At 61.8% G+C, this 226511-nt stretch carries 219 protein-coding genes, 1 tRNA gene and 5 pseudogenes (1 of these 225 cut by a window edge); 115 read left to right on the forward strand and 110 right to left on the reverse strand.

Translation table 11 applies throughout. The features are described 5' to 3' along the window. Positions 1 to 152 precede the first annotated feature (152 nt). From ETW24_RS18290 to ETW24_RS18300, 3 genes are all read left to right on the forward strand, one after another. Positions 153 to 950, forward strand: coding sequence for a hypothetical protein (locus tag ETW24_RS18290; protein ID WP_254695649.1), 798 nt, complete (start codon positions 153 to 155; stop codon positions 948 to 950). A gap of 89 nt (positions 951 to 1039) precedes the next feature. Further along, entirely contained in the window at positions 1040 to 1801 is a 762-nt protein-coding gene (locus ETW24_RS18295) for a DUF6478 family protein (protein ID WP_129372366.1), read from the forward strand. A 12-nt stretch (positions 1802 to 1813) separates the two neighbouring features. Then, the gene (locus ETW24_RS18300) at positions 1814 to 2191 is read left to right on the forward strand and encodes a hypothetical protein (RefSeq protein ID WP_129372367.1); all 378 of its coding nucleotides are present in this window, start codon (positions 1814 to 1816) and stop codon (positions 2189 to 2191) included. 7 nt (positions 2192 to 2198) lie between these two features. Here the strand turns inward: ETW24_RS18300 and ETW24_RS18305 are convergent, their stop codons facing one another. The 6 genes from ETW24_RS18305 to ETW24_RS18330 form a co-directional block, all read right to left on the reverse strand. Continuing rightward, positions 2199 to 2942: an isocitrate lyase/PEP mutase family protein gene (locus ETW24_RS18305; RefSeq protein WP_129372368.1), complete on the reverse strand. Its 744-nt coding sequence runs from the start codon at positions 2940 to 2942 to the stop codon at positions 2199 to 2201. Then, positions 2939 to 4003: a bifunctional transcriptional activator/DNA repair enzyme AdaA gene (locus ETW24_RS18310; RefSeq protein ID WP_129372369.1), complete on the reverse strand. Its 1065-nt coding sequence runs from the start codon at positions 4001 to 4003 to the stop codon at positions 2939 to 2941. Before ETW24_RS18310 ends, ETW24_RS18305 begins: the two co-directional genes overlap by 4 nt. Positions 4004 to 4491: 488 nt before the next feature. Next, complete coding sequence (locus ETW24_RS18315; RefSeq protein ID WP_129372370.1) at positions 4492 to 5826, reverse strand: S41 family peptidase; 1335 nt, start codon at positions 5824 to 5826, stop codon at positions 4492 to 4494. Between the two features lie 7 nt (positions 5827 to 5833). After that, positions 5834 to 6967 (reverse strand): murein hydrolase activator EnvC family protein, encoded by a 1134-nt coding sequence (locus tag ETW24_RS18320; protein ID WP_129372371.1) that lies wholly within the window; start codon positions 6965 to 6967, stop codon positions 5834 to 5836. Continuing rightward, positions 6964 to 8481 carry a 2,3-bisphosphoglycerate-independent phosphoglycerate mutase gene (gpmI, locus tag ETW24_RS18325; RefSeq protein WP_129372372.1) on the reverse strand — a complete coding sequence of 506 codons (1518 nt, stop codon included), beginning with the start codon at positions 8479 to 8481 and terminating at the stop codon, positions 6964 to 6966. Before gpmI ends, ETW24_RS18320 begins: the two co-directional genes overlap by 4 nt. A gap of 147 nt (positions 8482 to 8628) precedes the next feature. Further along, the gene (locus tag ETW24_RS18330; RefSeq protein WP_129372978.1) at positions 8629 to 11556 is read right to left on the reverse strand and encodes an error-prone DNA polymerase; all 2928 of its coding nucleotides are present in this window, start codon (positions 11554 to 11556) and stop codon (positions 8629 to 8631) included. A gap of 234 nt (positions 11557 to 11790) precedes the next feature. Here ETW24_RS18330 and ETW24_RS18335 point away from each other — a divergent pair, with 234 nt between their 5' ends. Continuing rightward, on the forward strand, positions 11791 to 12255 hold the full coding sequence (locus tag ETW24_RS18335) for a DUF1203 domain-containing protein (RefSeq protein WP_129372373.1): 465 nt from the start codon (positions 11791 to 11793) through the stop codon (positions 12253 to 12255). Between the two features lie 201 nt (positions 12256 to 12456). Here the strand turns inward: ETW24_RS18335 and ETW24_RS18340 are convergent, their stop codons facing one another. Further along, a complete protein-coding gene (locus tag ETW24_RS18340) occupies positions 12457 to 13386 on the reverse strand; it encodes an ABC transporter ATP-binding protein (RefSeq protein ID WP_129372374.1) in 930 nt (309 codons plus the stop codon). A 71-nt stretch (positions 13387 to 13457) separates the two neighbouring features. Here ETW24_RS18340 and ETW24_RS18345 point away from each other — a divergent pair, with 71 nt between their 5' ends. Further along, positions 13458 to 13652 carry a zinc-finger domain-containing protein gene (locus tag ETW24_RS18345; RefSeq protein WP_129372375.1) on the forward strand — a complete coding sequence of 65 codons (195 nt, stop codon included), beginning with the start codon at positions 13458 to 13460 and terminating at the stop codon, positions 13650 to 13652. A 131-nt stretch (positions 13653 to 13783) separates the two neighbouring features. Then, positions 13784 to 14269, forward strand: coding sequence for a flavodoxin family protein (locus ETW24_RS18350; RefSeq protein WP_129372376.1), 486 nt, complete (start codon positions 13784 to 13786; stop codon positions 14267 to 14269). Between the two features lie 109 nt (positions 14270 to 14378). On the opposite strand, the gene ETW24_RS18355 is transcribed toward ETW24_RS18350, so the two are convergent. Beyond that, complete coding sequence (locus tag ETW24_RS18355; RefSeq protein ID WP_129372377.1) at positions 14379 to 14888, reverse strand: hypothetical protein; 510 nt, start codon at positions 14886 to 14888, stop codon at positions 14379 to 14381. A gap of 31 nt (positions 14889 to 14919) precedes the next feature. Between ETW24_RS18355 and polA the strand changes: the two genes are divergently transcribed. Next, the gene (gene polA / locus ETW24_RS18360; protein WP_129372378.1) at positions 14920 to 17721 is read left to right on the forward strand and encodes a DNA polymerase I; all 2802 of its coding nucleotides are present in this window, start codon (positions 14920 to 14922) and stop codon (positions 17719 to 17721) included. Between the two features lie 343 nt (positions 17722 to 18064). Here polA and ETW24_RS18365 read toward each other — a convergent pair whose 3' ends face one another. Both ETW24_RS18365 and ETW24_RS18370 read right to left on the reverse strand, forming a co-directional pair. Next, on the reverse strand, positions 18065 to 18301 hold the full coding sequence (locus tag ETW24_RS18365) for a DUF2798 domain-containing protein (RefSeq protein ID WP_129372379.1): 237 nt from the start codon (positions 18299 to 18301) through the stop codon (positions 18065 to 18067). A gap of 90 nt (positions 18302 to 18391) precedes the next feature. Then, a complete protein-coding gene (locus ETW24_RS18370) occupies positions 18392 to 19144 on the reverse strand; it encodes a hydroxypyruvate isomerase family protein (RefSeq protein ID WP_129372380.1) in 753 nt (250 codons plus the stop codon). Between the two features lie 212 nt (positions 19145 to 19356). On the opposite strand from ETW24_RS18370, the gene ETW24_RS18375 reads away from it, so the two are divergent. Further along, entirely contained in the window at positions 19357 to 19671 is a 315-nt protein-coding gene (locus ETW24_RS18375) for a cupin domain-containing protein (RefSeq protein WP_129372381.1), read from the forward strand. 3 nt (positions 19672 to 19674) lie between these two features. Here ETW24_RS18375 and ETW24_RS18380 read toward each other — a convergent pair whose 3' ends face one another. After that, a complete protein-coding gene (locus tag ETW24_RS18380) occupies positions 19675 to 20271 on the reverse strand; it encodes a DUF1285 domain-containing protein (protein ID WP_129372382.1) in 597 nt (198 codons plus the stop codon). 64 nt (positions 20272 to 20335) lie between these two features. On the opposite strand from ETW24_RS18380, the gene ETW24_RS18385 reads away from it, so the two are divergent. From ETW24_RS18385 to ETW24_RS18400, 4 genes are read left to right on the forward strand one after another with little or no spacing between them, the layout of a single operon-like run. Then, a complete protein-coding gene (locus tag ETW24_RS18385) occupies positions 20336 to 21343 on the forward strand; it encodes an AAA family ATPase (RefSeq protein WP_129372383.1) in 1008 nt (335 codons plus the stop codon). Next, complete coding sequence (locus ETW24_RS18390; protein ID WP_129372384.1) at positions 21340 to 22245, forward strand: DUF58 domain-containing protein; 906 nt, start codon at positions 21340 to 21342, stop codon at positions 22243 to 22245. The genes ETW24_RS18385 and ETW24_RS18390 overlap by 4 nt, the downstream gene beginning before the upstream one ends. Then, positions 22242 to 25025: a DUF4159 domain-containing protein gene (locus tag ETW24_RS18395; RefSeq protein ID WP_129372385.1), complete on the forward strand. Its 2784-nt coding sequence runs from the start codon at positions 22242 to 22244 to the stop codon at positions 25023 to 25025. The genes ETW24_RS18390 and ETW24_RS18395 overlap by 4 nt, the downstream gene beginning before the upstream one ends. A gap of 9 nt (positions 25026 to 25034) precedes the next feature. Next, positions 25035 to 27077, forward strand: a complete 2043-nt coding sequence (locus tag ETW24_RS18400; protein WP_129372386.1) for a hypothetical protein — start codon at positions 25035 to 25037, stop codon at positions 27075 to 27077. A 197-nt stretch (positions 27078 to 27274) separates the two neighbouring features. Here the strand turns inward: ETW24_RS18400 and pbpC are convergent, their stop codons facing one another. Together pbpC and ETW24_RS18410 are read right to left on the reverse strand one after the other, a co-directional pair. Next, the gene (gene pbpC / locus ETW24_RS18405) at positions 27275 to 29338 is read right to left on the reverse strand and encodes a penicillin-binding protein 1C (protein WP_441328140.1); all 2064 of its coding nucleotides are present in this window, start codon (positions 29336 to 29338) and stop codon (positions 27275 to 27277) included. Positions 29339 to 29400: 62 nt separating this feature from the next. Next, positions 29401 to 34860: an alpha-2-macroglobulin family protein gene (locus ETW24_RS18410; protein ID WP_129372387.1), complete on the reverse strand. Its 5460-nt coding sequence runs from the start codon at positions 34858 to 34860 to the stop codon at positions 29401 to 29403. 148 nt (positions 34861 to 35008) lie between these two features. On the opposite strand from ETW24_RS18410, the gene ETW24_RS18415 reads away from it, so the two are divergent. After that, positions 35009 to 37297: an ATP-binding protein gene (locus tag ETW24_RS18415; RefSeq protein WP_129372388.1), complete on the forward strand. Its 2289-nt coding sequence runs from the start codon at positions 35009 to 35011 to the stop codon at positions 37295 to 37297. A gap of 359 nt (positions 37298 to 37656) precedes the next feature. On the opposite strand, the gene yaaA is transcribed toward ETW24_RS18415, so the two are convergent. The 3 genes from yaaA to ETW24_RS18430 form a co-directional block, all read right to left on the reverse strand. Then, the gene (gene yaaA, locus ETW24_RS18420) at positions 37657 to 38421 is read right to left on the reverse strand and encodes a peroxide stress protein YaaA (protein WP_129372389.1); all 765 of its coding nucleotides are present in this window, start codon (positions 38419 to 38421) and stop codon (positions 37657 to 37659) included. A gap of 30 nt (positions 38422 to 38451) precedes the next feature. Beyond that, positions 38452 to 40533 (reverse strand): DNA helicase RecQ, encoded by a 2082-nt coding sequence (gene recQ / locus ETW24_RS18425; protein WP_205877298.1) that lies wholly within the window; start codon positions 40531 to 40533, stop codon positions 38452 to 38454. 125 nt (positions 40534 to 40658) lie between these two features. Then, positions 40659 to 40946, reverse strand: coding sequence for a YggT family protein (locus ETW24_RS18430; RefSeq protein WP_129372391.1), 288 nt, complete (start codon positions 40944 to 40946; stop codon positions 40659 to 40661). Between the two features lie 133 nt (positions 40947 to 41079). On the opposite strand from ETW24_RS18430, the gene ETW24_RS18435 reads away from it, so the two are divergent. The 12 genes from ETW24_RS18435 (at position 41080) to ETW24_RS18490 (ending at position 51157) form a co-directional block, all read left to right on the forward strand. Then, positions 41080 to 41628: an acyl-CoA thioesterase gene (locus ETW24_RS18435; protein WP_129372392.1), complete on the forward strand. Its 549-nt coding sequence runs from the start codon at positions 41080 to 41082 to the stop codon at positions 41626 to 41628. Positions 41629 to 41678: 50 nt separating this feature from the next. Beyond that, the gene (locus ETW24_RS18440) at positions 41679 to 43043 is read left to right on the forward strand and encodes an MFS transporter (protein ID WP_129372393.1); all 1365 of its coding nucleotides are present in this window, start codon (positions 41679 to 41681) and stop codon (positions 43041 to 43043) included. Then, positions 43040 to 43909, forward strand: a complete 870-nt coding sequence (gene mepA, locus ETW24_RS18445) for a penicillin-insensitive murein endopeptidase (protein ID WP_129372394.1) — start codon at positions 43040 to 43042, stop codon at positions 43907 to 43909. Before ETW24_RS18440 ends, mepA begins: the two co-directional genes overlap by 4 nt. Then, a complete protein-coding gene (locus tag ETW24_RS18450) occupies positions 43882 to 44796 on the forward strand; it encodes an esterase-like activity of phytase family protein (RefSeq protein ID WP_129372395.1) in 915 nt (304 codons plus the stop codon). The genes mepA and ETW24_RS18450 overlap by 28 nt, the downstream gene beginning before the upstream one ends. A 188-nt stretch (positions 44797 to 44984) precedes the next feature. Then, positions 44985 to 45620 (forward strand): queuosine precursor transporter, encoded by a 636-nt coding sequence (locus ETW24_RS18455; RefSeq protein ID WP_129372396.1) that lies wholly within the window; start codon positions 44985 to 44987, stop codon positions 45618 to 45620. A gap of 246 nt (positions 45621 to 45866) precedes the next feature. Then, positions 45867 to 46286 carry an alternative ribosome rescue aminoacyl-tRNA hydrolase ArfB gene (arfB, locus tag ETW24_RS18460; protein ID WP_129372397.1) on the forward strand — a complete coding sequence of 140 codons (420 nt, stop codon included), beginning with the start codon at positions 45867 to 45869 and terminating at the stop codon, positions 46284 to 46286. A 67-nt stretch (positions 46287 to 46353) separates the two neighbouring features. Continuing rightward, positions 46354 to 47100 (forward strand): SDR family oxidoreductase, encoded by a 747-nt coding sequence (locus ETW24_RS18465; RefSeq protein ID WP_129372398.1) that lies wholly within the window; start codon positions 46354 to 46356, stop codon positions 47098 to 47100. Next, complete coding sequence (locus ETW24_RS18470) at positions 47097 to 47450, forward strand: cupin domain-containing protein (RefSeq protein ID WP_129372399.1); 354 nt, start codon at positions 47097 to 47099, stop codon at positions 47448 to 47450. Before ETW24_RS18465 ends, ETW24_RS18470 begins: the two co-directional genes overlap by 4 nt. A gap of 82 nt (positions 47451 to 47532) precedes the next feature. Then, entirely contained in the window at positions 47533 to 48555 is a 1023-nt protein-coding gene (locus ETW24_RS18475) for a P1 family peptidase (protein WP_129372980.1), read from the forward strand. Between the two features lie 109 nt (positions 48556 to 48664). After that, positions 48665 to 49126: a c-type cytochrome gene (locus ETW24_RS18480; RefSeq protein WP_129372400.1), complete on the forward strand. Its 462-nt coding sequence runs from the start codon at positions 48665 to 48667 to the stop codon at positions 49124 to 49126. Positions 49127 to 49279: 153 nt separating this feature from the next. Further along, entirely contained in the window at positions 49280 to 49822 is a 543-nt protein-coding gene (gene idi, locus ETW24_RS18485; protein WP_129372401.1) for an isopentenyl-diphosphate Delta-isomerase, read from the forward strand. Positions 49823 to 49900: 78 nt separating this feature from the next. Further along, positions 49901 to 51157, forward strand: coding sequence for a flavin-dependent oxidoreductase (locus ETW24_RS18490; protein WP_129372402.1), 1257 nt, complete (start codon positions 49901 to 49903; stop codon positions 51155 to 51157). A gap of 245 nt (positions 51158 to 51402) precedes the next feature. Here the strand turns inward: ETW24_RS18490 and glpK are convergent, their stop codons facing one another. The 3 genes from glpK to panB all read right to left on the reverse strand — a co-directional run bounded on the left by glpK (position 51403) and on the right by panB (position 54660). Then, positions 51403 to 52893, reverse strand: a complete 1491-nt coding sequence (glpK, locus tag ETW24_RS18495) for a glycerol kinase GlpK (protein ID WP_129372403.1) — start codon at positions 52891 to 52893, stop codon at positions 51403 to 51405. Between the two features lie 67 nt (positions 52894 to 52960). Then, a complete protein-coding gene (gene panC / locus ETW24_RS18500) occupies positions 52961 to 53821 on the reverse strand; it encodes a pantoate--beta-alanine ligase (RefSeq protein WP_129372404.1) in 861 nt (286 codons plus the stop codon). 8 nt (positions 53822 to 53829) lie between these two features. Next, on the reverse strand, positions 53830 to 54660 hold the full coding sequence (gene panB / locus ETW24_RS18505; protein ID WP_129372405.1) for a 3-methyl-2-oxobutanoate hydroxymethyltransferase: 831 nt from the start codon (positions 54658 to 54660) through the stop codon (positions 53830 to 53832). Between the two features lie 163 nt (positions 54661 to 54823). Here panB and ETW24_RS18510 point away from each other — a divergent pair, with 163 nt between their 5' ends. Continuing rightward, complete coding sequence (locus tag ETW24_RS18510; RefSeq protein WP_129372406.1) at positions 54824 to 56302, forward strand: ABC transporter substrate-binding protein; 1479 nt, start codon at positions 54824 to 54826, stop codon at positions 56300 to 56302. Positions 56303 to 56408: 106 nt separating this feature from the next. Here ETW24_RS18510 and ETW24_RS18515 read toward each other — a convergent pair whose 3' ends face one another. Further along, positions 56409 to 57527 (reverse strand): acetoin utilization protein AcuC, encoded by a 1119-nt coding sequence (locus ETW24_RS18515; RefSeq protein ID WP_129372407.1) that lies wholly within the window; start codon positions 57525 to 57527, stop codon positions 56409 to 56411. A gap of 195 nt (positions 57528 to 57722) precedes the next feature. Here ETW24_RS18515 and ETW24_RS18520 point away from each other — a divergent pair, with 195 nt between their 5' ends. Genes ETW24_RS18520 through ETW24_RS18540 form a run of 5 tightly spaced genes read left to right on the forward strand, consistent with a single transcriptional unit; the run spans position 57723 to position 62991 of the window. Continuing rightward, a complete protein-coding gene (locus tag ETW24_RS18520; protein WP_129372408.1) occupies positions 57723 to 58670 on the forward strand; it encodes an ABC transporter permease in 948 nt (315 codons plus the stop codon). Continuing rightward, a complete protein-coding gene (locus ETW24_RS18525) occupies positions 58667 to 59482 on the forward strand; it encodes an ABC transporter permease (protein ID WP_129372409.1) in 816 nt (271 codons plus the stop codon). Before ETW24_RS18520 ends, ETW24_RS18525 begins: the two co-directional genes overlap by 4 nt. Further along, positions 59479 to 61071, forward strand: coding sequence for an ABC transporter ATP-binding protein (locus tag ETW24_RS18530; RefSeq protein WP_129372410.1), 1593 nt, complete (start codon positions 59479 to 59481; stop codon positions 61069 to 61071). The genes ETW24_RS18525 and ETW24_RS18530 overlap by 4 nt, the downstream gene beginning before the upstream one ends. After that, the gene (locus ETW24_RS18535; RefSeq protein WP_129372411.1) at positions 61068 to 61541 is read left to right on the forward strand and encodes a GNAT family N-acetyltransferase; all 474 of its coding nucleotides are present in this window, start codon (positions 61068 to 61070) and stop codon (positions 61539 to 61541) included. The genes ETW24_RS18530 and ETW24_RS18535 overlap by 4 nt, the downstream gene beginning before the upstream one ends. Further along, on the forward strand, positions 61534 to 62991 hold the full coding sequence (locus ETW24_RS18540) for an aldehyde dehydrogenase family protein (RefSeq protein WP_129372412.1): 1458 nt from the start codon (positions 61534 to 61536) through the stop codon (positions 62989 to 62991). Before ETW24_RS18535 ends, ETW24_RS18540 begins: the two co-directional genes overlap by 8 nt. A 155-nt stretch (positions 62992 to 63146) precedes the next feature. Here ETW24_RS18540 and pncB read toward each other — a convergent pair whose 3' ends face one another. The 3 genes from pncB to pncA all read right to left on the reverse strand — a co-directional run bounded on the left by pncB (position 63147) and on the right by pncA (position 67437). After that, positions 63147 to 64436: a nicotinate phosphoribosyltransferase gene (gene pncB / locus ETW24_RS18545; protein WP_129372413.1), complete on the reverse strand. Its 1290-nt coding sequence runs from the start codon at positions 64434 to 64436 to the stop codon at positions 63147 to 63149. 62 nt (positions 64437 to 64498) lie between these two features. Then, the gene (locus ETW24_RS18550; RefSeq protein ID WP_129372414.1) at positions 64499 to 66766 is read right to left on the reverse strand and encodes an ATP-binding protein; all 2268 of its coding nucleotides are present in this window, start codon (positions 66764 to 66766) and stop codon (positions 64499 to 64501) included. Positions 66767 to 66840: 74 nt separating this feature from the next. Beyond that, positions 66841 to 67437: a bifunctional nicotinamidase/pyrazinamidase gene (pncA, locus tag ETW24_RS18555; RefSeq protein ID WP_129372415.1), complete on the reverse strand. Its 597-nt coding sequence runs from the start codon at positions 67435 to 67437 to the stop codon at positions 66841 to 66843. A gap of 178 nt (positions 67438 to 67615) precedes the next feature. Between pncA and trhO the strand changes: the two genes are divergently transcribed. After that, a complete protein-coding gene (gene trhO / locus ETW24_RS18560; protein ID WP_129372416.1) occupies positions 67616 to 68527 on the forward strand; it encodes an oxygen-dependent tRNA uridine(34) hydroxylase TrhO in 912 nt (303 codons plus the stop codon). An 81-nt stretch (positions 68528 to 68608) separates the two neighbouring features. On the opposite strand, the gene ETW24_RS18565 is transcribed toward trhO, so the two are convergent. The 8 genes from ETW24_RS18565 to ETW24_RS18600 all read right to left on the reverse strand — a co-directional run bounded on the left by ETW24_RS18565 (position 68609) and on the right by ETW24_RS18600 (position 76816). Then, a complete protein-coding gene (locus ETW24_RS18565) occupies positions 68609 to 69277 on the reverse strand; it encodes a NapC/NirT family cytochrome c (protein ID WP_129372417.1) in 669 nt (222 codons plus the stop codon). Further along, positions 69277 to 69762, reverse strand: coding sequence for a nitrate reductase cytochrome c-type subunit (locus tag ETW24_RS18570; protein WP_129372418.1), 486 nt, complete (start codon positions 69760 to 69762; stop codon positions 69277 to 69279). Before ETW24_RS18570 ends, ETW24_RS18565 begins: the two co-directional genes overlap by 1 nt. An 8-nt stretch (positions 69763 to 69770) precedes the next feature. Beyond that, a complete protein-coding gene (gene napA / locus ETW24_RS18575; RefSeq protein WP_129372419.1) occupies positions 69771 to 72269 on the reverse strand; it encodes a nitrate reductase catalytic subunit NapA in 2499 nt (832 codons plus the stop codon). Next, on the reverse strand, positions 72266 to 72544 hold the full coding sequence (locus ETW24_RS18580; protein WP_129372420.1) for a chaperone NapD: 279 nt from the start codon (positions 72542 to 72544) through the stop codon (positions 72266 to 72268). Before ETW24_RS18580 ends, napA begins: the two co-directional genes overlap by 4 nt. Beyond that, positions 72541 to 73056 carry a ferredoxin-type protein NapF gene (locus ETW24_RS18585; protein WP_129372421.1) on the reverse strand — a complete coding sequence of 172 codons (516 nt, stop codon included), beginning with the start codon at positions 73054 to 73056 and terminating at the stop codon, positions 72541 to 72543. Before ETW24_RS18585 ends, ETW24_RS18580 begins: the two co-directional genes overlap by 4 nt. Before the next feature lie 12 nt (positions 73057 to 73068). Then, on the reverse strand, positions 73069 to 73218 hold the full coding sequence (napE, locus tag ETW24_RS18590) for a periplasmic nitrate reductase, NapE protein (RefSeq protein WP_129372422.1): 150 nt from the start codon (positions 73216 to 73218) through the stop codon (positions 73069 to 73071). 496 nt (positions 73219 to 73714) lie between these two features. Then, positions 73715 to 76132 carry a DNA topoisomerase (ATP-hydrolyzing) subunit B gene (gene gyrB / locus ETW24_RS18595; protein ID WP_129372423.1) on the reverse strand — a complete coding sequence of 806 codons (2418 nt, stop codon included), beginning with the start codon at positions 76130 to 76132 and terminating at the stop codon, positions 73715 to 73717. A 93-nt stretch (positions 76133 to 76225) separates the two neighbouring features. Further along, positions 76226 to 76816 carry an NAD(P)H-dependent oxidoreductase gene (locus ETW24_RS18600; RefSeq protein WP_129372424.1) on the reverse strand — a complete coding sequence of 197 codons (591 nt, stop codon included), beginning with the start codon at positions 76814 to 76816 and terminating at the stop codon, positions 76226 to 76228. 109 nt (positions 76817 to 76925) lie between these two features. Here ETW24_RS18600 and ETW24_RS18605 point away from each other — a divergent pair, with 109 nt between their 5' ends. Further along, on the forward strand, positions 76926 to 77519 hold the full coding sequence (locus tag ETW24_RS18605) for a TetR/AcrR family transcriptional regulator (RefSeq protein ID WP_129372425.1): 594 nt from the start codon (positions 76926 to 76928) through the stop codon (positions 77517 to 77519). Here ETW24_RS18605 and ETW24_RS18610 read toward each other — a convergent pair. From ETW24_RS18610 to ETW24_RS18660, 11 genes are all read right to left on the reverse strand, one after another. Beyond that, on the reverse strand, positions 77516 to 78136 hold the full coding sequence (locus ETW24_RS18610; RefSeq protein ID WP_129372426.1) for a LysE family translocator: 621 nt from the start codon (positions 78134 to 78136) through the stop codon (positions 77516 to 77518). The two genes, ETW24_RS18605 and ETW24_RS18610, sit on opposite strands and share 4 nt — an antisense overlap. Next, a complete protein-coding gene (recF, locus tag ETW24_RS18615; RefSeq protein WP_129372427.1) occupies positions 78133 to 79230 on the reverse strand; it encodes a DNA replication/repair protein RecF in 1098 nt (365 codons plus the stop codon). The genes ETW24_RS18610 and recF overlap by 4 nt, the downstream gene beginning before the upstream one ends. 78 nt (positions 79231 to 79308) lie before the next feature. Continuing rightward, on the reverse strand, positions 79309 to 80427 hold the full coding sequence (gene dnaN, locus ETW24_RS18620) for a DNA polymerase III subunit beta (protein ID WP_129372428.1): 1119 nt from the start codon (positions 80425 to 80427) through the stop codon (positions 79309 to 79311). A 294-nt stretch (positions 80428 to 80721) separates the two neighbouring features. After that, entirely contained in the window at positions 80722 to 83172 is a 2451-nt protein-coding gene (locus tag ETW24_RS18625; RefSeq protein ID WP_129372429.1) for a GcvT family protein, read from the reverse strand. An 83-nt stretch (positions 83173 to 83255) separates the two neighbouring features. Beyond that, the gene (locus ETW24_RS18630) at positions 83256 to 84269 is read right to left on the reverse strand and encodes a GlxA family transcriptional regulator (RefSeq protein WP_129372430.1); all 1014 of its coding nucleotides are present in this window, start codon (positions 84267 to 84269) and stop codon (positions 83256 to 83258) included. A gap of 23 nt (positions 84270 to 84292) precedes the next feature. Continuing rightward, the gene (locus ETW24_RS18635; RefSeq protein WP_129372431.1) at positions 84293 to 85189 is read right to left on the reverse strand and encodes a homocysteine S-methyltransferase family protein; all 897 of its coding nucleotides are present in this window, start codon (positions 85187 to 85189) and stop codon (positions 84293 to 84295) included. 123 nt (positions 85190 to 85312) lie between these two features. After that, positions 85313 to 87760, reverse strand: coding sequence for a GcvT family protein (locus tag ETW24_RS18640; protein WP_129372432.1), 2448 nt, complete (start codon positions 87758 to 87760; stop codon positions 85313 to 85315). Between the two features lie 15 nt (positions 87761 to 87775). Next, entirely contained in the window at positions 87776 to 88147 is a 372-nt protein-coding gene (locus ETW24_RS18645; protein ID WP_129372433.1) for a GFA family protein, read from the reverse strand. 9 nt (positions 88148 to 88156) lie between these two features. Beyond that, positions 88157 to 88726: a helix-turn-helix domain-containing protein gene (locus ETW24_RS18650; protein WP_129372434.1), complete on the reverse strand. Its 570-nt coding sequence runs from the start codon at positions 88724 to 88726 to the stop codon at positions 88157 to 88159. Positions 88727 to 88927: 201 nt separating this feature from the next. Then, on the reverse strand, positions 88928 to 89383 hold the full coding sequence (locus tag ETW24_RS18655) for a GAF domain-containing protein (RefSeq protein ID WP_129372435.1): 456 nt from the start codon (positions 89381 to 89383) through the stop codon (positions 88928 to 88930). Positions 89384 to 89478: 95 nt separating this feature from the next. After that, positions 89479 to 90651: a thiolase family protein gene (locus ETW24_RS18660; protein ID WP_129372436.1), complete on the reverse strand. Its 1173-nt coding sequence runs from the start codon at positions 90649 to 90651 to the stop codon at positions 89479 to 89481. A gap of 95 nt (positions 90652 to 90746) precedes the next feature. Between ETW24_RS18660 and ETW24_RS18665 the strand changes: the two genes are divergently transcribed. From ETW24_RS18665 to ETW24_RS18675, 3 genes are all read left to right on the forward strand, one after another. Further along, positions 90747 to 91091: an STAS domain-containing protein gene (locus ETW24_RS18665; protein WP_129372437.1), complete on the forward strand. Its 345-nt coding sequence runs from the start codon at positions 90747 to 90749 to the stop codon at positions 91089 to 91091. A gap of 35 nt (positions 91092 to 91126) precedes the next feature. Then, entirely contained in the window at positions 91127 to 91576 is a 450-nt protein-coding gene (locus ETW24_RS18670) for an ATP-binding protein (protein WP_129372981.1), read from the forward strand. 303 nt (positions 91577 to 91879) lie between these two features. Beyond that, positions 91880 to 93454, forward strand: coding sequence for a gamma-glutamyltransferase family protein (locus ETW24_RS18675; RefSeq protein WP_129372438.1), 1575 nt, complete (start codon positions 91880 to 91882; stop codon positions 93452 to 93454). A 35-nt stretch (positions 93455 to 93489) separates the two neighbouring features. Here the strand turns inward: ETW24_RS18675 and hspQ are convergent, their stop codons facing one another. Next, entirely contained in the window at positions 93490 to 93816 is a 327-nt protein-coding gene (gene hspQ, locus ETW24_RS18680) for a heat shock protein HspQ (protein WP_035920248.1), read from the reverse strand. Between the two features lie 819 nt (positions 93817 to 94635). Between hspQ and ETW24_RS18690 the strand changes: the two genes are divergently transcribed. After that, positions 94636 to 95223, forward strand: coding sequence for a transglycosylase SLT domain-containing protein (locus ETW24_RS18690; protein WP_129372439.1), 588 nt, complete (start codon positions 94636 to 94638; stop codon positions 95221 to 95223). Between the two features lie 201 nt (positions 95224 to 95424). Here the strand turns inward: ETW24_RS18690 and ETW24_RS18695 are convergent, their stop codons facing one another. The 4 genes from ETW24_RS18695 to ETW24_RS18710 all read right to left on the reverse strand — a co-directional run bounded on the left by ETW24_RS18695 (position 95425) and on the right by ETW24_RS18710 (position 101845). Then, a complete protein-coding gene (locus ETW24_RS18695; protein WP_129372440.1) occupies positions 95425 to 96009 on the reverse strand; it encodes a LolA family protein in 585 nt (194 codons plus the stop codon). A gap of 79 nt (positions 96010 to 96088) precedes the next feature. After that, positions 96089 to 99109: a DNA translocase FtsK gene (locus ETW24_RS18700; RefSeq protein WP_129372441.1), complete on the reverse strand. Its 3021-nt coding sequence runs from the start codon at positions 99107 to 99109 to the stop codon at positions 96089 to 96091. A 116-nt stretch (positions 99110 to 99225) separates the two neighbouring features. After that, the gene (locus tag ETW24_RS18705) at positions 99226 to 100404 is read right to left on the reverse strand and encodes an aminotransferase class I/II-fold pyridoxal phosphate-dependent enzyme (protein ID WP_129372442.1); all 1179 of its coding nucleotides are present in this window, start codon (positions 100402 to 100404) and stop codon (positions 99226 to 99228) included. Between the two features lie 109 nt (positions 100405 to 100513). After that, entirely contained in the window at positions 100514 to 101845 is a 1332-nt protein-coding gene (locus ETW24_RS18710) for an amidase (protein WP_129372443.1), read from the reverse strand. A gap of 111 nt (positions 101846 to 101956) precedes the next feature. Between ETW24_RS18710 and ETW24_RS18715 the strand changes: the two genes are divergently transcribed. Further along, on the forward strand, positions 101957 to 103183 hold the full coding sequence (locus tag ETW24_RS18715) for an FAD-dependent monooxygenase (protein WP_129372444.1): 1227 nt from the start codon (positions 101957 to 101959) through the stop codon (positions 103181 to 103183). 26 nt (positions 103184 to 103209) lie between these two features. Here the strand turns inward: ETW24_RS18715 and ETW24_RS18720 are convergent, their stop codons facing one another. Genes ETW24_RS18720 through ETW24_RS18730 form a run of 3 tightly spaced genes read right to left on the reverse strand, consistent with a single transcriptional unit; the run spans position 103210 to position 104993 of the window. Next, positions 103210 to 103398, reverse strand: coding sequence for a Trm112 family protein (locus tag ETW24_RS18720; RefSeq protein ID WP_129372445.1), 189 nt, complete (start codon positions 103396 to 103398; stop codon positions 103210 to 103212). After that, the gene (locus ETW24_RS18725; RefSeq protein ID WP_129372446.1) at positions 103395 to 104039 is read right to left on the reverse strand and encodes an LON peptidase substrate-binding domain-containing protein; all 645 of its coding nucleotides are present in this window, start codon (positions 104037 to 104039) and stop codon (positions 103395 to 103397) included. The genes ETW24_RS18720 and ETW24_RS18725 overlap by 4 nt, the downstream gene beginning before the upstream one ends. Before the next feature lie 27 nt (positions 104040 to 104066). Next, entirely contained in the window at positions 104067 to 104993 is a 927-nt protein-coding gene (locus ETW24_RS18730; protein WP_129372447.1) for a tetratricopeptide repeat protein, read from the reverse strand. Positions 104994 to 105118: 125 nt separating this feature from the next. Between ETW24_RS18730 and ETW24_RS18735 the strand changes: the two genes are divergently transcribed. Then, a complete protein-coding gene (locus tag ETW24_RS18735; protein WP_254695650.1) occupies positions 105119 to 105589 on the forward strand; it encodes a DUF6653 family protein in 471 nt (156 codons plus the stop codon). A 179-nt stretch (positions 105590 to 105768) separates the two neighbouring features. On the opposite strand, the gene ETW24_RS18740 is transcribed toward ETW24_RS18735, so the two are convergent. Together ETW24_RS18740 and ETW24_RS18745 are read right to left on the reverse strand one after the other, a co-directional pair. Then, entirely contained in the window at positions 105769 to 106557 is a 789-nt protein-coding gene (locus ETW24_RS18740; RefSeq protein ID WP_129372449.1) for an exodeoxyribonuclease III, read from the reverse strand. 234 nt (positions 106558 to 106791) lie between these two features. Further along, the gene (locus ETW24_RS18745; protein WP_129372450.1) at positions 106792 to 107478 is read right to left on the reverse strand and encodes a response regulator transcription factor; all 687 of its coding nucleotides are present in this window, start codon (positions 107476 to 107478) and stop codon (positions 106792 to 106794) included. A gap of 173 nt (positions 107479 to 107651) precedes the next feature. Between ETW24_RS18745 and ribA the strand changes: the two genes are divergently transcribed. Together ribA and ETW24_RS18755 are read left to right on the forward strand one after the other, a co-directional pair. Then, positions 107652 to 108740 carry a GTP cyclohydrolase II gene (gene ribA / locus ETW24_RS18750; protein WP_129372451.1) on the forward strand — a complete coding sequence of 363 codons (1089 nt, stop codon included), beginning with the start codon at positions 107652 to 107654 and terminating at the stop codon, positions 108738 to 108740. Beyond that, positions 108737 to 109249, forward strand: a complete 513-nt coding sequence (locus ETW24_RS18755) for a L,D-transpeptidase family protein (RefSeq protein ID WP_237455437.1) — start codon at positions 108737 to 108739, stop codon at positions 109247 to 109249. The genes ribA and ETW24_RS18755 overlap by 4 nt, the downstream gene beginning before the upstream one ends. Before the next feature lie 57 nt (positions 109250 to 109306). Here the strand turns inward: ETW24_RS18755 and ETW24_RS18760 are convergent, their stop codons facing one another. Further along, complete coding sequence (locus ETW24_RS18760) at positions 109307 to 109957, reverse strand: YggS family pyridoxal phosphate-dependent enzyme (protein WP_129372452.1); 651 nt, start codon at positions 109955 to 109957, stop codon at positions 109307 to 109309. Positions 109958 to 110080: 123 nt separating this feature from the next. Continuing rightward, positions 110081 to 111076, reverse strand: a complete 996-nt coding sequence (locus ETW24_RS18765; RefSeq protein WP_129372453.1) for a porin — start codon at positions 111074 to 111076, stop codon at positions 110081 to 110083. A gap of 330 nt (positions 111077 to 111406) precedes the next feature. Here ETW24_RS18765 and ETW24_RS18770 point away from each other — a divergent pair, with 330 nt between their 5' ends. From ETW24_RS18770 to ETW24_RS18790, 5 genes are all read left to right on the forward strand, one after another. After that, positions 111407 to 111895: a DUF3576 domain-containing protein gene (locus ETW24_RS18770; RefSeq protein ID WP_129372454.1), complete on the forward strand. Its 489-nt coding sequence runs from the start codon at positions 111407 to 111409 to the stop codon at positions 111893 to 111895. An 88-nt stretch (positions 111896 to 111983) separates the two neighbouring features. Further along, positions 111984 to 114548 (forward strand): leucine--tRNA ligase, encoded by a 2565-nt coding sequence (gene leuS, locus ETW24_RS18775; RefSeq protein ID WP_129372455.1) that lies wholly within the window; start codon positions 111984 to 111986, stop codon positions 114546 to 114548. Continuing rightward, complete coding sequence (lptE, locus tag ETW24_RS18780) at positions 114535 to 115050, forward strand: LPS assembly lipoprotein LptE (RefSeq protein WP_129372456.1); 516 nt, start codon at positions 114535 to 114537, stop codon at positions 115048 to 115050. Before leuS ends, lptE begins: the two co-directional genes overlap by 14 nt. Beyond that, positions 115047 to 116075 (forward strand): DNA polymerase III subunit delta, encoded by a 1029-nt coding sequence (holA, locus tag ETW24_RS18785; protein ID WP_129372457.1) that lies wholly within the window; start codon positions 115047 to 115049, stop codon positions 116073 to 116075. Before lptE ends, holA begins: the two co-directional genes overlap by 4 nt. Before the next feature lie 75 nt (positions 116076 to 116150). Beyond that, entirely contained in the window at positions 116151 to 116741 is a 591-nt protein-coding gene (locus ETW24_RS18790; RefSeq protein ID WP_129372458.1) for a glutathione S-transferase family protein, read from the forward strand. Here ETW24_RS18790 and ETW24_RS18795 read toward each other — a convergent pair. Next, positions 116714 to 117913: a TIGR03862 family flavoprotein gene (locus ETW24_RS18795; protein ID WP_129372459.1), complete on the reverse strand. Its 1200-nt coding sequence runs from the start codon at positions 117911 to 117913 to the stop codon at positions 116714 to 116716. The two genes, ETW24_RS18790 and ETW24_RS18795, sit on opposite strands and share 28 nt — an antisense overlap. A gap of 135 nt (positions 117914 to 118048) precedes the next feature. Next, positions 118049 to 118750, reverse strand: coding sequence for a GntR family transcriptional regulator (locus ETW24_RS18800; RefSeq protein WP_129372460.1), 702 nt, complete (start codon positions 118748 to 118750; stop codon positions 118049 to 118051). A gap of 204 nt (positions 118751 to 118954) precedes the next feature. Here ETW24_RS18800 and ETW24_RS18805 point away from each other — a divergent pair, with 204 nt between their 5' ends. The 3 genes from ETW24_RS18805 (at position 118955) to ETW24_RS18815 (ending at position 122150) form a co-directional block, all read left to right on the forward strand. Then, positions 118955 to 120040: a TRAP transporter substrate-binding protein gene (locus ETW24_RS18805; protein WP_129372461.1), complete on the forward strand. Its 1086-nt coding sequence runs from the start codon at positions 118955 to 118957 to the stop codon at positions 120038 to 120040. A gap of 65 nt (positions 120041 to 120105) precedes the next feature. Beyond that, positions 120106 to 120603 (forward strand): TRAP transporter small permease subunit, encoded by a 498-nt coding sequence (locus ETW24_RS18810; RefSeq protein WP_129372462.1) that lies wholly within the window; start codon positions 120106 to 120108, stop codon positions 120601 to 120603. Then, the gene (locus ETW24_RS18815; protein WP_129372463.1) at positions 120600 to 122150 is read left to right on the forward strand and encodes a TRAP transporter large permease; all 1551 of its coding nucleotides are present in this window, start codon (positions 120600 to 120602) and stop codon (positions 122148 to 122150) included. Before ETW24_RS18810 ends, ETW24_RS18815 begins: the two co-directional genes overlap by 4 nt. A gap of 43 nt (positions 122151 to 122193) precedes the next feature. Here ETW24_RS18815 and ETW24_RS18820 read toward each other — a convergent pair whose 3' ends face one another. Genes ETW24_RS18820 through ETW24_RS18830 form a run of 3 tightly spaced genes read right to left on the reverse strand, consistent with a single transcriptional unit; the run spans position 122194 to position 124234 of the window. Further along, on the reverse strand, positions 122194 to 122880 hold the full coding sequence (locus tag ETW24_RS18820; protein ID WP_254695651.1) for a VOC family protein: 687 nt from the start codon (positions 122878 to 122880) through the stop codon (positions 122194 to 122196). After that, positions 122877 to 123488, reverse strand: coding sequence for an enoyl-CoA hydratase/isomerase family protein (locus ETW24_RS18825; protein WP_129372465.1), 612 nt, complete (start codon positions 123486 to 123488; stop codon positions 122877 to 122879). The genes ETW24_RS18820 and ETW24_RS18825 overlap by 4 nt, the downstream gene beginning before the upstream one ends. After that, complete coding sequence (locus ETW24_RS18830; protein ID WP_129372466.1) at positions 123485 to 124234, reverse strand: SDR family oxidoreductase; 750 nt, start codon at positions 124232 to 124234, stop codon at positions 123485 to 123487. Before ETW24_RS18830 ends, ETW24_RS18825 begins: the two co-directional genes overlap by 4 nt. 135 nt (positions 124235 to 124369) lie before the next feature. Between ETW24_RS18830 and ETW24_RS18835 the strand changes: the two genes are divergently transcribed. The 5 genes from ETW24_RS18835 to lpxK all read left to right on the forward strand — a co-directional run bounded on the left by ETW24_RS18835 (position 124370) and on the right by lpxK (position 130444). Next, entirely contained in the window at positions 124370 to 125893 is a 1524-nt protein-coding gene (locus ETW24_RS18835) for a DUF2125 domain-containing protein (protein WP_129372467.1), read from the forward strand. Between the two features lie 122 nt (positions 125894 to 126015). Continuing rightward, complete coding sequence (locus tag ETW24_RS18840) at positions 126016 to 127362, forward strand: TldD/PmbA family protein (RefSeq protein WP_129372468.1); 1347 nt, start codon at positions 126016 to 126018, stop codon at positions 127360 to 127362. Next, the gene (locus ETW24_RS18845) at positions 127349 to 128152 is read left to right on the forward strand and encodes an inositol monophosphatase family protein (RefSeq protein WP_129372469.1); all 804 of its coding nucleotides are present in this window, start codon (positions 127349 to 127351) and stop codon (positions 128150 to 128152) included. Before ETW24_RS18840 ends, ETW24_RS18845 begins: the two co-directional genes overlap by 14 nt. A 182-nt stretch (positions 128153 to 128334) precedes the next feature. Next, entirely contained in the window at positions 128335 to 129456 is a 1122-nt protein-coding gene (locus ETW24_RS18850; RefSeq protein ID WP_254695652.1) for a 3-deoxy-D-manno-octulosonic acid transferase, read from the forward strand. After that, positions 129443 to 130444: a tetraacyldisaccharide 4'-kinase gene (lpxK, locus tag ETW24_RS18855; protein WP_129372471.1), complete on the forward strand. Its 1002-nt coding sequence runs from the start codon at positions 129443 to 129445 to the stop codon at positions 130442 to 130444. Before ETW24_RS18850 ends, lpxK begins: the two co-directional genes overlap by 14 nt. Before the next feature lie 105 nt (positions 130445 to 130549). Here the strand turns inward: lpxK and ETW24_RS18860 are convergent, their stop codons facing one another. Beyond that, positions 130550 to 131221, reverse strand: coding sequence for a DsbA family protein (locus ETW24_RS18860; RefSeq protein WP_129372472.1), 672 nt, complete (start codon positions 131219 to 131221; stop codon positions 130550 to 130552). Then, positions 131218 to 131745, reverse strand: a complete 528-nt coding sequence (locus tag ETW24_RS18865; RefSeq protein WP_129372473.1) for a DUF721 domain-containing protein — start codon at positions 131743 to 131745, stop codon at positions 131218 to 131220. Before ETW24_RS18865 ends, ETW24_RS18860 begins: the two co-directional genes overlap by 4 nt. A gap of 84 nt (positions 131746 to 131829) precedes the next feature. On the opposite strand from ETW24_RS18865, the gene mutY reads away from it, so the two are divergent. Both mutY and ETW24_RS18875 read left to right on the forward strand, forming a co-directional pair. Next, positions 131830 to 132894 (forward strand): A/G-specific adenine glycosylase, encoded by a 1065-nt coding sequence (mutY, locus tag ETW24_RS18870; protein WP_129372474.1) that lies wholly within the window; start codon positions 131830 to 131832, stop codon positions 132892 to 132894. An 85-nt stretch (positions 132895 to 132979) separates the two neighbouring features. Beyond that, positions 132980 to 134113, forward strand: coding sequence for an alkane 1-monooxygenase (locus ETW24_RS18875; RefSeq protein WP_129372475.1), 1134 nt, complete (start codon positions 132980 to 132982; stop codon positions 134111 to 134113). Positions 134114 to 134116: 3 nt separating this feature from the next. Here the strand turns inward: ETW24_RS18875 and ETW24_RS18880 are convergent, their stop codons facing one another. From ETW24_RS18880 to ETW24_RS18895, 4 genes are all read right to left on the reverse strand, one after another. Continuing rightward, positions 134117 to 135505 carry an adenylate/guanylate cyclase domain-containing protein gene (locus ETW24_RS18880; protein WP_129372476.1) on the reverse strand — a complete coding sequence of 463 codons (1389 nt, stop codon included), beginning with the start codon at positions 135503 to 135505 and terminating at the stop codon, positions 134117 to 134119. Between the two features lie 192 nt (positions 135506 to 135697). Further along, complete coding sequence (locus ETW24_RS18885; RefSeq protein WP_024092002.1) at positions 135698 to 136801, reverse strand: site-specific DNA-methyltransferase; 1104 nt, start codon at positions 136799 to 136801, stop codon at positions 135698 to 135700. 107 nt (positions 136802 to 136908) lie between these two features. Further along, a complete protein-coding gene (locus ETW24_RS18890; RefSeq protein ID WP_129372477.1) occupies positions 136909 to 137526 on the reverse strand; it encodes a ribonuclease HII in 618 nt (205 codons plus the stop codon). A gap of 97 nt (positions 137527 to 137623) precedes the next feature. Further along, positions 137624 to 138139 carry a hypothetical protein gene (locus ETW24_RS18895; RefSeq protein ID WP_129372478.1) on the reverse strand — a complete coding sequence of 172 codons (516 nt, stop codon included), beginning with the start codon at positions 138137 to 138139 and terminating at the stop codon, positions 137624 to 137626. Between the two features lie 169 nt (positions 138140 to 138308). On the opposite strand from ETW24_RS18895, the gene ETW24_RS18900 reads away from it, so the two are divergent. The 3 genes from ETW24_RS18900 to ETW24_RS18910 all read left to right on the forward strand — a co-directional run bounded on the left by ETW24_RS18900 (position 138309) and on the right by ETW24_RS18910 (position 140977). Then, the gene (locus ETW24_RS18900) at positions 138309 to 138602 is read left to right on the forward strand and encodes a hypothetical protein (protein ID WP_129372479.1); all 294 of its coding nucleotides are present in this window, start codon (positions 138309 to 138311) and stop codon (positions 138600 to 138602) included. Next, entirely contained in the window at positions 138574 to 139275 is a 702-nt protein-coding gene (locus ETW24_RS18905; RefSeq protein WP_129372480.1) for a winged helix-turn-helix domain-containing protein, read from the forward strand. The genes ETW24_RS18900 and ETW24_RS18905 overlap by 29 nt, the downstream gene beginning before the upstream one ends. Before the next feature lie 142 nt (positions 139276 to 139417). Further along, on the forward strand, positions 139418 to 140977 hold the full coding sequence (locus ETW24_RS18910; protein WP_129372481.1) for a DUF427 domain-containing protein: 1560 nt from the start codon (positions 139418 to 139420) through the stop codon (positions 140975 to 140977). A gap of 16 nt (positions 140978 to 140993) precedes the next feature. Here ETW24_RS18910 and ETW24_RS25250 read toward each other — a convergent pair whose 3' ends face one another. Beyond that, positions 140994 to 141122 (reverse strand): transposase domain-containing protein, encoded by a 129-nt coding sequence (locus tag ETW24_RS25250; RefSeq protein WP_237455495.1) that lies wholly within the window; start codon positions 141120 to 141122, stop codon positions 140994 to 140996. 296 nt (positions 141123 to 141418) lie between these two features. Between ETW24_RS25250 and ETW24_RS18920 the strand changes: the two genes are divergently transcribed. Continuing rightward, positions 141419 to 141754 (forward strand): hypothetical protein, encoded by a 336-nt coding sequence (locus ETW24_RS18920; protein WP_164982770.1) that lies wholly within the window; start codon positions 141419 to 141421, stop codon positions 141752 to 141754. 255 nt (positions 141755 to 142009) lie between these two features. Here the strand turns inward: ETW24_RS18920 and ETW24_RS18925 are convergent. Next, positions 142010 to 142552, reverse strand: a pseudogene (locus ETW24_RS18925) (IS110 family transposase); the annotation flags it as partial. A gap of 551 nt (positions 142553 to 143103) precedes the next feature. On the opposite strand from ETW24_RS18925, the pseudogene ETW24_RS18930 reads away from it, so the two are divergent. Continuing rightward, a pseudogene (locus ETW24_RS18930) lies at positions 143104 to 143759 on the forward strand (IS5 family transposase); the annotation flags it as partial. A 255-nt stretch (positions 143760 to 144014) separates the two neighbouring features. Here the strand turns inward: ETW24_RS18930 and ETW24_RS18935 are convergent. The 15 genes from ETW24_RS18935 to ETW24_RS25255 form a co-directional block, all read right to left on the reverse strand. Continuing rightward, positions 144015 to 145088, reverse strand: a complete 1074-nt coding sequence (locus ETW24_RS18935; RefSeq protein ID WP_254695653.1) for a tyrosine-type recombinase/integrase — start codon at positions 145086 to 145088, stop codon at positions 144015 to 144017. Positions 145089 to 145287: 199 nt separating this feature from the next. Beyond that, positions 145288 to 145611: a hypothetical protein gene (locus ETW24_RS18940; RefSeq protein WP_129372484.1), complete on the reverse strand. Its 324-nt coding sequence runs from the start codon at positions 145609 to 145611 to the stop codon at positions 145288 to 145290. Positions 145612 to 145613: 2 nt separating this feature from the next. Beyond that, the gene (locus ETW24_RS18945; protein ID WP_129372485.1) at positions 145614 to 147545 is read right to left on the reverse strand and encodes an SNF2-related protein; all 1932 of its coding nucleotides are present in this window, start codon (positions 147543 to 147545) and stop codon (positions 145614 to 145616) included. Then, positions 147499 to 147768 (reverse strand): VRR-NUC domain-containing protein, encoded by a 270-nt coding sequence (locus tag ETW24_RS18950; protein ID WP_205877300.1) that lies wholly within the window; start codon positions 147766 to 147768, stop codon positions 147499 to 147501. The genes ETW24_RS18945 and ETW24_RS18950 overlap by 47 nt, the downstream gene beginning before the upstream one ends. After that, positions 147765 to 147965, reverse strand: coding sequence for an NrdR family transcriptional regulator (locus ETW24_RS18955; RefSeq protein ID WP_129372486.1), 201 nt, complete (start codon positions 147963 to 147965; stop codon positions 147765 to 147767). Before ETW24_RS18955 ends, ETW24_RS18950 begins: the two co-directional genes overlap by 4 nt. Continuing rightward, positions 147962 to 148351, reverse strand: coding sequence for a hypothetical protein (locus tag ETW24_RS18960; RefSeq protein ID WP_129372487.1), 390 nt, complete (start codon positions 148349 to 148351; stop codon positions 147962 to 147964). The genes ETW24_RS18955 and ETW24_RS18960 overlap by 4 nt, the downstream gene beginning before the upstream one ends. A gap of 3 nt (positions 148352 to 148354) precedes the next feature. Continuing rightward, complete coding sequence (locus ETW24_RS18965; protein ID WP_129372488.1) at positions 148355 to 150445, reverse strand: DNA polymerase I; 2091 nt, start codon at positions 150443 to 150445, stop codon at positions 148355 to 148357. A gap of 3 nt (positions 150446 to 150448) precedes the next feature. After that, positions 150449 to 150700, reverse strand: a complete 252-nt coding sequence (locus tag ETW24_RS18970; RefSeq protein WP_129372489.1) for a hypothetical protein — start codon at positions 150698 to 150700, stop codon at positions 150449 to 150451. Between the two features lie 76 nt (positions 150701 to 150776). Then, positions 150777 to 150986, reverse strand: a complete 210-nt coding sequence (locus ETW24_RS18975) for a hypothetical protein (RefSeq protein ID WP_129372490.1) — start codon at positions 150984 to 150986, stop codon at positions 150777 to 150779. Positions 150987 to 151168: 182 nt separating this feature from the next. Further along, on the reverse strand, positions 151169 to 151714 hold the full coding sequence (locus ETW24_RS18980) for an ssDNA-binding protein (protein WP_129372491.1): 546 nt from the start codon (positions 151712 to 151714) through the stop codon (positions 151169 to 151171). A gap of 42 nt (positions 151715 to 151756) precedes the next feature. Beyond that, positions 151757 to 152914 (reverse strand): DUF2800 domain-containing protein, encoded by a 1158-nt coding sequence (locus ETW24_RS18985; RefSeq protein ID WP_129372492.1) that lies wholly within the window; start codon positions 152912 to 152914, stop codon positions 151757 to 151759. Then, entirely contained in the window at positions 152914 to 153159 is a 246-nt protein-coding gene (locus tag ETW24_RS18990) for a hypothetical protein (protein WP_129372493.1), read from the reverse strand. Before ETW24_RS18990 ends, ETW24_RS18985 begins: the two co-directional genes overlap by 1 nt. Then, positions 153156 to 153584, reverse strand: coding sequence for a hypothetical protein (locus ETW24_RS18995; RefSeq protein WP_129372494.1), 429 nt, complete (start codon positions 153582 to 153584; stop codon positions 153156 to 153158). The genes ETW24_RS18990 and ETW24_RS18995 overlap by 4 nt, the downstream gene beginning before the upstream one ends. Positions 153585 to 153684: 100 nt before the next feature. Continuing rightward, complete coding sequence (locus ETW24_RS24340) at positions 153685 to 153849, reverse strand: hypothetical protein (RefSeq protein WP_164982771.1); 165 nt, start codon at positions 153847 to 153849, stop codon at positions 153685 to 153687. Between the two features lie 436 nt (positions 153850 to 154285). Beyond that, a complete protein-coding gene (locus ETW24_RS25255) occupies positions 154286 to 154558 on the reverse strand; it encodes a helix-turn-helix domain-containing protein (protein ID WP_129372495.1) in 273 nt (90 codons plus the stop codon). An 87-nt stretch (positions 154559 to 154645) separates the two neighbouring features. Here ETW24_RS25255 and ETW24_RS19005 point away from each other — a divergent pair, with 87 nt between their 5' ends. From ETW24_RS19005 to ETW24_RS19105, 21 genes are all read left to right on the forward strand, one after another. Beyond that, the gene (locus ETW24_RS19005; RefSeq protein ID WP_129372496.1) at positions 154646 to 154873 is read left to right on the forward strand and encodes a hypothetical protein; all 228 of its coding nucleotides are present in this window, start codon (positions 154646 to 154648) and stop codon (positions 154871 to 154873) included. Then, positions 154870 to 155208, forward strand: coding sequence for a hypothetical protein (locus ETW24_RS19010; RefSeq protein ID WP_129372497.1), 339 nt, complete (start codon positions 154870 to 154872; stop codon positions 155206 to 155208). Before ETW24_RS19005 ends, ETW24_RS19010 begins: the two co-directional genes overlap by 4 nt. Positions 155209 to 155217: 9 nt before the next feature. Next, entirely contained in the window at positions 155218 to 155526 is a 309-nt protein-coding gene (locus tag ETW24_RS19015; RefSeq protein ID WP_129372498.1) for a hypothetical protein, read from the forward strand. Beyond that, the gene (locus tag ETW24_RS19020) at positions 155523 to 157763 is read left to right on the forward strand and encodes a PriCT-2 domain-containing protein (protein WP_129372499.1); all 2241 of its coding nucleotides are present in this window, start codon (positions 155523 to 155525) and stop codon (positions 157761 to 157763) included. Before ETW24_RS19015 ends, ETW24_RS19020 begins: the two co-directional genes overlap by 4 nt. Before the next feature lie 360 nt (positions 157764 to 158123). Next, entirely contained in the window at positions 158124 to 158402 is a 279-nt protein-coding gene (locus ETW24_RS19025) for a DUF6378 domain-containing protein (protein WP_129372500.1), read from the forward strand. Then, entirely contained in the window at positions 158399 to 159064 is a 666-nt protein-coding gene (gene nusG, locus ETW24_RS19030) for a transcription termination/antitermination protein NusG (protein WP_164982772.1), read from the forward strand. Before ETW24_RS19025 ends, nusG begins: the two co-directional genes overlap by 4 nt. 1255 nt (positions 159065 to 160319) lie before the next feature. Next, positions 160320 to 160802: a helix-turn-helix domain-containing protein gene (locus ETW24_RS19035; RefSeq protein WP_129372502.1), complete on the forward strand. Its 483-nt coding sequence runs from the start codon at positions 160320 to 160322 to the stop codon at positions 160800 to 160802. Continuing rightward, on the forward strand, positions 160768 to 162273 hold the full coding sequence (locus tag ETW24_RS19040; RefSeq protein WP_164982773.1) for a terminase: 1506 nt from the start codon (positions 160768 to 160770) through the stop codon (positions 162271 to 162273). Before ETW24_RS19035 ends, ETW24_RS19040 begins: the two co-directional genes overlap by 35 nt. Further along, positions 162270 to 164378: a portal protein gene (locus tag ETW24_RS19045; protein ID WP_129372504.1), complete on the forward strand. Its 2109-nt coding sequence runs from the start codon at positions 162270 to 162272 to the stop codon at positions 164376 to 164378. The genes ETW24_RS19040 and ETW24_RS19045 overlap by 4 nt, the downstream gene beginning before the upstream one ends. Positions 164379 to 164635: 257 nt before the next feature. Then, the gene (locus tag ETW24_RS19050; RefSeq protein WP_129372505.1) at positions 164636 to 164878 is read left to right on the forward strand and encodes a hypothetical protein; all 243 of its coding nucleotides are present in this window, start codon (positions 164636 to 164638) and stop codon (positions 164876 to 164878) included. Between the two features lie 45 nt (positions 164879 to 164923). Then, on the forward strand, positions 164924 to 165859 hold the full coding sequence (locus tag ETW24_RS19055; RefSeq protein ID WP_129372506.1) for a hypothetical protein: 936 nt from the start codon (positions 164924 to 164926) through the stop codon (positions 165857 to 165859). Between the two features lie 20 nt (positions 165860 to 165879). Further along, positions 165880 to 166875 carry an SU10 major capsid protein gene (locus ETW24_RS24345; protein WP_164982774.1) on the forward strand — a complete coding sequence of 332 codons (996 nt, stop codon included), beginning with the start codon at positions 165880 to 165882 and terminating at the stop codon, positions 166873 to 166875. 77 nt (positions 166876 to 166952) lie between these two features. Beyond that, complete coding sequence (locus ETW24_RS19065) at positions 166953 to 167339, forward strand: hypothetical protein (RefSeq protein ID WP_129372507.1); 387 nt, start codon at positions 166953 to 166955, stop codon at positions 167337 to 167339. Further along, entirely contained in the window at positions 167339 to 167677 is a 339-nt protein-coding gene (locus ETW24_RS19070) for a hypothetical protein (protein WP_129372508.1), read from the forward strand. The genes ETW24_RS19065 and ETW24_RS19070 overlap by 1 nt, the downstream gene beginning before the upstream one ends. Then, positions 167674 to 168255 carry a phage adaptor protein gene (locus tag ETW24_RS19075; RefSeq protein ID WP_129372509.1) on the forward strand — a complete coding sequence of 194 codons (582 nt, stop codon included), beginning with the start codon at positions 167674 to 167676 and terminating at the stop codon, positions 168253 to 168255. Before ETW24_RS19070 ends, ETW24_RS19075 begins: the two co-directional genes overlap by 4 nt. After that, complete coding sequence (locus ETW24_RS19080; protein WP_129372510.1) at positions 168252 to 168851, forward strand: phage adaptor protein; 600 nt, start codon at positions 168252 to 168254, stop codon at positions 168849 to 168851. The genes ETW24_RS19075 and ETW24_RS19080 overlap by 4 nt, the downstream gene beginning before the upstream one ends. Beyond that, positions 168848 to 170476: a hypothetical protein gene (locus ETW24_RS19085; RefSeq protein WP_129372511.1), complete on the forward strand. Its 1629-nt coding sequence runs from the start codon at positions 168848 to 168850 to the stop codon at positions 170474 to 170476. The genes ETW24_RS19080 and ETW24_RS19085 overlap by 4 nt, the downstream gene beginning before the upstream one ends. Beyond that, positions 170473 to 170919, forward strand: a complete 447-nt coding sequence (locus ETW24_RS19090) for a GNAT family protein (RefSeq protein WP_129372512.1) — start codon at positions 170473 to 170475, stop codon at positions 170917 to 170919. The genes ETW24_RS19085 and ETW24_RS19090 overlap by 4 nt, the downstream gene beginning before the upstream one ends. Then, positions 170906 to 172708 carry a hypothetical protein gene (locus ETW24_RS19095; RefSeq protein ID WP_129372513.1) on the forward strand — a complete coding sequence of 601 codons (1803 nt, stop codon included), beginning with the start codon at positions 170906 to 170908 and terminating at the stop codon, positions 172706 to 172708. The genes ETW24_RS19090 and ETW24_RS19095 overlap by 14 nt, the downstream gene beginning before the upstream one ends. Beyond that, positions 172708 to 174429 carry a phage tail tip lysozyme gene (locus ETW24_RS19100; RefSeq protein WP_129372514.1) on the forward strand — a complete coding sequence of 574 codons (1722 nt, stop codon included), beginning with the start codon at positions 172708 to 172710 and terminating at the stop codon, positions 174427 to 174429. Before ETW24_RS19095 ends, ETW24_RS19100 begins: the two co-directional genes overlap by 1 nt. Further along, positions 174426 to 176462 (forward strand): hypothetical protein, encoded by a 2037-nt coding sequence (locus ETW24_RS19105; RefSeq protein ID WP_129372515.1) that lies wholly within the window; start codon positions 174426 to 174428, stop codon positions 176460 to 176462. Before ETW24_RS19100 ends, ETW24_RS19105 begins: the two co-directional genes overlap by 4 nt. Here the strand turns inward: ETW24_RS19105 and ETW24_RS19110 are convergent, their stop codons facing one another. Next, a complete protein-coding gene (locus ETW24_RS19110) occupies positions 176463 to 176651 on the reverse strand; it encodes a hypothetical protein (protein ID WP_129372516.1) in 189 nt (62 codons plus the stop codon). It lies immediately after the preceding gene. A gap of 42 nt (positions 176652 to 176693) precedes the next feature. Between ETW24_RS19110 and ETW24_RS24940 the strand changes: the two genes are divergently transcribed. From ETW24_RS24940 to ETW24_RS19150, 8 genes are all read left to right on the forward strand, one after another. Further along, positions 176694 to 177698: a hypothetical protein gene (locus ETW24_RS24940; RefSeq protein ID WP_129372517.1), complete on the forward strand. Its 1005-nt coding sequence runs from the start codon at positions 176694 to 176696 to the stop codon at positions 177696 to 177698. A 12-nt stretch (positions 177699 to 177710) separates the two neighbouring features. Then, complete coding sequence (locus ETW24_RS24945; protein WP_254695655.1) at positions 177711 to 178316, forward strand: hypothetical protein; 606 nt, start codon at positions 177711 to 177713, stop codon at positions 178314 to 178316. Positions 178317 to 178360: 44 nt separating this feature from the next. Then, positions 178361 to 178534 carry a hypothetical protein gene (locus ETW24_RS24350; RefSeq protein ID WP_164982775.1) on the forward strand — a complete coding sequence of 58 codons (174 nt, stop codon included), beginning with the start codon at positions 178361 to 178363 and terminating at the stop codon, positions 178532 to 178534. 65 nt (positions 178535 to 178599) lie between these two features. Continuing rightward, positions 178600 to 179193 carry a holin-associated N-acetylmuramidase gene (locus ETW24_RS19130; protein WP_129372518.1) on the forward strand — a complete coding sequence of 198 codons (594 nt, stop codon included), beginning with the start codon at positions 178600 to 178602 and terminating at the stop codon, positions 179191 to 179193. Then, positions 179184 to 179756 carry a 3TM-type holin gene (locus ETW24_RS19135; protein ID WP_129372519.1) on the forward strand — a complete coding sequence of 191 codons (573 nt, stop codon included), beginning with the start codon at positions 179184 to 179186 and terminating at the stop codon, positions 179754 to 179756. Before ETW24_RS19130 ends, ETW24_RS19135 begins: the two co-directional genes overlap by 10 nt. 125 nt (positions 179757 to 179881) lie before the next feature. Beyond that, positions 179882 to 180703: a TIGR04255 family protein gene (locus ETW24_RS19140; protein ID WP_129372520.1), complete on the forward strand. Its 822-nt coding sequence runs from the start codon at positions 179882 to 179884 to the stop codon at positions 180701 to 180703. Next, a complete protein-coding gene (locus ETW24_RS19145; RefSeq protein WP_129372521.1) occupies positions 180700 to 181416 on the forward strand; it encodes a hypothetical protein in 717 nt (238 codons plus the stop codon). The genes ETW24_RS19140 and ETW24_RS19145 overlap by 4 nt, the downstream gene beginning before the upstream one ends. A 12-nt stretch (positions 181417 to 181428) precedes the next feature. Continuing rightward, entirely contained in the window at positions 181429 to 182280 is an 852-nt protein-coding gene (locus ETW24_RS19150; protein WP_129372522.1) for a hypothetical protein, read from the forward strand. Between the two features lie 161 nt (positions 182281 to 182441). On the opposite strand, the gene ETW24_RS19155 is transcribed toward ETW24_RS19150, so the two are convergent. Further along, positions 182442 to 182518 (reverse strand) — tRNA-Arg (locus ETW24_RS19155). Between the two features lie 427 nt (positions 182519 to 182945). Further along, positions 182946 to 183791 (reverse strand): annotated as a pseudogene (locus ETW24_RS19160) (IS110 family transposase); the annotation flags it as partial. A 311-nt stretch (positions 183792 to 184102) separates the two neighbouring features. Between ETW24_RS19160 and ETW24_RS19165 the strand changes: the two are divergent. Further along, positions 184103 to 185128, forward strand: coding sequence for a LacI family DNA-binding transcriptional regulator (locus ETW24_RS19165; protein WP_129372523.1), 1026 nt, complete (start codon positions 184103 to 184105; stop codon positions 185126 to 185128). Next, the gene (locus tag ETW24_RS19170; RefSeq protein WP_129372524.1) at positions 185128 to 186330 is read left to right on the forward strand and encodes a winged helix-turn-helix domain-containing protein; all 1203 of its coding nucleotides are present in this window, start codon (positions 185128 to 185130) and stop codon (positions 186328 to 186330) included. The genes ETW24_RS19165 and ETW24_RS19170 overlap by 1 nt, the downstream gene beginning before the upstream one ends. Before the next feature lie 4 nt (positions 186331 to 186334). On the opposite strand, the gene ETW24_RS19175 is transcribed toward ETW24_RS19170, so the two are convergent. From ETW24_RS19175 to ETW24_RS19195, 5 genes are all read right to left on the reverse strand, one after another. Then, the gene (locus tag ETW24_RS19175; protein WP_129372525.1) at positions 186335 to 186778 is read right to left on the reverse strand and encodes an acyl-CoA thioesterase; all 444 of its coding nucleotides are present in this window, start codon (positions 186776 to 186778) and stop codon (positions 186335 to 186337) included. A gap of 13 nt (positions 186779 to 186791) precedes the next feature. Then, on the reverse strand, positions 186792 to 188297 hold the full coding sequence (locus ETW24_RS19180; protein ID WP_129372526.1) for a TRAP transporter large permease: 1506 nt from the start codon (positions 188295 to 188297) through the stop codon (positions 186792 to 186794). After that, positions 188294 to 188875, reverse strand: coding sequence for a TRAP transporter small permease (locus tag ETW24_RS19185; protein WP_129372527.1), 582 nt, complete (start codon positions 188873 to 188875; stop codon positions 188294 to 188296). Before ETW24_RS19185 ends, ETW24_RS19180 begins: the two co-directional genes overlap by 4 nt. A gap of 81 nt (positions 188876 to 188956) precedes the next feature. After that, positions 188957 to 190000, reverse strand: coding sequence for a TRAP transporter substrate-binding protein (locus tag ETW24_RS19190; protein ID WP_129372528.1), 1044 nt, complete (start codon positions 189998 to 190000; stop codon positions 188957 to 188959). 326 nt (positions 190001 to 190326) lie between these two features. Next, positions 190327 to 191025: a fumarylacetoacetate hydrolase family protein gene (locus tag ETW24_RS19195; RefSeq protein WP_129372529.1), complete on the reverse strand. Its 699-nt coding sequence runs from the start codon at positions 191023 to 191025 to the stop codon at positions 190327 to 190329. A 332-nt stretch (positions 191026 to 191357) separates the two neighbouring features. On the opposite strand from ETW24_RS19195, the pseudogene ETW24_RS19200 reads away from it, so the two are divergent. Then, positions 191358 to 191832, forward strand: a pseudogene (locus ETW24_RS19200) (transposase); the annotation flags it as partial. Positions 191833 to 192405: 573 nt separating this feature from the next. On the opposite strand, the gene ETW24_RS25420 reads toward ETW24_RS19200, so the two are convergent. Both ETW24_RS25420 and ETW24_RS19210 read right to left on the reverse strand, forming a co-directional pair. Continuing rightward, on the reverse strand, positions 192406 to 192597 hold the full coding sequence (locus ETW24_RS25420; RefSeq protein WP_164982776.1) for an IS66 family transposase: 192 nt from the start codon (positions 192595 to 192597) through the stop codon (positions 192406 to 192408). Positions 192598 to 193068: 471 nt separating this feature from the next. Further along, on the reverse strand, positions 193069 to 194397 hold the full coding sequence (locus tag ETW24_RS19210) for a FliI/YscN family ATPase (RefSeq protein ID WP_129372530.1): 1329 nt from the start codon (positions 194395 to 194397) through the stop codon (positions 193069 to 193071). 88 nt (positions 194398 to 194485) lie between these two features. On the opposite strand from ETW24_RS19210, the gene ETW24_RS19215 reads away from it, so the two are divergent. From ETW24_RS19215 to ETW24_RS19255, 9 genes are read left to right on the forward strand one after another with little or no spacing between them, the layout of a single operon-like run. Next, entirely contained in the window at positions 194486 to 194875 is a 390-nt protein-coding gene (locus ETW24_RS19215; protein WP_129372531.1) for a FlgB family protein, read from the forward strand. Positions 194876 to 194888: 13 nt separating this feature from the next. Further along, entirely contained in the window at positions 194889 to 195281 is a 393-nt protein-coding gene (flgC, locus tag ETW24_RS19220) for a flagellar basal body rod protein FlgC (RefSeq protein WP_024092263.1), read from the forward strand. Positions 195282 to 195303: 22 nt separating this feature from the next. Further along, complete coding sequence (fliE, locus tag ETW24_RS19225) at positions 195304 to 195600, forward strand: flagellar hook-basal body complex protein FliE (protein WP_129372532.1); 297 nt, start codon at positions 195304 to 195306, stop codon at positions 195598 to 195600. A 3-nt stretch (positions 195601 to 195603) separates the two neighbouring features. Then, complete coding sequence (locus tag ETW24_RS19230) at positions 195604 to 195876, forward strand: flagellar biosynthetic protein FliQ (RefSeq protein WP_027257092.1); 273 nt, start codon at positions 195604 to 195606, stop codon at positions 195874 to 195876. Then, positions 195876 to 196592 (forward strand): flagellar hook-basal body complex protein, encoded by a 717-nt coding sequence (locus tag ETW24_RS19235; RefSeq protein ID WP_129372533.1) that lies wholly within the window; start codon positions 195876 to 195878, stop codon positions 196590 to 196592. Before ETW24_RS19230 ends, ETW24_RS19235 begins: the two co-directional genes overlap by 1 nt. Positions 196593 to 196602: 10 nt before the next feature. Beyond that, positions 196603 to 197388: a flagellar basal-body rod protein FlgG gene (gene flgG, locus ETW24_RS19240; RefSeq protein WP_027257090.1), complete on the forward strand. Its 786-nt coding sequence runs from the start codon at positions 196603 to 196605 to the stop codon at positions 197386 to 197388. After that, complete coding sequence (gene flgA / locus ETW24_RS19245; RefSeq protein WP_129372534.1) at positions 197388 to 197810, forward strand: flagellar basal body P-ring formation chaperone FlgA; 423 nt, start codon at positions 197388 to 197390, stop codon at positions 197808 to 197810. Before flgG ends, flgA begins: the two co-directional genes overlap by 1 nt. Then, a complete protein-coding gene (flgH, locus tag ETW24_RS19250; RefSeq protein ID WP_129372535.1) occupies positions 197810 to 198550 on the forward strand; it encodes a flagellar basal body L-ring protein FlgH in 741 nt (246 codons plus the stop codon). The genes flgA and flgH overlap by 1 nt, the downstream gene beginning before the upstream one ends. An 8-nt stretch (positions 198551 to 198558) precedes the next feature. Further along, positions 198559 to 199056, forward strand: a complete 498-nt coding sequence (locus ETW24_RS19255) for a flagellar basal body-associated FliL family protein (protein ID WP_129372536.1) — start codon at positions 198559 to 198561, stop codon at positions 199054 to 199056. Positions 199057 to 199139: 83 nt separating this feature from the next. Here ETW24_RS19255 and ETW24_RS19260 read toward each other — a convergent pair whose 3' ends face one another. The 9 genes from ETW24_RS19260 to ETW24_RS19300 form a co-directional block, all read right to left on the reverse strand. After that, positions 199140 to 199538, reverse strand: coding sequence for a hypothetical protein (locus tag ETW24_RS19260; protein ID WP_129372537.1), 399 nt, complete (start codon positions 199536 to 199538; stop codon positions 199140 to 199142). Then, the gene (gene flhB / locus ETW24_RS19265; protein WP_129372538.1) at positions 199535 to 200623 is read right to left on the reverse strand and encodes a flagellar type III secretion system protein FlhB; all 1089 of its coding nucleotides are present in this window, start codon (positions 200621 to 200623) and stop codon (positions 199535 to 199537) included. The genes ETW24_RS19260 and flhB overlap by 4 nt, the downstream gene beginning before the upstream one ends. Beyond that, a complete protein-coding gene (locus tag ETW24_RS19270; protein ID WP_129372539.1) occupies positions 200620 to 201399 on the reverse strand; it encodes a flagellar biosynthetic protein FliR in 780 nt (259 codons plus the stop codon). Before ETW24_RS19270 ends, flhB begins: the two co-directional genes overlap by 4 nt. Beyond that, complete coding sequence (flhA, locus tag ETW24_RS19275; RefSeq protein ID WP_247676697.1) at positions 201396 to 203429, reverse strand: flagellar biosynthesis protein FlhA; 2034 nt, start codon at positions 203427 to 203429, stop codon at positions 201396 to 201398. The genes ETW24_RS19270 and flhA overlap by 4 nt, the downstream gene beginning before the upstream one ends. Before the next feature lie 513 nt (positions 203430 to 203942). Next, positions 203943 to 206378 carry a hypothetical protein gene (locus ETW24_RS19280; protein WP_205877302.1) on the reverse strand — a complete coding sequence of 812 codons (2436 nt, stop codon included), beginning with the start codon at positions 206376 to 206378 and terminating at the stop codon, positions 203943 to 203945. Next, on the reverse strand, positions 206375 to 207244 hold the full coding sequence (motA, locus tag ETW24_RS19285) for a flagellar motor stator protein MotA (protein WP_027257081.1): 870 nt from the start codon (positions 207242 to 207244) through the stop codon (positions 206375 to 206377). Before motA ends, ETW24_RS19280 begins: the two co-directional genes overlap by 4 nt. A gap of 78 nt (positions 207245 to 207322) precedes the next feature. Then, positions 207323 to 207937, reverse strand: a complete 615-nt coding sequence (locus ETW24_RS19290; RefSeq protein ID WP_129372541.1) for a MotE family protein — start codon at positions 207935 to 207937, stop codon at positions 207323 to 207325. Continuing rightward, positions 207937 to 208383 carry a hypothetical protein gene (locus ETW24_RS19295; protein ID WP_129372542.1) on the reverse strand — a complete coding sequence of 149 codons (447 nt, stop codon included), beginning with the start codon at positions 208381 to 208383 and terminating at the stop codon, positions 207937 to 207939. Before ETW24_RS19295 ends, ETW24_RS19290 begins: the two co-directional genes overlap by 1 nt. A gap of 9 nt (positions 208384 to 208392) precedes the next feature. Beyond that, positions 208393 to 208917 carry a flagellar basal body-associated FliL family protein gene (locus tag ETW24_RS19300; protein WP_129372543.1) on the reverse strand — a complete coding sequence of 175 codons (525 nt, stop codon included), beginning with the start codon at positions 208915 to 208917 and terminating at the stop codon, positions 208393 to 208395. Positions 208918 to 209036: 119 nt separating this feature from the next. Here ETW24_RS19300 and fliF point away from each other — a divergent pair, with 119 nt between their 5' ends. From fliF to fliP, 4 genes are read left to right on the forward strand one after another with little or no spacing between them, the layout of a single operon-like run. Further along, positions 209037 to 210710, forward strand: coding sequence for a flagellar basal-body MS-ring/collar protein FliF (gene fliF / locus ETW24_RS19305; RefSeq protein ID WP_129372544.1), 1674 nt, complete (start codon positions 209037 to 209039; stop codon positions 210708 to 210710). Further along, complete coding sequence (locus ETW24_RS19310; RefSeq protein ID WP_129372545.1) at positions 210710 to 211309, forward strand: ABC transporter ATP-binding protein; 600 nt, start codon at positions 210710 to 210712, stop codon at positions 211307 to 211309. The genes fliF and ETW24_RS19310 overlap by 1 nt, the downstream gene beginning before the upstream one ends. After that, positions 211302 to 211598, forward strand: a complete 297-nt coding sequence (locus tag ETW24_RS19315; RefSeq protein WP_027257075.1) for a FliM/FliN family flagellar motor switch protein — start codon at positions 211302 to 211304, stop codon at positions 211596 to 211598. The genes ETW24_RS19310 and ETW24_RS19315 overlap by 8 nt, the downstream gene beginning before the upstream one ends. Next, entirely contained in the window at positions 211595 to 212338 is a 744-nt protein-coding gene (gene fliP / locus ETW24_RS19320; protein WP_129372546.1) for a flagellar type III secretion system pore protein FliP, read from the forward strand. Before ETW24_RS19315 ends, fliP begins: the two co-directional genes overlap by 4 nt. A 127-nt stretch (positions 212339 to 212465) precedes the next feature. On the opposite strand, the pseudogene ETW24_RS19325 reads toward fliP, so the two are convergent. Continuing rightward, a pseudogene (locus ETW24_RS19325) lies at positions 212466 to 212621 on the reverse strand (IS3 family transposase); the annotation flags it as partial. 250 nt (positions 212622 to 212871) lie between these two features. Further along, positions 212872 to 213693 (reverse strand): LysR family transcriptional regulator, encoded by an 822-nt coding sequence (locus tag ETW24_RS19330; RefSeq protein WP_129372547.1) that lies wholly within the window; start codon positions 213691 to 213693, stop codon positions 212872 to 212874. Between the two features lie 91 nt (positions 213694 to 213784). On the opposite strand from ETW24_RS19330, the gene ETW24_RS19335 reads away from it, so the two are divergent. Continuing rightward, the gene (locus ETW24_RS19335) at positions 213785 to 214690 is read left to right on the forward strand and encodes an MBL fold metallo-hydrolase (RefSeq protein ID WP_164982777.1); all 906 of its coding nucleotides are present in this window, start codon (positions 213785 to 213787) and stop codon (positions 214688 to 214690) included. A gap of 364 nt (positions 214691 to 215054) precedes the next feature. Beyond that, on the forward strand, positions 215055 to 215990 hold the full coding sequence (locus ETW24_RS19340; RefSeq protein WP_129372549.1) for a DMT family transporter: 936 nt from the start codon (positions 215055 to 215057) through the stop codon (positions 215988 to 215990). 6 nt (positions 215991 to 215996) lie between these two features. On the opposite strand, the gene ETW24_RS19345 is transcribed toward ETW24_RS19340, so the two are convergent. Both ETW24_RS19345 and ETW24_RS19350 read right to left on the reverse strand, forming a co-directional pair. Then, the gene (locus ETW24_RS19345; protein ID WP_129372550.1) at positions 215997 to 216251 is read right to left on the reverse strand and encodes a DUF6552 family protein; all 255 of its coding nucleotides are present in this window, start codon (positions 216249 to 216251) and stop codon (positions 215997 to 215999) included. Beyond that, positions 216241 to 216939 (reverse strand): SDR family oxidoreductase, encoded by a 699-nt coding sequence (locus tag ETW24_RS19350; RefSeq protein ID WP_129372551.1) that lies wholly within the window; start codon positions 216937 to 216939, stop codon positions 216241 to 216243. The genes ETW24_RS19345 and ETW24_RS19350 overlap by 11 nt, the downstream gene beginning before the upstream one ends. A gap of 132 nt (positions 216940 to 217071) precedes the next feature. Here ETW24_RS19350 and ETW24_RS19355 point away from each other — a divergent pair, with 132 nt between their 5' ends. Next, entirely contained in the window at positions 217072 to 217878 is an 807-nt protein-coding gene (locus ETW24_RS19355) for a LysR substrate-binding domain-containing protein (protein WP_164982778.1), read from the forward strand. 3 nt (positions 217879 to 217881) lie between these two features. Here the strand turns inward: ETW24_RS19355 and ETW24_RS19360 are convergent, their stop codons facing one another. The 4 genes from ETW24_RS19360 to ETW24_RS19375 form a co-directional block, all read right to left on the reverse strand. Continuing rightward, on the reverse strand, positions 217882 to 218253 hold the full coding sequence (locus ETW24_RS19360) for a hypothetical protein (protein WP_129372553.1): 372 nt from the start codon (positions 218251 to 218253) through the stop codon (positions 217882 to 217884). Between the two features lie 143 nt (positions 218254 to 218396). Further along, positions 218397 to 219356, reverse strand: a complete 960-nt coding sequence (locus tag ETW24_RS19365; RefSeq protein ID WP_129372554.1) for an AraC family transcriptional regulator — start codon at positions 219354 to 219356, stop codon at positions 218397 to 218399. A 78-nt stretch (positions 219357 to 219434) separates the two neighbouring features. Next, positions 219435 to 219728 carry a DUF1330 domain-containing protein gene (locus ETW24_RS19370; RefSeq protein ID WP_129372555.1) on the reverse strand — a complete coding sequence of 98 codons (294 nt, stop codon included), beginning with the start codon at positions 219726 to 219728 and terminating at the stop codon, positions 219435 to 219437. A gap of 173 nt (positions 219729 to 219901) precedes the next feature. Then, on the reverse strand, positions 219902 to 220768 hold the full coding sequence (locus tag ETW24_RS19375; RefSeq protein ID WP_129372556.1) for a branched-chain amino acid aminotransferase: 867 nt from the start codon (positions 220766 to 220768) through the stop codon (positions 219902 to 219904). A 162-nt stretch (positions 220769 to 220930) separates the two neighbouring features. Here ETW24_RS19375 and ETW24_RS19380 point away from each other — a divergent pair, with 162 nt between their 5' ends. From ETW24_RS19380 to dxs, 6 genes are all read left to right on the forward strand, one after another. Beyond that, entirely contained in the window at positions 220931 to 221434 is a 504-nt protein-coding gene (locus tag ETW24_RS19380) for a MarR family winged helix-turn-helix transcriptional regulator (protein WP_129372557.1), read from the forward strand. 5 nt (positions 221435 to 221439) lie between these two features. Further along, positions 221440 to 222141 (forward strand): response regulator, encoded by a 702-nt coding sequence (locus ETW24_RS19385; protein WP_129372558.1) that lies wholly within the window; start codon positions 221440 to 221442, stop codon positions 222139 to 222141. Positions 222142 to 222268: 127 nt separating this feature from the next. Further along, positions 222269 to 223195, forward strand: coding sequence for a histone deacetylase family protein (locus ETW24_RS19390; RefSeq protein ID WP_129372559.1), 927 nt, complete (start codon positions 222269 to 222271; stop codon positions 223193 to 223195). Continuing rightward, entirely contained in the window at positions 223192 to 223446 is a 255-nt protein-coding gene (locus ETW24_RS19395) for an exodeoxyribonuclease VII small subunit (protein WP_129372560.1), read from the forward strand. Before ETW24_RS19390 ends, ETW24_RS19395 begins: the two co-directional genes overlap by 4 nt. Positions 223447 to 223449: 3 nt before the next feature. Next, the gene (locus ETW24_RS19400) at positions 223450 to 224334 is read left to right on the forward strand and encodes a polyprenyl synthetase family protein (protein WP_129372561.1); all 885 of its coding nucleotides are present in this window, start codon (positions 223450 to 223452) and stop codon (positions 224332 to 224334) included. Between the two features lie 51 nt (positions 224335 to 224385). After that, the gene (gene dxs, locus ETW24_RS19405; RefSeq protein WP_129372562.1) at positions 224386 to 226314 is read left to right on the forward strand and encodes a 1-deoxy-D-xylulose-5-phosphate synthase; all 1929 of its coding nucleotides are present in this window, start codon (positions 224386 to 224388) and stop codon (positions 226312 to 226314) included. A gap of 76 nt (positions 226315 to 226390) precedes the next feature. Here the strand turns inward: dxs and ETW24_RS19410 are convergent, their stop codons facing one another. Next, positions 226391 to 226511: the final stretch of a hypothetical protein gene (locus ETW24_RS19410; RefSeq protein WP_129372563.1), read on the reverse strand. The gene runs 200 nt beyond the window's last position; the window shows 121 of its 321 coding nt (coding positions 201-321); the start codon falls outside the window, past its right edge; its stop codon occupies positions 226391 to 226393.

Consider the following 226511-nt stretch of genomic DNA (forward strand, 5'->3'; position numbering starts at 1 on the left):
CGCCAACGTTATGCATTGCTGCAACGCCATGGCAAGGCAGACAGCCCGGCGCGCGGTTCACACTTGCCGCGCAGCAGCCCTGCCCGTAATAAATTTGTCAAAAAAACAGACCGGCAGGGACCGCAGTGACCAGAACAAACAACGGGAAACCCGTGTCTTTTTCGCTCCCCGGCGGAAAGGCGCCAGGACTGCGCAGAGCTGCAGCCGCCGCCGCGCTGGCCGGCCTGGCCTTGGCGGGATGCAGCCCCGCCCCCACAGGCATGTCCTTTGCCGCCCGCGTGTCCGGCCCGGCGCCGCGCCTTAGCGGCCAGGTGATGTCCTTTGCCGGCGGCGGCGTGCTGCTGGCTGCCCCGGAAACCTTTTGCTTTGACCGGCGCAGCAGCACGGCGGATGACAGCGGCGGTTTTGCCTTGATTGCCCATTGCAGCCGGCTGGACCGGAACCGCTGGTTCGGCTCCCGCAATGCGGCCGTTCTGACCGCCTCGATCGGTCCGGCACAACAAGACGCCGCAGCCCCGCAAGCGGCTGATATCGTGGCCATGTTCCCCGGTGCCACGCTGCTGGAAACCCGCGACGACCAGTTGCTGCCGCTGGTCCGGCTGGAATTCCCCGAAGCCGTCGCCGAAGGGGCCAGTCCGGTTCACTGGCGCGGTGCCTTTGTGCTCGACCGGCATCTGGTCGCCCTGGCGCTCTATGCACCGGAGGGCAGCCGCGCCCTGGGAGGCCAGGGGGCAGCGCTGCTGAACGAAGTGACCCACCGCTCACTGGAAGCCTCCACCCTGCCGGATCTTGAGGAAGCCGGCGCGGTGCTGCCCAAAGGCCCCCGGCGGTCCCTGCGCCCCCTGGCACGGCCCGCAGCGGCAGCCGCCGGCGCCCCGGAAACCGGCGCCACGCCCGCCCTTCGCAAAAAACGCGGGCTTAGCCAGCGGATTGCCGGTTTATTTCAATAGCCGCCAGCGGTTACACTGGCGCCAGCGCCCGCCGCATTACCGCGCGGGCCGGACTCCGCAACACGGCGCAACAGGCAAGAGAGAGCACGATGGGCAGGATCATGGACCGGCTGCTGCACCTGCGCAGCCTGCGCCGCTGGCGCGCAGCCGCAGAAGAGTCGGCCCGCGCGCCGCTGTCTGAACTGCGCCGCCAGCGCAATCAGGCCCGCCAGCTGCGCACCCATCTGGACCGGCTGATCCACACCGCCGACGGCCGTTTGGCGCTGCCGCAGATCGGCTCCTCCTTCTTTCCGCGCCCGCATGGCACCGATTGGTCCTGGCGCCCGGAACTGTGGCGCGGGCCGCTGCCCGAATGCGGGCTGTCCTCCGTCCCCGCCAAGGCCCGGCTCGGCGATGAGGCGCAGCTGTTTCACGATTGCGCCTTCTCCGAACTGACCCTGCGCCAGCTGCGCAACACCCGCGAAGAAGACCTTGCTCCCTTCGGCCTGCGCATGGATGTGTTCCAATTCGACGGCTCGTTCCTGTCGCTGGTGATCGACCTGCCGCCCGCCGCTGCCAATGGCATGACCCGGCAGCATCTGCTGCGGATCGACAGCATTATCGAATCCGAAAAACCGATCGAGATTTTTGCCCGGCTCAACATCCAGCACGGTCCCAATACCGAACAGATCGTGCGCGAGCTGCCGCAGGAGCAAAAGAACATCGTGGTGGAGTTCGACCTGGCCTATTCCAAGCTGAACGAGAAGCGGATCGAAAAGATCTGGCTTGATCTGATATTTGAAGCGCCGGATATGAACCAGGTGATCCTGCGCGACCTGACCTTCTCGCGCCACCGCCGCGCGGCGATCTGAGGAACCTGAGCCATGAGCGACCTGTCACTGACCAAAATCCGCTTCCGCAACGGCATCTGGGAGGGCCGGATCAGCAACGCCCCCGCCAGCGGCGCGCGGCCCGAGATTTCCGTGATGTTCCAGGATCAGCCGGTGGCCGATGCAAAACTGAAAGAAGGCCAGGCAGGCGGCGAATGGCTGATCTCAGTGCCGGTCCCCGCCGAGGCATTGGCCGACGGGGTGCAGACTTTCGTGATATTCGATGCCGCCGGCGGCACCCGTCTGGGTGATTTCACCCTGATCGCCGGGGAGGCTGTGGCGGACGATCTGCGCGCCGAGGTCGAACTGCTGCGCGCAGAACTCGACATGCTGAAACGCGCCTTCCGCCGCCACTGCCTGGAAACCACCTGAGCGGCGGTTACACCAATGTCTGGAAATGCTCTGCCAGCACCTGCATCAGCTTGGCGTGCGGGATCGGGCCATAGCTGCAGCGCGCAACGCCTGCCTGCCGCGCGGTTTCCAGCGTGATACCGCGCATCATCGTGTTGACCGGCAGCGCGCTTGCCTCGCAGACTTGTGCAATCAGATCCGGATCAGTCAGGCCGGGGATGAAATACCCATTGCCGCCGGCCTCGGCATAAGCCGCGCCGCGTTCCAGCGCCTCCGCCATCAGGCCCGCGTGTTTCGACGCATCTTTTTCCTTCAGAAACAAATCTGTGCGCGCATTGACAAAAATGTCCGCATTGGCCGCCCGTACTGCAGCAACCCGCCGGGCCTGCTCTTCAATGCTGTAGAGCTCCGCCGTCCCAACCACCTGGTCCTCAAAATTCAGCCCCACGGCGCCGGTTTCGGCCAGCCGTTTAACATTGGCGGTCAGCTGTTCAGGCGCACGGGAATAACCGCCCTCAAAATCAATTGTCACCGGCAAATCCGTGGCGGCGATGATGCGTTCAGCGTTGCCCAGAACAAACTCCAACGGGATCTGCTCGCCATCGGCAAAGCCCTGCGCAACGGCCACCGGATAGCTGCCGGTCGCCAAGGCCGCGGCCCCCGCCCCGGCAATCGCCTTAGCACTGCCTGCGTCCCAGATGTTATACAGCACCACCGGGTTGCCCGGCTGATGCAGCGCCGCAAAGGCGCGTGCGCGGTCGGAATATATCATGCAGAAATCCTCTGTTTGTAGCTTGTCTCAATCTCGATCAGCCGCTGCTTGCGCCACAAGCCGCCGCCATAACCGGTCAGCGATCCATCCGCCGACAGCACCCGGTGGCAGGGTACTACCAGCGCCAGCTGGTTGGAACCATTGGCCCGCGCCACCGCCCTTGTGGCCGAAGCGCGGCCCAGCTCGCGCGCGATCTGCGAATAGCTGCGGGTTTCGCCGGCCGGAATAGTCAGCAGGTAGCGCCAGACCTCGCGCTCGAACCCGGTGCCATGCAGAGCCAGCGGGGTTTGGAAATCCGCGCCGTCACCCGCAAAGAACCGCTGCAGCTCTTCGGCGATCTGCTTTGTCGGCGCGGGCCGCCCAAAGCCGATCCCTCCGGGCTGCGCCTTTTGCAGCCTGGCCACTTCCCGCGGCAGCGCCTTGCGGTCGGCAAATTCCAGCAGATGCAGCTGGTGCCGGCAGCTGATCGCAATCATCGCGCCCAGCGGCGTGTCGATCCAGTCGGCCAGCAACAGCGCGTCCTTGCGGAAGGCGCCCGGCGCAATCCCGACCAGCTTGGCAAAGGCCGCGCGAAAGGCGCTGGCGCTTTCAAACCCGGCATCAATCTGCGCCGCAATCACCGGCTCGCCGGCTTTCAGCGCGGTGAACCCCTCGCGCAGGCGGCGCTGGCGGGCCATTTCCAGAAAGGTCATGCCGAAATGCCGCTTGAACGCCCTCCGAACGGTGGACGCATCCAGCCCCATCCGCGCCAGATCGCTCTCGCCCCAGCGATAGGCGGGACGCGCCTCCAGCCGGGCCAGAAGATCCTGTACCATCGGATCATCCCCGGCAGCAGCCGCCAGCGGCTTGCAGCGTTTGCAGGCGCGGAACCCCGCCTCAATACATTGGCCGGGGCTGGCGTAAAAGCGGCAGTTCTCGTACTTCGGATTGCGCGCCGGGCAGGTCAGGCGGCAGAAGATGCCGGTGGAGGTCACGCCCACATAGGCGCGCCCCTCATAGGCGTCATCACGTGTGATCAGCGCTTGGTACAGCGTCGGGGAATCAGGCAGGTCAAACATCATGGGGCGAACATAGCCCAGCCCATGCAATCAATGCGCCGGAGATCGGGCGTTGATATTCACTTTGACGCGACAAATGCATTGCGCCGGGTTGGGTGTTGCCCTTTCAGCGTACGCCGGTTTCACCTGATCATCAGGTTTTCACAACATACACTCCCCTGGTCGATCACCCATTGCACAAGGCGCGGGCAAGCTGTGCGGCTGTCTGCGCAGCACCCAGAGACCGGCCGCGATAAAAAGGGGGTCGTTCAGGAATTCCTGTCCAAGCAGGCCCCGCGGGGTCTGTCCATTCTCTGCCCGGCGGCGCTCCGTGCTGCCCGCAAACGCCACCCCCCTGCCGCTTCTTTCTGGCCAAAAATACCTTGGGGGTGAGGGCCGCAAGGCCTGAGGGGGCAACGCCCCCTGCTTCCGCCCGGCCGGCACGTGAACAGCAGAGCAGAAAAAAGGCCGCCCAGCCGGACGGCCCCTTTGTGCTGCAATATGGCCAAGCCTTACTTCGGTCCCAGCGCAACCAGCCCCTTCAGGATGTCGATGGCATAGGCCAGCTGGTAATCCTCTTCGCGCAGCTCGGCGGCCTTTTCGGCCTTTTCGCGGTCGGCTTCGATCTGGCGGATCTCATCCTCGCTCAGGCTGTCATTGTTCAGACTGCCGCGCAAATCGGCCTCGGAGCGCGAGCGGCGTGCAGGCGAGTCGTTCTCCTCCTCAGCCGCAGCGGTTCGGCGGGGCTGCTGCACCACAATATCAGGGCTGACGCCCAGCGCCTGGATCGACCGGCCCGACGGTGTGTAATAGCGCGCAGTGGTCAGACGCATCGCGCCCTCGCCCTTCAGCGGCATCACCGTCTGCACCGATCCCTTGCCGAAAGACTTGGTGCCGATGACGATGGCGCGGCGGTGATCCTGCAGCGCACCGGCCACAATTTCCGAGGCCGAGGCCGAACCGCCATTGATCAGCACCACAATCGGCTTGCCATCGGCCAGATCGCCCGGCGTTGCGTTGAACCGCTCGCCGTCCTCGGGGTCGCGGCCGCGGGTCGAGACGATCTCACCGGATTCCAGGAAACTGTCCGCCACCTTGATCGCCTGGGTCAGCAGCCCGCCGGGATTGTTGCGCAGGTCCAGAACGATGCCGTTCACATTATCCTTGCCGCCCGCATCTTCGATCTGCTTTTTCAGCCCGGACACCAGGTTGGTGGTGGTTTGATCGTTAAAGGTGGTGATCCGCATCACCACGGTATCGCCCTCGATGCGGCTGCGCACCGCCGTCAGCTTGATGGTGTCGCGGATGATCGAGACATCAAACGGCTCGGCCTCGCCTTCGCGCACCACGGTGATCACAATCTCGGACCCCACTGGTCCGCGCATCAGGGTGACCGCATCGTCCAGCGACAGGCCCAGCACGCTTTCGCCGTCCACATGGGTGATGAAATCGCCTGATTCCATGCCGGCCTCGTCCGCCGGGGTGCCGTCGATCGGCGAGACAACTTTGACAAAGCCCTCTTCCTGCGTGACTTCAATCCCCAGGCCGCCGAATTCGCCGCGGGTCTGCACCCGCATGCTGGCCGCATCATCCGGCGACAGGTAGCTGGAATGCGGATCCAGCGACGTCAGCATGCCGCCGATCGCCGCCTCGATCAGTTCCTTCTCGTCGACTTCCTCGACGTATTGGGCGCGGATACGCTCGAAGATGTCGCCGAACAGGTCCAGCTGCTCATAGACATTTGCCTCGCGCGTGCCTTCCTGCGCCAGCAACGGGCCCGCAACATAGGTTGTAGCGACAATCCCTGCCAGCGTGCCGCCAATGGCGGCCATCGCAAATTTTCTCATCAAGCCTTCATCCACCTTTTCCAGTGCGGAACCATGTTTCCGGATCCACCGGGCTGTTGTCCATTCTCACTTCTATATAGAGCGTTTCTGTCCGGTCAGTTCCACCCCCTTCACCGCTAAGTGACAGAATTGCATCCGGCTTGGGATTTTCTCCGCTCATCAATCCCACCGGCGTGCCCTCGGGGATCACTTGCCCCGCCTCGCCGAACACCTCGGCCAGGCCGGAGAACACAAACAGCGTCTCCGGCTGCGGTTCCAGAATCACCACATTGCCCAGATCCAGCAGCGGCCCGCGATAGCGGATGGTGGCGGCGGCCGGCGCCGTGACCAGGGCGCGGGGACGCGCCGCGATCAGCAGACCGGGCCGGGCAATACCCGCCGCGTCCCGTTCGCCGTAGCCGCGCAGCACCAGCCCTTCGACCGGCAACGGCAGGGTGCCGCGCAGCTCTGTGATGTCAGCGCTGGTCCCGGCGATGTCACCGCCGGCAATCTCGGCCAGCCCGTCGGCAAATCCCGACAGGGTTTCAGTCGAGGAAATCAGGATCGCGGTGCGCACCGGATCAGCAGTGAAACGGCGCGGCAGCGTGGTGCGGTCGGCAATCGCGGTAGACAGCTGCACCCGCGCGGACTGCACGCCCGCCAGCCCCTCTTCCAGCGTCCTGGCCGCGTTCTGCTGCAGCAGCCGCAGGCTCTGCACCTCGTCCAGATCCATCTTCAGCGACTGCGCCCTGGCATGCAGGGCCGGGGTCACCTCGGCCAGCATCATAGCCGAGCGTGCCGCGCCCAAAGGCCCCGAAGGATGCACCATCAGCACCGGCGGCGGCGAGGTTTCAATGGTCTGGATAATCCCCAGCAGCCCCGAGACCTCCTCTTGCCGCGCCGCCAGCTGCGCACTCAGCTGCGCCTCGCGCCGCGCCACCCGGCGCAAGCCGTCGCGCATCGCCGCCAGACCGGCCTCAAACGCCTGCACGGTTGCGGTCAGCGCCTTCACCCGGTCGCGGGAGCTGCCGGCCTCCTGCAATTGCACCGAAGCCCCCTCCAGCTGCGCCGCCGCCGTGCGCGCGGCCCCGGCGGGGTCCGCTGCCGTCTGCAGCGGTGCGGTCAGCAGCGCCAGCAGCAAAAAGCCCGCCCGCAGCGTCATGACAGCAGGCTCTCCCCGGTCATCTCTGCCGGTTTCTCCAGTCCCATCAGCTCCAGAATAGTCGGCGCCAGATCCGCCAGCCGCCCATCCCGGAGTGTGGCGCCTTCCGGCCCGCCAACCAGCGCCACCGGCACCAGGTTCAGCGTATGCGCAGTATGGGCGCCGCCGGTTTCCGGGTCCACCATCACCTCGCAATTGCCGTGATCTGCGGTGGCAATCATCGCGCCGCCCGCCTTCTCCAGCGCTTCCACCACCTGCGCCAACCCGCGGTCCACTGCCTCGCAGGCCAGCATCGCCGCCTTCAGATCGCCGGTATGGCCGACCATGTCGGGGTTGGCATAGTTGGTCACAATCAGGTCATAGCCCGCAGCAATTGCCTCGACAAACTTCTCCGTCACCTCGGGGGCCGACATCTCCGGCTGCAAGTCATAGGTCGCCACATTGGGCGACTTCGGCATGAACCGGTCCTCGCCCTCTTCCGGGTCTTCCTTGCCGCCATTCAGAAAGAAGGTCACATGCGGGTATTTCTCGGTCTCCGCCAGCCGGAACTGGCGCTTGCCCTGCTTCGCCACCCAGGCGCCCAGCGTGTTCACAATCGCTGCCTTGGGATAACAGGTGGTCATGTAATCGCTATGGCTGTCGGAATACTCCACCATGCCCAGCAGGCCCGCCAGTTTGGGGCGCTCGCCCGCATCAAATTCAGCAAACCCCGGTTCGCCAATCGCGCGCAGAATCTCCCGCGCGCGGTCAGCCCGGAAGTTCAGGCAAAAGACCCCGTCGCCGTCCTTTACCCCCTGATAACCGTCCAGCACGGTGGCGGCGATGAACTCATCCGTTTCCGACTGATTATAGGCATGGTCCACCGCGCCGTGGGCATTCATCCCCGGCCGCCCCTTGGCATGGATCATCGCATCATAAGCCTCGCTGACGCGGCCCCAGCGGTTGTCGCGGTCCATCGCGAAGTAACGCCCGGTGACGGTGGCAATGCGCGCGCCTTCGGGCAGCTTCTCCTCCAGCCGGCGGAAGTGGCGAAAGGCCGATTTCGGCGCCACATCGCGCCCGTCGGTGATTGCATGCAGCCAGACCGGCACGCCCGCGTCCGTCACCGCCTTCACCGCCGCCAGGATGTGGTTGATATGCCCATGCACGCCGCCGTCCGAGACCAGCCCCATCAGATGCGCCGCGCCGCCGCTTTCTTTCAGCTGCGCGATAAACGCCTGCAAAGCGCCGTTTTCAAAGAACGACCCGTCTTCAATCGCCAGGTCGATCTGCCCCAGATCCATCGCCACCACCCGGCCCGCGCCGATGTTGGTGTGGCCCACTTCTGAATTGCCCATCTGCCCGGTCGGCAGCCCGACATCCGGCCCATGGGTGATCAGCCGGGCGGCCGGCCCCTTGGCCAGGATCGCATCAAAGGTTGGCGTTTGCGCCAGATAAGGCGCGTTTGCCTTGCCGGGCTCGCCGCTGCCCCAGCCGTCAAGAATGCACAGGACAACGGGTTTGGGTGCGGTCATGGGGTAGCTCCGGGGCAAGGCTGTGTTCGCAAGCCTTCTAACGCCTCGCCGCGCCGGGGTGAACCGGCATTCCTGCCACAGTTGGCGTTATCAGCGCGCTTGGCGGCAGCAAGCCTCCGCCAATCCGCTTCATCTTTCCAAAAATACTCAAATCCCCGGCCCGCCACCCGCGCCGCCGCCCGCGTTCTGCGGTGTCAGCAGATGCCGGATCAGCGCCACCGGATGGGCCCGCAAGCTCAGCCGCATGGCGACGTAATCCTCCACCACTTCCTCGCCCAGGCCCATCTGCGGCAGATCCGCTTCCGGCTCGTAAATCCCCTCGCCCTCCAGCTCGCGGGCAAACAGCGGCAGCGGCTTGCGGGCGGTGATCGCCTTGGCCGCCCACAAGGCCTCACGCCGGTTCAACCCGAGGGCAGCAAAGGCATCAGCTTCAGCAAGCCGCTCAATCACCGGCGGCGGAGTGCCTGCCTTGCGCCAGACGTCCTCCACCTCCGTATAGCCATTGCCGCGTGCCGCAGTCAGCCAGGCGGCATCCTCATCGCGCAGGCCTTTCACCTGCCGGAACCCCAGCCGCAGCGCCAGCCCGCCATGGCCGTCCGGCTCCATCACATTGTCCCAATAAGAATTATTGATGCAGACCGGGCGCACGTCTACGCCATGTTCGCGGGCGTCGCGCACGATCTGGGCAGGCGCATAAAACCCCATCGGCTGCGCATTCAGCAGCGCACAGGCAAAGATGCCGGGATGGTGGCATTTGATCCAGGCAGAGGCATAGACCAAGAGCGCAAAAGACGCCGCATGGCTTTCCGGAAACCCGTAAGAGCCAAAGCCCTCGATCTGGGAAAAGCAGCGCTCGGAGAAACCGCTATCATAGCCGTTCCTGGCCATGCCGCGCAAAAACAGGCTGCGGAATTCGCTGACGTTGCCGTGTTTTTTGAAGGTCGCGAGCGACCGCCGCAGCCGGTCGGCCTGCTCCGGCGTGAAGCCCGCGCCGACAATGGCGATCTGCATCGCCTGCTCCTGAAACAGCGGCACACCAAGGGTCTTGCCCAGTACTTCGCCCAGCGCGTCCGAGGGGAAATGCACCGGCTCCTCGCCATTGCGGCGGCGGATATAGGGGTGCACCATATCGCCTTGGATCGGGCCGGGGCGGACAATGGCGACCTCGATCACCAGATCATAGAAATGGCGCGGCTTCATCCGCGGCAGAAAGTTCATCTGCGCCCGGCTTTCGACCTGAAAGACGCCAATGCTGTCGGCCCGGCACAGCATGTTGTAGACCGCCGGATCCTCGGGCGGCAGGGTGGCCAGGCTGTAATCCAGCTGGTGGTGCTGCTGCAGCAGATCAAACGCCTTGCGGATACAGGTCAGCATGCCCAAGGACAGCACATCGACCTTGAGGATACCAAGCGTGTCGATGTCATCCTTGTCCCAGCAAATGACTGTGCGCCCCTCCATCGTGGCGTTCTCGATCGGCACCAGCTCGTCCAGCCTGCCTTGGGTGATGATAAAGCCGCCCACATGCTGCGACAGGTGGCGCGGGAAGCCGATGATCTGCTCCACCATCTGCATCGTCAGCTGCAGGCGGCGGCTGCCAGGGTCCAGCCCGATCTCGCGCATCCGCTCGGCCTCCACCCCCTTGGCGCTGAAAAACCCCCACAGCTGCGAGGACAGGGCCGAAATGGTATCCTCGGTCAGGCCCATGGCGCGGCCCACCTCGCGGATGGCGCGTTTGCCGCGGTAGTGGATCACCGTGGCACAGAGGCCTGCGCGGTGGCGGCCGTAGCGTTCATAAATCCACTGGATCACCTCCTCGCGCCGCTCGTGCTCGAAATCGACGTCGATGTCCGGCGGCTCGTCGCGGGCTTCGGAGACGAAACGCTCGAACACCATGGTGCCGAGTTCGGGGCTGACCGAGGTCACGCCCAGGCAGTAGCAGACCACCGAATTCGCTGCCGAGCCGCGCCCCTGGCACAGGATCCCGCGGGAGCGGGCAAAGGCGACGATGTCGCGCACGGTCAGAAAATAGGGGTCGTATTTCAGCTTGCCGATCAGGGCCAGCTCATGCTCCAGCAGGCTGCGCACCTTGTCCGGCGCGCCGCCCGGATAGCGCCATTGCAGGCCCTCCTCGGCCAGCCGCCGCAGGCGTTGCGGCGGGGTTTCGCTGCCGCGCCCCTCATCCGGGTAGTCATAACGCAGCTCATCCAGGGAAAAGGTCAGCTGGTCCGCCAGCCGGGCGGCGTTGTCCACCGCCGTCTCATGGCCCCGGAACAGGCGGCGCATCTCCGCCTCGGACCGCAGGCGCTGCTCGCCATTGGCCATGGCGGCGCGGCCCAGGGTCTCTACCTTGCAGCGCAGGCGGATGGCGCTGAGGACATCACCCAGGCGGCGGCGGCTGCCGTGGTGCATCTTTGGCGCGGCGCTGGCGAGCGGCGGCAGGTTCAGATGCCGGGCGAGATCCGCGAGCTGCGCAAACCGTGCCCGGTCGCCGCCGTCATAGACAGGCGCCATCAGCAGATGCATCCGCCCGGCAAAGCGGCGCGTCAGCCCGTCCATATGCGGCCCCCATCCGCCCGCGCCGCTGAGGCCATGTTCCGTCTGCGGCAACAGGAGCAGGTGGAGACCCTCCGCGAATTCCAGCAGGTCAGCGATGTGCAGGAGACAGCTGCCCTTCTGTGCCCTCAGCCGCCCGGTGGACAGGAGCCGGGTCAGGCTGCCCCAGCCCGCGCGGTTCACTGGCAGCGCAATCACCTCAGGCGCATCACTGAAGATCAGCCGCGCCGCCGGGATCAGCCGTGGCGCATCGTAGATAGGGAAAGAAAGCGGCGGCGCGATGCCTTCGGGGGGCGGCGGGCCGATGGGCGTGTTCTGCCGGTTCCAGGCCTGCCGCTCGCGCACCTGGCGGGCAATGCCGCGGCATTCGGCATGGGCGCGCACGATGCCCGCCACCGAGTTTTCGTCGGCAATGGCAACCGCCGCGATCCCCAGCTCCAGCGCGCGGGTCACATACTCCTCAGGGTGGGAGGCCCCGGTGAGGAAGGTGAAGTTGGAAAGGCAGGCGAATTCGGCAAACATGGCCCGCATGATATTCCTGTTTTGTTCCCATGTGGAGTCCTGCCGCAACGCCAGCCGCAAACGCCGCCCGCGCCGCGCACAGCGCGGCGCTTGGCCCAACCGCCGCAGGGCATTTCCAATGCCCGCACGACGGGCGGGAGCGCTTTGTTTCGGGCCACAGCAGGATCCGCAAGATCCGGGTCGATTGCGGCAGGGCGGACCGGGCATGGTGGTGTCAGCAAAAGGAGAAAACGCATGATCAGGATCACCGCCCTGCCCACAGAAATTGTCCGCGCGCTGCAGGATGGCGGCACCGATGCCCACGGCCAAGTGCCGGAGCGCGCGGTGTCCGGCGGCGGCAGCAACCCCTGCCGCCACTGCCTGCAATACATCCCCGATGGCACAGGCATGCTGACCCTGGCCCACCGCCCCTTTCCCGAGGCGCAGCCCTATGCCGAGACGGGGCCGATTTTCCTGTGCGCCGATCATTGCGAACGGCACGAAGGCGAAGAGATGCCGGAGATATTGACGGGCTCCCCGGATTACCTGATCAAAGGCTACAGCGCCGATCACCGGATTGTTTACGGCACCGGCATTGTCATCCCGCAGGCGGAGATGAGGGGGCAGACGGAAGCGATCTTTGCGGATGAGCGGGTCAGCTACATCCACGTCCGGTCATCACGCAACAACTGCTACCAGGCGCGGATCGACCGGGGGTGAAGGGGGAACCGGGGGTGAAGGGGAAAGTGCCAACCCTCACGTTGACCTCGGAACACTGAGGGCGGCGTCTGCCTGGGCAGGCGCGCACGTGCATGTCCGTTTTGCCGGAGGCAAACCTTCGGATTGACGGGCCGGCAGGCGCGGCCCGGCCTGCCGGCCGCGCGGAACAGATGTTCCAACCTGCCGGACAGACTATCCCGCTCAGGCAGACTTTGTCAGCGACAGGAAAACGTCCTCCAAGTCTGCCTCTTCAGTCTTCACGTCACGGATCGAAATACCGGCGGCATGGACCGCGGCCAGCACGTCCTCGGCGCTGGTCAGGCGGCTGCGGTAGCGCAGCACCACGGCGCCGTCTTCGCGCAAACTGGCCTCGATCCCCTCGCCCTGCGGCACGACCGTGGCGGGCACTGCCGGATGCACCACCATGGTCTTGGCATCCAGCCGGCCCAGCAGGCTGGATTTGCTGTCCCGCGCCACCACCTCGCCCTGGTTGATTATGGCGATCTCGTCGCACATCTCCTCGGCTTCCTCCAGGTAATGGGTGGTGAGGATGATCGTCATGCCTTGGGCGTTCAGCTTGCGGATGTTCTGCCACAGCATCTGGCGCAGCTCGATATCGACACCCGCAGTAGGTTCATCCAGCACCAGCACCGACGGGCGGTGAACCAGCGCCTTGCCCAGCAGCAAGCGCCGCCGCATGCCGCCAGAGAGGGTCCGGGCATAAGCCTCGGCCTTGTCGGTGAGGCCGATCATCCGCAGGATTTCGTCGCTGTGGCGTTCGGGTTCGGGCACACCGTAAAGACCCGCCTGCACCTCCAGCGCGCCGCGCGGGGTGAAGAAGGGATCAAGGTTCAGCTCCTGCGGCATGACACCGATGGCGGCGCGGCTCTGGCGCGGGTTTTCGTCCTGGTCAAAGCCCCAGATCGACACTTGTCCGCTGGTCTTGCGCACCAGCCCTGCCAGAATATTGATCAGGGTGGATTTACCGGCGCCATTCGGCCCCAATAGCCCAAAGACCGAGCCGCGCGGCACCGTGAGATCGACGCCCTTCAGCGCGTGTTTCCCGGGCTGGCCTTTGTGCCCTTTGTAGATTTTACGCAAAGCTTTGATACGGATTGCATCGCTTGTCATCGCCGCTCTTGCCCCCGGTTTTTCCTTGGCTCATAAAAGCGCCTAGCCGAAAAGTGAAAGGACTGCCAGCCATGAGCACCGCCACGCCCCCTGAAGCGCCGGAAACCAGGATCGTGAACAGCCGCAAGGTGGCCTGCGACGGCAGCGAGGGCGCGCTGGGGCATCCGCGGGTCTATCTGCAGATCCCCGAGGCCGAGGGTTTCGTAGAATGCCCCTATTGCGACTGCAAGTATATCTATGAGGATGCGGCCAAGGCGGCGGAGTGATCCAACGCAGCCAAGCCCAGGCCTGCAGCGGCTGAGAACCGGAGAATTCAAGTTTTTCGGCCAAATTTCTTTGAAGAAATTTGCCAGCGCCCGGTATGGTCCCGCTGGGCTGAAGCAAACGGATGGCGCACATGGCACAGCTTCTGATCGTCTACCACTCGCGCACCGGCGGCAGCCGCCGGATGGCGGAGGCGGCGGCAGAGGCGGCACGCGGCGAGGTTTCCACGGTTCTGAAACGGGCCGTAGAGGCCGGGCCGGAGGATCTGCTGGCGGCCGATGGCTATCTGTTCTGCGCGCCGGAGAACCTGGCGGCGCTGTCCGGCCAAATGAAAGAGTTTTTCGACCGCTGCTATTATCCGGTGCTGGGGCGGCTCAACGGACGGCCCTATGCGCAGCTGGTCTGTGCCGGATCGGATGGGGAAAACGCCGCCCGGCAATGCGCCCGGATTGCCACCGGCTGGCGATTGAAACAGGTGCAGGAGCCGCTGATCATCTGCACCAATGCCCAAACGCCCGAAGCTATTCTGGCGGAGAAGGTGATCCCGGAGGACCAGCTGGATGCCTGCCGCGAGCTGGGGCTGGCACTGGGCGCGGGGCTGGCGATGGGGGTGTTTTGACACTTTACCTTTGCGCGCTGAAGACCATGCCTAGGTCACGCCTGTGTCCAGCCAGTTATATATAGCAATCTTCTCGGCAAAAAAATGGCCATTCATAACTGTTTCGGCTTCAGAACCCTGAACAAACAGCACTGGCAGTTCTATAGTTTCTGTTAAGACGCTCTTTCAGCCCCGGCCCGGCCCATACTTTGAGTTTGCCGCCGCCCGACAATTCGCCATCCCCCCAAACTGTGTGCGATGCAAAATCCGCATATGCAAAACGGGCGGAGCCTTCCCGGCCATCACTGCAGGAAATGTCCGCAGTGCCGTAATTGCCGATTTTGCTTTGCACCTTCCATGTGCCCGTACACTGCACGCCCGAGGACGTTTCGCCGCTGAAACTGCCCTTAAGCCAGCCTGTTGCGGCCCCAGTGAAAATCTCTCCTCCTTCCAGGCAGGCCGCCAGGGGCGCACAATTGCCCGGGCTGCCTTGCACGGTTGAACACTCTGCGGGGAAAAGGGCGTCGATTGTACCATCATTGCCCACAGGTTCAGTGCAAGACACGAGAACCGTCAGTGCAACCGGCAGAACGGCAATTGCAGTGCAGCGGGGGATGAAGGATAAGGTTTTTTGAAACATGCGGGCGCCAAATCAACGGGAGTAAATAACCATGAGCAATACTCAGTTCGGCAAAGGTTGTCATCTCCATCTGATCGACGGCTCGGCTTTCATCTTCCGCGCCTATCACGCGCTGCCGCCGCTGACGCGGAAATCCGACGGGCTGCCGATTGGGGCAGTGGCCGGTTTTTGCAACATGCTGCAGCGATATGTGGAGGGCAACACAGGCCCCGATGCGCCGACCCATGTGGCGGTGATATTCGACCATTCCGGCAAGTCGTTCCGCAACGAGATGTACGACCTTTACAAAGCCAACCGTCCGCCCGCGCCTGAGGACTTGCGCCCGCAGTTCCCGCTGACCCGCGAGGCAACCCGCGCTTTCAACATCGCCTGCAAGGAAGTTGAAGGGTTCGAGGCCGATGACATCATCGCCACCTTGGCGCACCAGGCGCGTGATGCCGGCGGGCGCTGTACCATTATTTCATCCGACAAGGACCTGATGCAGCTGGTCGGCGGCGGCGTTGAAATGCTGGACGCGATGAAGAACAAGCGGATCGACAGCGACGGGGTGCATGAGAAATTCGGTGTCGGCCCCGACAGGGTGGTGGATGTGCAGGCGCTGGCGGGTGACAGCGTTGATAACGTGCCCGGCGCGCCGGGGATCGGGATCAAGACCGCAGCGCTTTTGATCAATGAATTCGGCGATCTGACCAGCCTTCTGGACCGCGCCGAGGAGATCAAACAGCCCAAGCGCCGCCAGACCCTGATCGAACACCGCGCGCAGATTGAACTGTCCAAACGGCTGGTGCAGCTGGATTGCAATATGGCGCTGGATTTCTCGCTGGAGGATCTGGAAGTGATGGAGCCGGATGCCGAGACCCTGCTGACCTTCCTGTCGGAGATGGAATTCCGCACCCTGACCAAGCGCCTTGCCGATCAGCTGGGCATGGATGCACCTGCCATTCCCGAAGCGCCCGCCGCTGCGGCTGAGGCCACAGCACCCGAAGCTGTGCCTTTCGACAAGGACAAATACGAATGCGTCAGCGAGGCGGAAGCCTTGCAGGTCTGGGTGGACCGCATCCGCCGGCGCGGCTGGGTGGCGGTGGATACCGAGACCACCGGGCTTGATGAAATGGTTGTCGATCTGGTCGGCATTTCGCTGTGCGTGGAAGCGGGCGAGGCCTGCTATATTCCGCTGGCGCATAAGGCCGGGGGCGATGATCTGTTTGGCGGCGAGGGGTTGTCCGACGGGCAGATGCCGCTGGAAGAGGCCGTCGCAATGCTGAAGGACGTGCTGGAAGATCCGGCGATCCTGAAGATCGGCCAGAACATGAAATACGACGCCAAGATCCTGCACCGCTACGGGGTGGATGTGGCGCCGATTGATGACACCATGCTGATGTCTTACGCGCTGCATGCCGGGATGCACGGGCATGGTATGGATGCGCTGTCCGAACGCTATCTGGACCACACGCCGATCCCGATCAAGCCGCTCTTGGGGTCCGGCAAATCGGCGATCACCTTTGACCGGGTGCCGATTGACGACGCGGTACCTTATGCGGCTGAGGACGCCGATATCACCCTGCGCCTGTGGCAGGCGTTCAAGCCGCAGCTGCATCAGGAGCGGGTGACCACGGTTTACGAGACGCTGGAACGGCCCTTGGTGCCGGTGCTGGCGGATATGGAACGCAACGGCATCAAGGTGGACCGCGATACGCTGAGCCGGATGTCCAATGCCTTTGCCCAGAAGATGGCTGGCTTGGAGGCCGAGATCCACGAGCTGGCGGGCCGCAGCTTCAACGTCGGCTCCCCCAAACAGCTGGGGGAGATCCTGTTTGACGAAATGTCCCTGCCCGGCGGCAAGAAGGGCAAGACAGGCGCCTATGCCACCGGTGCCGATATCCTTGAGGATCTGGCGACCGAACATGATCTGCCCGCGCGAGTGCTGGACTGGCGGCAGCTCAGCAAACTGAAATCGACCTACACGGATGCGCTGCAGGACCATATCAATGCGGAAACCGGCCGGGTGCATACGTCTTATGCACAGACCGGGGCAAGCACCGGCCGCATGGCCTCGACCGATCCGAACCTGCAGAACATTCCGGTGCGCACCGAGGAAGGCCGCCGCATCCGCGAGGCCTTTGTGGCGGACGAGGGCAATGTTCTGCTATCGCTGGATTACAGCCAGATTGAGCTGCGTATTCTGGCGCATATGGCCGGGATTGACGCGCTGAAGGCGGCCTTTGCCGAGGGGCAGGATATTCACGCCATGACTGCGTCGGAGATGTTCGAGGTGCCGCTGGACCAGATGACACCGGAGATCCGCCGTCAGGCCAAGGCGATCAACTTCGGTGTGATCTACGGCATTTCCGGCTTTGGCCTGGCGCGCAATCTGCGCATTCCGCGCAAGGACGCGCAGGGGTTCATCGACCGCTATTTCGAGCGTTTCCCGGGCATCCGCAAATACATGGATCAGACGGTGGAATTCGCCAAGGAGCATGGCTATGTGCAGACCTTGTTCGGGCGCAAGATCCACACCGCCGAGATCAATGCCAAGGGGCCGAAAGCAGGCTTTGCCAAACGCGCCGCGATCAATGCGCCGATCCAGGGTACCGCTGCCGATGTGATCCGCCGGGCGATGGTCCGGATGCCTGCGGCGATTGCCCATCTGCCCGCACGGATGCTGCTGCAGGTGCACGATGAACTGCTGTTCGAAGTGCCGGAAGCGGCAGTGGAGGAGACCATCGCAGCCGCCCGTCAGGTAATGGAGACCGCCGCCGATCCGGCAGTGCATCTGGACGTGAAACTGGTGGTGGACGCAGGCCGCGGTCAGAACTGGGCGGAGGCGCACTAAGCCAGTTTTCTTGAGGCAATTCCTTTTGAGGCAGGCGAAGCACTCCCGTCCGGCTTCGATCTGGCGATCTCATCCCGTTGAACCAAGCGCCGCTGACGCGGCGCGGCGATTGCCGCACCCTTTCCACCATGGGTCGAGGGAGCCGCAAGGCTCCGCGCGTTCAGCGCGGCTTGCCCTTGACGCGGACTGCGCTGAAAACAATTGGGAACGCCCCTCAAGGACAGACCTGCCCTAGGGGCTTCTCAGCATAGGCTCTGCGCCGCGCCAGCGGCGCCACGCCCAACGGCTGCTGCGGCATCGCAGATGCAGCTTGCAGCGGGCGGGAGTTTTCCCCTGCCCGGCCTCAGCCTTCGGCCGGCTTTTTGACCAGTTTTGCCACCAGCCGCCGCACCAGCGGTGCGGCCGTGAAGGCGACGGCAAAGGCAATCGGCCAGCTGACCGACCAGGCCTGCATCCAGGCCTGCGTAAAACCCGCACCAAACCCCAGCGTTTTCCAGGTCGCCACACCAGTCACGATAAAGGACATCAGCCCCGACAGGATCAGGCTGAACAGCAGAGGGGCAAAGCGGGCGGGCAGCATCGGCGGGGTCCTTCCTGTGATCCTGCGGCCCTTATGCAGGCCGCCGTATCACATTTCAATTCACGAATGTAACAGCCCGCCTGCGGCGGCTTAACGCATCCAGCCGAGGCTGTCTTCGGTGCGCCGGGTCGAGGGCGTGTATTCAGCGCTGACCCAGCCGTCATAACCGCTGGCGTCGATGGCGGCAAACAGCGCCGGGAAATCGACCGGACCGGTGCCCGGCTCGCAGCGTCCGGGTGCTGCACCGATCTGCACATGCACGGCGCGGGAGCCGAACATCTCCCAGACCTTGGCCGCATCGCCGTGGATCAGCTGGGCATGGTAGGCATCATACTGCAAACCGACGTTGGGGCGGTCCACCGCCTCCAGCACTTCCATCGCCAGGTTGTAGTCGTCCAGGAAATAACCGGGCTGGTCGCCGCTGTTCAAAGGTTCGATTGTGAACTGCTGCTCCGGCGCGCGGCCGGCGGCCCATTGCAGGTTCTCAATGAACGTCCGCTGCGCCTCTGCACCCTTGGTATAGCCCGCCATAACATGGATCTTGCCCGCCTTCAGTACCTCGGCGTAGCGCAGCACCCGGCGGATGTCGCGCTGGAACCGGTCGACGCCCTCGGGGATGGCCGCATAGCCGGGCGTGCCGCCGGTGTAATTCGGCGGCGGCGCGTTGATCAGCAGCAGCTCCAGCCCGTTGGCAAGCAGGGCGCGCTGGGTTTCCTTGGCGGCAAGTTCATAGGGATACAGGATCTCTACCGCCTCAAACCCGGCGGCGGCCGCAGCCTGGAAGCGGTCGAGATAAGGCAGCTCTGCAAACAACAGCGAAATATTGGCCGCGAAGCGGGGCATGAGGGTTCTCCTTCTTCCCCGAAGGTCTAGCGCTGCGCACAGGGGCCGCCAAGGCGTCAAAAGAACAGAATTTTCATATTAAATCCTTATTAACCTTTAGCGGCAAGTTTCTGCCGCCGCGCCGGGTGGCAACTGGCATCATAGGCGGCGGCAGGTGGGCATAACTGCGCGGATTGATACACGCCTAGGCTGACGTATCAGAGGAGACAGCCATGTGTGATGCAATGGGAACCGCCAAGCCGGCGGTCAGAATTGACAACGACCGTGTCCGCGTGACCGAATGGAGCTTTGCCAAAAGCGGCGACAACACCGGCTGGCACCGGCACGGGTTCGACTATGTCGTGGTGCCGTTGTTTGACGGCGTGCTGGAAATCGCCCATCCCGACGGGACGCGCACAGAGGCGGTGATGCAGCGTGGGGTTCCATATTTCCGCAAGGCCGGGGTGGAGCATGACGTGATCAACGGCAATGACTTTGCCTGCGCCTTTGTCGAAACCGAACTGCTGGAGGAAGCCTCCGCCGGTTAGCGGTCAGTCCGCTTCCAGCTCCACCGAAGGGATCAGCGGGAAAAACTCCCCGCCGGACCAGACCCCGAACCAGCCGTCGTGGTGCTCTCCCAGCTCTGCCAGCCGGTAGAAGCTTTTGCGGTCGATCAGCGCCTCCAGCCCGGCCCGCATCATAACGTACGGAGACGGCTCGCCGGATTCGCCATCGCGTTCGGCCCGGACCGGGTTCTCCGCCCCCGCCGCGGCAGTGTCGCCGATATTGGTGGTGAAGGTGATCACCTGCTCACGCCCCGCGCCTTCAACATCGAAATCCACCGCCACAAATGGTGCGTCCTCGACGGTGATTCCAACCTTTTCCACTGGGGTAACAAGGTAGTATTTGCCATCCTCCAGTTTGAGGATGGAGGCGAACAGCTTGACCAGTTCAAACCGGGTGAACGGCGTGCCGAGGTAATGCCAGCTGCCGTCACGGGCGATGCGAATGTCCAGATCGCCGCTGAACGGCGGGTTCCACAGGTGGACCGGCGGCAGCCCTCCGCGCTTCCCGGCTTTCTTGCCGGCCGCTTTGGCCGCCGCGGCAAGGCCTCCGGCATCGGGTGTCACAGCTTTTTGTCCGCTCATTGCTTTTGCCATTTCCAGTCAGCACGATAGAGTAACAGCATATATCCGGGAAACGAGGAATGTCATGCCTGAAACGGACGATCTGCTGGCCGGCATCGAAGCGCTGGAAGCCAAGCTGCAACAGGCGCGCGCGTCGATCACCAAGCGCTTTATCGGGCAGGAACGGGTGGTGGACCTTACCCTGTCGGTACTCTTGTGCGGCGGCCACGGGCTGCTGATCGGCCTGCCGGGCCTTGGAAAAACCCGGCTGGTGGAGACGCTCAGCACGGTGATGGGGCTGGATGGCAGCCGGATCCAGTTCACCCCGGATCTGATGCCGGCGGATATTCTGGGGTCTGAGGTGCTGGACACGGCGGAGGACGGCCACCGCTCATTCCGGTTTGTGCCGGGTCCGGTGTTCTGCCAGCTGTTGATGGCAGATGAGATCAACCGCGCCAGCCCGCGAACCCAGTCGGCGCTGCTGCAGGCGATGCAAGAGCGGATGGTGACGGTGGCGGGCGAGGACCGGCCCTTGGGTGCGCCGTTCCATGTGCTGGCGACCCAGAACCCGATTGAGCAGGAGGGCACCTATCCGCTGCCCGAGGCGCAGCTGGACCGGTTCCTGTTGCAGATCGACGTGAATTACCCGGACCGTGCGACTGAGCGGGATATTCTGCTGGCCACCACGGGGGCAGAGGAAGCGGAGGCTTATCAGGTGTTTACGGCAGCGGAGCTGATCGGCGCGCAGACCCTGTTGCGGCGGATGCCGGTGGGGGAATCGGTGGTCGAGATGATCCTGGATCTGGTGCGCGCCTTCCGCCCCGAAGAACCCGGCGTGTCCGGCCATGTGGCGCAGACCGTGGCCTGGGGGCCGGGTCCGCGGGCGGCGCAGGCGCTGATGCTGGCGGTTCGGGCACGGGCGCTGCTGCAGGGGCGGCTGGCGCCCAATGCCGAGGACGTGCTGGACATGGCGCAGCCGGTGCTGAGCCACCGGATGCAGCTGAACTTTGCCGCGCGGGCGCGCGGTGACAGCCTGGCTGCCCTGATTGCGGAAACCGCCGCTGATCTGGCCCGGACCGGGGCCGCCGCGTGACCAGAGAAACCGCCTCCGTACCGGCCTCTGGTGCAGCAGCAGGACTGCGGCACCGGGCCGAGGCCGCGGCCAGTGCCCTGCCGCCCTTGCTGGTGCAGGCGCGGCATTTGGCCGGGTCTGTCCTGATGGGCGAACATGGCCGCCGCCGCGCGGGCACGGGGGATGATTTCTGGCAGTACCGGCCGGCGCAAGCGGGCGACAGCCGCCGGATGATCGACCACCGGCGTTCGGCCCGCGGCGACATTCAGTTTGTGCGCGAGCGGGAGTGGCAGATTTCCCAGACGGTGCATCTGTGGGTGGATACCGGCGCCTCAATGCGGTTTGCCTCGTCACCGAAGCTGCCGCAAAAGGCAGACCGCGCCCGCTTGCTGGCGCTGGCAGCCTCGGTGCTGATGGTGCAGGGCGGCGAGCGGGTTGGCCTGACCGGCGGCGGCCTGCCGCCCCGGCGCGGCAATGTGCAGATCCTGCGGCTGGCCGAGGCGCTCTCGGACGACGCGGAACAGGAATACGCGCCGCCGAACGACCGTGCCCTGATCCCGCATGCCCGCGCGCTGTTCATTTCGGATTTCCTGGGACCGTCCGAACCGATGGAGCAGGCGCTGTCCAAGGCTGCGGCACGCGGCGTGCGCGGGGTGCTGTTGCAGGTGCTGGACCCGGCAGAGGAGGCCTTTCCGTTCTCCGGGCGCACGGTGTTTGAAAGCATCAAGGGCGGTGTCACACATGAAACATTGAAGGCCTCGGCGCTGCAGGAGCGCTATCTGGACCGGCTGGCCGAGCGCCGCAGCGTGCTGGAACGCCTGTGCCGTGAGGCCGGCTGGCGGTTTGGCCAGCATCACACGGGCGATACGGCGCAAAATGCGCTGATGTGGCTTTACCACGCATTGGAGCGGACCGCGCCATGACAATGATTGCAGGCATCGGTTTTACGGCGCCCTGGCTTTTGCTGGGGCTCTTGGCTTTGCCGGTGCTGTGGCTGCTGTTGCGTGCGATACCGCCCGCCCCCAAGCGCCAGCCGTTTCCGGCGGTGACGCTGCTGCTGGGCCTTAAGGACGACGAGAGCCTGTCGGACCGCACCCCTTGGTGGCTGCTGCTGCTGCGGATACTGGCGGTGGCGGCGGCGATCATCGGGCTGGCGGGGCCGGTACTCAATCCCGCAACCGAAAAGGCAGGCGGCCGCGGGCCGCTGCTGATCGTAATGGATGCCAGCTGGGGCGGTGCTGCGGGCTGGAAACAGACCAGCGCCCAGGCCGCGGCGCAGCTGGAGGAGGCGGGCCGCGCCGGACGCCCGGTGGCCGTCCTGCGGCTGAGCGCGCCGGAACCCTTGCAGTTCCGCGCTGCCAGCGACTGGCAGCGGCAATTGGCCGGGCTGGCGCCCCTGCCCTGGCAGCCGGGACCGGATCAGCTGCAGCAGACCGTGGCCGCGATTGCCGCGGCAGAGGGCGGATTTGACACCGTCTGGTTCAGCGACGGGCTGGCGTATCCGGACCGCGGCGGAGTGATCGAAGCCCTGGGCCGCCGTGGTGATATCGAAGTTTTTGAGCAGCCGCTGCCGGTACTGGGGCTGCAGCCCGCCAGCTATTCCGGCGGGGCAATCGAACTGACGGTGCAGCGCAACCGCGCCGGGCCTGCACAGGAGGTTTCGGTGGTCGCGCAGGGCAAAGACCCCGGCGGCACCGCGCGCAGCCTGGCGGTGCTGCCGCTGCGGTTTGCGGATGGCGCCCGCAGCGCCACTGCTGAGCTGTCGCTGCCGGCCGAGCTGCGCGCGCGGCTGTCGCGGTTCGAAATCCGCGAGGTGAAATCCGCAGGCGCAGTGGCGCTGACCGATGACAGCTTGCGGCGGCGCGAGGTGGCGCTGGTCTCCTCTGAAAGCGCCGATGAAGCGCTGGCGCTTCTGTCGCCGCTGCATTACCTGCGCCAGGCGCTGGCGCCCTCTGCCGAGCTGCTGGAGGGCGCGCTGGCGGACCTGCTGCCTGCCAACCCGGATGTGATCGTGCTGGCGGATGTGGCGCGGCTGGCGCCCGCACAGGAAGAGGCGGTGATCACATGGGTGGAAAACGGCGGTCTGCTGTTGCGCTTTGCCGGGCCAAGGCTGGCCGCCAGCGACACCGCGCGCAGCGGAGAGGAACCCTTGATGCCGGTGCGGTTGCGCATTGGCGGCCGCAGCATTGGCGGCGCGATGAGCTGGGGCGAACCGAAGACACTGGCCCCCTTTGCCGAGACCTCGCCCTTCTACGGGCTGGAGGTGCCGGGCGAGGTCTCGATCAGCTCGCAGGTGGTTGCACAGCCCGATCCGCAGCTGGCGGACCGGGTGATTGCCGAACTGGGCGACGGCACGCCGCTGGTCACCCGCAAGACGCTGGGCCAGGGCCAGGTGGTGCTGTTTCACGTGACCGCCAATGCGGAGTGGAGCAGCCTGCCGCTGTCCGGCCTGTTTGTGTCGATGCTGGAGCGGCTGGCGGTGTCTTCCTCTGCCGCCGCACCTACGGCTGCGGACCTGGAAGGCACCACCTGGACCCCGGTTGAAGTGCTGGACGGCTTTGGCCGGCTGGCGGCGGCGGAAACGCTGCCCGGCGTCAAAGGCCCGGATCTGGTGACGGCACCCGCCGGGCCGGAGCTGCGCCCCGGTGTCTATGATGGCGGGCGCCGGATGCTGGCCCGCAATGTGCTGCGCCCGGGCGATGAGCTGCAGGCCGCGCGCTGGCCTGCCTCGGTTGCGGTCAGCAGCTATGACGCGCCGCAGGAGCTGCCGCTGGGCGGCGCGCTGCTGACGCTGGCGCTGGGGCTCTTGGTACTGGATGTACTGGGTACGCTGGTCCTTTCCGGCATGCTGGGCGGTGCCCGGACTGCGGCTCTGGCAGCTGCGCTGGGGCTGGCGGCATGGGCCGCGCCGCAGGAGATGCAGGCGCAGAACGCAGCGGCGCCTGAAGATTTCAGAGCGGCGGAGCTGGCCTCGGAACTGGTGCTGGCACATGTGCTGACCGGCGACCGGGAGGTGGACCGCATCGCAGCGGCCGGCCTGCGCGGACTGTCCGAGACGCTGTTCTTCCGCACTTCGGTCGAGCCTGCCGCCCCGGCGGGTGTCGATCTGGAGCGCGATGAGCTGGCGTTTTATCCGCTTCTGTACTGGCCGGTCACGCCGGATCAGCGGCTGCCCTCGTCCCAGGCTTACGGCAAGCTGAACGCATATTTGCGGGCGGGCGGCATGATCCTGTTCGACACCCGGGATGCGGATCTGGCGGTCTCCGGCACCACCAGCCCGGCGGCGCGGCGGCTGCAGCAGATTGCGCTGCCGCTGGACGTGCCGCCGCTGGAAGTGCTGCCGGAAGATCATGTGCTGACCCGGGCCTTTTATTTGCTGCAGGCCTTTCCTGGCCGCCACAGCCGCGGCCCGGTCTGGGTCGAGGCCGCACCGCCGGATGCGGAACAGGCCGAGGGCATCCCGTTCCGCAACCTCAACGACGGGGTGACGCCGGTGGTGATCGGCGGCAATGACTGGGCGGCGGCCTGGGCCGTGGACGGCAACGGGCGGCCCTTGCTGCCGGTCGGGCGCGGCTATGCCGGCGAGCGGCAGCGCGAACTGGCGTTCCGGTTCGGCGTCAACCTGGTGATGCATGTGCTGACCGGCAATTACAAATCGGACCAGGTGCATGTGCCCGCACTGCTGGACCGGCTGGGGCAATAGGGGAACCCGATGACACAGACGATCCTGTTTGACCCGCTGGTGCCATGGCCGGTGATCTGGGCCGCGGGTGCCATAACACTGGCGGCGCTGGTGCTGGGCCTGTGGAGAGGCCTGTCGGGCTGGGCGCTGCGGGCGCTGGCGGCGCTTGTGTTGCTGGCCGCGCTGGCAGGTCCGGTGCATCAAAGCGAGGACCGCGCCCCCTTAAGCGACATCGTGATTGTGGCCGAGGACCAGACTGCCAGCCAGCAGCTGCGCGGCCGCCCGGAACAGATGGCGCGGGCACGGGCCCAGCTGAAGGCAGCATTGGCCGCGCGGGCAGGCACCGAGGTGCGCTGGATCACCGTTCCGGACGGCGAAGGCGACGCGGGCACCCGTCTGATAGCGGCCATCGCGCAGGCGCTGGCGGATGAGCCGCGGGCGCGGGTGGCGGGGATCATTGCCCTGTCCGACGGCCAAGTTCATGACGCGGATCAGGTGCTGAACCTGCCTGCGCCGATGCATTTGCTGCTGACCGGCCGCAAAGACGATTGGGACCGCCGCCTGATCGTGAAGAACGCCCCCGGTTTTGCCATCATCGGCGAGCCGGTGAAGCTGACGCTGCGGATCGAGGATCAGGGCGCGGTGCCGGTTCAGGGCGGCTTTGCGGATCTGAACATTTCAGTCGGCGGCGACGCGCCGCAGCGTTTCACCTTGCCAATCGGCGTCGATTTCGAGCTGCCGATGGTACTGCAGCACGGCGGCCGCAATGTAATCCGGTTCAGCGTGCCGGAAGAGCCGGGCGAGCTGACGGCGCGCAACAACCAGGCCTTGGTGCAGATCAACGGGGTCCGCGACCGGCTGCGGGTGCTGCTGGTCTCGGGCGAGCCGCATGCCGGCGGGCGCACCTGGCGCAATCTGCTGAAGTCCGACAGCGCCGTGGATCTGGTGCATTTCACCATCCTGCGCCCGCCGGAAAAACAGGATGGCGTGCCGGTGGAGGAGCTGTCGCTGATCGCCTTCCCGACGCGCGAGCTGTTTCTGGAGAAAATCGACGATTTCGACCTGATCATCTTTGACCGCTACAAGCGGCGCGGCATCCTGCCTGCGGTCTATCTGGACAATGTGGCCAATTACGCGATGGGCGGCGGCGCGGTGCTGGTGGCCGCCGGGCCGGATTTTGCCAGCGCCGACAGCATCTACCGCTCACCTTTGTCACTGATCCTTCCCGCCGAACCCTCGGCGCGGGTGCTGCAAGAGGCCTACCGCCCGGAGGTGACCGATCTGGGCAAACAGCATCCGGTGACCTCGGGGCTGGAGGGAGCTGCGGATTGGGGCCGCTGGCTGCGCCAGGTCGAGCTGCGCCGCCCCGAGGGCCATGTGCTGATGAACGGCGCCGGTGAACGCCCGCTTCTGGTGCTGAACCGGGTCGGCGAGGGGCGGGTGGCGCTGCTGGCATCAGACCATGCCTGGTTGTGGAGCCGCGGCTATGAGGGCGGCGGGCCGCAGCTGGAACTGCTGCGTCGTCTGGCCCATTGGATGATGAAGGAACCGGAACTGGAAGAAGAAGCACTGTGGGCTGAGGCCTCGGGCCAGCGGATGCGTATCCTGCGCCGCACGCTTGCCGGTCAGGCAGGGCCGGTGACGGTGACCAACCCGGATGGCTCCACCGTGGAGCTGGCGCTGCGCCAGACTGCACCGGGACGGTGGGAGGCCCGTTATGACGGTCCGGAAGCGGGGCTGTACAGGCTGGAAGAAGGCGGCGAGACGGCAGTGGCCGGGCTGGGGCCTGCGGCACCGAAAGAATTCGAGGAAACCATTGCCACCGGCGAAGTGCTGGCGCCGGTTCTGGAACCTTTGCGCGGCGGTGTGCTGCGGCTGGAGGACGGTATGCCGTCCTTGCGCAACATGCGGGCCGGGCGCCCGGCGGCGGGACGCGGCTGGATCGGACTTACGCCGCGCGCGGCTTATGAAACGCTGTCAGTCAGCCAAGGACCGCTGCTGCCCGGCTGGCTGGCGCTGGTTATGGCGTCGTTCTTTATCGTCGCGGGCTGGCTGCGGGAAGGGCGGCGGTAAGCGGCTTAAACCGGTGTCACAACGGGCGGGGTCCTCCCGCCCATCGCAGGTTTCCTGCCGGAACCCCGCGAAAGTTGGGCCAAGCGCCGCGCCAAAGGCGCGGCGCGGGTCGCTTCGGGCGCAGCCCGAAGCGAAACATCTCTGCCCGGCAGTGCCCCGCGTCAATTAAGCCACCCATATCAGTCAATCCGCCCGTATCAGTCAATCCGCAGGTCAACCCGGTCAGACCGGCCTTCACCATCGACAATCACCAGCGAAGAAAAACCAGGGCCGGGGCTGGGCAGGGAGAACTCGCGCCGGCGCTGTCCCGTCAGCACCGGCAGGCCGTTTGCCATCACCAGAAACGGCGCGGTGCCGCCGCGGAGTTTCAGTGTCAGGTCCGCGCCTTCCAGCATCAGCCAGGCGCCTTCGGGCGGGAAGATCAGCTCCGGCGCATCCGCGGGTTCCGAGAAGGCGGCATCGCGGGGGCGGAAGCGCTGCAGGGGCTGCGGCAATTCGGCCGAGCTGACGATCAGCGTGGCGGGGGGCGGCGGCGGCAGCGGGTCGAGGGCCGGTTTCAGGCGGCCAAATGCTTCAAACAGCACCGGTGCTGCAAGATCGCCGCCAAAGATACCGGGGACAGGCGTGCCGTCGGCGCGGCCCATCCAGACGCCGATCACGTGGCGCCCGTCCCAGCCGATCGCCCAGGCATCGCGGTGGCCATAGGAGGTGCCGGTCTTATAGGCGATGGTGCCGCGGCGCGCGCCCGCAGGCACCGGCAGCCCGCGCAGGATGTCTGCGACTTGCCAGGCGGCCTCGGGCGAGGTCAGGCGGCCTGCGGGCGCGGGCGCTTCGCCCTGCAACATGCGCAAGGCCGGCCCCTGCCCGCTTGCCGCCAGCCCGGCGTAAAGCTGCACCATGTCTTGCAGGCTGATGCCCAGCCCGCCCAGCGACAGCGCCAGGCCGGGGGGGCCGCCGGGCAGCTCCGGCTTGGCGCCGCCAGCGCGCAAGGACCCCAGCACGCGCGCCGGTCCCAGCTCCTGCGTCAGCTTCACCACTGGGATGTTGAGCGATAGCTGCAGCGCTTTGCGCAGCCTTATTTCGCCGCGGAACTCACCATCGAAATTCTGCGGCGCGTAGCCTGCGAAGTTGACAGGACCGTCGTGGATCAGGGTTTCCGGATGCGCCAGCCCCTGATCGAAGGCGAGGCCGTAGATCAGCGGTTTCAGGGTCGAACCGGGGGAGCGGGTCGCCTGTGTCATATCGACAAAGCCGCGCCTTTGCGCATCGGAATAGCCAGGAGAACCAACCAGCGCCAGCACTTCGCCGGTCTGGTGGTCCGCGGCGATCAGGGCAGCGGAAAGAGACGGGGTGGCGCTGCGGGCGGCCTCTGCCAGCAACTGTTGCATCCGGGATTGCACCGCGCTGTCGATGGTCAGCCTGATCTGCCGCTTGCCAGGGTGCTGTGCCTTCACCCGGTCCGCCAAATGCGGTGCCAGCCGCGGGAAGGCCGCCATTTGGTGCGGCAGCGGAGTGCGGCGGGCCGCCTCGGCCTGTTCTTCGCTCAGGAGGCCCTGGCGCTGCATCCGGGCGAGCACGCGGTCGCGGGCCTCGCTGGCGGTCTCTGGGAAACGGTCCGGGCGGCGGCGTTCAGGAGATTGCGGCAGGGCGACCAGCAGCGACGCTTCTGCCGGGGTGAGGCGGCGCGGTTCTTTGCCGAACCAGCTGTAGGCCGCCGCGCGGATGCCCTCTGCCGCGCCGCCATAGGGGGCGTGGGTCAGGTAGAGGGTGAGGATCCCGTCCTTGCTAAGGCGGCGTTCCAGCGCCAGCGCCACCCGCATCTGGCGCAGCTTGCCGGCCCAGCGGCCGGTGGTGCCATCCTCCAGCAGGCGCGCCACCTGCATGGTCAGGGTAGAGCCGCCGGAGACCGCGCGGCCATTCCAAAGCGCCTGCCCTGCGGCGCGCAGCAGGGCAACGGGGTCGACACCGGCGTGGGAGCGGAAGCGCTTGTCCTCGTAGCGCAGAAGCATGTCGAGGAAGCGCGGGTCGACGTCCTCGGGCTGGACAGCGAGACGCCAGAGGCCTGTGCCGACCGGGTAGGCGCGCAAAAGCTTGCCGTTGCGGCCGAGTACTTCAGTGGAGGTTTCGGCGAGGGTGAGGGGGAGATCTGTGGCGTCGATCCAAGCATCGAAGCTGCGCCAAGCCGTGAAAGCAGCCGCAAGCAGGACCGCTAAAGTAGCGGTGTACCATTTCCATCTTTTCCCTGGCCGAAGGCCGGGCAGCGCCCGTCCCGCCCCCGACGGGGCGGGACGGGCGCTGCCCTCTGAGCTGTTCAGCCGGCGTTTCACTTCACGACCACGCGCCCCGTGCCGGTCCTCGCGCGGTAGGCGGGGCGGTACATGTCTTCGACCGAGGCTGCCGGGTGGTGGAATGTGCCGGGCGTCACCGCGCGGGCGATATAGGCCAGTGTCACCGGCGCGGCATCGCGCATATTCACAGCCGCCAGAAAACGGTCGCTGCGGAATTCGGTGTGTTCGGCCCCGGCCGGGTTCAGCCAATCCAGATCGCGCAGGTCGCCAGAGCGCAAGAGGTTCGGGTTGTCGATCTCGAACCCGGCAGGCAGCGGATCGTTGATCATCAGCCTCGCACCGGTCTTCTCATGCGGTTTCACCCGCAGGACGGTGACAAAACGCGCGCCTGCAGTGACAGACTGCACGTCCAGCGGTTGGCCATCCAGCGTGTAGTAGCTGCGTTCGATGGTGTAGCCGAAGCCGCCCGCGGCCGGCGGGACCAGTGGCACGCCAAGCGTGGTGAGGGTGATCTCCGCAGTCCGCCCGCTGGCGGCAGTCAGCGCCAGCTCCGGCGTGTTGTGCCCGTCTGCAGCCTGCACAAATGGCCCCTGAACAGGCTGACCGTTGACCAGAAGGCCGGAATCCTCGGGGGTCCGGGTCAGCGCGTGGGCGGCCATCAGGGTCCAGGCGGACTCTTGCGTGGAGCGATGGCCGCTGGCGTCGGCAAGCCGCGACGACAGGCTGACGCGGTCCACAGCCTCGGACCCGGCCTCGGCGGCAAGGGCCAGAACGCCAGCAGTATCGCGCAAGGCGGTGCCAAAGTCGGCGCGCCAGAGGCGGCTGTCCTTTTGCCCATCGGACCCGATCATCTGCGCGGCGCGGCTGAACATCCGGTCCGCACGGCGCTGATCGCCATAGGCTGCAAGGGCCGCGCCCAATTGGGCGGCAGCAAGCGGGGTGGCGAAGGCCTCACCCTTCACATCGGCGTAATAGCGCAGGTCGCCCATCCGGGCCGCACCCTCGCGCGCCAGAACATGGAGGGCATAGGCAATCTCCTCGCCGCCGGTATCGAAGTCGGGGGCATAGTTGATGCGGTTGCGCAGGTTGTCCATCGCCTGGGCAAAGGCCTGTTGCGGCACGGTGTAGCCTTGCGCGCGGGCGCGGCTGAGGAAGTCGCTGGCATAGGCGTCCAGCCAGAACTCACCGCTGTCGGCGCGCCAGAGGCCAAAGGCGCCGCTGGAGGCCTGGCGGGTCAGCACCTTGCGGATGGCGGCGTTAATGCGCGCATCCACCGCCGGGCCGTCGCCCAGACCCGCTCCCTGCGCGACGCTGCTGAGGTAGAGCAGCGGCAGCGCCTTGGAAGTCACCTGTTCGGTGCAGCCATAGGGGTACTGGTCCAGCTCTGCCAGCAGACCCGGAACGTCGAATTTGGCCAGCGGGCCAGAGGAGATGGCGGCGCGGGCGGTGCCGGGGCGCAGGCCGGTGAAAACATCTTTACTGAACAGGAAAGTGTTACCGCCTGCGAGCGTGAAGCGGCGGGTTTCAGAAACCACCGGATCATTGGCGCGGACCGGCAGACGCAAATTTTGACGCAGCACCTGCCCGTCCGGCGTGGTGAGGGTAAGGGTGAGTTCGTGGTCACCAACGGTTTCTGCCGTCACCGGCAGTTCCAGCACTGTCTTGCCCTGTTCCGCCAGGGTGACGGAGGCGGGCAGGCTGCCCAGCGTCAGACCGCCTGCGGTGCTGGCGGTCAGCGCCATGTCTCCGGCGGGGCCGTCGGCATGGACGATCTCGATCCTTGCGCGGCTTTCGTCGCCGGGCGCCAGGAAGCGCGGCAGCGCGGCGGTGACCACCACGGGATCGCGCACCAGCATGTCGGCCTCGGCCTGACCGACAGCCCGGCCGGACCAGGCGACAGCCATCAGCCGCACGGTGCCGTTGAAGGCGGGCAGGGTCATCGGGAACTCCGCTCTGCCATTGGCGTCCACTTTCAGCGGGCCGGAGAACAGCGCCACCAGGTCCTGCGTGGGCGGCGGCGATTGCATCTTGAGGCCACTGTCAGCATCACCGCCGGAGCGGATGCGGCCCAAAGCGCCGTTGCCGGGGTCGATGAGGCGGCCATAGATGTCGCGCAGCTCCATCCCCAGCCGGCGCTGGCCATAATAATGCGCGCTGGGATCGGGGCTGGTGAAGCCGGTGAGATTGAGGATGCCAAGGTCCACGGCGGCGACGGTGAGCCAGACTTCATCGCCCTCTGCCGCGCCCTCCACGCGGAGTTCCGCCACTTGCGTGCCGCGCGGCCGGGCCACGCCGGGGACGTCAATCGTCACCTCCAGCTGCTGGCCGGGCTGGGTGATGCTAGCATGCGCCAACCCTAGGGCGCGCAGCGGGGTGCGGCCCCGGTCGCCTGCAACAGGCTGGATTATGGTGGCGGTCACATAGGCGCCGCTGCCCCAGTCCTGTGTCACCTCTAGCGGGATCACGGTTTCGCCGGCGGGAACTTCGACAGCCATGCGGTGGATCAGGTGGTTCGATACCACCGAGACCAGCGCGGTGCCCGCGGCCTGCGGCACGATGCGCAACCGGGCGGTGTCGCCGGGTGCATAGCTTTCGCGATCCAGCGACAGCTCCAGCCGGGCGGGCGTCCCGGTGCTGCCTTCGGGGGCGTACCAGCCGGCATAGAAGTCATAAGCGGCAGAGGCATAGGCGCCATCCAGACGCTCCACCACCAGCTCATAACGGCCCCAGCCGACTGGCTGAGACAGCGGCAGTGGATCGCTGCCCAGCTGCGCCTCGCCCGTCGCGATGCGGGTGCGGCGCGTTATAGGCTCCCAGTTCCAGTTGCCGTAAAGCTGATACCATTGATAGCGGGTCTCGACCCGGTTCAGGGTCCATTTGACACGCATCGGCACCGGCGACAGGTCCGGCGACAGGGCGATGAGTTCAAAGCCTGCCTCGGAGCCTTCTGCCGCAACCTCGTCAAACTGCGGTTTAATGCCGAGGACGGGGCCTGCAGGGCGGACAGGGATTTCCAGTGAGCGTTCGACCGGACGCGCAGCGCCATCAGCAACACGGGTGGTGAGAGTGGCCAGAAGCGGCTTGCCCTCTGCCGGGGCGGCGGCGGGCAGGTTTACAGCGAAGGCCGCGCTGCCATCAGCGCCGGTTTCCTGGCCGCCGAAAAATCCGGTCTGGGCAGAGGAGACCGTATCATAGCGGCCAAAACGGAAACCCGGCCATTGATCCAGGGTATTAGCGGCAGTGAGGCGGATGTCTCCTTCCACCTTCAGCCCGGCACCCGGCGCGCCGAACAGGTAGTCTGCTTGCAGTGCAATCTGCGCTGCACTGCCGGGCTGGAGTGTGTTTGCATTGGCGACCTCTTGCTCAAAGTCGATACGCTCGGGCAGGAAATCCTCGACCAGGATCTGGCGGCTGGCGAGCGCGGGGGACTTGAGGTCGCTTTTGATTTCAATCCGCCAGGTGCCTCGCGGGGCGGCGGGGCCGGTAGGCAGCGCAAAGACATGGCCGCCCTGATGGCCTGCGGCTGAGGTCTGGCGGGTGTATTCCACCCCGTCAGGGCGCAGCAGGATTGCGGTGAGCGGCAGGCCCGCGATCGCCTGCGCCTTGCCGTCACGCGCCAATGCAGTCACATGCACGGTTTCACCCGCACGGTAGGCGCCGCGGGTGGTGGCGAGGAAGACATCCACCGGCCCCGGTGCGGGCCGGCCGGCCACGCCGCGGTCTGACAGATCAAAAGCGGCATCGTTGAGGGGCAGGAAGGTGAAATCGCCCTCCCCCGCCCGGGCAGTGATCAGCGCCGGTGACGCGCCGCCGGAACCGCGCGTCAGGCCGGGCCTAAAACGGACATAGCCGCTGGCGTCGCTTGTTTCAGTTGCCAGAACCTCATTGGCACTGGAGATCAAACTGACCTCGGCACCGGCCTGCGGTTTGGCGTCCGCCAGGCCCTGCACCTGCACATGCAGGCCATCGCTGCCGGACATGGTGCTGAGACCCAGGGTGGTCAGCACAAACCATTGCGTGGCACCGGCATCGTCATAGGGATCGGCCCCGGGTATCCGCGCTGTTAGGGCGTACAGACCCGGTGTCTTTTGCCCAGTCAGGGCATCTTCCAGCGGCAGGCGGCTGGTCATCGCCTGATTGAGCGCAGTGCCCACTTCGGCACTGCCCTGCCAGATCTCCTCGGCGATATCGGAGGCGAAATGCTTATCCTCCCACTGGGAAAGCGGTTTGGCAAAGTACCCCTCCTGCAGGGTGCGCAGCACGTTGCGGCTGCTGACCCGGCGCAAGCGCAGGTCCAGTTCCGTCAGGTTCACGGTTTCCACCGGCAGCGCCGCAGCAGCGCCCGCGGGCAGCACATAGGCGCGGCCCGGGAAGCGGACCTTGGGCGCGCGGTCGCGCACGTAATGAGTCAGCTCCACATCTTTATAAAGCTGCTCGCCGCTGGCCGCCGGCAACCCGCGGCGCAGGGTCAGCTGGTAGCGCTTGCCGTGCTCCACCCCGTCAAAACACAGCTGCCGGCCGGATGCGGTGACTGCCAGACTGCTGCCGGCCAAGCGCACATAGTTTTCGTAATCGGTTCCGGCCTGTTCCAGATCTTCGGAGAACTCGGCGCAGATACGGGGGGCTGCGCTGTCGCTTTCAACCGTGGAGCCAGTCACGCGAAAACCGTATTTCCGGATCGCATAATGGATCATCTCGGCATTCGCCTTAAGCGGAATGATGTTGTCAGCCAGGCGCAGCAGCGGCAGCATCTCGCGGCCGCGGCCAAGCGCCTCCACCGCTTCGGCGGCCTGACGCAGGGCCTGCGCCTGATCTGCCGGTGCCGCAGCCCGCAAGTAGCCATTGAGGGCCGCAGAATAAGCGTCCTGCCGGAAACGGCGCTGCTGGGAACGGTTGCCGGAGTCTTTGGCAGCCCGCAGCAAATAGGCCGAGAATCGGGTCCAGTCCTGGGCAGAGTCAGTCAGCACCACGGCCTGCCCCATCCATCGCAATGCCGCGAGCGGCTCTGCGGCACGGAACAGCGAGCGGGCCGCCGAAACCGCCTTGGCGGCGTCCTCTGTTGTCAGCGGATAGGCCAGGCCCAGCGACTGGGCAAACCCGGCCGCGCGCGGCAATTCCAGCTCCGGGGTAGCGTCCAGCCGGCCTGCCCGCACAGCGGCCTCTGCCTGAAGCCCGCCGGGTGCCGGCTGTTTCAGTGCCGAAAAGGCGCCCTCATAGGAACTGGGCTGAGTCAGGGCGGATTTTGGAAAGCAGGCATTTGCCTTTTGGTTGAACACAAAACCGGCGCAATCCGTCTGGGCAGCACACGCCCGCGCGCAGGACTCGACATCCGTATCGAACAGCGGCTGCAGGTCCGAGCCGAAAAAATCGGTGTTGGCAAAAGCCTTGTACCGGAAACCGGGAACCTCCGGCCCGGCCCAGGCAGCGGGCAGAAACGCAACAAAAGAAATAAAAACAATGGCATACATTAGAACTGAAGCAAACAGACGCGGCATGGCACCCTCCAATACTTGGCGCAGGCTGGCACGGGCTTAACGTCATAGCAAGATTCACCCGCGTAACACGTAAGGGCAGCCCTGCTGTCTCTTGCGTGCGGAATTGCCGCGCGCTGTTCGTGTTAATGTATTGCCGGAGTGCGCAGGGATGACCCTTGCCAGCAAATTAGCGGAAGAAAGACGCGCCCGGCTGGCCGCGGAACGGCTGCTTGAGCTGAAGCAGGCGGAGCTGTCTGCTGCCAACCGCAAGCTGGGCCGCCATGCGCTGGCGCTGACCAAGCGGATCGGCCAGACCCAGGCTGAAGTGGCCACTGTGCGCGACGAAAACGCCAAGGTGAAATCCGACCTCGATACCGCGCATGAAAAGGTTGAGACTGCCGAGCGGCGGCTGTGGCATTCGATCCAGGCATTTCAGGACGGTTTCGCCTTTTTTGATGCTGATGGCAGTCTGATCGGGGCGAACACCGCCTACCTCAATATCTTCGACGGGCTGGAAGAGGTCTCGCCCGGTATCTCCTATGTGCGGATCCTGCAGCTTCTGACCGACGAAGGGCTGATCAATACCGGCGAGCTGGGCACCGATGCCTGGCGCGAAATGATGAGTGAGCGCTGGCTGTCGCCTTCGCCCGATCCGGTGGTGATCCAGCTGTGGGATGAACGGTATTTGCGGCTGATCGATCAGCGCGGCCACGGCGGCGATGTGGTGACGCTGGCGCTCGATATCACTTCGACCGTGCAGTATGAAAAGGACCTGCGCGGCGCCCGCGCCCGCGCCGAAGCGGCAAACCGGGCAAAATCCGCCTTCCTTGCCAATATGAGCCATGAGATCCGCACCCCGATGAACGGGGTGGTGGGCATGGCAGAGCTGCTGAGCGATACCGCGCTGGACGAGGAACAGCGGCTTTATGCCAATACCATCAAAAACTCGGGCGAAGCGCTGCTGGTCATCATCAATGACGTGCTCGACTATTCCAAGATCGAAGCCGACAAGCTGGAGCTGCATCCCGAACCCTTTGACCTGGAACGCAGCCTGCACGAAGTGGTGATGCTGCTGCAACCCACCGCGCGGGACAAGGGGCTGACGCTGCTGGTCGATTACGACCTGTTCCTGCCGACCCGCTTTACCGGCGATCCAGGCCGGATCCGGCAGGTGCTGACCAATCTGGCCGGCAATGCGGTGAAGTTCACCAAAGAAGGCCATGTGACCCTGCGGGTGACCGGTGTCTCCTCGCCTGATGACAAACAATGCGCGGTGCATATTTCGATCGAGGACACCGGCATCGGCATCCCGGAAGAGAAGATTGAGCATATTTTCGGCGAATTCAACCAGGTCGAAGATGAGCGCAACCGCAAGTTTGAAGGCACCGGGCTGGGGCTGGCGATCTCCAAGCGGCTGATCGAATTGATGGGCGGCGAGATCTGGGTCGACAGTGAGGAAGGCAAAGGCTCCTGTTTCGGCTTCCGCTTGCCGCTGCCCCTTGAAGGATCAGCAGAGCAGCCTGTGCCGAAGCTGCCCAGCTCGCTGCGCCATGTGCTGCTGGTGGATGACGCGCCGCTCAACAGCGAGATCCTGCAAAAGCACCTGCTGATGCTGGGCATTCAGGTCACCACTACAGAAACCGCGCATGGCGCGCTTGCCGCGATGCAAGGCGGTATTGACCTGGTCATCAGCGGCCATAACCTGCCTGGGCTGGACGGCGTGCAGCTGGCGAGGGATCTGAAATCCGGTTCCTGGCGCGGAGTGCCGGTGCTGATGCTGAATTCCGGTCCCCAGGGCGCCAATGATCCGGAAATCCGCTATCTGGCGGACGGGGTGCTGCAAACCCCTGCACCGCGGGACGATTTTTTCAACCAGCTGGCCAAGCTGGCGGCCAGTGCCGTCGGCCCCGGCTGCGCGGCTCCGCTGCAAGGCCCGGTGACGGCAGACAGGCCGATGGCACCGCAAGCAGGTCTCGAGGCACAGCAGACCGAACCATCCGCCGGCCCGCCGCCGGACCCGGAAATCCGCCGGATGCGGGTGCTGGCAGCAGAGGACAACAAGACCAATCAGCTGGTGTTCAGCAAAATGGTGAAAGAGCTGAACATAGAGCTGAAGTTTGCCAGCAACGGGCTGGAGGCGGTCGAAGCCTTCCAGGCGTTCCGCCCGGATCTGATTTTCATGGATATATCGATGCCAATGATGGACGGCAAGGAAGCCACCGCCAGGATCCGCAGTATCGAGGCGGACACCGGCGGCCATACCCCGATTGTGGCCTTGACCGCACATGCGATGGCAGGCGATTCCGATGGTATCCTTGCGGCCGGCCTGGACCATTACCTGACCAAGCCGTTGCGCAAGGCGCTGATCCACGAAAAGATCCACGCCTGTGCGCCGGACGGGACACAGGCCTTGGATCAGGACGGCCCGCCTGCCCCGGCTGCCGCCCAAGCACTCTGAGCCGACAGGTCTCTCCCGCCGCCGCCACGCCATGGCGGTCAGTCTTTGAAACAAACTGTTCTCAGGGTGCGCTAGGGCTTCTGCTCTTGGCACAATGCTGTGCTGGGTCCCGGTTGCCGGACGCCGCCAGGATCCGGCTTTTCCGGGTCTTGCCCCACCCGTTTGCAGCGTACGCCCTTTCCGTCACCCGGCCCGAATTTAACAACGGCGAAGCTCTCCCGCGCCCGCAGGCGCACCGGCTGCGCCGGCACCGCCCTTGTGCGGCCTTGGGCGTGGCAGCGCGCAGAGCGCGCTGCCACGCCCAACCGTGAAGGTGCGTTCTTGAATGTGCCGGAACGGGCGGGAGCCTTTCTCCTGCCTCAGGCGCCGCGCAAAAAGACAGGTTTATCGGGGGCCGACATTGCCGGCTGATGCACGTAGCCGCCAGCATCAAATGCTTTGAGGCTCTCCGTATCTGTCAGCCGGTTCTGGATAATGAACCGTGCCATCGCACCGCGGGCGCGCTTGGCGTAGAAACTCACCACCTTGGGAGTGCCGTTCTTTTCTTCCATGAACACCGGAGTGACGACCCGCAGTTTCAGCGCTGCTAAATCCACTGCGCCGAAATACTCCTGGCTGGCACAGTTGACCAGCACGCTGGCATTTACCGCATCCGCCTGCGCATTCAGTGCCGCGGAAACCTGGCTGCCCCAGAATTCATAGAGGTTTTTGCCGCGCGCATTTTTCAGACGCGATCCCATTTCCAGCCGGTAGGGCTGCATCGCGTCCAAGGGACGCAGCAGGCCATAAAGACCTGACAGGATGCGGAAATGCTCCTGCGCCCAGGCCATTTCATCAGCATCAAGCGAGGACGCCTCCAGCCCCTGGTAGGTATCGCCGGCAAACGCCAGCGCCGCCGGGCGAGTGGCCGCAGTTGCCGGATCCGCACTAAACTCTTGAAACCGTGCGTGATTCAGTTTGGCCAGATCTTCGCTGATATGCATCAGCTTCATCAGATTCGCCACGGATTGTCCGCGGGCCACCTCTGCCAGCTCTACCGCGTCGTCATGCAGCGCGGGCCAGGTCATCTCCTGATCCCGTTCCGCCCAGTCCAGCTTCTTGGCCGGAGAGGTCACTACCAGCATATCTGCCCCCTTGATGATCTTGGCGCGACCCTAGCCCGCGCCGCGCAGGACGTCCAGAAACGCCGCCGCGAAACGTTCGGCGCGGCGCTCCCCTAACAGTTTCGTGATCCCCGCCTCGTCACCGGCGCGCATCTGCGCCACTTTCGCAAGCAGCGACGCAGAACAGGTGAGCGGTTTCATGGTGCCGCAGTCCCCGCGGGCAAGCTGTGCCTGCACTTCCAGCAGCGAATCGTAAACCGAACCGGACCCGCTCCCGGCCAGCTTGCGCCTTGCGGGATGCAGCTGCTCGGCGGCGCCGGTGATCACGCTTAGGAAATCATCGCCGTAGCGCTCCAGCTTCTTGGCGCCGACACCGTTCACACGCGCCATCTGGTCCAGCGTTTCCGGGCGGGTCTCGGCCATCTCAATGAGGGTGCGGTCGGGAAAGATCACATAGGCCGGCACTTTCTGCGCCTCCGCCAATGCACGCCGCTTGGCCTTGAGAGCCGACAGCAGCGGCGCGTCTTCTTCAGAGACCAGTGCCTTCACTGCGGGACGGCGCTCAGCCGCTTTGATGGTGTCGCGGCGCAGCTCGATCGACTGTTCACCGCGCAGGATCGGCAGGGCGGCTTCCGTGAAGCGGAGCGCGCCGTGGCGTTCCGGATCGGGGCGCAAGAGGTCGTGGCCCATCATCTGCCGGAACACCGCCTGCCATTGGCGCTTGCCGAATTCCTTGCCGCAGCCATAGACCGACAGCTGGTCATGGCGCTTGGCCCGGATCCGCTCGTTGTCAGCGCCCAAAAGGATGTCGATCAGATGACCCGAGCCGAACCATTCCTCGGTCCTGAGCACCGCTGACAGCGCCTTGCGCACCACAGTGGTGCCGTCGAACACATCCGCGGGCGTGTCGCAGAGGTCGCAATTGCCGCAGGGGTTTGACTCCTCGCCGAAGTAGGCCAGAAGCTTCTGGCGGCGGCAGCGCAGCGCCTCGGCCAGACCAAGCAACGCATTCAACCGGGCATGGTCGGCGGCGCGGCGTTCCGGCGGGGCCAATCCTTCGTCCACCTGCGTGCGGCGCAGGCGGATGTCATCGGGACCGAACAGGGTGAGAGTTTCCGCAGGCGCCCCGTCCCGGCCCGCGCGGCCGATTTCCTGATAATAAGCCTCAATGCTTTTCGGCAGGTCGGCATGGGCGACCCAGCGGATGTCCGGTTTGTCGATCCCCATACCAAACGCAACTGTGGCAACCACGATCAAGCCGTCCTCGCGGGCAAAGCGGGTCTCAACAATGCGGCGGTCCTCGGCGTCCATGCCGCCGTGATAGAAACAGGCGGAGTGGCCACCTTCGCGCAGGGCTGCAGACAGGGCTTCGGTCTTAGCCCGGGTGCCGCAATAGACGATGCCGGACTGGCCCTTGCGGGCGGCGGCAAATTCCAGGATCTGGCGGCGCGGGCTGTCCTTGGCGCCAAAGGCCAGATGGATGTTTGGCCGGTCAAAACCGCGCAGGAAGCTGCGCGGGGCCTCGCCGTCAAACAGTTTCTGGACAATTTCTTCCTGGGTTTCCTGATCCGCCGTTGCGGTGAAGGCGGCCAGCGGCACGTCCAGGGCGCGGCGCAATTCGCCTATGCGCAGGTAGTCGGGGCGGAAATCATGGCCCCACTGGCTGACGCAGTGCGCCTCATCCACCGCAATCAGGCTGACACCGATGCGGCGCAGCATGCCCATCGCAGCCCCCGAGGCAAGCCGCTCCGGCGCCATATAAAGAAGCTTGAGCCGCCCGGCCTCGATCGCCTGCCAGACCGCTTCGGTCTCTTCTTCGGTATTGCCGGAGGTGAGCGCGCCGGCGGTGACGCCCGCCTCCTGCAGGGCGCGGACCTGATCGCGCATCAGCGCAATCAGCGGCGAGATCACCACTGTCACACCGTCGCGCAACAGGGCAGGCAGCTGGAAACACAGGGATTTGCCGCCGCCGGTGGGCATGATTGCCAGCACGTTTTCGCCCGCGGTCACGGCGTCAACGATTTCCTCCTGGCCGGGACGGAAGGCGTCAAAGCCGAAGATCTCGCGCAAGATCGGGGACGCGCCTGTCAGGGCTGGCGCGGCTAACTCTGCCGGGGATGCCGGGGCTGTCATGGGGGCGATGGGCCTCAATGTGGTGGTCTGCTCTTGTTGGCAGGCACAATCCCACAGGAGGTATCAGCCGGCAAGGGCTGCCGCGCAAAAGCCCGGCGAAAGCCGCCGGGCCGCAGATGTCCAGATCAGTAGAACGCCGAGACGTTGTTCACCAGGATGATGCGCAGCGCATAGACAGCGACCAGAACCGCCAGCGGCGCCAGATCAATGCCGCCCATATTGGGCAAGATGCGGCGCACCGGGGCATAAAGCGGTTCCAGAACCCGGTTCAGACCGTACCAGATCTGGCCCACCAGCTGCTGGTGCAGGTTCAGTACCTGGAAGTTGATCAGCCAGCTCATGATCACATGGGCAATGATGAAGAACCAGACAATGTCCAGGATCAGCATCAGAATTTGGAACAGCGAGACCATCTGTAATTCCCTCTTTCGAACAGCCTCACAGGTAAGCAGACGCGGTGAAATGCGCAAGGCTTCCGCGAGGTTGCGGTTGACGCGCTGTAAACGGGTGGCATCACGGGCACAAGCGAAACAGGAGGCCTTGCGCATGTACCCTATATTCCGCCTGATCAAGGATACCATTCTGGCCAGCCGGATGCCGCGGCTGCCGATCACCGGGCTGCATGTCTCGCACCACATCTGCTGGCCGTGGGATCTGGATATGTGGATGGAGCTGAACAACGGCCGCACCATGACGTTGTATGACCTTGGCCGCACCATGCTGGCGCAGCGGGCGGGGCTGATCGGCGCGCTGAAGAAAAACCGCTGGGGGCTGACGGTTGCGGGATCCTCTGTGCGTTACCGCCGCCGCATCCGCGGATTTGAAAGGTTCGAGATGCGCAGCCGCGCGGCGGGCTGGGATGACAAGTTCATCTATGTCGAACAGTCCATGTGGAAGAAAAACGGCGACTGCGCCAGCCATGTGATGCTTCGCACCGCAGTCACGGACCGCATGGGCATCGTGCCGCCCGCAAAGGTGCTGGAGGCATTGGGGCAGGACGCTGAAACCTCACCCGAATTGCCCGGCTGGATCAAGGATTGGTGCCAAGCGGATGGCGGCCGGCCCTGGCCGCCGATGCAGGACGGGCTTGCCTAGGCCCCTGCCCGCCTGCCATACCTGAGGGCAACGATAAAAAGAGGCCGGGCATGAAGCAGGTATCCACGCGCAAGCGGATCTGGGGATGGTGGTTCTTTGACTGGGCTAGCCAGCCGTATCAGACGCTGCTGGTGACGTTTATTTTCAGCCCGTTCTTTGCCGCCGTGGCCGCGGATTACTTTATGACCCAGGGGCTGGCGGGCGAGGCGGCCAAGGCGCAGGCGCAGACTGTCTGGTCGCTGTGCCTGACCGTGACCGGCCTGATCATCGCCTTTGGTGCGCCGTTTCTGGGGGCACTGGCCGATATCACCGGCCGCCGCCTGCCCTGGATCATGATGTTTTCGCTGATGTATCTGATCGGTGCCTGGGGGCTGTGGTACATGGACCCTGCGGGAAGCAACCTGTGGTGGATGCTGGTCAGCTTTGGTTTTGGCTTCATCGGCGCCGAGTTTGCGCTGATCTTTGTCAACGCCCAGCTGCCGACGCTTGCCAGCCGCGAGGACGTGGGGGCGGTCTCTGGCTCCGGCTTTGCATTCGGCTATCTTGGCGGGGTGATTGCGCTGTTCATCATGCTGCTGCTGTTTGTCGAACAAAGTTCGGGCAAGACGCTGATCGGCCTTAGCCCCGCCCTGGGTCTGGATGCCGAGGCCAAGGAAGGCACCCGCGCCGTCGGCCCTTTTACCGCCGTCTGGTTTGCTGTCTTCATGGTGCCTTACTTTCTGTGGGTGCAGGACCGCGGCGCCACCGGGCGCAAGGCCAGCCTGGGCAAAGCCTGGCAAATGGTGGTCAAGCTGGTTACCAGCCTGCGCCACCGGCTGAGCCTGGCAACCTATCTTGGATCGTCAATGTTTTACCGCGACGCGCTGAACGGGCTGTACGGTTTTGGCGGTGTCTACGCCAAGCTGGTGCTGGGCTGGGAAATAACCCAGATCGGCATTTTCGGCATTGTCGCCGCCTTTGCCGCCACTGTCTTCAGCTGGCTGGGCGGCAAGGCTGACCGGCGGCTGGGCCCGAAGCCGGTGATCATCGCCTCGATCCTGGTACTGTCCTTTGTCTGCCTGATCCTCGTCAGCATGTCGCGCCACCAGATTTTCGGCTTTGCCCTGGCAGAAGGCTCCACGCTGCCCGACACGGTGTTCTTTGGCTGCGGCATGCTGATCGGCGGCTTTGGCGGCATCCTGCAGGCCGCCAGCCGCAGCCTGATGGTGCGCCACACCAGCCCTGCGGATGCGACCGAAAGCTTCGGCCTTTATGGCCTATCAGGGCGCGCCACCGCATTTCTGGCGCCGGCCCTGATCGGTTTGGCCACCACAGTGACCGGCAGCGCCCGGCTGGGGATCACCCCCGTGATCGGGCTGTTTTTAATCGGATTGGTACTGTTGTTCTGGGTTCAAGGAGAAGGAGATCAGGGTTGAAACTGTTTCTTGCCATATGTTTAGCTGTTGCGGGCTTATGCAGCCCGGCCAGTGCGCAAACCCCGGCCAAGGCCCTGTTCGGGGCCAAGCCCAGCGCCTCGCAGCAGCGCCCCGCGCCGTTCGGCTCTTATGCCAAGGGCTGCGTTGCCGGCGCCGCCCAGCTGCCCGAAACCGGCCCGACCTGGCAGGCGATGCGCCTTAGCCGCAACCGCAACTGGGGGCACCCGGCGGCAATTGATTTTGTTCAGGACCTGAGCCGCGTGGCCGCCAAACAGCGCGGCTGGAAGGGGCTGTACATCGGCGACATCAGCCAGCCGCGCGGCGGGCCGATGCTGTCGGGCCACCGCAGCCATCAGATCGGTCTTGATATCGACATCTGGATGCGGCCGCCGGACCGGCTGAACCTCAGCCGCAGCGCGCGGGAAAACATCTCCTCAATCTCGATGCGCCGGGCCAAGGGCGCCTATGTGAATTCCAGCTGGACCCGTGCCCATCATGAAATTCTGAAAGCCGCGGCGCAGGATAAACGGGTGGCGCGGATCTTTGTCTTTCCCGGCGCCAAGGTGCAGATGTGCAAGGACGCAAAGGGCGACCGCCGCTGGCTGCGCAAGATCCGGCCCTGGTGGGGGCATCACTATCACTTCCACGTGCGGCTGGCCTGTCCGCGCGGCGCGCGCGGTTGCGTTGATCAGGCGTCCCCGCCCAAAGGCGACGGTTGCGCCGATGCCCAGCGCTGGGTCAATGACATTCTGAACCCGCCGAAACCGAAACCGGTTGACCCCAACGCGCCAAAGCCTAAACCGAGACGGGATTACACCCTTTCGGACCTGCCCAAGCAATGCGCCGCCGTTCTGCAATCAAACTGATTCTGGCCCTAGCGGCCGCCGCCTGCCTGGCAGCGGCGGGTTATGCGGCAAACCGCCCCGCGGCGGCTGCAGCAGGCAAGGCGCAGCACCTCAGCAGCTATACCTGGAAGCTGAACCAGCGCTGGTTCGGCGGGTTCTCGGCGCTCAAGCTCAGTGACGGCGGCAAGTCGATGACCGTGCTCAGCGACCGTGCGACACTGGTGACAACCCGGATCCAGCGCAACCAGGGTCTGATTTCCGGCATCACGGCCCGGCGCGCGCATGAACTGCGGGCCTCCACCGGAAAAACACTCCGGGGCTTTGCCGGCGACAGCGAAGGGTTGGCAGTGGCGGCCGACGGCAGCCGCTATATCTCCTTTGAAGGTGCTGCACGGGTGGCACGGTACCGCAGCCCCGAAGGCCGCGCCAAAGTGCTGCCGCGCCCCAAGGCCTTTCGCGGCCTGCCGCCTAACAAATCGCTGGAAACCCTGGCCATCGATGCTCGCGGGCGGCTGTATACATTGCCCGAGCGCGCCTTGGACAAACACGGGCAGATCCCGGTCTGGCGCTGGAACGGCCACCGCTGGTCGCGCCCCTTCAGCCTGCCGCCCGTGGGTGGATTTTTGCCGGTGGATGCCGATTTCGGCCCCGATGGGCGGTTCTATCTTCTGGAGCGCGACTTTACTCTGTTTGGCTTCCGCAGCCGGTTGCGCCGCTGGGACATCACCGCCGCCGGGCCGATCAATGAAACGGTGCTGCTGCAGACCCGCGCCCGCACCCATGACAATCTGGAAGGGCTGTCGGTCTGGGCGGATGGAACCGGGCGCCTGCGCGCCACGATGGTATCGGACGACAATTTCCTGCCCTTTCAACGCACCGAAATAGTAGAATACGCGTTGCCCCGCTGACCAGCAGCCCCCGCGCCGCGCCAGCGGCGCCGGGCCCAACCGGGAGTGTGCATTTCCTGAAATGCGCCCGAACGGGCGGGAGCCGCTGCCCTGCAGCATGCTTGCAGCAGCAGGACGTACGGTTTAAAGGGCCAGTCTTCTGCCGTAGCAGTTATGATGCCCGCGGCCTTGAAAAATGGATCCGGCCCATGACCCGCTCACATACTCCCGGCATTGCTGCCATGGCCGCCGTCGTTGTGGCGTCCAACATCCTGGTGCAATTCCTGTTCGGCCAATGGCTGACCTGGGGCGCCTTCACCTATCCCATCGCTTTCCTGGTCACTGACGTGATGAACCGGGTCTATGGCACCGCAGCTGCCCGCAAGGTGGTGCTCGCCGGTTTCCTTGCCGGGGTCATCTGCTCGCTGATCGGCACTCAAATCATGCTGCAGGGCGACGGCTTCACCTATCCGGCCGTGACGCTGCGGATTGCTCTTGGCTCCGGCCTTGCCTTTCTCACTGCGCAGCTTTTGGACGTTGCCGTCTTTTCCGCCCTGCGGACAGGCAAATGGTGGCGCGCGCCGCTGGCGTCCACGCTGGCCGGCTCTTCGGTGGACACAGCAATTTTCTTCACCATCGCCTTCTCAGGCGCGCTTGTCTGGCTGGAGCCGGGCAACGATGTCGCCTGGGCCGCAGAGGTGCTGCCGCTGCTGGGCAGCGGCCCTATGGCCCCCCTGTGGGTCTCGCTTGCCGCGGCCGATTGGCTGGTGAAACTGTCGCTTGCTTTGGCCGCCCTTGTGCCCTTCCGCATCATCGTGCGTAAACTGACCGCAAAGACCACATGATTTTGTTTTGACATTAACCGAATCTATGGCAGGCTGGGGTCACACGAAACATTCAGAAAGGAGGTGCCCATTGTCTAGAGAAGCTATGGAGAGCAGTGCCGGAACAGTTCAGAAGGCGTGCGGCCGAGGCAGCCCTTGGCGCGTATAGATTACTGAATTGGTGCTGACCTAACCGGTGCACCTCCTATCATCTCGAAGGGCTGTTTCCGCGTGTGGGAACGGCCCTTTTCGATTACTGACTGAGCCATGATCCACGTTAACGCGCAAATCACCCTGCAGGATTGGGAACTCACCGAAAGCTTTGTCCGTGCCTCCGGCCCCGGCGGGCAGAATGTGAACAAGGTGGCCACTGCGGTGGAATTGCGGTTCGAGGCCGAACGCTCACCGGCGCTGGTGCCTGCGGTCAAGAACCGGCTGAAACGGCTGGCCGGGCGCCGCTGGACCAAGGAAGGCGCGATCATCCTGCAATGCGACGAGACCCGGTCGCAGCAGCGCAACCGCGAAATCGTACGCGAGCGGCTGGCCGAGCTGGTGCGCAAGGCGCTGGTGGCGCCCAAGCGGCGCATTGCCACCAAACCCACACGCGGCTCGGTCAAGCGGCGGCTGGAGGCCAAGAAACAGCGCGGCGGCCTGAAAGCGACGCGCGGTAAAATCGACCCGGATTGATCCGGCGGATTGCACCCGCCGTCCGCTCCGCCCATGCTGCTGGCAAAACAGCAGGGAGGATAAGAACATGCGGCTGGACGGAAAAACCGCCATTGTGACCGGCGGCGCCTCGGGTTTTGGCGCCGGGATCGCACGCAAGTTCCTGGCTGAGGGCGCCCGGGTGATGATTGCTGACATCAATGGTGCCGCGGCAGCGGAAATGGCCGCAGAGCTGGGCAGCAACGCCACCGCCCGGACAGTGGATGTCTCCGACAGCGCCTCGGTCAATGCCATGGCAGAGGCCGCCCTGGAGGCCTTTGGACAGCTGGACATCCTGATCAACAATGCCGGCGTCACCCATTTGCCCGCGCCGCTGGAAGACATCAGCGAGGAAGATTTCGACCGGGTGCTAGGCGTCAACGTCAAATCCGTCTACCTGACAGCCCGCGCCCTGGTGCCGCATATGAAGGCGCGCCAGACCGGCGCGATCCTGAATGTCGCCTCCACCGCCGGTGTCTCGCCGCGCCCCAGCCTCAACTGGTACAACGCCTCCAAGGGCTGGATGATCACTGCCACCAAAACCATGGCCGTGGAATTGGCGCCGCATGGCGTGCGGGTCAATGCGATTAATCCGGTGGCGGGGGAAACGCCGCTGCTGAAAACCTTCATGGGTGAAGACACCCCGGAAATGCGCGCCAAATTCCTATCCACCATCCCGATCGGCCGGTTTTCCACGCCTGAGGACATGGGCAACGCGGCTTGCTTCCTGTGTTCGGACGAGGCGGGTATGGTGACCGGTGTTGCGATGGAAGTGGACGGAGGACGCTGCATATGAAGACCGTGAACCTGAGCGAAAAACTGGCAATGTTTTCCAGCCATTGGGACCCGCATGTGGTGGCGGATTATAACGGCAACGACGTGATGGTGGTGAAATTCCAGGGGGAATTTCCGTTCCATGTTCACGCCGGTACCGATGACTTCTTCCTCGTGCTTGAGGGCGAAATGCTGATGGACATCGAAGGTGAGCCACCACAGGCCGTATGCGCGGGCGAGTTGTTTGTGGTGCCCAAAGGCGTCAGCCACCGCCCCCGCGCCGAGCAAGAATGCAAGGTGCTGCTGATCGAACCCAAGGGTGAGCCGAACTCAGGCGACCCGGAAACTGCAGCCCCCAAGCCGCGGATCTGACGCCGCGCTTTCATCTTTCCCAAAATACTCCCGCCGGAGGCAGCGCGCCCCAGCGCGCTTCATGCAAGAAGGACTTCTCACCATGCTTCCCGGCCCTCGAAATCTGATCACCGATGTCCCCGGCATCCTGGTTGGCAATGCGCAGGACAGCGCGCTGAAATCCGGTGTCACGGTGCTAACAGCGGATCAGCCCTTCACCGCATCGGTGCATGTGATGGGCGGTGCGCCGGGAACGCGGGAGACCGATCTGCTGGCGCCGGACAAATCAGTTGCCAAGATCGACGCGCTGCTTCTTTCCGGCGGCTCGGCCTTTGGTCTTGATGCCTGTTCCGGGGTGATGGACGCGCTGCACAGTCAGGGCCACGGTTTTCCGGTTGGCCCGGCGCGGGTGCCGCTGGTCCCGGGCGCGATCCTGTTTGATCTGCTGAACGGCGGGCAGAAGGACTGGGGTGAAAATCCCTACCGCGCCCTGGGCCGAGCGGCGTTCGAAGCCGCGGCAGATACCTTTGATCTTGGTACCTATGGTGCGGGCACCGGCGCGCTGACCGCTATGGTCAAGGGCGGGCTGGGATCGGCCTCGCTGGTGCTGGACAGCGGCATGACCGTGGGCGCGCTGGTGGCCGCCAACCCGCTGGGCGCCGTCACCACGCCGGGTGAGCGGCATTTCTGGGCGGCGCCGTTTGAAATCGGGGATGAATTCGGCGGATTGGGCCCGGATCCATCCGCCGGGCTGGGCCGCAGTCCGGAGAGCCGCAAACTGGCCGCCATGCAGAAGCTGGGCGGCGCCCCGATGCCGCAAGAGCGCGCCAATACCACCATCGCCATCGTCGCCACAGATGCCGCACTCAGCAAGGCGCAGTGCCAGCGCCTGGCCACTGCCGCCCATGACGGCATCGGCCGCGCAATTGTCCCCGCCCATGCCCCCGGCGACGGCGATCTGGTCTTTGCCGCCAGCACCGGCGCCCGCGCCCTGGAAAACCCGGATGCGGACCTTGGACCGGTCTGCCATGCCGCAGCGCTGTGCCTTAGCCGTGCCATTGCCCGTGCCGTCTCACACGCCCGCCCGGACGCTGGCGATCTGCTGCCCTGCTGGGCGGCGCCATAAGGGTCCGCAACTTCCTGCCATGACTTTGATGCGCGTCAAACTGCCGGTTGACACCGCCGGCTATTGGATCATGAGTCAAACCTGCCAACTCAAAACCGGAGCAAGCAATATGAAACCTCTCGTAACAGCCGCCATTTTCGGCCTCCTCGCCGCCCCTGCCTTTGCCGAAGGCGACCCGGCCAAGGGGGAAAAGGGGTTTAATAAATGCAAATCCTGCCACATGGTCGTCTCGGACGACGGCGATGTGATTGTTAAGGGCGGCAAGACCGGCCCGAACCTGTGGGGACTGGCAGGCCGCGCGGCCGGCAGCACCGAAGGCTTCAAATACAGTAAGGACCTGGTTGCGGCAGGCGAAGCCGGGCTTGTCTGGGACGAAGCGAAATTCGTCGGCTTCACCACCGACCCCAAGAAATTCCTGCAGGCTGAAACCGGCAACGCCAAAGCCAAGTCAAAAATGTCCTTCCGTCTGAAGAAGGGCGGCGAGGATATCTTTGCTTTCCTGGCCAGCCACGGCCCGGCGCCGGCTGAAGAACCCGCCGCGGAAGAAAACGCGGAAGCCGCTTCCGAGTAAGGCCGGATTTTCCGGCAGCACGGCCACAAAGCCGCGGCATTTTCGCCGCGGCTTTTCGCGTAATTGCTTTCGTAACCCGCAAAGGTTAGCGGTAGGAGCCAGGCCATCGCAGTTGCGGCAGGCCGCGCCAGAAAAAACCGTCACGGACACAGCATGAGCCACATGATCCCCGCCTGGGTGAACGGCGATTTGACACCTGTTGACAAGCTCGCCGCGCATGAGCGCGGGCTGAAACACAAGGCGGTCTCCGTTTTTGTGGTGAAAGGCGTGGAAATCCTGATGCAGCGCCGGGCAATGGGGAAGTACCACACCCCCGGCCTCTGGGCGAACACCTGCTGCACCCATCCGATGTGGGACGAGCAGCCCTCGGCCTGTGCCGTGCGGCGGATGCAGGAAGAGCTGGGCCTGACCGGCCTCTATCCTGAGTTCCGCCATCACCTGGAATACCGCGCCGATGTCGGCAACGGCCTGGTCGAGCATGAGGCAGTGGATGTGTTCCTGGCCCATGCCCACCGCCCCTTGACCATCACCCCAAACCCGGACGAAGTCATGGAGACCCGCTGGGTCGATTACCATGACCTTCTGGCCGAAGTCAGCCGCCACCCGGAACGGTTCACGCCCTGGCTGAAAATCTATCTGCACAATTATGCCGATGTGATCTTTGGCCCCGACCTGATCATCGGCGGCCGGCGCTGACCATTTACCCTTTCCGCCAGCTTGCTCCCTGCCGCGCGCCGTGGTTATCTGCCCGTGCAATTAGGGAGTATACTTATTATGTCCATCCTCATCGCGGGCGGCGGCATTGCAGGGCTGACACTGGGGCTGACGCTGCATCAGATCGGGGTCCCATTTCAGATTTATGAGGCAGTCCGCGGCCTGAAACCGCTGGGTGTTGGCATCAACCTGCAGCCCAACGCGGTGCGGGAGCTGTTCGATTTAGGGCTGAAGGCAGAACTGGACGCGATTGCTGTCCGGACCCGGCAGCTGGGATTTTACAGCAAGCTTGGCAAAACGATCTGGGAGGAACCGCGCGGTACACGCGCCGGCTATGACTGGCCGCAGTATTCGGTGCACCGTGGCGCGCTGCAGATGATGCTCTACCGGACCCTGGTGGAGCGCGCGGGGACGGGCTGTTTTAAGACCGGCGCACGGGCGGCAGGGTTTGAGAATACGGCAGAAGGTGCTGCGCTGCTGCTGGCGGACGGGCAACGGGTCGAAGGATCGCTGGTGGTGGCGGCAGACGGCATCCATTCCGCCCTGCGCGCGCAGATTGTGCCGGGTGAGGGCGCGCCTGTCTGGAACGGCCGTATCCTGTGGCGGGCCACCGCCCGCGCGCCTGCCTTCAAGGGCGGCGCGGCGATGGCGATGATCGGCAATGATCATCTTCGGCTGGTGGCCTACCCGATCTCGGCGCCGGACGCCGATGGCCGCGTCACAATGAACTGGATCGCCGAGAAGAGCTTTGATCCTTCCGCCCCATGGCGCCGGGAAGACTGGAACCGGCCTGCGGATATCACTGAGTTCCTGCCGGATTTCGCAGCCTGGCGGTTTGATTGGATAGACGTGCCCGCCCTGATCCGCGGTGCCGGGACGGTCTATGAATACCCGATGGTGGACCGCAACCCGCTGGAGCGCTGGACGACCGGCAACGTGTCTCTGATGGGTGACGCTGCCCATCCGACCTATCCGGTAGGATCAAACGGCGCCAGCCAGGCCATTGTGGACGCGCGGGTGATCGGCACCAGGCTGCTGAAGCACGGGGTGAACGCTGGCGCTTTGCAAGCCTATGAAGCAGAAGTGCGCCCCGTCACGACGGCTGTAGGTCTGGCAAACCGCGCTGGCGGCGGACCGGACGGGGTGCTGCAGCGGGTCGAGGATCTCTGCGGCGGCGACTTCGGGGACATCAGCGAGGTGATCCCGCAGGCGGAGCTGGCCGCCCATGCCGCCAAATACAAATCCATAGCGGGCTTCTCCATCGAAGAGCTGAACGCCCGCGCCCCGACCCTCCCGGCAGGCGCGCGCATCAGCTGAGGCCTGCCTGCGGCCAGCCGCGGGTCAAGGGCGGCACAGCCGCCGTGCCGCAGGCACGGTTCACCCTTGAGGCGCGGATGGCCGCTATCACCCTGGAATGGGCGCGTTTAAGGGCAGTTCTGACCTTGAACCGCTTCTCAGCAAAGGGAAAACGCCGCGCAAAGCGCGGCGCTACGCCCAACTGTGAGGCGCATTCGCAGAATGTGGCGGAACAGGCGGGAGCGCCCTGCCCTGCCCGCCTGACGTCAAACCCCGATCACCGCCTGAACCGCGCGCTGCCAGCGCGCATAAGCCGCCTGCCGCGCCGCAGGCTGCATCAGCGGCGCAAACTGGCGGTCTAGCTTCCAGGTGTCGGCGAACCCCGTCTGATCCGGATAGATCCCGGCCCGCATCCCCGCCAGCCAAGCGGCGCCAAGTGCTGTGGTTTCCTGCATCACCGGGCGGTCGACGGCGGCACCCAGGATGTCCGACAGGCTCTGCATCGCCCAGTCGCTGGCGCTCATGCCGCCATCGACACGCAGGGTCACGGTGTGGTGGCTGTCGTCCTCCCAGTCGGCACGCATCGCCTCATAAAGATCGCGGGTCTGGTAGGCGACGCTTTGCAGCGCGGCGCGGGCAAATTCCGCCGGGCCGGAGTTGCGGCTGAGGCCGAACATGCCGCCACGGCAGTCCGGCTCCCAGTAAGGGGCGCCAAGACCGGTGAAGGCGGGCACCAGGATCACGTCCTGTCCCGGATCGGCCCGCAGCGCCAGCTCGCCCGACTGCGACGCCTCTTCAATGATACCCAGCCCGTCGCGCAGCCATTGCACCGCGGCGCCGGCGATGAAGATCGAACCTTCCAGCGCATAGGTCGGCTTGCCATCGAGCTGATAGGCGATGGTGGTCAGCATCCGGTTCTTCGACACCACCGGTTCGTCGCCGGTGTTCAAAAGGGCAAAGCAGCCGGTGCCATAGGTGGATTTCATCATTCCCGGCTGGAAACAGGCCTGGCCGATGGTGGCTGCCTGCTGGTCGCCGGCCACGCCCAGGATCGGCACAGCGCCGCCCAGGATCTCCGGGTCGGTGGTGCCGAAATCTGCGGCGCTGTCCTTAACCTCCGGCAGCATCTGCTGCGGCACATCCAGCAGATCGCTGATGGTGCGGCTCCAGCGGCCCTTGCGGATGTCATACATCAGCGTCCGCGCGGCGTTGGTGGCGTCGGTGACGTGCGAGGCACCGCCGGTCAGCCGCCAGATCAGAAAGGTATCCACCGTGCCGAACAGCAGATCGCCCGCCGCCGCCCGCTCGCGCGCGCCGGGCACCATGTCGAGGATCCACTTCACCTTGGTGCCGGAGAAATAGGGATCGAGCAGCAGCCCGGTGCGGTCGGCCACCATCTCAGCCTGGCCATCCTGGCGCAGCTGCTCGCAAATGGCGGCAGTGCGGCGGTCCTGCCAGACAATGGCGTTGTGAATGGCTTTGCCGCTGGTCTTATCCCAGACCACGGTGGTTTCGCGCTGGTTGGTGATGCCAATGCCCGCGATGTCCGCGGCAGACACATCCAGCTCCGCCATCACCTTGCGGCAGACGGCGATAGTGGTCTCCCAGATCTCTTCCGGGTCATGCTCCACCCAGCCTGCCTGCGGGTAGTGCTGGGTGAACTCCTGCTGCGCGCTGCCCGCGACCTGCATTCCCGCATCAAACAGGATTGCCCGGGTCGACGTGGTGCCCTGATCAATTGCCAGAATATAGGTCATCGGCTGCCCTCCAGTCTCCTCTGACCGGGGAGCATAAACGCAAAAGTGTTACCGCTGCCAGCCCCTACTAAGGATTTAGTTGAGGAACTTCGATATTATCGATCAGCCGGACGCCATCCATCCAGGCGGCGGCCAGCAGACGGGCGGGACGGGAGGGGCTGTCCAGCGCCTCCAGCGTCTGAGCGCAGCGCAGGTCGAAGTATTCCACGTCGCCGAATCCTGCCTCTGCCAGTGTCTGGCGCGCAGCAGTCTCCAGCGGCGCCCAGGCTCCGCCCGCTGATGCCTTGGCGGCGGCTACCCGCATCGCGGCATTCAGCGCTGCCGCCTTGGCAAGCCTGTCCTTTGGCAGCAGCAGATTGCGCGAGGACATGGCAAGGCCCGACGCCTCGCGCACGGTTTCGCAGCCGATAACCTCGATCGGGATATCTAGATCCCGTGCCATGCGGGTCACCACCATCAGCTGCTGGTAATCCTTCTGGCCGAAAAACGCCTTATCCGCGCTGGTTTGCAAAAACAGCTTGGCCACAACCGTTGCCACCCCGTCGAAATGACCGGGGCGGAATGGACCTTCCATCACGTCCGTAATGCTGCCGGCGACCGAGACATTGGTGGCGTAACCCTCCGGGTAGATCTGGTCCGGGTCCGGGACATAGATCAGATCCACCCCCAGATGTGCGAGCTTTTGCGCGTCGTCAGCTTCAGTCCGGGGGTAGTTTTCCAGGTCTTCCGGCTTGTTGAACTGCTTGGGGTTCACGAAGATGGTCACGATCACCCGGTCGCAGGACTGTTTGGCCGCTGCGGCCAGTGACAGATGGCCGGCGTGCAGCGCGCCCATGGTCGGGACCAGGCCGATGGTTTCGCCGGCACGGCGCCATGCGGCTGTCTTGGCGCGCAGATCAGACAGGCGGCGCAGGATCGGTGCGGTCATGTCGGCAGTCATCCTTTGGAGGGCGCCTGATCGGCAAACACATGCTCAGCCGCCGGGAAGCTGCGGGCACGGACCTCGGCGGCGTATTCGGCAATACCAGCCTCGGCCAGCGGGCCAAGATCGGCGTAGCGTTTCACGAACTTCGGCTTGAAGGCGGTGAAAAAGCCCAGCATGTCGTCGACCACCAGGATCTGCCCGTCGCAGCCGGCACTGGCGCCGATGCCGATGGTGGGGATTGCCACTTCGGCGGTGATCTTGTCGGCCAGTTTCTGCGGTACCTTTTCCAGCACCACGGAAAACGCGCCGGCATCGGCCACCGCACGGGCATCGGCCAGCACGGCGTCGGCTTGCGTATCGCGGCCCTGCACCTTGTAGCCGCCCAGCGTGTTGATGGACTGCGGTGTAAGACCGATATGCGCCATTACCGGAATGCCGCGCCTGACCAGAAAGCGGATGGTTTCGGCCATCCCGACGCCACCCTCCAGCTTGACCGCGGCGCAGCCGGTTTCCGCCATCAGCCGGGCGGCATTGCGGAATGCCTGCTGCGGGCTTTCTTCATAAGACCCGAAGGGCATGTCGATCACCAGCATCGCCTGTTCCAGACCACGCGCCACCGCCTGGCCGTGCAGGATCATCATCTCCATCGTCACGCCCAGGGTGGAGGTGAGCCCATGCAGCACCATGCCAACGCTGTCGCCGACCAGCACAAAGTCGCAATGGGCGTCCATCAACCGCGCCATCGGCGTGGTATAGGCTGTCAGGCTTACCAAAGGGGTGCCGCCCTTGCGGGCCCGGAGGTCTTCGGCGTTGGGCGCCTGTTTCTTGGCTGTTGCGCTCATGGCTTCCTGTCCGCAGTTCGAATAGCGCCCGGATTACCAATTAACGCCGCGTGCTTCCAGTGCGCGAAATGCCGCCCGCCCTTGATTACGCTCGGGAAACAGGGAAACTCGTTTCCAATAGGCGCCATTACAGGCCCGTATTTTGCACACAGGGAGATTTCAGATGGCCTTCAAGTCCTTTGTAGTTGCTGCCAGTTCCGCGCTGGCCTTGATGGCGGGCGCCGCCTGGGCCAAGGACAGCGTCACCATCGGTCTGCAGCTGGAACCGCCGCATCTGGACCCGACCAGCGCCGCCGCACAGGCCATCGATTCGGTAGTTTACAGCAACATTTTCGAAGGGCTGACCCGGTTCATGGGCGATGGATCCGTGGTGCCGGGCCTCGCCGAAAACTGGGAAATCTCTGAGGACGGCACCGTCTATACCTTCCGCTTGCGTGCGGGCGTCACCTTTCACGACGGCAGCGCGATGGATGCGGAGGACGTGAAATTCTCGCTTGACCGCGCCCGCGCCGAAGACAGCACCAACGCGCAGAAAGCGCTGTTTGAGGGGATCGTGTCGGTGGATGCGGTGAACCCGCAGACCGTCAAAGTCACTCTGGACGCGCCGAACGGCAGTTTCCTGTTCAATCTGGCTTGGGGCGATGCGGTGATTGTGGCACCGGAGAGCATCGAGGATATCAAGACCAGCCCGGTCGGCACCGGCGCCTATACCTTTCAGGAATGGGTGCAGGGCGACCGGATCAGCCTGGCGCGCAATCCGGAGTATTGGGGCGAACAGCCCGCGCTGGCCTCGGCCACCTTTAAATTCATCTCCGATCCCACCGCCGCCTTTGCCGCGATGATGGCCGAGGATATCGACGCCTTTGACAACTTCCCGGCGCCGGAGAACCTGCCGCAATTCGAGGCTGATCCGCGGTTCCAGGTGCTGGTGGGATCGACCGAGGGCGAGACGATCCTGTCCACCAACAACAAACAGCCGCCATTCGACGACGCGCGCGTACGCCAGGCTGTGGCCTATGCCATCGACCGGCAGTCCATCATTGACGGCGCGATGTTCGGCTATGGCACCCCCATCGGCACCCATTTTGCACCGCATAACCCGGCCTATAAAGATCTGACCGGCACGTCATCCTTTGATCCTGAGAAGGCCAAGGCGCTGCTGGCGGAGGCTGGTCTGCCTGACGGGTTTGAGACCACATTGCATCTGCCGCCGCCCTCTTATGCCCGCCGCGGCGGCGAAATTGTTGCGGCGCAGCTGGCCCAGGTTGGGATCAAGGCGGAGATCATCAACGTGGAATGGGCGCAGTGGCTGGAGTCTGTCTTTCGCGGCAAAAGCTTTGGCCTGACGATCATCAGCCATACCGAGCCGATGGACATCGGCATCTATGCCCGGCCCGAGTATTACTTTCAGTATGACAGCAAGCCATTCCAGGAGCTTATGGCGAAGCTGAACGCCACCACCGATCCGGACGCCCGCACCGCGCTGCTGCAAGAGGCGCAAGAGATTATCGCGGCGGATTACGTCAATGGCTACCTGTTCCAGCTGGCCAAGCTGGGGGTGGCCAAGGCCGGGTTGCAGGGGCTGTGGGAGAACGCGCCCACCGCCGCCATCGACCTCAGCGCACTAAGCTGGGCGGAGTAGCAGCAGGCATACTTTTGCCCGGCGGCACCGCCGGGCAGCGCCCGGCCCTCCCGTCAAACCGTAGGTTTGCCTCCGGTAAAACGGGGAGGGCGCTGCCCTCACCGCGCTACAAACTCTGTCTAGCCCGCAAGTAAGCCACCCTCTCCCCGATTTCCCGCCGGACCTCCCCGCCCCTCGGCTGGTCGCGCAGCGTGGAGAACCAATGCTCCGGCGGGTTACGGCCCAGACGGTTGCCGTTGAACTGCAGCCCGCGCAGCACATCCTGGCCGGCCTCCGGCAGCCTCTTCGGAACATCAAACCCGTTCAGCGTGGCCCAGACCCCGGTCCAGAGCCGCCCGACCGACCACGGATTATAGCCGCCGCCGCCCAGCACCAGCAATCGCGGCGCCATCCCCATCAGCGCCCGCACCACCGCCCAATGCGCATTGTTCGACAGGTCCAGATGCGGCAGCGGATCCTCTGTCACCGCATCCGCCCCGCATTGCAGCACGATGGCATCCGGTGCGAAACCCTCCACCGCGGGCAAAATCAGCGCGTCCCGGATATGGGCCATCTCATCATCGTTAAAACCACGCGGCACTGGCATGTTCAGGGCCGAGCCGCCCGCGTCCTCAACCAGCGTGCCTGTCTTGGGCCAGAGGTTCTCCTCATGCACCGAGATCATCAGCACGTCCCTGTCGCCGGCAAAGCCATGCTCCACCCCGTCGGAATGATGCGCGTCGATGTCCACATAGGCGATCCGCCGGGCACCGTGATGGCGCAGGGACAGCATCGCCAGCACCGGATCGTTCAGATAGCAAAAGCCGTTGGCCCGGTCCGGCATCCCGTGGTGGGTGCCGCCCGCCGGGTTGTAGACGATGCCGCCCCCTGCCAGCAGCTCACCCGCCAGGATCGATCCGCCCGCGGCAGTGGCCGGGCGGCGGAACATCTCCGGAAACACCGGGTTGGAAATGCTGCCCAAATGGTGCCGCACCCGAACGTCTTCGCTTACAGACTGCGCCGCCTCTGCCGCTTGCAGCGCCGCAACATATTCGGGCGTGTGCCAAACAGTCAGCGCTGCCGGTTTCGCCCGGGGCGAATTCACATAGGCCTGATCCGGCAGCCAGCCCAGCGCCCGGGACAGATCCATCACGGTTGAGACCCGTGGCACCCGCAGCGGATGCGTGCCGCCATAAGACGATCCGCGATAGATTTCCGATCCAATGAACAGGGGGCGCGTCAGCATAAGGCAGTGATAGCCGGTTTCCGCCCGCTGCCAAAGCACATCGCACCGGGGCGGGCCGCCGCTTGCCCGGCGCGGTGCGCATGTTCCGGGCAGGTCCTGTACAACTTCTTGACGTTGCGCGCTTTTATGCTCTGCCGCTCGTTTCTCTTCGCTGCCCACTGGACCGGACCGCCCGGCGCTCCTAACGTGGCGGGCATGTTGCGTTACGCCCTGAAACGCCTGTTGTCGCTGATTGCCAGCCTGGCTGTAGCCTCGCTGGTGATTTTTCTTGTGGTGGAGGTGGCGCCGGGCGATCCGGCCTCCTTCATGCTGGGGGTCAATGCACAGCCCGATACCGTCGCTGCGCTGCGCACCGAACTGGGGCTGGATCAGGGCAAGGCCGCCCGTTACCTTAACTGGGCCGCCGGCATGCTGCGCGGCGACTTCGGCACCTCCTACACGTACCGCACGCCAGTTGCCGGCATGATTGCAGACCGGCTGTGGGTGTCGCTGCCGCTGGCGCTTTATGCGCTGACGCTCTCCACGCTCATCACCTTTCCGGCCGGCATCTACGCCGCCGCCCGCCGCGGCAAGCCCGGGGACATGGCCGTGATCGGGGCTACCCAGCTGGGTGTCGCCGTGCCGAACTTCTGGTTTGCGATGATGCTCGTGCTGATCTTTGCCATCAACCTGCGCTGGTTCGGAGCCGGCGGCTTTCCGGGCTGGAATGCCGGGCTTTGGACCGGCGTCCATGCGCTCACCCTGCCCGCGATTGCACTGGCGCTGCCGCAGGCTGCGATCCTGACGCGGGTGATGCGCTCGGCGCTGCTCGACATCCTGGCCGAGGATTTCATGCGCACCGCCCGCGCCAAGGGGCTCTCGCGCCGCCAGGCTCTGTGGCGGCATGGGGTCAGGAATGCCCTGATCCCGGTGCTGACCATCATCGGCCTGCAGTTTTCGTTCCTGCTGGCGGGCGCCATCATCATTGAGCAGGTGTTCTACCTGCCCGGCCTCGGGCGGCTGGTGTTCCAGGCGATTTCGTCGCGCGATCTGATCGTGGTGGAATCGGTGGTGATGCTGCTGGTCTTTGCCGTCATTACGGTTAATTTCCTGGTCGATCTTGCCTATGCGCTGGTCGACCCGCGCCTCAGGAGCCGGACATGACCCGCAACCTGATCCTTGGCGGCGTGCTGTCCTCGCTGCTGCTGCTGGCGGCGCTGGTGTCGTTTCTGTGGACGCCGTTCGACCACGCGGCAATGAACATCCCAGCCAAACTGCAAACGCCGAATGCGCAGCACTGGCTGGGCACCGATCATTTCGGACGCGACCTGATGTCGATGATCATGGTCGGCGCCCGCACCTCCATCGCCGTGGCGCTGGTGGCTGTCGGCATTGGCATGGGCGCGGGTGTGCCGCTGGGGCTGGCCGCCGCCGCGCGCAACGGGTCATGGCTGGATGAGGGGATCATGCGCGGCAATGACCTAGTCTTTGCCTTCCCCTCGCTGGTGATCGCCATCCTGATTACAGCCGTCCTTGGCGCCGGCGCTGTCAACGCCATCATCGCCATCGGCATCTTCAACATCCCCGTCTTCGCCCGCACCACCCGCGCCGCCGCGCTGAGCCTGTGGGAACGCGAATTCATCCTGGCCGCCCGCGTCGTCGGCAAGGGCCAGGCACGGATCTCGGCTGAGCATATCCTGCCCAATGTGATGAACCTACTGATCGTGCAGGGCACCATCCAGTTCTCGCTGGGTATCCTGGCGGAAGCGGGTCTCAGCTATGTTGGCCTCGGCGCCCAGCCGCCCACCCCTAGCTGGGGCCGGATGCTGGCCGACGCTCAGACAATGGTCAGCTTTGCCCCGCATCTGGCACTTGTGCCGGGCATGGCCATCATCCTGACCGTGCTGGGACTGAACCTGCTGGGCGACGGGTTGCGCGATTTCCTGGACCCGAAACTAAGGGTGGCACGCGCATGACGCTACTGGATGTCACCAGCCTGTCGGTCAGGATCGGCGCTTTTCAAGTGCTGAAGGATGTCTGCTTCCACATCGAGCCGGGCGAGATCGTGGCGGTCACCGGCGAAAGCGGGTCGGGCAAGTCGATGACCGCACTCGCCATCCTGCAGCTGCTGCCGGACCTTGCGGAGGTCAAGGGGTACATCACGCTGGGCGGCACCCAGTTGCAGGAGCAGTCCGAGACGCAAATGTGTGCCCTGCGCGGTCAGTCCATCGGCATGGTGTTCCAGGAGCCGATGACCGCGCTGAACCCGGTCAAAACCATCGGTGCGCAGGTGATGGAGACGATCCTGATCCACAAGGCGATGCCCCGCAGGCAAGCCGAAGCCCGCGCCCGCGAGGTGCTGGAGCGGGTAGGCCTGCCGGCGGACCGCTTCCCCCTGTCGCGCTTTCCGCATGAGCTGTCGGGCGGCCAGCGCCAGCGGGTGGTGATCGCAATGGCCATTGCTTTGCGCCCCAAGCTGCTGATCGCGGATGAGCCGACCACCGCGCTGGATGTCACCACCCAGGCGCAGGTTCTGGAGCTGCTGAAGGACCTGGTTCAGGACTATGGCATGGGGTTGATGATCATCAGCCATGACCTGGCCGTTGTCGCGGACCTGGCCGACCGGATCGTCGTCATGCGGAACGGCGGAGTGGTGGAAACCGGTCACACCACCTGGCTTTTGCGCAACATGCGGCATCCCTATACGCGGATGCTGTTTAATGCCTCCCGCCATCAGGTGGCGCTGCCGGACCCGCCCGCCCCCGCGCCGCTGCTGGAAGTCAGGAATGCGGTCCGCGACTACAGAACTCCGCGCGAATCACTGTTTTCCAGACCCGGCACATTCCGCGCCGTGAACAATGTCTCCTTTACCCTGAACCGCGGCGAACGGCTGGGACTGGTGGGTGAGTCGGGGTGCGGAAAATCGACCCTGACACGGGCGATTCTGGGGCTGGAACCACTGCAGGGCGGGCAGATCCGCCTCGATGGAGAGCCTGTTGCGACTCACCTCAACCCGACGATTCGACGGAAAGTCCAGGTTGTGTTCCAGGACCCCTATGGCAGTTTCAACCCGCGTCACCGGGTGGAGCGGCTGATCACCGAACCTTTCCATTTGCTGCCCGATCCGCCAAGCGGAGCGGCGCGCGCCGGGCTTATTTCCGAAACCCTCGCCGCTGTCGGGTTGAACCCCGAAGATGCCGGCAAATACATCCACCAGTTCTCCGGCGGCCAGCGCCAGCGTATTGCAATTGCCCGCGCATTGATCACCCGTCCAGAGCTGATCATCTTTGACGAGGCGGTCTCCGCTCTCGACGTCTCGGTCCGGGCCCGGATCCTTGATCTGCTGGCGGAGCTGTGCGAGGCCTATGCCCTCACCTATCTGTTCATCAGCCATGACCTGAGCGTGGTGCGGACGATCACCGACCGCTGCCTGGTGATGCAAAAAGGCGAGATCGTCGAGCAGGGCGCAACCGGGGCCATGTTCAGCAATCCGCAGCATCCCTATACCCGGCAGCTGATTGCCGCCGCGCCGGTTCTTCCCGATCTGAATTCGGGGGCTGCATGACCCTGTCGCTGGCGCTGATCATGCCGCGGGAACAGGCCTTGCTGGCCACAGCGATGGCTCCCTATTTCAAGGAGACAGCGCCGCACGCGGCGATCGATCCTACCGAGCGTGCAGGCCAGATGCTGCACCGCAAAGATGTGACCGCCTTCTGGCTGCGCAAGGACAGCACCCGCATCGGCTTTGCCATCGTGCTGAACCTGCCCGATGACCGGCGCGAATTGTCGGAGTTCTGCATTCTGCCGCAACACCGCCGCCAGGGCTGGGGCCAGGAAGCCGCTTGCCTTATCCTGCAGGAGTTTCCAGGGCGCTGGCGCATGGGATTGTCGAAATCCTCGCGCCAGGCAGTGGCGTTCTGGGGCACATGCCTCAGCCTCCTGCCTGGCATCCGGGACTTGCGCGAGGGCGCGCCCTTCACCGGACATCAGATCAAAAGCTACACATTCGATGTTGCAGGAGCCCATGATGACTGACGCCTCCCCTCTCTGGTTCGATCCCGCGCTGTGCCTCATCGGCGGCGCTTGGCTTCCTGCCGCCAGCGGCGGAACCCTGCCGTTGGTGAACCCCTCGGACGACAGCGAAATCTGCCGGATCCCCCGCGGCGGCGCGGCGGATATCGAGGCTGCGGTGCAGGCCGCGGATGCTGCCTTGGAAGGGGAATGGGGCGCGATGACAGCGCTGGAGCGCGGCCGCATCCTGACACGGATCGGACAGCTGGTGCTGGAACGGGTGGAGCAACTGGCCGCGCTGGAAGCGACGGACGTGGGCAAGCCGCTGACCCAGGCGCGGGCCGATGCGCTGGCGCTGGCGCGCTACTGCGAATTCTACGGCGGCGCAGCGGACAAGGTGATGGGAGAGACCATCCCTTATCTGGACGGTTTCACCGTCTATACTCTGCGCGAACCGCATGGGGTGACGGGGCATATCGTGCCCTGGAATTACCCAATGCAGATCATCGGGCGTTCGGTGGGTGCGGCGCTGGCAATGGGCAATGCCTGCGTTCTGAAACCGGCCGAAGAAGCCTGCCTGACGGCACTGGCTTTTGCCCGTATCGCGGTTGAGGCCGGGCTGCCCGCCGGCGCGCTGAATGTGGTGCCGGGTCTGGGAGGGGAAGCCGGCGCGGCGCTGGCAGGGCATCCAAATGTGCAGCATATTTCCTTTACCGGCTCGGTGCGCACGGGCGCACTGGTGCAGCAGGCCGCAGGCGCCAATGTGGTTCCGGTGACGCTGGAGCTGGGCGGCAAGTCTCCGCAGCTTGTGTTCGACGATGCGGATCTGGACGCCGCATTGCCGTTTCTTGTGAATGCAGGCATCCAGAATGCAGGCCAGACCTGTTCGGCCTCCTCGCGCATTCTGGTGCAGAGCGGGGTCTATGGCGAGGTGAAGGCGCGGATGGCAGATGCCTACCGTGACCTGACGGCGGGGCCGGCAAAGGACGACCTGCAGCTGGGACCGCTGATCTCTGCCCGGCAAAAACAGATTGTCGAGAGCTATCTGGAGCAGGGCGCGAACCTGCCGGTTGCGGCCCAAGGCACCATTTCCCCGCAGGCGCCGGAAGCGGGTGCCTATGTCCGGCCCACTCTGTTTGCAGACGTGCCGCCGGATCATGCGCTGGCGCGCGAGGAGGTCTTTGGCCCGGTGCAGGTGCTGATCCCGTTTGAGACCGAAGAAGACGCCGTGCGGATTGCCAACAGCACCGATTACGGTCTGGTGGCCAGCGTCTGGACCCGAGACGGCGCACGGCAGATGCGGCTGGCAAAGCGTCTTCGGGCCGGGCAGGTGCTCCTTAACAATTACGGCGCCGGCGGCGGCGTTGAGCTGCCCTTTGGCGGTGTCGGGAAATCCGGCCATGGGCGGGAAAAGGGGTTTGAAGCGCTCTATGGGTTCTCGCAGCTCAAGACCGTGGCCGCTCATCACGGTTAGGCCCCGCTGCCGCAAGAGGTTTTGCGCTGTGCGTTGCACAATGCCCGGCAGGCCGCGCATCCAGCGCGGTCTGCCGGGCCCAAGGGGTGCCCTTGCTTTTCAAAGCGGGGGCAACGCGCGGGTGCCAGCCCGTTCGTTGCAGCGCAGGAAGAGAGTCAAACAATAACGTCCAGCCGTTCCTGAGAACCGACGCCGAACACTTGCTTGTAGCGCGCAATCTCCTTTGCAGGCCCCATTGCCTTTTCCGGATTGTCCGACAGTTTCACGGTCGGCCGGCCATTGGCGGCAACCGCCTTGCAGACCAGCGAAAACGGCGCCAGCGCGTTATCCTTCACCAGCCCGCGGAAGTCGTTGGTCAGCAGCGTGCCCCAGCCAAAGGACACCTTGGTGCGGTCCGAGAACTGCGCGTGCAGCTCCTGGATCTGCTGCACGTCGAGCCCGTCGGAAAAGATCACCCGTTTCTCCGCCGGATCCTCGCCGCGGTCCTGCCACCAATTGATCGCAACCTCCGCGCCCTTGGCCGGATCGCCGCTGTCGATACGGATGCCGGTCCAGCCGGCCAGCCAATCGGGCGCACGGTCCAGGAAGCCTTGGGTGCCGTAGGTGTCGGGCAGGATGATGCGCAGGTTTCCCTCGTGCTCGTCATGCCAGTCGGACAGAACGTCATAGGGCGCTTGGGCCAGCTTCGCGTCATCTTCAGCCAGCGCGGAATAGACCATCGGCAGCTCATGGGCATTGGTGCCGATCGCCTCCACTTCGCGGCGCATCGCGATGAGACAGTTGGAGGTGCCGGTGAATTTACCGCCCAGCCCCTCGTGCATCGCCTGCACGCACCAGTCCTGCCACAGGAACGAGTGCCGCCGCCGGGTGCCGAAATCGGCGATGGTCAGCCCGTCCACGTCCCGCAGGCGATCGATCTTTTCCCAGACTTTGGTCATGGCACGGGCATAGAGCACTTGCAGCTCAAACCGGCCCATGCTGTTGATCACCGCACGGCTGCGCAGCTCCATCAGCACCGCCAGCGCCGGGATTTCCCACAGCATCACTTCATGCCATTTGCCCTCGAAGGTCAGCTCATACTGATCGCCCCTGCGTTCCAGATGATAGGGCGGCAGGCGCAGGCCCTCGAACCATTCCATGAAGTCAGGGCGGAACATCTGCCGCTTGCCGTAAAAGGTATTGCCGCGCAGCCAAGTGCTTTCACCGCGGCTGAGCGACAGCGAGCGGATGTGGTCGAGCTGTTCGCGCAGCTCGCCCTCGTCGATCAGCCGGGCCAGCGGCACCTGCGCGGAACGGTTGATCAAGGAGAAGGTCACTGTCGTGTCCGGCTTGTTGCGAAACACCGACTGGCACATCAGAAGTTTGTAAAAATCCGTATCAATCAGCGACCGGACAATCGGATCGATTTTCCATTTGTGATTGTAGACGCGGGTTGCAATATCCACCGGCAGCCTCGTGCATAAGGGTCACTGATTGATAGGATAGCGCGCCTGCAGGAGCAAGGAAATCAACCCGCGCGGCGGGCTTGTGCTTGCGGTGCCAATTGGCCCAGAACCTCCAAAAGCACACCCCGGTTGATCGGCTTGCTCATAAAGTTATCCATGCCGGCATCCAGGCAGGCCTTACGGTCAGACTCAAAGGCGTTGGCGGTCAGGGCCACAATGGCCGGCTGCGGGCGGGCCCTGGCCCGGATCATCCGGGTGGCCTCCAGCCCATCCATTTCCGGCATCGACATATCCATCAGAATGATATCGGGCGCAAAATCCTCAAAACGCGCCACTGCCTCGCGGCCATCCTTGGCAAAGGCCAGCTCTACCGGGACGGATTGCAAGAATTTTTCAATCAGCACCCGGTTCACCGCGTTGTCCTCGGCCACCAGAACCCGCAGGCCGTCCAGTGCGGGGGAACCGTCCGGATAGGCCGGTGCCGCGGGCGCCTTTTCGGGTTCGGGCTGAGGTGTTTGCAACTGCAGCCGCACCGTAAAACAGGACCCCAAGCCCGGTTCCGACGTGACCGTGATACTGCCGTCCATCGCTTCCGCAATGCGGCGGGAAATGGCCAGCCCAAGCCCAGTACCGCCAAAACGGCGGCTGATTGCAGCATCCGCCTGAGAAAAACGCTCAAACACCGTGCCAAGCTTTTCCGCGGCGATGCCAATTCCGGTATCTGCAACCGAGAACACCAGGTCGCGGCCTGTCCCTGACGCCGCCGGTTCGGCATCCAGTGTCACCAGCACCCGTCCCTGATCCGTGAATTTGATCGCATTGCCGGTGAGATTCATCAGAACCTGCCGGATCCGCCGGTCATCCCCCCGCAGCAGGCTGGGCACACGACCGGTGATTTTCAGTACCAGCTCCAACTCTTTGGCGTCTGCCTGGGCCTGCAGCAGGCGGATGGTTTCCTCAAAACAGGCGTGCGGATCAAAATTGACCTGGCTGAGGTTAAGCTCCTCGGCATCCATTTGCGAAAAATCGAGCACATCATTAATCAGCGCCAGCAGGGTATCCGCCGAACTGAGGATGGTGTCTGTGTAAAGCGTTTGCTCTTCGTCCATGCTGCTTTCGCGCAGCAACTGGGCCATGCCGATCACACCATTCATCGGTGTACGGATTTCGTGGCTCATCGTGGCCAGAAAATCAGCCTTGGCCCGGGCGCCTTCCTCGGCAGCGATACGGGCCTGCTCCAGTTGCTGGGCATGTTCCTTGGCGGCGGTGATGTCCCGCTCCACTGCGATCAAGGTCTCCAGTTCGCCGGCAGCGTTCAGCATCGGCACCTGGCTGGTCTCGATCCAGACCAGCCGGCCGTCCTTGCATCGGTTGCGGACTTCCACCCGCAGAGGACGCGCATGCAGAACACTGTCTTGCAGCTTGCGGATTGTCTCAGCGTCCGTCTCGCCGCTGTTCAGCAGATCGCCGGGCAACTGACCCTGCGCTTCGTCAAAGCTGTAACCGGTGATGCGGGTGAAACTGTCGTTCACCCAGGTGATGCGCCCGTCGCGGTCCATCAGCATCACGCTGTCGTTGGCGCTTTCAGCAACCAGTGCCAGACGCTTGGCCTCCATCTTCTGGTCGGAAAGCCGGACATAGGCGGCTTCCAGTTCCTCCTGCTGGAGCGCCTGAGACAGCAAAGCGCTGCGGGTCCGGCTGAAATTGCGCCTGACATAGGTCAGAAACCAGAAAAAGGAGGCATAAAGAACTGCCAGCCCTGCCAGATGAAGGAAATACTCAGGTGCCAGAACCGGGGTTCCAACGATCTCCACAGCCAGAAAGGCAACCGGCAGTACCGCATAGGTGACAAGTCTGGTTATGACTGCAAGCGGATGATACGGCAGCACCAGCCCGGCATTGATCGCCATCCCGGTAAGCAGACCGATTGTAAAAAGCGGCTCATTATGGGCGTGCGGCACCAATCCCGGCATTTCGACCCAGAACGGCACCGACGCGGCCGCGCCGAGCGCCAAGGCGTGCAAAAAGGCGGTCAGCGCCGTCAGCAGCCGCAGCCCCCCTTCGCTCATCCCGCGGCGGACCAGATGGTCTGCCTGGCGCAGCAGAAGGCAGTCCGCAACATCCCCGGCAAGCGCAATCGCAAACGCCAGCAGCGAATAGAGCGATGGTACGACCAGCCCAAGAACGGCAAAGGCAAAAAACATGAACAGCAGGCGGGCCCGGAACGCGCGGACACGGCCGCGGCAATAGCGCAACAGCAGCTCAAGCGAGCCGTATCGTTTTCTAAAGTTGGCCAGCGGTCCATTGCCGGTCCAGTCCGAAGTGTCCATCAATCAGCCTTGGCGTCTATCGGGGTGCCCGCACAGCATAGCAACGCCTTTATTAATATTTCGCCCCAATCTCCTTAAGATTGCAGGATTATGTTATTGCTCTCCATTCTCTCCAGCGCCGCCTGCAGCGATCCGTCCAGATCAATGGCGCGGCAGGCCGCCAGCTCAACCGTTACGGAAAAGCCTAGCCGCGCCGCATCCAGGGCAGTGAAGGCAACACAGAAATCAGTGGCCAGTCCAGCCAGGGTCAGCGCAGTGATGCCGCGGCTGCGCAAATACCCCTCCAGCCCGGTGGGGGTGGAGTGATCGTTCTCAAAGAACCCCGAATAGCTGTCGATCCCTGGCCGGAAGCCCTTACGGATGATCAGGTCGCCATCGGTGCGCAAACCCTTGCGAAATGCGGCCCCATCGCTGCCCTGCACGCAGTGATCCGGCCACAAAACCTGGGTGCCATAAGGCATTTCGGTCGTTTCGAACGAATCCTTTCCCGGATGCGAAGACGCAAAGGAGGAATGCCCCGCCGGGTGCCAGTCCTGGGTCAGGATCACGGCATCGAACCGGTCCATCATGGCGTTTACGGGGGCCACCACCTCATCCCCGCCGGGCACGGCCAGCGCGCCCCCGGGGCAGAAATCATTCTGTACATCCACGACAATCAGAGCCTGGGTCATCGGCAGTTCCTTTGCTGGGCACACAATATGTAGCGGCGGCGGCGGATCTTGGAAACTCCCGCCGGGAAGTTGCAAACCGGCGCAGCAATTAACATGCATCCAAAGCCCTTATTTTACTGGCTCATCGACGGTGGTTCTTTCTCTTGAATTACCCGCGCCATGGTTCTAAGGGCGGGGTATGTACACAATTGCTGCCCTCTATCACTTCACCCGTTTCCCCGATCCCGCCGCGATCCGTCCGGCGCTGCTGGAGCTATGCCAGGCGCAAGACGTCAAAGGCTCGCTGCTGCTGGCGCAGGAGGGGATCAATGGCACCATCGCCGGACCGCGCGCAGGTATCGATGCGGTGCTGGCCCATATCAAGGGCTTGCCCGGCTGCGCGGATCTGGACTGGAAAGAAGCCACCGCCGCTGAACCGCCCTTTGGCAGGATGAAGGTGCGGCTGAAGAAAGAGATCGTGACGATGGGCCAGCCGGACGTGGATCCGCTGGCATCTGTTGGCCATTACGTTGAGCCGGAGGAATGGAACGATCTGATCCGGCAGGACGATGTTGTCCTGATCGACACCCGCAACGATTACGAAGTGGCGATCGGCACCTTTGAAGGCGCGATTGATCCCATGACCGAGTCGTTCCGCGACTTTCCGGCCTGGTGGGAAAAGAACAAGGACCGCTTTCACAACAAGCGGGTTGCGATGTTCTGCACCGGCGGCATCCGCTGTGAGAAATCGACCAACTACCTGCTGGGCCAGGGGGTAGAGGACGTCTATCACCTGAAGGGCGGCATCCTGCGCTATCTGGAGGAAATGCCAGCGGAAAACAGCACCTGGGAAGGTGAATGTTTTGTCTTCGACAACCGGGTGTCGGTCGGCCACGGGCTGGTGGAAGGCCCGCACGAGCTGTGCCACGGCTGCCGCCGCCCGATCCTGCCCGAGGACAAGGCGCGCCCCGGGTTTGAGCAGGGCGTCACCTGCCATCAGTGCATCGATCAGACCTCGGAAGAAGACAAGGCGCGGTTCCGTGAGCGGCAGAAGCAGATGATGCTGGCCCGCAAACGCGGCGCAGATCATCTGGGCAGCATCCCTCTGTAAACCGCCGGACAACAGACACCAAAAAAGGCCGCTGCACATCGAGGCAGCGGCCTTTTTAGTTGTTTGCGGGGGCTGGCAGCGTCAGTCGCTGCTCAGACCCAGATAGCTGCGGGTGCTGGCCAGCAGGCCTTCGCCGTGGGCCGGGGCCAGCAGACCGGCATGATCTTCGCCTTCGGCGGCGCTCATGTCGGGCAGCTGGTGGGCGATGCCTTTGTGGCAGCTGATGCAGGTTTTTTCGCCGGTGAACAGGAAGCGTTCATGCGCATCCGCAGCCCGTTTGGACTGGCGGGTGATGTCCATCGACTCGTCCGAGTGGCAGTTGCGGCATTCCAGCGAGTCGTTGGCCTCAAGCCGCGCCCATTCGTGCTGCGCCAGTTCCAGCCGGTGCTCCAGGAATTTCTCGCGCGTGTTGATGGTGCCGAAGATCTTGCCCCAGACCTCTTTGGAGGCCTGCATTTTGCGGGCGATCTTGTTGGACCATTGATGCGGCACGTGGCAGTCCGGGCAGGACGCCCGCACGCCGGAGCGGTTGGAATAGTGGATCGTCGGCTTCAGCTCCTCAAACACGTTGTCGCGCATCTCGTGGCAGCTGGTGCAGAAGGCCTCGGTGTTGGTGACCTCAAGCGCGGTGTTGAAACCGCCCCAGAAGATGATCCCCATCACAAAGCCGCCCATGGTCAGGAAGCCAAGCGAGAAGAAGGCGCTGGGGCGGGTGATGATCCACCACAGACGTTTTAAGAAACCCCACATCAGTCAGACCCGCCCTGTTTCGAGTGCACGTAGTCCAGCACCTGATCGACATCGACAAACTCGTTTTCAACCAGCGGCCGGGCATTGGTCTGCACGACGTGGCACTGGGTGCAGAAATACCGCCGCGGGCTGATCGCGCCCAGCGTCTGGCCCTCGCGGTTCATGAAGTGGGTGACCGAGATCATCGGCGCCTGGCTGACCTCAACCGCGGTGCGGCTGTGGCAGGTCAGGCATTTGTTGGAATTGAGATCCACCTGATAATTGTCGGTCTTGTGCGGGATCAGCGGCGGCTGATCCGGGTAGTTGCGCACCTGGCGGATGTCGGTGTTGACGATGCCGGGGATCTGGGTGGCTTCGCCCTGTTCACCCAGCGGCGCGTTGTTGCGCAGCGTGGCGACCTGATTCTGGGCAAAAGCTGGTGAAGCCATAAAGACCGGGGCCAGCAGGATCGGAGCGGCCAGGATGGCGAGACGGAGATGTTTCATGACGGGCCTCACACTGCTTCGATACGGACTGCGCATTTCTTGTAGTCCGTCTGTTTCGAGATCGGATCGGTGGCATCCAGCGTGACCTTGTTGATCAGCCGGCGCGCATCGAACCAGGGCACAAACACCAGACCTTTGGGCGGCTTATTGCGGCCGCGGGTTTCAACCCGGGTGCGGATTTCACCGCGCCGCGAGATGATCCGCACTTCGGTGCCGCGCCGGAACCCCTGGGCCTTGGCATCGTCCGGGTGCATGTAGCACAGCGCGTCGGGGACGGCCTGATACAGCTCCGGCACCCGCTGGGTCATCGAGCCGGAGTGCCAGTGTTCCAGCACGCGGCCAGTGGCCAGCCATATCGGGTATTCCGCGTCCGGGCTTTCTGCCGGCGGCTCGTAGGGCAGCGCAAAGATCACCGCTTTGCCGTCGGGCTTGCCATAGAACTCGTAGTCCGAGCCCGGGGTCACATAGGGGTCTGAGCCTTCCTTGAAGCGCCAGCGGGTTTCCTTGCCGTCGACCACTGGCCAGCGCAGCCCGCGTTCCTCGTGGTAGCGGTCAAAGGGTGCCAGATCGTGGCCGTGGCCGCGGCCGAACTCTGCATACTCCTCGAACAGACCCTTTTGGAGATAGAAACCAAAGTCTTCGGATTCGTGGTTGCCGTACTCTTTGGCTTTCTCGGTCAGTTCAAACTGGTCAACCTTGCCGTTGGCAAACAGCACGTCGAACAGGGTCTTGCCTTTATACTCCGGGTTGGCGTCCAGCAGCTCGGCCGGCCAGACCTCATCGGTGGTGAAGCGTTTGGAGAACTCGGCCAGCTGCCACAGGTCGGACCTGGATTCACCCGGTGCATTGACCAGCTGGTACCAGAACTGGGTGCGGCGCTCGGCGTTGCCATAGGCACCTTCTTTCTCCACCCACATTGCGGCGGGCAGGATCAGATCGGCGGCCTCTGCGGTCACCGTCGGATAGGCATCCGACACCACGATAAAGTTGTCGGGGTTGCGGTAGCCCGGCAGCCCTTCCTCCATCATGTTGGGGGCGGCCTGCATGTTGTTGTTCACCTGCACCCAGTAGCAGTTGATCTTGCCATCCTTCAGGTCGCGGTTCTGTTTCACCGCGTGGGAGCCGACCCAGCCGGGCACGGTGCCTTCGGGCAGATTCCAGATTTTTTCAGCAAAGGCGCGGTGTTCGGGGTTCTTCACCACCAGATCCGCAGGCAGGCGGTGCGAGAAAGTCCCCACTTCGCGCGCAGTGCCGCAGGCCGACGGCTGGCCGGTCAGCGAGAACGGCGAGTTGCCGGGGGTGGAGATTTTGCCGGTCAGCAGGTGGATGTTGTAAAGCAGGTTATTGGTCCAGACACCGCGGGTGTGCTGGTTAACGCCCATGGTCCACAGCGACATGACCTTGGTGTCGGGATCGGCATAAAGCTTGGCGATCTTCTCCAGGGTCTCGGCCGGAACACCGGACATTTCCTCAGCTTTTTCAAGCGTGTATTCGGAGACGAATTCGGCGAACTCCTCAAAGCTCATCGGCTCGGAGCCGCCTGCCTTGTCGTTGTTCTCGGCGGCCTGCTCCAGCGGGTGCTCAGGACGCAGGCCATAGCCGATGTCCTGATTGCCACGGCGGAAGTTCACGTGTTTGCCGACAAAGTCCTTATGCACCGCATCATTCTGGATGATGTAGTTGGCGATGTAGTTCAGGATCACCATGTCGGTCTGCGGGGTGAACACCGCCGGGATGTCCGCAAGATCAAAGCTGCGGTGGGTAAAGGTCGACAGAACCGCCACCTTCACATGCGGATGGCTGAACCGGCGGTCGGTGATGCGGGTCCACAGGATCGGGTGCATCTCGGCCATGTTCGAGCCCCACAGCACAAAGGCGTCGGCGTTCTCGAAGTCGTCATAGCAGCCCATCGGCTCGTCGATGCCGAAGGTGCGCATGAAACCGCCCACAGCGCTGGCCATGCAATGGCGCGCGTTGGGGTCGATGTTGTTGGAACGAAAGCCCGCCTTCATCAGCTTGGACGCGGCATAGCCCTCCCAGACTGTCCACTGGCCGGAGCCGAACATGCCAATGCCCTCGGGGCCTTTTTCGGCCAGGGTCTTCTTCCACTTCTCGGCCATGATATCAAAGGCTTCATCCCAGGAAACCGGGGTGAATTCGCCTTCTTTGTCATATTCGCCATTGGTCTTGCGCAGCAGCGGCTGGGTCAGACGGTCGGCGCCATACATGATCTTCGAGAGGAAGTAGCCCTTGACGCAGTTCAACCCGCGGTTCACCTCGGCCTGGGTGTCGCCATGGGTGGCAACCACGCGGCCGGCCTTGGTGGCGACCATGATCGAACAGCCAGTACCGCAGAAACGGCAGGCCGCCTTGGACCATTTCAGCTCGGTCACATTGGCGTCGGTGACAAGGTTCTGTGCTGCCGCAGGGATCGGCAGGCCGGCGGCAAGTGCCGCAGCTGCGGCTGCCTGCGCCTTGATGGCGTCGCGGCGGGTAAGTCCGGTCATTGGGGGACTCCTTCTTCAATAGCGAGATCCTGCGCATCGCAGGTTTGATGAAAGACAAGCGCCGCGCTGGCGACGCCGTCGAGAAGCTGAATTCTGGCCAAGGCATCGCCGATGACCCGGTCGCTTTCGGCCTCGAACAGGACGACGATCTTGCCCGAGGGGTCGGCTTGCGAAATCTCGGCGCCAGCCATGGATTTGATGTCGGCAAGGACGGCCTCCATGTGTACAGGGTTGCTGCGCACCAGCAGGCTGGAAATATGGATCTCTTCTGTCACGCGGGCGTCCTTTGCTGGCGGGGATCGCAGAGTGCGATGGCATTGTTGGGACAGGTGGACAGGCAGGCACCGCAGCCGGTGCAGGCGCCGGGATCCACCTGAATGGCGCCGACCGGACGGACCGACAGGACCATCCGAAGGGCACGAGGGTCGCAAATGTCGGTGCACAGCTGGCAGGCGATTCCGGCGGCATTCAGGCAGCTGCTGGTGATCTCCACCGTCACCGGCCAGGGCGCTGGCTGTGCCAGATCGAACACCGCTTGCGGGCAGGCTTCGGCACAAGCGCCGCAAAATGTGCATTCGCCACCGTGGAAACTGATCCGCGGGCGGCTGCGGCTGTCGAATTCGATGATGTTCTCCGGGCAGCTCTCCACGCAGGCATTGCAGCCGGTGCACTGCGCCTGCACCCGGGCCTCATCCGTCCAGGGCGGACGGAATTCCGGATCCGGGCGGGCCACTTTCCCGGTCAGGAAGGCGCGCCGCGAGGGGGCTGTGCTGGCATGTGCTGGCATTGGCCTGGCCTCTTACCCGGCCGGCGGTCCCAGGAAGATCTGGGAGATCCAGATGATCAGGCCGTATCCGCCGACCAGTCCCACCGCCAGCACCGGCGCCAGAACCACGGCAAGGAACAGGAAGGTGTTCCGCTCTTCGGCTTTGCTTGGCTGTTCGGACATTTTTTGTCCTCCTTGGCTCGTACAAATGTAGCGCAGCAAGCCGGCCGGAAAAGGCCGCATCTGATTCCGGTTTTCTGAACAGTGCCGCGTCGCTGGCAGGAGAATGCGCAGGACGGCCGTACTGCACTTTGATCTGAATCATTTCCCGGGCGGTAGATTTGGCAAAACCAAACATTCAAACAATCGAAATTAACGATATCAATATTTCCAGAGCGCTTCCAACCGCGAATGTCGCAATCCAATTTGGGACACGCCCATGTGTCTGTAATTGTTTGGGAAGTGCCGCCAGCCAGCCTCGTGGCGCTTGGCATGTGAAGGCGCACTGAATTTGATCATCACAATTGAGATGCCATTCGGACGCAGGTACCGGGGCCAGAAATACGCCTGCCGCGACGTGGCGTGTGAAGTCCTCGCAGCAGCGCTTATGCGCAAACCTATGGGCCAATCGCGCAAAGTTATGGGGATCGCGCACGGCTGCACGCGATCCTACACCCGATCAGAAATCCAGGTTTTCGACGCTAAGCGCGTTCTTTTGGATAAACTCGCGACGGGGTTCGACAACATCGCCCATCAGCTTGGTGAACAGATCATCCGCCTCGATCATATCGTCGACCCGCACTTGCAGCAGTGTCCGGGCGTCCGGGTCCAGTGTCGTCTCCCACAGCTGGTCCGGGTTCATCTCGCCCAGGCCTTTGTAGCGCTGCAGCGAGAGACCCTTTTCGCCTTCATCAAGGATCGCCTTCAATAGATCCAGCGGACCGTGAATAATCTGGCTGCGGTCGCGGCGGATCAGCTGAGAGGCGGTGCCGTAGACTTCCTGCAGGCTTTGGGTGAAGCTGCCGGTCTTGCGCGCCTCGCCGGAGCGCAGCATCGGGCCGTCCAGGGTACGCACTTCCTCGACTCCGCGCAGGATGCGGGCCAGGCGGATGCCGTGATCCTGGGTGATCCGGCCCTGCCAGCCGCGCTCATATTCCAGGGCAATGGCGTCCAGCCGCGCCGCAACCTTGTCGGCCACGCCCTGCAAGTTGGAATCCACCGCACCGGGCACAAAGGCACCGGCCACTGCGGCTTGCTCCAGGATGTGGCGCGGGTAATGGGTCGGGAAAGCATCCAGCACACGTTTGAGCTGGCGCGCCTCGTCGACCACGCGGGTAAGGTCGGCACCGGCCATCTCGGAGCCGTTACCGAGTTTCAGCAACGCGCCGTCGACACCTTGGTTGATCAGATAATCATCCAGCGCCGCCTGATCCTTGAGGTAGACCTCGGATTTGCCGCGCGCGACCTTATACAATGGCGGCTGCGCAATGTAGAGATAGCCGCCCTCGATCAGCTCCGGCATCTGCCGGTAGAAGAAGGTCAGGAGCAATGTCCGGATATGGGCGCCGTCCACGTCCGCATCGGTCATGATGACAATCTTGTGGTATCGCAGCTTTTCAATCTTAAATTCGTCCCGGCCAATACCGGTGCCCAATGCCATCACCAGGTTGCCGATCTCCTGGCTTCCCAGCATCCGGTCAAAGCGTGCGCGTTCAACGTTCAGGATCTTGCCGCGCAGGGGCAGGATTGCCTGGGTCCTCCGGTCCCGGCCTGTCTGGGCGGAACCGCCGGCCGAGTCCCCCTCGACCAGGAAGACTTCGGTTTTGGACGGGTCTTTTTCAGAGCAATCCTTCAGCTTGCCAGCCAGATAGTTCACATCCATCGCGGTTTTGCGGCGGGTCAGTTCGCGCGCTTTGCGGGCGGCCTCGCGGGCCAAAGCGGCCTCGACAATTTTGCCAACGATTTGCTTGGCCTGGCCGGGGTTTTCCTCAAACCACTCTGCCAGTTTTTCCCCGACCAGGCTTTCGACCACCGGGCGCACCTCGGACGACACCAATTTATCCTTGGTCTGGCTGGAGAATTTCGGATCCGGCACTTTCACCGACAAAACACAGGTCAGCCCCTCGCGGGCGTCATCACCAGTAAAGGAGATCTTTTCCTTCTTCGCGATGCCCGAAACCTGCGCGTAGTTGTTGATCGTGCGGGTCAACGCGCCGCGGAAGCCTGCAACATGGGTGCCGCCATCGCGCTGCGGGATGTTGTTGGTAAAGGGCAGCACAGTTTCATGATAGCTGTCATTCCACCACATGGCGATTTCGACAACGATTTCGTCCTTTTCACCGATGATATAAACCGGAGTTTCCATCACCGGGGTCTTGTGGCGGTCCAGGTATTTGACGAATTCCTTGACGCCGCCGTCATAGAACAGCTCCACTTCCAGCCGTTCCGCCGGGCGTTCGTCGATCAGGATGATGCGCACGCCGGAGTTCAGAAAAGCCAGTTCCCGCAAGCGCTTTTCCAACGTTTCAAAGACATATTCGAGGTTGGAAAACGTATCCGTCGAGGCCATGAAGCGCACTTCGGTGCCGGTGCGGTCGCCGCAATCGCCGACCACCTCCAGATGCTTGGCGGTATCACCGCGCTCAAACCGGGCAATGTGTTCCTTGCCGTCTCGCCAGACGCGCAGTTCCAGCCAGTCAGACAGCGCGTTCACCACCGAAACACCCACACCGTGCAGGCCGCCGGAAACTTTGTAGGAGTTGCTGTCGAACTTACCGCCGGCATGCAGCTGGGTCATGATGACCTCGGCCGCGGAAACGCCTTCTTCCTCGTGGATACCCACCGGAATGCCGCGGCCGTTGTCGCTGACGGATACGCTGGAATCGGCGTGAATTTTCACCGTCACGTGGTCCGCGTGGCCTGCCAGCGCCTCGTCGATGCCGTTGTCCACGACCTCATACACCATGTGGTGCAGGCCCGAGCCATCGTCGGTGTCCCCGATATACATGCCGGGGCGTTTTCGAACCGCCTCCAACCCTTTGAGAACCTTGATGGAATCCGCGCCATATTCTGCGGGGGCCTGCTCGTTTCCGGACATTCACATCTTCCTGTCTTTGCTTCAGGATTTTATACGGAGTCTGGCCGGGATTGTCACGCGCAAGCCCCCTTTTTTCAGGGCTGTATCAGACGATTATGCTGCTAAGGCGCCAAGCTCCGACGCGGTGCTCAGCCAGGCTGCGCGCTCCTCCGCACTTGATCCTTGCAATGCGCCGAAATGGCAGGTCTCTACCGGATCAATCCCCACGAAATTCATTATCTGCCGCTCCACCTGAACATGCGCTGCATTGCCATAGAACTGCTCCATCAAGTCAGGCGGCGTGTCCGACGCCACCATCACCCGGCCCGATTTTCCGGCCAACAGCGGTTTCGGCAGGCCATCGGTCACAATGCGCGGGTCAAACGTGCGGCCGGGAAGCAGAATCCGGTCAAACAACCCCTTCAGTTTCCCCGGCATCCCGCCCCACCACAGCGGAAAGGCAAGGACCACATGCTCTGCCCACTCAAAGTCCGCAAGCACTGCTTCGATCTGCGGCTCCAGTTGCTTTGCTCCGGAAAACCCGGCCTGGCCGAAATCTGCGTCGAACTCCAGCTGCGACAGCTTGTGCAGGCGCACATCGTGCCCCGCACCTTCTGCTGCGGATGCGTAGGCTTTGCACAGCGCCTGCGTAAAAGTGTTCTCAGCCGGGTGGCCGTTCAAGATCAGTATTTTTCGGGCAGACATGTCATTCTCCATGAGCTAAGTTGACCACGGTCACTTTATTGAAAGAAAAAATGACCGTGGTCAATTATAAAAGTGACCGCGGTCAATAACGAACCCGTGAGGATGAGGCATGACACGCGCTCCACAAAAGCGGCGGCTGGAAACCCGCGCAAAACTGCTCAGCACCGCAACCGTCATTGTCCAGGAACAGGGCTATAGCGGTTTGCGGGTTGAAGATGTGGTTGCCCGGGCCGGTGTTGCCAAAGGCACCCTGTTTTCCCATTTCAAGGACAAGGACGGGCTGCTGGCCGTCCTGATCGGGGAGGAAGTGACACGGCTGCTTGACGGGATGGAGGCCGCAGGCGCACCGGCAGATGTAGCGGATCTGACCGCCCGGCTTGCACCGCATCTTGATTACGTTGCGCAGGACCGGGTGATTTTCGATCTGCTGCTGCGCTATTCAGGCACCACTGCGGATGAGCCGGATGAAGTTGTCACTGCAAGCTTCACCCGGCAGGTCGCCTTGCTGACAGGCTGGCTGCAGGACATGCAGGCGGCGGGCAGGGTTCGCCGGAACCAGCCGCCGGAATTGCTGGCGGAAGGCATCCAGGCGTTTCTGAACCATGTGCTGGGCTTGTGGTTCTGCATTGAGCATGAGACTGCAGCGCGCCCGGCCCAGACACTGGAACCTTACTTGCAGGCCTGGTTGCAACCATCCGCCTAAAGGAACGGGATCGCCAGCCCCACACAGATCAGCAGCCCGCCGGACACCAGGTTGATGCGCCGCAGGATCCGGGGCGAAGCGATCGCCCGCCGGACCCGGTGCACCATCCCTGCCAACGCAAGGTTCCCTGCCAGCGGAACCGCAAAAGACAGCACCACAATGGCGGCAACATCCGGCCAGGTTGTTCCTGACAGATCAAAGAAACCGGGCAGAACGCCCATGTAGAACAGGATTGCCTTGGGATTGCCCAGGATCACAGCAATTCCCGCCATGAACCCGGCCCAGACGCCCGGCCGGGTGAGGGCGCGGCTTTCCTGAACCGCTTCACCCGCGTGACGGATCAGCAGCCCGCCCATGCCGAGGAACATCAGGCAGGCCAGCCAGCGCAACAAGGTCATGATGCCGGTGAATTCGGAAACCACCCAGGACATGCCGCCCACCGCCACCAGCGGCCACAGAATATCGCCGCAGGCAACCCCCAGCGCCAGCGGCCAGGCCGCCGGAAACCCGCCGGACACCGAGCGCGCCATCAGCGCCAGCCAGACCGGGCCGGGTGTCAGGAACAAGATCAGCAGCGCCCCTGCATAAAGCGACAGATCCCAAACGGTGACAGTCATTTTTGCGTCACCTCCGACCCGCTGCCGCTGTCAGAGACTTCCAGCATCTGGGCCCGGCCAGCCAGCTCGCCAAACAGCTCCGGCCCGGTGCCCGTCATCCAGGCCTGGGTTCCCAGAGTGCAGATCTCGTCATAAAGGACCGCACGGCGGCCAGCGTCCAGATGCGCGGAAACCTCATCCAAAAGCAGGATCGGCGGCGCGCCCTCGCGCTGCGATAGCGCCCGTGCATTGGCCAGGATCAGCGACACCAGCAGCGCTTTCTGCTCACCGGTCGAACAGTCCTTGGCCGGGATGCCCTTAGCCTGGTAGGTGCCGATCAAATCGGTTCTGTGCGGCCCGACAAGGGTCCGGCCCGCCGCCAGATCCCGGAACCGGCTTTCCTCCAGCGCCTCTTTGAAATCCGCCTCGGTGGACGGCATGCTGCCTTCGGATTGCAGCAGCTCCAGCTCAGCCGCGGGAAATACGGTTCCGGCTTCGGCCTGGGCAATCTGCAGCAGCTCCACCGCTTGCACGCGCGCCGCATGGATCCGGTGCCCTGAGGCGGCCATCCGCTCTTCCAGCACCCGGTACCATGCGGCATCGCGCACCTGGTCCTTCAACAACCGGTTGCGCTCGCGCATTGCCTTTTCATAGGCCAGCGAGGCCTCGGCATGGGCGGGTTCAAAGCTCAGCGCGATCCGGTCCAGAAAGCGCCGGCGGCCTTCTGCCGCTTCAATCCACAACCGGTCCATCGCCGGGATCAGCCAGACCACCCGCGCCACCTGGCCCAGCGCGATCTGGCTAGCGGGCTTATTGTCGATTTTCACCTGCCGGGCATTGCCGCCTTCGGACCAGGTTTCCACCTCATAGGCCTGCGAGGGTGCCCGCAGCTCAGCCTTCAGTTTCCACCCCAGCGCTTCGGGCTGGCGTGCCATCTCTGCCGCACTGGCCCGGCGCAGGCCCCGGCCGGGCGAGAACAGCGACACGGCTTCCAGGATATTGGTCTTGCCCGCCCCGTTATTGCCGTGAATGGCGACCGGACGCCCGTCCAAACGCAATTCCGCCCGCAAATGCGAGCGGAAATGGGACAAGGTCAGGGCAGTCAGGGCCAGCACGCGGCGCGCTCCCGTTTCATCTTTCCAAAAATACTCGCGTCCCGCCGCCCGGCGGGGGAGGCAGCGCCGTCAGGCGCTTCAGACACGCATCGGCATCACGACGTAAACAGCGCTTTGATCGCTGCCTTCGCGCATCAGGGTCGGATCGCCGGAGGAGTTGAACATGAACACAGCGTTTTCGCGGTCTACCTGGTTGGCAATTTCCAGCAAGTACTTGGCATTAAATCCGATTTCCAGGCGTTCGTCGTTATAGGCCACCGCCAGCTCTTCTTCTGCGGCACCGCTGTCAGGCGCATTGACCGACAGGATCAGACGGTCCTCTTCCAGCTGCAGCTTCACCGCGCGGGAACGTTCGGACGACACGGTTGCAACCCGGTCCACGGCCTGGGCGAACTCGGAGGCATCCACTTCCAGACGGCGGGTGTTGCCGGCCGGGATCACCCGGGTGTAGTCCGGGAAGGTGCCGTCGATCACTTTGGAGGTCAGGGTGATGTTCGGGGTGGCAAAGCGCACCTTGGTTTCCGAGACCGACACCGCGATGTCCATGTCATCGTCGTCCAGCAGTTTGCGCAGCTCACCCACGGTCTTGCGCGGCACAATCACGCCCGGCATGTCCTCGGCGCCCAGCGGCAGCTCGGCGTCGATGCGGGCCAGGCGGTGGCCGTCGGTGGCCACGGCGCGCAGAACCTTGCCGCCATCGCCCGATGACACATGCAGATAGACACCGTTCAGGTAATAGCGGGTCTCCTCGGTCGAGATTGCAAATTTCGACTTGTCGAACAGGCGGCGCAGCACTGCGGCCTTGGCTGCGAAGTTCGAGTGGTATTCCGACGAAGCCATCACCGGGAAATCCTCGCGCGGCAGGGTCGCCAGCGAGAAGTTGGAGCGGCCGGCCTCAACGGTCAGGCGCCCGGTTGCGGCGTCGGCGCTCAGTGTGACCAGCGCGCCGTCAGGCAGCTTGCGGACAATCTCGTGCAGGGTGGTGGCGGCCACGGTGGTTGCCCCGGCGCGTTCCACCTGGGCGGGGGCCTTGTCGACCACCTCGATATCCAGGTCGGTTGCGCGGAACTGGACACTGTCGCCTTCGGCTTCGATCAGCACATTCGCCAGAATCGGAATGGTGTTGCGGCGCTCGACCACCGACTGTGCCTGAGCCACAGCCTTGAGAAGCGTGCCGCGTTCGATGCTGATCTTCATGTCCCAAATCCTCTCCGTCTGGCCCCATGTCACTGGCCGGGACAAGCAACCTACCTGTTTACCCCTGCCGTACAAGGCTTTTGTGGATTTCTCCAAGGGATTCCCGGCGGGGTCAAGAGGCGGTGGGCAGCTGGGCCGTGAAACCGGAAGAAACGTTGCAGCAGAACCCGGAATTGTCCCCGCGGGGACAGAGCTGCAAAACCCAGGTTGTCCCCGTGGGGACACCTACGGAAAACGCCCCGGCGCTTGGACCGGGGCGTCATACGGAACAGGTTAAACCTTTGGAGAGGCGGCTTAGGCCTTCACCCGCTCCGATTTCGGATCATACATCGGCTTCAGCGACGCCTCGGCCTTCACTTTCACACCGCAAACGTCGATCTCGTAGGTGGAGGCCAGCACATCGGCAGCCTTTTCGCCTTCGCACGGCACGTAACCCATGCCGATGGCAGCACCCAGGGTATGGCCGTAGCTGCCGGAGCTGAGGTAGCCCACGTATTTGCCGTCACGGATGATCGGCTCGTTGTGAAACAGCAGCGGCTCGGCATCGGTCAGTTTGAACTGAACCATACGGTTTTTCGGGCCGCTCTCCTTACGCTCCAGCACTGCTGCCTTGCCGATGAAGTCGTCCTTGTCGGTCTTCACCGCAAAGCCCAGGCCTGCGTCGATCACATTGTCCTCGCAGGTGATGTCGTGGCCGAAGTGGCGGAAGCCCTTCTCGATCCGGCAGCTGTCCATCATATGCATGCCGCAAAGCTTCAGCCCCATGTCCTGGCCTGCCTCGTGCAGCGTCTCAAATGCGTGGCCTGCCATGTCGGCACCGACATAGATTTCCCAGCCAAGTTCACCCACATAGGTCACGCGGTGCACACGGGCGAGCCCCATGCCCAGCTCAATCTCCTGCGCAGTGCCAAAGGGGTTCACCTCGTTGGAAAAATCATTGGGCGAGACTTTTTGCAGCAGTTTGCGGGCGTTTGGCCCCATCACCGCCAGTACGCCTTCGCCTGCGGTCACATCAGTGATAACCACCCGGTGGTCGCCCAGATGGCGCATCATCCAGGTCTGGTCGGCCAGACGGGTCACCGCCGGGGTCACCACCAGATAGGCGGCCTCCGACAGGCGGGTGACGGTCACATCGGCCTCAATCCCGCCGCGGGCGTTCAGGAACTGGGTATAGACGATCTTGCCCGCAGGCACCGACAGGTTGGCGCCGCAGATGTAGTTCAAGAAAGTTTCGGCATCCGGACCCTCGACGCGAATCTTGCCAAAGGAGGACATGTCGTACATGCCGACGTTTTCGCGGACTGCCTTGTGTTCAGCTGCCGAGTTTTCAAACCAGTTCTGGCGCTTCCAGCTGTACTGGTATTCGCGTTCCTGGCCCTCATTGGCGAACCAATTGGCACGCTCCCAGCCGCCGATTTCGCCCATCACCGCGCCCTGCTGCAGCAAGTGATGGTGGAACGGGGTGCGGCGCACGCCACGGGCGGTGGCCTTTTGTCGGTAGGGGTAATGGTCGGCGTACAAGAGGCCCAGCGTCTCCTTGGAGCGCTCATACAGGTAGTGCTTGTTGCCCTGGAACGGGTGCATGCGGGAGATGTCCACGTCGCCAAGGTCGAACGGTTTCTGGCCGTCTTCCATCCACTGCGCCAGCGCCATGCCTGCGCCGCCCGCCGACTGGATGCCGATTGAGTTGAAGCCTGCAGCGACCCAGAAATTGTCCATCTCGGGCGCCAGGCCCAGGTGATAGGCATCATCCGGGGTAAAGGATTCCGGACCGTTAAAGAAGGTGTGGATGCCGGCCTCGGCCAGCATCGGCATCCGGTTGCAGGCCGCTTCCAGGATCGGCTCGAAGTGGTCGAAATCCTCGGGCAGCTGGTCGAATTCAAACGTGTCCGGGATGCCGTTCATCGCCCAGGGTTTGGCGTTCGGTTCAAACGCGCCGAGCAGGATTTTTCCCGCGTCTTCCTTGTAGTAGGCACATTCGTCAGGCACCCGCAGCACCGGCATCTGGGTCAGACCGGTGATGCCTTCGGTCACGATGTAGAAATGCTCGCAAGCATGCAGCGGCACGTTGACGCCCGCCATGCGGCCAACCTCATGCCCCCACATGCCTGCGCAGTTCACCACCATGTCCGCCTCGATATGGCCCTGGGACTGGCCGTCGTCACTGGCCCAATCGACGCCGGTGACGCGGCGGCCGTCCTTGGAGATGCCGGTGACCTTGATCCGTTCCTTGACCAGCGCGCCGCGCTGGCGGGCGCCTTTGGCCAGGGCCAGCGCGATGTTGGCCGGATCCCCCTGCCCGTCTTTCGGCAGCCACACGCCGGCAGTCACATCGCCGACATTCAGGTGCTCATAGCGGGTTTTCACTTCCTCGGGGGAGATTTCCTCAACCTCGACACCGAATGCGCGCGCCATGGCGGCCTGGCGGAATATCTCTTCCTTGCGTTCTTCGGTCAGGGCAACGGTGATCGAGCCACAGCGCTTGAAGCCGGTGGCGACGCCGGTTTCCTCTTCCAGCGCGCCATAAAGCTCCTGGCTGTATTTCGCCAGCTTGGTCATATTGGCGGTGGCGCGCAGCTGGGCGATCAGGCCCGCAGCGTGCCAAGTGGTGCCGGAGGTCAGCTGTTTACGCTCCAGCAGCACCACATCTTTCCAGCCCAGTTTGGTCAGGTGATAGGCCACCGAGCAGCCGATCACGCCGCCGCCGATAATAACCACGCGGGCCTTGTTGGGAAGATCGCTCATATCATCGCTCCACAGTCAGTGTTTGCGTCTGATTACCATGAAAAGGCGGCGTAAAATGCATCAAAAACGCCAAGCTTCCCTCGCTATTCTCCGGCTTTGAGGATATTTCCGGAACCGTCCTCCCCCAGCCGGCGGCGCTTGCGCAGGGTAAAGGGGGTGATGCCGAAGAAGCTTTTGTAGAGCGAGGAGAAGCCATTCGGGAAGCCGCAAGCAAGACCGATCTCCCGCACGCTCATGGTGGTGTTGAGCAACAGATTGTTGGCCTTGGAAAGGCGCATTTCGCGGTAGAACCCGTTGGGCGTGGTGCCGAGGAATGTCTTGAACTTGCGCTCCAGCGAGCGGGTGGAAATGCCAAGCTCATCCACGATTTCGCTGATCGGCACCGGTTCCTCGATATTGTCCTGCATGATGCGGATGCAGTGATCCAGGTCGCTGTCGCCGGTGATCGTCGGCTTGGCGCCGGCAAAGGGCTGCAGCGAGGAGAAGTCGCGCACCTGCTCGTGCAGCATAATGTTGGCAACGGTCATCTGCGCCGCGGCCGAGGTCAGCCGCCCGACCAGCGCCAGCACGATATCCACGGTGGACCCCATGCCGGCGCAGGTCACCACCAGCCCGTCTTCGCTGGCCAGCGCATGGCTGGAATCGTTCAGCCCCATACGTTCGCGCAGCAGCGCGGAGTTTTCCCAATGCGTCGTCAAGCGGCCGGCCGCGCCGCCCTGGTCGCGGATGTAGCGGGCTGCAGCCTCGGCCAGCAGATAGACCTTGCCGCCGCGCGAGGTGTAGCTGGAGATCACCCGGCCCAGGCTGAGACCGGGGTGGTCCGGATCCGAGTTGCCAAGGAAGAAGGCAAAATCCGCAGCAGGCTTAACCGCAAAAGGTTCGGTATCAACGCTGAGGCCCGCCTTGCAGCCGACGCGCCCGCCCTGCAGGGACCGCATGGTCCATTTGAAAGGCGGCTGCGCCAGCACCCGGTTGGCGATCCGCAGCACTTCGACCACGGCCGACATTTCCGTCAGCACAAATCCTTCGCTGACGATAATGTCGATACTCCAGACCCGGGCCGGATCCGCGGTTTTGAGATTGTCCTGCGTTGCCATGCTGATCCCCCTGTCAGACGATGTCAGACGATCCGATGCCCGGCCGCGCGCAGCTGACGGGCCAGTTCGGCGATGTGTTCCGGGCCAACCTCGCAGCAGCCGCCGGTGATGGTGGCCCCTTGCGCAACCCAACCCATGGCAAATTCCGCATAGGCCACTGGCCCCAGGTCCTGACGCTGTTCCAGCGCATCCACGGTGGGGGCGTCCTTCAGGAAGCCCTCAGATATCCGGGTGAAACCGTTGGCATAGGCCCCGTAAGGTTTGCCAAAAGCTTTGACGATCTCCAAACCCTCGCCGATGACCTCGGGCCGGGAACAGTTGAGCAGAACCGCATCGGGCTGGAATTCCTCAACCAGCGGGGCCAGCGCGGCAAGCGGCTCACCCGAGCGCAGCAAGGTGCCGTCCTCGTCTGAAACAGAGGCCGCCAGCCAGACCGGTTTGTCCGTACCCGCACAGCCCAGCAGCGCGCCTTTGGCATGTTCCAGCGAGGCGACGGTTTCGATCAGGAACAGATCCGCCGAAGGCTCCAGCAGTTTGACCAGTTCTGCGTAAACTGGTTTCGCCTCATCAGGCGGCGGGCAAATGTCAGGCCGGTAAGATGCGATCAACGGACCAAGCGCTGCCGCGACACGGCCCGATCCATGGGTGTCCCGCGCGGTTACCGCTTGCGCGGCGGCTTTGTTCAGAAGCTCTGTGAAATGATCTTCCAGACCGGCGCGCTGCAACCGGTCGCGCAGAACCGCATAGGTGTTTGTTGTGGCAATCGTGGCGCCTGCGGCAAAGTAATCGGCATGGATGGCGCCGACCACCCCGGGCCGGTCGACCATCACCGCAGTGGACCACAAAGGGGTTGCGCGGTCGCCGGACCGTTTGACAACCTCCTGCCCGATCGAGCCATCCAGAAGCGTGATCTCAGCCATAGCAAACAGTCCTTTGTGCGGGTTGCCTTACGCCGCCAGGATACAGGAAACGATCCGGCGGCGCAGGCTGTCTTTCATTAAGTACCAGCCCGGATCATTGCGATCCGGGCTGATGCCATTTGATCAGGCGCGCAGGCGCTCGTTGGCCGGATCCCACAGCGGTTCGTCTTTTTGAACCACGGCTCGGCATTTCTGCCCGTAGATTTCAACCTCCAGCTCGGTGCCCGGCACGGCCAGTTCGCTGCGCACCATGCCCAGCGCGATGGAGGCGCCCACGCGATAGCCCCAGTCTCCGCTCGTGGTCTCGCCCACGATCTCGCCATCCTTGGAGATGCAGGACATATAAGGCGCATCCGCATCGCCGGCTTCGACGATCATGGTGACAAAAGACTTTTTCACGCCCTGCTGCTTTTCGCTTTGGATTGCGGCCTTGCCCGGGAAATCCTGCGGCTTGTCGAGTTTGACAAAGCGCTCCAGCCCGCCTTCGAGCAGCGAGTAATCGGTGCTGAGGTCACCCTTCCAGGTGCGATAGCCCTTTTCGATCCGCAAGGAGTTCAGCGCATACATGCCAAACGGTTTGGCGCCGCCTTCGATCAGCGCCGCATAGATCCCGGCCTGATGCGCGTTGGCGCAGTGTACTTCCCAGCCGAGTTCGCCGGCATAAGATACGCGCGCCAGGAAGGCAGGTTTACCCGCGACCGTGGCCTCCTGATGGGTCAGCCAGCCCAGCGACAGGTCGGCGTCAGAGATGCCCGCAAACAGTTCCCGCGACTTCGGACCGGTGACAATCATCGTCGCAAAATCGGTGGTGCGGTCGGTCAGGGTCAGGCCTGCGGGCAGCGCCTTGCGCAGGATCTCGAAGTCATGCCACTGGGCCGAGCCTGCGGTGATCATGGTGAAGTGGTCTTCACCATGACGAATACAGGACATCTCGGTCAGGATCCGGCCGCGGTCGTCCGAGACATAGACCAGGTTCATCCGGCCGACCTTGGGCAACCCGCCGGTCACCAGGCCGCGCAGGAATTCCGCGGCGCCTTCGCCGTCCAGGTTGAAGCGGGAGAAGCCCGGCAGGTCCAGCACGCCGACACCGTCGCGGACCGCTTCGCATTCTTCCTTGATGCGCTGTTGCCACGGACCGGAGCGTCCCCAGGTATGGGTGGCCTCTTCGGAGGTGTCGTCACCGGGTTTGGCAAACCAATTGGCGCGTTCCCAGCCGTTGTAGGCCCCCATCTGGCCGCCCAGTTCGGTGATTTTGGCATGCACCTGGCTGACCTTCTTGCCGCGCGCGGCCGGCCATTCGTGGTGCGGGAAGTGCATGGCGTATTCGTTGCCGTAAACTTCCATGCCTTTTTTGTTGCAGTAATCCTGGTCTGTGTAGTCGGTGTAGCGGCGCGGATCGACCGCCCACATGTCCCACTCGGTCTGGCCGTCGACAATCCATTCCGCCAGCACCTTGCCGGCACCGCCGCCTTGGGCGATGCCGAAGGTAAAGACGCACGCCTCGAACGCATTGTCGACACCCGGCATCGGGCCGATCAGTGGCAGCCCGTCGGGGGCATAGGGAATCGGGCCGTTGATGACGCTAGACACGCCAGAGGATGCCATCAGCGGCACCCGCTCCATGGCGTCGGTCACGATGTCCTCAATCCGGTCCAGATCGTCCGACCACAGCTGGAACGAGAAATCCTCCGGCATCGGATCGTCCTCGGTCATCCAGTAACCGCGGCAATTCGGCTCGTACGGGCCGAGGTTGTAGCCGTTCTTTTCCTGGCGCAGATAGTAAGAGACATCCACGTCGCGGATCAGCGGCAGCTTCTTGCCGTGCTCCTTGCTCCAGGCCTCGACTTCATCGATCTGCTCGGTCAACAGATATTGGTGCGACATCACCATCATCGGCACGGTGCGGCCGCCGTATTCCTTGAACCACTCGCCGACACGCTGGGCGTAGTAGCCGGCGGCGTTGACCACATAGTCACATTTGATGTCGCCCTTCTCGGTGTGCACGACCCAGGTCTTGTCTTCTTTCTGGGTCACGCCGGTTGCCGGGCAGAAGCGGATAATCTTCTGACCCATGTCGCGTGCGCCCTTGGCCAGCGCCTGGGTCACCTGTGCCGGGTCGATGTCGCCATCGGACGGATCCCACAGCACACCTTCCAGATCGTGGGTTTCCAGGAACGGGTAGTTCTCCTTGGCCTGCTCAGGCGTCCACATCTCCATTTCGATGCCCTGGTAGCGGCCCATTGAGCAGGCACGCTCGAACTCCTGCATCCGCTCCTTGGTATGGCCCAGGCGGATCGAGCCGGACTGGTGATAATTCATCGGGTAATCAACTTCGTCACCCAGCCGCGCATACAGTTCGGTCGAATACCGCTGCATGTTCATGATCGCCCAGGAGGTCGAGAAGGTCGGCACATTGCCCGCCGCATGCCAGGTCGAGCCGGCAGTCAGCTCGTTCTTCTCCAAAAGCACACAATCGGTCCAGCCTTTCTTGGCCAGATGATAAAGCGACGAGGCGCCGATGACACCGCCGCCGATGATGACCACGCGGGCCTTGGTTGGAAAATCAGACATGTTCGCTCCCTAATCTCAGTCTTCTTGCGGCACGCCGTCCGCAATCTCGTAGTAGTCGCCCTTGGAGGCGGCAAAGATGTGCTTTTCGACGCTGAGACCGGTGTTCCCGTCGACAGCGCCCAAAGCGAAACTTGTGGTGTCTTCGTCATGCGCCTTCCAAAACAGGAAGGATCCGCAGCGCGGGCAGCTGCCGCGCTTGGCCGCTGCGCTGGCTTCAAACCAGCTGACCGGACCGGTGATATTGAGGTCTTGGTCGCGCACATAGGCCGAAGACCAGATGCCGCCCGACTGCTTGCGGCACTGGCTGCAATGGCACATGGACGCGCCTTTGGGCTGTGCTGCGGTATCAAAGCGGATATCACCGCAGAGGCAGGATCCCTTGATCATCGAGACCTCCTAATACACCGGCGGTGCAATCACCCAGACGGCCACTGCGGGTACGTCATAGGGATTCGACCACTGATAAGGCTCATGCTTGATCCGGAAGCTGTCGCCCGGGCCAACGGTGAAGCTGCGGCCCCCGATCAGCAGATCCAGCTTACCCGAGATCACATAGCCAACCTCTTGCGTCGGCCGGTGGGCCGGTGTCTGCATGCTTGATTTCGGGCGGAAGGTGGAATGCACCATCTCGAAATCATCCGTCAAGTCGGGCGACAGCAGCTCTTCGATCAGCCCTTCCTCGCCCGAGCCCATCGGACGGCGCGAGCCTGCGCGAACAATATAGCCATGCTCATCCGCCGGAGCGCCGGTATGGGCAAACAGCATCGACATCGGCACACCCAGGGCCTCGGCAATCTGGCGCAGGTCGGAAATCGAAGGTTCGGACATGTCCCGCTCAACCTGGCTGAGCCAGCCAACCGAGCGGTTCAGCATCGCCGCGATATCCGACAGCGTCAGCCCGCGCGCCTTGCGCAAGGCCCGGATGTCCGCCCCCAGTGTCGCCGCTGCCAGGGTTTGATCGTTCACCGGCTCTCTCCCCGCTCGTGAAAAAATGCTCTCGTTTTTCACGATGCCTTGGGATCGTGAAATTTCCAAGCCTTTTTTCATGCACTGGCCGCGAACCAGGAAAAAACCCAGCGCCTTCAGGCACCGGGCTGCTTCTTTCTGGGTGAAAATACCCTGGGGTGAGGCCGCAAGGCCGAGGGGCTAAGCCCCTGCAAGCGCGAATCAGTTGCGGCTGAAGACCTGCCGCAGGATTACTGCCAGCTGCTCAGCATCTTCCTGAGTAAAGGCGTCCGGCTGGTCGCTGTCGATATCGAAAACCCCGATCAGCGCGCCTGCGGCATTCCAAACCGGCAATACCAGTTCCGACCGGGTGGAAGAAGCGCAGGCAATATGGCCGGGAAAGGTCTCCACATCCGCCACCAGCTGCACCTCTCCGGTGCGTGCCGCCGCGCCGCAAACGCCGCGGGAGAACGGGATCTGCAAACAGCCGTGCCCGCCCTGATACGGGCCGATCTTCAGCAATTCCGGTGCAACGGCGCGGTAAAAGCCGGTCCAGTCGAACCGGTCGTCGGCGTGATACACTTCGCAGGCGACAGTGGCCATCAGCGCAACCTCATCCGTTTCGCCAGCAGTCAGCGACGCGATGGTCTTGGCAAGGGTTCCGAAATCAGCCTGCATGCCCGCCTCTCCTTCAACGCATTGAGGGGGCTGTCTGCCCCCTCTTGACCTGACGGTCAATTCACCCCCGAGAGTATTTTTTCAAAAGATGAATGTCACACCCGCTCAATTGCAATAGCCGTGCCTTCGCCGCCGCCAATGCAGATTGCCGCCACGCCGCGCTTAAGGCCGCGTTTTTCCAGCGCGTTCAAAAGCGTGACCATGATCCGGGCACCGGACGCCCCGATCGGGTGGCCCAGCGCACAGGCGCCGCCGTTCACGTTCATCTTATCGCGGCTGATGCCCATTTCATGCATAAAGGCCATCGGCACCACAGCAAAGGCTTCGTTCACTTCCCACAGGTCAACGTCTTCAACCTGCCAGCCAATGTTTTTCAGCAGCTTTTGCGCAGCGGGAACCGGCGCGGTTGTGAACAAGCCCGGGGCCTGCGCATGGCTAGTGTGGCCCAGGATCCGGGCGCGGACCTTCAATCCCTGTGCCTCGGCAGCCTCGGCTGAGGCAAGAACCAGTGCTGCCGCGCCGTCAGAAATGGAGGAGGCATTCGCCGCCGTTACAGTGCCGCCCTTGCGGAAAGCAGGTTTCAGCGTCGGGATTTTTTCCGGGCGGGCCGATTTCGGTTGTTCATCCGCATCGGTCACCACCTCGCCTTTGCGGGATTTTACGGAAACAGCCGCGATTTCCCCGTTGAATGCGCCGCTTTCCTGGGCTTCCAGCGCGTTGGCCAGCGACTTCAGTGCGTATTCATCCTGAGCTTCGCGGGTGAACTGAAATTTCTCAGCGCAATCCTCGGCAAAACTGCCCATCAGACGGCCCTTGTCATAGGCATCTTCCAGCCCGTCCAGGAACATATGGTCAATCACCTGGCCATGGCCGATGCGGGCGCCGCCGCGCATTTTGGGCAGCACATACGGCGCGTTGGTCATGCTCTCCATGCCGCCGGCGATCATCGTATCCGCGTGGCCCAGCGCGATCTGATCAAAGGCGATCATCGCCGCCTTCATGCCAGAGCCGCACATTTTGTTAAGAGTCGTGGCCGGCACCTCATCGCCCAGGCCCGCGGCGAATCCGGCCTGACGCGCCGGCGCCTGACCCTGGCCCGCAGGCAGAACGCAGCCCATCAGCACCTCATCGACAGTGGCAGCACCGGCGCCTTCGAGGGCCGCCCGGATGGCCGCACCGCCCAGTTCCGAAGCCGTCACCCCGTCATACATGCCCTGAAACCCGCCCATCGGCGTCCGGGCCGCTCCGGCGATAACAACATCTTTCATGCAATTTTCCTCCAATCGTCAAAATAATACCTACAGAATAGTAAGCTTTGCGGTCTAGAGTGCTGACAAATGACGTTACATCCCGGGGGATCAAAATGAGCCTGACGACCACCATGACGGACGATGCACAGATCGTTAAAGTCAATGCCGAACGCATTGATGCCGCCATGGCCATCCAGTTCAAGGAGGACATGCGCACGGAAACAGAATCCGGTGCGGACCGTGTCATCCTGGACCTTTCCGAAGTGCAGTTTATTGATTCCAGCGGGCTTGGCGCGATCGTCGCCGCGATGAAGCAGCTTGGCGGCACCCGGAAACTGGATCTCGCCGGGCTGACCCCCATGGTCGAAAAAGTGTTCCGGCTGACCCGCATGGATACGATCTTTGACCTTTATGGTTCCCTTGGCGACGCAATCGCTCCGGCTGGCGCAAACTCCTGAAGACCAATGCGCTGTCAGTGCAAAGCGAGAAATCGATGGTAAAAACTTTTGCCTGCTCGTTCACGGCTACGAATCTGAATGCCCGCTCCGGCATCTCATCGGTTGTAGACCAGCTTCGGTCCCTAGGGATCCCGGATGCCCGTGTGGATGAGGTTCAAATCGCTCTGACCGAGGCTGTGAACAACGTAGTCGAGCACGCTTATGAAAGTGCTCATCCAGGAGACGTGCGGATCCGGGCTGAGCTTTATCCTGAACGTTTGTGGATCAGCATCCAGGACGCCGGTGTTCCCTTTGCTAAGGGAGAATTGCCGGAGGGCAAGCCTGCTGATATCAGCGTTCCGGTTGAAAGCATGCCCGAAGGCGGGTTCGGCTGGTTTCTGATCCGCGAATTGGCAAGCCAAGTCCAGTATGAGCGTTCGGAGGGAAACAACAATCTATCGCTCTGCTTCGAAATCAAAGTGACCAGCCCCTCGGCCAAAGTCTGAACAGCCCTTGGTTTGCAGAGGTACGGTTGCGGGTCCGCTGCATTTTAACGCTTTGTCATAATCGCGCCGCAATCCCGGCCCACCTCAGCCCGATAGATATGCGACTTTTAAACTGTAGCTGAAATGAGCTTCCCCCGGTACCGCGTGTTCTAGCCCCCACCAGTGCGCGGCACCGGGGATACTTGCATTGGCCCGCATTCCTGACCAAGGGTGACGTTCCGTTCTTTCTGAGCCGCTGAAGATTTGAATTGCCTTCCTGCCGTGTGCGCCTAGCCTTTGCAAGGTGACGGCAGGAGCAGGGAAATGCGCGACTTTCATCTTCCGGGGCGATCAGCCGTCTTGGCCCAAAACGGCCTGTGTGCAACCTCGCATCCTCTAGCTGCCAGCGTCGCCGTCGACATCTTGAAACGCGGCGGCAATGCAATGGACGCGGCTTTGGCCGGGGCGGTCTTACTGGGGATTTGCGAGCCGCAAATGACAGGGATCGGCGGGGATTGCTTTGTTCTGTATTCCCGCCCGGGACAGGGCATCCAGGCACTGAACGGATCGGGCCGCGCCCCTGCCGGGGCCAGCGCTGCAGCGCTTCGGGCACAAGGGCTGGAATCCGTTCCGCTGGGCAGCCCCGATGCGGTGACTATCCCTTGCGCGGTTGACGCGTTCTGCCGCCTTGCCGAAAGCGAAGGACGGCTTGGGATTGATGCGCTGCTGCAACCGGCAATCCACTATGCCGAAGAGGGCGTTCCCGTGGCGCCGCGCACGGCGTTCGACTGGATCAACGGCGCAGCGGCATTGCAAGGCGCAGCGCGGCACCATTACCTGAAAGACGGCCAGCCGTTCATCAGCGGCGATGTGTTCCGCACACCCGGGCAGGCCGAAGTGCTGCGCCGTATCGCTAAAAACGGGCGGGATGCCTTTTATTCCGGGGAAGTGGCCGAAGATATGATCGCAGCGCTGACAGCGCTTGGAGGCGTCCACACTCTGGCGGATTTCGCCGCTGCCAGCAGCTTTGCAACACAGCCGGTTGACGGCCAGTACAATGGCCTGGGCCTGACCGAGCATCCGCCCAATGGTCAGGGTGCAACTGCGATTTTACTGCTGAACATACTCAAGCATTTTGAAATTTCTAACATGGATCCGTTTGGCGCAGAACGTGCGCATATCGAGGCGGAGGCCGCCAAGCTTGCCTATGATGCGCGCAACCGCTTCCTGGGTGATCCGGATCACACCTCCCGGCTGGCGCATATGCTGGCACCCGAAACGGCTGCCCGGCTTGCCGCGCTGATCGACCCCAAGCACGCCCTGCCGGCAGTGCAGCCGCTAACCGAGGCTGTACACAGGGACACGGTCTATATAACTGTGGTGGACAAGGACCGCATGGCCGTCTCGCTGATCTATTCTATCTTCCACGGTTTCGGCTCGGGCATTGCGTCTGAACAATTCGGTATCCTGCTGCAGAACCGCGGCGCCGGCTTTACCCTGGAAGCGGGTCATCCGAATGAATTCGGACCGGGAAAACAACCGATGCATACGATCATCCCCGCCATGCTGCAGCAAGACGGAGAGGTGATCATGCCCTTTGGCGTGATGGGCGGCGGTTATCAGCCGACCGGCCACGCCCGGCTGGTTTCCAACCTCGTTGATTTTGGCATGGACCTGCAATCCGCTGTCGATGCCCCCCGCTGCTTTGCCGATAACGGTGTGCTGAAAATCGAGCGCGGCTATACGGCTGAGGTTCGCCGGAAGCTTGCGGATATGGGGCATCGCGTGGTGGTGCCGGACACGCCGCTGGGCGGCGCGCAGGCGATCCGGATCCACGCCTCGGGCGTGCTGGAGGGCGCCAGTGATCCGCGCAAAGACGGCTGCGCACTGGGATATTGATGAAGGGTGTTCCGGCTGGGCGGAAACAGCGGAACTCAGTTCAGCTGATAGTGCAACGCATAGGCGCCGCCATCGAAATTACCAAACATTTCAGGGACATCCGGGTGGCCTATAGGCTCCCCTGAATAGTCCGCCACCAGGTTTTGCTCAGAGACGTAGGCGACATAGTAGCTTTGGTCGTTTTCCGCCAGCAGGTGGTAGAACGGCTGGTCCTTTACCGGGCGGCTGTCTTCAGGGATCGCCTCATACCATTCGTCAGTATTCGAGAACTCGGGATCAACATCAAAGACCACCCCGCGGAAGGGATGCTTCCGGTGGCGGACGACCTGCCCGAGGTTGTATTTTGCGCGTGTTCTCATCATGGTCATGTTCGCCCCTGTACATTGTAAATAGCGCGCGCGCCAAGCAATTGTCCAACTCTTGACGTAAATTTTCAGGGAAACAGACTGTGAACCTCGCTTTGACAGTACTCGAAATCACCGCCCCGGTGTTCCTGCCGGCCATGGCCGGTACACTTGGGTGAAACTCAGGCTCGAGTACCGCACGCAGTTTGTCACCCGGATGGCGATGACCCTGGCGGTGCCTGCCTGATCTTCACCGCACTGATGAAAGCGGAGCTGGACAAAGGGGGCGCCCGGGGCCTTTTTGCTGGCCGCCTTGGCAGGACATCCGGTGCTGGCCGGCAGAGGCGGAATTGCCTGCCGCACAGCGCATCTGGACCGTTGCACCTATCTGGTGCCTTTCATCCTCGGTAATACCGGCCATCTGGGCTCCCGCTGTCGATGTTTGCCTTCGGCGAGGCCGGATTGGACTATGCCGTTGTCATGCTTGCAGTTTCAGCCATCCTGTCCTCCACCCAAGGGAACTATTTGGTGGCGGGCCGCAATGCCGGCAGCAAAGCTATCCGGGAACCGATGGTTTGGGCAACGCTTCCGGGCGGGCTGGTCCTGTGGCAGGAGTTGGAAACACCGCGCTTCCTGACCAACGCGCCGGAATTGTCCGGGCAGAGAAATTTGAAGCCGATTCCAGCGCTTTGGCCGGTCTTGTGGCGGTCTCAACCCTGATATCAACTGCATTGCTGCCACTGCTGCAGACCCAGATTCTGTAATTGTGATTTCCTCACCTGCCGCAATCCGCTAAACTTGCCGCAAAATAACCCAAATCAAAAATGGGCAGAGGCAATGAGCAGAATAATCAGCGCCCTCGTTCTCCTCATGGCGGTTGCGTCTTGCGGAGGCGGGCACAATGCGCCGCCGCGCAATCTGGATAATGCGTGCAGCATCATTCAGCAGCGGCCCGAATACCTGAAAGCCTTCCGCGCGTCCCAGCGCCGCTGGGGTGTCCCGGTGCATGTGCAGATGGCAACGATCTATCACGAAAGCCGGTTCCGCGGCGATGCCCGCACGCCGCACCAGTACCTGCTGGGAGTGATCCCGGTCGGGCGGCAATCCAGCGCTTACGGCTACAGCCAGGCGCTGGACGGAACCTGGGATGATTACCGGCGCGATACCGGCCGGCGGCGGGCCAAGCGCGACCGGATCAGCGATGCGGCCGATTTCATGGGGTGGTACATGCGCAAGAGCCGCGAAAAGAACGGCATCCAGCTGTATGACGCGCGCAATCAATACCTCGCCTACCACGAGGGGCATTATGGCTACTCACGCGGCAGCTACCGGTCCAAACCTTGGCTGCAGCGTGTTGCCGGACAGGTCGAATCCCGCGCCCAGACTTATCAGGCTCAGCTCGCAACCTGCCGTAAGTTCCGCTGAGGTACCGAAGGGGCGTTCTTTGTGAAAGCCCCTCAGCTGTTGGGCCTAACACTGCGCCAAAGCGCATGTCGGGCCTGGACTAATGTTCCCTAACTGCTGAATTCAGGCGGAGCCGCACCGGGCGCCAGCCCGGTGCCGGGCCCAAGGCCGCCAGGCTGTTCCGGCAAGGCCGGTGCAGCCGCGGGCACGGGAGCCGCTGCTTCAGCGGGATCTGCCGCTGGTGGTGAACAGGCTGGAGGACAATTTTTGGCCGGTTTCCATTGCACCCAGAATCACGGTTGTCTGGCCGCCCGCACCGTCGTGAATGACCCATTTGCGCAGCTCTACCGGCGCGCCGGTGAACATCATTTCGATACTGCCATAGTCCGGGTGTTCCGGGTCCTGTGCCCGCACAATAGTAGAGGTGCCGTCAAAACTGTGCCCCACCACCATATTTGCACGCCCTAAATTCACGTTGCGGTCCAGGATGATCGACAGCGGTGTCCGTTTGAGCGGGTAGGTCTCGGGCGGCTGGTTGGATTTGGGATCGTGGATCACCACCGCCCCGCCGCCGGCAACCACGGTACCGCCGCCCTTGCCGTCATATTCAAACCGCATCCGGCCCGGGCGGTGCATGTAAAGCTTGCCCGTCGACAGGCTGCCGTCGTCATTGATCTGGGTGAAGGGGGAGGCGGCGGTGGAAATCCCGTTCAAATAACGGGAAATCTCATTGAGACTAAGCTGCTCAGCCGCCCAGGCGGCCGGTGCAGCAAGGGTCAGCGCAAAGGCGAGTGCAATCCGTTTCATGGCCTCAACATAGGCACGCTGCTGCAAAAGTGAAGATGCCGGAACCCTACGGATCCGGCATCGGCAAATTTTCGTCAGCTCATTGTTCGGGAACCAGAATTTCCCGCTTGCCCACGTGGTTGGCAGCCGACACGACGCCCTCGTCCTCCATCTGTTCAACCAGCCGCGCGGCTTTGTTATAGCCGATCGCCAATTTTCGCTGGATGTAGGAGGTGGAGCATTTGCGGTCCTTGACCACAATGGCAACTGCGGTGTCGTACAAAGCGTCCTCGGTATCGGTATTGCCGCCGGTGTTCAGTCCAAGAACCGCATCGATGTTATCAGCCTTGTCGTCAGCCGGACCATCCAGAACGCTGCCGACATAGTCCGGCGGGCCGAATTGCTTGAGGTGGTTGACCACTTCCTCGACCTCTTCGTCCGAACAGAACGGCCCATGGCAGCGAGTGATCTTGGCGCCGCCGGCCATGTACAGCATATCCCCCATACCCAAGAGCTGTTCAGCGCCCATTTCACCCAGAATGGTGCGGCTGTCGATCTTAGAGGTGACCTGGAAGGAAATCCGGGTCGGGAAGTTGGCCTTGATGGTGCCGGTGATCACGTCAACCGAGGGGCGCTGTGTCGCCATGATAAGATGGATGCCCGAAGCCCGCGCCATCTGCGCCAGACGCTGGATGCAGGCTTCGATCTCTTTGCCCGCGACCATCATCAGGTCTGCCATCTCGTCAACAATCACAACGATATAGGGCAGAACAACGGGTTGAAACTCTTCGGTCTCGAACACCGGCTCGCCGGTGTCGTCGTCGAAACCCGTCTGCACGGTTCGCGAGAACATCTCGCCCTTGGCCAGCGCTTCCTTAACGCGGCCATTGTAGCCGGCGATGTTGCGCACACCCATCTTGGACATCTTGCGGTAGCGGTCTTCCATCTCGCCCACCACCCACTTCAGCGCCACAACGGCCTTCTTCGGGTCGGTCACAACGGGCGAAAGCAGATGCGGGATACCGTCATAAACGGAAAGCTCCAGCATCTTGGGGTCGATCATGATCAGGCGGCATTCATCTGGCGTCAGCTTATACAGCAGCGACAGGATCATGGTGTTGATCGCCACCGACTTACCGGAACCCGTGGTGCCGGCAATCAGCAGGTGGGGCATTTTGGCGAGGTTGGCGACCATGGAATCGCCACCGATGTCTTTGCCCAATGCCAGCGGCAGCGCGTGGTTGCCGTCGCCGAAATCCCGCGACGACAGGATCTCGCGCAGGACCACCTTTTCGCGTTTCTCATTCGGCAGTTCGATACCGATCACCGTCCGGCCCGGCACGGTTGAGACCCGTGCCGAAAGCGCCGACATCGAGCGGGCGATGTCATCGGAAAGGCCAATCACCCGGGATGCCTTGAGGCCCGGTGCCGGTTCCAGCTCATACATGGTGACAACGGGACCGGGACGGACCGAGGTGATCTCTCCCTTGACGCCATAGTCATCCAGAACGGCCTCCAGCATCCGCGCATTTTCTTCCAGCGCTTCGTCGCTCAGGTGGTGACGCTCGACGCCGGTCGGGTTGGTCAGCAGGCTCAGCGGCGGCAACTCAAAATCGCTGCCGCTGGGATCGAACGCCAGATTGGGCTGCGCTTCGGCCTTGGCACGCGCCGAGGGCTGTACGGTTTTGCGTGCCGGCTGTTCGACCACTGCCTTGCGCGGCTCGGCCACGGGCAGATCAACGGTCAGACGCGGCCCCGGCGCCGGGCGCGGTTCAGGCGCGGAGGGAACTGGCGCAGGCGGTTCCGCAGCATCCGGCAGATCCTCGGACGGCACGTAGTCCGGAGCGATCATACTGTGATCCGAAGCGGCCTTTACAATCTCATCTTCGTCCCGCAGGCCAGCATCCGATGCTTCCGAACCAAAGGCGTCATCTGCGGAAGCCTGCCAGGCAACCGATGGATCTTCCGGCAGCGGCGGCATCGTTGCAAGCGCAGCGGTCAGCGGCGGCTCAGGTGGCAGCCCGTCCTGGTCCATGGCAGGGTTATAGATCAGCGGCGCGGGACGCTGGCCGCGGCCTTTGGTCAGCGGCAGGGCCGGATCCTGCTCCGGCGGCACATCTGCTGCCCGGCGAATACGCACGGCATTGGCGATTTTCTGGGAGATCCGGTCTTCGCCGCCCTCGCTATCAGCCGGAAATTCAGCCTCGTCCTCATCCTGCATGTCAGCCGCATAGGCACTGTCCGCCGCCGGCGCAGGTGCAACACGGCGGATCAGGCCGGGCACACGTGACAGCAGGCCGCCTTTGGCAGGCGCTTCCGGTTCTTCCTCCTGACTGTCTGCAATGTATGCGTCTTCCGTATAATCCTCGAACATCTCCGGCTCAGCCTCGGCAGCGTCATAGGCAGTTTCTTCCGCTTGTTCCGCCCGTGCTTTACGATAGGTCATTGCGGCCTGCAGCCCGCTGGACGCCCCGCGCCCCAGCAATGCGGCCACAGCGCCATAGCCCAGGATCAGGCCAATCATCACTTTGTGCAGGCCCTTCTTCACCTCGGGCCAGGTGAACCCAAGCACCGCACAGCCAAGCGCCAGCATTCCCGCGGCACTCAGCAGCGACATGATTTTCACCATGAAATGCAGGCCCACGGGCAGCAGCGCCAGCAATGCGCCCAGGAAGGTGTAACCAACCATGCCGCCAAGGCCGAAGTCATAGTTCTGCTGCCAGGTGGAGCTGGCGTTCAGGGTTTCCATGTGCAGCGCCACCACCAGCAGCCACGGCACCGACAAAAGCAGCGGCCAGACCACCCGGTCCTCGCCCCGGTGCAGCACAAACCGCAGCCCCCAGGCTGACAGGAACAAAGGCACGGCCCAGCTGGCCTTGCCGAATAAGGTAATCAGGATGAAAGAGACAGAAGCGCCGGGACGGCCCAGCCAGTTCTGCACTGGCGCGTCCGTAGACACGGTCCAGTTCGGGTCGTCCGGCGTATACGACCCCAGCATGGCGGCAACCATCAGCCCCACGAGGATCAATGCAATCCCGATTAATTCCTTGCCGCGCTTTTCAATAGCCGCCTGCATATTGCTGTCGAGCAGCGGATCGCGGCTGCGGGTTTGAAATGCCATGCCTACCTCAGTTCCGTTTCTTTTGCCCGTGCCCGCTGTTACCCGCAAGGTCACGAACCTGTCCGTTTATTAGTCTTGGCTGCGCGGCCCCAAGCCAGGGGCCGCGCAGCAGAATTTCAGTACAGGCAGCCGCGCAGCGTGGTTAGCGCCGCGCGGGTGTCCTCGGCGGGGGCGACCAGCGCCACCCGGATATATCTCTCGCCCGGGTTCTGTCCCGGCGCGCCTTGCGCCAGGTAGGCGCCGGGCAGCACCCGCACGCCGGTCTCCTGCCACAGCTTCAGTGCAGCCTGCTCGCCATTTTCCACCGGAAGCCAAAGGAAGAAGCCCGCTTCGGGCGCCATGTATCCGTTGAGGCCGGCAAAGACCTCATCGGCTATTGTGTATTTCTCCTGATAAAGCGCGCGGTTCTCCGCTACATGCGCCTCATCCGCCCAGACCCTGGCCGCGGCCGCCTGCAACGGGGCCGGCAGCGGGGCGCCGGAATAGGCGCGCAGCTGTTTGACCCGTTTGATGGTCTCGGGACCGCCAGCAATCAGACCAGAGCGCAGCCCCGGAAGGTTTGAACGTTTCGACAGGGAATTGAACAAGACCACACGCTCAGGATCAGCGCCCAGCTCCTGGGCGACGGTCAATGCGCCAACGGGGGCCTCATCGCGGTAAATCTCGGAATAGCATTCATCTGCGAAGATGCGGAAATCGTATTTCTCTGCCAGCTGGATCAGCCGGGTCCAATAACCGCGCGACGCGACAGCGCCCTGGGGATTGGCGGGCGAGCATATATAGGCCGCAGCGGTACGGTTCAGCACATCTTCGGGCAGGTTCCCGTAGTCCGGCAGATGGCCGGTGGCCGTTGTTGCGGGAACGAAAACCGGCTCTGCCGCAACCGAAATCGTGGCCACCATATAGACCTGATAGAAGGGGTTCGGGATCAGCACCACCGGCTTTTGCCCGTTCTTCTGCTCAGGGCACAGCGCCATGGCGGCATTGTACAGCCCTTCGCGGGTGCCGTTCAGTGCCATGACTTGCGTTTCAGGGTCGGCGGTTACGCCGTAACGGCGGGCAATCCAACCCGCGATGGCACCGCGCAATTCGGGCGTGCCATCATTGTTAGGATACTGGTTAAACCCGGCGGCGTTTTCAGTGATGACATCGGTGACCCAGGCCGGAAACGCATGTTTCGGCTCGCCAATGGTCATATGCACCACATCCCCGCCAGGAGTGTGATGGTCCAACAGCGCCCGCAGGCGCGGAAACGCATAGGCTGGCAGGTTTGAAAACCGCTCAGGAAAATCCATATCTAATGCCTCGGTCACGGGATCATTGGCGCCCCGTTTGCGCCTCAGGTTACAGGTGGCGGACCGGTGCGTCCACCCGGTGAGTGGCCCGCTGGGCCGAATGTGGCTTTCAGGCCAAGGCCATTTCAATCGCGGCACCGGTGCGCAGCAAGGCTTCCTCGCAATCCGGCTGGCCGAGCACCTGAAGGCCGCAGCTTGGTGTGCCGGTGGGCAGCGAAAGCGCGCACAGCCCCATCAGGTTTCCGATCCGCGTATTGCGCAGTGCCAGCAGGTTGGACTGCACATAATAGTCATGATCGCTTTGCAGCCGTTGCAGGTTCGGCGGCAAAATTGGCGAAACGGGGCTGAGCACCGCATCAAACCCGGCTGCCGCTTGATCCCAGGCCATACGGCATTGCTCCAGCTTAGCCCAGGCCGCGACATAATCCGGTCCGCTGAACTGCGCACCGGTGCGGAAGCGTTCAAGGATTTCCGCATACATCAGATACGGCGTTGCCTCGATCACGTCTTTCCACAAGCCGTAGGCTTCAGTGGTGTAGAGAATCGGGCTCAGCGCCATGGCCTCTTCCAGCTCTGGAACTTCCAGCGGCACGATTCTTGCGCCGGCGTCTTTCAGGCGCTGCAGCGTATCACGATGGGCGGCAAAAACCTTTGGGTCCAAGTCGTTTTGCGCCACATTCTGCAAATCGGCAAACCGGCACCCTTTCAGCGACCCGGGATTGCGCAGATCCGGTCCCGCCGTTCCCTCCAGCAGCCCTAACAGAAGCCCGGCATCCTCCACCGAGCGGGCCAGCGGACCGATAGTATCGAATTTCAGGCACAGCGGCACAACACCTTCCAGAGTAATCCGGCCTGAGGTGGTTTTGAGCCCTACCAGATCATTCCAGGCAGACGGAATACGGACCGAACCGCCCGTATCAGAGCCGATTCCGGCTGCGGCCAAACCAAAGGCAACCGACGCAGCCGCCCCGGAGGACGATCCGCCTGGCGCGGCCGACTGATCATTGACGCAAGGCGGTGTTTCCTTGATCGGGTTGAAGCCAAGGCCAGAGAACGCCAGTTCGCTCATATGGGTTTTGCCCAGGCAGACCGCCCCCAAAAGTGTTGCGTTGCGCAGAACCGCTGCATCCTGTTCCGGCACCCGGCCCTTCAGCAGATCCGAACCGGATTCGGTTGCGGTGCCTGCGCTGTCAAACAGATCCTTCCAACTGACCGGCACCCCGTCCAGCAGCGACCGGCGCAGGCCCAGATCCGCACGTTCTTGCGCAGCCCCGGCTTCAGCCAGGGCGCGATCATGGGTCACTTGGGTATAGATCCGGTCCTTCAGCGGATGGGCATCTATGGCGTTCAGATAACAGCGGGTCAGCGCCGCCGGACCGATTTCACCCGCCTCAATCCCCCGCCCCAAAGCGGCGGCGGTCATTGTCAGCCAATCTTGCATCAGCCCGTCTCCCCAAATGCAGTTGATGCAAACGGTAGCGGCAGTAAGACACAGGCACAATCCCGCGCTTCCCGGATGGACAATCCCGCCAGCAGGCGCATATTGCGGGGCATGAAAAATGCCTCTGATATCCTGATCGTGGGCGGCGGGCTGAACGGCCCCGCGCTGGCCCTGGCCCTCGCGCAGACCGGCCACAGCATCACTGTGGTCGACGCGCTGACCCCTGACAAGCTTGCTGATGAAGGCTTTGACGGACGCGGTTACGCGCTGGCGCTGGCCTCGCAGCGGCTGCTGCAGCAGACCGGCGTCTGGCAGCATGTCGGAGACAACGCGCAAGCAATGCTGGAGATCAAGGTGACAGACGGTCATGCGGGCCATGGTCCGTCACCGTTTTTCATCCATTTCGACCATGCCGAGCTGGAAGAAGGCCCGATGGGCTATATGGTTGAGGACCGTTTCCTGCGCCGGGCCTTTTTGCAGGCGATGGAGGACGCGCCGGGCATCACCCTGGTGTCCGGGCGCACCGTGGTTGCACAAGCACCGGACCAAAGCGGTGTCACTGTCACCCTGGACGATGGCGGCGAGCTGCGCGGTCAGGTTCTGGTCGGCTCGGACGGGCGCCGCAGCGGCACTGCGCAACGGGCGGGCATCAAGCGCACCGGCTGGGACTATGGCCAGACCGCCCTGGTCTGCGCCATTGACCACGAAAAACCACATCACGGCATCGCGCATCAGTTTTTCATGCCGCCCGGGCCGCTGGCGATCCTGCCGCTGCCGGGCAACCGCTCCTCCATCGTGTGGAGCGAGCGGACGGAGACCGCCAAGGCCATCCACGCGTTGAGTGACGCCGAGTACATTCAGGCGCTGCGGCCGCGCTTTGGGGATTTCCTCGGCGAGATTTCCCTGGCAGGCAAACGCTTTACTTACCCGCTGAACCTGACCATCGCCAACAGCTTTATCGGCGACCGCATGGCGCTGGTGGGGGATGCGGCGCATGGGATGCACCCGATTGCAGGTCAAGGGCTGAATGCAGGCCTGCGCGATGTCGGCGCTCTGGCGGAAGTCATCACCGAAGCCTCACGGCGGGGCGAAGATATCGGTTCATCCCTGGTGATGGAGCGCTACCAGCAATGGCGCCGCTTCGACACTGCCTCGCTGGCTGCAGCCACGGATATTTTCAACCGGCTTTTTTCCAATGATAACCCGCTGCTGCGTCTGGGGCGGGACATCGGAATGGGATTGGCAGGAGCGGTCCCCGGCCTGCGCCGCAATTTCGTGCGTGAGGCAGCAGGCCTGACCGGAGACTTACCCAAGCTTTTAACAGGGCAAGCTATCTAAGGCTTGGGCGCTGTCTTTGTGCCGCGTCAGTCCAGCGCGCGCGCCTCGTCCACCAGCATCACCGGGATGCCATTGCGGATCGGAAAGGCAAGGTTGGCAGCACGCGAAATCAGTTCTTGCGCCTGGGCATCATATTCCAGCACCGCCTGGGTCAGCGGGCAGACGAGCGCTTCCAGCATCCGGCGGTCAAAGGCAGGCGCCTGTGTCTCGGTCATTGCAGGGTTTCCTCCTGAGTGCCGCCGCGCAGGGCGAATTCAATCAAAGTGACAAGCGTTTCCCGCCTTGTGGCAAGGCAGGGCGCTTCGAGCAAGGCCTGTTTCTCTTCAGTGTCGAATTCCAAGAGCATGGCAAGGGAATTGATCAGCAGCTCGTCATCCGCGTCTTTCAGGGCTTCCCAATCGGTTGACAGGCTCCGGGCGGAAAAGAACCGCTCAAGCAGATCCAGGAACGACGGCCGGTCAAGGGTATCATCCGCCTCGGAGCGGCCAAGGTCCCGGTCAAATCCCGTCCAGCTGACATCACAACGCTGATAGGGGGTAAATCCATTGGCTTCGCGGGTAATACGGAACCGGGACACGCCTGAAAGCGTGACCAGGTATCTGCCGTCTTCTGTTTCGGAAAACTGTGTGACGCGCCCGGCGCAACCAATCGCGTGCAGCTCCTCCCCGGTTCCGTGCGGACCCGGGCAGGGCTGCACCATGCCTATCAGACGCTGCCGCGTCTTAAGCGTATCTTCGAGCATCTGCAGGTAGCGCGGCTCGAAAATGTGCAACGGCAAACGCGACCGGGGCAGCAAAAGCGCCCCGGGCAATGGGAACACGGCAATCGTGTCCGGCAGATCAGCAGGCTGGATCATGGGACAGAGTGTAGTGCTGCCCCGGTCTTAGGCAAATATCATTGAGCTAAGTTTCCGGCGCCCGTTGAGAACCACCGGGTCGTTGGGTTTCAGCGCATCAAAGATGGTGAACAGCTGTACCTTGGCAGCACCCTCGTTCCACTCGCGGTCACGGCGGAAAAGCTCCAGCAATTCGTCTACTGCGGCTTCTGCATCTCCAGCCGCATGCAGCGCCTGCGCCAGGTCGAAACGTGCCTGCAGGTCCTCCGGACTGGCGTCCACCGCAGCCCGCAATTCCCCCACCGGGCCAGCATTCTCGGCCTGCCGCGCCAGGGCGATCTGCGCATGCGCGGCTTCTATCTCAGCTGCATCCGCAATCTCGGCGGGTGCGCCATTCAAAACGGCCTCCGCCTGATCCAGATCGCCAAGCGCAATATGCGCGCGTGCCAATCCGCCATAAGCCGCGGCGTTCTTGTCATCTTCGCCCAGGATGGCAGCAAAAGTCTGCGCTGCATCCGCCACGGCACCCTCAGTCAGCATCAGTTCGGCTGCCTCCAGCGCCTCGCCCAGACCGCCGTCGGCTGACCCGCCCCCTGCCTCGATGGCCTTGTTCACAAAGGCTTCGATCTCGGATGCCGGCAGTGCACCCTGGAACATGTCCACCGGACGTCCCTCAACAAAGGCGACCACAGTGGGGATCGACTGCAGCGGCAGCCCCTGCTGCGCCAGTGCCTGCGCCAGGCGCTGGTTTTCATCGACGTTGATCTTGGCCATGGTGGCGGCGCCCTTGGCCTTGGTGACAGCCGCCTCCAGCATCGGGCCCAAGGTTTTGCACGGGCCGCACCAAGGCGCCCAGAAGTCCACGATCACCGGCGCCTGCATCGACGCTTCGACAACGTCCTGCATGAAAGTGGCTTCGGTCACGTCTTTGATCAGATCACCCGCCGGTGCGGTGCTGCCAAGAATTTCGGTCATCAGATTGTTCTCCGCTTGGAACTTGCCCCCTATATGGAATCCCAAGCGCCGGAAACCAAGAGAGGAGTTTGCCGATGGCCAGCCGCAGGTTCGATCTCTTTGCGTTATCTGAAAAGATAATGCGCATGGATGACGCCGCTTGGGCGCGGCACGCCAACCCATGGAGCGTCGTGAGCCGGATGACGGTTCTGCCGCTGATGACACTCGCCGTATGGTCGCGGGTGTGGCTGGGCTGGGCTGCGGTCCTGCCCATTGCGCTGGTGCTGGTGTGGACCTGGTGGAACCCGCGCGCCTTTGGGCTGCCTGCCAGCACCGGCACCTGGGCGTCCCGCGGCACATTTGGTGAGCGGGTGCTCCTGAACCGGGCGCAGGTTCCCATACCGCGCCATCACCTGGGCTGGGCAAAGGGTTTGGTTTGGGCGTCGGGCATTGGAGCGATCCCCTGGATCTACGGTCTTTGGATCCTGGATCCTGGTTTCATCCTTGGCGGTCTGACGCTGATGATTGGCGGCAAGCTGTGGTTTGTGGACCGGATGGTCTGGCTCTACCAGGACATGCAGGACAGGCACCCCGAATACGCCCGCTGGCTGCTTTGAGCGGTAGTGCTCCCGCCCCCGTCAGCGGGCCCTGGCTACGCCAGAACCCTTACGGCGTTGGGCCGGGCGCCGCGCTGACGCGCGGCGGAACCGCACTGCGCGGCAGCGCAGTGCCATGCCCAACGGAGAAGAAACATCCTGCGGATGTTGCGGATCAGGCGGGAGCACTCCGCCTGCCGTCACAGATCAAAGGTTGCAAATACCGGCGCATGGTCGCTGGGCTTCTCCCAGCCGCGGGCATCCCGCAGGATCCGGCTGGAATGGGCCGCGTTTTTAATGTCCGGCGTCGCCCAGACGTGGTCGAGACGGCGCCCTTTGTCGGCGGCATCCCAATCCTTGGCCCGGTAGCTCCACCAGCTGTACAGGCGGCCGTCAGGGATATCGTTCCGGGTCACATCGGACCATCCGCCCGCGTCCATCACGTCTGCGAAATGCTCCACCTCAATGGGCGTATGGCTGACAACCTTCAACAGCTTTTTGTGGTCCCAGACATCATCCTCGCGCGGGGCGATATTAAGATCCCCGACCAGGATGGATTTTTCCGGTTTATCGGCCTGGAACCAGTCGCGCATCTCCGTGAGGTAATCGAGCTTCTGGCCGAATTTCTCGTTCTTTTCCCGGTCCGGCACATCGCCGCCCGCCGGGACATAGAAGTTGTGGATCACCACCCCGTTTTCCAGCCGTCCGGCCACATGGCGGGCATGGCCAAGGCTGGCAAAATCCTGATCCCCTGCATCCTCAATCGGCAAGCGCGACAGGATCGCCACCCCGTTGTAGCCTTTCTGGCCGCGCGCAACCATGTGGCTGTAGCCCAGGGCTGCAAAGCCTTCCAACGGAATCTTGTCCACCGGGCTTTTGCACTCTTGCAGGCAAAGCACATCCGGCCCCTCCTCCTGCAACAGTTTCTGCACAATCGGTTCGCGCAGGCGGACCGAGTTGATATTCCAGGTGGCAAGAGTAAATGGCATCGCGCGCCTCATCGTGAAATCCGGGTTCCGGCGCGATACTGCCTGTCCGGGCCTGGAAGGGCCAGAGATGAAATGGCCCGTGTGTGTAAACAATACAGACAAAAAAAGGCCGGGCATCACGCCCGGCCAAGTCCAACAGGGAGGTGCATACCGTGACCCGGATATGCGCGGGATAGGGTCAGTTTTAAAGGTGAACCTCAGGTTCTTCTTTGATCTGGCTCAACGCCGATTACATCACGCGACCAGCCGGTAACCGCCGGATTCCGTCACCAACAGGCGTGCATTCGACGGATCGGGCTCAATTTTCTGCCGCAGCCGGTAAATATGGGTTTCCAGCGTATGCGTGGTCACGCCTGCATTGTATCCCCACACCTCATGCAGCAGAACATCCCGCGGCACCACACCATCGCTGGAGCGATAGAGAAACTTGAGGATGTTGGTTTCCTTCTCGGTCAACCGGATCTTACGTTCATCTTCCGCGATCAAAAGCTTCATCGACGGTTTAAAGGTATAAGGGCCAAGCGCAAATACCGCATCCTCGGATTGTTCATGCTGACGCAGCTGCGCCCGAATCCGGGCCAGCAGCACCGGGAACTTGAAGGGTTTAGAGACATAGTCATTGGCGCCGGCATCCAGACCCAGAATAGTGTCGGCATCGCTGTCGTGGCCTGTCAGCATCAAGACTGGAGCCTTCACTCCCTGCTTGCGCAGCAGGCGGCACAGTTCGCGCCCGTCCGTATCCGGCAAGCCCACGTCCAGAATAATCAGATCATAGAGGGCCTCCTTGGCGCGCTCCATCGCGCCTTGACCGTTCTCTGCCTCGAATACATCGAAGTCCTCGGTCATCACCAGCTGCTCGCTCAAGGCCTCTCGCAGGTCTTCATCATCATCAACCAGCAGAATTTTTTTCAGTTGCGCCATCGGCTCGCCCTCCTGTTCACATGACAACACATGCGCATCCCTTGCGCCCTCGGCAAGATTTGCTGCAATACTCTCACGCCGACGTGTCCATGGCAGGGAAAATGTTTCACATCCGTTGCATTTGGGCGTAAAGACAGCGAGCCTTTGTTACAAAATAACACCGGAATCCCCGTATGAGCCTGATGCCCACTATAATCGAACTGCTGGCCCGTGCCCGGGTCGATCTGCGCATGGGCCTGCCGGTGGTATTGAGTGATGGAAAGAGTGCCGCGCTGGCAATTGCCGTGGAATCGCTGACAGAAACACGTCTGGCAGACATGCGTGCCTTGGGCGCTCCGACATTGGCCTTGACGGCCCGGCGGGCGGAAACCCTGAAGGCCCGGGTGTATGACGCGGACACCGCCCGCATTATTGTTCCCGGTACTGAGGGGCTGAAGTGGATCCAGTCGCTGGCCGACCCGGCGGATGATCTGAACACACCGATGAAGGGTCCATTTTCCAGCCAGCGCGGTGGCAGCGCAGACCTGCACCGGCTGGCAATTGCACTGGTGAAATCCGCGCGCCTGCTGCCAGCTGCTGCTCTTGTGCCTATCAGCGATCCGTCCGGGTTTGCCGCGGCACACGGCCTTACCAGCATTTCTCGTGCAGCTGCAGAACCGCTGCTGAGCCAAAGCTCCCCTCTGCACCCGGTCGCAGCTGCCCGCCTGCCAATGAATGCCGCCGAAGCCGGCAGGCTTCACATCTTCCGCCCTGAGGATGGCGCCGAGGAGCATTATGCTGTGGAAATCGGCCGCCCCGACAGATCCAAACCGGTTCTGGCCCGGCTGCATTCGGCCTGCTTCACCGGCGACGTGCTGGGCTCGCTGAAATGCGATTGCGGCCCGCAGCTGCAGGGCGCACTGGCACAGATGGGCGCGGAAGGTGCTGGTGTCCTTCTGTACCTGAATCAGGAGGGCCGCGGGATCGGCCTTGCCAACAAAATGCGGGCCTATTCACTGCAGGACCAGGGCTTTGATACGGTGGAGGCCAATCACCGTCTGGGGTTTGAGGATGACGAGCGCGACTTCCGCCTAGGCGCCTCTATTTTGCAAGAATTGGGTTTCTCCCAAGTGCGGCTGCTGACCAACAACCCGAACAAGATTGCGATGATGCAAAAGACCGGCGTGCATGTGGCGGAACGGGTGGCGCTGAAAGTGGGTGAAAATGCCCACAACCAGCATTACCTGGCGACCAAGGCCCGGAAATCCGGGCATATGCTGTGACATCACCCGCCGATCTGGTCCTGACCCCCCGCGGCGTGCGGTTTCTGGGTCGGGTGCTGCCGTGCACAATCGGCAAAGGCGGGCTGTCCCGGAACAAACGCGAAGGGGATGGCGCGACTCCCATTGGCGTGCATCGCATTGCAGGCATGTATTACCGCCCCGACAGGCTGTACCGCCCTGCCTCCTGGGCCAAGCCTATTGGTCCGCGGGACCTATGGTCGGATGATTCAGGAGATGCAAATTACAACCACCATGTGCGGGCGCCTTATCCGTTCAGTCACGAACGACTGCGGCGCAGCGATCCGCTCTATGATCTGGTTTTGATCACCGATTGGAACTGGCCAACCGCAATTCCGGGAAGCGGTTCCGCAATCTTCCTTCATCAATGGCGCGGCCCTGGATACCCCACTGAAGGCTGCATCGCTTTCTCGCGCGCGGATCTCCATTGGCTTGCTGACCGGGTTCAGCCTGGATCCCGGGTTATCGTCCCGCCTCTGGCACGCACCTGACGCAACCAAGACTTTTCAAAAAGTCTTGGCAAAAGTTTTGCCTAAAACTTTTGTGCCTCAATAGGTGCGGGCGCCGAAAATGGCAGAACCGACGCGAACATGGGTGGCGCCAAGGGCTATGGCTTTCTCGAAATCGCCGCTCATTCCCATCGACAAGCCATTCAACCCGTTGCGCTCAGCAATCTTTGCCAGCAGCGCGAAATGCAAGCTAGCCTCTTCTTCCACCGGCGGGATGCACATCAGCCCCTTTAGAGGCAGATCAAGCTGGCGGCACTCTGCGATGAAAGCATCTGCATCGGACGGCAACACGCCTGCTTTTTGCTCCTCCTCGCCGGTATTCACTTGAATGAACAATTCGGGGCATTTGCCCAACTCCTGCGCCAGCCTGGCCAGCGTATTGGCCAGTTTGGGCCGGTCGACTGAGTGGATGCTCTCAAACAGCTCCATCGCCTGGCGGGTTTTGTTGGTCTGCAGCGGGCCGATCAAATGCAAATCGATACCGTCAAATTGCTCGACGAACCCGGGCCATTTTCCAGCCGCTTCCTGCACCTTGTTTTCACCGAAACAGCGATGGCCTTCCTGCAGCACCGCCTCGACCCGCTCGTCCGGCTGCACTTTGGAAACCGCAATCAGCTGCACACTGCCCGGCATACGGCCGGCCTGCTTCTCAGCTTTGGCAACTCGGGATCTGATCTCTTCAAGCGGCATGGGTTTGGCCTCGTAGCTGTTTAGCCGCAAAAAACACTGTTTGCCCGCAAATGTTAAGCCACAAAAGGAAAGGGCGGGCTCCCGAAGGAACCCGCCCCGAATTCACGCTAGGCGTGCTTCAGCTTAGAAGCTGAAGTACAGACCTGCCTGAACAGTGGTGAAGTCGGAGGACGATTCAACCGCACCCGCTTCGAACGACACGCCGCCGCCCAGATCGTAGGAGTAGTTGATGCCGAAGGCGGTGCCGTCGGTGCCGTTAACACCGGTGCCCGCCGGGTTGTCTTCGCTGCTCACGAAGGCAACCAGAGTGGAGGCTGCGCCCAGCTCAACGTTGCCGGCCAGGGTGATTTTGTCGACGTCTTGTGCAACGCCGCCAACAGTCACTGCGTCCATGTTGTTGCCGTATGCAAGGCGAACACCGAACTGACCCAGGTCACCTGCAACGGTGAAGACCAGTTTGTCTTCGGTTGCGACGTTGGAGTCCTGGTAGCCCAGAGCGGCAGTCCAGTCACCGAAGGTGTAGGCAACATGCACAGCAGTACGCTCGGTGCCGTTTGCGGAACCGGCAACGGTGCCGCCGTTTGCCTGGGAGTAGGACAGGTGACCCGAGAAACCGCCAGCGGAGTACAGAGCTTCGATGCCGTTACGGCCGGCTGCTGCGGAGGTGTAGGTGTCCCAGTCAAAGCCGTTGCCCGCAACGTTGGTCACCAGCGAGTTAAAGCCGGCGCCGTCGATGCCGATACCAACCGAACGGGTTTCCAGGTAGAAGCCCGGCATGTTGTCGATCGCGCCCCAGATGTTGCCAACGTTCACACGCAGGCCGCCGTATGCGACGTGGAACTGTGCGCCGTTGAACGCGCCGGTGCCGGGTGTGCCATCACGGTTTTCGAACTGGGCACGAGCACGTGCGCCAACGGTCACGCCGCCATCGGTTTCGGTCGACGCGTCGAAGGTGAAGCGCAGACGGCTGGTGATGTTGGTCTCGGAACGGCCAACAACGGTTTTGTTGGCTTCGTTGTAGTCCAGACCAAAACGGCCATAGCCGGAGATTTTGACTTCGGCCGCGGCCATGCCTGCGGTGGCGATCAGCGCGGTGGTCGCGAAGAGAACCTTTTTCATGTTTTTCCCTCGGTTTTCTAATCTTAAGCCCAAACCGGGGAATCCGGCGTGGGTATGCCAAGGGGTTTCGCTCTTTCGCCCCCGTTTTGGCAAGTCTTGGGAAAGTCGGGCGAAACGATGCGGTCCGGGATGGTGCAGCTATGCCACAGTCTGCCTCGCTACTGCACCGGATGGACGCAAGCACACAGGTTTGCATGCTGCTGCACCATCGGCCGATCACTCCGGAGGCGTATCGCACGACGGGAGGACCTTCTATATAGGGCAAAGCACTTGCTCCGCCCGCGCCGCTTGCGCTAGGTGTTCGCCCAGAAATTGGCTCTGGGAGCGGTTATGATCAGAACAAAGACTCTGCAGGCAACTTTGGCCGGCGCAATATGCCTCAGTCTTGCTGCATGCGGCGGCAACAAGGACCGCAGCCAGGATGGCACCCTGCTGGGCAAGGACCGGTTGGCGGTTGATGAAATCGGGGCACAAAGCAATCCATCCTCTATCTGGGATGTGTTCCGCGGCCAGCCGGACCAGAACGTGCAGGTCAACCGCTACCTGTGGGCGGCCAGCCTGGACGTGCTGAACTTCCTGCCGGTGCAATCGGTTGATCCCTTCACCGGTGTTATCATCACGGGCTATGGCACCCCGCCTGGCGGCGGCCGCACCTACCGGGCCACCGTTCACATAAAGGATCCGGCCCTGGACGCGCGTTCCTTGAACGTTGCGCTGCAATCCAAGGGCGGCCCCGTCAGCGCCAGCACGTCCCGCGCAGTTGAGGACGCGATTCTTTCCCGCGCACGGCAGCTGCGGATCGCGGATAAAAAACTCTGACCCGCTGCGCTCTGGAAACACCAGCCAAACCCCATTATCAGAAGCGCCGGGCCACTTGCCCGGCGTTTTCATGCAAAGGACCGCTCTGATGTCGCGTTACTCCGCCACGGAAATCGAAGCTAAATGGCAGGAAGCTTGGGACAAGGCCGGGATATTTCAGGCCAAGCGCACCGGCGGCAAGCCGAAGTATTATGTGCTGGAAATGTTCCCCTACCCATCGGGCAAGCTGCACATGGGCCATGTGCGCAACTACACGATGGGCGATGTGATCGCACGCTACAAGCTGTCCACCGGCCATAATGTGCTGCATCCGATGGGGTTTGACGCCTTCGGCATGCCTGCGGAGAACGCCGCAATGGCCTCGGGCGGGCACCCCAAGGACTGGACCTACTCCAATATCGACACGATGGTCGAGCAGATGAAGCCGCTGGGGCTGTCGCTGGACTGGAGCCGCATGTTCGCCACCTGTGATCCGGAGTATTACGGCCAGCAGCAAGCGCTGTTCCTTGATTTCCTGGACAAGGGCCTGGTCTACCGCAAGAACGCCGTAGTGAATTGGGACCCCATCGACATGACCGTGCTGGCCAACGAGCAGGTCGAAAACGGCCGCGGCTGGCGCTCCGGTGCGCTGGTGGAGCGGCGCGAGCTGACGCAGTGGTTCTTCAAGATCTCCGATTTCTCCGAAGAGCTGCTGTCGGCGCTGGATGGCTTGGAGAACTGGCCGGCCAAAGTCCGCCTGATGCAGGAAAACTGGATCGGCAAGTCGCGCGGCCTTCAGTTTTCGTTTGAACGCACCGACGGCGCAGAGCCGATTGAAGTCTACACCACCCGCCCGGATACGCTGATGGGCGCGTCTTTTGTCGGCATCTCGCCCGATCATCCGATTGCCAAGGCGCTGGAAGCCGAATCGGAAGAGGTTGCAGCGTTTGTCGCCGAGTGCCGCAAGGGCGGCACCACCGAGGAAGCCATCGAGACCGCCGAGAAGCTGGGTTATGACACCGGTATCCGGGTAAAGCACCCGCTGAACCCGGACTGGGAGCTGCCGGTCTGGATCGCCAATTTCATCCTGATGGATTACGGCACAGGCGCGATTTTTGCCTGCCCGGCGCATGACCAGCGCGACCTGGACTTCTGCCGCAAGTATGACCTGCCGGTCACCAACGCCTTCTTTGCACCGGATCAGGACGCGCCAGTCGCGGCCGAGGCTCTGGTGCCGCCGAAGTCCGAAAAAGTCCGCTGGGTCAATCACTTCGCCGGGCTGACCGAGGCGACCGGCGAAGAAGCGGTCAACGCCACCGTTGACTTCGCGGAAAAAGCCGGCTGGGGCCAGGGTGTCACCAAATACCGCCTGCGCGACTGGGGGCTGAGCCGCCAGCGCTACTGGGGCTGCCCGATCCCTGTCGTCCATTGCGAAGACTGCGGCGTGGTGCCGGAGAAGAAAGAGAACCTGCCGATCGCCCTGCCCTATGACGAAGACGGCAAACCCATCGACTTTTCCGTGCCGGGCAACCCGCTGGACCGTCATCCGACATGGCGCAACTGCGAATGCCCGTCCTGCGGCAAGCCTGCGCAGCGCGAAACCGACACCATGGACACTTTCGTCGATTCGTCCTGGTATTTCTCCCGCTTCACCGCGCCGCGCGCCGAAACGCCCACCGATCTGGCCGAGGCCGAATACTGGATGAACGTCGACCAGTACATCGGCGGCATTGAGCACGCGATTCTGCACCTGCTGTACTCGCGCTTCTTTGCCCGCGCGATGCAGATCTGCGGCCACCTGCCAGAGAAATCCGCAGAACCCTTTGACGCGCTGTTCACCCAGGGCATGGTGACCCACGCGATCTACAAGACCACCGGCGGCAATCACCGCCCGGTTTACCACTACCCCGAGGAAGTGGAGCTGCGCGAAGGCAAGGGCTTCCTGAAGGACGGCACCGAGGTAGAAATTATCCCCTCTGCCAAGATGTCCAAGTCAAAGAACAACGTGGTGGACCCGCTGCACATCATCTCATCCTTCGGCGCCGACACCGCACGTTGGTTCGTGCTGTCCGATTCGCCGCCCGAACGCGATGTGGAATGGACCGCCGCCGGGGCCGAGGCTTCCTATAAACACCTGAACCGGGTCTGGAACCTGTGCGACCGGATCGGCGAAATGGACCCGGATGCGGCGGGTGAAGGCGACGAAGCGTTGCTGCGCGAGACACATAAATGCATCCGCGACGTGACCCTGGGTGTCGATTCCTTTGGCTTTAATGCGGCAATTGCAAAGCTTTATGCCTTTACCAACACGCTTGCCAAATCCAAGGCCAGCGCATCGGTCCAGAAGCAGGCGATCATGACGTTGGCACAGCTGATGGCGCCGATGACCCCGCATCTGGCTGAAGACATCTGGAACCATCAGGGCGGCAAAGGCTTGTGCGCCACCGCGCCCTGGCCGGTTGCGGATGAGGCCATGCTGGTTGAGGACACGGTCACCCTTCCGATCCAGATCAACGGCAAGCGCCGCGGTGAAATCGAAGTCGCCAAAGATCTGGACAAGGCAGAGGTTGAAAAACGCGCCCTGGCACACGAAGCTGTGCAAAAGGCGCTGAATGGCGGCGCGCCGAAAAAGGTGATCGTGGTGCCGGGCCGGATTGTGAATGTCGTTGCTTAACCGCAGAACCCTGTTGCTGGCCCTGCCCCTGGTGGCAGCGGCCTGCGGCTTTACCCCGGTGTACGCCCCTGGCGGCACCGGCTCCGCTCTGTATGGGCAGATCGAGGTTCAGGCGCCGGAGGAGATCAAGGGCGCCACCGGCACCGACGCCTACTTCCTGGTGCAGAATCTGGAGCAGCGCCTGGGCCGCGGTGGCAGTGCTGCCTACAAGCTGGACCTGACGCTCAGCACCCAGGAAGAAGGCCAGGCAATCACCGCGGGCAATGAGATCACCCGCTATTCGGTGATCGGCAGTGCTGGCTTTTCTCTGACCCGCTTGTCGGATGGCAAGGTGACCTCCAGCGGCACCGTGCAGAACTTTACCGGCTACTCCGCAACCGGCTCTACCGTGGAGACGCTGGCAGGTGAACGTGACGCGCATGAGCGGCTGATGGTCATTCTGGCCGATCAGATCACCGCACAGATTCTGGCAACCGCGGATCTCTCCGCGCCGGTGGAATGAAGCTCTCTCCGCGCGAAGCGGATGGCTATTTCGCCAAACCTGATCCGGGCAAGACCGGCATCCTGATCTATGGCGCCGACGCCATGCGCGTGTCGCTTAAGCGGCAGCAGGTGCTGGCGTCCCTGCTTGGCCCCGGTGCCGAAGAAGAAATGCGCCTGACCCGCCTGCCCGGCAGCGACCTGCGCAAGGATCCAGCACAGTTGCTGGATGCCGTGAAGGCGGTGGGGTTCTTTCCCGGTGTCCGGGCGGTTTTTGTCGAAGGCGCCAATGACACCGCCACGCCTGCCATTGCGACAGCGCTGGAAGACTGGCAGCCGGGGGATGCGCAGATTGTAGTCACAGCCGGGCAGCTCAAGGCCGCCTCGAAGCTGCGGAAGGCGTTTGAAGGCCACCGAAATGCCTATTCGGTGGGAATCTACGACGACCCGCCCTCGCGCGCCGAGATCGAACGGATCCTGGGGGAGGCTGGTATCCGGGACGTCCCCGGTGACAGCATGTCAGCGCTGACGGATATCGCCAATGATACCGGCCCCGGCGACTTCTCCCGCATGATCGAGAAGCTGGCGCTTTATAAACACGGCGACAGCAGCCCGCTGTCACTGGAGGATATCGGCGCCGTTGCTCCGCAATCGACCGAGGCCACGCTGGACGATGTTCTGAATGTGGTGGCCGAAGCCCGCAGTACCGAAATCGGGCCGCTGATCCGCCGCCTTCAAGCACAAGGCACCAATGCCGTGACGCTCTGCATCGGGGCAACCCGGCACTTCCGCACGCTCTACACCATTGCCGCTGCACCCGGCGGCCCTGCCCAGGGCATCGGCCAGCTGCGCCCGCCGCTATACGGCAAACGCCGCGACCGGATGCTGCGCCAGGCACAGAACTGGGGCGCAAGCCGGCTGGAAACCGCGCTGACGATCATTACCGATACCGACCTGGCGCTGCGTTCCGCCGGTCAAACCGCGCCGGCGCTGGCGCTGATGGAGCGCGCCCTGATCCGGCTGGCCATGCTGGGCCGCGCCCGCTGATCCAGTAATGCCTCTCCTGGCTTGATCCCCCCTGCTGTGCCGCCCATCTTAGGGACACACAACAGGAGAGAGACGATGTACACCGTCACCGGAATTCCGCTCACCCGCACGTTCCGGGTGCTTTGGGCGCTTGAAGAACTTGGGCAGCCCTATGAGCTGAAACAGCACGGCCCCCGCAGCCCGGAAGTTCAGGCGCTGAACGTCTCGGGCAAGGTGCCAGTGCTGCAGGCCGAAGGCGAGGCCATCAGCGATTCAACTGCCATTCTCACTTATCTCGCTGACAAGCACAGCGCCCTGACCGCACCCGCCGGCACGATAGCCCGTGCCAAGCAGGATGCGATGACGCATCTCCTGCTGGACGAAGTGGATGCTGTGCTGTGGGCAGCGGCCCGCCACAGCTTCATCTTGCCGGAAGATCAGCGGGTGCCGGAGGTGAAAGGCAGCCTGAAGTGGGAATTTGCCCATAATCTGGCGCGGCTTGAAGATAAGATGGGTGCGGAATTCCTGATGGGTACGGAATTCACAATCGCCGACATCATCTGCACCCATTGCCTGAATTGGGCCCATAGCGCCAAATTTCCAGTCGAGGGCGAGAGACTGCTGGATTATGGACACCGGATGCGGCAACGCGAAGCCTATCAGCGGGTTGCCGCACTCGCCAAGTAATGTGCCGCTGCCCGGCCCGCCCAACGCCCGGTGGCCAGGCACGCAGTCAGCAGATAACCGCCCGTCGGCGCTTCCCAATCCAGCATTTCCCCGGCGCAGAACGTGCCGGGGATTTGTTTCAGCATCAGGCCGTTGTCCATCGCGTCCCGCCGCACGCCGCCAGCGGTGGAGATCGCCTCGTCCATCGGCCGCAGGCCCGCGTGATTGACGGGCAGCGTTTTGATCAACCGGGCTAAGGCCTGGACATCCTGCGGCAAGGGCCGTCCGAATTCCTGCAATACTGCTGCCCGTGCATCGCCCAGCTTGAGCACCTTTCGCAGATGGTTTGAAACGCTCGCCTTGCCGCGCGGGCGGGACAGGCGGCGGATGACTTCTGCCGTTTCCAGGTCCGGAAGCAGATCCATCTGCAATGTCTCTCCCTCCCGTACCGCGGCGCAGACGGAATAGACGCCGCCGCCTTCCAGCCCGCGCTCCGATATCACGGCTTCCCCACGCGAAGACAATGGGCCGGCGTGCAATGCTATACCCTTAAGCGGCTGCCCGAATTGCGGTGCCATGTGATCGGACCAATCCACCAGAAGCCCCGCATTGGCAGGTTTGAACGGTGCAATCTCTACAGCTTTTCCGTCCAGCAGAGGGACCCAGCCCGCGTCCGACCCAAGCCGCGCCCAGCTGGCGCCGCCCAGTGCCAGGACCACTGCCCTGGCTTCTATCCGCTTCGGCCCGTCCGGCGTATCAAATGCAAGCCCTGTGCCCTCCCAGCCAGCCCAGCGCCAGCGCGTGCGGATCTGTGCGCCGAAACCATCAAGGCGTGCCAGCCAGGCGCGCAGCAGCGGAGAGGCTTTCATGACTGTCGGGAACACCCGGCCTGTCGAGCCGGTGAACAGCTCGCTCCCCAATCCCTGCGCCCAATCCTGAACGGCCTGTGAATCACAGGCGCGGATCATTGGCGCCAGCCAGTCTGCGGCCTCTCCATAGCGGGTGATCAACTGGCTAAACGGTTCGTCCTTGGTCAGATTCAAGCCGGACTTGCCCGCCATCAGGAGCTTGCGCGCCACCGACGGCTTGGCCTCAGCCACCAGCACGCGGTGCCCGGCGCGGCCCAGCTCCTCGGCGGCCATCAGCCCTGCAGGCCCGGCGCCGATCACCACTGCATCCCAAGTTTCTGTCATGCCATCCCCTTGCCAGCGCCCGTTTCCAGCGCCCGGCGCCAGCGCTTTTTTTCGCTGCATCGAGCCAAGGCCCATGTATTTCCGTTCCAATCTGCCCGCATCGCGGCCGGCCATTCCCGAGCGCTCAGCATTGCATCAACCCTGAGTGAACAGCTGATAGCCCGGGTGGGCAACGGCGCGCAGGCTGGTGATCGGGGCGTCGCCGATCCAAGTCGTGCGTTCCATGACAAACAGTGCGTCTCCGATCGCACTCTGGAGAATTTCGCTGTCGTCCTTGGTTCCAGGGCGGGCATAAAGACGCAAATCGCACCTGCTGTAGGGGCGGTTGCGGACAAGCCATTCGTTTGCGCTTTCGCGTGTCAGGTCCACCGTATTTATTTCCGGCACGGTTTCCAGGCAGATCCAGCGGTCCTCGAAGATATAGGGGCGGCTGTCGGCAAGATGCAAAGCTTCAACCCGCAGCATCGGCCGGGCTTCATGCAGGCCGAAGTTTGCCATTATGGCCGGGCTGGACCGCTGTACCGACTGCCTGATCAACTGGTAGCGGTACACGCAGCCTTTCTGTTCGACCTCCAGCCTGGTGATCGGGATGTTCAGGGTTGCGCGGGTCACAGGATCGCGCTGCACCATTGTGCCGCCCTTGCGGCGCCGTTCCACCAGACCGCTTTGAGCCAGATCCCGCATGGCCCGGTGAACGGTGGAGCGGGCACAGCCGAACCGTGCGGCAAACTCCTCGTCCCGCGGCAGTTTGTCTCCCGGCCCATAGGTGGAGTTCAGGATCATCTCCCGGATGCTGTCCCGGATGGTTACCCAGGAATGCCGTGGCTTGTCCGTCAATATTCATCCCCCAGGTCAAACGGGAAAATGTTTGCCGCCGCTCCATATTGCATTCTGCGCAGAAAGGCGAACTTGAACCGCGCAACTGTGATTGACAATAATATGTAGCTACATATTAATGTAAAGCGCCTACAAAACATAACAAAGTCTGCGCTGCCGGCATCCGCCCATCGCAGATGCACCGACAGACGGAGGAATGGAGACATGGAAAGACGCGCGTTTTTGAAAACCGGCGTATTGGGTGCAACGGCAACAGCGCTGGCCAGCCCCGCCATTGCCCAGGGCAAGATGCAATGGAAGATGGTCACCGCCTGGCCGAAGAACCTGCCTGGACCCGGTGTGGCGGCACAGATGCTGGCTGACCGGATCACCACCCTTTCAGGCGGCCGGATCGAGGTGAAGCTTTTCGCCGCCGGTGAGCTGGTTCCGGGCCGCGGCGTGTTTGACGCGGTTTCTGAAGGCACCGCCGAGCTGTATCACGCCGTGCCGGCCTATTGGGGATCGAAATCCAAAGGTATCCTGCTGTTCGGCTCGCAGCCTTTCGGTCTGCGCGCAGATGAGCAGTTCGGCTGGATGTACCACGGCGGCGGCCAGGCGCTTTATGACGAGATGTACGGCCGCTTCGGGATCAAACCGTTCCTGTGCGGCAACTCCGGCCCGCAGTGGGGCGGCTGGTTCAAGACCGAGATCAACTCTGCCGAGGACCTGAAGGGCCTCAAGTTCCGCACCACCGGGCTGGCCTCGGAAATGGCATCGAAACTTGGCATGGCGGCCGAGGCCACCAGCGGCCCGGCGATGTTCCAGGGCCTGCAGACCGGGGCGCTGGATGCCGGTGAATTCATTGGCCCCTGGACCGACAGCGCGCTCGGCTATTACCAAGTGGCCAAGAATTATTACTGGCCCGGTGTCGGCGAACCTTCCTCGGCCGAGGAATGCGGTGTCAATGCCGCGGCCTTCGGGAACCTGCCGGAAGACTTGCAGCAGGTTGTGTCGCTGGCCTGCGAAAGCCTCTACAATCCGGTTTGGACGGAATACACCACCAAACACGCCCTGGCGCTGAAGAAGATGGTCGAAGAGGATGGCGTGCAGGTGAAGATGTTCCCCGAGGATGTGATCGCCGCGATGGGCGCCGCTGCCAAGGAGGTGATCACCGACTTGCAGGAAGACGACGATGAGCTGGTGCGCCGCATTACCGAAAGCTTCCTTGGCTACCGCGACAGCATCGGCAGCTATATGACCTATGCCGATAACGGCCAGATGAACGCCCGTGCTTCGGTAATGGGTTACTGACGGGCAGCAACGGCAGCCGGCGCCCGGAACGGCGGGCGCCGGCTTTTTGATGGGGAGAGAGCGGAATGCGGCGGATTGCAAATGCGCTGGACGGTATCAACCGGGGGCTGGCGCATGTGGTGCGCTGGCTGGCGCTGATCATGGTGCTGACACAGTTTGCGATCGTGGTCGGCCGCTATGTGTTCGGAGTGAATTCCATCGCCGCACAGGAAAGCGTCCTTTATATGCATGCAACCCTGTTCATGCTCGCCGCCGGCTACACGCTGCTTGTCGACAAACATGTGCGTGTTGACGTGTTTTACGCCGGCCTCAGCCCCCGGTCGCAGCGCCGCATCGACATTTTCGGGCACCTGTTCCTGCTGCTGCCATCAATGGCCGCGCTTCTGTACTGGTCCTGGCCGTCTGTGCGGAATTCCTGGGCTATTTTCGAAGGTCCGATTGCAGTCGGCGGCATCGAAGCCGTTTTCCTGCTGAAATCGCTGATCCCGGCGTTCTGCGTCCTGGTGATGCTGCAATCTGCTGCCCTGCTGATCCGCCTGTTTTCCGAAAGTGACGCCCAATGACCGCATACCTTGACCTGATCATGTTCGCAGCTCTGATGGCAGCGATCCTCATTGGGTTTCCGGTGGCCTTTTCCATCGCCGGCGTTGCGATCATCTTTGCCTGTCTCGGGTGGATACTGGGCGTGATGGACATCTCGCTGCTGGGCGCGCTTGGCCAACGGGTATTCGGCCTGCTGAGCAACCAGGTGCTGATCGCCATTCCACTGTTCGTTCTGATGGGGGCGATCCTGGAGAAAAGCCGCATTGCCGAAGAACTCCTGGACACGATGGGGCGGCTGTTCGGCCAGCTGAAGGGCGGCCTGGGCATTTCGGTGGTGCTGGTGGGTGCGCTGCTGGCGGCCTCGACCGGCATTGTCGGCGCCACGGTTGTGGCCATGGGTATGATCGCCCTGCCGGCCATGCTGCGCGCCGGCTATGACCCGCGGGTGGCCTCTGGCATTGTCTGTACCGCCGGCACACTGGGGCAGATCATCCCGCCCTCGACGCTGCTGATTATCCTCGCCGACGTTATGTCCAACGCCTATCAGCAGGCCCAGTATGAGCAAGGAAAATTCTCAGTCGAGGCGCTGTCCGTGGGCCAGTTTTTCGCCGCCGCGCTGGTGCCCGGACTGGTGCTGGTGGTGCTGTATCTTCTTTATATCCTGGTCAGAGGCATGCTGCGGCCTCAGGACATGCCCTCCGCCCCAGCGGAGCTGGCCCGCCCTGGCGGACGCCAGATCATGCGTGCCGTGGTGCCGCCGATCCTGCTGATTTTCGCTGTGCTCGGTGCCATCCTGGGCGGCGTCGCCACCCCGACCGAGGCCGCATCGGTGGGCGGCATCGGTGCCTTGCTGATGGCGGGAGCGCGTGCAGGGGGACCGTCCCGGCTGATCCTTTCCGGTGCCGCCGCGCTGATCCTGCTGGGGATTCTGTCAGGGGTTCATCCGGTCCGTCTGCAACGCAGCGACCTCAGCGGGGCCGACCTCGCAGCGGGGCTGTTCTATGCGCTTCTGGCCGCGGTCGCAGCCATTGCCGTTTTGGCCGCCCTGCGCAGCGGTTTGAAGAAACGCATCCTGCACGATGCGGTAACTTCGACCACCACCATGACCGCAATGATTTTTGCCACCATCCTGGCCGCAGGCATGTTCTCGCTGGTGTTCATCGGCCTGGGCGGCGAGGAGCGGGTGGCGCATATCCTTGGAAACATGCCCGGCGGCCCGTCCGGTGCGCTGCTGTTCTGCATGCTGTTCATTTTCGTGCTCGGCTTCTTCCTCGATTTCGTCGAGATCTCTGTCATCGTGCTGCCGCTGGTGACGCCTGCCCTGATCATCATGGGCCATGACCCGGTCTGGCTGGGCATTCTGATCGCGATCAACCTGCAGACCAGCTTTTTGACGCCGCCGTTCGGCTTTTCGCTGTTCTACCTGCGCGGCGCCGCGCCAAAGGAGGTCACCACCCGTCAAATCTACCAGGGGGTGGTGCCGTTCATCGGCCTGCAGGCGCTTGGGGTGCTGCTGGTCTGGCTGATACCCGGCCTCGCAACCTGGCTGCCATCTGCAATTTTCTGACGCCGGGCGCCTTGGTGACGGGCGCCTGGAACACAACGAAAGGCTAGGTCGTTTCCAGCCCCAGAAACGCCAGGCTCTCCCGCAACTGCGCACCGGCAATATGCTGAAATTCCAAAGCGGTGTATGGACGCCGCCACAGCCATTCGCGGTTTGCCACGGCCCGCAAATCCGGGTTCGGCGGTGTTTCGTCGGTGAAGGCCAGAAAATGCAGGTCGAACCCGAATTCCGCAACATCCTGCACCGACAACAGCTTCATATCCGCATGCGCTGAAACTTCGGCAGCGATATCCCCGGTCCGCAAGGTGATCTGCCCGATATGCGCCCCGCCGCCCAGCGGCAGCGCCGGATCGCCTGCCCCATCGGGGCGTTTGCCTTGGAAGTCATGCTGCAGCAGCTCAACGGCAAAGCCTTCGGGATCGTGCAGATGCGCCATATATCCGATGTCGCGGAACTGATGCGGAGCGGAGACCTCAATGCCTTTCTGCCGCAGCTGTTCGCAGGCGGTGTCCAGATCGGGCAGACAGATCCCGATCTTCCAATACCGCTCGTCCCGCGTGTGGGAACCCTGGGCACCGCCGGGCAGCAGAATCAGGTCTGCATCCTGTCCTGCGTACCCCGCACGCCAGGCCTCGCCTTCGGCCTGGACGTCCATGCCGAACACATCCGCATAGAACCCGGCGAGACGTTCAGGACTCCTTACCTGCAGCCGCAGGCCGGACAGCCGTTTCACCGGCACATCCTCAGGATACCGGCCGCGATCTCTGGCTGGGCCTCAAGAGAATGCGCCAGCAGGTCCTGCGCAGTATCCATCAACGCGTCCGGTTCCACGATCCGGTCGACCAGGCCATAGTTGCAAGCTTCCTGCGCGGTGATTTTCTGCCCGGCTGCCAGGATCATCTTGGTGCGCGCAGGTCCGATCAGCGCGGCCATCCGCCCAGCATCCGAAGGCTGCGGCAAATACCCAAGCTTCATCACCGGGTAAAAAAACTTGGCCGAAGGCACCGCAATCCGGATGTCGCAGGCCAGCACCATGCCATTGGCACCGCCAGCCAAGGTGCCATTCAGCGCCGCCACTTTCAGACAGGGAATTGAAGCCATAGAATTGGACAACCGCTCCCACACCGGCGAGGTCGCCAGGCCTGCCCGCGCCTCGTCCAGATCTGCACCCGCGCTGAACACCTTGCCGGTTCCAGTCAGGATCAACCCCCGGGCTTCCTGCGCGCGTTCGGCGATTTCAGCCAGCTCTGTCAGCATCGCTTCGGTCAGAGAGTTGGCCTTATCCGGGCGGTTGATGGTGACGGTCCACAGACCGTTTTGCGCAATCTCCAGATCAATCATACCAAGCCAACCCGCTGACGGATGCTGTCTTCGCGCAGGGAAACTTCCTGGCCGATGCAATCGTCCGCATCATTTGTGCACATCCACATCAGCGTCCGTGCGGGCCATTCGGCAGGGATGTGGTCTTCCCACTCCAGCTCGCTCACCGGGTTAATGCCGCTGGTCTTGATTTCCCGCTGCATCCGGGTTGCGACCGTGCCCGGCGACAGCCCCATGGCACGGATACCATTGGCACGTTCTTCCAGGTCCAGTGCGCTGGTCAGCATTGCTGCGCCTGCTTTGGACGAACAATACGCGCTCCAGCCCTCCAGCGCATGATGCGCCGCGCCGGAACTGACGGTGATAATGGTGCCGGTGCCCGCGGGCTTCATCAGCGGCAAAGCGGCGCGGATACCGTTGAACACTCCGGTCAGGTTGATATCGATCAGCTTGCTCCAGTCGCCGGGCTGCACATCCGCCAACCGGGCAATCGGCTCAATCACACCGGCATTGTTGATAAGAATGTCCAGGCTGCCGAAATGCTGATGGGCCTTGGCCAGCGCGCCCTCTACCGATGCGTAGTCTGATACATCGCAGGCAAAGGTCAGCACATTTCCGCCGATCTCCTCCGCCAGTTCCCGCAGCGCCTCTCCACTCCTTGCCAGCAAGGCCAAATTGGCCCCGGCGGCGGCGAAAACCCGGGCCGAATCCGCGCCGATCCCGCGGCTGGCGCCGGTAATTGCAACTGTTTTTCCATTGAAATCCATCGGCCGTCCCTCCAAGTGGCTGCTGACCCATGTGGTAAAGCGGTTAGGGGGAACGGTCCAGCCCAAGGCCCCCTTGACGGCACCGCCCGCCGGGCCGACGATGATTTCAATTATCTCACTGAGAAAGGTTCTCTTATGTCCGTTATTTTTGCACGCAGCGGCGTTGCAGCGGCAATTTTTGTTGTTTCCGCCCAGGGTGCCCTGGCCGATTTGAGTGCCCAGGACGTCTGGGCTGACTGGAAAGCGTATCTGACCAGCACCGGTTACACGGTTTCCGGCACTGAAGCAGTTTCGGGCAGCACCCTGACTGTCTCCGATGTCTCAATGGTCATGCCGATCCCGGATGAGGACGGCTCCGGCACGGTGAGCTTGCCCGAAATCCAGTTTGTGGAAAACGGCGATGGCACCGTCAACGTGCTGCTGCCCGCGGAATTCCCGATGGGTTTTGATTTCACAGCTGAAGGTGAGAGCTTTTCGGGCAAGCTGATCTATGCCCATGACGGCACCCCGATGAAAGTGTCGGGCGACGCCGAAAGCATGAGCTATGATTACAGTTCCTCCAAGGTCACCATGACGCTGGACGGGCTGACTGCAGACGGCGAGGCCGTGCCGGCGGACGTGGCGAAAATTCAGATCGTCATGAACGAAGTTGCGACCAAGACCGATATGAAAATCGCTGGCGCGCGCAACTATGACCAGACGCTGACTGCTTCCAGCCTGAGCTATGACATGGGCTTCAACGATCCCGAAAGCAACGGCACAGGCTCTTTCAAAGGCGCGCTGCAGGGGCTGAATTTTGCCGGCACCAGCACCGTGCCGGCAGGACTGGAAAGCCCCGACATGTCAGCGCTGCTGGCAGCCGGATTTGCCTTTGACGGCATCTTCACTTTTGACAGCGGCAATGGTTCCGTCTCCGGTGTGGACGGCAGCGAAAACTTCGCCATGGAAAGCAATTCCCAGGGCGGCTCGATCGCGGTGGCTATGGACAAGCAGCATCTGACCTATGATGTGTCCCAGACCGGCACCAATGTGAACATCTCCGGTTCCGAGATCCCCTTCCCGCTGGCGCTCAGCATGGCGGAGACCGGATTCAAACTGATGATGCCGCTCGCCAAATCCGAGGAAGAGCAGGATTTTGCCCTGGGCATCACCCTGCGCGATTTTGCGGTTCCGGATATGCTGTGGGGCATGGTCGATCCAACCGGCCAGCTGCCGCATGATCCGGCCACCGTGGTGCTGGACCTTGCCGGCAAGGGCAAGGTGCTGTTCGACCTGTTCGATCCGGAAGCCATGGAATCGGTGGAATCCGGCGAAGAACAACCGGGCGAACTGAACGCGCTGACCGTGAAACAGCTGCAGGTCACCGCAGCAGGCGCCGAGTTGACCGGCACCGGCGACTTCACCTTCAACAATGAAGACCTCGTCAGCTTTGACGGCATGCCTGCCCCCTCGGGCGAGGCTGACCTCAAACTGACCGGTGCCAACACCCTGATCGACAAGCTGATCGGGATGGGCCTGATGTCCGACAGCGACGCCATGGGCGCGCGGATGATGATGGGCATGCTGGCCGTGCCGGGCGAGGGTGAGGACACGCTGACCTCGAAGATTGCGATCTCCGAGGACGGCCAGATCCACGCCAATGGCCAGCGCATCAAATAACCGTCAAATCCCTGACAGGTTTTGCAAAGGGGCTGCTATGCGCGGCCCCTTTTTTGCTGCCCGCCCTTGCGGCAAGCCGCCTCACTGGATAGCTCTGGAAAGGAGCAGAACAGAAGGTGCCCATGACCCAGTCCCCCGAAGCGCTTTGCCACGCCCTGATTGATGCCGCCCGCAAGGCCGGCGCGGATGCCGCCGATGCCATGGCAGCGGAAGGCAGTTCCCTCAGCATTGAAGTGCGGGAAGGCAAACTGGAGCATGCGGAACGCTCGGAGGGCACTGACCTGGGCTTGCGTGTATTCGTCGGCAAACGGCAGGCGCTGGTTTCATCATCGGATATGCGCCCGGAGACCATCGCAGCAATGGCCGAACGTGCGGTTGCCATGGCCAAGGAAGCACCTGAGGACCCTTATGCAGGCCTTGCCGATCCATCGCAGTTGGCCAAGAGCTGGAACCTGGCGGCGCTGGAACTGGAAGATCCCCGCGGCGAGCCGGAGCCTGCTGCCCTGCAATCTGACGCCCTGGCTGCCGAGACCGCTTGCCAGGAAATCAGCGGCATCACCCAGGTTCAATCCGCAGCAGCCGGATATGGCCGCCACGTTGTGCATATGGCCGCAACCAATGGGTTTTCCGGCGGCTACCAACGTACTGGGCGCTCACTCTCTTGCACCGGAATTGCAGGCAGCGGCACAGGTATGGAGCGTGACTACGACGGGGATTCACGCACTTTTCAATCCGATTTGCGCAGCGCTCAGGACATTGGCGCAACCGCCGGTGAACGCGCGGTTGCCCGGCTGGGCGCCCGCAAGCCCAAAACCGGCAGCTTTCCGGTGCTGTTTGACGAACGCATCTCTTCCTCTCTGATCGGCCACTTGCTTTCTGCTGCCAATGGGGCGGCGATTGCCCGCGGCTCCTCTTGGCTGAAGGGGTCATTAGGTGAGCAGGTTTTGCCCGAAACCCTGTCCATTGTTGAAGACCCGCACCGCCCGCGTATTTCCGGCTCCCGCCCCTTTGACGGCGAAGGGCTGCCGACCCGCAAGCGCACTGTTGTTGACAACGGCGTGCTGACCGGTTGGACACTGGATCTTGCCTCGGCCCGGAAACTGGGCCTGGAAAGCACTGGCAACGCCGCCCGCGGCATCGGCGGCGTGCCCTCTCCCGCGACCTGGAATCTTGCGCTGTCTGAAGGCGAAGCCAGCCGCGAGGATCTCGTTGCGCAGATGGGCACCGGTCTCTTGGTGACGTCGATGATCGGCTCCACCATCAACCCCAACAACGGCGACTATTCCCGCGGAGCCTCGGGATACTGGGTGGAAAACGGCGAGATCGCATATCCGGTCAACGAATGCACCATCGCGGGCAATCTGCTTGACATGCTGCGGAGGATCGTTCCCGCCAATGACGCGCGCCGGCACCTCTCGACCGTGGTCCCGTCGCTGCTGATCGAAGGAATGACCCTTGCCGGCAACTGACCTTTCCCTGCTTGTGAAAGCGGCGGAACAGGCCGGCGATATTGCGTGCCGTTTTTCCGGTCCCGAAGCCAAACGCTGGGACAAGCCCGGCGGCGCTGGTCCCGTGACCGAAGCCGACCTGGCAGTCAATGCTATGCTCGAAGACATGTTGCAGCAGGCACGGCCCGGCTATGGTTGGCTGTCGGAAGAAACTGAAGACAATAGCGCGCGGCTGCTGCGCGAAAAGGTCTTCATCATCGACCCGATCGACGGCACCCGCAGCTTTGCCGAAGGCTCCCGCACCTGGGCGCATTCCATTGCTGTCGCCGACCACGGCGAGGTGACCGCCGCCGTGATCTACCTGCCGCAGCGGGAGCTGATGTATACTGCCGCCAAGGGCCAGGGGGCGGATTGCAATGGCAGCCCGATTCATGTGTCCCGGACCACAGAACTTTCCAGTTCTGAAGTGCTGGCCGCCAAACCTAACCTGCAGGCCCATCACTGGCTGGGCGGCACCCCGCCCGAATTCATCCGCAGCTACCGGCCCTCGCTTGCCTACCGGCTGGCCAAGGTGGCAGACGGCCGTTTCGGCGCCATGCTGACTCTGCGCCCCAGTTGGGAATGGGATATAGCGGCGGGCGATCTGCTGATACGCGAGGCTGGTGGCATCCTTACCGATCAAACCGGCCGCCCCTTGCGCTTCAACAATCCGCATCCGCGCCTGAACGGGGTGGTTGCCGGAAATCCGGCCCTTCAAAATTCGCTGCTGACGGCACTGGACCCGAATGCGCCTGGCATCGCTGGACATTAAACCGGACTGGCTTTAAGCGGCAGCAGCAGCGCTATCGTCATACCCAAATTTTTCACAGACAAGCCCGCATGTTGCAGGTACCTTGGGCCGGAAATTTCAGATCGAGCCAGATGCAACGGCGAACCGCAGCTCCCAACCGCACTTCCGTTCTGCAGCCCCGCCCCAAAGGAGAGCTGTTGTGGGTGCACGCGACCACCCCTGAACGCTATCAAGCGCTTTGCGATATCGGCCGCCGCCTAAAAACCCTGCGCCCGGACTTGTCGGTGCTGGCAAGCTGGGAACCCGGACTACGGCTGACCGGTACAGTTGGCTGCGATATTCCGATTGGCCCGCTGCCTGAGGACACCCTGGCCGAGGCCCGCGGGTTTTTGAACCATTGGCGGCCCGACGCTTGCATCTGGACCGGCCCGCCGGCACGACGGGTGCTGCTTCGGCAAATGCGCGAGCGCAGTACCGGGTTACTGCTGGCGGATCTTCTGGAGGATGAAATGCCCAACCGCACCAGCCGCTGGCTGCCGGACCAGCGGCGGCGGCTGCTGGATGGGCTGACCTGCATCCTGACCCCGTCCAAATCCGTGCAGGCCCGGCTGACCCGGATCGGACTACCAGCGGAACGGGTGCAACTGGCCGGCAAGCTGCGGGTGTCTGCAATTCCGCCCGGTTGCAATGACGAAGAGCTTTCTGCCATGCAACAGACCCTTGGCAGCCGGCCGGTCTGGCTCGCCGCCCATACCAAGCTCAGCGAATTGCCCCGTATTCTGGACGCGCATCGCGGCGCATTGCGGCTGCTGCACCGGCTGCTGCTGGTGGTCGCGGTGGAAGACGGCGCGGATCTTGCAGCAGCCCGCCGCCAGCTGCAAAACAGCGGGCTGTATTTTGCCGATTGGGAAGACGGCGGTGAACCCGAGGACCTGACCCAGGTGCTGTTGGCGGGCAGCGAGGATTTGGGATTGTGGTACCGCCTGTCTCCAGCCGCGCTGATCGCCAGCAGCCTGGACCCCATGGCCCAGGGCCAGTCGCCTTTGGACGCCGCAGCCTTAGGCTCGGCGCTGCTGCACGGACCGGGTATCCACGCGCATCGGGACCTTTATGAGAGACTGGCCGCGGCGGGCGCTGCCCAGCCGGTGCTGACCCAATCGGATCTGACCGATGCTGTCATTGCGCTATCCGCCCCGGACAAGGCCGCCGAAATGGCGCTGGCCGGCTGGCAGAGCGTCACCGAAAGCGCCGCCACAGCCGACATGTTATTGGAGAAGGTCCAGACCCTGCTGGACCAGCGCGAGGATACCGATGCGGGCACCTGAATTCTGGCACAAACCGCCGGGAGATTTCGACTACCGGTCAGCTTTGCTAGCACCCCTTGGCTGGGTCTATGCACGCGCCACCGCTTCCCGGGTCGCCAAAGGCAACCCGATGCGTGCTAACGTCCCGGTGATCTGCGTTGGCAATCTGAATGCCGGCGGCACCGGCAAGACGCCCACTGTGATCTGGCTGCTGGAAACATTGCGCAACCAGGGGCATGAACCGCATGTTGTGACCCGCGGCTATGGCGGCACGATGGAGGGGCCAGTGCAAGTCTTCCCTGGCCGCCACAAAGCCGCGCAGACGGGGGATGAACCGCTTCTTCTGGCAGCCTTTGCCGAAGTTTGGGTTGCCAAGGACCGTGCTGCCGGCGTAGGCGCCGCAGCAGACGCAGGGGCAACCGTCATCGTGCTGGATGACGGATTTCAGAACCCCGCGGTTGCCAAGGACCTGTCACTGATCGTGGTGGACGCGCAGCAGGGCTTCGGCAATGGCCGCTGCCTGCCGGCAGGTCCATTGCGGGAGCCGGTTGCCATTGGCCTGAAACGGGCTGACGCGGTGCTCTCGCTTGGGCCTGGGGAGGCCCAGAAGAAATTTGCCGCGGCGTGGGGAAGCCAGCTGCAGGGCTTGCCGCATTTCACTGGTGCGCTGGAGCCATTGCAAACCGGGATGCCCTGGAACGGCACACGTGTTCTGGCTTTTGCCGGCATCGGCCAGCCGCAGAAATTTTTCAACACTCTGCGCAGCCTTGGCGCCGATATCGTCCGCGCCGAAGCACTAGACGATCACCAGCCGCTTTCACCGGCGCTGATGAACCGGCTGGAGAACGAATCCAAGCTGCTGAACGCCCAGCTTGTCACGACGGAAAAAGACGCCGTCCGCCTGCCGGACAGCTTCCGCTCCAAGGTCATTACCCTGCCTGTGCGGCTGCAGGTTGCAGGAGATGATGGGTTGAAGGAGTTGTTGAAAAAGGCCGCACCTGAACCCTGACCCCCAGCTCTCGCAGAGGCTGCCGGGAGAGCAATTGCCCGGTTTGCTCTGCCCTGAAAAGCCCAGGCACACGGCCCGGGCCTAAAATTTTGCTGCAGGAAGAGCTTAGCCTTCCAGCTCTGCGTCCAATAGCGTCTTGAACTCTGTATAAGACTGATTGGAAATCTTCTCACCATTCAGGATGAACGACGGCGTTGCCTCGATGCCGTGCTCAGTGGCGTTTTCCTGATACCAGGCCACCAGGGTTTGCGCTTTCTCGCCATCCTGCAGGCAAGTTTCCAGCTGCTCATTTTCGATCCCCGCCAGGCGGCCGATCTTGCGCAGTTCATCGACAATCTCGGTTGCGCCGCCGGCCCGCGTCCATTCGGACTGGCCCTTGTAGATCAGATCGGAAATACCAAAGAACTTATCCGGTCCGCTGCAGCGCGCTATCATCGAGGCCCACAGCCCGTAGCGGTCGAAATAGACCTCGCGGTAGATGAACTTCACCTTGCCGGTGTCAATGTAATCAGCCTTCAGCTTCTTGAAGGTTTCATTGTGGAAACTGGCGCAATGCGGGCAAGTGTAAGAGGCGTATTCGATCAGCGTGACCGGCGCGTCCTCGGCCCCCAGCGTCATCTCGGCGATTGTTGAGATGTCCACCTCGGCTTCTTGCGCAACAGCGGCGCCAACCAGCGGGTTCTGCGGCAGATTGTTCTGAGTGTTGAATCCCGACAGGGCATAACCGCCCGCAATAACCGCAACCGCGGCAAAGACACCAGACATCAAACGGGTCATTTGAACCCCTTTCCTTGCGTTTTCTGTTTTGTCAGCACGTTCTGCCCCAGGCGTTCCAGGGCAGCACGCAGATCATCGTTTTCCACACCAGCAGCCGCCTGGCTGGCAGCCGCAGTATCCTGCGGGTCGGGCTGCCGGGGCGCTTGCACTTTGGGGGCATATTTGAATTCCACGCGGCCATCGGAAAATCCCGTCGGTGCCGTTTGCGTGATCCGCACCTTGGAGATGGCATTGAAGCCATAAACCGCGTTCACCCGCTCACGCAGGCGTTCTTTTTGCATTTCAAGCATTGGCGCATTGGCTCCGGTCGTCAGCACCGTCAGCGTTGCGCCAAAGGAACCGCGTCCGTAGCCGACGTTCACCGGACGCGCCATGGCAGCGACATCCGGACCGGCGATCTCTTCCCAGTGGGTCAGCAGCCGCGACACCGCAAAACCGCGGCTTTCCCCCGCTTTGCGGATCTGCTCGTTGAGGAGCTTGGAGGTTCGTGCGAACCCGCGTGTGGTGCTGCGCCTGAATGCCATGATCTAGCTTTTGCGTGACTGCCTGCCCTATTGTAAAGAGCCGGAATGCAGGCGCCAGCCAAACCGCGAGCCAAGGAATAACGAATGCGTGACTTGATCAGTAATTCCGCCGCGATGAGCGGAGACCTGCTTGCGTGGTATGACGTCCATGCCCGCGGTATGCCCTGGCGGGTGGGCCCCGCAGAGCGAGCGGCAGGCAACCGCCCCGATCCATACAAGGTTTGGCTCAGCGAAGTGATGCTGCAGCAGACCACGGTGGCCGCGGTGCGGGATTATTTTCTTCGCTTTACCAGCCGTTGGCCGACTGTAACCGATCTTGCTGCAGCGGCGGACGCCGAAGTCATGGCCGAATGGGCCGGCCTTGGCTACTATGCCCGCGCCCGCAACCTACTGAAGTGCGCCCGTTCGGTCGCAGGCGGTTCCGGTGGAGAGTTCCCGGACAATTACGATGACCTGCTCAAACTGCCCGGTATCGGCCCCTACACCGCCGCCGCCATCGCCTCGATTGCATTTAACCGCCCGGAGACCGTTCTGGATGGTAATGTGGAGCGGGTGATGGCCAGGCTGCACGACATTCACGACCCGCTTCCCGGTGTGAAACCTGTCCTAAAAGAACGCGCGGCAGAACTGACCCCGTCTCAGCGGCCCGGTGACTACGCCCAGGCGGTTATGGACCTTGGCGCCACCATTTGCACGCCCCGTAACCCGGCATGCGGCATCTGTCCCTGGCGCGATCCCTGTGCCTCGCGGGCTGCAGGCACTGCGGCTGAGCTGCCCAAGAAGACGCCGAAAAAACCGAAACCCACCCGGAAGGGTATCGTTTACCTGGCGAAATCTGCCGACGGCACATGGCTGCTGGAACGGCGGCCAGACAAGGGGCTGCTGGGCGGCATGCTTGGCTGGCCCGGTTCCGAGTGGAGTGACGCCCCGGGTCCGAACCCGCCTTTTGAAGCGGATTGGCAAGAGCAGGATGGGGAAGTGCGCCACACCTTTACTCATTTCCATCTGATCCTGCGGGTGATGACGGCCGAATTGCTTGAAGGTTATAACCGGAATGCAGCGCAGGAACTGATACCACGCCACGATTTCCGCCCCTCCAGCCTGCCTACGGTAATGCGCAAGGCTTTCGATCTTTATCAAGGCCTCTAAAGAACCCGGCGCCGCTCTTGGGTTTTCAGATGTTAGGGCATAGTGTCAGCGCAAACGCGCGCTGATTGATTTGGGAGACACAGGCATGATCGCCCCCGAAACCCTTGCCCGCTGGCAAAGCGCCCTGCCATTCTGGATGTCTTTTTTGCTATTGCCGCTGGTTTGGGTCGCCGCACTTCATGGTGGTTGGACACTTATCCTGCCGCCGCTGGTAACCTGGCATCTGTTTGCGATGCTGGACGGGGCATTCGGGCTGAACCTGGAGAACGCCGACCCGGAAACGCCGGACAGAGATCTCACTTGGTACAAGGCGCTGACCGCAGCTTGGGTGCCCCTGCAATTCGTCACGCTGTTCGGATTGATCTGGTACGTCAGCGGTGCCGATCATCTGAGTGCATTCGGCAAATTCGCTGTTTTCTTTGGGGTCGGCGTCGTCACCGGCGCCGTGGGTATCACCTACAGTCACGAGCTGATGCACCAGTCCAGCCGGGTTGAGCGCTGGCTGGGGGATATCCTGCTGGCTATGGTGATGTACTCGCATTTCCGGTCCGAGCACCTGCTGGTGCATCACCGCTATGTCGGCACTCCGCGCGACCCGGTGACAGCCCGCTATAACGAGGGCTTCCACCGGTTCTACCCTCGGGTTCTGCGGCAATGCTGGCATTCCGCATTCCGCGCTGAACGGGAGAAGCTGGCGAAGAAGAACCGCCACTGGACCGACCGTTCGAACCCGTTCTTCCGCTACTGGGCGTTGCAGGCCGCGATGCTGCTGCTGGCGATGCTGCTGGGCGGGCTGACCGGGGTGCTTTTGTTTCTGGTGCAGGCCGGGGTCGCCATCTGGCAGCTGGAGGTGGTCAACTATGTCGAACACTACGGGCTGACCCGCAAACACCTGGGCGATGGCAAATACGAACCGGTGCAGCCACGCCACTCGTGGAATGCGGCGCATAAGGCATCGAACTGGCTGCTGATCAACCTGCAACGCCATTCGGATCATCACTACAAACCAAACCGCCGCTTTCCGCTGTTGCAGAACTATACTGAAGCCGACGCGCCGCAGCTGCCCTATGGCTACCCGGTGATGACCGTCGCTGCGATGATCCCGCCCTTGTGGCGCCGGGTGATGAACCCGCGGGTGCGGCGCTGGCGGCAGAGGTATTACCCCGAGATCACCGATTGGCACGCCTACAACAAAGCGCAGACTCCGTTACCCCGGTAGGGCTTACGTCCAGGCCAGAACCGTCATCGGCTGATCCAGCCCGCGCACCTCTTGATCCGGATGCCGGGCGTTGCCGTCCAGCAGATCCAGGCCGGCCTGCTCTGCCCTCACCTGCGCGGCCAGCGTTTCGCTGATCACAATCCCGGCCTGCAGCTTGCGGGTCAGGTTCTCCAGCCGGGCGGCGATATTCACTGTCATGCCCAGCACGGCAAACTCCAGCCGGTTGGAGCCGATATCGCCCAGCAACGCTTCGCCATAGTGAATTCCGATCCCGGCGCGGATTTCCGCCTTACCCTGACGGGCGCGCTCCCTGTTCCATGCCATCAGCGACTCGCGCATGGAATGGGCACAGGCCAGTGCATTGGTGGCATCCTGCCGGCCGGCAACCGGCGTTCCAAATGTCGCCATCAGCCCGTCGCCCAAGTATTTGTCCAGCGTGCCGTGATGGCGGAACACCTCCCCCTCCATCCGGCCGTGGAATTCCCGCAAGAGGTCAATCACCATTCGCGGGTCCATCCCTGAAGACAACCGGGTAAAGCCAACGATGTCGATGAACAGCACCGCCACATTTTCGCTGCGCACCTGCTTCAGCGGCTCGTCGTTCTGCGACAGCTGGTCCACCACATTGGGCGAGAAATAGCGAGACAGATTGGCCCGCTCCCGCTCCAGGCTGGCGTTGCTCCTCAGCAGTGCGTTGAACCGGCGCACCGAAAAGCCCAGCGTCACCGCCACCAGCACAAAGACCACGGCCTCCTGCACCCGCAGCTGGATCACAAAACTGTTTGGGTCAAAAAACCCGGCCAGCTCCGGGTCAAAATCAAGCGCTGTGGTTACAGCCTCCGAAAGACCGGGAACCGGAACGGCAAACCACCACGCCAGCGCCAGCGCGCTGAGCCACATCGTCGCCGTCCATGTGCCGATCGCAATCACTGTGCGCCAGGAATAAGCCATAGTGCCTGCGGCCAAGATGACAAAGAAATATTGAAAGTTATCAAACCTGTATTGCATGGCTACCGGTATATCCCGGGCGTCGAACGGGTTGGGCACGACCAGGCCGATGGTCATAATGAGAAGATCGAGAAAGATCAGAAACAGCTCCTGCCGTGACCTGCCCACTGTCCCCACCCGGCTGATGAACCAGCCGTTAAGGCACAAGAGCGCAAGAATGCCGTGGTAGTACAGCACGCTCCAGACTGGGTTCAGGAAGACGATGAAGACCGCGATTATGGGCAGTGCGATCCAGCGGGCCCGCACAGCCAGCTGCAGCCCGCGCCGCTTGTGCGCATCCAGCGCCGCCTCTGCAAATCTGTTTTCCGCAGTCGAAATGTTCTGACCACCGGTTCCGGGTTCCTGGACAGCTCCGGTTCCGGAGATAAATGCGGTATCGGTCATGGGCTTTCCCCTCTTCCCGCTGGCTGCCGCCGCGTCAGTATTGCAGATAGTTGCGCTGTTCTGATCAGGGAATAGCGCATCACAGCGCAGAAACTAAAAAACCCCGCCTGATGCAGGCGGGGCAAGGTGTGCGCCTGTGCATTATGCACAGGCACCTGCAATAGGTTTTCACGCTCACAAAAGCCCCGGGCCTCAGTTCTGCATCTCAGCCCGGATCTGCTGGCGCAGCACGTCGATCGGCACTGTCTTGCCCTCGCGCTTGAAACACCAGTAGGTCCAGCCGTTGCAGGACGGCGCGTTTTCCAGATGTGCGCCCACCTGGTGGATCGAGCCTTTGATGTTGTCGCCGATCAGGGTACCGTCCGCGCGCACCTTGGCCTTGTGGCGGCGGTTCATCGAATACAGCTCCTCGCCCGGTCGCAGCATGCCGCGCTCAACCAGCTGACCGAAGGGCACCCGCGGTGCCGCGCGTTTGCTGGCAGACACTTCCAGGGCCTCGCGGTCGAATTTGCGCACAGCCTTGATCCGCTTCTCCGCCACCTTGCGATAAGCTTCCTCGCGTTCGATGCCGATGAACTCGCGCCCGAGCATCTTGGCCACAGCGCCGGTGGTGCCAGTGCCAAAGAACGGATCCAGAACTACATCGCCCGGGTTTGTCGAGCCGACCAGGATCCGGTGCAGCAGCGATTCCGGCTTTTGCGTCGGATGCGCCTTGTCGCCGTTTTCGTCTTTCAGCCGCTCATGTCCGGTGCAGATCGGCAGCACCCAGTCGCTGCGCATCTGAATACCCTCGTTCAGCGCCTTCAGGGCTTCGTAGTTGAAAGTGTATTTCGCGCCTTCCGACTTGGACGCCCAGATCATCGTCTCATGCGCGTTGGTGAACCGCTTGCCGCGGAAGTTCGGCATCGGGTTCGACTTGCGCCAGACCACATCATTCAGCACCCAATAGCCTGCGTCCTGCAGCGCCGATCCGACACGGAAAATATTGTGGTAGGAGCCGATCACCCAGATTGACCCGTTCGGCTTCAGCACCCGGCGCGCCGCCTTCAGCCACTCGCGGGTGAACTGATCATAGACCGCAAAACTGGAAAACTGGTCCCAATGGTCATCAACAGCATCGACTTTGGAATTATCAGGGCGATGCAGCTGGCCTTTCAGCTGCAGGTTATACGGCGGATCCGCAAAGATCAGATCGACCGAATTGGCCGGAAGACTGTTCATCGCCTCGATGCAATCGCCGCCCATAATCGTGTTTAAAGGGAGCGCTGCCGCGCCCTTTGTCATAGTTTTATTCATTGCTCTGCCTCATACCCGCGGCGCATTTTTGCGCTCATTAGGTTGTCCACAGGATGAGTCATCGCGGATTCGAGGTCAATTTGTTTATTAGAACAACACCCTACGGTTCACTCTTGATACAAGATGTTGTGTACGGGTTTGAATGACCGCCGATGATGTGGGGTCACACCTAATTCAATTAGCGCCTCACGGTGCTGTTTCGAGGGGTAGCCTGCGTTTTTCTCCCAGCCATATCCAGGAAACTGTTGCGCCAAATCCACCATGACCCTGTCACGCACCTGTTTGGCAATTATCGACGCCGCTGCGATGGAGACTGATTTGGCATCTCCCTTGACCACAGCCTCCGACGTCAAAGCCAACCCTTTGGGTATCAGGTTTCCATCTATCAGCAGATAGTCCGGTGCCGGATCCAGGGCTGCTACCGCGCGCTCCATCGCCAGATGCGAGGCACGTAAAATATTCAGGGAATCAACCTCTTCGACTGAGGCATGGGCAACGGATACCTGGCCAGCGGCCAGAATTTTTCCTTCCAGCGCTTCGCGTTTTTTCAAGCTCAATTTCTTGGAATCGTTGAGCCCCACGGGAATAGCAGAGATGTCCAGCACCACCGCTGCGGCAGTGACCGGCCCGGCCAGCGGGCCGCGGCCCACCTCGTCCACTCCGGCTATTCTCAGGTACCCTTTGGCAAGGGCCGCATCTTCCAGGCTGTAGTCAGGTTTTGTCATGCCAGTCACAAAGCCAATTCGAGCCGGAATTTCAACCCGCACAAAAAAGAGGGGGCCGAAGCCCCCCAAGTTGCTGCTGCCCGAAAGCGGAACATCGTTAACGGTTGACCATCCGGAAGCCATGCTGCTTCAGACAGCGGGGTTTGTAACCGGTGCGGTTGCGTTTGCCGTTCCAGAAGGTCACCTTGCAAGCCCGCGGCAGTTTCTGTGTGTACCCGTAATTGCGGTCGAGACAGCCTTTGCCGGCCAGCGGATAGTTGCGGCTGTAGCGCGGAAAATAGCGGACACACTGTGCCGGCAAGTCATAGCGGTGCACCCGCGGCGGCAGCGGTTTCACATGCCCGCCATGGCGGTTGTGCGAGTTATGCCTGTGGCCGCCATGCCCATGGCCACGCGGCGGGTTGTAAGTCCGGGTTACTGCGTGATCGTCGTCTTTCCTGGCATCGTTAATGGCCGCGCCAAGAATTCCAAGCAGGGCCATGCCGGCAATGAATTTGGCGACATCCTCGTCTGCGCGGGCAGGCGCTGCCGAGAAACCGGTAATGGCAATAGAAGCTGCCACGATCATGGCAATGAATTTGCGGTGCGGCTTGGAACCATATGTCTGGGCCATTTCGGGACCTTTCTTTTGATTGTCGGATGCGCAGCCTGTGCGCTTGGATGCCTCCAACCTGGCCCCGCCCCATTCAGACAGGCAATATCGGCCGCTTGTTATCGGATATCAGCGGTCTCAACCCCCTGCGGTTATTGAATTTCAAGACCCGCCGCCGCAGGATGCCCATATGAAACAGAACCTCCTGATCCCCGCTCTTGCGGCTGCCTTTCTGGCGCTTTCGCTGCCAGCCCAGGCGGCAGATTGCTATGCCGATTACAAGGCCAAGCAAGACAACCCGCTGCGCCTGCACTACGGCGTGATCCAGCTCTCCGGCGCCTGCAAGAAAAAGGCCGCCCGGCGCGAGGTCCAGGCCCGTATTGCGCCCGGCGGCTGGAAGCTTTTGAATGTCCTTTCCGTCTTCGGCCCCGAAGGCCTGCAGCAAAGGAAGGCCAATGCCGGATCCTACTATCTCCGTTTCTGAGGCCCGCGCGGCTGGCAGCAGGGTAATCGCGCTCGGCATAGCTGCTATTGTTGCACTTTTGGTGATTGCCGGCACGGTTCTCTTGCTGACGCTGCCCGATGCCAATGCCTTTAACGCGCGGGTTGAGCAGCTGTTTATCGAAAACGATCTGACAGCCCAGGCCGAGATCAAGCTGCTGGAAATCCTTGCCCAGTCCGGCACTGCCTTTGCCGACACGCTGACCAGTTACCGGATGGTGATTTTTGTCTTGCTGCTGTTTGCCACTGCGATGATGGTGGCAGCATTGGCGGTGCTTGGCATGCTGGTGATGCTCAATCGCCGCATGGCGCAGATCGAACGCTCCGGCATCCAGGTGAACGAACTGCTGATCAGCCGCGATGAAAACACTGTCTATCTGAACAACATGGGGTTCAAACTGACGCCCGCCGCGATGGAAACTCTGGCGGTTCTGGCGGAGGCCAGGCTCGACGATGACGTGCTGTCAGGCGCCGAGATCGAAGCCGTGATTTCCGGCCGCATCTCCGCCGACTGCGAGGAAGCCGCCGGCGCCACCCGGATAAAACGGCTGCGGGATACGCTGGGCAACCAGATGGTGAGCGAACTTCTTGTCAAAAACATCGCCAAGCGCGGTTATGTGCTGGCCATCAGCAGAGACGTGATCCGTATGGTCTGAACCGTCTGGCTCCGCTTTGCTCAACATCATGTGTTCAACTCTGGAATTTCCGCCCCCAGACCCCACATAGTCCAGAACCGGCCCACGCCGGCCGGTCCTGGTTTTCAGCACATTTTCGGCGCAACGGACAAGGACCTCAGGGATGGATGCACAGGTACACGCACCGCATCGGGGCTACGGCATTGTTATCGAGCCGCTTCAAGGCTTGGTCACGGCCCGGCGCAATGGCACCGTTCTGGCGCAAAGCTCCCGCGCCAAGGTGATGTATGAAACCCGGCTTCCCCCAGCGATCTATTTTCCCTCGGAAGACGTGACAGCACAGCTATCGTCCAACACCCCCTTGCAAACCTTCTGCCCGTTCAAAGGCACGGCCAGCTACCGCGACGTACTGTTGACTGGCGGCGGCTTAAAGAACGCTGTCTGGTCTTACGACGAGGCAATGCCGGAGGCAGCGGCCATATCTGGCCATATCGGTTTTATGCCTGGCGCGGAGGCCGAATTCGACCTGGGCAGCAACAGCGTGGAAATGCCGGACTACGGCAATATCTCCGGCCCGGTGATCGACTGGCTGCTGCGGGACGCCGCCCTGGTTCCGACCCCCGAGGAGCTGACGGCCGCTCTGGCAGAAAAACTCGTGGAGCAAGGCATCTACTTGTCCCGCATGTCCGTCATGGCATGGTCCCTGCATCCGCTGATCGCAGGCAAGAATTTCATCTGGCAGAAGACGTCCGGCGAGGTTACCACTTATGCCCCGTCTTACGAAATCCACGACCACCCGGCCTATCAGAACAGCCCGCTGCGCCACGTCTCCAACGGCCTGGGCGGTGTGCGCCACCGGCTCGGCTGTTGCCGGTCCGCAGATGCGTTTCCGATCCTTGAAGATCTGCGCAAGGAGGGGGCCACCGACTATGTCGCCATGCCGTTGCGCTTTTCCGACGGGCGCATCAATGTGCTGACCCTCACCAGCGACCACCCGAACGGCTTTTCCACCGCTAACCTGGGGCTGATATTCGAATGCTCCGATGTGATTGCCCGCTACTATGAAATCTTCATGCAGCGCGAGAACGCACAGTCGCTGCTGGAAACCTATGTTGGCAAGCGCACCGGCGCCCGGGTACTGGGCGGCGAGATCCGCCGCGGCGACGGAGATGAAATCGACGCCGCCATCATGTTTTGTGATCTGCGCGGCTCCACCCGGCTGGAAGAACAACTGGGCCGCCAGGACTATATCGCGCTTCTGAACCAGTTCTTCGAGACTGCCTCGACCATCGTGCATGAGCACGGCGGCGAGGTGCTGAAATTCATCGGCGACGCTGTGCTGGCGGTGTTCCCGGCCGGCAGCGATCCTGAAAGGGCCCGCAGGCAGGCCCTGAACAGCGCCCGCACCATTGTGGCCCGGTTGGAGGAAATCGCCCAGGAAGAAGACGGCCACCGCTGCGAAGCCGCCATCGGCATCGCCTACGGGCGCGTGACCTACGGCAACGTAGGCTCGCGTGAGAGGCTGGACTTCACGGTGATCGGCCAGGCCGCCAATATCGCCGCCCGGCTGGGCGACTACGGCAAGACGGTCAACCATCCGGTCATTGTCAGCCAGGACATCCTGAGCGATCCATCACAAGGCGTTTCGCTGGGTGCGGTCACCCTTCATAACGTGTCCCAGCCGGTCACCTGTTTTGCTGTCCCGGCCAAGACTGAACCGTAAGCGCCTCGGCGCTCCCCTACGCGGCGCGGCTTGACGCGGGCGAGGAATTCCAAGGCATGAGGCCGTCGATGCGGCTTTTAGGGTGGCCGTCGAGCAACGCGCGCAGCGTACCGGAAAAGCAGCTGACCGGATCGACGTCGCACATTTTGCAGCTCGCGATCAAGCTGGCGAGCAAATGAACGGCCACTGAACTTTCATCCAGAGGAAGGGTCGAGTGGCTGAGCGCTTCATCATCGCGCTTCCCCTGGAAGCCTCTCCTGGACAACGAGAGGCACTGGCAGCTGCGTTCCCTATCGCCGGAGCCAATCTCCCCCTAATAATATGAAAATAAACAATAAAAAGCCCCACCCCGGGGCGTTTTTGTCGTTCTGGTCACATCCTCTGTCACATCCGATTACACAGACCGCCTGCGGGAGCCGGAGCATTGAGAAGATCAACACCATGTCTGCATTTGGAACGCAGACCATCGTCGTTTTACTGGCGGTGGCGCGTCCCGGAATTCTTTTAAAAAACGCCTCAAACCGGTTTCTGGTTTTTTCCTTGAAGACACATGTCGTCCGCGAGGTCGAGGTGCTGGCCCACCGATTGACGTGGCGCAGCACCCTTGCCTTCGACTATGCGAGGGGCGTTGCAAACATGGAAACAGGTTTGATGGAACGGGTGCTGTCCGAACTGGTGCGATTTGAAATCGCAGCAGTTCGGATCATGCGCGCGCCGTTGCACCTGAACGCACCCGCGTGGAAGCACAACTGGCAATTCAGCGGGAACAAGCCTTGAAGGAAACTCTGCGCGAAGCGCTCTTTCTCGGTAACCGCGAAGCCGCACGCGAGCCTGTTCGTTCTGCGGCAGGGCGTCTTTGTGTGCAAATCGCGGAAAACACCAGTGATTGGATGATTCTGGCTTACGAGGCAACCCGCGTTCTACTGGATCTCAGCATGGAACGCGCGCGGCGCGATCAGGGAGTCTATTCTGAACCCAGCCGCTTCTTTCAAGCCGCTATAGCAACTGAGGCTTCAACCGCACCCGCCGGGTACGGATCACCTCGTTGGCGATGTCCGGCAGATCGAGAACTTCACCAAGGGTGATGCCGTCAGCGAACCCGATCACCCGTGCCAACCCTCTGGGGATGTAGATGCCAAACTCGGCGACCAGACCACGCAAGCCATTGATCAGCTGCGTTCTTTGACGAACAAGAAGGTCACGCGCCCGATGCAGTGACAGCAGGGACTGCTGCTCCACTGTCTTGATCGCCACGAACCGCATCGTTGGTCGGGTCACTGCTTCGCAAATTGCTTCGGCATCAATAGCGTCTGATTTGCCGCGTTTGACGTACGGTTTCACATACATCGGCGGGATTAAACGAACATCGTGGCCCAGGGCGGTCAGTTCGCGCGCCCAGTGATGGGCGCTACTGCATAACTCCATGCCGATCAGACAAGGTTCCAGTTTCTTGAAGAATGGCAACACCTGCGCACGCCGCAGCGGACGGTTGAACACAACGGCATCATCTTCGGCAATTCCGTGAGCCTGAAAAGCGTTCTTGGCCAAATCCAAGCCGATGGTGGTAACTTGCATGGGGTGGCTCCTCTCAAAGCAGACTGAGACACCTGCACTATGGCGCATTGCGATGCCGGTTGGAGCAAGAGCCATCCACCCCATCAGCTTCCCGCCCTTCGCGTTGAAGACCCGGAGCAGTGCTGCGATCTGGACGAAGGTCCGCAAAAAAAGGCTGTTCCGAGCATTTTGATGTTGACAACCGGTGTGCATGACAACCGGCTTCTGTGCATTCTTATGCCTCCTTGGCAGCAACAGTGCCAATGAAGCATAAGAATGCACGCATCTTCGATTCGGCGATCCAACTCCCGAAGTTTACCAATTAAAATCATTAACTTGTGAATTGGCAAATGGTGGCGCACCCCAAAAACATGCACGCCAAAACCAAAAGCATGTACTGGTCTGGCAAAGAAAGAGCCCGCTTAAAGCGGGCTCTTCGCGGCAACTACAGGCGCTCTGATCGCTATTGTTCTTTGTGAAGCAGCGACGCCATCACCTCGGGATTGAAGGCCTCTTCGAAGTCGACAACAGTGAAAGGTGAGTATGCAGGCGGGAGACGGTACGTCTTTGCAAATGCATTCATAAAATGGTCGAGCGAAGGCATCTTTGCCCAGATGATGGCCGGTCTGGCTGCTGATCACGGTGAGGAAAAGACCGTGCTGATCGACGCAACTTACCTGAAGGCACATCGTACGGCCTCCAGTCTTGGGGTTAAAAAGGGGGGCGCGGGCGCCTGATCCCTTGTCCGGCAGGGCATTGCGCAGCAATGTCCCGAGAGGGGGCGCACTAAGGGCGGCATGAACACTAAGCTGCACGCAATCTGTGACAGCCAGGGGCGTCCACTGAACCTGTTCGTGACCGCCGGACAGGTCAGTGATTACACCGGTGCTAAGGCGCTGCTGAGTGGCCTGCCTGACGTCCAATGGCTTCTCGGAGATCGCGGGTATGATGCCGATTGGTTTAGAGAAGCGTTGAAAGACAAAGGGATACGGGCCTGCATCCCCGGTCGAAAGCAGCGCAAGAAAGCCATCAGATACGACAAACGCCGATGTAAGCGGCGCAACCGCCCCTCTCGTGACATTGCTGCGCAATGCACTGCCGGGCAGTGATTGAGATTATGTTCGGCAGGCTGAAGGACTGGCGGCGGGTTGCGACACGATACGACAGATGCCCAAAAGTCTTCCTGTCAGCAATCGCGCTTGCAGCACTCGTTATCTACTGGCTTTGAAACTCAATGAGTCCAGAGCCTAACACGCCGCATCAATTGAGCGCGAGTATAAGGAATTTTGTGGCTCCTCTTAAAAGATGGAGGTGCCGAGCATTTTGATGTTGACAGCCAGTGTGCATGAAAACCGGCATCTTTGCATTCTTATGCCTCATTGGCAAACAGGTGGTTTTGGCGACCCCGGCAGGATTCGAACCTGCAACCTGCCCCTTAGGAGGGGGTGCGGTGAGCTCCAAAAACTGATTTACTTTCAAAAACTTAGCCCTTCCCCTTGCTGGGGGGCTGTACGGGCTTTGTACCGGCCCGTGCCCGGATTTCCCTTTCGTCAACGTCGCTGTGGGCGTAAATCCGGTCCGGCAAAGTAGGGTCAGACCAGCGGCCTGCCTTGGCGGCGGTGATCGGGTCCAGCCCTTGGCGCACGCGCATTTCGGTATAGAAACCGTGCCGCCCGGCTGCATGGGGGGCAATGTAGTCAATTTCTGCTTGTTTGCAAATGGCGCGCCAGCGGCTGTGCATACTCGTTGGGTGGGCGTATCCGAACACCCGCGGCGGCAAGCGCTGATCTCCGCGCCGGGCGCGCGGACGCTTCGGCGGTAGCGCGACCAAGATAGCCGCCATCGCCTCAGAAATAGCGACCCACTGGGCCGGGTGCCCTTTCGACGCACCCAACCAAACGCGCAAACGGGGCAGATCCAGATCCTTCGGCACAAGCGCGACCGCCTGGCTGATCCGGGCGCCGGTTTCAAACATGAACTGCGCCATAGCCGCATTGTACCCGTCGGCAGCGGTGGTGAACTTATCCAACCAGTCCCGGTCACTGGGGGTTTTCTCTACCCGCGACTGCTTGCCCCGCGCTTTGTCCTGAGCGACGCGTTCTTTGGTGCCGTAGCCGCGAATTTTGATCGGCGGGCATTTTCCGTCGTCGTGCGCGTTGTTGATCACCGAACGGATGGGGGTCACGATTTCACGCCACCAAGTGTCGGTCGCGCAATTGGGCAAGATCTTTGGCCCCAGTTCTCGGACTTCTTTCGGGGTGATCCCGGCGACCGCGCGCCCAGTAAGGTGGGGCAGGATAGTGATCAAACGCTTGGCGTCTGCCGGTTTAGCCCGGTACAGTACCACAGCGTCGTCGAATGTGAATTCGTCCGCTTCTTCGCCGACTATGTGCCGACGCTTCAGGCGCTCCGTTTCTTCGGCGATCCACCGCCGCGCGCCTGTCTCTGTAGATGCGCCAGTGCTGACCCGGAGGTAGCCCGTGATGGCTTGCCCGTCGAGTTCGACGCGCCCTTTGGCCCACCAGACTTCGCCCCGCTGGTATGGTTCGAGCGGCACTCTTTATCCTCCAAAATCTTGTCCATCTGTTCCGGCGTGATCAGCATCGCCCCGTGACCGACGATGTGGCACGCGCCGATCCGCCTTGCGTCCGCCCGCAGTGACCGGGCGGAGTAAGTCATTTCCCGGGCCGCGAACTTTTCGACCCATTCTTCGGGGGTTAGCCCCTCGTCCAAGATCCTCGCGCCGGTCGCCATGTTCAGGCCGCCAGCATGTATTCGATCAATTCGGCTTCGAGTTCGGAATTCTGGGTTTCCAGTTCCAACACCTTGTCCGCCAAATCTTCGATTTGGTCCTCTTTGTCCTGCAAGTCGTCGTCGCGCCCTTTCAATGCTGCCTCTAGATCGCTTTCGGCGGTGTCTTCAACATTCGACAGCTCCGCCTCGTGCGAGCGGCGCATACCGAGGACTGTCGCCCAAATACGATCCGCGTCTTGGTGCGCGTCCAACTCTGCAATCGAGTACGGCTCCGCACTCAACGCTGCCGGGGGTGGGTTCGTCCCTCCTGTCAGTAGGTCAACCATGTTCAAACCCTCCTTCCGATATCTGCTCTCAGGGCGTTCAACAGCGCCCGCTGGGTGACGTCCTTGCGGCCCAGGGCCGCCAGAACCGTTTGATCGACCGTGTTTTCGACGGCCAGATGGTGGATAACTGTCGGCTTGGTCTGGCCCTGCCGGTGCAGGCGGGCGTTGAACTGCAGGTACAATTCCAGCGACCAGTTCAGCCCGAACCAGACGATGGTGTTCCCGCCTTTCTGCAGGTTCAGGCCGTGACCCGCGCTGGCCGGATGTGCCAGCAGCATTGGGATTTCGCCCCGGTTCCAAGCCTTGATCTGTTCCGGGTCCTTGCCCAGCAACTGCGCCTGGGGGAACCGTTTTTGGATCCCCGCAGCATCGCTTTTGAAGTTGTGCGCGACCAAGAGCGGCGCGCCGGCCATTTCATCGACGATCCCGGCCAGCGCGTCCAACTTAGTGTCATGGACGCCCGCCCAGGTCCCGGCGTCGTCGGTGTAGACCGCGCCGTTTGCGAACTGCAGCAGCTTGTTCGAAAGCGCCGCCGCGTTGAACACTTCCACTGTGTCGTCGCCGATTTCGGCCAGGAAATCCCGCTCCAATTGCTGGTACTGGGCGCGGGCCGCCTGTGGCAAAGCCAGTTCCACCACATTGTCGATGCGGTCAGGCAGATCCAGATAATCTTCGGCTGTCAGTGTCAGGCAAATGTCGCCTATGGCGTCATAGATCTGCTGATCTGCACCTTTCCGCAGGTCCCAATTGTACCCCATGTAGTCGCCGACGAAGTACCGGTCGCGGTAGGCCGTGAACGTCTTGCCCAGGCGCGCGCCCCGATCCAGCAGGAACACCTGGGGCCAAACGTCCAGCAAGCCGTTGCTGGCCGGGGTGCCAGTCAATTCGATCAGCCGCCCGATAGCGGGCAGCGCCTTCCGCAACGCCTTGAACCGCTTGGTGGAGGCCGACTTGAAGCTGGACGCTTCGTCGATCACGACGACGTCATACGGCCAGCCCGACTTGTTCTCTTTCAAGGTCTGCACCAGCCACGACACAAGCTCGCGGTTTATGATATGGATATCCGACCGATCGGTCAGAACCTTGCGCACCCGGGCGGCGGGTGATCCGTGGATGTTGCAGAACGACAGGTGCCGCAGATGGCCCCACACCCCGATTTCGGTGGGCCATGTGTTCAGAGCGACCCGCAGCGGCGCGATGATCAGCACCCTGTGCGCCTCGAACGATTGCAGGAGGTCCGACACCGCCGTCAGAACGGACACGCTTTTTCCCAAGCCCATCTCTACCCACAACGCGCAGGACGGTGTGTCCTTGATGAACTGCACCGCGCGTTCTTGGTATTCGTGGAGGTCGAACCGGTTCAACTCGCCCGGAAAATTCAGTTTCTCGAAGCCATCGTGGAGACCGCGCACGAAACTATCTCGCGCGAGGGCCGCCTCGCGTTCATCGTCGAAGGAACCGATGTAGTGGACCGTGCCGTCTTTCTTCGCCTGGGCGGTCCACTTGCCCCGCGCGCTGTGCCAAGACACGCCGAAATACTGGCTGGTCGCCCCGTCGGTCTTTCGGCACCGGTTGGCGTTGTTCTGCGCGACCGTAGCGACCCGCAGGTTTTCAATCCGGTTGTTCAGGGGGTCACCATCGGCATGGTCCACGACCCTGCCTTCCGGGATCTGGCCGTTATGCCAGATCCAAATTAGGCGGTGGCCTTCATAGAACACGCCATCCAGCGTGATCCGCCAGCGCCCGTTGCTATCCAAGTTTCCGGCGCGTTTACCTTCGTACCGCTTGTTCGGGCGCCCCATGCTGTCAACACGCGGGCGGTGCACCAGAAAGCCTTGGGCATCGTATTCGAAAGCTGCCCGCAACGCTTCTTGGGTCGGGTACTCTCTATCCCGCGAAAAGGCGGGCGCCGTCTTCAACGCTGTCGATGACATGGACTTCCATTCCCTGATCGATGAGTTTTTCTATTTGCCGGGCCTGCAGCGGCGTCGGCTTCTTTCCAGCGGCTTTGAATTCGACGAAGACCACCCGGCCTGCGCGGACGAAGAACCGGTCCGGCACTCCCTTCTGTGTTGGGGAGACGAACTTGTAGACCAGCCACCCCGCCCGCTTGGCGGCCTCGCAGACCTTGCGTTCGATGTGGCTTTCCCGGGTCACGCGGCATCCTCCTGGAACACGTCGTCTGCCACATCTGCCGGAATTTCGACCGTCTGCACCCGGTAACCGCAGGAATCGCACACCCGGCGGCGACGAACGGTTGCGAAGCCGTAGGCGTCGTGCGGGCGGCTGTCCTTGGCCGCCAGCTTGGCCCCGCAGCTGGGGCAGACGGTACAGTTCAGGTGGCCGGCAGTCATTTTACCTTCGCTTCGAAACTGTCGACGAACGCCCGGGCGCCCGCCAGCGCCTCGTCGAACGCTTCCGGGTCCTCTGGCTCGCAGGACGCGCTGTTGATGGCGGTGAGCAGCACGTCCAGCCAATTCGCGGCACCTTCGGCTGCCAGCAGCGCGTCTTCCATTTCAGGCACCCGGGCCAGTCGGCGGGCGTTGGCGTCCAAGACGCGGTCTTTGCCCCAGGCGGAGTTCACGACCGCCATAGCTACCGGGTTCCGCCCTTCCGGGCCGATCCCGCAATAGGTGTTTTCGCCTTCGGTATCGACACTCCATTCCGTTTCGCAACGGTCGGTCCAACTACCTTTGGTCCCGGCTTTGCGGTCTTCCCGGATCTGCTCAAAGAGGTCCATTTTTCAGTCCTTCCTGTATCGGTCTGCCACGAACCCGGCAGCGGCCAGCGGGAAACCCGGCGCCCATTCGGGCGGGGTTGCCATAATCGCCGCTAGGGCGTCGGCAGAGCGATTTTCGTCGATTGGTGCTTCGGTCACGGTTTCGTCGTGGACGGTCAGCAGAATTTCGAAGCCCGCCGCCTCGCAAGCGGGCATGTTGTGCGCGAGAATGTCACGGCTAAGGCTTTGGCAGGCGTTTTCCACCAGCTTGCCGCCGTAGGTGTGCTGGCGGACCCACTGGCGCGTGATCGGGTCAACGCCGCGGTGCGTGATGCGCCCTTGCGGGTCCAGCCGGGGCGAGAAGTAGACAAGGAACTTGCCCGAAGGCAGCCGGTTCAGCAGGTAGTTGTGCCCGGCGTGCGTGACCCGCTTGAACACCATGTGCGGCCCCGCCCGGAACGCCTTTCCGGGTTTCTTCAACGCCTCGCGCGCAGCTGTCTCGCAGGCTTTCCACAGATCGGCGATTGCCGGGTGCCGCTGCCGCCATGCCAGCTTCACGGTTTCCGACGCGATCCATTCGACCGGATCCAGATCCGGGTCCCGCTGTTTACCCCAGACGTGATAGTTCTCTTTCGCCTTGTCGGCGAACCGGGGCATGTTGACGCGGATCGTGCCCCAGTGATCGGCCATCTGGACGCCGTAGGTCTGGGCGAAGGTCTGGAAGGCACCGACGCCGCCCTGGTAGCCCAGGGCCAGTTCGGGCACCTTGCCCATAACGTTCCGGTCGGACTTGCTGACTTCGTAAGGGTCCTGCCCCAGCAAACTGCCGGCAGTCACGTTGTAGAGATCCGGGCCGGTGCCCGCGTCGAATGCCTCGAACGCTTCCAGCTTCCAGTGTTCCCCGGCCAGCCAAGCGTTGGCCCGGCCTTCGATGTTCGACAGGTCGGCCACGGTCAGTTGTTTGCCCTCTGGGGCCTCTACAACACCCCGCAAAGCCGCGGAGCCGAACAGCATCAAGTCGTCAAACAGGAGGTCCTGCACCCCGGCTTTCAGCGCGGCGATATACTGGTCCACGGCACTCTGGGGCGGCAGCCCGCGGGACGGCAGGTTGTGGGGCTGGAACGTCCGCCCGGCCCACCGACGGGTGCGCGCCGCGCCGGAGAACTGCAGGCCGCCCCGGAACCGCCCGTCTGGTGAAATCGCCGGTTCGAGCGCGCCGTATTTGGCGGTCGACGTCTTGTTCGACATGATGGAAATTTCCATCAGCTCCCGCAGTTCCGGGCGCACTTCGCGATCCGGCGCTGCAAGGAAATCCTTGAAGGTCTGGGACCGGGTGTTGTCCAGATCCAGATTGAATTCCTCGTTCAGGAATTCCAGAAACTTCGCTCGCATGGTGGGGCGCTCGACAGCGCCACCGGTCAGTTCGATGAACCGGGCAGACAGCGTTTCTTTTTCTTCCCGCGCGGCCCGGACACCGGCTTCGACCAGCGCGCGGTCGCACTGAAAACCGCGGTCGTTGATACGCTGGTCCAGGCGGTACATTTCGAGTTCGTCGCCGCGGTAATTCCAATCCGGCAGGCGCCGGTCGATTTCGCGCATCGACCCGATATCCCGGACGGCATAGTCGCAGAACTGCGCCCATTCTTCGGGGTGCGTTGTGCGGTCGTAGCGGTCAGCCTTGTGGTTCTTCGGCGCGGGCTTGCAAAAGCGGTTGATCAGCTTCTTGCCCTCTTTCAGCTTCGCCTGATCCGGCGACAGCCGCAAGATCTGCCCCAACTGGTCCAGCGAACCCGGGAAACCGTGTGTCATGGCCTTAACCATGGTGCAGCGCCAGCGGGCTGGGTTTCCGACGATGGTGTCGGCAGGACCGAAGTTCGCCGCAAGAACCCGGCGGTCGAACATAGCGTTGTGCGCGGTAATCGGAACGGTTTCGTCCAGCAGCGCGTCGGCCAGTTCTTCCGGCATTTTATCGCCTTCAGTTACGTCCCACAGCTTCACCGGGCCGCCCCCGATGGCGTAAGTAACCAGCAGGATTTCCGCCGTCCGGGCGTACTCGTAGGTCCCGGCGGAAATGTCTTTTTCGGCATTGAACGTTTCGACGTCGATGTAGAGCACGGTTCAGGCCGCCTCTGCCAGCAGTTCGCCGTCCAGTTCGAGGCGGATCATGGGGTACTTGAAGGTTTTCCGGGTACCGTACTGCTGGTAGCGGACCATGCGGTCTTCAGTGAGTTCGCCGGTCTCCACGACGCAGGACCCGTCACCGAACATCCACGTCAACAAGCCCGCGTCTTCGATCACGCCCGTTTCGGCGTTCACCACGAGGTGCGTGAGGTCCTGCCCCTGGTCTTCGAATTTAATATGATAGGCCATTTTTCGAACTCCCGTGTTTCGTGTTTGTCTGACTTCCGTCGCTGCCCCCTCACGGTCGAAGGGGCAGAAAGAGAGGTCAGAGTTCCGCGAACCGCATCGCTTGTTCATGAACCGCACGGCCCAGACGCTCGACCTCGTCCAGACGCTCGTCCAGCAGCCCCAGCGCACCGTCTCTCCGGGCGTCCTGGGCCGCCCCTTCGGTTGCCTGGGGCGGCTGCGGTCCGAACACCCGCTCGGCGGTTACGCCCAGCGTTGTGAGGGTGCCGCTGATGTTATCCGCGAGCATCGCGAGCCGATCCAAGCGAGGTTCCAGGCTATTGCGGGCCTGCTTGACAAGGGTCGGCTCTACGCGGGCTTGACCAAGGCGGGCGACTTGACTGTCCATTTGATATTCTTTCTGTCTGAGGGGTTCAGGTGCCCGCTGCCTGTCGAGACAGACGACGGGGATCCGCGAGTAGATGGCGGGCGTTAGGCGGCCAGGAAATCGTCGTCGCTGGCAACTTCGCCGAAGCCGTCGGCGGCTTCGTCTTCGGAGACGTAGGAACCGTCCAGCGGCTCGCCGTCGCGGAGGAACTGGATCGCCACCAGTTCAGCATTGACGCGCTTGCCGTACTGGTTGTCTTGTGCCCAGAGCCGGACCTTGGCGTTCACGACGCAACCCGCATAGATCGGGCTGTCGCGTTCGTCTTCGATCCGGGTGCGACCGTCACCGCGCAGAACAAGCGGGCGGTTCTTGCAGTTCGCTGACAACACCATGAGGCCGTCGTATTCCGCGCGGCCCTTGTCTTCGCCAGCGCGCAGGCAGAGCTTTTCAGCGGCCAGCTTGCGGCCTTTGAACTTGAACTTGCACAGTTCGGCGATCTGATCTTCGATCTGGCCGATTACCTTGGCGTGGTCTTTGGGGTCCAGCATCAGCGTGGCGCCGCACTTGCCCTCCTCGCCGTTGATAGTCGGCGGGGTGAACAGATGGGGAAACGAGACGCGGGCGCCGCTGATCATGATAAAGTCGGACATAGCTTTTCCTTTCGGGCTTTCGGGTTCTTTGATTGGTGGGGGTTAGGCGGCGTCAGGGACTTCGCCGAAGCCGTCGGTTACGTCGATTTCGATAGTCCGGCGCTTGTCGCTGACCGGGGCGATGGTCGGCTTGCCTTCGGGTTTGACGGTGTGCTTGACGATCAGCGGGTCGCCCCTGCCCAGTTCCTTTTCGGCCTGGGTGATGGTGATCAGCTTCTTGGTGAAAGCGTTTTTGGCGCCCAGCTTCCGGGACAGGGCCTTACCCGCGGCGTCCTCGTCAGCCCACTTGCGCACCGACCGGCCTTCGACCAGCTTGAAACCCGGGACGTCCTCGCCCAGTTCCAAGAGGCCCTGCGCGTGGCCTTCCACGGACTTCGCCCACTTGGTCAGCAGGTCCAGCTGGGGCAGCAAACCCGCGATTTCTTCGGGCGCCAAAGACTTTACGTCCTTGGTGCTGATCGGATCACCGACCACGCTGAACCCTTCGCAGGCAACGGCCAGATTGTGTTCCGCCAGCGCGCGGCAGATGCCCTTGGCGTCACAGAACCGGCACTGCTTGTCCCCGGGATTGAACGGGGCGTCTTCGGCGTTCGCGGCCTGCGCCGCCGGGGCCAGTTCATTGTCGGCCCAAGCCAGCAGATCTTCCCGGCTGATATCCCATTCGCTGACCACATCCAGCCGGGGCTGGTGGATCACTATTCGGACGGTTTCGATATCGAACAGGAAGTCATAGGCGGCCAGCGCGCCCAGGGCGTAGCACATGCCCTGTGGGTTGTTCTGTGCGAAGACCGGAACGCCCTTGCCATACTTCAAGTCAATCACGTGCATGACGCCATCGTCGGTGAACACGATATTGTCCGCGGTGCCGAAGCTTTCGGGCACCCACCGCGAGATATCGACCCGCTGTTCGGTGAAGCGGGTCCCGCCCAGTTCGCGGACATAGTCCAGATACATCTGCACGTATTCGACCATGTCGTCGTCGACGTGGATCAGATCGGGATTGAAGCGGACGCCCGCGTAATCGTCGGCGTCGCGGTTGTTGGCCAGGGCCATTTCGGCCAGCGCGTGGGCGGTGGTGCCTTCTACGGCGTAGGGACTGTCGATCCCGGTGTCCGGGATCTGGGCTTCCATTTCGACCGATGCGGGGCAGAGCATCCAGCGGTGCGCGCCCGACGGGCCTAGTTTTGCATGTGCAGTCATTAGGCTACCTTCTCGAATTCTTCGGGTTCACAGACGTTGAAGTCCGCTTCCCTGTCGTCGTCAGAGAAAACCCGAATGTTGGTGATGGACGCCCCGGCCACATCATGTTGGCGGTAGAGTGCGGCGCGGGCTTCGCTGGCCCAGAGGGCGTCCGGCGGGGTGCCGTTCAGCAGGACTGTCCGGCAGTCGATCCCGCTGGCCGCCTTGAAACTGACGGCGCAGCGGATCTGTTCCGGGCGGCTCATGCCGCGGCCTTCTCCGGTTCTTCGGCGCAGGCGGCGATCACTTCGGCGTATTTGCCTTCGGGGATGCTGCCCAGGATCGGTTTGGCGCCGACGTCGATAAAGCGTTCGATCAGCGCGATAGTCGCCGGGCGACCATGGTCGGAATTGAAGGCCATGAGCGCGTCGCGGGTCGCTTCCAGCGTGGCGGCCTCGTCTTCCGGCGTGTCTTCGGGCGCTTCGTCCTCCGGCTCCGGTTCTTTGGTCGGGGCTTCGTCGTCCGGCGCCGCGGCTTCGTCCAGCTGCACGACGTTGTCGGTCGCCGGGGGCAGCCCGTCGCGCTGCAGGACGGCGAGGATTTCCGACAGCAGGTTGTTGGTTTTCTCCTGCTGCTTTTCGACGCCGCCGACACGACCGGCGAGGTTTTCGATCTGCTGTTCAAGGGACATTTTGGGTTCCTCAATTGGCACGCTGTCGGCAATCGCCAGCGCGGGGTTGGATTTGTTCGGGATCTTCTGAGGTGTGCCCGGCCTATAGCCGGGGGCTGGCCTACGCTGCCGTCTTCCGCAGCTGGGCCAGTTCGGTGTCGATCTGGTTCAGCTGGGTGCGGTAGCCCGGCCCTGAAGCCCACGGCGAGTTCTCATAGAGGAAATTCACATGGGCGCGTTGCGCTTCCAGGCGGTCAATCTTCTGGGGAGTGCTGTCGTTTTTCATGGCTTCGTCTCATCGGTTTCCGGGTTCAGAGAAAGTCACGATTAGCGGGCCTATTGGGTCGGCGCCCGGGGCGGCACTGTGCGTCTTCGGTGACTTTCGATGAACCGATCATGTGCCATAAAATATGGACAGTCAATCCTGATGTGCCAAAAAATATGGAATTCCTCAGACGGAAGGACCCGAAGCCGTTGCGCACGCCATGCGCCCCGGCTAGGCCCCCGTGGGTACATCGCTCTTGCGAATCCGCCGTGTTCTCGTTATGTTCCGATTGCTGGACGGGAAGACCGCTCGCGTCATGCTTGAGCACCCCACCTCTCAAAACCGCAAACGCGGCAGAAAATTAAGGTGTCTTAGAGAGGACGTGCATGAGCGCTCAAACTCGTGTCGATCTATTGATCGAAGGCGCCCGGGAAACTGGGCTTACAATTGACTTTCTTCACGATATTTCTATTGGGCTTTCCAATAGTGCGTTACGCAAGCTCATCGGCAACGCGTCGTCGATGCCCGCGTATATGAAGTCGAGTGACAGCCCGAATTTGGCTCGAAGCAATAGCGCGCCGTCCAATGAGACGCGTTGACGCCCTGTCTCCCAATTGTTGAGCACAGTCCGCTTCACTCCGATCAACTCCGCGTATTCCGTCTGGTTTTTTCCCAGAAGGTTACGGTGCCAGCGGATGCGCGCGGCGATATCTCCGAATGGTGTGTCCATGTACAATGATTAGCGCTAGTCATATTTTTTGACACGTCAAATAAGTATGTCTTGCCCATGTCCATATTTTATGGCACTTCATGTAGCATGACAGTATCCCAGATCATAAAGCAATTGGGGTGGCACCCTCTCGCCAAAAAGCTTGGCGTCGGGCGCACCGCCGTTGCTAACGCCAAGAGTACCGGCACCTTCCCGGCATCTTGGTACTTCATCATTCGTGAGATGTGCGATGAAGCTGGCATTGAACTCGACGATGGTTTGTTCAACTGGAAATCTGCGCAAGAACCCCCCTCAGGTAGCGGGAAACCAAAATGACCCTAGAACAGGTTACGGCAGGTCCAGGCCATGCTTCTTTGGAAAAGCTCGTAGATCTGATCCTGGACACCACGGACCCCGCCGAACAGATCCAGTTCTTGGGTTGGGTGTTATCGGGCAAGTCTCACGTTCAGCACAAGCAAGCGCTAGTCTTAGCTCAGATGGGACGCTGCCACCCGGAGACGGCCCGGCTTTGGTTGTCCGGTGCCACGAAATGCAAATGTGCGGGGCGCCTCTATATGAAGGCGCGGATTCGCTTCGCGAGTGAACTTGAATTCGCGCGCGCCTATGGCGAGTTCATCAACCGCGACCTGATCGCAGAAGCTCAGAGCTGACGGGCCGCTATGTCCGTTAGCGCCTCCCGTATCGTGGCCGAAATCGAACGCGACCCTGGCCGGATGGGTCGGGAGATTGTCGCAGCCTGTGGGTGCTCGGTGGGCCATATCAGCCGGATTGCCTCGCAGCAGAACTTGATTTTCGGAACGCGATACTTGCGTTCGAAAACCCGGGCCGAAGCGGTGCCGCTGTCGCAGCTTGCCGACGAGAACGCCTCTTGGCTGCGGCGGCGCGGCGCTGAACTCGGTGTATCCCTCACCGAACTTGTGAACGCCTGCGTCACTGACGCCCGGCTGGACGAGGAAGAAACACAATGACCAACTCCTTTCTCAAGACCTACGGCCAGCGCCTTCTGGATCAGGGCTATCCGATTATCCCGATCAAGCGCGGCTATAAGTTTCCGTGGGGCCTTGATGCGTGGCAGACCACCCAGGCAGACCAGAACCGTTTGGGTAAGTGGCTGTCCAACGGCTTCGCCGACGGTGGCGTGGGCGTGTTGACGAAGCTGCTGCCTGCGGTCGATCTGGACGTCCGCGACGCCGGGGTGATCGAACAGCTGGTAGCGTGGTGTGAACTGAACATCGGCCCTACTGTGCAGCGCGTCGGCGATGCCCCCAAGCTCCTGCTAGCCTACCGCACCGACAAGCCGTTCCCCAAGGTGGCCAGCGCCAAATACGCCGACTTCCTGGGCATCGAACATAAGGTGGAGATCCTGGGCGACGGCCAGCAGTTCGTCGCATTCGCCCAGCACCCGGACACCGGGCGCCCTTATGAGTGGATCACGGAACAGACCCTGGCCGATGTGCCGGCCGCCGATCTGCCGGTGATCACCGAAGAAGACGCCCGGAATCTGATCGCCTATTTCGAAAGCATCATTCCCGACGACTGGGAAAAGGTCGAAACCGCGCCCAGCACCCGGATAGTAGACCTGTCGGTCCCGGAGGCCGAACGCGTCCTGGCGCACTCCAAGCCCAAGGTCCAAATCTCGGAAACCAAACTGCGGTCGGAACTGTCCGTGCTGGATCCCGATATGCGGATGCATGACTGGGTGCGCGTTGGGATGGCCCTCTATCATCAGTTCGACGGGGACGAAGGCGGCTTCCACCTCTGGGACGAGTGGAGCGCCGCGGGGGTCAAATACGAACCGCACAAGATCCGCGCCCGCTGGCGGTCATTTGAAGCCGATCTGCGAAGCCAGAACCCGGTCACTGTGGCGACCATCCTGCAGATGGCGAAACAGGAGCGGCGCGAGGACGCCAGCAAGAAGGACCCGCTGGACCGGTTCATCGACCGTTATGTGCTGATCGAACACGGCAACATGGTCTGCGATCTGAACAAGCCGCCTTACTGCGCGGTGTCCAAGCTGGAAGAATTCCGCAACTCGACAGCCAACGTCCGGCACGAAGTCCCGGCCCCGACGAAGACAGAGCCGGACAAGACCAAGTGGCAACCGGTGCATCTGAATTGGTTGATCGACCGCGACCGCAAGTCCGCCCAGGGCGTGCGCTACGATCCTAACAGCCCCGTGTTTTTCGAGGACGACCGGCACCGCGGTATCTGGTGGGTGAATGAATTCTACATGCCCGAATTCCGCGAGATCACGGCGGACACGTCGGTGTTCTGGGACCATATCGCTTATCTGTTCCCTATCGAAATCGAACGGAATTGGATCGTCGACTGGATCGCCTTCAACCTGCAGCACCCGGGCCGCCGCTGCAAAGTGACCCCGCTACACGTGTCGATCGCTCACGGTACCGGGCGCGGTTGGATCGTCGAATTGCTGGGCCGCCTGATCGGCCAGTGGAATGTCACAAAGACCAAAATGTCCACGCTGGCGGGCGAAGGCAGCGCCGGGAACTATCAGGACTACCTGAACAAGTCCCTGTTGTGCGCCATTGAAGAAGTCCGGGAGCAGGGTAAGCGCTACGGCGTGTCCGACAAGATCCGCGACTACCTCACCGAAAACTACTTGGAGGTGAACGTTAAGTTCGGCAGCAAACGGACCCAGGAAGTGTTCACCAACTTCTTCTTTATGACCAACCACCCGGACGCCATGGTGCTGACCGAAGAGGACCGCCGCGTGAACGTCTTCACCGGCCCCAGCAAAGCCCGTGACCGCCAATACTATCTGCGGCTCTATGAGTGGCTGGAAACAGACGGTGTGGCCGCGCTCCACGCGGAACTGGTGGCCCGGGACCTGACGGACTTCGACTGGCAGCATTCCATGCGGACGGCAGGCCGATCCCAGATGATCGAGAACAACCGGTCCGAGACAGAAGCCCTGTTCCACGCGCTGCTGGAAGACCTGCCTTACCCCGCCATGACCTTCACTCAGATCGTCCAGGCCATGACCGCCCTATCGGAAAAAGACGCCTTCGACACCGACGTCGACGAAGGGCAGCTGCGCAAACTCCTGCAACATAGGGCGGTACAGGCGAAACGCATCATGATTGGCGGGCGCGGGGGCAAGGCCGTGCGCCCGTGGATTTTAGACCGGAGCGTGGAAAACGACACAAGCGCGATCCGTGAGGCGGTGGAAAAATGCGGGATTTGAACAACAGCACCTGTCCGTATGTCACGTATGACACAGGTATGACACCCGCCGCACGGCCACTGTCATACGAAAAGCCGTTATATCACAGCGCTTTAGTGGCCTGTATGACAGGTATGACACTGAATATAAGTTCTAAGGGAACCCTATCTGTATTCTCACATATTTTATCGCCCCATACGTATAGGGAGCGGTGTCATACCGGCATAAGTGTCATACGGCGACCTAAATCACTGAAAACTAACGCGTTTCCGTATGTCACTCACAAAACCTTGGTGTCATACCGCCCGGTCCGCAGCGCCATACGGACACGCAACCCTCTGAAATCACATACTTTCCGCAATCAACAAGGTGTCATACGCCATGCAAGCCGCTGAATTCCTATCGCTGGCCCAATCCGAGATGCAGGACCGGGCTACGACCTACGACAATCCAACCGGCGAACGGTCGATGGCGGCGACCGTCGCGACGTTCAACGCGCTGACCGGCCACCAGCTGACCGAACAGCAGGGATGGAAGTTCATGGCCTGCCTGAAACTGGTCCGGTCAGAACAGGGCGCCTATCGCGCCGACAACTTCGTGGACGGGGCCGCCTATTTCGGGCTGGCCGGAGAAGCCGCAGCAAAGCAGGACGCAGCATGATCGAGCAAAACACCCAGTGGTTCGCTGTGCGGACCGGAGCGACCGCAAACCCGAACCGGGCAACAACCATCACCGGCGGCGAATACGAGACGTACACGGGCCGCGGGGGCGTCACCAAGCATCGACTGAAGAAGGGCACAGGGCGGCGTGAATTCGTCGTCGAGGTGCTATTGAAGAAACAGGGCTTCCAGGTCTTCTTGCCCACCAAAAGCGGATGGCGGTTCAAATCCCGCTATTCGAAGACCAAACAGGAAGTCTCCTACCCCCTGCTGGTCGGCTGGATCTTTGTCGCGATGCCGACCCGGTTTGACCCGATCCGCCAGGAACAGGTCGCCTACGGCTGGGACCGGCTGATGAAAACCGGCCTCGTCCTGCAAGTGGTCTGTGTCGATGGCCGACCCCGCCCCGTCCCGCAAGCACGGATGGAAAAGCTGTTCAAGCGTTGGGGCGGCCAGCAGACCCGCGCACCGGAGCGTGAGCGGTTCATGCGCACCCACCGCGAATTCCAGGTCGGCGACCAAGCCGTGGTCGCCACGGGTTCGCTGGCGGGCTTTGCGGTCGAAGTCACAGCCCTGCGCGGCCCGAATGCCGTTGTCCTGCTGGATATCTTCGGACGGGAGCAGGAACACGAAATCCCCGCAATGCAATTGGAGGCGGCGTGAGGTCCAGCCGATTTTGCCAATGTTACGCCGCCACACCCGGTTCCCATCCTCCGTTCTACCTACAGCAAGCGGCTACCGGGGGTGCAGATCAAACAGAATACCCCTCTACTCCGCCGCAAGTGGCAGAAAGACAAGCACACATATGCGAATTGGCTAGTAAATTAATGACAAACTGATTTTGCTTTCTATATTGGGGCCATCGGCGTCTTTAAAAGAGGGCGTCGGCTTGCGCAGCCTATTACCAGATGTGACGGAGGACACCCCCCTCCGTTCATAAGCTGAAGGTAGTAGGTGGGATGATCCAGCTTGCCACTGGTGAAAATCCAAAACCCAGCGCATGAGAAAGGAGTCAGTATGTACGATCTGCTAGTGCTGTTGCTGATGCTGATCCAGATTCTTTTGCAGATTTATCTGTAACAGATCGGGAAAGCTGCTGAAGCGGCGAGGCCTCTAGCCCTGCTGGAGGCTGGAGGAACTGTCGGGGGTATTTTGATGGTTCCTCCGAACTCCCCGCAAATTCACAAAGCAATAACAAGCGCCTGAACCGAGATGCAGATCGACAGGCCTACGTCCTCACTCACACTTCGAATTTAAGGAAGAGGTCGCCAATCCCCACGGCTTTGCCAAGCCTAAGGGGATTGACTAAAGAGCGACACTCGACAGTGAAGATCCTGGCTAAGAACGAACACTGCAAGTACCGTAAGTAAGAAGGCGAGTCATTACGCCCTGCTAGTAAGAAGAATATGGGGTGGTAGCCAGCGGCTGTCAATGCCCGCCACATGAAAAATGGCGCAAATACTCTGCATTCCTGCCGGTTTCAATGCCGGCAGACTTGTCGACTAGCGCTCGGAAAGCCAAAAGATACATTCATCTCACATTTCGTAATCTTTCCGTATGCGAAAGGTGAGTAACAATCGACACCATTTCAAGTCTTTCGCGAAAATAATCTTTCACGACCGTTGCGGGAGTTAGCAGGTTCGCATGGCATGAAACTTGAAAAACCACCCGAATTGCGATACCAAATAAGGGCGCCACTACATTTAGTGGTGAGGGCCACTGTCAATAAACGCGCGATGCGGTGCGGCAACCCCCAGACGCAGGCGAACCTACTAAGGCGCCCCCCGCGTTACTCACAGCGAAGCTATGGTTTCTTCCTCCCGTTGGACCCAGGCACCCGGCAGCGCACCCCGCCTGCCGGGGCTTTCCGTTTTGCACCCCCTGAACACAGGAGCCGCAGCAGCGGAACAGAAAGACGATGGCGAAGAAGACCGGGCGCATTTCGGAATACGACAAAGCAGGTGGCGACGATAAGGTCCCGGCCATCACGCGTCAGCTGTGCTTGATGGGCGCCACCGAAGAAGAACTGGCCGCCGCGTTCGGCGTCACCCGCCGCACAATCACCAACTGGGAACAGCAGCACGAGCAGTTCAAGGATGCGATCCTGGAAGGCCGCGACGTCTCAGACCAGAAGGTGGTCCGCAGCCTGTTCGAGCGTGCCACGGGCTACAGCCACCCGGAAGACAAGGTGTTCGCTGACGCCAAGACCGGCGCGGAACACGTCGTCCCGACCACGAAACATTACCCGCCCGACACTACGGCGGCCATTTTCTGGTTGAAGAACCGCCGCCCCGACGAATGGCGCGACAAGCAGGTGATCGACCAAAACACGAAGCTGTCCGCAGATGATAGTCTGGCGGCGGTTCTTGCAGCCGTTGACGGAAAAACCAAGTCCGTTTGACGACGCCGTCGCCAAGTTCGGGGACCGTAAGTGGAGGCTGAACAACCTCTACTGGATCAAGGACAGGCACGGTAACGTCGTCAAATTCAAGCTCAACCCGGCACAGGAACAGCTGCTGGACGAGCTTCATACGTTGAATATCATCCTGAAAGCCCGGCAGCTGGGCTTTTCGACCTTCATTCTGATCCTCGCGCTGGACTGCTGCCTGTTCAACAGCCACTTTGCCGCGGGCCTGATCGCCGACACACAGACTAACGCCCAGAACCTCCTGGACCGGATCAAGTTCGCCTATGAGCGACTGCCGGCACAGTTGCAGGAACTGCGCCCGGTCGTGACGCAGAACGCGACAGAAATTGAATTCGGCAACGGCTCCGGCGTCGAAGTCGGGGTTTCGCTCCGGTCCAGCACAAAGAACTTCCTGCACATTTCCGAATACGGGAAGGTCTGCGCGAAGAACCCGGATCGGGCGAAGGAAATCAAGACCGGGTCGTTAAACACGGTCGCCCCCGGCCAGCTGGTGTTCATCGAAAGCACCGCCGAAGGTCGCAGCGGTGATTTTTTCGACAAGTGCGAGACGTCCAAGGCTGCCCGGGACATGGGCGCGGCTCTGGGCCTGCTGGAATACCGGTTTCACTTCTTCCCGTGGTTCCTGGACGACACCTACCGGCTGTCCAAGCCCGTGAAGCTGACGCCGGAGGAAGAAAAATACTTCGACGAGTTGCTGGCCGAACACGGCATCGACTTGGACGAGGAACAGGAGTGGTGGTACGCCGCCAAGGCCCGCGAACAGGGCACGGACATGTGGCGGGAGTTCCCGACCACCCCGGACGAGGCCTTCAAGGCGGCAAAGGACGGCGCCTACTGGGCCAAGGAAATCGCAGCGCTACGGCAGCGGGGCGAGATCCGGGACCTGCCCTTCGAAACGCGGACACCGGTCAACACGTTCTGGGACCTGGGCGTCGACGACAGCACGTCGATCTGGCTGCACCAGCTGATCGCGGGCAAACACCGCTTCGTCGGCTTCATTGAGGCCAGCGGCGAAGGCATCGCCTACTATCTGGACGAGTTGGAGAAATGGCGCGTCCGGCACGGCGCCACCTTCGGCCAGCACTACGGCCCGCACGATGTTGAACACCGGATGCAGGGTGAAGAAGCCGAAAGTATCCGGGATATCGCCGCCCGCCTGGGCTTCCACTTCACTGTGGTGGAGCGAACCAAGGTCAAGCTGGGCAGTATCCAGGCCGTCCGCACGACGCTGCCGAAATGCCAGTTTTCAGTGCCCACTGTCGAAACCGGGTTGAATCACTTGGAACAGTACAGCCGCGACTGGGACGAAAAACACGGGGTGTGGAAATCACAGCCCCGCCACGACGAACACAGCCACGGCGCAGACGCCTTCATGACCTTTGTCGACGGGTGGAACCCGCCGCCGAAGAAAGCACCGAAACACAAGGGGCCTAGGGTAGCTTGACCAACGACGACCGCCATATCGGCCACGTGGCCCAACTCGTCCAACAGTGTGAAAGCTATCTGGACGAGCAAGCCCCGGATCGTGAACGCGCGCTGGAATACCACGACGGCAAGGTCGACGACCTGCCCGTGGATACGGACGACGACGGCAACCCGGTCCGTTCTTCGGTTGTGTCAAAAGACGTCCGGTCGGCGCTCAAAAAGCTGATGCCGTCGATCATGCGGTCAATCCTTTCGAACGACAAGCTGGTCGAATACGCACCCGTCGCCCAGGAGGACGAGGCGGGCGCGGAACAAGCCACCGACTATGTGAACAACGTGGTTGTGCCGGAATGCGGGGCAGAACAGGCGATCTACGACAGCGTGTTCGACGCCCTGCTGCTGAAAACAGGCATTGTGAAATGGGCCGCCTACCGCAAATTGAGCGCAGAGATCCACGAGTTCACGGATCAGGGCGACAACGATGTGCTGGGGCTGTTTGATGACCCCGATATCGAAATCTTCGACCACGAGAAGACCGAAGAAACCGACAAGGACGTCTTGGCGCTGGACCCGAACGCGCGCCGCCATTCGTTCAAGCTGCGCCGGACGGTGAAGAAGAAAGAAGTTCGTCTGGAAGCGATCCCGCGCGGTTCTTTCCTGATCTTCCCCGGCGCCGACAGCATTGACGCGTCGCCAATCGTCGGAGAGCGACAGGAAGTCACCCGGTCCGAACTGGTGGAACGCGGCTACGACCGGGAGAAGGTCGACAACCTGACCGCGCAGGGCGGTGTTTCGTCCGAAGACGACGACAAACACGCCCGGATGGGTGACGACTGGACCCAGATCGAAGGCGGCACCACCAAGGCGCTTGAAACCGTCAAGATTTACGAAGTCTATGTCCGGCTGGATTTGGACGGCGACGGCATCGCCGAAATGCACAAGATCGTCTTTGGCGAAGGCGGCGATGGCGACAAAGACGAAAAGAACCGCGTTGTCCTGGAAAAGGAGGCCGTCACCGAAGCGCCCTATGCCGACGTCGTGGCAGAGCGGGACGCGCACCAGTTTGAAGGCCATTCGGTGTTCGAGGACGTCGAAGATATCCAGCGGATCAAAACGTCACTGCTGCGGGGCACGCTGGACAACATCTACTGGCAGAATAACCCCCAGCCCGAAGTCGATCTGTCGGTCGTGGCCGACCCCGAAGCGGTATTTGCTCCGCGGTTCGGCAAGCCGATCCTGAAAAAGGGCGGAACCGCCGGGGTGCCGGCAGTCACATGGAGGCAGATCCCGTTCTATGCGGACAGTTCCTTCCAGATGCTGCCGTATATGGACGAGATCGCCAAGGACCGGACCGGGATCACGGAACAGTCTGGCGGCCTGGACCCGGCGCAGATCGCCAATGTGAACACGGGCGTCGCCCAGCTGGCAGCCGAAGCCGGGATCGCACAGGCGGAAATGATCATCCGCACGCTGTCCCGGGGCGGCTTGAAAAAGGCGTTCCGGGGTCTGTTGAAACTGGTCATTGCGCACCATGACCAGCCGCGCACCGTCCGCATCCGCAAGGAATGGGTCGAATACGACCCGCGCCACTGGAACGTGGATATGGACTGCAAAGTCAACGTCGGCCTGGGCGCAGGGTCGCGTGAACGCGACATGGCCGTGCTACAGGTCATTCTGGGCCTGCAAGAAAAGCTCTTGGGGCAGCTGGGGCCGGACAACCCGTATGTGAAGCCGGATCAGCTGTACAACACCTTGGCGAAAATGACTGAAACCGCGGGCTTTCCGTCGGCGGAACCATATTTCACCAAGCCTGACCCAGAAGAAATTCAGCAAGAGCTGGAAGCCCAGCAGAACCAGCCGGACCCGGAAAAAATGAAGGTTCAGGCGCAAATGCAGATCGAGCAGGCCAAGGCCGACGCCCGGCAGCAGGTCGAGCAAGCCCAGATGCAAGCCGACCTGATGGTGAAGGACGCCGAACGGCGCAAGGATCTGGAAGTCGCAGAACTGAAAGCCCAGGTCGATCTGCTGAAACACAACCAGCAGATGGCTTTGGAGTACGCGAAACACGGGCTTGCGCCTCCGCAGATGGCGCAGATCGGCCTGCCGGGAGCGATCAGTGGGTAAGCCCCGCTCCGTCGCGCCTCCGGTCCCAATGGCGCCCCGCATGGCGTGGGACTGCAAGTCATACGGCGCCCCTGCACAAAGCGCGGACAAGTGCGAGTTCTGCGGGGCTACCGCACCGGCTCAACCGTCTTTCCGGGCAACAGGCGACCGCCCCAGCAATCGGACCCAACCGGTTAGCCCCTCCCGATCCGACTGGGACGACTTGGATTATGCGGGCGCCGCCCTAATTGGAGCAACGGTCTTCGGAGGTTTTGGCGATGACTGAGGCAGCCCGCCCCAGCGGGGCCGCGCAACGCCTGCTGAACGACCCGCTTTTGAACGAAATTCTGGACGAGATGGAGCGCGACGCCTTCGAAACCGGCGTCAACGCAGCCCCGCCCAACGATGAACAGCGGCGCAATTCCATGATGGAAGTGCGCGCGATCCGATCCCTGCGGCAGCAGTTGAAAACCCGCGCGGCGGGCAAAACCAAGCAGCCCAACAGGGTTTCCGTGGCCTAAGCCCCGGACCACCTGCACCAAGCAGAGAACAGGAGACGTTGACCGATGAGCGGCAGCGATTTTGAAGGCGTGGACGATAACGCGGACACCGACGACTTGGTCGAAGATCAGGAAACTGACAACTTCGACGATGAAGACGGCGGCGCGCTCGACTACTCCGATTTCGAAGACGACGGCGGCGAAGATGGTGCCGACGATTTGGAAGGCGCCGAAGATGGTGACGACCCGGACGACCAAGCCCCTGCCGACGATCTGATCGAACTGGACAATGGCGAGACTGTGCCCCTGTCCGAACTGCGTACAGGTTACCTCAAAAACAAGGATTACACGCAGAAAACAACCGAATTGGCCACCGAGCGTGAAGCCCTCGCCACCCAGCGACAGGCTTATGAACAGCGCGGCCAGTTTGTCGAAACGACGCTGTCAAACCTGCTTGGCTTCATGGAAGGCCTGATCCCGCCGGAACCGCCGCTGCACCTCGCGCAGCAAGACCCCGGTGCGTTCCAGTACCAGAAGGCCATGCGCGAAAATGCTATCGCAGAACTGGGCCAGATTACCCAGATGCAGGCCGGTTACGCCGAAGCCCAACAGGGCTACGGCGAAGAAGACAATACCGCCCTGCAGGCTGCCGAAGACGCGAAATTGCTCAAGGCAATGCCGCACCTGTCGGACCCGGCCAAGCGCGAAGCGTTCAATGCCGCCAACAAGAAAACCGCCGTCGAGTTTGGTTTCACCGAAGCCGAAGCCGAAGCCGAAGGCGTTTCGGACCACCGCATTCAATCTCTGGTCCACTACGCGCGGCTGGGTAAGCAGGCAGTTCATAACCGCAACAACGCCAAGCGCCGGGTTCAAAAACCGACCAAAGGCAAGAAGGCGGCAGGCACCCGCACCACTGCGCAGGGCGCCAAGAGCCAGTCAGCGTTGCAGCGCCTCTCTGAAACCGGGTCGATTGAAGACGCCGTGCGCGCAATGTCGACCTAAACGCTACAAGGACGTCAGAAATGGCTGTTAAAGCAAACACTTTCCGCTCGACCGACGCGGTGGGCAACCGCGAAGAACTGTCGAACATCGTTGATATCACGGAACGCCGGGAAACCCCTGTCTATTCCATGATCGGTAACGGCAAGAAGGCGAAGACGACCAACCCTGAATGGGAAATCGACACCCTGGACGCCCCCGGCGACAACGCCCAGGAAGAAGGTTCGGAATACGACTTCGACGCACTGGACCCGGTGGACCGGATGGGTAACCACACCCAGATTTTCCGCAAAACTGGCCGGACGTCCCAAACCCAAGAGGCCGTGGATAACGCCGGGCAGGCTGAAACGCTGAACCGCAAGAAAATCCTGAAAGGGATCGCTCTACGGAAGGACGTGGAATTCTCTCTGGTGGCCGCCCACCCGTCTGTGGGCGGCGCGACCCGCAAATCGGGTTCGCTGTCCACCTGGGCGGAAACCAACGTGTCCCGCGGTGCTGGCGGGGCCAATGGCGGCTACAACTCGTCCACGCGCCTCACCGAAGCCCCCACCAACGGCACCCAGCGGGCCTTCACCAAGCAGACCACCGACGAGGTGCTGCGGCTTGGTTTCGACAGCGGCGCGAACCTGAAACACGCGTTCATGACCTCCTACAACAAAGAGGTGTTCGCGGGCTTCATGACCAACGCCGACGTTGCCCAGCTGCGCATGCCGGTGACCAAGGGCGGCAAGGCCACCCTCTACGGCGACGTCGAGGTGTACCGCGGCCCGAACGGCCTGATCTATGTCCACCCCAATGCCGTCATGAGCACCAACGCCGACACGGCGCGCAACGTGCTGATGCTGGACCCGACCAAGCTGGCGTGGCGCTGGCTGCGGAAGGTCAAGGAAGACAAGGATCTGGCGAAGACCGGTTCGGCCAAGCAGTTCGCGCTTGAGGGTGAAGGCACCCTGGAAGTCTCGAACGAAAAGGCTGTTGGCGTCGTCGCGGATACCTTTGGTCTTAGCGCCACCACCTAAGCCGCCTTCGGCCAATTGATCATGTGAAGCCGGGCGGGCCGCACCGCCCGGCTTTCTGTTCTGAAACGAGGTAAGACATGACCAAACGCAGCCAGCGCCAGTCCGGCGCCGCCCCCGCGCAATCGACCGCTACAGAACTGCAGACAGCGGCCACCAAACCCACCGCAGCCGAACAGCAGGCTGCCGCGGCGGCCCCCGCGAATTCGGCCGATACGAAAGCGCCGGAGGCGACCACCGCCGCGCCCACACCCGCTCCTGCTCCTGCTCCTGCTCCGAAACCGAAACCCGCCGCCGCCGAAAACCAGAAAATCGAAATGCTGCTGCACAAAGACGCCTGGGACGACGACGGTATCCGGCACAAAAAGGGCACCGTTGTTCCGCTGTCGGCCAAGCTGGCCCGGGAACTGAACCGCTCCGGCAAGGCAGAGCGTTTCGACCCGCTGCTGCAGGACGGCGGCCTGTAATGCCGCTTAACCCGGACGAACTGGTCGAAGGGCAGTGGCAGCTGTTCAACTTCGACGCCGCCACGCACACTGCAACCTATGTCATGGTGGACGGGGATCAGTACCACGTCAAAACCGAACGGGACGTCGACGGTGTGCTGGAAGTGAACAAGCAGTGCCGTTCGGCCAACGATCCGGGCTGGAAAGGCGACGTCCATTTGGTCGCCGCTGTCCCCGACCACCTGTTTTACGACAGCGCGGTCGGGGAAGCCGCTGCCGTTCACGACCACAAGTTCGTTCTGAACTGGCTCAATGACGGCGACAACCATGCGTTCCGCCTGAAAGAAGGTGTGCTGTGATCGCGGACTATCCCGAACTGATCGCGGAAGTTTCCCACCGGTCCGGCGTGTCTGGTGTGGTGAACCGCGCGAAAATGTATGTCGGCATGGCAGAACGCGCATTGTCCAAGCGGCTCCGGGTTGCAGACATGGAGACGGCGGCGACCCTGACGACGGACGCCCAGGGCCGGGCCGCACTGCCGGCCGATTTCGAAGCCGTCCGCATGATCACGGTCCCGCCCGGGGTAGAACTGGCCGCCCGCCCTATCGCTTCTGTGCAATCGAAGTACGCAGGGCGGCCCGGTTACGCGATCCAGGCGCGGGAACTGCTTTCCACGGTGAAAGAGACAGACCACGAACTGGCCTATTACGCAGCCCTGCCTTCGCTCGAAGCGGACAACACCAATTGGCTGCTGGAAAAAGAGTCCGAAATCTACCTGCAGGCTGTCTTGTTCCAGGTCTACGCGGGCGAAAACGAGTTGGAGCGGGCACAGGCCACCGCAGGGTATCTTGGGGCCTTGATCGACGCCCTGGCCGACGCTGACCTTATCCAGCGCCATGCCCATACCCGCATCACGTACCCGGCGGCCCCGCAATGACAGTTGAAACCGTACTGCAAGGTGTCCTGATGGAAATCGGGCTGGACCTTCCCGACGCGCAGATTGGCGGGGACAGCTTCGAAATGCGGCAGCTGCGCGGGATGATGAACGCCGCGGGCGTCGATATCGCCAGCCGCGCCGAATGGTCCCGCCTGTACACGGACTGGACAATCGGCGGGGGCGTAAGCTCTGTTGCGCTGCCTGACGACTTCCACCAGATGGCGGAACAGGGCGCTGTGCGGATCGACAAGGCCGGGTTCCGCCCAGTGCGGGCGGTAGTTGCCCCGGAGCAGTGGGATTTCCTGACCCGCCGCCCGTCGACCCAGCCGTATTACCATCTGCGCAGCGGCCAGCTGCACTTCGCCCCTGCGCTGCCCTCCGAAGGCGCCCTGGTGCGCTACGTCTCCACCAATTGGGTAGATGGCGGGGATCACATCACGCAGAACGGCGACAGTTTGCTGATCCCGGAACGGCTCGTCGAAAAGGGCGCGATTTGGCGCTGGAAACGGCAAAAGGGCCAGCCCTACGACGACAATCTGGCAGAGTTCGAAGCCGACTTGATCGCCGAAATCAAAGCGGACCGGGGCGAGGCATGATCCGCATCAACCCTTCCCGCGTGCGGCCCCAAAAACGGTTGCAGACGCCCAGTGATAAAACCCCGGCGATGCTGACCGAAACCTATATCGCCCCTGTCGGCGGGTGGGTTTCCAACCAGCCTTTGGCCGCACAGGGGGCACATACCGCTGTCGTGCTGGAAAACTTCTGGCCCACGGCCACCGGCATCGAACCGCGGGGCGGATCCAAGCTTCGCTGCTCTATCGCAGGTCCGGTTCGTTCTCTCTTTGAGTACCGCGCGGGGTTCGCCGACACCTACTTCGCCGCGGACGATACCGCCATCTACGAGTTCTCCAGTGCAACACTGGACGGCACCGCGCTGTCCGCATCCGTCAGCGGGCAATCGTCGGGGGACTATTCCACGCTGGAAATGCAGACGGACGGCGGGTCGTTTCTGTCGGTGGTGAATGGCCGGGATTTGCTGCAGATCTACGACGGCAGCACATGGCAGCAGGTAACCGGGGCTTCGACCCCCTTCGCCATCACAGGCATTGATACCGACCGGATTTCCCACATTTGGGCGTACCGCAACCGGCAATTCATGGTCGAAGGCGGCACCATGCACGCTTGGTATCTGGGGGTGAACAGCGTTGCCGGAGCCGCGGCCAAACTCCCCCTTGCTGGGTTGTTCAAGAAAGGCGGGGCGCTGCTGTTCGGCGCCACGTGGTCGTCTGACAGTGGCGACGGGATGGACGACCGCTGCGTGTTCGCCACGGATCAAGGCGAGTTCGCCGTGTTCCAGGGGGCGGACCCGGGCAACGTCAACGATTGGGGCCTCGTCGGGGTGTTCGACCTTGGCGAGCCATTGGGGCGGCGCGCGGTTCTGACAGTGGGCGGCGATCTGATCGTCGCAACCCGTGCCGGGCTGATCCCTATTTCTGCTGCGGTCAGCAAAGACCCCAGCCAGTTGAAGCTGGCCGCCCTGTCCCGCGATATTGATCCTGACTGGCGGCATGAAATCGTTTTGGCCGGCAATCTTGACGGCTGGCGGTTGGAGAAATGGGAAAGCCGCAACATGGCGGTGTTCTCCCCGCCACCCCGGGAAGCGGAGCAAGGGTATTGCTACGCCGTCAATCTGGAAACCAATGCCTGGACCAAGTTCACCGGCTGGCGGATCGGCGATCTGCGGGTCCTGGGGCGCGCGCTGCACTATGGCGACGAAAGCGGGGCAATCTTCCTGTGCGACATTGGCGGGAACGACAACGGGGAAGCGTTCCAGTGCCGCGCCTGTCTCGCATTCGATCACCTGGGCGGCTTTGGGACCTTCAAAACCGCGCAGGCCGCACAAAGCACCTGGCGGTACCGGACGCCGATCAACCCGGCTATTTCCATTGCGGCAGACTACCGGACCTCGTTCCCTGCAGCGCCCAATTCCGCCCAATTCACGGACGGCGCGCAGGCGTCTTGGGACACGGCCACCTGGGACGTCGATCAGTGGGCCGAAGGAACCGAAGCGTATCAGATATTGAAGAAACGGCACACCGTCAGCGGGCACGGGGAGACACTGGCCGTTCAAGTTCAGCTGACGTCTGCCGCCCCGCAGAAACTCGACTGTGAACTGGTTTCGGTCGTCCTCGCCTATACCGGCGGGGAGGTGTTCGCATGACCCCCGTCTACGATTATCCGGAGGCCGTAAAGGCTTTCGTCGCGGCAGGGATTTTCACGCCGGGCCGGTCCTTCGGCCCTGCCAGCGCTATCGGCTTCGCAACTGCGGAAAAAGGGCTGGTGGCGGGGATCGTCTACCACAACTTCGAACCCGACGCGGGCGTGATCGAAATGTCAGCGTTTTCCACCCGGCGCGATTGGGTTTCGAAATCCCGTCTCGCGCTCCTTTTCCAGTACCCCTTCGAACAGCTGGGCTGCAGGGCAGTGGTTGCCCGGCACTCGGAACACAACCGGCGCACGCGACGCATCTGGGCCGCTCTTGGTGCGGAACAAACATTGGTTCCCGACTTGCGGGGGCCGAACGAGGCTGAAGTTATCGCGGTTCTGACCCGCGAAGCTTGGCATGGCAGCAAATTTTTCGAGGTGAACCATGGGCAAACCTAAAGCTCCCGCACCGCCGGACCCCCAGAAAGTGGCAGGGGCGCAGACCGCACAAAACATCGGGACCGCGATCACGCAGCAACAGCTGAATAACGTGAACCAAATCACCCCGGACGGCACTCTACGGTATCAAAAGAGTATCGACCCGTCCTTTATCCGGTCAGGTAGCGCCCATGGCAAGGACCCGAACCGGTTCTATTTAGGGGACGACCCTCAGGGGAAAGGGTTCAGCAGCCGGGAAGCCGCTGAACGGTTCACCTGGGAAAACAATCTTGAAGACGCGTACCAAACCTCAACTTACACCGATCCGAACACCGGCAAAGAGTACGAAATCCCGCAGTACACGGCGGTTCAGACACTCTCTAAGGACCAGCAAAAACTGAACCGGATCAACCAAGGGACGCAGAAAAACCTTGCCCAGCTGGGGCGATCCCAGTCCCGTCGACTGGGCGGCCTTCTGTCGGGACCATTGGACACAAAAGGTCTGCCGGAGGCGGGCGACCCGTCGAAAGTGGATCGGTTGCGGCTGAACAATATCGGTTCCGGCCCCGCTATCACCGGCAAAATCGGGCGCACCGGCCAAGTTGACCGCCACATCGACAGAGCGGGCCGCGTGAAAGACAGCTTCGGCAAGTTCGGAGATGTGACACGCAAAATCGACGGCGCGGGGCGCGTGAAGGGCGGCTTCGGAGGCTTCGGCAGCGTGACGCGCGGTATCGACGATGCGGGCCAGATCGGGCAGCGCATTGAAGACGGAGGGGCGCTGACGAGGTCCTACGGGAACGACTTTTCGGAAGATCGCAACAAGGTCGAAGACGCTCTGATGGAGCGTATGCAGCCTGGGTTGCAACGGGACCGCAAGGCTCTTGAAACCCGCCTAGCCTCGCAAGGCATCCGCATCGGATCCGAGGCGTACCAATCCGCAATGGGCGATCACGGGCGGCAGGCAAACGACGCTCGCCTATCGGCCATTCTGGGGGCGGGACAAGAACACTCGCGGCTGTCCGGTATGGAGGCCCAACGCGCTCAGTTCGAGAACAGCGCCCAGGCACAACAGTTCGGGCAGAACGCGGCCCAAGCGCAATTCAGCAATAGCGCCCAGGCACAGCGGTTCGGGCAGAACGCGGCCCAAGCGCAGTTCCGCAATCAGGCGCAGCAACAACGCTACGATCAATCGCAGGGGCAAGCCGCGTTCGCGAACAACGTTCAAGCCCAGCGGTTCGGCCAGAACGCCACCCAGGCCCAGTTTCAAAATCAGGCGCAGCAACAGCGCTATGATCAGTCACAGGGGCTCGCGGAGTTCGGGAACAGCGCGCAGCAGCAGCGGTTTGGCCAGAACGCCACCCGTGCGCAGTTCAACAACCAGGCACAGCAGCAGCGCTTCGGCCAAGCCATGGCGCGCACCTCGTTTCAGAACGACGCCAAGCAGCAGAGGTACCAGAACCGGGTTGGCGCGACCCAGTACAACAATCAGAATGCGACCCAAGAATACAACGCTGACATGGTGCGTCAGGACGCGAAGACTGCGACCCGCAACAACGCGCTGCAGGAAGCCTTCGCGCTCCGCAATCAGCCGATCAACGAGATTTCCGCCCTCCTGTCCGGGTCGCAGGTTCAAAACCCGAACTTCATTTCGCCGCAAACCGCGCAACTGGCGAACACTGACGTGGCCGGGATCACCATGGCGTCGCACAACGCCGCCCTGCAAAACTACCAAACGCAAATGGGCGGCTGGAACAGTCTGGTCGGCGGCTTGGGCGGCCTGGGCGGCGCATATCTGGGGACACTCTAATGAGCTTTCAGCAAATTCTTGGGCAGCGGCCCGGTTTCGTCTTCGGAGGCGAAACCGGCGTCAGTTACGAAGACCTGCAGCGCAAACGCCAAGCCGCGGACCAGCTGCGAAAGGGTCTCAGCACCGCCCCAACCACGGCAGCCGGCGGCTTGGCCGCAATTGGCAAAGGGCTGCTGCTGCGGTCGGTCAATCGCAAAGCCGATGAGCAAGAGCAGGAGGGCCGCCAGCAGTTCGGAAGCGCGTTCCAGCAGATCTTGTCCGGCGGCTACGGTGGACCGCTCCCCTCCCCGGGGAGACCTGCGCCAAGCGGCGAAACCGCCGACACTATCCGGCAAGGTCTGACTGCGCGCGGGCTGCCCGACCACATCGCCGATGCGTTTGTTCTGAACTTTGACGATGAAAGCGGGCTGAACCCTGGGATCAACGAGCAAGCCCCGACCGTTCCCGGTAGCCGGGGCGGGTTCGGACTTGCCCAGTGGACCGGGCCGCGCAGAGAACAGCTTGAAGCGTTTGCGTCCCAACGCGGCGCCCAGGTGTCCAATATGGACACCCAGCTTGATTTTCTGGTGCATGAACTCCAAGGCTCCGAGGCTGACGCCGCCCAGGCAATCTTTTCCGCCCAGGACACCGGGACCGCAGCCGACGCTATCGTGCGCCGCTTCCTGCGTCCCGCAGAAGACCACATGGAACGGCGTTCCGCGCGCTACCTGGGCGGGGCGCAGCAGCCGCAAGGTGGCGTCGACCCCCAGCTGGCGCAGCTGGCTGCCTCGCCTTGGGCGTCACCGGAACAGAAATCCGTTCTGGGTATGCTTTTGCAGCAGCAGGTCCAGCAGTCTGACCCGACATACCGGATGCAGCAGCGCCGGGCGCAAATGGGCTTGGAGATGGACCAGCTGAAATTGGAGCAGCTGCGGAACCCGCAAGTGGACGGGGTGAAAGTTGACGACCGTCTCGTAAACCCCCAGACCGGGGAAGTGATCTATGAACCGGGTCCCGGTGCCGCAGGCAATGGTGAATACGGGCTGAACCCGATCTACGGGCGGGACTCGGACGGCAATGTAGTTGTCATGCAGCTTGGTAAGGACGGGCAGGCCGTGCAGTCCAATCTACCTGACGGGATCACTCCCGACTTGGCGGTCAAAAACTTCGAAGGTGCCCGGGGTACGGTTTTGGGAAAAGCCGAAGGCCAAGCCACCGCGTCGGCCCCCTCCGACTACCAAGCCTCCCAGAACGCGCTGGACCTGATCGGCAGTATCCGGGACGACCCAAACCGCGAACGCGGCACCGGGGTCAGCGCGGTGTTCAACTCGGTTCCCGGAACCGCGGGGTTCGACTTCCACGCCAAGGTGGAACAGGCCAAGTCCGGGGCCTTCCTGTCGGCCATCCAGCAGCTGCGCGGCATGGGCGCCCTGTCCAATGCCGAAGGCCAAGCAGCAACAGCCGCCGTCACCCGTATGAACACCTCACTCAGCGAGGACGCGTTCCTGGAGGCGCTGGCCGACTACGAGAAGATCGTTCAACAGGCAATGGACGGCGCTGCCGCGCGCGGCGGCGGCCCCGCTCCTGCACCCACGATCCCGGCCCCAGGTCCTGCGGCAGGCGGGAACCAGAATGACGGTTTCGCAGCCTTCGCCGCGGACCCCAGCGCAGCGGCGGCGGCGGAACAATTCGGGGTCACCCTGGAAGAAATGTGGGAACTTAAACAAGGGCTGCGCCAATGAACGAAATGGAACTCCTCGCGCTGGCGGCGGCTGCGAAAAAACGCCGCCAAGCGAACGCCCCCCAGCCGAACGCGGACGGCACCTACGGACAGCCCCCCGCAGGCACGGTTGCCGACCCGCGCACCGGGCAGATGGTCGACCCGGATGCGATGCGCAACCGCGTGAGCGTAAGCCCTGCAAACGCCGCGATGCACGGCGCCGGACAAGGGCTGGGGTTCGGGGCCTTCGACGAAGCGGTGGCCGGGACATACGGCGCACTTGGCCCCGGCGATTTCCAAGAGAACTACGACTACGCGCTGGCGCGCCAACGGGCCGAACTGGCCGCCAACCGGGAAGCACACCCCGTTGTGTCGACAGGCGCAGAAGTGGCCGGCGGTGTGGCAACCGCCCTGACCGGCTTAGGCGCCGCGGGCCAAGCTGCGACGAAATCTGGCCAGTTTCTGCGGTCCGCGGCTGCCGGTGCTGCTGCTGGCGGCGTCTATGGGTTCAACTCCGGTGAAGGTGGGGCAGCCGAACGCGCACGTGCGGGCCGCAACGGGGCTGCATTTGGGACCGCAGCCGGGATCGCGGCCCGCCCAGTAGGTGCGGCCCTTGCGAGTGGCGCCCGCCGCGCCACCCCGGCCCTGCAGTACCTTGTCGGACGCGGGCAACACCGCCCGGCGCAGAACGCCTTGGCGTCTGCCATGAACCGGTCGGGGCAGGACGGCGGACAGGTCGCGACCGCCTTGCGACAGGCATCAGTAGAGGGACAGCCGCAGTTCACTGTTGCCGACGCGCTGGGGCGGCCCGGCCAGCGCATGTTGTCCGGCGTCACCCGCTCCACCCCCGAAGCGGCCCAGGAGGTTCAAGATTATCTGACCCAGCGGCAAGCCGGTCAGGGCGGGCGCGTTTCCTCTTTCCTCGCTGACGCCTTCGACGCGCCGACGACCGCTGCGCAGCGCAAAACCAGCGCACAGGCGGCCCGTGGTCAAGCTGCGAACACCAACTACGCCGCGGCCCGTCGCGACGCACAACCTGTTGACGTGCGGTCCTCTTTGGCGGTGATTGACGACCGGATCGGCGGTATGCAGGGCAGCGGCGTTGTCGGCGATGGTATCGACGCCCGGCTGGCGGGCTTTCGCAACCGCTTGGCTGCGGCCTCCCCGGAACGTTCGAACGTCGGGGGTGGTTCCGCAACGTCGGTTGAACTGTCCGATTTCGACCGGGTGTTGGGGGTCAAACAGGACGTGCAGGACGCTATCGGCGCTGCGGTGCGCGCAGGCCGGAACAACGAAGCCCGGGAACTGGGCAAGCTCGTTTCCACCCTGGACGAGGCGCTGGAAACGTCCAGCACGGGGTACCGCCACGCGAACAATGAATTCGCCAAGGCATCCCGCACGATTGACCAATTTGACGCGGGGGCGCACGCCGCTGAAGGACGGGTCCGCCCCGACGACGTTGCGGCGCGATACCGCGCCCTGGCGCAACCCAACCCCAACGGCGTGCCCGCGGCGGGTTTGACGCCTCAATCGGCTTTCCGAGCGGGCTATGCGGATCCAGTTATCGCCCGTGTAGAGAACAGCGCAGCGGGGGCCAACGCAGCGCGCCCGCTCACGTCGCCGAAGTTCCAACAGGACGCGGCGACGATGGCGGTGGACCCGGACTTGCTGGCGCGCCGCCTAGGCCGTGAAAACCGCATGTTCGAAACCAACCAGACGGTTCTGGGCGGAAGCCGGACCGCCGACAATCTGATCGACATGGAAGATGCTGGACGCTTCGACACTGGGGTGTTCGCGGCACTGCTACGGGGGCGTATGGGGGAAGCCGCAGGGCGGGCAACTGAGAAGTTGGCCGGGCCGGTAGTGAACCGGCTCAAAGGTCACGGACCGGCGACACGGGGTGAGATCGCCGAAATGTTGCTGAAAACCGGAGACGATGGGGCCGCGACTATCCGGCAGCTGCTGACCAACAACCAGTTGGACCAAGCGGCCAAGCTGCGGCTGATCGACCAGCTGACCGCAGGCGGCGGCGTCACTTCCGGGATGGCCCAGTGACTAGAGGCCCGTGCTTAGATAAGCGGAAACCATCATTACGACACCCGGCACGCCCAGTGCCAAAATCGTCTGACGGTCCCACCGGTCGTTTTTGGTGAGGCGCCAGAAACCGTAGACGCCCCACAACGTAAGGATGTTGGCGCCCAGCACTAGGGTGAGAATATCAAATCCGTTAAGCGACGCGCCCATGTGGCCCCCTTAATTGAGCAATCAACCATACAGGAATTAGCAATGCCTTTCAACGCTTCTGGCGTGTTTCAGCGCCTGTTCAACTGGCGAAACGACCGCGACGCCGGGGTCAAGATCCTCGCGGAGCGGATGGATCAGGAAATGGACGGGTTCGCCACCGCTCTAAACGATCTGGTCCAGGGCAACGTCGCCCACAAAGGCCCCATCAAAACACCCTTTGGCACCGCCGCAGCCCCGGCCTACGCCTTCGACGGGGACCCGGACACCGGCTTCTACCGAAACGCGGCGAACGAGATTGGCGTTTCTGTTGGGGGCAGCCGCAAACTTCGCCTCGCAGGCGATGCTTTTCAGATCGACGCTCCGGTCACCGGAGCGTCGGTGCAGTCAACTCCATTGGACACAGCGGCGGGCAAGCTGCTGCTAGTAGGGGCATTTGGGCTTGGCGCCAATTCCACCTCTGCGCCGCCATCGAATGACATTTCTGACGGTATTCCGAGCGGGTTATACACCACCGATGCCGATACAACCGGAACCGGATCGGAGACGCCTGTTAACGGCCCGCTGCTGCATGTGCAGCGAGGGGGTGGCACCGGCAGCCCCGGTGCATTCCAAATTTGGCAGCGTGGTGTGGGCAACCTCCTGTACCGGCGGTTTGCCAGTGGAGTACCTACAGATTGGGCCGAGTTTTTCACCAGCGCAAACATTCTTGGCACTGTCTCCCAGTCCGGCGGCACCCCTACCGGCGCCGTGATCGAGCGCGGAAGTAACGCCAACGGCGAATATGTGCGCTTCGCCGATGGGACACAGATTTGTACGGAGACTGTTGCGCCAAGCACCACGGCGGCTGACAGCGCATGGGCTTTCCCGGCTGCGTTTACAACTGCCACTGGGCTGGTTGTGGTCGGCGGTGGCCGGACAAACTCAGATGCCACCTTCGTTTCGGTTCGCCCCCCCACAACCTCAACCGTCGATTTCAGCCACTGGAACACCAGCGGTTCCCGAGTGGGGGGCGCCGTCAGCCTAACCGCTATCGGCCGTTGGTTCTAAAGGAGCATTCCCATGCAAATCAACTGGACCCCTGTGCGCCGGGACGAGGCGCTGACCGCCACCAAGCAGGGCGATGTCCTGATCATCAACGGTGAAGTCTTTGACTTCAGCCCGCTCCCCGATGGCGCAACCCTGCCGAGCCTGGCAGTTCCCTGCGAATGGCTGACCTCGGATGTGGAGCGCGCGGGCGGCGACATCAGCCTGACGCTGTTTCTCCCACACGGAGCCAATGCCCCGCAAGAAACCCGGTTCCCGCAGCCGGTGGTGATGGCCGAAGACGGGCCGGTGCCTGGTGCAGAGGGTGATCAGCCCGCAGAGACGGTTCAGGCGGTCATTGACTGGTCGCAGCTCATCACAGCCGAAGGCAAAGCGGAAGCCGCCGCTACGGAGCTGGCATTGGCGCGCAAGGCAGAGTGCCGGGAGCGGATTCTGGCCGTGGCGGATGAAACCGCGCAGATGAACCTGGCAGCCGCCGCGGCAGCGGGGGCGCTGGATGAAACTCAGCTGCAAATCTTCCGTTCCGGTGTGTCCTGGATCCACGCCATGCGTGAGGCGCAAGCGGACGGCAACTGGCCGGACGTGCCGCCGGGTGTGGCCGAACTGGCCGCGGCGTTCTGAGGGGTGATCCTGTGAATTCCTTTCCTGAATGGCTTAACCCCCTCATGCAATGGATTGTGCTCCCCGCCCTTGGCTGGCTGGGGGTGCTTCACAACCGGCAGGCCAAGCATGCAACGGACATCGCTGTCCTCCGGGCCAAGTCCGAAGGACAAGACAAGCAGTTTGACCGCATCATGACCAAGCTGGACGGCATCGAACAGGCCCTCCGCAAAGACTGAACCCCCACCAATTCCACCCTACCCGGCCCGCCTCTGGCGGGCTTTTTCTTTAGGAGGCGCAGAATATGCAATCCGTCGACGAAATCACCGCCGAAATCGTGAAGCGCGAAGGCGGCTACGTTAACGACCCGGACGACCCCGGCGGGCCGACCAAATACGGCGTCACCATCCACACGCTGCGGCGCATCCGCGGGCGCGCGACCGCGGCAGACGTCCAGGCACTGACCGTTGCAGAGGCGGTCGAAATCTACAAACGCCACTACTTCTACGGCCCCAAGATCGACCGGTTGCCCGAACCGCTGCAGTCCAGCGTCTACGATATGCAGGTGAACGCTGGATCCAACGCGGTGAGGATCTTGCAGCGCCTGTTGGCTGAATTCGGTGAAACGGTTTCCGTCGACGGCGCTCTGGGGCCGCAATCCATCGGTGCAACACAGCGGGCCTACGACAAGGCCGGGCAGTATCTGGTGAACGCCTACGGGATTGGCCGGCGCGATTACTATTTCCGCTTGGCAGACCGCCGCCCGGCGTCCCGCAAATACGCGCGGACCCGCGCAGGCGGCAAAGGCGGGTGGATCAAGCGCGCCGAAGAATTCATGGCGCCGAAATACCGGCTGACCGAAACACAGTTCAAACAGAGGGTAACAGCATGGGCTTGATACAGTGGCTATTTGGCGGTGGTGCCAAACAGATCGGCGGAGTTATTGAACAGGTGGGCGGCGTGTTCCGCCCCAATGCGGAAGCGTCCGCGGCCCGGGCGCACGAGGCTGACGCCGCCGCCCTGTCTCAATACGCAGCGGAGTTTCAGGTCCGCCAGCAGCGCACGTGGTTCGACAGCCTGATGGACGGCCTCAACCGCATGGTCCGGCCTGTGATCACCCTGACTGTTCTAGGCGTGATCCCAGCGGTGATGCTGTGGCCCGAACAGATGGCCGTCGCCTTCGCTGCCCTCGCGCTCTTGCCGACGGGTTACTGGGCCTTGGTGAGCGTGATTACCGGCTTCTACTACGGCGGGCGGATGCAGCTGAAAGCTCAAGACTTCACCCGCTCAGTCTCCGACGCCGTCGCCCGGGCGCCCCAGGTTATTGAAAACATGCGACGGCTGCGGGACCACCTGACACCGGGCGAAGCCAAAAATTTTGAAACAATTCCAAGCTGCGCTGAAAATGCCGCCGTCGCTGCTTGGCGGACGTCACTCCAAATTTTCGAGTCTACAAAATAGGTTACGTAACAGTTGCAGCGCAGCCCCGTCAGTTAAGATCACATTTACCGACATATCGTAGGATTTTTCTACTTCACACCCTACTTCATATCTTATACTGCAACTTAAAACGGCGGGGAAAAGTAATGGTTGACAGGTGCGACGATCCTCTTTTCGGGGCGATTCCAGAGCGTGTTCTCCTGAGAGATGCGCCGTTGGTGCGCGTATTGGGCCAAGTTCGCTTTACAAAAATCGCCAAAATAGCAGAAGAAAGCTATATCGCGAATTTCCAAGAAGCCATCCGAACCGCCTATCCCCGTTTCCACAGCGACGTGGTTCAAGGTGTTGAACTGAACCTGAACCTCGGTGGGCAGGAATTGCAGCCACGTGTTACCAACAGTGTGATCTGGCGCTTCCTTGATGCTTCAAAAATGTATCGTGTTTCGTTGTCGCAAGATGCGATCACACTCGAAACCGCCAAGTATGTGTCCCGTGAGGATTTCCTAGATCGCTTCAATTTCATCCTCTACTGCCTCCAAGAGACCATTCGCCCCTCGGTAGTCGAGAGGATAGGTTTTCGATACGCAAACCGCCTTCACGGTGAAGAGGTGCTGTCGTCGCTTGATGAGCTTGTTCACCCAGAGCTATTGAATGTCGTTCAGCCCAATTTTGCACATCAGATCGACATTTCGATGTCCGAAGTGACCGGTACCACGGCGGAAGGTAAATTGATTGTCCGCTACGGCCTGGCACCTGCGGACTATAGTTACGACCCGGACATGAACCCACCTATCAATGAGCGCAGCTGGGTTTTGGACGTGGATTCTTATAGCACTGCTTGTGCAGGAAGCGAGTTTGACGCGCAAACGATGCGCGAAGCACTCGACAAAGTTGCAGACCGCGCCTATGCTTTTTTCCGTTGGAGTATAAAAGATAAATTTCTAGAGCGATTTGGAGCAACTCAATGACATTGGTAGCGCAGTTACCTGCTGTTCTTGCTGCCGCGATGCCGCTCCCCCATGCCGGAGCTGTTGCAGCAATTTACGAAACCGTCGACCTGGAGCAAGCTGAGGTCGCAGCACCGTTCGGGATGTCCGCATACGTCAACCTGTCTTCAACTGATCTGTTTAGTGTTTTCCTGCACGACCAGCACTTTGTCTCAAGCAGTGCTAACGCAAATTCAATCTCTGTCACTGTTCAGGCTCCGGACCGAACGCCTGCTGAAATGACGCAGGAGTTCAAGCGAATTTCTGGCCTTACCTGGGCACAAGTTGCTACCGTATTCCGTGTAGCCGCTAGGACTACTTTTAACTGGACCTCCGGTGAACCGGTCAACGCCAAGAACCACGAAAAGCTGGGGCTTGCAGTAGCAGCAATCCGATTTATCGATCGCGGTTCCGTAGAGGAAAACCGCAATTTGCTGTTGAGCGAGGCGGCAGGCTCCCAATCTTATTTGGACCTGTTCCGTGCAGGCGAATTTGACCGTGCGCAGGAACTGGCTGGTGAGGGAGCAGGCAGACCTAACCTCGGCCACTCGCTGACCGCTGACGCCGCAAAATTCAACGTCCCACACCATTTTGGCGAAAGCATCGAAGCTGCCGCCGACCTCGACGAGACTGAAATACTGCCGATCAGCAAACCGAAAATTCGCCGGGCTAAAGCACGTCGAAACAAGGCCTAAGGAAAGTGTTTTTTGGCAGTCAAAGAGCAGGTCTCCGACGATGAAGTAAACAATCGCCTTGCTGACTGGCAGCAAGGCGATTTTACTCTGTCGTGTCAGGAAACACTTTTCCTCGATGCATTCGAAGACAGTGTAGAGCCTCATGAGGCAGCTTTCGACGAAGATGTCGAAGGCTGCGTAGTCATCTCGCAAACATGTGACGTAGTGAGAGGAATCGGGGTCATTCCCTATGTCACGGTTTGCGCGTTGGTGAAAATAGACGAGCAGCGCAGATCCGGCATTGAAAAAGGGCAAGCCCCACGCCTGGGGCTCGTCGATAACCTGCCCGAAGACACAGTCGTAGATTTCACCCGCACCATGAGCGTCAGCAAGCGCCTGCTGGTAACTTGGAAAAGGCAACGTGGCTGCGATGGAGAGGCCCGGAGCGTTGAATTCGGGCGTTCGCTTGAACGGTACTTTGGGCGTTTCGCCTTTCCGGAAGAATTCAACAAGTCTGTCGAACCGCTTAGAAAAGCCGTGTACGCGAAACACGAAAAAGCGTCGGATCTGGGAAAATCACTACGCGCCATTCGAGAAATCCGGGTGTTTCCATACGCTGGCTGGAATGATGCAATCTCCGTTCCGATCACTTTTCTGGTGATCCTGGAGGAAGAAGACAAGCGCGAAATCAAAGAGCTGCATAAGGTCAAAGAGGCGGTCAAGGACAAGTTCCTAGGGCTCCCCTGGGTCGCCCCGTTCTCCTTACACGCAGATCAGGGCCTCTTAGTGACAACGCTGGCGGACCTAACCGCTGTTGAATACCTCAACTCGTACCCGTTGGACCTGAATTCCCTTTCTTTCGCGCGTAAGTTCCAACGGGACTGACGCCCTCTGCCCTGTTTCGGTCAACCGCGCCTTGGAAAGGCTGTACCGGATTTGTACGTACAGCCCCAGAAAACGACCGCGTTTCCGAGCATTTTCTGACGAAGGACAGGCGCTCCACGGTGCCGAACAACCCACAAGCTGCTTGTTTTAAAAGAAAAATTTGGCGACCCCGGCAGGATTCGAACCTGCAACCTGCCCCTTAGGAGGGGGCTGCTCTATCCAGTTGAGCCACGGGGCCGCGCTTGTTTACGCGATAACAAATCCCTCCTGCGATCACAATGGTAAGCGATGCATCTGCCCCTCCCTCGATGGCATCTAATCGCGCTCAACTACCCTGTGATATGTAGGCCTCCATACCACAGCAGGAGGCGAACATGTCGAAACATGAGGTTTGGGGCTTCGCCATTGAAACATCCCCTTCAGGCAAGAATATCTGGCCCATTGACCTGAAACGGGAAGCAACCCGGCGCATCCGGGAGGACGGCCTGTCTCCCGGTGACATCGCCGCAGAACTGGGAGCCCATGAATGCCTCGTTCGCAAGTGGTGGGTCGCTGACCGCCCAGTCGAGGCGAGAATATTGCGGTCCAAGGTACCTCGCTCGCCGAAATCAAGATGGTCGAAAAAAGCCGGACTCCTTCGGCCTCGCTCGTATCGCCATCACAGCGCGAGATGTCATGCCCACGACCAGCAACTTGCGAATGTAGCGATCACCCTGCTTCGTGATCTTTCCAAGACGCTCCTTGCCGCCGCTGGATTTATTGAGAGGGGTCAACCCCAGCCATGCCGCCAGATCGCGCCCTGTCCGAAACTGATGCGCGTCACCGATTGTGGCGACAATCGCCGATGCCGTGACCGGCCCAATTCCAGGCATGCGCATTAATCGACGTGCATCTGCGTTCAGCATTGCGTGTTGCTCGATCATCTTGGAATAGCCAAAGATGCGTTCGTTCAGGCCGATGAATTGGTAGCACTGGATGCCAAGCATGCCGTTCGCAATGGCGGGCATGTCCGGGTGATCACCGTCATGGTGACGCTTTGCAAAAGCCGTAACGGCTTCGATCCCAATCGGCAAAATATGTCCAAACTCGCGCAACAGGCTACGGATCATGTTGGCCAGTTGGGTGTGCTGCCGGACGGCCAGGTCACGCGTTCTGTGGATGGATAAAATGGCCTGCTGATCTTCAGTCTTGATATCTACGAAGCGCATGGTCGGACGGCGGACCGCCTCGCAAATCGCTTCTGCGTCGACAGCATCGTTCTTTCCGCGCTTCACATACGGTTTGACATATCCAGTAGGCGTGAGCTTCACATCATGCCCGAGCTGGCGGCCCCAATGATGGGATGAACCGCAGGCTCCCATGCCAACCGTGCACGGTGGCAGCGTCTCAAAAAACGCTAGCAGCTTCACGCGTTTGATCGCCTTGTTGAAGATAACGCGGCCGTTCTCCGAAATGCCGTGTACTTGAAAAACATCCTTGGCCCAATCCAGGCCTACGGTCTTTACTGTTATTGGGTGGCTCCTTTCCTAGCAGTCGTTGATAAATGCACTTTGGCACATTCGATGCCGGCGGAGCAGGAGCCACCCACCTCATCCGCGACGGGCCGAGGCTGTCTAGTACTTACTGTTTCGTATTGGCGCTGCGCACCAAAATGGAGACCATAGGGCGCGTCAGCTAGAAGCCTCTGCCGGGGTCAGTTGCAACGCTTGCTCACATTAGGATGGGCGGGGCCGAATGCCGGTTTGCCGCGCGCAGTTTCCATTGTGCAGCAACCGATGTCTGCGCTAACGTTGCACACAGCAATAACAAGAGGCTCAGGAACGTGACCACGGACAGCAAGCGCCCTCTCACCCTCCGCGATGTATCCGAAGCGACCGGTGTATCCGAAATGACCGTAAGCCGCGTACTGCGCAATCGCGGCGATGTGTCGGAAAAGACCCGCACCAAGGTGCTGAGTGCCGCCAAGGAACTGGGCTACGTGCCCAACAAGATCGCTGGCGCGCTGGCTTCGAACCGGGTGAACCTGGTGGCGGTGATCATCCCCTCGTTGTCGAATATGGTGTTCCCCGAGGTGCTGACCGGCGTCAACAAGGTGCTGGAGAATACCGAGCTGCAACCGGTGGTCGGCGTCACCGACTATCAGCCCGAGAAAGAGGAAAAGGTGCTGTACGAGATGCTCTCTTGGCGCCCCTCCGGTGTGATAATTGCAGGACTGGAACATACCGAGGCCGCCCGCGCCATGCTGAACAGCGCCGGTATCCCGGTGGTGGAGATCATGGATACCGACGGTAAGCCGGTGGATGCGATGGTCGGCATTTCCCACCGTCGTGCGGGCCGCGAAATGGCCAAGGCGATCCTTAAGGCCGGATACCGGCATATTGGCTTCATGGGCACCAAGATGCCGCTTGATCACCGGGCGCGAAAGCGGTTCGAAGGTTTCACCGAGGCGCTGGCCAAGGAAGGCGTGGAGATCGAAGACCGCGAGTTTTACTCAGGCGGTTCGGCGCTGGCCAAGGGGCGCGAGATGACTGAAGCCATGCTGGAGCGCTCACCGGAATTGGATTTTCTTTATTTCTCCAATGACATGATCGGCGCGGGCGGGTTGCTGTATCTGCTCGATCAGGGCATTGATGTGCCGGGCCAGATTGGCCTGGCCGGGTTCAACGGGGTGGAGCTGCTGCAGGGGCTGCCCCGCAAGCTGGCCACCATGGACGCCTGCCGCCTGGACATCGGACGCAAAGCGGCTGAGATCATTGCGGCACAGCTGGACGATCCGGACACAGAGGTCGATAAGCATGTCACGCTGACCCCGACCATTTCCTATGGCGACACGCTGAAACGGCGCTGATGGCGCCGCAACGGCTGGACAATCAAAGCGCGCGGCGGCTGTTCCTGGACCGCCACGCCCTGCTGGAGCAGCCTTCTGGCCCTGCCAAGGGTGCGGACTTGCTGGCGCTGATCCAGCGTTTGGGGTTTGTGCAGCTCGACAGCATCAATACGGTGGCGCGCGCCCATGACGTGATCCTCTATTCACGCCGCCCGGGTTATCGCGCCAAACATCTGAAGCAGCTCTACGAGCGGGACCGCGGGCTGTTTGAGCATTGGACCCATGACGCCGCGATGATCCCGATGGTGTTTTACCCTCATTGGCATCTGCGGTTTCAGCGTGACACCGAGCTGCTGCGCAAACGCTGGCGCAACTGGCGGCGCGACGGGTTTGAGGCGCAGTTCGAAACCGTCCTGAACCATGTGCGGGATCACGGCCCAGTCAGTTCTTCTGACCTTGGCAAGGATGAAAAAAAGGGTTCCGGCGGCTGGTGGGACTGGCATCCGTCCAAAACCGCGTTGGAATATCTCTGGCGTTCCGGCGCGCTGACAGTGGTGGGGCGTGAAGGATTTCAGAAACGCTATGACCTGACCGAGAGAGTGATTGAGGAGCATCTGCGCCCTAGCACCTCCTGCGACGCGACTGCGACCATTAATTGGCTCTGCTCCGCTGCGATGGACCGGCTGGGCTTTGCCACCTCAGGCGAACTCGCGTCGTTCTGGGACACCGCTTCTCCGGCGGAAGCCAAGGTATGGTGCGCCGAACAGCTGCGCCAAGGAGAGCTGGAAGAGATCGAGATCCTGCAGGCTGACGGCAAGCTGCGCAAAGTGTTCGCCCGTCCGGGCACCGTGGAGGCCGGTGCGGAATTGGGTCCGGCACCGGGCCGGATGCGGGTGCTCAGCCCCTTTGACCCTGCCCTGCGCGACCGCAAGCGGGCGGAACGGCTGTTCGGTTTCCATTACCGGATCGAGGTCTTCACCCCCGCACCCAAGCGCCAGTACGGCTATTACGTCTTTCCATTGCTGGAGGGCACACGCCTGGTTGGCCGGATCGATATGAAGGCGGACCGGGACGCGGGCGTCCTGCGCGTCACCGCCGTATGGCCTGAACGGGATGTGAAATGGTCCCTGCCCCGCACCAAGCGGCTGGAGGCAGAACTGGACCGGGTTGCGCGCTTTACCGGCCTCAGCAAAGTGAGTTTCGCTGACGGCTGGTTGCGCTGAGGTATTATTCGGGCCGTAGCTGCGCCTCGATCACCTGCCGGTAATCTTCCGGCGCGGGTTTTGCAGTAAAGCTCTCCGGAGCTATGAAAACGCAAACGAACTTGCCTTCAAAGCACAGCACCCCATCTTGCCGCGCTTTCACCCGGAAAGTCACCGACTTACCACCCAGTGCCGAAGGCCAGACCTCGCATTTCAACCGGTGCCGCGGGGTAACCGGCGACCGGAAATCGATGCTCATATGCACGAATGGCGTACCGGTTCCGCGGTCCAGCTCCATCTGATACCAGCCATCGCCGCCCAGGTGATGCTCCCACCAGGCGTCAATCGCCTCCAGCGCGAAAACTGGCAGCCGCCCGGTATAGGCAATCCGGGCCGGGTCGCAATCGCCCCAGCCCACGCGGATTTCATGCTCGAAACCCGGCTGCCGCCCTGTACTGTTCTGCGCCATCACACTAGCCCCGTCATTGCATCAGCATCAGCGGCAGCAGCGTGATAATCGGGAAGGCAACCAGAATGACCACCCGGATAAGATCAGAGGCAACAAAGAACATCACCGCCTTGTAAGTGTCGATCATCTTGGTCTTACGGTCCATTGCGCTGATGATGAACAGGTTCATGCCCACTGGCGGGGTGATCAGGCCGACCTCGACCACGATCAGCACCAGGATCCCGAACCAGATAGCGACATATTCCGCCTCGATCCGGTTCACCCGGCCTTCGGTCACCCGGATGCCTAGCTCTTTCATCTGCTCGCGGGTGAGTTCCGCTCCGGCCGCAATGGCGTCCTTGATCGAGGCGAGCATCTCTGCCCCCATCCCTTCAGGCACGCCAGCCTTCAGCACATCCATCGCTGCATCCGCCTGCATTGCTGGCAGCGACAGCAGACCGAAGTCCATCGCCGAGATCACCGGAAAGAAGATCGGGATCGTCAGCAGGATCATCGACAGCGAATCCATCAGGCAGCCGAAGACCAAGTAGAATCCCAGGATCAGTGCCAGCACCATCCAAGGACTAAGACCCTGGCTCACAACGTAATCAGCCAATTCCTGCGGTACTTTTGTGAGCGCCAGGAAACCATTGTAGAAACCAGCACCCAGCACGATGAAGAAAATCATCGCAGTGGACCGCGCTGTTACCAAAAAGCTGTCAGCCAGTGTTTCGCGGTTCAGCCCGCCATTGGTCCAGGCGATGAAGCCGGTGCCAAATGCGCCCACGGCTGCACCCTCGGTCGGGGTGAACCATCCCAGATAGATGCCGCCCACCACCAGGCCGAACACCAGAAGCACCGGCCAGACATGTACCAGCGCGGCAAAACGCTCGCGCATCGGAACTGGCGGGCGGGTGCCGGCACTTTCCGGGAACAGGCGCACATAGACCGAGATTGCAATTACATAACCCAAAGCTGCCAGCAGGCCCGGAATGAAGGCTGACAGGAACAGCTTGGCGATGTTCTGCTCGGTCAGGATTGCATAGATGACCAGCACAACAGAAGGCGGGATCAAGATGCCCAGCGTGCCGCCCGCCGCCAGTGTCGCGGTCGAAAATCCGCCGGCATAGCCGTATTGCTTCAGCTCCGGCAGCGCGACCCGGCCCATCGTGGCCGCGGTGGCCAAGGACGAGCCGCAGATCGCACCAAAGCCTGCGCAGGCGCCGATGGCCGCCATCGCAACCCCGCCCTTGCGGTGGCCGAGGAATCCTTCAGCCGCTTTGAACAACGCGGTGGACATGCCGCCCAGCGTCGCGAAATGCCCCATCAGCAGGAACATCGGCACAATGGTCAGCGAATAGGAGGAGAAGGTCGAATAGGTTTCGCTTTTCAGCCGCCCGAACGCAACCTGGGTGCCGTCCGTGACCCAGATCAGCCCGCCAAGGCCAACCAGAAACATCGAAAGCCCGATAGGCACCCGCAGAAAGATCAGCAGCATCAGAACCGGGAAGGAGGCGATGCCAATTTCAAGAGCCGTCACTGTTCGCCCTCCACGCCGTCCCAGATCAGGATCCGGCCGGTAAAAAATTCGATGGTGCGGATTGCACCCATGTAGAGACCCACAATCGCGGCGACGACAGCCGCCACCATGCTGACGCCGTAGGCCCACCAAACCGGAAACTCGAGCAGGAAGGAGGTCTCGCCATTGGAGAACTTGCTCGCAAGCCCAGCCCCCAGCCGCCAGGCGATAAGAATCAGCGCCGCGGCAAAGACAATTTCGGTCACCATCCGCAAAAACCGGTTCACTCCGCGCGGAAACGTATTGGCCACCACATCAACCGAGGCATGCCCCGCGGTGATCTGGCACAGCGGCAGAAAGGCGAAGATCGCAAAGGCCACACCGGCCTCGACCAGTTCAAAGTCGCCATTGACCGGCCCGACCCAGCCGGTCATCCACTTTGAGAACCCCGGCGCAATCCGCTCCATCAAATCGCCATGGAAGACACCGTTGAGCAAACGCCCAGCGATCGAAACACATGTCAAAATGATCAGAAGAGTGAGGACCGCACCGCCCAGGTAGGCCATGGATTTGGCCAGCCGCATCATGAGCTTGTGCATTATTCAGTTGCCTTATTCCGGTATGCAAAGGGCCGCAGTGCCAATGCCGTGCGGCCCTTCACTTTTATCAATCAAAACGCCTTACTGATACTGCGGCGTGTATTTCTCGATCAGCCCGCTGGCTTCTTCGATCAGCGCATTGCCGTCGATACCCTTTTCGGCCATGTCGGCGATCCACTTGTCGTAGATCGGCTGCGAGCGTTCACGCCAGACGGCAGTCTGTTCTTCGTCCAGGGTGATCACAGTGTTGCCCAGATCCAGCGCCATCTCGCGTGAGGGACCATCCGAATCCGCCTGGGTGCCGCCGGCAAAGACCGAGAATTCCAAGCCGGAGTTTTCGTCGATCGCCTTCTTCAGGTCATCCGGCAGGCTCTCATACTTCTCTTTGTTCATCGCCAGAACAAAGGTCAGCGTATACAGCGCCTTGCCAGTGAACTCAGTGTGGTTCTCCACCAGCTCCGGGACCTTCAGCGCCGCCGTCACTTCCCACGGAATGGTGGTGCCGTCGATCACGCCCTTGGACAGGCCTTCCGGAATAGCCGGAACCGGCATCCCCACCGGGGTTGCACCCAGCTCAGTCAGCAATGCGTTGACCGACCGGCCACCGCCGCGGATCTTCATGCCTTCCAGATCTTCAGGCGTTTCCACCGGGTCGGCGGTGTGGATTAAGCCGGGTCCATGCACCCAGGTGCCCAGAATGTGGACATCCTTGAACTCGGTGTCCTTCATGTGCTTGTCGAACATTTCCCAATAGGCGTGCGACACGGCGCGCGCATTGGTCATCATGAATGGCAGCTCGAACACTTCGGTTGAAGGGTAGCGGCCCGGGGTATAGCCTACTACGGTCCAGACGATATCCGCCACGCCATCAATGGCCTGATCCATCAGCTCAGGCGGCTTGCCCCCCAGTTGCATCGACGGGAAGCGATCAACCTTGATGCGCCCGCCCGAGGATTCCTCGACGTTGTCCGCCCAAACATCCAGGATCAGTTTCGGCACGTTTGCCTGTGCCGGCAGGAACTGGTGCAGTTTCAGGGTCACCTCCTGAGCAAATGCCGGCATTGCGCCGAACATTGCCAAGGCCGCTGCCCCCGCTGCCCCCAATAGCTTTCTCCGAGTAGTCATGTCTGTCCTCCCTTAGACCAAATTATTTGCAGGGCCCGCCGCTCTCGCAACATTACTGCGGCAGATGGCAGAATTCTTTCCGTATCCGCCACCAAGGCCCCTCGCAGGGTTCGTTTTACGAACCAGTTGCCCCCCTGCTATTAGGTGCATTTGTAACTATCAACAGCGGATCATGCATTTTCCACTCATGAAATCTGCCTGCGCTTCCTGAACTCAGACAAGTTTCACAGCTTATATGTTACAAAGCCCCCCGCACTCACATTCAAATTGATACATATTAAGATGGCCGCATGGCAACAAAAATCATGGCTTTGCGCCGCCTTACGTCATTCCGCAGCAGCCAGCGTCAAGTCGACCTGCGGCAGCCCATCAACCCCGCCGCGCATCCGGTCGCCTGCCCGAACGGCTCCAACACCGGCCGGCGTTCCAGTCAGAATCACATCTCCGGGCCGCAAGTGATAAAAGCCGGACAGATGACAGATAATCTCCTCAACGGACCAGATCATTTCCTCCAGCGCGGCGTCCTGCCGGATCTCCCCGTTCACCTCCAGCCAAATGCGCCGGCCAGGCGGACTGCCCCAATCTGCTGCCCGGGCCAGCGGCGCAAACACCGCCCCGTTCTCCAGATCCTTGCCCAGATCCCAGGGGCGTTGTTTCTGCCGCTCACGGATCTGCAGGTCGCGGCGGGTCATATCCAGCGCACATCCATAGCCAAAGACAGCAGCCTTCGCCTCTTCGGCGGATGCTTGGAACACCGGCGCACCAATCGCCACAGACAGCTCCATCTCATAGTGGAAGTTTTCAGTCCCCGGCGGATAGGGCACAACCGCGCCCGTCAGCACCGCATTGACCGCCGTCTTGGTGAAGTAAAATGGCGCCTCGCGGTCCACTTCATTGCCCATTTCGGCAGCATGAGCCGCGTAATTGCGCCCAACGCAGAAAATCCGCCCGATCTGGTATCCAGCCGGTTCTCCGGCGACCGGAATCACCGGTGCTTCCTGCAATGTGAACAGAATCTCACCCATCAAAGAATCCTTCAAACCTCGGCAGATTCAGGCTGCCTCACCAAGTCAGAACCGCAATCCAACAGCCTGTAAACCCCGCTTTCGGCTTGAATGCCCTGCACATGGCTCTCCAGCACATTCCTGATCTTCACTTCCGATGAATACTGCTTGCGCGTCGCGCGTTTGATGCAAAACCTCCCCCAATGAAGTGGTCCGCGCCTATGTTTAGGAATGCGGAGGACCATAGATGGCTAAAGGAGACCGAAGCCCGAAGCCCGAAGCCCGAAGCCCGAAGCCCGAAGCCCGAAGCCCGAAGCCCGAAGCCCGAAGCCCGAAGCCCGAAGCCCGAAGAGATTGACGTGAAGTTGCGGCAAATTGAAGTCCTTATGGGGCAAGGCATGCCCCGGATTGATGCAATCCGTCAGGTCTGTGTGACTGAACAAACGTACTACGGTTGGAAGAAATAGTACGGCGGTATGGGCACAGAGCAGCTTAAGGAACTGAAGCGGCTTCAGAAGGAGATCGAGCGCTTGAGTAGGGCGGTATCGGACCTGACGTTGGACAAATTGATCCTGTCCGAGGCCGCAAAGGAAGCGAAGAGCGTCCCGGAAACATTCATCAGACCGTTTCAGCCCTGAACGGGCGGAGCCCCTGAGCCCCTCGCGCTGCCATGCTTGCATTGATTTTGTGAGCAGCCAAATGAAGGTTTCCGAGCGTCGCGTTTGCCGCGTCCTGGGCCAGCACCGGTCCACACAGAGACGAGAGCCGGTTGGTCGGGCTGACGAAGACCATCCGGTTGCGGACATGATCGAGCTGACACGTCAGTATGACGATACGGCTTCGCCGCAGTGTCCGGTGGACGTATGCCCAATCTGGCTGAAATGCGCGCCGCGCCGCCTCCCGGGCAGTTCCTGGAGAGACGAGCCGCTCAAGCTCGGCATCCGCCATCTCCGGCGGCAGCGGCCAGTTTAAGCCTGCCTCTTGTTCACGCTCCAGATAACCCAGCAGCGTGGTGTGGCCAATCGCCAGGCTCGCCGCCATCCGGCGGGCCGACAGGCCCTCGGCTGAAAGCCGCAGTACGTCCCGTATCTTCCGTATCCACTGCCCGGCAGGCGCATACGCGCATGCTGCCTAGAGGGGGCAATCTCTTCATCGCGCTCCCTCCGGTCCCAAAAGAACCGCAAGCAGATGGCCTTGCAGCAACACGTCAGAGAAGTTGCCGGATGTGGTTGGAACGGGTGGCCGGATCACACCGGATTACGCACCCTGATACAGCTTAGCCACTGGTCCGAAATCCTGCGACCATCACTAGGGCAACTGGGTGGACAGTTGCTGCCCCAAGGTCAGATATCGCGGGCGAGAGCCCAGAGATACCCCTTCTTTACTTTGCTTCTGACAGGATCAGGGCCAGGAGCCGTGGTCTCGTCCCTGAAGAGCTTGGTGGGCTGTTTTGAGAATCGCCTGCTGCGCGGCATAAACCGCGGTCGTCTCATAGGCGGCTTTGCCCACCCACGCCGCCAACATGGTGCAGCCCAATTCGACGCCCAGTCGTGCATAAATTCGCACCTGCCGATGATGCGGCAGGTTGAGCACAACTCCCGGGAAGCGACCAGCAACGTAATTCTCACGGCGTCGGTGATTAAAAACAGGGCACGCCTTTGAAAATATCCTGCACGCCCCAGATGATGGTGAAGATCATCACGTCAATTTCGCCGTTTCCAGCAGTGCCGACTTCAGCTCGGCCCACTTCATGCCCTTCAGGACAGCCATGCAGAACTCCACAAAGGCCCCCAGCGCGCCATCCGACGCTACGCCGGCAAATGATTGGGCGCATGTTTCAATACCATGGCACGCTACTTGCGGTCGCTTCAGGTTCCAAAGTCACAGAGACAATCAGTGCCTTCAGATCATCAGGCCAAGCAGATGTTCGCGCCGACCCGTTACAAATCAGAAGTATGTAAATACCTCAGTAGGGGTATCCTTGAAGCATCCCTGTGAGAAATTCCATCGCCGCAGTTACTCGCCGATCAAATGATCAGACGGTAGGTGGAGCCAACGCGCCGCTTACCGTCCCGCCTTGGCCCGGCGCAGCAACAGAAGCAGCCGATTGAAACTGCTGGTGATTCCTTCCGGATCTTCGCGGCCGAAAAAACCGTCCAGTTCCGGCCACAGTTTAACAGCCTTGTCCAGCACCGCGTCATTACCCTCAGCATAGAGACCGGCCCTGATCATCACTTCCGACTGTTCATAAGCGCCCAAGAATTTGCGCACATCCTGGATTGCCGTGTTTTCATCGGCAGTGGCCGCAGCAGGCAGACTGCGGGAGACTGAGCGTGAGACGTCAATCGCCGGGAACCTGCCGCGTTCGGCGATTTCCCGGTTCAATACAATATGACCGTCCAGAACACCTCGCAGAATATCTGCAATCGGCTCATCCATGTCGGAACCGGCCACCAGGACGCTGAACACAGCAGTGATATCACCCTGCCCGTCTGCGCCAGGGCCAGCCCGCTCGCACAGGCCGGTGATCAGCGGTGTTACCGATGGAGGGTATCCGCGCAAGGCAGGTGCTTCGCCCGAAGCGGCTGAAATCTCCCGGTGCGCCTCGGCGAAACGGGTAACCGAGTCGGCTAGGAACAGCACATTCTTACCCTGATCGCGAAAATGCTCGGCAACTGTCATGGCGGCCCAGGCGCAACGGCGCCGAACCAGCGCGGACTGATCGGACGTAGCAGCCACCACAACCGCCCGGCGCATGCCATCGGGTCCCAGAACCTGTTCGACAAAGTGATTCACCTCCCGGCCGCGTTCCCCGATCAACGCCATGACCACCACATCCGCTTCCATGCTTTGGGCCAGTTTTGCCAACAGAGACGATTTTCCGACGCCGGAGCCCGCAAAAAGACCCACCCTTTGGCCGCGCACAATCGGGAGAATCGTGTTCAATACCGCCTGCCCGGTCGCCAAACGCTCTCCCATCGGCCGCCTGCCGGCGGCTTTGGGCGGGGACGCCATCAGATCCCGCGGCGCGGATCCCGGCAGCAAGGGGCGGCCATCCAGCGGCTCCCCAAAGGGATCAATCACCCTGCCAATCCAGTGATCGCTGGGCAAAAACTCAGGCGAGGGGTGCAGCACCACCGGGTCACCGACAGCAGCGCCATCAGGCGCCCTATCAGGCAACATGCTGATATTACTTCCATTAATCTTCAGAACTTCGCCATGCAACTCGTCCTGCGGGCCGCGCCGCAGCACCAGCCGGTCACCGATCCGCGCGGCAGAAGCCAACCCGCTGACTTCGATTTCCCCGCCAGAGATCGCGGTAACCCTGCCCATCTGTGTTGCCAGGCGTTTTCCGGCTATTTGACGGGTCAGTGCTTGCAGCTCTGCTTTCATTGCAGCGGCCTCCATTGATGTCCTGAAAACAATTTCTAAAGGAATCGGGGTTAAGCCTTGATTGAAATCGATCAAGGGAGAAGCCCTGGTGTTCACAGAACTGAACGTATTCAAAATTTCTCACGCCATGGCAGTTCATGCCGGGACGCGCCAGGCATTGGTGTCCCAGAACATCGCCAACGCCGATACGCCTGGTTACCACGCCAAGGACATCAAGCCATTCAAGGAAGTCTTTGCAGCCGGGGCCCGCCCGAGCAGCATGATCGCAACCCGCGGCAGCCATCTGAACGGCACCGCTGGCAACGGTATGGACTGGGCCGTCACTTCAAGCGAGGACGGCAGCGATCCCAATGACAACTCAGTGTCTGTCGAAACCGAACTTCTAAAAGGCGTTGAAGTTTCCCGGCAGCACAAGCGGGCCTTGGCCATCTACAAATCCTCGATGAATGTCCTGCGCGCAAGCCTTGGCAAAACCTAAGGGAGGATGAGAGATGAGTGAATTTTCAAGAGCCCTTTCCGTCACTGCCAGCGGTCTCAAGGCGCAAGCCTCGCGTCTGCGCCACGTGTCGGAAAACATCTCCAACGCTGACACTCCGGGCTACCGGCGCAAAACGGTGCCGTTTGAAGCGGTGCGCGAACTGCAAACCGATGTGGAGCATGTGCGCACCGGCCGGGTCACGCTGGACCGCAGCGATCTGGAAGAAGTCTACGACCCTTCGCATCCGATGGCCGATGAAAGCGGGCATTACGACGGCTCCAATGTCGATCTGATGATCGAGATCGCCGACGCCCGTGAAGCCCAGCGAAGCTATGAAGCCAACCTGAAGATGTTCGAGCAGACCCGCACAATGTCCGCATCACTCATGGACCTATTGAGACGTTAACCAAAACATTTGGAGATCCAGAATGGATATTCGCAGTCTTTCCGCGGCAACCGGCTATGCCGCTGCCCGTCCCGCCACCAAAGCCGATCCCGAATATGCGGGCACTGGCGCAGGCCCCCGCCTGAAAGAGAGCTTTGAGAATTTCGCGGCGACTTTGCAGCAAAGTGAACAGGTCTCAATGCAGGCGATGACCTCAAACGCCGACCCGCACGCTTTGGTGCAGGCCCTGGCGCAGACCGAACTGGCAGTCGAAACTGCGGTTACCGTGCGCAACAAGGTCGTCGAAGCTTACCAGGAAATCCTGAGGATGCCGGTCTAAGCCATGATGAGCGAAAGCCTCTTCTATGACACGCTGCGCCAAGCGCTGTGGGCCGCCGTCACCATGTCGACGCCGATCCTGGTTGTTGCACTGGTTGTCGGTCTGGCCATCGGCCTGTTTCAGGCTCTGACGTCGGTGCAGGAAATGACCCTGACCTTCGTGCCCAAACTGACAGCGATCCTGGTCGTGTTCTGGATGACAATGGGCTTCATGACACAAACGCTGGTGGCCTTCTTCCACGGCCACGTTGTTCCGATGATTGCCGGAGGTTCGTAATGGAAAATGCAGGCTACGCAACCCTTTCACGCCAAACGGGCCTGATGCGGGAGATGCGCGTCATTGCCAACAATATCGCGAACTCGGCCACTACCGGCTACCGCCAGGAGGGCCTGATCTTTTCGGAATTTGTGCAGTCCTCGCCCGGCCAGCAGTCGCTGTCAATGTCGCGCGCAAATATCTTCAATACCTCGATGGAGCAGGGTCAGCTGACCAAAACCGGCGGCTCGTTTGACTTTGCAATCGAGGGCGACGCCTTCTTTATGGTGGAAACGCCGCAAGGCGAAAGGTTGACCCGTTCAGGTGCCTTCTCCCCCAATGCTGATGGCGATCTGGTGACCATGGATGGATACCGGGTGCTGGATGCCGGCCGCGCGCCGGTCTTTGTTCCGCCGGATGCCGGCAAGATCGAAGTCGGGGCGGATGGTTCGCTCAGTGCAAACGGGCGGCTTCTGGGACAGCTTGGCCTGTTCAAGCCGATGGAGCAGCACACGCTGGTGCGCGAGGACGGAGTGATGTTCCGCGTCGACGGCGAGATTGAGGACAGTTTTGATGCGAAAGTGCTGCAAGGCTTTCTCGAAGGCTCCAACGTGAATGCGATTTCCGAAGTGACCCGCATGATCGAAGTCCAGCGCGCCTATGAAATGGGCCAAAGCTTTCTGCAGGCGGAAGACGAACGCATCCGCAATGCCATCAAAAACCTGATCAAGACCTAGGAGAATCCAGATGCGTGCCTTGAAAATCGCAGCGACCGGCATGAGCGCTCAGCAATTGCGGGTGGAGACTATCTCCAACAACCTCGCCAATATGAACACCACAGCCTACAACGCCCGGCGCGCCGAGTTTGCCGATCTGCACTACCAGCAGATCTCGCGGGCCGGCAGTGTCAACGCATCGGATGGCACGGTGCTGCCGACCGGCGTGCAGGTTGGCCTGGGTGTGCGCCCCGCCGCCGTCTCGGTGCATTTGTCGCAAGGCGCGCTGCAGCAGACCAACAATGATCTGGATCTCGCCATCGACGGCAAGGGCTATCTTGAGGTCACATTGCCGTCCGGCCAGACCGCCTATACCCGCGACGGCGCATTGAAACGCTCAGCCGAAGGGCTGATCGTGACGTCGGACGGTTTTGCAGTTTCTCCCGAAGTCACCATTCCTGATGATGCTGTCAGTATCTCGATCAACGCTGAGGGCGAAGTCTACGGGTACTTTGATGAAACCTCGGCAGGCCAGTTGTTGGGCCAGTTCACTCTGGCGGGCTTTACCAACCCCAAAGGCCTTGAGGCGATCGGCAGCAACCTGTTCACCGAAACAGAGGCCTCTGGTGCTGCCACTGTATCTACGGCCGGCGAAGACGGGCTTGGCACCCTGCGCCAGGGATATCTGGAGGCCAGTTCCGTGGATGCGGTGCGCGAGGTCACCGAGCTGATCGAAGCCCAGCGGGGCTATGAAATGAATGCCAAGGTCATCTCGGCTGTCGACCAGATGATGGGCGCAACAACACAGGTGCGCTGATGAAACTTGCTCTTGCCTGTCTGACCGCAGCGGCGCTTTGCGCACCGCCCGCCTGGGCGGAATATCTGATCCCGCTGCGTACGATACGCGCAAAGGCGATCGTCAATGCCGAGGACCTGGCTCTGAAAAAAGGCGAGATCCTTGGTGCGCTGTCGGACCCGGCAGCGGTTGTCGGTCAGGAGGCGCGCGTCGCACTATACGCAGGTCGGCCGTTGCGGGCTGGCGATATCGGCCCGCCGGCCATCATTGAACGCAATGACCTGGTCACTTTGACCTTCCGCCAGGGTGTCCTGACCATAGCGGCCGAAGGCCGCGCCTTGGGACGCGGCGCTGCTGGCGAGGCCGTCCGGGTCATGAATCTTAATTCCCGCACCACCGTAACCGGGCGGATCGCGGCAGACGGTTCCGTTGAGGTAAACTGATGAAAAAGAAACTTTCCCCCGTCAAACCGCTGCTGTTCGGGCTCGCCCTGCTGGGTGCCTGCGGCCGGATGGATCATATGGGCAAACCGCCCTCTTTCACCCCGTCCAATGAAAGCTCTGAACATGTTGCAATGCTGTACCAGGGATTGCCTGCACAGACACAGAACCGGCGCACCGTTGATGGCGCATCCCTGTGGAGCGGCTCGCAGCAATCACTGCTGGGCGACCGCCGCGCGATCAAGCGCGGCGATATCCTGACGGTGGTGATCGAGATCGATGAAGAGGCCGAAATTTCCAACGACACCCAGCGCTCACGCTCGGGGGCTGAAAGCCTGAACATGCCGCATCTCCTTGGCCTGCCCCAGCGTCTGGACAGAAAACTGCCGGAAGGTGCCACCTCCGCCGACGCCGTGGAACTGGGCAGTTCCAGTTCTGCCGGCGGCAAAGGATCCGTCAAGCGCAGCGAAAAGCTGGAATTGCGAGTTGCTGCGACTGTTGTCGATGTTCTGCCCAACGGCGTGCTGGCGATCAGCGGCACCCAGGAACTGAGGGTGAATTTCGAACTGCGCGAGCTCTTGGTGACCGGCTATGTCCGGCCGCAAGACATCAGCCGCCAGAACGAGATCACTTATGACAAGATCGCTTCGGCCCGTGTGTCCTATGGCGGCCGTGGCCAAATCACTGACGTTCAGCAGCCGCGCTACGGCCAGCAGCTGCTCGACGCCATTCTGCCGTTCTGAGGGTTGCCATGCTGTCTAAACTCCTTCCAGTCATCCTGCTGATCATCGGGACCGGAGGCGGCATTGGCGCCGGCATCATGCTGGCGCCTCCGCCTGAGGAAAATCAAGCCGCTGCCGGCGGCGAGACCGCCCCAGCCCCGGAAGAGGCCGCAGAGGAAACCGCTGAAGAAAGCGAAGAAAACCAGCGCGAATACATCAAAGTCGGCGACCAGTTTGTGGTGCCGATTGTGGAGCGCGACCAGATGACATCCCTGGTGGTGATCTCGCTCAGCCTTGAGGTAAAGAAAGGTATTGCGGAAAAAGTGCATTCCTACGCGCCCAAGTTGCGGGATGTTTTTCTGCAAGTTCTCTTCGACCACGCCAATATGGGCGGTTTCCGCGGGGCGTTTACCCGCTCAGATGTCTTGGAACCCCTGCGCACGGCGCTGCGCGAGGCGGCACAGAAACATATCGGCAAAGGCGTCTATGACGTTTTGATCATGGAAATATCACGGCAGGACGTCTGACCGGCGAGCAGCCGATCCAATATAGAAAAGGCCGGTCCCGCTAAGGACCGGCCATTTTTTGTTTACGCCATACTCAAGGTATTTCAGCCGTCCAGCAGCCGGTCCATGAAGGCTTTTGCCTGCTCAGCTTTGTGCCGCTTGCGTTCAGAGGCCGCCATGGTTTCCACCGCGTGTTTGCGCCCAAAGGCTTTGCGCAGCTGATCCATCATCCGCAGCTTTTGTGCCGTTGCCTGCGCCAGCTCCAGGTTCAATTGGCGCCGGGTGCGGGTATGCCAGCCTTGCCACAACAGATCTGCCCCCAAAGCCTTCATCGTGTGATCGCTGTCTGCCGGTTCCCGGGCGGCCTGCACTTGGCTGTTCAGTTTGGCCAACTTTCCGCGAAGCTGCGCCTCCCGGGCCAGAGCCGGCTGTATTTTCGCATGCTCCTGCATATACTGCGCTGCAGTCACTGCCGCCATCTGATCCAGCATCTTCTGCTTCATGTGATCTTCCCTTTAGCACGCTTGCGCATCTCTTCGGCAAACCGGATGGCCGCCGCTACCGGTGCGTAATGCTCTTCCAGAATTTCGCCGCCGATCTCAATCGTGGCATGCAATGCCCGCGCTGTTGGCGGATCACTGTGAATCGGAACGCCGTTTTCATTGGCAACACGCCGGATCGCCGCGGCCACTTCATCAACCCCTTTGGCAACGCAGACAGGCGCGGAACCCTTCTCGCGGCTCCATTGCAGCGCCACCGCATAGTGAGTCGGGTTGACAACCACCACGTCGGCTTTGGGCACATCGGCCATCATTTGCCCCATCGCGATCTGCTGGCCGCGCTGACGGCGCTGACCTTTCATATGGGGATCGCCTTCGGACTCCTTCATTTCGTCCTGGATCTCCTTCCGGGACATCATGTTTTTGCGGTGGTGTTCCGCATGTTGAAAGGCCGCATCCACAATACCGATCGTTATCGCGATGAGCAGCGCCAAAAACAAAAACTCCATCGCCAGCTGCGACAGCATCAAGACAACAGACTGCGGGCCAGTGCCGGACGAAGCGATCATGTCCGGAAGCCGGTAAGACAGGTAGACGCCCAGGCAGATCGAATAGAGCACCAGCTTCACAAAACTTTTGAAAAACTCGAACAGCCCGGATCTGCCAAATTTGTTCTTGGCCCCCGAGATGAGAGAAATACGAGACAGCTTCGGCTCCAGCTTACTGGGCGCAAAAACCAGCGCACGCTGTCCGACAATCGACAACAGAACCAATGCAAAAGGAACCAGAAACCATGGCAGAGCAGGGCGCACGGCACTTTCGATGAAGCCCCCCACGGGGGCCGCAGCCGGCCCTTCAAAAAACAGCGGGGCCAGCTTGTCCGGCTGGTCCAGAAAGGCCATCAGAGCGGTGCCTATTCCCTCAACGCTGCTGCTGCCGGCAGTGTAGACTGCGATGATCAGACCCAGATAGGCTGCGGCGACGGACAGATCCGTGGATTTGGCAACTTCGCCTTTCTCCCGGGCCTTGCGGAGTTTCTGTTCCGTCGGCTCGAATGATTTGTCTGAATCGTCGTCCTGGCCGCTCATGGCATTCCGCCTCCAGGATTCGACATAAACGTCATCAGAGCCCTGGACCAAACATCCAGGATCATCGGACTGCCGACCATCAGGATAAACAGGCCGCCGAAGGTAATCGCCGGCGCGCCGACCATGGCCACCATCAGCTGCGGCATAGCCCGGTTAATCACGCCCAGCGCCAAGTTGTAGATCACCGCTGTAATGACAAAAGGCGCCGCCAGTGTGAACGCCAGCGAAAAGCTTTGCGAAACCCGGTACACACCCCATTCCGCCAAGCCGGAAGCCGCGGGAAACTGACCAGCAGGAAACAGCCGGTAGGAGCCAATGAGCAATTCCGCCGCCCGGATATGCAGACCCATCATTACAGCAAGAGTCACACCGGAAATCATCAGAACGGCCCCCAGAGCCGGCATTGGCTCTGCGCCGATGCCGCCCAGAACCTGTGACAACGACGTGCTTTGCGCCGCCATTGTACCGGCCGTCTGCAATGCCAGTACAAAGATCCGGACACCAATCCCCAGTGCCAGGCCAATGATCGCTTCGGCAACAGCAATCCGGGCAAATTCTATCGCACCATCCGGCTCAGGAAGGGCCGGAAGTGCAGGCGCCACCACAAAAGTAAAGGCCGCAGCAACTGCAAGTTTGACCCGGGTGGGGACATACAGCTCACCCACCGCGGGCAGCACCGATACCATGGCCGACACCCGCAGAAATACGATTGCAGCATGCCAGAACCCTGCCCCCAGCAGCGCTATAAGCTCTGGCGGCAGAAAGTTCAGGTTCATGCTTGCACCATTCCAACCAGGGCAGGCCGCGCCTCAAGGCCGATTTCTTCGAACGATAGAACCGGGTTGCTGATACCCCGTGATTTCAAAATGGTCTTCAGGTAACGGCGGCGGCGGGTCGAGGTCACAACCGCCGCAAACACACCTTGGTCGGTGATTGCCGACAGCTTCTCGGTCAGCCCATCGGCAAGCATATTGAACAAGTCGGGCGGCAAGGCAATGTCCAACCCGGCACCTTGCGCATCCACTTGATACGTTGAGAATTTGTCTTCCCATTCCGGTGCCAGCTGGATCAAAGGAATGGTCCCGTCCTCGCGTTTCATCTCGGCCACCAGCTGGAACCCCAGCCGCTGGCGCACATGTTCACAGATCAGCTCGGGCTGGGTGGTGTGTTGCCGGGCTTCGGCAATCGATTCCAAGATCAGCGGCATATTGCGGATGGAAACCCGCTCCTCCAGCAGCAGACGCAGCACCGAGTGAAGTGTATCCATCGGAACCTTGTCCGGCACCAGCGCATCCAGCAGCTTGCGGTTCGCTTCGGACCGGAAGTTATCGGAAAGCTGCGTCATCTCATCCAACAGGCGACGCAGCGATTTGAGCGTCAGCAAGCGGGAGAAATTCTGTTTGATGATCTCCAGCAGATGGGTTGCCAGGATTTCCGGCGGTGTGACCACAGTAGCCCCGGCCAGGGCGGCCTGTTCCTGCGACTTGGCTGAGATCCAACGGGCCGGCGCGCCGTAGACCGGCTCAGTCACATCAGTGCCGGGTGGCAGCGCGTCATGATTGTCCGGCATCAAGGCCAGAACCATGTCGGGATGCAAAGTGCCGCGCACCTGCTCAACCCCCTGCACTTTGACCACATAGGTGCCTCTTTCCAGCTCATGCTGATCTGTCAGCCGGATTTCCGGCAGGATCAGACCAAAGGTGGTGGCAATATGGGACCGCATGTTGGCAATGCGGGCATCAAGCCCGGTGCCGGCATCAAGTACCATGCTGACCAGATCCGGTGAAAACTCCAGATGCAGATCATCCAGATCCAGAATATCTCCGAGCGGCCGGCTTGCAGTAGGATCTGCGGCCTCTTCGATCTTTTCCTCGATCTCCGCCTCTGCATCATCCTGCTTCTTCTTTGCCATCCGGAAAGCCGCGTAGCCCAGCACACTGCCACCGGTCACAAATGGCAGAAATGGCAGACCGGGAACCAGTGCAAACAGGACCATCAGCACTGCGACAGTTGTCAGCGCAGCGGGATGGCGGCCGAATTGCTCGAACAGGGCGGTATCGGTGGCACCGGTGGTGCCACCGCGAGCCAGCAGCAGAGCCGCTGCAATGGAAATGATCACAGATGGGATCTGCGACACCAGACCGTCGCCCACAGTCAGAATGGCATAGGTTTCAAACGCGCTGCCAACAGGCATGCCATGGACCAGAACGCCCATGATCAGCCCCATGACCAAGTTCAGCAAGGTGATCAAAAGTCCGGCAATGGCGTCGCCTTTGACAAATTTCGACGCGCCGTCGAGCGAACCAAAGAAAGTGGTTTCCTGCTGATCCCGCTCACGGCGTTCCTTGGCGGTCTGGTGGTCAATGGCGCCGGCTGACATGTCGGCGTCGATCGCCAGCTGTTTGCCTGGCATTCCATCCAGTGCAAAACGGGCACCCACTTCGGCCATCCTGGCGGCCCCCTTGGTGATCACCATGAAGTTGACGATCAACAAAACTCCGAACACCACTAGACCCAGGAATACGCTGCCCCCCATCACAAATTGGGCGAAACCTTCGATCACATTGCCGGCCGCGTCGGTGCCGGAATGCCCCTGGCCGATGATCAGTTTGGTGGAGGATATGTTCAGTGACAGCCGAAGCATCAGCGAGGCCAGAAGGATCGTCGGGAAAGAGGAGAAATCCAACGGCCGTTCAATGAACAGGGTGATGGTGAAGATCAGGATGGCAAGCCCAAAGGAGGCCGCCAGGCCAACATCCAGCACCCAGGCCGGCATCGGCAGGATCATCATCACAATAATCGCCATAAGCGCCAGCGCCAGCAGGACGGTCGGGCTGAAAAGTTGTTCAGTGGTAAGCTTAGGCACAGTTCAGGCCCCGCAAATTACTAGATTCAAACTTATGGAATGCCTGGATTGGTGCCCAAGGATCCAATCTGAAACGCATGTCCGTTTTCCGGAGCTTTGTCAGCACCTGCGGTTGCCGCGCCAATAGCCGCCTGCCAGCCAACCGGTGCCGACGATCAGGCTTTGCGATACCGGTTGCCGGCAATCGGTGCCTGTCAGTCTCAATCAAGTGAGATTTCAGAACGGAACTCGTTACAGAGCGCGCCCAGATTTCTGCGCCTATTGCGCGCAGAAACAGCCCTTTCAGGCAAAGTACTAAATAGTTTTCCGGCATTCTGCCCGTCCAAATCAGGATTCACCCGATCATCACGTTACCGGCAGCCCGTTGACAAAGTGTTATCAGCACAAACAAAGGCCGCCCTTGATCCGGGCGGCCTTTGTTTGTGTTAACATTCTGTCAGATAACTGAAAATACTAAGGGCTTTCCAAGTCTGTGCCAACTTTGTTCAACAGATCAGCAATGCCGCCACGTGTGCCCGCACTGCTTTCAACCAAGGCCCGTGCGTGAGCCAAAGGAGACAAACCCTCTGGATCTTGCGCAGTTTCGCCAATTTGCGTGGTGACAGAAGCAACAGCACCGAATTGCGCGTCATCTCCAGTCTCCATCGCTTCTATGGCGCCCAGGTTTTCGGAATGCCAGAACCCGCGGGCTGCTGCGTTGGCCTCATCTTCGGCAAGAAGATACTCACCGGCCCGGTCATATTCACCATTGCGCCACAAGGCTGCCGCACGCATTTTGTTGGCTTCGGAACTTTCCAGCCCCATCAGCTCGACAAGGGCCTGATGCGGCTTGTCCAGCTCCAATGCGGCCTCGGCCATCATCAGGCGGCGGGCTTCGTTTTCCGGCTCCAGCGCAAGCTTGGTGAGCAGGCCCTGTGCTTGTTCGGCAAATCCAAGGTCCAGCAGCCTGCGGGCAACGGCCGGAGCTACCGATGCGGCTTCAGCCGCGCTGGCCTGACCAGAGAAAACCAGTGAGTACTGCAAAAATGTCACGTCATCTGCACGTTCTGCCAACAGCAGCATCAACGGCTCCAGCGCTGCCGACCGGGCATTCGGGCCGTCCTGCTCAGACAGGCTGTTCAGTTCTTGAAAAGCATCCTGAAACTGCCCCATCAGGGCCAGAGAAGCGACCTGCGCCTGACGCAACTCTGCTCCCAGCTCGGTTTCGCGGTTTTCAAGTTCGTAAGAGGCAATCAAATCCGGCACGTCAGGAGACAGCGCCTTGCGCTCCTTGACGCTAAGAGCAACCAGATCGATCAGTGCGGCCGGTGCATTGCCGTTCCGTTCTGCAACCTCGCTGGTCAGCTCTTCGGCCACCTTTTCGGTATCGCCTGCCAATTCGGCAATCGCCGCCTCAGCAAGGTTGATTTCCGGAACGTCCTCAACCCCGGTCCGGTCAACCGCTCTCAGCACTGCCTCGGCGATATGGTTATCTCCGGCTTCGGCAAACATCTTGCTGATCCGAGGCCCCAAGTGCACCCGCAGGTGAGTCGGCATTTTGGAAAACGCTTGCTGAATGGCGTCGGTGTTGGCGCTCTTCTTGACCAGACCATCCGCCAAAGCGCCCCACAGGGCACTGTCGCCTTCGCAGCCTTGCTGTCCTGAGAACGGGTGATTAACCGGCAGAACTGCTCCATCCATCAGCATCGCCATTGCATCAAGATAGGCTATATCCGGCGCATCCTGATTTTCTGGAGGGAGAATAGTCAAAATGGAGCGAGCTTCGGCGCCAAAGCCGAAATAGAGATACATCCGTGCGAGTGCAAATACACTCGCTGGATTCACATCATCAAATTCCCGGACCAATGCGCTGCGCACCGGTGCCAGCTGATCCGCAAACGGGCTTTCATTGCCCCAGGAATGAATGGCAACATCACGGTTTTGCAAACAATGCTCTGCTTCTCCGTTGCCATCAATCAGAGCAGCCTTCAGCCCGGTTTCACGATCGATTGCAGAGGTCACGGAGATGTGGTCCAAAGGGTTCAACGGCCTGTCTGCACGGCCCAGAGGATCCAATACAGCAGTGCTATCGGCATCAGGAAGCCCATTTGCTGCAACACTCAAAAGTCCTTGATTTGCAGCCCGTCCGATCTGTTGCAGCAACCGTTGCTCGGAATCTTGGACCGCGGCCGCGCGCTCAGTTTCTTCCAGGTTGAGCAGCACTCTGGTCTCAGGGAGCCCGGAAGCCGCATTGGCTTCAGCGGTTTCTGTCTGATCCGGAAAGCTGTTGCCATCCAACGGCAAGACGACTTCTACAGCTTCTTCTTGCTGTTTGGTTGCACTCAGTTCCGGTGCTTCTTCAGCGTCCTGCGGCCGGATTGTTTGCGCCGGATCCGCTCGCCCCGCAACAGCCGCTGCCAATTCCAGAGCCATCCGCGCGTCAGCTGCGGCCGATTGAGAGAAACTGAACCTGTAACCGCTCTGTGTGGCCTGCGGAGTGAGTGGCAGAATACTGCTGGTAGCAGAATACTGCCGCTGTGTTTCCGGTTTACCGCCATCACGTATATCAAGCACCAAGTAGCCATTCTTCTGAACATAAGACGTGACCGTGCAGTCACAGCCTAGCTGCAATCGAAGCGGCTGACCTGGCCCGTTCTGCACGAGTGATTGCAACCGGGTGCGAGGGATCAGGTTGAAGACACGTGAAGTATCGAAAACTGCCTGTGGCGCGTCAATGTTCACTGTCGCCGTCGTGCCGCTTTGAGCCAGCGACCAGTCCGCGCCATCCGGCAGGCGCATCACCAGGCGGGTGAAACCGTTGTGCTCTCCTGACCGGGTCACAATTGTCTGCGCCTGGACAGCTCCTGCCGTCAGAAGCGCGACTGCAGTGGCAAGTGCTCGCCAAATCATGCTGCGTCCTGTTTCACCGATTTGAGGGCTTCTTCAAGTTCAGCGAAGCCGGGACGGAAATGCGAAGGTGTGTTCTGGCGCCCGACTTCGATGCATATTGCTGCTGCATGGTTGTGCAGATTGGCCACCAGAACCTCACGGATAAGCTGATAAAAATGCGCGTCTTCCTCGGTTACCGCTTTTACCTTGGTCGCAAAGGGACCCACGAGGCCATAAGCCAGGAACACGCCAAGAAAGGTACCGACCAGAGCGCCGCCAATCAGTTTACCCAGAACTTCCGGGGGTTGATCAATAGAGCCCATAGTTTTGATGATACCAAGCACCGCCGCAACAATTCCCAGCGCCGGCAGCCCGTCTGCCAGGGTTTGCAAAGCATGGCTGGAGTGCATTGCATGGTGCAGGTTGGCCTCCATGCGCTTTTCCAGCACTTCTTCCACCTGATGCGGATCGTCATAGTTCATCGAGGCCGACCGCATGGTGTCGCAAATCAGGTTCACTGTTTCCTTGTCTGCCAGAATCTTGGGGTATTTATTGAAGACAGAGGAGTTTTCGGGGTCTTCAATGTGTTGCTCCACTTCAACCGGATTCGCCCGCGCGATCCGGATCAGAGCGAACAGAAGGCACAGCAGGTCGCGGTAGTCGTCCGGCTTCCACTTAGGGCCCTTGAAGACCTTACCGACGTCCTTCAACGTATGTTTGATGCCGCCCATATCGTTGCCGATCAGAAAAGCACCGGCTCCGGCACCACCGATCATCATCAACTCAAAGGGCATGGCCTTAATAATGATCGCCATCTTGCCGCCGGCCAGGAGATAGCCGCCGAACACCATGACAAAGATCACAACTATGCCTACAATCCCGATCATGGGTCCACTCCGAATTCCATTGGTTTTTATTAGCTTAGGCGAGTCTTCCTAAGGAAAGACTAAGCGGCGGCGGCCGAATTACTCCTTCGGCACTGCTCCGTTGCGGCCAGCCAAAACAACGCTGATAGTATAGGCGGCTTCCGGGCTCAGCCCTGCCATGATTCCCGCCGCAGCCTCGGGCTGCATCCGGGCGAGGAAACCAGCCGCAAAGGCAGGATCCATTTCCTCAAACAAAGCAGCGGCCTCTTTGGGTTTCATCTGTTCATAGACCGACGTAAGACGCGTCACATCCGCTTCGGTCGCACCATCCGCCAACGCGAGCGTTGCCCGTAAATTCTCTTCGGCCTGTTCCAGCGAAGCCAGTTTCTTGTCGATTGCCTGATCAGCAATTTCCAGGGCTTTCATCCGGTCCTGAATTTCCGCTTCACGGGCGGCCAGAGCCTGTTCCCGCTCCTTAAAGGCTGCCAGCATTGTTTGCAGCTCTGCAGATGTGGGCATCGATTCGCGCTGCGGCTCCCCCTTGTGAGGCTGCGCGTCGCCGCCGGGTTCCTGCAGGCTGGCCACTTCACGGGCAATTGCGGGCCCCGCTTCAAGAGCCAGCCGGACCGCAGCGGATCCCATCAGCAGCACCGCCAGCATCATCAAGGTGCCGCTGCGCCGGAACCGCCTGGTTTTCTTTGCTGCCTTTGCCATTACGCCACCCGATTCTGGCTGCGGTTATGCCGGACGAACATCAAGCCGGAAGGCTTTGCCTCGTCCTGTTCTTCAGCAGACGGCTGCGAATCGGCCTCGTATGCGGCCGCCATCGCGTCGTCCTCGGCCGAAGGTTTAGCTGCCGGAGCCGCAGTTCCGGCCTCGGGGATGTCATGCATGGATGCCATCATCAGTTCCAGCCGCTGAGCCACTGTTTCGGCCCGGCCCGTCAGTTGCTGCAGCGCCTTGCTGGAGCCGTCGGACACCTGTTGCGCCGATTGCAGTGACTTGTTCAGATCATCGACCTGGGCAGACAGGACGGCAACTGCACCGCCCACACCTTTTTCCAAATCATTGAACCGCTTCAGCCTGCGCGACAGTACCAGACAATAGAATCCGGCACCCAGCGCACCGGCCGCAAGCAGGATATCAGCAATAATTTCCATCCTGTCCTCCTAATTCAGTACGAAATCCATAATCAGCAGATCACGCACCCGGCCCTGGCCGGTTGCAATGTTGATCCGCCGCAGCATCTGCGCCCTCAGTTTCGGCAGCGCCATCGGATCAGTCAGATCCTCTAGCTCCAGTGCTCTCAGGTAGCTGTTAAGGACATCGATAACCCGCGGGAGGATTTTCTCGACCTCGGCTTGGTGAGCCAGATCGACCTCAAGTTGCGCGCGGAACCGCAAATGCTTGATACCGCTGGCTTTCCGCAGGGTAATCACAATCGGGTCCATTTCGATAAAGGCAAGATTGGCGATATCCTCCGCCGTCTCACCACTGTCCACGCCTTCTGGCGTCTCTTCGGCCGCATGCGCCGGTTCTGGCGCTGCTTTCTGACCAAAGGGAAGAAGGCCTGACTGTACGGCGAAGAAACCGCCGCCGCCGCCAGCCAATGCCAGCACCACCCCGATAATCAGGGGCAGTTTGCTTTTCTTGGCCGGGGCTTCTGCTTGTGTGTCTACTGCAGCGTCTGTCATGGCTATCCCTAAAACGTCGTGCAGCATCTTCATAACCTGCGAGGAACTAACCGAATGTTAAGGCCGATCCGTCAAAAGGGTTGCACGCCGGAGAGAACGCCGGTGCGACGGAGGTTAATGTGCAGCAGATCAAGAATGTCTGGGCTGAAATGGACATGCGAAAGCGTCTGATAGCCGTGGGTGCCACGGTAATCATGATTCTCAGCGTGATCGCGATGTCCCATGTGGCAAGCAAGCCAACAATGACACTGCTCTATGCCGGGCTGGAAAGCGGCTCGGCCGGAGATGTGGTGCGGGCGCTGGAACAGCGCGGTGCCCAATATGAAGTGCGTGGCAGCTCAATCTACGTGCCGTCAACGCAGCGTGACGAATTTCGGATGACACTGGCCAGCGAAGGCCTGCCCGCCAATGGCGGCAAAGGATACGAGCTGCTCGATTCGCTCAGTGGCTTTGGCACCACCTCGCAGATGTTTGACGCCGCTTATTGGCGCGCAAAGGAAGGCGAGCTGGCCCGCACTATTGTTGGCAGCCCGCATGTAAGCCAGGCACGGGTGCATATCGCCAATGCCGGCTCGAATCCCTTTCAGCGCACCGTAGAACCCACCGCGTCGGTTTCAGTCGTACCGATGGGATCCCCGGTAACACCTGCGCAAGCAAATGCGATCCGCTTCCTCATTTCGTCTGCGGTGACCGGCCTTGCCGTTGAAAACGTTGCAGTGATTGATGCCAACGGCGCGTTGATCGGGTCTTCGGATGCCACTGCAGCCGCCGGTGCCGGAACCGATGACCGGTCCCAAACGCTGCGCGAACGTGTCATCCGATTGGTTGAGGCACGCGTCGGCCAGGGCAATGCAGTGGTGGAAGTGAGTGTCGCGACCGTCACCGACACCGAATCAATCCGGGAAAAGCGGGTGGACCCGAAAAGCCGTGTCGCCGTCAGCACTGACGTCGAGGAACGCGCCGACTCCTCTACCAACCAATCCGGAGAGGTCACGGTTGCCTCCAATATCCCCGACGGTGACGCGGCCTCTGGCCAGGGGTCAAAAGCCAATACCAGCGCCACCCGGGAGCGAATCAATTATGAAATTTCGGAAACCGAGAAAGAGATCCTCCGCGGTCCCGGGGCTATCAAGCGCCTGACTGTTGCAGTGCTGGTCAATGGCTCTGCGGTGACAAATGACGCAGGTGAAACTGTCTTCCAGCCCCGGCCGGAAGACGAATTGGCCGCCTTGCGGGAGTTGATTTCCGCCGCTGTCGGTTTTGACGCAGACCGCGGGGATGTGATTACGCTCAAGTCCATGGAGTTGCCGACAGTGGAACCGCAGGGGTCCGTGGCCACTGCGGGGTTCATGGACAACCTCTACTTTGATGCTATGTCGCTGATCCAGCTTGCGGCTCTGGCCCTGGTCAGCCTGATCCTGGGCCTGTTCGTCGTACGCCCGATCCTGTCGAATCAGGCAGCTCCGGTGGCGGCGCTGACTGGTCCGGATGGTGGCGGGCTGCCCGGGCTGCCAGGTGTTGGCGGCGACGGCTTCATGACTGCGCCTGAACTTGGTTCGGGACTCGCACTAGAGGGTGAAATTGAAAACAACGAAACCGGACAGTTCGAACCCTTGGGCGACCTGCCGGCAATGGGTACTGGCGGCGACATGATGGGGGCGGCCGGTTTTCCGGCACTGGGCGGCAGCATGGATGACCCGGTCGACCGTCTGCGCAACTTGATTGGCGAGCGGCAGGAAGAAACCGTCCAGATCCTGCGCGGCTGGCTGGAAGAAAACAAGGAGCAAGCCTGATGACGATTGCACATTTGCTCGAAGACTTCGCAATGAACACCTCGGCAGAGCCTGCCCTGCCCGCGGTTTCCGAGGAACTCATAGAAGAGCAGCGGCTGGCTTCCTTTGAGAACGGCTACAGCGCCGGGTGGGATGATGCCGTAACGGCCAAAGACCAGGAAAGCAGCCGGATTTCGGCAGAGCTGGCCAATTCTCTGGAAGATCTCAGTTTCACTTATCACGAAGCCCAAAGTCAGCTGCTCGATTCGCTGGACCCGATGTTCAAGGTGCTGACCAGTGCAGTGCTGCCAGATGCCATGGCTGCCTCTTTCGGGCATCATATCGTCGATCAGCTTGCTGATATGGCCAAAGGCCAGACCGACCAGCCGATGCAGATCGTGGTCGCTCCCGGGGAGGCGGCACCAGTGCGCAGCCTGTTGCCGGACAATTTCTCCGTTCCGGTCACAGTGCAGGAAGACAGTTTGCTGTCTCCCGGCCAAGCCTATCTGCGCATTGGCAGCACCGAATGCGAAATCAATTGCGACGCCCTTCTAGAATCGATCCAGGACTCGATAGAGGCCTTCACCTATCACGCGAAAGAGGACAGCCAGTATGGATGATGCTGCCGACCTGAATATGAAATCCGCTGATGCAAACAATCCCTTTGTTTCGGTTCCCGTCGAAGTGGTTGTCTCGGTCGGCAAAGCCCGGCCGCTGATCCGTGACCTGGTCAGCCTTGGCGAAAACGCGATTCTCACTTTGGATAAACGGGTTGAAGACCCCGTGGATCTTTACGTCGGCGACCGGCTGGTCGCCCGTGGCCAGCTCGAAGAGCTGGAGGGAGATCAGGCTGGCCAGCTGGCCGTGCGCTTGACAGAAATTGCTGATCTTCAAAGCGGTTTGGGATGACACACAAGACTATTGTGCGGGCGGCCCTGGCTGCAGCAATCCTGCTGGCCATGCCGCACACCGCCCTGGCTCAAGAACTGAGCCTTTCGCTGGCAGACGGCGAATCGATCTCCGCCCGCTCGATCCAGCTGATCCTGCTGATTACTGTGCTCAGCCTGGCTCCAGGCCTGCTGATCATGATCACCTGTTTTCCATTCCTGGTGACAGTCCTATCGATTCTGCGTCAAGGCATCGGGCTGCAGCAAGCACCGCCCAACATGCTGATCATCAGTCTGGCGCTGTTTCTGACCTATTTTGTGATGGAACCCGTCTTTACCGAGGCCTGGACCACTGGCATCAATCCGCTGCTGGAAGAAAGGCTGGAACCGGGCGTGGCCATCACCCGCAGCTTGGAGCCCTTCCGTGCCTTCATGGCGAACCGGTTGGATCCGGACACATTTTATGCAATTGCGGATCTCAGGCCGGAAACCCAGGGCATGGATCCCGTGGCCGAAGCTCCGTTATCGGCGCTGGTCCCTAGCTTCCTGCTGTCGGAAATTTCGCGCGCTTTTCAAATCGGGTTTCTCGTCTTCCTGCCATTTCTGGTCATTGATCTTGTTGTTGCTGCAGTCCTGATGTCCATGGGGATGATGATGGTGCCGCCTGCTATCGTGTCCCTGCCCTTCAAACTGGCATTTTTTGTAGTCGCAGATGGCTGGAGCCTGATCGCCACCGCTCTGGTACGCAGCTACTACCCCTGAACCCTGCCAATGGTCTGGAAAAGGTATGGGTTGTGAACTGCCCACGGCAATCAACCGCGTTCAACGCAAGCTGGAATGTCAGCCCGGCCGTGACAGGAAAATGGTAGCCGCACGCCTGGGCGTTATTGTCGAGCTCCCGCGCGACCCGCTGACCGGATAGCGATGTGTCGATCACGCAAGCCAGGCACTCCCGGCCGAAGTCATCGATGACGCTCAGAGCCCGGAAACGGCGCCCGTCTGACAGGCTGTCAGACACGAAGTCCAGCGACCATCTTTGGTTCGCTGAATCGGCTTTTCCGCGTTGTCTGTCTCCTCGCGTGGAGAACAGGCTAACGTCGAAACGCGGATATTTTTGGGGCGCAGGTCAGAAAATATGACCTAATCAAACAATTTGCTTTGACGATTTCGAATCGTCCAGCAGTTCCTTCGAAATCGTACTGCATCTTTTGGAAAGCGTGGGACGGTTCTCAATTGCCTGAATGACAGGGCTTGCGCCAGTTTGAGGCGCACTCAATAACTCAGGTTTCGTGCGTCTATATAGCTAGTTCCTGAATGAGAATATCTTTGAAGAGCTGAACCCTTTTGGGCTGGTGTTGCTTGTGGCGATACACAAGAAACAGCGGCAGCGGAGCATGCGGCCCATCTGGTCCGATGCCTTCTTCCATTTGTGCTGCAGCCAATGCCACTTCGCAAACCGATCGGGGAAGGTACGCTCGAGCTTGGCCGCTTGCTACAAATGCGAGAGAAAGTTGCAAGGAGCGCGTGGAAAGGCCGTTCAGCTTGTCCTTAGCTCCAAAACGTTTTGCCAAGGGCCGCAACACGGGAAGGCTGTCGTCCCCGAGCCGCCCTGGCGGGCCGACAAAGATGACTTCCGTGTCGTTCAAATGCCGCGCTATTAGGCCGTCGCCTCCAGGCGCCCCACCCCGCAACGCCAAATCGACCCCGTCTTCAATGAAGGACGCCGGCCGGTCATCCACGTGGACTTTGACTGAGATGTCTGGATAGGTGGAGCGGAACCTGCCGGTGATCCCAGCAAACTGTGCCATCGGGAAAGCTGCCGGGATTGACACACGTACCTGCCCGGTGGCCTCTTGTGCCGCGCCAACGGCTTCGTGTGCCAGCATAAGTTCGTGCAAAGCTATCTGGCTATGCGCCAAAAATATCTGACCTTCCGCAGTCACGGCAACTGTTCGTGTCGAGCGGTCGAACAGGCGCACACCGAGTTGAGCTTCAAGTGATTTGATTCTTGTAGTCACCGTCGCGGCAGGCAGCCCGAGGCGGCGTCCAGCATCCGCGAAACTGAGGCAGTCAGCTACTTCTACAAAAGTTTCCAGAGTTCGCAGATCTGACACCATTCAGATTATCCGTTTAATGAATTCAATATTCCGTTGGTTATGTGTGGTGAGAAACTGGAATAGGTCAACGAAGAAACGCAAGGAGATGACAATGCACAGAAGAGATCTACTCAAACTTGGCACGGTCGCCGCAGCAAGTGCCGCTCTCACGCCACTTTCCTCCGCAGCTGGCATTTCTGCATCTAATGTTACCGTCCGCTGGCTTGGAGGTGCCATGCTGGAACTCCGCATCGGCGATATTCGTGTTCTCACTGACCCATGTCTGGGTGACGGGACCGAGGCATTTGAGATGGGGGACCCAAATGAAATGTTCGATCTGTCCACAGGTCCGAACATCAAGATGCACGAAAGGCTTACACCATTCCCAGGCATGGCGATGCGGGAGTACGATGTTGTGCTGCTCAGCCATGCGCACGAGGACCATTTCGACCAGAAAGCACAGGCATGGCTTGGCGCCAATGGCCCCGTTCTCTGTTCCGTTCAAGATGTAAACGCGCTCACCAAGAAGGGTTTTGCAGCTCAGGCACTGATCCACGGAGAAAACCGCGCCTTCAGGCGGGGCGATACAAAGGATTCGATTACATCTATTCCTGCAGTCCACTCGCTCAACACAGGCATTTCCGACATTCTCGGGCTTGGGAATGGTTACTGGCTGCAAGCGACAATTCGCGGCAAGACGAGCCATATCTACTGGGCCGGAGACACTTTCATGGCAGACCCGGTGCAGGCGGCAGTTCAACAGTTTCCGGCGCCTGATATGCTGATACCTCATATTGGGGCTGTTGGTACAAATGGGACATTGGGCCAGTTGTCGATGACTGGTCATCAGGCTGTAGAATTCGCGGAACGCCTCAAAGCGGGCCTGATTTTGCCTGTTCACCACTCGACATACGCGCTCTATCAGGAACCCGTGTCCAAGATGATAGAAGCGCACGCAATTTCAGGCATTCCATCGGCGCTGAACGTTCTGCGCGAAGGATCGGCGCTAACTCTTTAAGGTTGCCTGAATTGAGTACCGCGCGGAACGAGAGCTCCGGCCCCGGTGCGGCCTTTTAGCAGATCGGACACCTCTTCAACGCTGAATACGACTGGCGGCTTCTTGGGCCGGGAAAATGCATGCACCGCTTCACACTTAGCCGTTACGCGGGCCGACCACCCGCCCATTTACTCACTAGGGCGGTCTGCCTCACGTTCTCGTGTCTTATGGGAAGGCAATTGGAGCGGTACAGGTAGTGACCTGATGGATCAGGTGGTTGGCATCGTACATCGGCGGCTCTTGTCTAAACCGGCGCCGTTTGCGCCTTCTACCCGCCTGGAATCAAGCCATTGATCTTTGCGGCGCATGGGCGCAGGTTCACGCCATGGTAAAACCCTTAACATCGCATCGACCTATGCTGGCGATTCTCCTGAAGGTGACAGCAATTGCCCTGTTCACTGCTCTGTCCGGCATCATCAAGGCGACATCCGAGCATGTGCCAGCAGGGGAAGCGGTGTTTTTCCGGTCGTTTTTTGCAATTCCAGTGATTGTGGTCTGGCTGTCCATGCGCGGAGAATTGCGGCACGGGCTGATCACCCAAAAGCCGATGTTTCACGTGTGGCGCGGCCTTGTTGGAACGTCGGCAATGGGGATGACCTTCATGGGGCTGGCACTGCTGCCGCTGCCCGAGGTCACCGCCATCGGCTATGCCACGCCGATCTTCACCCTGATCCTGGCGGCGCTGTTATTGGGAGAGACGATCCGGTTGGTGCGGATTTCCGCAGTGGCGATCGGTTTACTGGGTGTGATGATCATGATCTGGCCGCGGCTTGGCGGGGATATGAGCGACGGCGCCATGCTGGGCGTGCTGCTGGTGGTCGGGGCGACGGTGGCCCGCGGCTTTGTGCAGATCCACATCCGCCGCATGGTGCAATCGGAACACACTGCGGCGATCGTGTTCTATTTCTCGCTGACCGCCTCTGCCCTGGCGCTGCTGACCGCGCCGTTCGGCTGGACCATGCCGGATGCGCAAACCGCCGCGCTGCTGGTCGGCGCCGGGATAGTTGGCGGGGTGGCGCAAATCCTGGTCACCTCTTCTTACCGCTTTGCGCCTGCGTCGATGCTGGCGCCCTATGACTATGCCTCAATGATTTTTGCAATCGTCATTGGCTATGTCTGGTTCGAAGAATGGCCGACGCTGGTGATGCTGGCGGGCGCAACGCTGGTCATTGCCGGCAATGTTCTGGTGATCTGGCGCGAGCACCGGCTTGGCCTGCAGCGCGGCAAGGCTAAGCCGATGATTGATCCCAAGGGCGGATAATTGGCTCTAACTTGACCAAATACCTGCAATCATCGCGCCAAGCGCTACAGCATGGATCAGCATAATTGCACGGTCATTCCACAAAACGCCAACCAGGAACCATCCTGTTAGCCCGGCCAGGAACAGATAGATGTTCCAGGGATGAAGCCCCCAAGCGGTGGCAGAATAGCCAAGGATCTGTACGATGGACGCGGCCCATTTCAATAAAAAGGCCGGGTTGACCTCGGTATTTCCGGGCAGGACCTGAGCGTCAGACTGCACGTGTCAGCCCCCCGTCGACACGAATGTTCTGGCCAGTGGTGTAAGCGGCATCTTCCGAAGCCAGATAGGCAATCAGCGCAGAAATTTCACGCGAGGTGCCGTAACGGCCCATCGGAATACGGGCCTTGCGGTCCTCGGTTTCGGGCAGGCTGTCGATAAAACCCGGCAGCACATTGTTCATCCGCACGCCTTGGGCGGCGAATTTGTCGGCAAACAGTTTGGTAAAGCTCGCCAGACCGGCCCGGAACACACCGGAGGTCGGAAACAGCGGATCCGGTTCAAACACCGCGAAGGTCGATATGTTGATGATCGATCCCTTGCCCTGTGCCACCATGATGGGTGCCACCAGGCGCGCCGGGCGGATCACGTTCATCAGGTAGAATTCCATCCCCAGATGCCAGTCGTCATCGCTGATTTCCATGATATCACCCTTAGGGCCGTGGCCTGCGGAATTTACCAGCACATCGATGCGGCCCCAGCGTTCCATCGCCTTGTCCACCAGCGCCTGAAGTTCGCTTTGCTCCTGATTAGAGCCTGTATGCCCCACTCCACCCAACTCCTGCGCCAGGGCCTCGCCCCTGCCAGATGAAGACAGGATCGCGATTTCATATCCCTGCTCATGAAGATGGCGGGCAGCGTCTGCGCCCATGCCGCTGCCTGCAGCGGTGAAAAGTGCAACTTTGGTCATTCTGGAACTCCTTTTCTTGGCCCCAAGGATGTCGGTTCAATCACCGCTTGACCAATCATGTCTCATCGCGCCAGACTGTAGAAAAACTACTGGCTTACCCGGATGCGCCTGCCTAACCTCAATGCCCTGCGAATGTTTGACGCCGCCGCCCGATACCTGAATTTCGGCCGGGCGGCTGAAGAGCTGCACTTGACCCAAGGCGCTGTGGCCCAGCAGGTGCGGCGGCTGGAGGCGGACCTGGGCCACAAGCTGTTCCACCGCCATGCACGCGGGCTGAGCCTGACCGACACAGGCCGCATTTACCACGCACCGGTGCGGCAGGCGCTGGCGCTAGTCCAGGACGCGACTGACAAGCTGGCCCCGGCGGTGCAGCGTGTCACCCTGTCGGTGCCGCCGTCCTTTGCCTCCAAATGGCTGGTGCCGCGGCTGCCGGAGTTCGAGGCCGCGCATCCGGATATCGACCTGCGGGTGGTGGCGGAGGAAAGCCTGACCGATTTCAAGCGGGACGGCATCGACATCGCCATCCGCCAGGGCGGCAAACCGCAGGAAAGCGGGCTGAATTACGCCCTGCTTTCGCTGGTGGATCTGGTGGCGGTGGCCAAGGATGATACGTCTCTAAATAAGGAAAAACAGCCCGAACTGGCCGGTCTTGCGACGCAAACTCTGATCCAGGACGGGCACCGGCACTGGGACCTGCTGCTGCGGCAAGAAGGCCTGGCGGCAACAGGGCGGATCCTGCTGTTTAATCAAACCGCGCTGGCGATGGATGCCGCGATGAATGGCCAGGGCATTGCGCTGGTGCCACGGATATTCCTGGGCACCCAGCCTCTCCGGATCCTGTGGCAAGCCCCACGCCAAGGGGACCAGGGGTTTTATGTGCTTTGGCCCAGCCAGAAAGGCCGGGCCAAAGCAGTTGTCGACTGGCTGCTGCGCCAGTAAATCTCAGGCCGAGGCCGTCTCCGCCCCTTCCGGCGCGCTGAGAGAGATCACCGCCAGAACCGCAGCCCCGTTCAACAGATAGAAGGCTGCGTCCAGCCCGGCAAAACCAAAGAGAAACGGTGCCGCCAGAAAGGTTAGACCGACAATCAGGTCAACCGTCAGATGCAACTTGTAGGGCAGCACCCGGATCAGACCCAGGTGGTGGTCGGTCAGTACCGTCAGGACAAATGCAGCGATGCCGGTTGCCACCGACAGCCACAACGCCAGCGGGTTGCTGTCACCAAGGCCCACCAGGAACGGCAGCCCCATCAGGGCGATGGCCACAGGGTAATCGAGATAGGCATGGATGGTACGGGTCACGAAACGCAAAGGCATGGGTCAGATCCTTGTTACTGAGAACATCCTGGCCGCGTCCTTGGCGGCTCTGACCCCAGATTGCCTTACCCAGATCGAACGGTGAATTTCAGATCATCTCACATATATTGCAGATCGTTCAGAGATCCGGCCTTGGTTGCCGTTCAAGCGGCTGCATGCTGCTGCCGGTAGGCCGCCGGCGAAATCCCCACCTGCTTGCGGAACACACGGGAAAACGCTGCCTCGGAGGCATAGCCGGCAACCTCCGCAGCATCGGCAACACTCAACCCTTGCTCCGTCAGCCCCTGGCAGGCGATCTGCATCCGCCAGCCGGTCAGGTACTGCATCGGTGTCACCTCCATCTTGGCGGTGAACTCCTGGGCAAAAGCGGTGCGCGACATGCCGGCCTCGCGGGCCAGGCCTTCAACGCTCCACTCCTGTGCCGGGGATTGGTGAAACGCGGTCAGCGCCCGCGAAATCCGCGGATCGGCAAAGCCCGCCAGTGCCGAGCCGCTGGGGCTTTGATGCTCCAGATAGGCGCGGATCGCCTGGGCGAACAACACCTCTGACAGTTTCAGCGCAATCAGGTCGCCGCCTATGCGGGTGCCATGCACCTCCGAGCCGATCATCCGCAAGGTCGCCTCGATCCAGGCGCCTGCCTCCTCGCCGTAGTTCTCGATAACAATAAAGGGCGGCAACCGGTCGATCAGCATATGCCCAGTGCCGCGCCGGCCCGGCATGGCGGCAAAGGAGAAATGGCCGCAGATCAGCTGAGTATCGCGCCCCGCGCCCTCGCCGCCGTACACCAGCACTCCGCCGCCATCGTATCCGGCCTCCTCCAGCACTTGCTCCAGCGGCAGGGCCTCCAGCGGCTGCACCTCGTTGCACAACAGCATATGCGCCGCCCCATGCGGGATCAGCACCAAATCGCCCTGTTTCAACCGCAGAGTTTCGCCGGTTGCGGGCACATGCACCTTCAGCTCGCCGCGCTGCACAAAGTGGAAGCGGGCGACGTTTTCATATGGCGGCACCTGAATCCCGAACGGCGGGGTAAAGGAGGTGCGGAAGTAAAACGTCCCTTTGAGGGAAAGCCGGGTGAGAATATCGCTAAGCAAGTCCAACATGATGCCCATGTTAGGGGTCTGGCACCCGGCGTCCATGGTTTGAGACGATCTGCAAGGGAATGTGAACGGGCGGGCAGATCACGCCTCGACGATTCCGATCTGGTAATCCAGAAACGCCCGCTGCCGGATCTCTTTCAGCGCCTGGTACTCGGCGCTCTGAAACACCCGGTCCACCGCAGCCCGGTCGGGATAGCGCACAATCGTCACCATTTCCGGCAGCGCGTCTCCGATGATGGTCTCAGAAATCTCAAAACCCTGAACAATCTCCGCCCCGACTTCCTCCAGCAGCGGCTTGGTGGTTCCCAAATACATGCTCAGCGCTTCCAGATCATCCGGGTTCACCGTTGTCAGCGCAAATACCGTGACTGCCATTATCCTCACCTGCCTTTTCAGGCCCTTATCCGCTGGCCTGCTCCGCGCCCCTCGGGCGTTATGTCACCGCATTCGCTGCAAATAAACCACTGGACTGATGTTGCGGCGCCCGGGCAAAGAAAAACCCCCGCTTGCAGGCGGGGGTTTCACGGAACTGCTGCTGGCAAAGGCGCTTAGGACCGTACCAGTTTCTCGTAATCCTCAGCAATCTCGCGGGTCAGCGCGCCGACCTCGAATTTATACGGGCCGATCTCGCCGACCGGAGTCACCTCGGCGGCGGTGCCGGTCAGCCAGCACTGTTCGAACTCTTCCATCTCTTCCGGCTTGATGCGGCGCTCATGCACAGTGATGCCCTTGTCCTTGAGCATGCCGATCACGGTCTGGCGGGTAATGCCGTTCAGAAAGCAGTCGGCCTTGGGGGTGTGCACCTCGCCGTCCTTCACGAAAAAGATGTTGGCGCCGGTTGCTTCGGCCACATAGCCGCGCCAGTCCATGAACAGCGCGTCCGAGCAGCCCTGCGCGGTCGCTTTGTGTTTGGAAATGGTGCAGATCATGTAAAGACCTGCCGCCTTGGCATGGACCGGGATGGTTTCAGGCGACGGACGTTTCCATTCGGCAATCGCCAGCTTGGCACCCTGCATCTTGGCGTCGCCATAGTAGGCGCCCCAGCCCCAGACTGCGATCGCCATCCGCACCGGGTTGGCTGCGGAGGCCACGCCCATGTCATCGCCGGAACCGCGCCAGACAAGCGCGCGGACATAGGCGTCCTGCAGGCCGGAGGCTTTCAGGGTTTCTTCCTTGGCCGCCTCGATCTGGTCGACGGTATAGGGCATCGGCATGTCCAGCGCCTCGGCGGAAGCTATCAGGCGCTCGGAATGTTCACGGCTTTTGAAGATCTTGCCGTTGTAGGCGCGCTCACCCTCAAACACCGAGGAGGCATAATGCATCGCATGGGTCAGGATATGCACCTTTGCATCCCGCCAGTCGACCAGCCCCCCATCCATCCAGATCACACCGTCGCGGTCGTCATAACCTGCCATGCCGCACTCTCCTAAAACTCTGCGGGATTTCCATTTATTGCGCACATTATGTCCGAGAGGAACATAATATTGCGTCAAAGTTGGGATTCGATACATCTTCACCCTTGGAATGTCAACAACACTGACATAAACTGCATGGCAATACAGACGAGGGGGCACCGAATGCCTGAAGGCCGGACAGGGCAGGGATACGGCGGCGAAAGCCTGCTGTTTCTGACGGATGAGCAGCTGCGCCAGGGGATCGAGGCAATGTTTTTTGCCTACCGCGGCTTTACCGCCGATCCGGACCGGATTCTGGCGGAATTGTCCTATGGCCGGGCGCATCACCGGGCGGTCCACTTTATCAACCGCTCACCCGGAACGACGGTGAACAACCTTCTCAGCATTCTGGGCGTGACCAAACAGTCGCTGAACCGGGTGCTGCGCACATTGATCGGCGACGGTTTGGTGATCAGCAAGGTGGGTGAGCTGGATAAACGCGAGCGGCATCTGTATCTGACCGAACAGGGCGCGGCGCTGGAGGCCACGCTGTCAGACGCCCAGCGCGCCCGGATGCGCGCCGCCTACAAAGATGCCGGCCCCGAGGCGGTGCAAGGTTTCAAAAAGGTGCTGGAAGCAATGATGGATGCGGATATGCGCCGTGCCTATGCCAAGTTGCGGGATTAAGGCGTATGAGCATGCATGACGCCCATCTGCTGATCATTGACGACGACGAACGCATCCGCGGGCTTTTGAAGAAATTCCTGATGCGCTCCGGCTTTCTGGTCACTGCAGCGCGCGACGCGGCCCATGCCCGCCGGGTGCTGGCGGGCTTGGATTTCGACCTGATCGTCATGGATGTGATGATGCCCGGCGAGGACGGTATCTCGCTGACAACTTCCTTGCGCGAAACGATGGCCACACCGATCCTGCTGCTGACCGCCAAGGGCGAGACTGAGGACAGGATTGCCGGACTGGAAGCTGGCGCGGATGACTACCTGCCAAAACCCTTTGAGCCCAAAGAGCTGCTGCTGCGTGTCAACGCAATCCTGCGGCGGATGCCGGACACGGTTGCACAGGAAAGTGCGCCCAAAGTGCTGCATCTGGGTGCCATCCGCTATGACATCGAACGCGGTGAAATGTGGCAGGGGGATGAGCTGATCCGCCTCACCGGCACCGAAAGCCAGTTGATGAAGATCTTCTCGGCCCAGCCCGGCGAGCCGGTCTCCCGCACCAAGCTGGTCGAGGATCTGGGCCGCGACCGCGGTCAGGCGCAGGAACGCGCGGTAGACGTGCAGATCACCCGTCTGCGCCGCAAGATCGAGCCGAACCCGAAACAGCCGCAATACCTGCAAACCGTCCGCGGCGCAGGCTACATGCTGGCCCCCGAGTAAAGCCCCAGCCTCTTCTTCTGGCCGCAAATATCCCGGGGTCCGGGGCAGCGCCCCGGGATTCCCCTTGCCGCGCAGCGCCGCGGCCCCCTAGGGTCGCGCCAAACCCCGCAGCAGGAGGATACGAGCCATGACAACCGCACTGATCACCCACGCGGATTGCCTAAATCACGTCACGCCGGACGGGCATCCGGAACAGGTGGCACGGCTTGCGCATATCCTGCACGCGCTGGAACCATTGGACCTGAAACGCGTAACCGCGCCGATGGCTGCCGAGGATGACATCCTGCGCATCCACCCTGCGGGTTATTTGTCGGACTTGCGCAAAGCCTCCCCTAGCGAAGGCTGGGCACAAATTGATGGCGACACCTTCATGTCTCCCGGCTCGCTGGATGCCGCCTTCCGCGCAGCCGGTGCAGTGGTGCGCGGTGTCGATATGGTGCTAGGCGGCGAGGTGCAGAACGCGTTTGCTGCTGTGCGCCCGCCTGGGCATCACGCGGAAACAGACACTGCAATGGGGTTTTGCCTGTTCGGCAATGCGGCACTAGCGGCGAAACACGCGCTGGACCACCATGGACTTAACCGCGTCGCGGTGGTGGATTTCGACGTGCATCACGGCAATGGTACCCAGGATCTGCTGTGGGACGAGGCGCGCGCTCTGGTGATCACCAGCCAGCAGATGCCACTCTGGCCCGGCTCCGGCCGCCCTGAGGAGGACGGCGCCCATGGCAATATCCTGAACATGCCGCTGGCACCGGGATCGGGCCGCACTGAAATGCAGGCGGCCTATGAAGGCCAGGCATTCCCGCGCCTGCGTGCCTTCAAGCCAGAGTTGATTATCATTTCGGCAGGCTTTGACGCCCATCAGGACGATCCGCTTGCCAGCCTCAACTGGGCAACAGAAGATTTCGCCTGGATCACTGCCGAACTGTGCAGACTTGCAAGTGAACTGTGCCAGGGCCGTATCGTCTCGACTTTGGAAGGCGGATATGATCTGAACGCGCTGGCCGCCGCAACGCGCGCGCATGTGGAAGAATTGATAAAGGCACCGGCATGACTGAGACCCGCAACGAGCCCCCCGTGGACCAGATGAGCTTTGAACAGGCGATGCGTGAGCTGGAAGGCGTGGTGGACCAGCTGGAGCGCGGCGACGTGGCGCTGGATGCCTCAATCGCGCTTTACGAACGCGGTGCTGCGCTGAAGAAACGCTGCGAGGATGAGCTGAAACGCGCCGAGGAAAAGGTTGCCGCCATTACGCTGGATGCAAACGGCACCCCCAAGGGCACCCAGCCGCTGGATGCCGGCTGAGCCATGACCGCCGCAGCAGACGCCCGAACGCGCCCCTTTGCAGATGCGTTGAAAAACGCACAGGCCAGCATCACCGCACATATGGAAATGCGGCTGGCAGGCAGCGACAAGCTGCATACTGCGATGCGCTACGCCATCACCGGCGGCAAGATGCTGCGCGGCTTTCTGGTGCTGGAAAGCAGCCGTCTGCACGGTGTCCCGGCTGAAGCTGCCCTTGAGGCAGCGCTCGCTATTGAATGCATCCACGCTTATTCGCTGGTACATGACGACCTGCCCTGCATGGACGATGACGACCTGCGCCGCGGCCAGCCTACTGTGCACAAAAAATGGGATGAGGCGATGGCAGTTCTTGCCGGCGACAGCCTGCAGGCCTTTGCCTTTGAGCTGCTGGCAGACCCCAAGGCTGGCCCCCACGCCCTGACCCTGATCCGCGGCCTGGCGCAGTCCTCCGGCAAAGACGGCATGGTGTCGGGCCAGATGCTGGACATAGCGGCAGAGACCGCCGATGCGCCGCTGACGCTGGAGCAGATCACCAGGCTGCAGGGCCGCAAGACTGGATGCCTTATCGAATGGTCCGCCACTGCCGGCGCGGTGCTGGCGGGCGAAGACCCTGCGCCGCTGCGGCAATACGCACGCGCCCTTGGCCTTGCCTTCCAGATCGCCGACGACATCTTGGATGTGGAAGGCGATGCCGCCAAGGTCGGCAAGGCCGTGCGCAAGGATGCCGATGCCGGCAAGGCAACCTTTGTCTCGCTGCTCGGTCTGGCGGAGGCAAAAGCCCGCGCACAGTCCTTGTGCGACGAGGCCTGCACCGCGCTGTCACCTTATGGTGAGGATGCAGCAACCTTGAAGGCAGCCGCGCGTTTCGTTATTGCGCGCGACAGCTAACACCGCGCGCCACGCCCCGGCACCCTGCCCGGCGCAGCCCAAGGAGACACCATGTCCGACCGGCCCAAGACCCCGCTTCTGGACCAGATTACCCGCCCCGCGGATCTGAAGGGGCTGACGGATGCGCAACTGGTGCAAGTGGCGCAGGAACTGCGGCAGGAAACCATTGCTGCGGTTTCCGTCACCGGCGGCCATCTGGGTGCAGGCCTGGGTGTGGTGGAGCTGACCACCGCCCTGCACGCAGTCTTTGACACCCCGCGGGACAAGGTGATCTGGGACGTCTCCCACCAGTGTTATCCGCATAAGATCCTGACCGGGCGCCGCGACCGTATCCGTACCCTGCGGATGAAGGACGGCCTCAGCGGTTTCACCAAACGTTCCGAGTCGCCCTACGATCCGTTTGGCGCCGCCCATAGTTCCACCTCGATCAGCGCCGCGCTTGGCTTTGCGGTGGCGCGCGACCTCGGTGGTGTGATCCCCGAGGGCAACGGCGACGCTATCGCGGTGATCGGCGACGGCTCGATGTCGGCCGGCATGGCGTTTGAAGCGATGAACAACGCAGGCCATCTGGGCAAGCGGCTGATCGTCATCCTGAACGACAATGAAATGTCGATCGCTCCGCCCGTTGGCGCGCTGTCGTCTTATCTCTCACGCCTCTACGCAGGCGAACCCTTCCAGGAGCTGAAGGCCGCCGCCAAGGGGGCCGTCTCGCTGCTGCCCGAACCCTTCCGCGAGGGCGCCAAACGCGCCAAGGACATGCTGAAAGGCATGGCCGTCGGCGGCACTCTGTTCGAAGCCTTGGGGTTTTCCTACCTCGGCCCCATCGACGGGCATGACATGGATCAGCTGCTGCCAGTGCTGCGCACGGTCAAGGCCCGGGCCACCGGTCCGATCCTGATCCATGTGCTGACCAAAAAGGGCAAGGGCTACGCCCCGGCAGAAGCTGCCCGCGACAAGGGCCACGCCACCGCCAAATTCGACATGGTGACGGGGGAGCAGAAGACGGCGCCCTCCAACGCGCCCTCCTATACCTCGGTGTTCGGCAACGAGCTGGTGAAGCTCGCAGCCGCGGACGACAAGATCTGCGCCGTGACCGCGGCGATGCCCGACGGCACCGGGTTGAACCTGATGGCCGAACGCTACCCCTCGCGCACCTTTGACGTCGGCATTGCCGAACAGCACGGCGTGACCTTTGCCGCTGCATTAGCGGCCGGCGGCATGAAGCCGTTTTGCGCGATGTATTCCACTTTTCTGCAGCGCGGCTATGACCAGGTGGTGCATGACGTGGCGATCCAGCGTCTGCCGGTTCGCTTTGCCATCGACCGCGCCGGTCTGGTGGGCGCCGATGGTGCCACCCACGCAGGCAGCTTCGACATTGGCTATATGGCAAACCTGCCTGGCATGGTGGTGATGGCTGCCGCCGACGAGGCCGAGCTGGCCCATATGGTCGCCACCGCCGCTGCCCATGACGACGGCCCCATCGCCTTCCGCTATCCCCGCGGCGAGGGCGAAGGCGTCGAGATGCCCGAAACCCCGGAAGTGCTGGAGATCGGCAAGGGCCGGATGATCCAAGCGGGCAAACGCGTGGCGCTCTTGTCCTTCGGCACCCGCCTGGGCGAGGTGCGAAAGGCCGCCGAAGCATTGGCGGCCAAGGGCATCACCCCAACCATCGCCGACGCCCGCTTTGCCAAACCGCTGGACCGCGATCTGATCCTCCAGCTGGCTGCGGATCACGAGGCACTGATCACCATCGAGGAAGGCGCAGTGGGCGGTTTCGGCTCCCATGTCGCACAGCTGCTAGCCGAGGAAGCCGTGTTCGACAGCGGCCTCAAGTACCGCTCCATGGTGCTGCCCGATACCTTTATCGACCAGGCCAGCCCTGCGGATATGTACGAGGTCGCGGCCATGAACGCGCCGCAGATCGAAGCCAAGGTGCTGGAGGTGCTGGGCGTGGCAACAATTGGCGAGAAGCGGGCATAACTCACACCCTTTTCATACCTGTTTCTTGCAGCATTCAGACTAAGGGCAATCGAACCCATTCTGGATTTGCGTTGTGCTATCTGTATCCGGTTACTGTGCAAAAAAACCGGTAAATACCCGCTGACATGCCCGTGTTCAGCTTGCGTACCAATGCTGCAATCTGATCATCCCCCAGCAGATAGACAGGCAGTTTATCC

Origin of the sequence: Leisingera sp. NJS204 (assembly GCF_004123675.1) — a bacterium.
In the GTDB taxonomy this organism is placed as follows: domain Bacteria; phylum Pseudomonadota; class Alphaproteobacteria; order Rhodobacterales; family Rhodobacteraceae; genus Leisingera.

Bases quoted from the DNA above. Each gene is read 5' to 3' on its own strand.
- ETW24_RS18665 (WP_129372437.1), top strand. From the start codon at position 90,747: ATGAGCCTGACGACCACCATGACGGACGATGCACAGATCGTTAAAGTC.
- ETW24_RS18395 (WP_129372385.1), top strand. From the start codon at position 22,242: ATGACAATGATTGCAGGCATCGGTTTTACGGCGCCCTGGCTTTTGCTG.
- ETW24_RS19080 (WP_129372510.1), top strand. From the start codon at position 168,252: ATGACAGTTGAAACCGTACTGCAAGGTGTCCTGATGGAAATCGGGCTG.
- recQ (WP_205877298.1), bottom strand. From the start codon at position 40,533: ATGACAGCCCCGGCATCCCCGGCAGAGTTAGCCGCGCCAGCCCTGACA.
- lpxK (WP_129372471.1), top strand. From the start codon at position 129,443: ATGCGGGCACCTGAATTCTGGCACAAACCGCCGGGAGATTTCGACTAC.
- ETW24_RS18805 (WP_129372461.1), top strand. From the start codon at position 118,955: ATGGAAAGACGCGCGTTTTTGAAAACCGGCGTATTGGGTGCAACGGCA.
- ETW24_RS18305 (WP_129372368.1), bottom strand. From the start codon at position 2,942: ATGATATATTCCGACCGCGCACGCGCCTTTGCGGCGCTGCATCAGCCG.
- panC (WP_129372404.1), bottom strand. From the start codon at position 53,821: ATGACCGCACCGATCCTGCGCCGCCTGTCTGATCTGCGCGCCAAGACA.
- glpK (WP_129372403.1), bottom strand. From the start codon at position 52,893: ATGACCTATATTCTGGCAATTGATCAGGGCACCACGTCGACCCGGGCA.
- ETW24_RS18470 (WP_129372399.1), top strand. From the start codon at position 47,097: ATGAAGACCGTGAACCTGAGCGAAAAACTGGCAATGTTTTCCAGCCAT.
- ETW24_RS19380 (WP_129372557.1), top strand. From the start codon at position 220,931: ATGCCTGAAGGCCGGACAGGGCAGGGATACGGCGGCGAAAGCCTGCTG.
- ETW24_RS18940 (WP_129372484.1), bottom strand. From the start codon at position 145,611: ATGGTTGACCTACTGACAGGAGGGACGAACCCACCCCCGGCAGCGTTG.
- ETW24_RS19370 (WP_129372555.1), bottom strand. From the start codon at position 219,728: ATGGCAGTCACGGTATTTGCGCTGACAACGGTGAACCCGGATGATCTG.
- polA (WP_129372378.1), top strand. From the start codon at position 14,920: ATGAGCAATACTCAGTTCGGCAAAGGTTGTCATCTCCATCTGATCGAC.
- ETW24_RS18740 (WP_129372449.1), bottom strand. From the start codon at position 106,557: ATGCCATTTACTCTTGCCACCTGGAATATCAACTCGGTCCGCCTGCGC.
- ETW24_RS19315 (WP_027257075.1), top strand. From the start codon at position 211,302: ATGGATGATGCTGCCGACCTGAATATGAAATCCGCTGATGCAAACAAT.
- ETW24_RS25250 (WP_237455495.1), bottom strand. From the start codon at position 141,122: ATGTGCGACGTCGATCCGGTCAGCTGCTTTTCCGGTACGCTGCGCGCG.
- ETW24_RS19360 (WP_129372553.1), bottom strand. From the start codon at position 218,253: ATGCCTTTGCGTTTCGTGACCCGTACCATCCATGCCTATCTCGATTAC.
- ETW24_RS18480 (WP_129372400.1), top strand. From the start codon at position 48,665: ATGAAACCTCTCGTAACAGCCGCCATTTTCGGCCTCCTCGCCGCCCCT.
- ETW24_RS18350 (WP_129372376.1), top strand. From the start codon at position 13,784: ATGGCACAGCTTCTGATCGTCTACCACTCGCGCACCGGCGGCAGCCGC.
- ETW24_RS18570 (WP_129372418.1), bottom strand. From the start codon at position 69,762: ATGAAACATCTCCGTCTCGCCATCCTGGCCGCTCCGATCCTGCTGGCC.
- ETW24_RS18795 (WP_129372459.1), bottom strand. From the start codon at position 117,913: ATGACAGAAACTTGGGATGCAGTGGTGATCGGCGCCGGGCCTGCAGGG.
- ETW24_RS18525 (WP_129372409.1), top strand. From the start codon at position 58,667: ATGACCCGCAACCTGATCCTTGGCGGCGTGCTGTCCTCGCTGCTGCTG.
- ETW24_RS18700 (WP_129372441.1), bottom strand. From the start codon at position 99,109: ATGGCATTTCAAACCCGCAGCCGCGATCCGCTGCTCGACAGCAATATG.
- ETW24_RS19090 (WP_129372512.1), top strand. From the start codon at position 170,473: ATGACCCCCGTCTACGATTATCCGGAGGCCGTAAAGGCTTTCGTCGCG.
- flgC (WP_024092263.1), top strand. From the start codon at position 194,889: ATGAGTGAATTTTCAAGAGCCCTTTCCGTCACTGCCAGCGGTCTCAAG.
- dnaN (WP_129372428.1), bottom strand. From the start codon at position 80,427: ATGAAGATCAGCATCGAACGCGGCACGCTTCTCAAGGCTGTGGCTCAG.
- ETW24_RS18815 (WP_129372463.1), top strand. From the start codon at position 120,600: ATGACCGCATACCTTGACCTGATCATGTTCGCAGCTCTGATGGCAGCG.
- ETW24_RS19020 (WP_129372499.1), top strand. From the start codon at position 155,523: ATGACCAACTCCTTTCTCAAGACCTACGGCCAGCGCCTTCTGGATCAG.
- ETW24_RS18735 (WP_254695650.1), top strand. From the start codon at position 105,119: ATGGATGACGCCGCTTGGGCGCGGCACGCCAACCCATGGAGCGTCGTG.
- ETW24_RS19330 (WP_129372547.1), bottom strand. From the start codon at position 213,693: ATGGTGTCAGATCTGCGAACTCTGGAAACTTTTGTAGAAGTAGCTGAC.
- ETW24_RS18585 (WP_129372421.1), bottom strand. From the start codon at position 73,056: ATGCCAGCACATGCCAGCACAGCCCCCTCGCGGCGCGCCTTCCTGACC.
- ETW24_RS18790 (WP_129372458.1), top strand. From the start codon at position 116,151: ATGTACACCGTCACCGGAATTCCGCTCACCCGCACGTTCCGGGTGCTT.
- ETW24_RS18345 (WP_129372375.1), top strand. From the start codon at position 13,458: ATGAGCACCGCCACGCCCCCTGAAGCGCCGGAAACCAGGATCGTGAAC.
- ETW24_RS18660 (WP_129372436.1), bottom strand. From the start codon at position 90,651: ATGAAAGATGTTGTTATCGCCGGAGCGGCCCGGACGCCGATGGGCGGG.
- ETW24_RS18895 (WP_129372478.1), bottom strand. From the start codon at position 138,139: ATGGCCCAGACATATGGTTCCAAGCCGCACCGCAAATTCATTGCCATG.
- ETW24_RS19015 (WP_129372498.1), top strand. From the start codon at position 155,218: ATGTCCGTTAGCGCCTCCCGTATCGTGGCCGAAATCGAACGCGACCCT.
- ETW24_RS18720 (WP_129372445.1), bottom strand. From the start codon at position 103,398: ATGACCGAGACACAGGCGCCTGCCTTTGACCGCCGGATGCTGGAAGCG.
- ETW24_RS19270 (WP_129372539.1), bottom strand. From the start codon at position 201,399: ATGAACCTGAACTTTCTGCCGCCAGAGCTTATAGCGCTGCTGGGGGCA.
- ETW24_RS19255 (WP_129372536.1), top strand. From the start codon at position 198,559: ATGCTGTCTAAACTCCTTCCAGTCATCCTGCTGATCATCGGGACCGGA.
- ETW24_RS18990 (WP_129372493.1), bottom strand. From the start codon at position 153,159: ATGAGCCGCCCGGAACAGATCCGCTGCGCCGTCAGTTTCAAGGCGGCC.
- ETW24_RS18920 (WP_164982770.1), top strand. From the start codon at position 141,419: ATGTCTGCATTTGGAACGCAGACCATCGTCGTTTTACTGGCGGTGGCG.
- ETW24_RS19340 (WP_129372549.1), top strand. From the start codon at position 215,055: ATGGTAAAACCCTTAACATCGCATCGACCTATGCTGGCGATTCTCCTG.
- hspQ (WP_035920248.1), bottom strand. From the start codon at position 93,816: ATGATGAGAACACGCGCAAAATACAACCTCGGGCAGGTCGTCCGCCAC.
- ETW24_RS18770 (WP_129372454.1), top strand. From the start codon at position 111,407: ATGATCAGAACAAAGACTCTGCAGGCAACTTTGGCCGGCGCAATATGC.
- ETW24_RS18760 (WP_129372452.1), bottom strand. From the start codon at position 109,957: ATGCCGCTTGAAGAGATCAGATCCCGAGTTGCCAAAGCTGAGAAGCAG.
- ETW24_RS19110 (WP_129372516.1), bottom strand. From the start codon at position 176,651: ATGGGCGCGTCGCTTAACGGATTTGATATTCTCACCCTAGTGCTGGGC.
- ETW24_RS19105 (WP_129372515.1), top strand. From the start codon at position 174,426: ATGAACGAAATGGAACTCCTCGCGCTGGCGGCGGCTGCGAAAAAACGC.
- ETW24_RS24945 (WP_254695655.1), top strand. From the start codon at position 177,711: ATGCAAATCAACTGGACCCCTGTGCGCCGGGACGAGGCGCTGACCGCC.
- ETW24_RS19085 (WP_129372511.1), top strand. From the start codon at position 168,848: ATGATCCGCATCAACCCTTCCCGCGTGCGGCCCCAAAAACGGTTGCAG.
- ETW24_RS18400 (WP_129372386.1), top strand. From the start codon at position 25,035: ATGACACAGACGATCCTGTTTGACCCGCTGGTGCCATGGCCGGTGATC.
- ETW24_RS18335 (WP_129372373.1), top strand. From the start codon at position 11,791: ATGATCAGGATCACCGCCCTGCCCACAGAAATTGTCCGCGCGCTGCAG.
- ETW24_RS18825 (WP_129372465.1), bottom strand. From the start codon at position 123,488: ATGATTGATCTGGAGATTGCGCAAAACGGTCTGTGGACCGTCACCATC.
- panB (WP_129372405.1), bottom strand. From the start codon at position 54,660: ATGAGCGCAACAGCCAAGAAACAGGCGCCCAACGCCGAAGACCTCCGG.
- ETW24_RS19385 (WP_129372558.1), top strand. From the start codon at position 221,440: ATGAGCATGCATGACGCCCATCTGCTGATCATTGACGACGACGAACGC.
- ETW24_RS18865 (WP_129372473.1), bottom strand. From the start codon at position 131,745: ATGGCATTCAGGCGCAGCACCACACGCGGGTTCGCACGAACCTCCAAG.
- ETW24_RS24340 (WP_164982771.1), bottom strand. From the start codon at position 153,849: ATGAAAAACGACAGCACTCCCCAGAAGATTGACCGCCTGGAAGCGCAA.
- ETW24_RS19130 (WP_129372518.1), top strand. From the start codon at position 178,600: ATGCAATCCGTCGACGAAATCACCGCCGAAATCGTGAAGCGCGAAGGC.
- ETW24_RS19310 (WP_129372545.1), top strand. From the start codon at position 210,710: ATGACGATTGCACATTTGCTCGAAGACTTCGCAATGAACACCTCGGCA.
- ETW24_RS18690 (WP_129372439.1), top strand. From the start codon at position 94,636: ATGAGCAGAATAATCAGCGCCCTCGTTCTCCTCATGGCGGTTGCGTCT.
- ETW24_RS24345 (WP_164982774.1), top strand. From the start codon at position 165,880: ATGGCTGTTAAAGCAAACACTTTCCGCTCGACCGACGCGGTGGGCAAC.
- ETW24_RS18635 (WP_129372431.1), bottom strand. From the start codon at position 85,189: ATGGCTGAGATCACGCTTCTGGATGGCTCGATCGGGCAGGAGGTTGTC.
- ETW24_RS19335 (WP_164982777.1), top strand. From the start codon at position 213,785: ATGCACAGAAGAGATCTACTCAAACTTGGCACGGTCGCCGCAGCAAGT.
- napE (WP_129372422.1), bottom strand. From the start codon at position 73,218: ATGTCCGAACAGCCAAGCAAAGCCGAAGAGCGGAACACCTTCCTGTTC.
- ETW24_RS19055 (WP_129372506.1), top strand. From the start codon at position 164,924: ATGAGCGGCAGCGATTTTGAAGGCGTGGACGATAACGCGGACACCGAC.
- ETW24_RS18535 (WP_129372411.1), top strand. From the start codon at position 61,068: ATGACCCTGTCGCTGGCGCTGATCATGCCGCGGGAACAGGCCTTGCTG.
- ETW24_RS18710 (WP_129372443.1), bottom strand. From the start codon at position 101,845: ATGCAAGATTGGCTGACAATGACCGCCGCCGCTTTGGGGCGGGGGATT.
- ETW24_RS19025 (WP_129372500.1), top strand. From the start codon at position 158,124: ATGCAAGCCGCTGAATTCCTATCGCTGGCCCAATCCGAGATGCAGGAC.
- idi (WP_129372401.1), top strand. From the start codon at position 49,280: ATGAGCCACATGATCCCCGCCTGGGTGAACGGCGATTTGACACCTGTT.
- ETW24_RS18630 (WP_129372430.1), bottom strand. From the start codon at position 84,269: ATGGCAACGCAGGACAATCTCAAAACCGCGGATCCGGCCCGGGTCTGG.
- ETW24_RS18830 (WP_129372466.1), bottom strand. From the start codon at position 124,234: ATGGATTTCAATGGAAAAACAGTTGCAATTACCGGCGCCAGCCGCGGG.
- ETW24_RS18975 (WP_129372490.1), bottom strand. From the start codon at position 150,986: ATGCTCGCGGATAACATCAGCGGCACCCTCACAACGCTGGGCGTAACC.
- ETW24_RS18910 (WP_129372481.1), top strand. From the start codon at position 139,418: ATGGATGCACAGGTACACGCACCGCATCGGGGCTACGGCATTGTTATC.
- ETW24_RS19235 (WP_129372533.1), top strand. From the start codon at position 195,876: ATGGAAAATGCAGGCTACGCAACCCTTTCACGCCAAACGGGCCTGATG.
- ETW24_RS18410 (WP_129372387.1), bottom strand. From the start codon at position 34,860: ATGCCGCGTCTGTTTGCTTCAGTTCTAATGTATGCCATTGTTTTTATT.
- ETW24_RS18970 (WP_129372489.1), bottom strand. From the start codon at position 150,700: ATGGCCTATCATATTAAATTCGAAGACCAGGGGCAGGACCTCACGCAC.
- ETW24_RS18655 (WP_129372435.1), bottom strand. From the start codon at position 89,383: ATGCAGGCTGATTTCGGAACCCTTGCCAAGACCATCGCGTCGCTGACT.
- ETW24_RS18600 (WP_129372424.1), bottom strand. From the start codon at position 76,816: ATGTCTGCCCGAAAAATACTGATCTTGAACGGCCACCCGGCTGAGAAC.
- ETW24_RS25255 (WP_129372495.1), bottom strand. From the start codon at position 154,558: ATGGACACACCATTCGGAGATATCGCCGCGCGCATCCGCTGGCACCGT.
- flgA (WP_129372534.1), top strand. From the start codon at position 197,388: ATGAAACTTGCTCTTGCCTGTCTGACCGCAGCGGCGCTTTGCGCACCG.
- gyrB (WP_129372423.1), bottom strand. From the start codon at position 76,132: ATGTCCGGAAACGAGCAGGCCCCCGCAGAATATGGCGCGGATTCCATC.
- ETW24_RS18375 (WP_129372381.1), top strand. From the start codon at position 19,357: ATGTGTGATGCAATGGGAACCGCCAAGCCGGCGGTCAGAATTGACAAC.
- ETW24_RS18365 (WP_129372379.1), bottom strand. From the start codon at position 18,301: ATGCTGCCCGCCCGCTTTGCCCCTCTGCTGTTCAGCCTGATCCTGTCG.
- ETW24_RS18475 (WP_129372980.1), top strand. From the start codon at position 47,533: ATGCTTCCCGGCCCTCGAAATCTGATCACCGATGTCCCCGGCATCCTG.
- ETW24_RS19260 (WP_129372537.1), bottom strand. From the start codon at position 199,538: ATGAAGCAGAAGATGCTGGATCAGATGGCGGCAGTGACTGCAGCGCAG.
- ETW24_RS19135 (WP_129372519.1), top strand. From the start codon at position 179,184: ATGGGCTTGATACAGTGGCTATTTGGCGGTGGTGCCAAACAGATCGGC.
- ETW24_RS18435 (WP_129372392.1), top strand. From the start codon at position 41,080: ATGTACCCTATATTCCGCCTGATCAAGGATACCATTCTGGCCAGCCGG.
- ETW24_RS19295 (WP_129372542.1), bottom strand. From the start codon at position 208,383: ATGGAAATTATTGCTGATATCCTGCTTGCGGCCGGTGCGCTGGGTGCC.
- fliP (WP_129372546.1), top strand. From the start codon at position 211,595: ATGACACACAAGACTATTGTGCGGGCGGCCCTGGCTGCAGCAATCCTG.
- mutY (WP_129372474.1), top strand. From the start codon at position 131,830: ATGCGTGACTTGATCAGTAATTCCGCCGCGATGAGCGGAGACCTGCTT.
- ETW24_RS19190 (WP_129372528.1), bottom strand. From the start codon at position 190,000: ATGACTACTCGGAGAAAGCTATTGGGGGCAGCGGGGGCAGCGGCCTTG.
- ETW24_RS19230 (WP_027257092.1), top strand. From the start codon at position 195,604: ATGATGAGCGAAAGCCTCTTCTATGACACGCTGCGCCAAGCGCTGTGG.
- ETW24_RS18960 (WP_129372487.1), bottom strand. From the start codon at position 148,351: ATGGACCTCTTTGAGCAGATCCGGGAAGACCGCAAAGCCGGGACCAAA.
- ETW24_RS24940 (WP_129372517.1), top strand. From the start codon at position 176,694: ATGCCTTTCAACGCTTCTGGCGTGTTTCAGCGCCTGTTCAACTGGCGA.
- ETW24_RS19070 (WP_129372508.1), top strand. From the start codon at position 167,339: ATGCCGCTTAACCCGGACGAACTGGTCGAAGGGCAGTGGCAGCTGTTC.
- ETW24_RS19005 (WP_129372496.1), top strand. From the start codon at position 154,646: ATGACAGTATCCCAGATCATAAAGCAATTGGGGTGGCACCCTCTCGCC.
- ETW24_RS18715 (WP_129372444.1), top strand. From the start codon at position 101,957: ATGAAAAATGCCTCTGATATCCTGATCGTGGGCGGCGGGCTGAACGGC.
- ETW24_RS19170 (WP_129372524.1), top strand. From the start codon at position 185,128: ATGGCGCCGCAACGGCTGGACAATCAAAGCGCGCGGCGGCTGTTCCTG.
- ETW24_RS19140 (WP_129372520.1), top strand. From the start codon at position 179,882: ATGGTTGACAGGTGCGACGATCCTCTTTTCGGGGCGATTCCAGAGCGT.
- fliE (WP_129372532.1), top strand. From the start codon at position 195,304: ATGGATATTCGCAGTCTTTCCGCGGCAACCGGCTATGCCGCTGCCCGT.
- ETW24_RS18675 (WP_129372438.1), top strand. From the start codon at position 91,880: ATGCGCGACTTTCATCTTCCGGGGCGATCAGCCGTCTTGGCCCAAAAC.
- ETW24_RS18705 (WP_129372442.1), bottom strand. From the start codon at position 100,404: ATGGATTTTCCTGAGCGGTTTTCAAACCTGCCAGCCTATGCGTTTCCG.
- ETW24_RS18900 (WP_129372479.1), top strand. From the start codon at position 138,309: ATGAAACAGAACCTCCTGATCCCCGCTCTTGCGGCTGCCTTTCTGGCG.
- trhO (WP_129372416.1), top strand. From the start codon at position 67,616: ATGTACACAATTGCTGCCCTCTATCACTTCACCCGTTTCCCCGATCCC.
- ETW24_RS19195 (WP_129372529.1), bottom strand. From the start codon at position 191,025: ATGGGTGAGATTCTGTTCACATTGCAGGAAGCACCGGTGATTCCGGTC.
- ETW24_RS18295 (WP_129372366.1), top strand. From the start codon at position 1,040: ATGGGCAGGATCATGGACCGGCTGCTGCACCTGCGCAGCCTGCGCCGC.
- ETW24_RS18880 (WP_129372476.1), bottom strand. From the start codon at position 135,505: ATGACCGATACCGCATTTATCTCCGGAACCGGAGCTGTCCAGGAACCC.
- ETW24_RS18330 (WP_129372978.1), bottom strand. From the start codon at position 11,556: ATGTTTGCCGAATTCGCCTGCCTTTCCAACTTCACCTTCCTCACCGGG.
- ETW24_RS19050 (WP_129372505.1), top strand. From the start codon at position 164,636: ATGACTGAGGCAGCCCGCCCCAGCGGGGCCGCGCAACGCCTGCTGAAC.
- ETW24_RS19280 (WP_205877302.1), bottom strand. From the start codon at position 206,378: ATGATTTGGCGAGCACTTGCCACTGCAGTCGCGCTTCTGACGGCAGGA.
- ETW24_RS18465 (WP_129372398.1), top strand. From the start codon at position 46,354: ATGCGGCTGGACGGAAAAACCGCCATTGTGACCGGCGGCGCCTCGGGT.
- ETW24_RS19355 (WP_164982778.1), top strand. From the start codon at position 217,072: ATGTTTGACGCCGCCGCCCGATACCTGAATTTCGGCCGGGCGGCTGAA.
- ETW24_RS18835 (WP_129372467.1), top strand. From the start codon at position 124,370: ATGTCCGTTATTTTTGCACGCAGCGGCGTTGCAGCGGCAATTTTTGTT.
- ETW24_RS18840 (WP_129372468.1), top strand. From the start codon at position 126,016: ATGACCCAGTCCCCCGAAGCGCTTTGCCACGCCCTGATTGATGCCGCC.
- ETW24_RS18510 (WP_129372406.1), top strand. From the start codon at position 54,824: ATGGCCTTCAAGTCCTTTGTAGTTGCTGCCAGTTCCGCGCTGGCCTTG.
- ETW24_RS18890 (WP_129372477.1), bottom strand. From the start codon at position 137,526: ATGACAAAACCTGACTACAGCCTGGAAGATGCGGCCCTTGCCAAAGGG.
- ETW24_RS18385 (WP_129372383.1), top strand. From the start codon at position 20,336: ATGCCTGAAACGGACGATCTGCTGGCCGGCATCGAAGCGCTGGAAGCC.
- ETW24_RS24350 (WP_164982775.1), top strand. From the start codon at position 178,361: ATGCAATGGATTGTGCTCCCCGCCCTTGGCTGGCTGGGGGTGCTTCAC.
- ETW24_RS18320 (WP_129372371.1), bottom strand. From the start codon at position 6,967: ATGACGCTGCGGGCGGGCTTTTTGCTGCTGGCGCTGCTGACCGCACCG.
- ETW24_RS18515 (WP_129372407.1), bottom strand. From the start codon at position 57,527: ATGCTGACGCGCCCCCTGTTCATTGGATCGGAAATCTATCGCGGATCG.
- ETW24_RS19210 (WP_129372530.1), bottom strand. From the start codon at position 194,397: ATGAAAGCAGAGCTGCAAGCACTGACCCGTCAAATAGCCGGAAAACGC.
- ETW24_RS18995 (WP_129372494.1), bottom strand. From the start codon at position 153,584: ATGTCCCTTGAACAGCAGATCGAAAACCTCGCCGGTCGTGTCGGCGGC.
- ETW24_RS18730 (WP_129372447.1), bottom strand. From the start codon at position 104,993: ATGACCGAAATTCTTGGCAGCACCGCACCGGCGGGTGATCTGATCAAA.
- ETW24_RS19065 (WP_129372507.1), top strand. From the start codon at position 166,953: ATGACCAAACGCAGCCAGCGCCAGTCCGGCGCCGCCCCCGCGCAATCG.
- ETW24_RS18605 (WP_129372425.1), top strand. From the start codon at position 76,926: ATGACACGCGCTCCACAAAAGCGGCGGCTGGAAACCCGCGCAAAACTG.
- ETW24_RS18625 (WP_129372429.1), bottom strand. From the start codon at position 83,172: ATGAGCGATCTTCCCAACAAGGCCCGCGTGGTTATTATCGGCGGCGGC.
- ETW24_RS18315 (WP_129372370.1), bottom strand. From the start codon at position 5,826: ATGAGAAAATTTGCGATGGCCGCCATTGGCGGCACGCTGGCAGGGATT.
- ribA (WP_129372451.1), top strand. From the start codon at position 107,652: ATGAGCCTGATGCCCACTATAATCGAACTGCTGGCCCGTGCCCGGGTC.
- ETW24_RS18355 (WP_129372377.1), bottom strand. From the start codon at position 14,888: ATGTTTCAAAAAACCTTATCCTTCATCCCCCGCTGCACTGCAATTGCC.
- ETW24_RS18530 (WP_129372410.1), top strand. From the start codon at position 59,479: ATGACGCTACTGGATGTCACCAGCCTGTCGGTCAGGATCGGCGCTTTT.
- lptE (WP_129372456.1), top strand. From the start codon at position 114,535: ATGTCGTTGCTTAACCGCAGAACCCTGTTGCTGGCCCTGCCCCTGGTG.
- flgH (WP_129372535.1), top strand. From the start codon at position 197,810: ATGAAAAAGAAACTTTCCCCCGTCAAACCGCTGCTGTTCGGGCTCGCC.
- ETW24_RS18640 (WP_129372432.1), bottom strand. From the start codon at position 87,760: ATGTCTGATTTTCCAACCAAGGCCCGCGTGGTCATCATCGGCGGCGGT.
- ETW24_RS19185 (WP_129372527.1), bottom strand. From the start codon at position 188,875: ATGCACAAGCTCATGATGCGGCTGGCCAAATCCATGGCCTACCTGGGC.
- ETW24_RS18905 (WP_129372480.1), top strand. From the start codon at position 138,574: ATGCCGGATCCTACTATCTCCGTTTCTGAGGCCCGCGCGGCTGGCAGC.
- ETW24_RS18415 (WP_129372388.1), top strand. From the start codon at position 35,009: ATGACCCTTGCCAGCAAATTAGCGGAAGAAAGACGCGCCCGGCTGGCC.
- pncA (WP_129372415.1), bottom strand. From the start codon at position 67,437: ATGACCCAGGCTCTGATTGTCGTGGATGTACAGAATGATTTCTGCCCC.
- ETW24_RS18565 (WP_129372417.1), bottom strand. From the start codon at position 69,277: ATGTGGGGTTTCTTAAAACGTCTGTGGTGGATCATCACCCGCCCCAGC.
- ETW24_RS18670 (WP_129372981.1), top strand. From the start codon at position 91,127: ATGGTAAAAACTTTTGCCTGCTCGTTCACGGCTACGAATCTGAATGCC.
- ETW24_RS18490 (WP_129372402.1), top strand. From the start codon at position 49,901: ATGTCCATCCTCATCGCGGGCGGCGGCATTGCAGGGCTGACACTGGGG.
- ETW24_RS18520 (WP_129372408.1), top strand. From the start codon at position 57,723: ATGTTGCGTTACGCCCTGAAACGCCTGTTGTCGCTGATTGCCAGCCTG.
- ETW24_RS18945 (WP_129372485.1), bottom strand. From the start codon at position 147,545: ATGTCATCGACAGCGTTGAAGACGGCGCCCGCCTTTTCGCGGGATAGA.
- ETW24_RS19175 (WP_129372525.1), bottom strand. From the start codon at position 186,778: ATGGCGCAGAACAGTACAGGGCGGCAGCCGGGTTTCGAGCATGAAATC.
- motA (WP_027257081.1), bottom strand. From the start codon at position 207,244: ATGATCGGGATTGTAGGCATAGTTGTGATCTTTGTCATGGTGTTCGGC.
- ETW24_RS19300 (WP_129372543.1), bottom strand. From the start codon at position 208,917: ATGACAGACGCTGCAGTAGACACACAAGCAGAAGCCCCGGCCAAGAAA.
- ETW24_RS18695 (WP_129372440.1), bottom strand. From the start codon at position 96,009: ATGAAACGGATTGCACTCGCCTTTGCGCTGACCCTTGCTGCACCGGCC.
- ETW24_RS18440 (WP_129372393.1), top strand. From the start codon at position 41,679: ATGAAGCAGGTATCCACGCGCAAGCGGATCTGGGGATGGTGGTTCTTT.
- yaaA (WP_129372389.1), bottom strand. From the start codon at position 38,421: ATGCTGGTAGTGACCTCTCCGGCCAAGAAGCTGGACTGGGCGGAACGG.
- ETW24_RS18875 (WP_129372475.1), top strand. From the start codon at position 132,980: ATGATCGCCCCCGAAACCCTTGCCCGCTGGCAAAGCGCCCTGCCATTC.
- ETW24_RS19145 (WP_129372521.1), top strand. From the start codon at position 180,700: ATGACATTGGTAGCGCAGTTACCTGCTGTTCTTGCTGCCGCGATGCCG.
- ETW24_RS19290 (WP_129372541.1), bottom strand. From the start codon at position 207,937: ATGGCAAAGGCAGCAAAGAAAACCAGGCGGTTCCGGCGCAGCGGCACC.
- ETW24_RS18725 (WP_129372446.1), bottom strand. From the start codon at position 104,039: ATGATCCAGCCTGCTGATCTGCCGGACACGATTGCCGTGTTCCCATTG.
- holA (WP_129372457.1), top strand. From the start codon at position 115,047: ATGAAGCTCTCTCCGCGCGAAGCGGATGGCTATTTCGCCAAACCTGAT.
- ETW24_RS19010 (WP_129372497.1), top strand. From the start codon at position 154,870: ATGACCCTAGAACAGGTTACGGCAGGTCCAGGCCATGCTTCTTTGGAA.
- flgG (WP_027257090.1), top strand. From the start codon at position 196,603: ATGCGTGCCTTGAAAATCGCAGCGACCGGCATGAGCGCTCAGCAATTG.
- ETW24_RS18430 (WP_129372391.1), bottom strand. From the start codon at position 40,946: ATGGTCTCGCTGTTCCAAATTCTGATGCTGATCCTGGACATTGTCTGG.
- ETW24_RS18380 (WP_129372382.1), bottom strand. From the start codon at position 20,271: ATGAGCGGACAAAAAGCTGTGACACCCGATGCCGGAGGCCTTGCCGCG.
- ETW24_RS18370 (WP_129372380.1), bottom strand. From the start codon at position 19,144: ATGCCCCGCTTCGCGGCCAATATTTCGCTGTTGTTTGCAGAGCTGCCT.
- ETW24_RS18645 (WP_129372433.1), bottom strand. From the start codon at position 88,147: ATGATCAAGGGATCCTGCCTCTGCGGTGATATCCGCTTTGATACCGCA.
- ETW24_RS18340 (WP_129372374.1), bottom strand. From the start codon at position 13,386: ATGACAAGCGATGCAATCCGTATCAAAGCTTTGCGTAAAATCTACAAA.
- ETW24_RS18300 (WP_129372367.1), top strand. From the start codon at position 1,814: ATGAGCGACCTGTCACTGACCAAAATCCGCTTCCGCAACGGCATCTGG.
- leuS (WP_129372455.1), top strand. From the start codon at position 111,984: ATGTCGCGTTACTCCGCCACGGAAATCGAAGCTAAATGGCAGGAAGCT.
- ETW24_RS19395 (WP_129372560.1), top strand. From the start codon at position 223,192: ATGACTGAGACCCGCAACGAGCCCCCCGTGGACCAGATGAGCTTTGAA.
- ETW24_RS18980 (WP_129372491.1), bottom strand. From the start codon at position 151,714: ATGTCCGACTTTATCATGATCAGCGGCGCCCGCGTCTCGTTTCCCCAT.
- ETW24_RS18765 (WP_129372453.1), bottom strand. From the start codon at position 111,076: ATGAAAAAGGTTCTCTTCGCGACCACCGCGCTGATCGCCACCGCAGGC.
- ETW24_RS19365 (WP_129372554.1), bottom strand. From the start codon at position 219,356: ATGTTGGACTTGCTTAGCGATATTCTCACCCGGCTTTCCCTCAAAGGG.
- ETW24_RS18860 (WP_129372472.1), bottom strand. From the start codon at position 131,221: ATGACCCGTTTGATGTCTGGTGTCTTTGCCGCGGTTGCGGTTATTGCG.
- ETW24_RS19390 (WP_129372559.1), top strand. From the start codon at position 222,269: ATGACAACCGCACTGATCACCCACGCGGATTGCCTAAATCACGTCACG.
- ETW24_RS18450 (WP_129372395.1), top strand. From the start codon at position 43,882: ATGCGCCGCCGTTCTGCAATCAAACTGATTCTGGCCCTAGCGGCCGCC.
- ETW24_RS19350 (WP_129372551.1), bottom strand. From the start codon at position 216,939: ATGACCAAAGTTGCACTTTTCACCGCTGCAGGCAGCGGCATGGGCGCA.
- nusG (WP_164982772.1), top strand. From the start codon at position 158,399: ATGATCGAGCAAAACACCCAGTGGTTCGCTGTGCGGACCGGAGCGACC.
- ETW24_RS19095 (WP_129372513.1), top strand. From the start codon at position 170,906: ATGGGCAAACCTAAAGCTCCCGCACCGCCGGACCCCCAGAAAGTGGCA.
- ETW24_RS19035 (WP_129372502.1), top strand. From the start codon at position 160,320: ATGGCGAAGAAGACCGGGCGCATTTCGGAATACGACAAAGCAGGTGGC.
- ETW24_RS18540 (WP_129372412.1), top strand. From the start codon at position 61,534: ATGACTGACGCCTCCCCTCTCTGGTTCGATCCCGCGCTGTGCCTCATC.
- gpmI (WP_129372372.1), bottom strand. From the start codon at position 8,481: ATGACCGCACCCAAACCCGTTGTCCTGTGCATTCTTGACGGCTGGGGC.
- ETW24_RS18745 (WP_129372450.1), bottom strand. From the start codon at position 107,478: ATGGCGCAACTGAAAAAAATTCTGCTGGTTGATGATGATGAAGACCTG.
- ETW24_RS18885 (WP_024092002.1), bottom strand. From the start codon at position 136,801: ATGAATAAAACTATGACAAAGGGCGCGGCAGCGCTCCCTTTAAACACG.
- ETW24_RS18810 (WP_129372462.1), top strand. From the start codon at position 120,106: ATGCGGCGGATTGCAAATGCGCTGGACGGTATCAACCGGGGGCTGGCG.
- ETW24_RS18455 (WP_129372396.1), top strand. From the start codon at position 44,985: ATGACCCGCTCACATACTCCCGGCATTGCTGCCATGGCCGCCGTCGTT.
- ETW24_RS19100 (WP_129372514.1), top strand. From the start codon at position 172,708: ATGAGCTTTCAGCAAATTCTTGGGCAGCGGCCCGGTTTCGTCTTCGGA.
- ETW24_RS19375 (WP_129372556.1), bottom strand. From the start codon at position 220,768: ATGGCAGGTTATGACGACCGCGACGGTGTGATCTGGATGGATGGGGGG.
- arfB (WP_129372397.1), top strand. From the start codon at position 45,867: ATGATCCACGTTAACGCGCAAATCACCCTGCAGGATTGGGAACTCACC.
- flhA (WP_247676697.1), bottom strand. From the start codon at position 203,429: ATGGCGATTATTGTGATGATGATCCTGCCGATGCCGGCCTGGGTGCTG.
- ETW24_RS18610 (WP_129372426.1), bottom strand. From the start codon at position 78,136: ATGACTGTCACCGTTTGGGATCTGTCGCTTTATGCAGGGGCGCTGCTG.
- ETW24_RS19400 (WP_129372561.1), top strand. From the start codon at position 223,450: ATGACCGCCGCAGCAGACGCCCGAACGCGCCCCTTTGCAGATGCGTTG.
- dxs (WP_129372562.1), top strand. From the start codon at position 224,386: ATGTCCGACCGGCCCAAGACCCCGCTTCTGGACCAGATTACCCGCCCC.
- ETW24_RS18550 (WP_129372414.1), bottom strand. From the start codon at position 66,766: ATGGACACTTCGGACTGGACCGGCAATGGACCGCTGGCCAACTTTAGA.
- flhB (WP_129372538.1), bottom strand. From the start codon at position 200,623: ATGAGCGGCCAGGACGACGATTCAGACAAATCATTCGAGCCGACGGAA.
- ETW24_RS18310 (WP_129372369.1), bottom strand. From the start codon at position 4,003: ATGATGTTTGACCTGCCTGATTCCCCGACGCTGTACCAAGCGCTGATC.
- ETW24_RS18985 (WP_129372492.1), bottom strand. From the start codon at position 152,914: ATGACTGCACATGCAAAACTAGGCCCGTCGGGCGCGCACCGCTGGATG.
- napA (WP_129372419.1), bottom strand. From the start codon at position 72,269: ATGACCGGACTTACCCGCCGCGACGCCATCAAGGCGCAGGCAGCCGCA.
- ETW24_RS18955 (WP_129372486.1), bottom strand. From the start codon at position 147,965: ATGACTGCCGGCCACCTGAACTGTACCGTCTGCCCCAGCTGCGGGGCC.